188 protein-coding genes, 1 tRNA gene and 1 pseudogene (1 of these 190 cut by a window edge) are annotated in these 204,694 nt (G+C 69.9%); 85 read left to right on the top strand and 105 right to left on the bottom strand.

Annotation, left to right across the window (positions count from 1 at the left end; all coding sequences use genetic code 11):
* Positions 1–289: 289 nt before the first annotated feature.
* The 3 genes from E4T13_RS24595 to E4T13_RS24585 all read right to left on the bottom strand — a co-directional run bounded on the left by E4T13_RS24595 (position 290) and on the right by E4T13_RS24585 (position 3,263).
* Positions 290–805, bottom strand: a complete 516-nt coding sequence (locus tag E4T13_RS24595) for a hypothetical protein (RefSeq protein WP_137180965.1) — start codon at positions 803–805, stop codon at positions 290–292.
* A 1,421-nt stretch (positions 806–2,226) separates the two neighbouring features.
* Positions 2,227–2,712, bottom strand: a complete 486-nt coding sequence (locus tag E4T13_RS24590; RefSeq protein ID WP_137180964.1) for a hypothetical protein — start codon at positions 2,710–2,712, stop codon at positions 2,227–2,229.
* Positions 2,712–3,263, bottom strand: coding sequence for a hypothetical protein (locus E4T13_RS24585; protein ID WP_137180963.1), 552 nt, complete (start codon positions 3,261–3,263; stop codon positions 2,712–2,714). Before E4T13_RS24585 ends, E4T13_RS24590 begins: the two co-directional genes overlap by 1 nt.
* Before the next feature lie 91 nt (positions 3,264–3,354).
* Between E4T13_RS24585 and E4T13_RS30065 the strand changes: the two genes are divergently transcribed.
* A complete protein-coding gene (locus tag E4T13_RS30065) occupies positions 3,355–3,696 on the top strand; it encodes a hypothetical protein (protein ID WP_170985216.1) in 342 nt (113 codons plus the stop codon).
* Here E4T13_RS30065 and E4T13_RS24580 read toward each other — a convergent pair.
* From E4T13_RS24580 to E4T13_RS24520, 13 genes are all read right to left on the bottom strand, one after another.
* Complete coding sequence (locus tag E4T13_RS24580) at positions 3,642–4,079, bottom strand: hypothetical protein (RefSeq protein ID WP_170985215.1); 438 nt, start codon at positions 4,077–4,079, stop codon at positions 3,642–3,644. The genes E4T13_RS30065 and E4T13_RS24580 overlap by 55 nt on opposite strands.
* Before the next feature lie 63 nt (positions 4,080–4,142).
* Positions 4,143–6,380: a phage tail protein gene (locus tag E4T13_RS24575; RefSeq protein WP_137180961.1), complete on the bottom strand. Its 2,238-nt coding sequence runs from the start codon at positions 6,378–6,380 to the stop codon at positions 4,143–4,145.
* A gap of 208 nt (positions 6,381–6,588) precedes the next feature.
* Positions 6,589–7,191 (bottom strand): PilZ domain-containing protein, encoded by a 603-nt coding sequence (locus tag E4T13_RS24570; RefSeq protein ID WP_170985214.1) that lies wholly within the window; start codon positions 7,189–7,191, stop codon positions 6,589–6,591.
* Between the two features lie 10 nt (positions 7,192–7,201).
* Positions 7,202–8,446 carry a methyl-accepting chemotaxis protein gene (locus E4T13_RS30930; RefSeq protein WP_137180959.1) on the bottom strand — a complete coding sequence of 415 codons (1,245 nt, stop codon included), beginning with the start codon at positions 8,444–8,446 and terminating at the stop codon, positions 7,202–7,204.
* A gap of 7 nt (positions 8,447–8,453) precedes the next feature.
* Positions 8,454–8,822: a response regulator gene (locus E4T13_RS24560; protein WP_137180958.1), complete on the bottom strand. Its 369-nt coding sequence runs from the start codon at positions 8,820–8,822 to the stop codon at positions 8,454–8,456.
* Positions 8,819–9,067, bottom strand: a complete 249-nt coding sequence (locus tag E4T13_RS24555; protein WP_137180957.1) for a hypothetical protein — start codon at positions 9,065–9,067, stop codon at positions 8,819–8,821. The genes E4T13_RS24560 and E4T13_RS24555 overlap by 4 nt, the downstream gene beginning before the upstream one ends.
* Positions 9,067–11,289 carry a chemotaxis protein CheA gene (locus tag E4T13_RS24550; protein WP_240791266.1) on the bottom strand — a complete coding sequence of 741 codons (2,223 nt, stop codon included), beginning with the start codon at positions 11,287–11,289 and terminating at the stop codon, positions 9,067–9,069. The genes E4T13_RS24555 and E4T13_RS24550 overlap by 1 nt, the downstream gene beginning before the upstream one ends.
* Positions 11,286–11,669 carry a response regulator gene (locus E4T13_RS24545; protein ID WP_137180956.1) on the bottom strand — a complete coding sequence of 128 codons (384 nt, stop codon included), beginning with the start codon at positions 11,667–11,669 and terminating at the stop codon, positions 11,286–11,288. The genes E4T13_RS24550 and E4T13_RS24545 overlap by 4 nt, the downstream gene beginning before the upstream one ends.
* Entirely contained in the window at positions 11,666–12,523 is an 858-nt protein-coding gene (locus E4T13_RS24540) for a protein-glutamate O-methyltransferase CheR (protein ID WP_137180955.1), read from the bottom strand. Before E4T13_RS24540 ends, E4T13_RS24545 begins: the two co-directional genes overlap by 4 nt.
* On the bottom strand, positions 12,520–13,113 hold the full coding sequence (locus E4T13_RS24535; protein ID WP_137180954.1) for a HEAT repeat domain-containing protein: 594 nt from the start codon (positions 13,111–13,113) through the stop codon (positions 12,520–12,522). Before E4T13_RS24535 ends, E4T13_RS24540 begins: the two co-directional genes overlap by 4 nt.
* Positions 13,114–13,116: 3 nt before the next feature.
* The gene (gene cheB, locus E4T13_RS24530) at positions 13,117–14,196 is read right to left on the bottom strand and encodes a chemotaxis-specific protein-glutamate methyltransferase CheB (protein ID WP_137180953.1); all 1,080 of its coding nucleotides are present in this window, start codon (positions 14,194–14,196) and stop codon (positions 13,117–13,119) included.
* A gap of 19 nt (positions 14,197–14,215) precedes the next feature.
* A complete protein-coding gene (locus tag E4T13_RS24525) occupies positions 14,216–15,718 on the bottom strand; it encodes a chemotaxis protein CheW (RefSeq protein ID WP_137180952.1) in 1,503 nt (500 codons plus the stop codon).
* Between the two features lie 15 nt (positions 15,719–15,733).
* Entirely contained in the window at positions 15,734–17,719 is a 1,986-nt protein-coding gene (locus E4T13_RS24520) for a methyl-accepting chemotaxis protein (protein WP_137180951.1), read from the bottom strand.
* A 272-nt stretch (positions 17,720–17,991) separates the two neighbouring features.
* Between E4T13_RS24520 and E4T13_RS24515 the strand changes: the two genes are divergently transcribed.
* From E4T13_RS24515 to tnpC, 4 genes and pseudogenes are all read left to right on the top strand, one after another.
* Positions 17,992–18,833 (top strand): IS5 family transposase gene (locus E4T13_RS24515; RefSeq protein ID WP_137181013.1). Its coding sequence is split into 2 segments (ribosomal slippage): positions 17,992–18,373 and positions 18,373–18,833, totalling 843 coding nucleotides; the frame shifts between segments, so codons are not numbered across the junction.
* 489 nt (positions 18,834–19,322) lie between these two features.
* Positions 19,323–19,751: an IS66-like element accessory protein TnpA gene (gene tnpA / locus E4T13_RS24505; protein WP_170985213.1), complete on the top strand. Its 429-nt coding sequence runs from the start codon at positions 19,323–19,325 to the stop codon at positions 19,749–19,751.
* Complete coding sequence (gene tnpB / locus E4T13_RS24500; protein WP_137180949.1) at positions 19,748–20,095, top strand: IS66 family insertion sequence element accessory protein TnpB; 348 nt, start codon at positions 19,748–19,750, stop codon at positions 20,093–20,095. Before tnpA ends, tnpB begins: the two co-directional genes overlap by 4 nt.
* 115 nt (positions 20,096–20,210) lie before the next feature.
* Positions 20,211–21,723: pseudogene (gene tnpC / locus E4T13_RS24495) on the top strand (IS66 family transposase).
* Positions 21,724–21,869: 146 nt separating this feature from the next.
* Here tnpC and brxL read toward each other — a convergent pair.
* The 9 genes from brxL to E4T13_RS24450 form a co-directional block, all read right to left on the bottom strand.
* Positions 21,870–23,948 carry a BREX system Lon protease-like protein BrxL gene (gene brxL / locus E4T13_RS24490; RefSeq protein ID WP_137180948.1) on the bottom strand — a complete coding sequence of 693 codons (2,079 nt, stop codon included), beginning with the start codon at positions 23,946–23,948 and terminating at the stop codon, positions 21,870–21,872.
* A 7-nt stretch (positions 23,949–23,955) separates the two neighbouring features.
* Complete coding sequence (locus tag E4T13_RS24485; RefSeq protein WP_137180947.1) at positions 23,956–26,487, bottom strand: PglZ domain-containing protein; 2,532 nt, start codon at positions 26,485–26,487, stop codon at positions 23,956–23,958.
* Positions 26,484–28,370 (bottom strand): hypothetical protein, encoded by a 1,887-nt coding sequence (locus tag E4T13_RS24480; protein WP_206030283.1) that lies wholly within the window; start codon positions 28,368–28,370, stop codon positions 26,484–26,486. Before E4T13_RS24480 ends, E4T13_RS24485 begins: the two co-directional genes overlap by 4 nt.
* Positions 28,367–30,268 carry an Eco57I restriction-modification methylase domain-containing protein gene (locus E4T13_RS24475; protein ID WP_137180946.1) on the bottom strand — a complete coding sequence of 634 codons (1,902 nt, stop codon included), beginning with the start codon at positions 30,266–30,268 and terminating at the stop codon, positions 28,367–28,369. The genes E4T13_RS24480 and E4T13_RS24475 overlap by 4 nt, the downstream gene beginning before the upstream one ends.
* Positions 30,268–33,885 (bottom strand): BREX system P-loop protein BrxC, encoded by a 3,618-nt coding sequence (gene brxC, locus E4T13_RS24470; RefSeq protein WP_137180945.1) that lies wholly within the window; start codon positions 33,883–33,885, stop codon positions 30,268–30,270. The genes E4T13_RS24475 and brxC overlap by 1 nt, the downstream gene beginning before the upstream one ends.
* A 30-nt stretch (positions 33,886–33,915) precedes the next feature.
* Positions 33,916–34,491: a BREX protein BrxB domain-containing protein gene (locus E4T13_RS24465; protein WP_137180944.1), complete on the bottom strand. Its 576-nt coding sequence runs from the start codon at positions 34,489–34,491 to the stop codon at positions 33,916–33,918.
* Entirely contained in the window at positions 34,472–35,260 is a 789-nt protein-coding gene (locus E4T13_RS24460; RefSeq protein WP_137180943.1) for a BrxA family protein, read from the bottom strand. Before E4T13_RS24460 ends, E4T13_RS24465 begins: the two co-directional genes overlap by 20 nt.
* Positions 35,257–35,766, bottom strand: coding sequence for a BrxE family protein (locus tag E4T13_RS24455; RefSeq protein ID WP_137180942.1), 510 nt, complete (start codon positions 35,764–35,766; stop codon positions 35,257–35,259). The genes E4T13_RS24460 and E4T13_RS24455 overlap by 4 nt, the downstream gene beginning before the upstream one ends.
* Positions 35,767–36,246: 480 nt before the next feature.
* Positions 36,247–36,337, bottom strand: a tRNA-Ser gene (locus E4T13_RS24450).
* Between the two features lie 159 nt (positions 36,338–36,496).
* On the opposite strand from E4T13_RS24450, the gene E4T13_RS24445 reads away from it, so the two are divergent.
* Both E4T13_RS24445 and add read left to right on the top strand, forming a co-directional pair.
* Complete coding sequence (locus E4T13_RS24445) at positions 36,497–38,056, top strand: ABC transporter substrate-binding protein (RefSeq protein ID WP_137180941.1); 1,560 nt, start codon at positions 36,497–36,499, stop codon at positions 38,054–38,056.
* Positions 38,057–38,061: 5 nt separating this feature from the next.
* Entirely contained in the window at positions 38,062–39,138 is a 1,077-nt protein-coding gene (gene add / locus E4T13_RS24440; RefSeq protein WP_170985212.1) for an adenosine deaminase, read from the top strand.
* Positions 39,139–39,173: 35 nt separating this feature from the next.
* On the opposite strand, the gene E4T13_RS24435 is transcribed toward add, so the two are convergent.
* The 4 genes from E4T13_RS24435 to E4T13_RS24420 form a co-directional block, all read right to left on the bottom strand.
* Complete coding sequence (locus E4T13_RS24435) at positions 39,174–40,154, bottom strand: tripartite tricarboxylate transporter substrate-binding protein (protein ID WP_137180939.1); 981 nt, start codon at positions 40,152–40,154, stop codon at positions 39,174–39,176.
* A 95-nt stretch (positions 40,155–40,249) separates the two neighbouring features.
* Positions 40,250–41,344 carry a sensor histidine kinase gene (locus E4T13_RS24430; protein ID WP_137180938.1) on the bottom strand — a complete coding sequence of 365 codons (1,095 nt, stop codon included), beginning with the start codon at positions 41,342–41,344 and terminating at the stop codon, positions 40,250–40,252.
* 56 nt (positions 41,345–41,400) lie between these two features.
* On the bottom strand, positions 41,401–43,206 hold the full coding sequence (gene lepA / locus E4T13_RS24425; RefSeq protein WP_137180937.1) for a translation elongation factor 4: 1,806 nt from the start codon (positions 43,204–43,206) through the stop codon (positions 41,401–41,403).
* Between the two features lie 73 nt (positions 43,207–43,279).
* Positions 43,280–44,455 (bottom strand): MFS transporter, encoded by a 1,176-nt coding sequence (locus tag E4T13_RS24420; protein ID WP_137180936.1) that lies wholly within the window; start codon positions 44,453–44,455, stop codon positions 43,280–43,282.
* Positions 44,456–44,585: 130 nt separating this feature from the next.
* Here E4T13_RS24420 and E4T13_RS24415 point away from each other — a divergent pair, with 130 nt between their 5' ends.
* Entirely contained in the window at positions 44,586–44,993 is a 408-nt protein-coding gene (locus tag E4T13_RS24415; protein WP_137180935.1) for a VOC family protein, read from the top strand.
* 100 nt (positions 44,994–45,093) lie between these two features.
* On the opposite strand, the gene E4T13_RS24410 is transcribed toward E4T13_RS24415, so the two are convergent.
* From E4T13_RS24410 to rpmI, 6 genes are all read right to left on the bottom strand, one after another.
* Positions 45,094–45,456 carry a PIN domain-containing protein gene (locus tag E4T13_RS24410; RefSeq protein ID WP_170985211.1) on the bottom strand — a complete coding sequence of 121 codons (363 nt, stop codon included), beginning with the start codon at positions 45,454–45,456 and terminating at the stop codon, positions 45,094–45,096.
* Entirely contained in the window at positions 45,453–45,773 is a 321-nt protein-coding gene (locus tag E4T13_RS24405) for an AbrB/MazE/SpoVT family DNA-binding domain-containing protein (protein WP_137180933.1), read from the bottom strand. Before E4T13_RS24405 ends, E4T13_RS24410 begins: the two co-directional genes overlap by 4 nt.
* A gap of 55 nt (positions 45,774–45,828) precedes the next feature.
* Entirely contained in the window at positions 45,829–48,303 is a 2,475-nt protein-coding gene (gene pheT, locus E4T13_RS24400) for a phenylalanine--tRNA ligase subunit beta (RefSeq protein ID WP_137180932.1), read from the bottom strand.
* A gap of 161 nt (positions 48,304–48,464) precedes the next feature.
* Positions 48,465–49,550: a phenylalanine--tRNA ligase subunit alpha gene (gene pheS / locus E4T13_RS24395; RefSeq protein ID WP_137180931.1), complete on the bottom strand. Its 1,086-nt coding sequence runs from the start codon at positions 49,548–49,550 to the stop codon at positions 48,465–48,467.
* Positions 49,551–49,633: 83 nt separating this feature from the next.
* The gene (rplT, locus tag E4T13_RS24390) at positions 49,634–49,999 is read right to left on the bottom strand and encodes a 50S ribosomal protein L20 (RefSeq protein WP_137180930.1); all 366 of its coding nucleotides are present in this window, start codon (positions 49,997–49,999) and stop codon (positions 49,634–49,636) included.
* A 17-nt stretch (positions 50,000–50,016) separates the two neighbouring features.
* Entirely contained in the window at positions 50,017–50,223 is a 207-nt protein-coding gene (rpmI, locus tag E4T13_RS24385; RefSeq protein ID WP_137180929.1) for a 50S ribosomal protein L35, read from the bottom strand.
* Positions 50,224–50,471: 248 nt separating this feature from the next.
* On the opposite strand from rpmI, the gene E4T13_RS24380 reads away from it, so the two are divergent.
* Positions 50,472–50,654: a DUF3309 domain-containing protein gene (locus tag E4T13_RS24380; protein WP_137180928.1), complete on the top strand. Its 183-nt coding sequence runs from the start codon at positions 50,472–50,474 to the stop codon at positions 50,652–50,654.
* A 12-nt stretch (positions 50,655–50,666) separates the two neighbouring features.
* Here E4T13_RS24380 and E4T13_RS24375 read toward each other — a convergent pair whose 3' ends face one another.
* From E4T13_RS24375 to E4T13_RS24360, 4 genes are all read right to left on the bottom strand, one after another.
* Complete coding sequence (locus E4T13_RS24375) at positions 50,667–51,497, bottom strand: YihY/virulence factor BrkB family protein (protein ID WP_240791265.1); 831 nt, start codon at positions 51,495–51,497, stop codon at positions 50,667–50,669.
* Between the two features lie 55 nt (positions 51,498–51,552).
* Positions 51,553–52,893 (bottom strand): chromate efflux transporter, encoded by a 1,341-nt coding sequence (gene chrA, locus E4T13_RS24370; RefSeq protein WP_137180926.1) that lies wholly within the window; start codon positions 52,891–52,893, stop codon positions 51,553–51,555.
* A gap of 80 nt (positions 52,894–52,973) precedes the next feature.
* A complete protein-coding gene (locus tag E4T13_RS24365) occupies positions 52,974–53,534 on the bottom strand; it encodes a ferritin-like domain-containing protein (protein ID WP_137180925.1) in 561 nt (186 codons plus the stop codon).
* Positions 53,535–53,627: 93 nt separating this feature from the next.
* On the bottom strand, positions 53,628–55,364 hold the full coding sequence (locus E4T13_RS24360) for an L-aspartate oxidase (protein WP_137180924.1): 1,737 nt from the start codon (positions 55,362–55,364) through the stop codon (positions 53,628–53,630).
* A 250-nt stretch (positions 55,365–55,614) separates the two neighbouring features.
* Here E4T13_RS24360 and E4T13_RS24355 point away from each other — a divergent pair, with 250 nt between their 5' ends.
* Positions 55,615–56,214, top strand: coding sequence for a hypothetical protein (locus E4T13_RS24355; RefSeq protein ID WP_137180923.1), 600 nt, complete (start codon positions 55,615–55,617; stop codon positions 56,212–56,214).
* A 17-nt stretch (positions 56,215–56,231) separates the two neighbouring features.
* Here the strand turns inward: E4T13_RS24355 and E4T13_RS24350 are convergent, their stop codons facing one another.
* Genes E4T13_RS24350 through E4T13_RS24320 form a run of 7 tightly spaced genes read right to left on the bottom strand, consistent with a single transcriptional unit; the run spans position 56,232 to position 60,391 of the window.
* Positions 56,232–56,840, bottom strand: coding sequence for a fumarate hydratase C-terminal domain-containing protein (locus E4T13_RS24350; RefSeq protein WP_137180922.1), 609 nt, complete (start codon positions 56,838–56,840; stop codon positions 56,232–56,234).
* A complete protein-coding gene (locus E4T13_RS24345; RefSeq protein ID WP_137180921.1) occupies positions 56,837–57,334 on the bottom strand; it encodes a GNAT family N-acetyltransferase in 498 nt (165 codons plus the stop codon). The genes E4T13_RS24350 and E4T13_RS24345 overlap by 4 nt, the downstream gene beginning before the upstream one ends.
* Positions 57,334–58,242 (bottom strand): fumarate hydratase, encoded by a 909-nt coding sequence (locus E4T13_RS24340; protein ID WP_240791264.1) that lies wholly within the window; start codon positions 58,240–58,242, stop codon positions 57,334–57,336. The genes E4T13_RS24345 and E4T13_RS24340 overlap by 1 nt, the downstream gene beginning before the upstream one ends.
* Before the next feature lie 14 nt (positions 58,243–58,256).
* Entirely contained in the window at positions 58,257–58,988 is a 732-nt protein-coding gene (locus E4T13_RS24335; RefSeq protein WP_137180920.1) for a sulfite exporter TauE/SafE family protein, read from the bottom strand.
* Entirely contained in the window at positions 58,978–59,325 is a 348-nt protein-coding gene (gene sdhC / locus E4T13_RS24330; RefSeq protein WP_170985210.1) for a succinate dehydrogenase, cytochrome b556 subunit, read from the bottom strand. The genes E4T13_RS24335 and sdhC overlap by 11 nt, the downstream gene beginning before the upstream one ends.
* Complete coding sequence (locus tag E4T13_RS24325; RefSeq protein WP_137180919.1) at positions 59,322–59,663, bottom strand: succinate dehydrogenase; 342 nt, start codon at positions 59,661–59,663, stop codon at positions 59,322–59,324. Before E4T13_RS24325 ends, sdhC begins: the two co-directional genes overlap by 4 nt.
* Positions 59,660–60,391: a succinate dehydrogenase/fumarate reductase iron-sulfur subunit gene (locus E4T13_RS24320; RefSeq protein ID WP_137180918.1), complete on the bottom strand. Its 732-nt coding sequence runs from the start codon at positions 60,389–60,391 to the stop codon at positions 59,660–59,662. The genes E4T13_RS24325 and E4T13_RS24320 overlap by 4 nt, the downstream gene beginning before the upstream one ends.
* 59 nt (positions 60,392–60,450) lie before the next feature.
* Here E4T13_RS24320 and E4T13_RS24315 point away from each other — a divergent pair, with 59 nt between their 5' ends.
* The 3 genes from E4T13_RS24315 to E4T13_RS24305 all read left to right on the top strand — a co-directional run bounded on the left by E4T13_RS24315 (position 60,451) and on the right by E4T13_RS24305 (position 63,088).
* The gene (locus E4T13_RS24315) at positions 60,451–62,067 is read left to right on the top strand and encodes a thiamine pyrophosphate-binding protein (RefSeq protein WP_137180917.1); all 1,617 of its coding nucleotides are present in this window, start codon (positions 60,451–60,453) and stop codon (positions 62,065–62,067) included.
* On the top strand, positions 62,064–62,783 hold the full coding sequence (locus E4T13_RS24310; RefSeq protein ID WP_137180916.1) for a GntR family transcriptional regulator: 720 nt from the start codon (positions 62,064–62,066) through the stop codon (positions 62,781–62,783). The genes E4T13_RS24315 and E4T13_RS24310 overlap by 4 nt, the downstream gene beginning before the upstream one ends.
* Positions 62,784–62,851: 68 nt before the next feature.
* Positions 62,852–63,088, top strand: coding sequence for a DUF3072 domain-containing protein (locus E4T13_RS24305; protein ID WP_137180915.1), 237 nt, complete (start codon positions 62,852–62,854; stop codon positions 63,086–63,088).
* A gap of 58 nt (positions 63,089–63,146) precedes the next feature.
* Here the strand turns inward: E4T13_RS24305 and fahA are convergent, their stop codons facing one another.
* The gene (fahA, locus tag E4T13_RS24300; RefSeq protein ID WP_137180914.1) at positions 63,147–64,454 is read right to left on the bottom strand and encodes a fumarylacetoacetase; all 1,308 of its coding nucleotides are present in this window, start codon (positions 64,452–64,454) and stop codon (positions 63,147–63,149) included.
* Between the two features lie 5 nt (positions 64,455–64,459).
* The gene (gene hmgA, locus E4T13_RS24295; RefSeq protein ID WP_137180913.1) at positions 64,460–65,791 is read right to left on the bottom strand and encodes a homogentisate 1,2-dioxygenase; all 1,332 of its coding nucleotides are present in this window, start codon (positions 65,789–65,791) and stop codon (positions 64,460–64,462) included.
* 102 nt (positions 65,792–65,893) lie between these two features.
* Here hmgA and E4T13_RS24290 point away from each other — a divergent pair, with 102 nt between their 5' ends.
* Together E4T13_RS24290 and E4T13_RS24285 are read left to right on the top strand one after the other, a co-directional pair.
* A complete protein-coding gene (locus tag E4T13_RS24290) occupies positions 65,894–67,066 on the top strand; it encodes a thiolase domain-containing protein (protein WP_137180912.1) in 1,173 nt (390 codons plus the stop codon).
* The gene (locus tag E4T13_RS24285) at positions 67,066–67,455 is read left to right on the top strand and encodes a Zn-ribbon domain-containing OB-fold protein (RefSeq protein WP_137180911.1); all 390 of its coding nucleotides are present in this window, start codon (positions 67,066–67,068) and stop codon (positions 67,453–67,455) included. The genes E4T13_RS24290 and E4T13_RS24285 overlap by 1 nt, the downstream gene beginning before the upstream one ends.
* Positions 67,456–67,467: 12 nt before the next feature.
* On the opposite strand, the gene E4T13_RS24280 is transcribed toward E4T13_RS24285, so the two are convergent.
* The 9 genes from E4T13_RS24280 to E4T13_RS24240 form a co-directional block, all read right to left on the bottom strand.
* Positions 67,468–71,388: a hypothetical protein gene (locus E4T13_RS24280; protein WP_137180910.1), complete on the bottom strand. Its 3,921-nt coding sequence runs from the start codon at positions 71,386–71,388 to the stop codon at positions 67,468–67,470.
* A gap of 86 nt (positions 71,389–71,474) precedes the next feature.
* Complete coding sequence (locus E4T13_RS24275; protein WP_170985209.1) at positions 71,475–75,872, bottom strand: calcium-binding protein; 4,398 nt, start codon at positions 75,870–75,872, stop codon at positions 71,475–71,477.
* A 91-nt stretch (positions 75,873–75,963) separates the two neighbouring features.
* The gene (locus tag E4T13_RS24270; protein ID WP_170985208.1) at positions 75,964–77,487 is read right to left on the bottom strand and encodes a calcium-binding protein; all 1,524 of its coding nucleotides are present in this window, start codon (positions 77,485–77,487) and stop codon (positions 75,964–75,966) included.
* Between the two features lie 82 nt (positions 77,488–77,569).
* Positions 77,570–78,340, bottom strand: coding sequence for a DUF1194 domain-containing protein (locus tag E4T13_RS24265; RefSeq protein WP_137180907.1), 771 nt, complete (start codon positions 78,338–78,340; stop codon positions 77,570–77,572).
* Positions 78,341–78,623: 283 nt separating this feature from the next.
* Positions 78,624–79,736: an OmpA family protein gene (locus tag E4T13_RS24260; RefSeq protein ID WP_137180906.1), complete on the bottom strand. Its 1,113-nt coding sequence runs from the start codon at positions 79,734–79,736 to the stop codon at positions 78,624–78,626.
* Between the two features lie 199 nt (positions 79,737–79,935).
* Entirely contained in the window at positions 79,936–81,051 is a 1,116-nt protein-coding gene (locus E4T13_RS24255; RefSeq protein ID WP_137180905.1) for an OmpA family protein, read from the bottom strand.
* Between the two features lie 219 nt (positions 81,052–81,270).
* Positions 81,271–82,389: a 5-(carboxyamino)imidazole ribonucleotide synthase gene (locus E4T13_RS24250; RefSeq protein ID WP_137180904.1), complete on the bottom strand. Its 1,119-nt coding sequence runs from the start codon at positions 82,387–82,389 to the stop codon at positions 81,271–81,273.
* Positions 82,386–82,889, bottom strand: a complete 504-nt coding sequence (gene purE, locus E4T13_RS24245; RefSeq protein ID WP_137180903.1) for a 5-(carboxyamino)imidazole ribonucleotide mutase — start codon at positions 82,887–82,889, stop codon at positions 82,386–82,388. Before purE ends, E4T13_RS24250 begins: the two co-directional genes overlap by 4 nt.
* Positions 82,876–83,076 carry a YdcH family protein gene (locus E4T13_RS24240; RefSeq protein WP_109872780.1) on the bottom strand — a complete coding sequence of 67 codons (201 nt, stop codon included), beginning with the start codon at positions 83,074–83,076 and terminating at the stop codon, positions 82,876–82,878. Before E4T13_RS24240 ends, purE begins: the two co-directional genes overlap by 14 nt.
* 252 nt (positions 83,077–83,328) lie before the next feature.
* On the opposite strand from E4T13_RS24240, the gene E4T13_RS24235 reads away from it, so the two are divergent.
* On the top strand, positions 83,329–83,505 hold the full coding sequence (locus tag E4T13_RS24235) for a YdcH family protein (protein WP_137180902.1): 177 nt from the start codon (positions 83,329–83,331) through the stop codon (positions 83,503–83,505).
* Between the two features lie 333 nt (positions 83,506–83,838).
* Here the strand turns inward: E4T13_RS24235 and E4T13_RS24230 are convergent, their stop codons facing one another.
* Positions 83,839–84,408, bottom strand: a complete 570-nt coding sequence (locus E4T13_RS24230) for a DUF1013 domain-containing protein (protein ID WP_137180901.1) — start codon at positions 84,406–84,408, stop codon at positions 83,839–83,841.
* A gap of 158 nt (positions 84,409–84,566) precedes the next feature.
* Here E4T13_RS24230 and E4T13_RS24225 point away from each other — a divergent pair, with 158 nt between their 5' ends.
* The gene (locus E4T13_RS24225; protein ID WP_137180900.1) at positions 84,567–84,755 is read left to right on the top strand and encodes a DUF1192 domain-containing protein; all 189 of its coding nucleotides are present in this window, start codon (positions 84,567–84,569) and stop codon (positions 84,753–84,755) included.
* 101 nt (positions 84,756–84,856) lie between these two features.
* Complete coding sequence (locus E4T13_RS24220; protein WP_240791263.1) at positions 84,857–85,117, top strand: endonuclease domain-containing protein; 261 nt, start codon at positions 84,857–84,859, stop codon at positions 85,115–85,117.
* A gap of 186 nt (positions 85,118–85,303) precedes the next feature.
* On the opposite strand, the gene E4T13_RS24215 is transcribed toward E4T13_RS24220, so the two are convergent.
* Together E4T13_RS24215 and rpmE are read right to left on the bottom strand one after the other, a co-directional pair.
* Complete coding sequence (locus tag E4T13_RS24215; RefSeq protein WP_137180898.1) at positions 85,304–85,780, bottom strand: Hsp20 family protein; 477 nt, start codon at positions 85,778–85,780, stop codon at positions 85,304–85,306.
* Between the two features lie 176 nt (positions 85,781–85,956).
* Positions 85,957–86,181 (bottom strand): 50S ribosomal protein L31, encoded by a 225-nt coding sequence (gene rpmE / locus E4T13_RS24210; RefSeq protein WP_137180897.1) that lies wholly within the window; start codon positions 86,179–86,181, stop codon positions 85,957–85,959.
* A 151-nt stretch (positions 86,182–86,332) separates the two neighbouring features.
* Between rpmE and pdxY the strand changes: the two genes are divergently transcribed.
* The 4 genes from pdxY to E4T13_RS24190 all read left to right on the top strand — a co-directional run bounded on the left by pdxY (position 86,333) and on the right by E4T13_RS24190 (position 93,712).
* Entirely contained in the window at positions 86,333–87,220 is an 888-nt protein-coding gene (gene pdxY, locus E4T13_RS24205; RefSeq protein WP_137180896.1) for a pyridoxal kinase PdxY, read from the top strand.
* A gap of 108 nt (positions 87,221–87,328) precedes the next feature.
* The gene (locus E4T13_RS24200; protein ID WP_137180895.1) at positions 87,329–92,449 is read left to right on the top strand and encodes a calcium-binding protein; all 5,121 of its coding nucleotides are present in this window, start codon (positions 87,329–87,331) and stop codon (positions 92,447–92,449) included.
* A 107-nt stretch (positions 92,450–92,556) separates the two neighbouring features.
* Positions 92,557–93,183 (top strand): PEP-CTERM sorting domain-containing protein, encoded by a 627-nt coding sequence (locus E4T13_RS24195; protein ID WP_170985207.1) that lies wholly within the window; start codon positions 92,557–92,559, stop codon positions 93,181–93,183.
* 7 nt (positions 93,184–93,190) lie between these two features.
* A complete protein-coding gene (locus E4T13_RS24190; protein WP_137180893.1) occupies positions 93,191–93,712 on the top strand; it encodes a hypothetical protein in 522 nt (173 codons plus the stop codon).
* A gap of 74 nt (positions 93,713–93,786) precedes the next feature.
* Here the strand turns inward: E4T13_RS24190 and E4T13_RS24185 are convergent, their stop codons facing one another.
* The 4 genes from E4T13_RS24185 to E4T13_RS24170 form a co-directional block, all read right to left on the bottom strand.
* Positions 93,787–95,187: a PEP-CTERM sorting domain-containing protein gene (locus tag E4T13_RS24185; RefSeq protein WP_170985206.1), complete on the bottom strand. Its 1,401-nt coding sequence runs from the start codon at positions 95,185–95,187 to the stop codon at positions 93,787–93,789.
* Between the two features lie 612 nt (positions 95,188–95,799).
* Positions 95,800–96,174 (bottom strand): CBS domain-containing protein, encoded by a 375-nt coding sequence (locus E4T13_RS24180; RefSeq protein ID WP_137180891.1) that lies wholly within the window; start codon positions 96,172–96,174, stop codon positions 95,800–95,802.
* Between the two features lie 136 nt (positions 96,175–96,310).
* Positions 96,311–96,754 carry a CBS domain-containing protein gene (locus E4T13_RS24175; protein ID WP_137180890.1) on the bottom strand — a complete coding sequence of 148 codons (444 nt, stop codon included), beginning with the start codon at positions 96,752–96,754 and terminating at the stop codon, positions 96,311–96,313.
* A 156-nt stretch (positions 96,755–96,910) separates the two neighbouring features.
* Entirely contained in the window at positions 96,911–98,494 is a 1,584-nt protein-coding gene (locus E4T13_RS24170; RefSeq protein ID WP_137180889.1) for an ABC transporter substrate-binding protein, read from the bottom strand.
* Between the two features lie 215 nt (positions 98,495–98,709).
* Here E4T13_RS24170 and E4T13_RS24165 point away from each other — a divergent pair, with 215 nt between their 5' ends.
* The 5 genes from E4T13_RS24165 (at position 98,710) to E4T13_RS24145 (ending at position 103,447) form a co-directional block, all read left to right on the top strand.
* A complete protein-coding gene (locus tag E4T13_RS24165) occupies positions 98,710–99,090 on the top strand; it encodes a hypothetical protein (protein ID WP_137180888.1) in 381 nt (126 codons plus the stop codon).
* 1 nt (position 99,091) lies between these two features.
* Complete coding sequence (locus E4T13_RS24160; protein WP_137180887.1) at positions 99,092–99,394, top strand: hypothetical protein; 303 nt, start codon at positions 99,092–99,094, stop codon at positions 99,392–99,394.
* A gap of 93 nt (positions 99,395–99,487) precedes the next feature.
* Positions 99,488–100,483 carry a TAXI family TRAP transporter solute-binding subunit gene (locus E4T13_RS24155; RefSeq protein ID WP_170985205.1) on the top strand — a complete coding sequence of 332 codons (996 nt, stop codon included), beginning with the start codon at positions 99,488–99,490 and terminating at the stop codon, positions 100,481–100,483.
* A 25-nt stretch (positions 100,484–100,508) separates the two neighbouring features.
* Complete coding sequence (locus E4T13_RS24150; RefSeq protein ID WP_137180885.1) at positions 100,509–102,419, top strand: TRAP transporter fused permease subunit; 1,911 nt, start codon at positions 100,509–100,511, stop codon at positions 102,417–102,419.
* Positions 102,416–103,447: an amino acid ABC transporter substrate-binding protein gene (locus E4T13_RS24145; protein ID WP_137180884.1), complete on the top strand. Its 1,032-nt coding sequence runs from the start codon at positions 102,416–102,418 to the stop codon at positions 103,445–103,447. Before E4T13_RS24150 ends, E4T13_RS24145 begins: the two co-directional genes overlap by 4 nt.
* Positions 103,448–103,477: 30 nt before the next feature.
* Here E4T13_RS24145 and E4T13_RS24140 read toward each other — a convergent pair whose 3' ends face one another.
* Together E4T13_RS24140 and E4T13_RS24135 are read right to left on the bottom strand one after the other, a co-directional pair.
* The gene (locus E4T13_RS24140; protein WP_137180883.1) at positions 103,478–104,635 is read right to left on the bottom strand and encodes a Xaa-Pro peptidase family protein; all 1,158 of its coding nucleotides are present in this window, start codon (positions 104,633–104,635) and stop codon (positions 103,478–103,480) included.
* 27 nt (positions 104,636–104,662) lie between these two features.
* Complete coding sequence (locus E4T13_RS24135) at positions 104,663–105,598, bottom strand: LysR family transcriptional regulator (RefSeq protein ID WP_137180882.1); 936 nt, start codon at positions 105,596–105,598, stop codon at positions 104,663–104,665.
* Between the two features lie 113 nt (positions 105,599–105,711).
* On the opposite strand from E4T13_RS24135, the gene E4T13_RS24130 reads away from it, so the two are divergent.
* The 5 genes from E4T13_RS24130 to E4T13_RS24110 all read left to right on the top strand — a co-directional run bounded on the left by E4T13_RS24130 (position 105,712) and on the right by E4T13_RS24110 (position 110,110).
* Positions 105,712–106,776 (top strand): LLM class flavin-dependent oxidoreductase, encoded by a 1,065-nt coding sequence (locus tag E4T13_RS24130; protein WP_137180881.1) that lies wholly within the window; start codon positions 105,712–105,714, stop codon positions 106,774–106,776.
* Between the two features lie 74 nt (positions 106,777–106,850).
* The gene (locus E4T13_RS24125; protein ID WP_170985203.1) at positions 106,851–107,915 is read left to right on the top strand and encodes an ABC transporter substrate-binding protein; all 1,065 of its coding nucleotides are present in this window, start codon (positions 106,851–106,853) and stop codon (positions 107,913–107,915) included.
* A 52-nt stretch (positions 107,916–107,967) separates the two neighbouring features.
* On the top strand, positions 107,968–108,711 hold the full coding sequence (locus E4T13_RS24120) for an ABC transporter ATP-binding protein (protein WP_240791261.1): 744 nt from the start codon (positions 107,968–107,970) through the stop codon (positions 108,709–108,711).
* Positions 108,708–109,484: an ABC transporter permease gene (locus E4T13_RS24115; protein WP_137180878.1), complete on the top strand. Its 777-nt coding sequence runs from the start codon at positions 108,708–108,710 to the stop codon at positions 109,482–109,484. The genes E4T13_RS24120 and E4T13_RS24115 overlap by 4 nt, the downstream gene beginning before the upstream one ends.
* Entirely contained in the window at positions 109,481–110,110 is a 630-nt protein-coding gene (locus E4T13_RS24110) for a flavin reductase family protein (RefSeq protein ID WP_137180877.1), read from the top strand. Before E4T13_RS24115 ends, E4T13_RS24110 begins: the two co-directional genes overlap by 4 nt.
* Here E4T13_RS24110 and E4T13_RS24105 read toward each other — a convergent pair whose 3' ends face one another.
* The 8 genes from E4T13_RS24105 to E4T13_RS24070 all read right to left on the bottom strand — a co-directional run bounded on the left by E4T13_RS24105 (position 110,111) and on the right by E4T13_RS24070 (position 119,437).
* Positions 110,111–111,085: an ABC transporter ATP-binding protein gene (locus E4T13_RS24105; protein WP_137180876.1), complete on the bottom strand. Its 975-nt coding sequence runs from the start codon at positions 111,083–111,085 to the stop codon at positions 110,111–110,113.
* Entirely contained in the window at positions 111,082–112,068 is a 987-nt protein-coding gene (locus E4T13_RS24100; RefSeq protein ID WP_137180875.1) for an ABC transporter ATP-binding protein, read from the bottom strand. The genes E4T13_RS24105 and E4T13_RS24100 overlap by 4 nt, the downstream gene beginning before the upstream one ends.
* A 145-nt stretch (positions 112,069–112,213) precedes the next feature.
* On the bottom strand, positions 112,214–113,146 hold the full coding sequence (locus E4T13_RS24095; RefSeq protein WP_137180874.1) for an ABC transporter permease: 933 nt from the start codon (positions 113,144–113,146) through the stop codon (positions 112,214–112,216).
* Positions 113,112–114,071 carry an ABC transporter permease gene (locus tag E4T13_RS24090; protein ID WP_137180873.1) on the bottom strand — a complete coding sequence of 320 codons (960 nt, stop codon included), beginning with the start codon at positions 114,069–114,071 and terminating at the stop codon, positions 113,112–113,114. The genes E4T13_RS24095 and E4T13_RS24090 overlap by 35 nt, the downstream gene beginning before the upstream one ends.
* Positions 114,072–114,081: 10 nt before the next feature.
* On the bottom strand, positions 114,082–115,878 hold the full coding sequence (locus tag E4T13_RS24085) for a peptide ABC transporter substrate-binding protein (protein WP_137180872.1): 1,797 nt from the start codon (positions 115,876–115,878) through the stop codon (positions 114,082–114,084).
* A gap of 132 nt (positions 115,879–116,010) precedes the next feature.
* The gene (locus E4T13_RS24080) at positions 116,011–117,207 is read right to left on the bottom strand and encodes a M20 aminoacylase family protein (protein ID WP_137180871.1); all 1,197 of its coding nucleotides are present in this window, start codon (positions 117,205–117,207) and stop codon (positions 116,011–116,013) included.
* A gap of 73 nt (positions 117,208–117,280) precedes the next feature.
* Entirely contained in the window at positions 117,281–118,546 is a 1,266-nt protein-coding gene (locus tag E4T13_RS24075) for a family 1 glycosylhydrolase (RefSeq protein ID WP_137180870.1), read from the bottom strand.
* Between the two features lie 138 nt (positions 118,547–118,684).
* The gene (locus E4T13_RS24070; protein WP_137180869.1) at positions 118,685–119,437 is read right to left on the bottom strand and encodes a M35 family metallopeptidase; all 753 of its coding nucleotides are present in this window, start codon (positions 119,435–119,437) and stop codon (positions 118,685–118,687) included.
* A 161-nt stretch (positions 119,438–119,598) separates the two neighbouring features.
* On the opposite strand from E4T13_RS24070, the gene hpxZ reads away from it, so the two are divergent.
* The 4 genes from hpxZ to E4T13_RS24050 all read left to right on the top strand — a co-directional run bounded on the left by hpxZ (position 119,599) and on the right by E4T13_RS24050 (position 122,507).
* Entirely contained in the window at positions 119,599–120,000 is a 402-nt protein-coding gene (hpxZ, locus tag E4T13_RS24065) for an oxalurate catabolism protein HpxZ (protein ID WP_137180868.1), read from the top strand.
* Positions 119,997–121,259, top strand: a complete 1,263-nt coding sequence (locus tag E4T13_RS24060) for an FAD-binding oxidoreductase (RefSeq protein ID WP_137180867.1) — start codon at positions 119,997–119,999, stop codon at positions 121,257–121,259. Before hpxZ ends, E4T13_RS24060 begins: the two co-directional genes overlap by 4 nt.
* 103 nt (positions 121,260–121,362) lie before the next feature.
* Positions 121,363–122,100 carry a cold-shock protein gene (locus E4T13_RS24055; protein ID WP_137180866.1) on the top strand — a complete coding sequence of 246 codons (738 nt, stop codon included), beginning with the start codon at positions 121,363–121,365 and terminating at the stop codon, positions 122,098–122,100.
* A gap of 182 nt (positions 122,101–122,282) precedes the next feature.
* Positions 122,283–122,507, top strand: coding sequence for a hypothetical protein (locus E4T13_RS24050; protein WP_137180865.1), 225 nt, complete (start codon positions 122,283–122,285; stop codon positions 122,505–122,507).
* A gap of 5 nt (positions 122,508–122,512) precedes the next feature.
* Here the strand turns inward: E4T13_RS24050 and E4T13_RS24045 are convergent, their stop codons facing one another.
* Positions 122,513–123,250, bottom strand: a complete 738-nt coding sequence (locus tag E4T13_RS24045) for an aspartate/glutamate racemase family protein (RefSeq protein WP_137180864.1) — start codon at positions 123,248–123,250, stop codon at positions 122,513–122,515.
* Positions 123,251–123,346: 96 nt separating this feature from the next.
* Between E4T13_RS24045 and E4T13_RS24040 the strand changes: the two genes are divergently transcribed.
* Entirely contained in the window at positions 123,347–124,339 is a 993-nt protein-coding gene (locus E4T13_RS24040; protein WP_137180863.1) for a tripartite tricarboxylate transporter substrate binding protein, read from the top strand.
* Between the two features lie 37 nt (positions 124,340–124,376).
* Here the strand turns inward: E4T13_RS24040 and E4T13_RS24035 are convergent, their stop codons facing one another.
* The 4 genes from E4T13_RS24035 to E4T13_RS24020 all read right to left on the bottom strand — a co-directional run bounded on the left by E4T13_RS24035 (position 124,377) and on the right by E4T13_RS24020 (position 127,563).
* Positions 124,377–125,093 (bottom strand): HAD-IA family hydrolase, encoded by a 717-nt coding sequence (locus E4T13_RS24035; RefSeq protein ID WP_137180862.1) that lies wholly within the window; start codon positions 125,091–125,093, stop codon positions 124,377–124,379.
* A 121-nt stretch (positions 125,094–125,214) separates the two neighbouring features.
* Entirely contained in the window at positions 125,215–125,709 is a 495-nt protein-coding gene (locus E4T13_RS24030) for an Lrp/AsnC family transcriptional regulator (protein WP_137180861.1), read from the bottom strand.
* Between the two features lie 79 nt (positions 125,710–125,788).
* Complete coding sequence (locus E4T13_RS24025; protein ID WP_137180860.1) at positions 125,789–126,715, bottom strand: glyoxylate/hydroxypyruvate reductase A; 927 nt, start codon at positions 126,713–126,715, stop codon at positions 125,789–125,791.
* Positions 126,715–127,563 carry a GNAT family N-acetyltransferase gene (locus E4T13_RS24020; RefSeq protein ID WP_137180859.1) on the bottom strand — a complete coding sequence of 283 codons (849 nt, stop codon included), beginning with the start codon at positions 127,561–127,563 and terminating at the stop codon, positions 126,715–126,717. Before E4T13_RS24020 ends, E4T13_RS24025 begins: the two co-directional genes overlap by 1 nt.
* Positions 127,564–127,782: 219 nt before the next feature.
* Between E4T13_RS24020 and E4T13_RS24015 the strand changes: the two genes are divergently transcribed.
* Positions 127,783–128,451, top strand: a complete 669-nt coding sequence (locus E4T13_RS24015) for a haloacid dehalogenase type II (protein WP_137180858.1) — start codon at positions 127,783–127,785, stop codon at positions 128,449–128,451.
* Positions 128,452–128,458: 7 nt separating this feature from the next.
* Positions 128,459–129,736, top strand: coding sequence for an FAD-binding oxidoreductase (locus E4T13_RS24010; protein WP_137180857.1), 1,278 nt, complete (start codon positions 128,459–128,461; stop codon positions 129,734–129,736).
* Here the strand turns inward: E4T13_RS24010 and E4T13_RS24005 are convergent.
* Genes E4T13_RS24005 through gabT form a run of 5 tightly spaced genes read right to left on the bottom strand, consistent with a single transcriptional unit; the run spans position 129,717 to position 136,267 of the window.
* Positions 129,717–131,525, bottom strand: a complete 1,809-nt coding sequence (locus tag E4T13_RS24005; RefSeq protein WP_137180856.1) for an ABC transporter ATP-binding protein — start codon at positions 131,523–131,525, stop codon at positions 129,717–129,719. The two genes, E4T13_RS24010 and E4T13_RS24005, sit on opposite strands and share 20 nt — an antisense overlap.
* A complete protein-coding gene (locus E4T13_RS24000; RefSeq protein WP_240791260.1) occupies positions 131,522–132,337 on the bottom strand; it encodes an ABC transporter permease in 816 nt (271 codons plus the stop codon). Before E4T13_RS24000 ends, E4T13_RS24005 begins: the two co-directional genes overlap by 4 nt.
* Before the next feature lie 5 nt (positions 132,338–132,342).
* The gene (locus E4T13_RS23995; RefSeq protein ID WP_137180854.1) at positions 132,343–133,287 is read right to left on the bottom strand and encodes an ABC transporter permease; all 945 of its coding nucleotides are present in this window, start codon (positions 133,285–133,287) and stop codon (positions 132,343–132,345) included.
* Positions 133,288–133,305: 18 nt separating this feature from the next.
* On the bottom strand, positions 133,306–134,919 hold the full coding sequence (locus E4T13_RS23990) for an ABC transporter substrate-binding protein (RefSeq protein WP_137180853.1): 1,614 nt from the start codon (positions 134,917–134,919) through the stop codon (positions 133,306–133,308).
* A 55-nt stretch (positions 134,920–134,974) separates the two neighbouring features.
* Positions 134,975–136,267, bottom strand: a complete 1,293-nt coding sequence (gabT, locus tag E4T13_RS23985; protein WP_137180852.1) for a 4-aminobutyrate--2-oxoglutarate transaminase — start codon at positions 136,265–136,267, stop codon at positions 134,975–134,977.
* A 292-nt stretch (positions 136,268–136,559) separates the two neighbouring features.
* Here gabT and E4T13_RS23980 point away from each other — a divergent pair, with 292 nt between their 5' ends.
* The 6 genes from E4T13_RS23980 (at position 136,560) to E4T13_RS23955 (ending at position 141,764) form a co-directional block, all read left to right on the top strand.
* A complete protein-coding gene (locus E4T13_RS23980; RefSeq protein WP_137180851.1) occupies positions 136,560–137,897 on the top strand; it encodes an FAD-binding oxidoreductase in 1,338 nt (445 codons plus the stop codon).
* A gap of 99 nt (positions 137,898–137,996) precedes the next feature.
* Positions 137,997–138,905, top strand: a complete 909-nt coding sequence (gene phnD, locus E4T13_RS23975; RefSeq protein ID WP_170985202.1) for a phosphate/phosphite/phosphonate ABC transporter substrate-binding protein — start codon at positions 137,997–137,999, stop codon at positions 138,903–138,905.
* Positions 138,906–138,912: 7 nt separating this feature from the next.
* On the top strand, positions 138,913–139,779 hold the full coding sequence (gene phnE, locus E4T13_RS23970) for a phosphonate ABC transporter, permease protein PhnE (RefSeq protein WP_137180849.1): 867 nt from the start codon (positions 138,913–138,915) through the stop codon (positions 139,777–139,779).
* A complete protein-coding gene (phnE, locus tag E4T13_RS23965) occupies positions 139,776–140,540 on the top strand; it encodes a phosphonate ABC transporter, permease protein PhnE (protein WP_137180848.1) in 765 nt (254 codons plus the stop codon). The genes phnE (E4T13_RS23970) and phnE (E4T13_RS23965) overlap by 4 nt, the downstream gene beginning before the upstream one ends.
* Positions 140,537–141,187 carry a chloramphenicol acetyltransferase gene (locus tag E4T13_RS23960; protein WP_137180847.1) on the top strand — a complete coding sequence of 217 codons (651 nt, stop codon included), beginning with the start codon at positions 140,537–140,539 and terminating at the stop codon, positions 141,185–141,187. The genes phnE (E4T13_RS23965) and E4T13_RS23960 overlap by 4 nt, the downstream gene beginning before the upstream one ends.
* Before the next feature lie 223 nt (positions 141,188–141,410).
* Positions 141,411–141,764, top strand: coding sequence for an STAS domain-containing protein (locus E4T13_RS23955; RefSeq protein WP_170985201.1), 354 nt, complete (start codon positions 141,411–141,413; stop codon positions 141,762–141,764).
* Positions 141,765–141,792: 28 nt separating this feature from the next.
* On the opposite strand, the gene E4T13_RS23950 is transcribed toward E4T13_RS23955, so the two are convergent.
* From E4T13_RS23950 to E4T13_RS23920, 7 genes are all read right to left on the bottom strand, one after another.
* On the bottom strand, positions 141,793–143,229 hold the full coding sequence (locus tag E4T13_RS23950) for a dihydroorotase family protein (protein WP_137180845.1): 1,437 nt from the start codon (positions 143,227–143,229) through the stop codon (positions 141,793–141,795).
* A 97-nt stretch (positions 143,230–143,326) separates the two neighbouring features.
* A complete protein-coding gene (locus E4T13_RS23945; RefSeq protein ID WP_137180844.1) occupies positions 143,327–144,820 on the bottom strand; it encodes an amidohydrolase family protein in 1,494 nt (497 codons plus the stop codon).
* Positions 144,821–144,908: 88 nt separating this feature from the next.
* Positions 144,909–145,928, bottom strand: a complete 1,020-nt coding sequence (locus E4T13_RS23940; RefSeq protein WP_137180843.1) for an ABC transporter substrate-binding protein — start codon at positions 145,926–145,928, stop codon at positions 144,909–144,911.
* A gap of 134 nt (positions 145,929–146,062) precedes the next feature.
* On the bottom strand, positions 146,063–147,379 hold the full coding sequence (locus E4T13_RS23935) for an FAD-binding oxidoreductase (protein WP_137180842.1): 1,317 nt from the start codon (positions 147,377–147,379) through the stop codon (positions 146,063–146,065).
* Positions 147,376–148,254: a DMT family transporter gene (locus E4T13_RS23930; protein ID WP_240791259.1), complete on the bottom strand. Its 879-nt coding sequence runs from the start codon at positions 148,252–148,254 to the stop codon at positions 147,376–147,378. The genes E4T13_RS23935 and E4T13_RS23930 overlap by 4 nt, the downstream gene beginning before the upstream one ends.
* 52 nt (positions 148,255–148,306) lie before the next feature.
* Positions 148,307–148,507 carry a hypothetical protein gene (locus E4T13_RS23925; protein ID WP_240791258.1) on the bottom strand — a complete coding sequence of 67 codons (201 nt, stop codon included), beginning with the start codon at positions 148,505–148,507 and terminating at the stop codon, positions 148,307–148,309.
* A 100-nt stretch (positions 148,508–148,607) separates the two neighbouring features.
* A complete protein-coding gene (locus E4T13_RS23920) occupies positions 148,608–149,069 on the bottom strand; it encodes a MarR family winged helix-turn-helix transcriptional regulator (RefSeq protein WP_170985200.1) in 462 nt (153 codons plus the stop codon).
* A gap of 75 nt (positions 149,070–149,144) precedes the next feature.
* On the opposite strand from E4T13_RS23920, the gene E4T13_RS23915 reads away from it, so the two are divergent.
* The 14 genes from E4T13_RS23915 to E4T13_RS23850 all read left to right on the top strand — a co-directional run bounded on the left by E4T13_RS23915 (position 149,145) and on the right by E4T13_RS23850 (position 167,974).
* Complete coding sequence (locus tag E4T13_RS23915) at positions 149,145–151,310, top strand: indolepyruvate ferredoxin oxidoreductase subunit alpha (protein WP_137180840.1); 2,166 nt, start codon at positions 149,145–149,147, stop codon at positions 151,308–151,310.
* Positions 151,311–151,372: 62 nt separating this feature from the next.
* On the top strand, positions 151,373–152,845 hold the full coding sequence (locus tag E4T13_RS23910) for an indolepyruvate oxidoreductase subunit beta family protein (RefSeq protein WP_170985199.1): 1,473 nt from the start codon (positions 151,373–151,375) through the stop codon (positions 152,843–152,845).
* Positions 152,846–152,875: 30 nt separating this feature from the next.
* Complete coding sequence (locus E4T13_RS23905) at positions 152,876–153,859, top strand: tripartite tricarboxylate transporter substrate binding protein (protein ID WP_137180838.1); 984 nt, start codon at positions 152,876–152,878, stop codon at positions 153,857–153,859.
* 99 nt (positions 153,860–153,958) lie between these two features.
* Complete coding sequence (locus tag E4T13_RS23900; protein WP_137180837.1) at positions 153,959–155,173, top strand: ABC transporter substrate-binding protein; 1,215 nt, start codon at positions 153,959–153,961, stop codon at positions 155,171–155,173.
* Positions 155,174–155,215: 42 nt separating this feature from the next.
* Complete coding sequence (locus tag E4T13_RS23895) at positions 155,216–156,058, top strand: branched-chain amino acid ABC transporter permease (RefSeq protein ID WP_137180836.1); 843 nt, start codon at positions 155,216–155,218, stop codon at positions 156,056–156,058.
* A complete protein-coding gene (locus E4T13_RS23890) occupies positions 156,055–157,005 on the top strand; it encodes a branched-chain amino acid ABC transporter permease (RefSeq protein WP_137180835.1) in 951 nt (316 codons plus the stop codon). Before E4T13_RS23895 ends, E4T13_RS23890 begins: the two co-directional genes overlap by 4 nt.
* On the top strand, positions 157,002–157,817 hold the full coding sequence (locus tag E4T13_RS23885) for an ABC transporter ATP-binding protein (protein ID WP_137180834.1): 816 nt from the start codon (positions 157,002–157,004) through the stop codon (positions 157,815–157,817). The genes E4T13_RS23890 and E4T13_RS23885 overlap by 4 nt, the downstream gene beginning before the upstream one ends.
* Positions 157,810–158,511 (top strand): ABC transporter ATP-binding protein, encoded by a 702-nt coding sequence (locus tag E4T13_RS23880; protein WP_137180833.1) that lies wholly within the window; start codon positions 157,810–157,812, stop codon positions 158,509–158,511. Before E4T13_RS23885 ends, E4T13_RS23880 begins: the two co-directional genes overlap by 8 nt.
* Positions 158,512–158,524: 13 nt before the next feature.
* Positions 158,525–159,916 carry an MmgE/PrpD family protein gene (locus E4T13_RS23875; protein ID WP_137180832.1) on the top strand — a complete coding sequence of 464 codons (1,392 nt, stop codon included), beginning with the start codon at positions 158,525–158,527 and terminating at the stop codon, positions 159,914–159,916.
* Positions 159,913–161,589 carry a hydantoinase B/oxoprolinase family protein gene (locus E4T13_RS23870; RefSeq protein ID WP_137180831.1) on the top strand — a complete coding sequence of 559 codons (1,677 nt, stop codon included), beginning with the start codon at positions 159,913–159,915 and terminating at the stop codon, positions 161,587–161,589. The genes E4T13_RS23875 and E4T13_RS23870 overlap by 4 nt, the downstream gene beginning before the upstream one ends.
* Positions 161,586–163,640 carry a hydantoinase/oxoprolinase family protein gene (locus tag E4T13_RS23865; RefSeq protein WP_137180830.1) on the top strand — a complete coding sequence of 685 codons (2,055 nt, stop codon included), beginning with the start codon at positions 161,586–161,588 and terminating at the stop codon, positions 163,638–163,640. Before E4T13_RS23870 ends, E4T13_RS23865 begins: the two co-directional genes overlap by 4 nt.
* Before the next feature lie 2 nt (positions 163,641–163,642).
* Positions 163,643–164,245: a cysteine hydrolase family protein gene (locus E4T13_RS23860; protein ID WP_240791257.1), complete on the top strand. Its 603-nt coding sequence runs from the start codon at positions 163,643–163,645 to the stop codon at positions 164,243–164,245.
* A complete protein-coding gene (locus E4T13_RS23855) occupies positions 164,242–165,648 on the top strand; it encodes an FAD-dependent oxidoreductase (protein ID WP_137180828.1) in 1,407 nt (468 codons plus the stop codon). The genes E4T13_RS23860 and E4T13_RS23855 overlap by 4 nt, the downstream gene beginning before the upstream one ends.
* A gap of 4 nt (positions 165,649–165,652) precedes the next feature.
* The gene (locus E4T13_RS23850) at positions 165,653–167,974 is read left to right on the top strand and encodes a xanthine dehydrogenase family protein molybdopterin-binding subunit (protein WP_137180827.1); all 2,322 of its coding nucleotides are present in this window, start codon (positions 165,653–165,655) and stop codon (positions 167,972–167,974) included.
* Positions 167,975–167,995: 21 nt separating this feature from the next.
* On the opposite strand, the gene E4T13_RS30055 is transcribed toward E4T13_RS23850, so the two are convergent.
* Complete coding sequence (locus tag E4T13_RS30055; RefSeq protein WP_170985198.1) at positions 167,996–168,562, bottom strand: fasciclin domain-containing protein; 567 nt, start codon at positions 168,560–168,562, stop codon at positions 167,996–167,998.
* Between the two features lie 140 nt (positions 168,563–168,702).
* The gene (locus E4T13_RS30050; protein ID WP_170985197.1) at positions 168,703–169,104 is read right to left on the bottom strand and encodes an ATP-binding protein; all 402 of its coding nucleotides are present in this window, start codon (positions 169,102–169,104) and stop codon (positions 168,703–168,705) included.
* A 157-nt stretch (positions 169,105–169,261) separates the two neighbouring features.
* Between E4T13_RS30050 and E4T13_RS23835 the strand changes: the two genes are divergently transcribed.
* From E4T13_RS23835 to E4T13_RS30040, 3 genes are read left to right on the top strand one after another with little or no spacing between them, the layout of a single operon-like run.
* Positions 169,262–169,969, top strand: coding sequence for an RraA family protein (locus tag E4T13_RS23835; RefSeq protein WP_137180825.1), 708 nt, complete (start codon positions 169,262–169,264; stop codon positions 169,967–169,969).
* Positions 169,966–170,355: a hypothetical protein gene (locus tag E4T13_RS30045; protein WP_170985196.1), complete on the top strand. Its 390-nt coding sequence runs from the start codon at positions 169,966–169,968 to the stop codon at positions 170,353–170,355. The genes E4T13_RS23835 and E4T13_RS30045 overlap by 4 nt, the downstream gene beginning before the upstream one ends.
* A gap of 5 nt (positions 170,356–170,360) precedes the next feature.
* Complete coding sequence (locus E4T13_RS30040; protein WP_170985195.1) at positions 170,361–170,807, top strand: thioesterase family protein; 447 nt, start codon at positions 170,361–170,363, stop codon at positions 170,805–170,807.
* Between the two features lie 81 nt (positions 170,808–170,888).
* Here E4T13_RS30040 and E4T13_RS23825 read toward each other — a convergent pair whose 3' ends face one another.
* The 3 genes from E4T13_RS23825 to E4T13_RS23815 are packed head-to-tail and all read right to left on the bottom strand — an operon-like array spanning position 170,889 to position 174,719.
* Positions 170,889–171,770, bottom strand: a complete 882-nt coding sequence (locus tag E4T13_RS23825; RefSeq protein ID WP_137180823.1) for a DMT family transporter — start codon at positions 171,768–171,770, stop codon at positions 170,889–170,891.
* A gap of 16 nt (positions 171,771–171,786) precedes the next feature.
* On the bottom strand, positions 171,787–173,400 hold the full coding sequence (locus E4T13_RS23820) for an amidohydrolase (RefSeq protein ID WP_137180822.1): 1,614 nt from the start codon (positions 173,398–173,400) through the stop codon (positions 171,787–171,789).
* Complete coding sequence (locus E4T13_RS23815) at positions 173,397–174,719, bottom strand: FAD-binding oxidoreductase (protein ID WP_137180821.1); 1,323 nt, start codon at positions 174,717–174,719, stop codon at positions 173,397–173,399. The genes E4T13_RS23820 and E4T13_RS23815 overlap by 4 nt, the downstream gene beginning before the upstream one ends.
* 109 nt (positions 174,720–174,828) lie before the next feature.
* Here E4T13_RS23815 and E4T13_RS23810 point away from each other — a divergent pair, with 109 nt between their 5' ends.
* Genes E4T13_RS23810 through E4T13_RS23785 form a run of 6 tightly spaced genes read left to right on the top strand, consistent with a single transcriptional unit; the run spans position 174,829 to position 180,429 of the window.
* A complete protein-coding gene (locus tag E4T13_RS23810; protein ID WP_170985194.1) occupies positions 174,829–175,938 on the top strand; it encodes an extracellular solute-binding protein in 1,110 nt (369 codons plus the stop codon).
* 37 nt (positions 175,939–175,975) lie between these two features.
* Positions 175,976–176,923 carry a glyoxylate/hydroxypyruvate reductase A gene (locus E4T13_RS23805; RefSeq protein ID WP_240791256.1) on the top strand — a complete coding sequence of 316 codons (948 nt, stop codon included), beginning with the start codon at positions 175,976–175,978 and terminating at the stop codon, positions 176,921–176,923.
* Positions 176,923–177,693 (top strand): class II aldolase/adducin family protein, encoded by a 771-nt coding sequence (locus tag E4T13_RS23800; protein WP_137180819.1) that lies wholly within the window; start codon positions 176,923–176,925, stop codon positions 177,691–177,693. The genes E4T13_RS23805 and E4T13_RS23800 overlap by 1 nt, the downstream gene beginning before the upstream one ends.
* Entirely contained in the window at positions 177,693–178,793 is a 1,101-nt protein-coding gene (locus E4T13_RS23795) for an ABC transporter ATP-binding protein (protein WP_137180818.1), read from the top strand. The genes E4T13_RS23800 and E4T13_RS23795 overlap by 1 nt, the downstream gene beginning before the upstream one ends.
* The gene (locus tag E4T13_RS23790; protein ID WP_137180817.1) at positions 178,793–179,638 is read left to right on the top strand and encodes an ABC transporter permease; all 846 of its coding nucleotides are present in this window, start codon (positions 178,793–178,795) and stop codon (positions 179,636–179,638) included. The genes E4T13_RS23795 and E4T13_RS23790 overlap by 1 nt, the downstream gene beginning before the upstream one ends.
* Entirely contained in the window at positions 179,638–180,429 is a 792-nt protein-coding gene (locus E4T13_RS23785) for an ABC transporter permease (RefSeq protein ID WP_137180816.1), read from the top strand. Before E4T13_RS23790 ends, E4T13_RS23785 begins: the two co-directional genes overlap by 1 nt.
* Here E4T13_RS23785 and E4T13_RS23780 read toward each other — a convergent pair.
* Entirely contained in the window at positions 180,371–180,964 is a 594-nt protein-coding gene (locus E4T13_RS23780) for a GNAT family N-acetyltransferase (protein WP_137180815.1), read from the bottom strand. The two genes, E4T13_RS23785 and E4T13_RS23780, sit on opposite strands and share 59 nt — an antisense overlap.
* A gap of 112 nt (positions 180,965–181,076) precedes the next feature.
* Here E4T13_RS23780 and E4T13_RS23775 point away from each other — a divergent pair, with 112 nt between their 5' ends.
* Positions 181,077–182,087, top strand: a complete 1,011-nt coding sequence (locus E4T13_RS23775) for a dimethylarginine dimethylaminohydrolase family protein (protein ID WP_137180814.1) — start codon at positions 181,077–181,079, stop codon at positions 182,085–182,087.
* A gap of 205 nt (positions 182,088–182,292) precedes the next feature.
* Here the strand turns inward: E4T13_RS23775 and E4T13_RS23770 are convergent, their stop codons facing one another.
* The gene (locus E4T13_RS23770) at positions 182,293–183,876 is read right to left on the bottom strand and encodes an ABC transporter substrate-binding protein (protein ID WP_137180813.1); all 1,584 of its coding nucleotides are present in this window, start codon (positions 183,874–183,876) and stop codon (positions 182,293–182,295) included.
* A gap of 161 nt (positions 183,877–184,037) precedes the next feature.
* Between E4T13_RS23770 and E4T13_RS23765 the strand changes: the two genes are divergently transcribed.
* From E4T13_RS23765 to E4T13_RS23710, 12 genes are all read left to right on the top strand, one after another.
* Positions 184,038–185,651 carry an amidohydrolase gene (locus E4T13_RS23765; RefSeq protein ID WP_240791278.1) on the top strand — a complete coding sequence of 538 codons (1,614 nt, stop codon included), beginning with the start codon at positions 184,038–184,040 and terminating at the stop codon, positions 185,649–185,651.
* A complete protein-coding gene (locus tag E4T13_RS23760) occupies positions 185,651–186,592 on the top strand; it encodes an ABC transporter permease (RefSeq protein ID WP_137180811.1) in 942 nt (313 codons plus the stop codon). Before E4T13_RS23765 ends, E4T13_RS23760 begins: the two co-directional genes overlap by 1 nt.
* Positions 186,589–187,455, top strand: coding sequence for an ABC transporter permease (locus E4T13_RS23755; RefSeq protein WP_137180810.1), 867 nt, complete (start codon positions 186,589–186,591; stop codon positions 187,453–187,455). The genes E4T13_RS23760 and E4T13_RS23755 overlap by 4 nt, the downstream gene beginning before the upstream one ends.
* A gap of 24 nt (positions 187,456–187,479) precedes the next feature.
* On the top strand, positions 187,480–189,072 hold the full coding sequence (locus E4T13_RS23750) for an ABC transporter substrate-binding protein (protein WP_137180809.1): 1,593 nt from the start codon (positions 187,480–187,482) through the stop codon (positions 189,070–189,072).
* Between the two features lie 49 nt (positions 189,073–189,121).
* Entirely contained in the window at positions 189,122–189,739 is a 618-nt protein-coding gene (locus E4T13_RS23745; RefSeq protein WP_306768507.1) for a LysE family translocator, read from the top strand.
* On the top strand, positions 189,739–190,131 hold the full coding sequence (locus E4T13_RS23740) for a VOC family protein (protein ID WP_137180807.1): 393 nt from the start codon (positions 189,739–189,741) through the stop codon (positions 190,129–190,131). The genes E4T13_RS23745 and E4T13_RS23740 overlap by 1 nt, the downstream gene beginning before the upstream one ends.
* Positions 190,128–191,561: an amidohydrolase family protein gene (locus E4T13_RS30670; protein ID WP_137180806.1), complete on the top strand. Its 1,434-nt coding sequence runs from the start codon at positions 190,128–190,130 to the stop codon at positions 191,559–191,561. The genes E4T13_RS23740 and E4T13_RS30670 overlap by 4 nt, the downstream gene beginning before the upstream one ends.
* Positions 191,558–192,553 (top strand): ABC transporter ATP-binding protein, encoded by a 996-nt coding sequence (locus E4T13_RS23730; RefSeq protein ID WP_137180805.1) that lies wholly within the window; start codon positions 191,558–191,560, stop codon positions 192,551–192,553. Before E4T13_RS30670 ends, E4T13_RS23730 begins: the two co-directional genes overlap by 4 nt.
* Complete coding sequence (locus tag E4T13_RS23725; RefSeq protein ID WP_137180804.1) at positions 192,550–193,608, top strand: ABC transporter ATP-binding protein; 1,059 nt, start codon at positions 192,550–192,552, stop codon at positions 193,606–193,608. The genes E4T13_RS23730 and E4T13_RS23725 overlap by 4 nt, the downstream gene beginning before the upstream one ends.
* 95 nt (positions 193,609–193,703) lie before the next feature.
* Entirely contained in the window at positions 193,704–194,429 is a 726-nt protein-coding gene (locus E4T13_RS23720; RefSeq protein WP_170985192.1) for a YbaY family lipoprotein, read from the top strand.
* Positions 194,430–194,484: 55 nt separating this feature from the next.
* Entirely contained in the window at positions 194,485–195,150 is a 666-nt protein-coding gene (locus tag E4T13_RS23715) for a glutathione S-transferase family protein (protein ID WP_137180802.1), read from the top strand.
* Positions 195,151–195,161: 11 nt separating this feature from the next.
* On the top strand, positions 195,162–196,328 hold the full coding sequence (locus tag E4T13_RS23710) for an iron-containing alcohol dehydrogenase (RefSeq protein ID WP_137180801.1): 1,167 nt from the start codon (positions 195,162–195,164) through the stop codon (positions 196,326–196,328).
* A gap of 12 nt (positions 196,329–196,340) precedes the next feature.
* On the opposite strand, the gene E4T13_RS23705 is transcribed toward E4T13_RS23710, so the two are convergent.
* From E4T13_RS23705 to E4T13_RS23675, 7 genes are read right to left on the bottom strand one after another with little or no spacing between them, the layout of a single operon-like run.
* Entirely contained in the window at positions 196,341–197,063 is a 723-nt protein-coding gene (locus E4T13_RS23705) for an SDR family NAD(P)-dependent oxidoreductase (protein ID WP_137180800.1), read from the bottom strand.
* Between the two features lie 11 nt (positions 197,064–197,074).
* On the bottom strand, positions 197,075–197,854 hold the full coding sequence (locus E4T13_RS23700) for a 3-hydroxybutyrate dehydrogenase (RefSeq protein WP_137180799.1): 780 nt from the start codon (positions 197,852–197,854) through the stop codon (positions 197,075–197,077).
* Positions 197,855–197,856: 2 nt separating this feature from the next.
* Positions 197,857–198,834: a tripartite tricarboxylate transporter substrate binding protein gene (locus tag E4T13_RS23695; RefSeq protein ID WP_137180798.1), complete on the bottom strand. Its 978-nt coding sequence runs from the start codon at positions 198,832–198,834 to the stop codon at positions 197,857–197,859.
* A gap of 30 nt (positions 198,835–198,864) precedes the next feature.
* Positions 198,865–199,647 (bottom strand): aldolase/citrate lyase family protein, encoded by a 783-nt coding sequence (locus tag E4T13_RS23690; RefSeq protein ID WP_137180797.1) that lies wholly within the window; start codon positions 199,645–199,647, stop codon positions 198,865–198,867.
* Positions 199,647–200,444 (bottom strand): short-chain dehydrogenase/reductase, encoded by a 798-nt coding sequence (locus E4T13_RS23685; RefSeq protein ID WP_137180796.1) that lies wholly within the window; start codon positions 200,442–200,444, stop codon positions 199,647–199,649. Before E4T13_RS23685 ends, E4T13_RS23690 begins: the two co-directional genes overlap by 1 nt.
* 3 nt (positions 200,445–200,447) lie before the next feature.
* The gene (locus tag E4T13_RS23680) at positions 200,448–201,170 is read right to left on the bottom strand and encodes an SDR family oxidoreductase (RefSeq protein WP_137180795.1); all 723 of its coding nucleotides are present in this window, start codon (positions 201,168–201,170) and stop codon (positions 200,448–200,450) included.
* A 10-nt stretch (positions 201,171–201,180) separates the two neighbouring features.
* A complete protein-coding gene (locus E4T13_RS23675; protein ID WP_206030281.1) occupies positions 201,181–201,693 on the bottom strand; it encodes a cupin domain-containing protein in 513 nt (170 codons plus the stop codon).
* A gap of 148 nt (positions 201,694–201,841) precedes the next feature.
* Here E4T13_RS23675 and E4T13_RS23670 point away from each other — a divergent pair, with 148 nt between their 5' ends.
* The 4 genes in view from E4T13_RS23670 to E4T13_RS23655 are tightly spaced (at most 46 nt apart) and all read left to right on the top strand, a layout consistent with a single transcriptional unit that may run on beyond the window.
* Entirely contained in the window at positions 201,842–202,174 is a 333-nt protein-coding gene (locus E4T13_RS23670; protein ID WP_137180794.1) for a helix-turn-helix transcriptional regulator, read from the top strand.
* Positions 202,171–202,620, top strand: a complete 450-nt coding sequence (locus E4T13_RS23665; protein WP_137180793.1) for an SRPBCC domain-containing protein — start codon at positions 202,171–202,173, stop codon at positions 202,618–202,620. Before E4T13_RS23670 ends, E4T13_RS23665 begins: the two co-directional genes overlap by 4 nt.
* Positions 202,621–202,644: 24 nt before the next feature.
* Positions 202,645–203,592, top strand: coding sequence for a DUF1579 family protein (locus E4T13_RS23660; protein ID WP_137180792.1), 948 nt, complete (start codon positions 202,645–202,647; stop codon positions 203,590–203,592).
* 46 nt (positions 203,593–203,638) lie between these two features.
* Positions 203,639–204,694, top strand: the 5' portion of a protein-coding gene (locus E4T13_RS23655) for a serine hydrolase (RefSeq protein ID WP_206030280.1). The gene runs 93 nt beyond the window's last position; only the first 1,056 of its 1,149 coding nucleotides appear in the window; its start codon is at positions 203,639–203,641; its stop codon lies off the right edge, out of view.

Raw genomic sequence — 204,694 nt, 5'->3', positions numbered from 1 at the left:
CGCAGCCGCTCCTCCACATCGAAGAACCCAGGCTGCCGAACCATCGCCTTCCCCCGCGCCGATCCGCGTCAGTGAATCAGCCAAACAGCGTCAGGGCGAGGGGTTTATGGAGGTGTCCAGATTGTCGATGCCATGCCAGACTCCCGCACGAAAAATGCGACGCGGATCAGTTGAATGCGTAAAAAGTAAAATTTAAAGCAAATCGTGGCGCCTACAAATACCTATAAATTTGAGTAGGCGAGTTAAAGCGCCGGAATCTAGATTTATGCAGCAGAATTTTCTCATTAATTCAATCGAAAAATCTATGGTATGTGTAGGCTGTCGCAAATGCAGTCGCAATCTTTGCAGTATCAAGCAGCGGCCCTACTCCTGGAATTTGGCTTTGCACAAAAATTTCCAGCAAAGGGCTGATCATTCGTGTAACTTCAAGCCAACCGATTCCTTGTTCGCTAACACGATACGATCGCTGAATTTCGCGCTTCATCGCCATGAATATTGCCGTGGCTGCCTCACCTTCCTTCCCTCGCTGTACCGCCACACCAAGAACGTCGAAAGCTCCCGCACTGCCGCCTGCCAATCCAACCCTTAAAACAGCCTTCAAGGCGGCGTCCTCGACGAGCGATCGAAAAGTTCGGTTCTCTAAAGCTAGCGCCCAGGCCCTTTCGTGAGGTGTCGGCGCGGCAATGCTGCCCCCGCCCCCGCCCCCGCCTCCACCCGATACCGCACCGGTTCCGCTACTAGCCCCGCCAGCCAGTGCGCCAAACGGCAGCGTCCACACAAGAAGCGCGAACAGCAATTTGGACACAGGGATTTCCTCCGCTTCACCGGCAAATACGAACTGTATGCTCCACTCGCAGAGCGTTGTTCGCATGTAACGCGAATTTTACAGTGCCCTCACAAGGTCCGCCAGCCGAGATACCGTTAACTATAATGAATATATTTCCGGAAAACCCTGGTGTTGGTCTGTAAAAAAAACGATACGGCGGCAGTGGTGAGCCTGACCGTATAAATTGATGGGAGGTACGATATGTGGTCGATGGTCGCACATCAGAGTATGCAGCAAATACGACCGAATACTCACGTTCATTATTGCTAATTGTTCCCAATTGGCGTGCCGCCAAAAAAGCCATGGCATCACGCCGTCCTTCGTCTGGGATGTTCTCCAGAAATGCTGCTATTTGGCGGGGGGGCTCCCTAAGCAGCAAAATCTCAAAACCTGAAAGGCGGGGGTCGTCGGCGGCACGACCATGGATAGCCGGTTCGCCAGCACAGCCCGCGAGACACAACAGAATGAGCGCGAACATTTGCGACAATGCAACGTCACCACGCCGGCGCACGCGCCGCGCTGGGATGCCGAAATCTCGCTTCAGAACCCTTAAGCCCATCATCTCCTCTGGACCGCGTCGCGCGATAGTGTAATGAAATGTGCCGCACTTTCAACTGCGTCGATGGGAGGGACACGTGGCGCATCAAGGCGAGCCGGGGATCACTGGCCAAAGAAAGTTGATGTATTCTGCTCTGTTCGGCGCGTGGCTGGCCTTAGTGGGGTGCGCGCCATCCGCACCGCCGCAGGTCAGCGCCGACACTCGCAGCGAAGTTGGGCGACTGATTTCTGGAGACTGGATCGGTGCTCGACCACAAGGGCAATTTCCTAATGCGACGTTTGATCCAAGTGGCAATGGCGTCCTGCGACTCCGAGACGGTGAGAGCGATACACTTTTGCTTGCGAGCGCATCCGAGAACAACCAGCAGATAGTGTGGTTGGAGCGCGACCCTGGTGAATTACACGTAGACTACACATGTCGAGTCTCAAGTCCTGCGAACGGCCCAGCCACAAACTTGCGCTGTGTCGGCCGGTTCGTAGATGACAGGCGGCCTCCTTTCAACTTGGAATTTAGACGTCGCTAGTCTAAATCTACAAAGTTCGCTGCAGACGGCTTACTGCAGAGGGTAGCAGTCCGTTGACGAAATCGTCGTTTACCTTCGAGGGTCTGGCTCGAAGCTGACGGCGATTGCGGCGGTGGATCGCCCATGGCGATGACCAGCAGCAGCTGTCGGCGCCCGTTCGGCGTGACGATAGCGGCGAGGCGGACGGAGAGCCCGGCCTGGAACGCCCCGGGTGTCCTGGCGCCGGTCAGCAGGCGCTTGATGAGGCCGAGCCTGTATCTGGAGATTGCTTGCCACCGCGCGATTCCTTCGGCGCATCAGCCTTTTCCTGTTCGATTCCTATGGTCCCCACTCGAAGCGCAGGAACGTCCGGTTTGGATCATTACCGTAGGACACCAGCCCGAACGTGCCGCTCGGCCCGCACTGAACACGGAACTGGTGGCCAGGCGAGACGGCGATGGTGGCCTCCGGCACGTCGATGGTCTGATCAGGTGTGCCGCCCGGGTGAGACGCGGTGCCCTCCGAGATTGTCTCCCATGTCGATCCACCATTTGTGCTGCGCTGGATGCGCGCGAAGACGGTGCCGGCGACGGAGCCGCCCTGGCCGTCATGCCGCACACGCGCCCAGACCTTCGCCGATCCGACGCCGGCCGGCACAGTGATGGTGCTGCTGGTCGCGCTGAACGCGTTAAGCGTGTCGATGGCCTCGGCATTCCAGACCACGCGGGACGAGGACAGCGCCTGCGAAGATGTGTAGCTGCCGTAGAGCCAGAGCTCGCCGAGCTGGAACTGCTGCATGGCGGCGACGGCGGCGGGGCTGATCATCAGGCCAACTCCAGATTGCCGAACAGCACCCAGGTGTTCGCCGTGAGCTTCGTCGCCTGCACCACGGCGTGCTGGACGGCGGTGCTGGCGAGATGCGTCGGCGCGACGTTGACGGTTGCGCCAGAGCCGGCAGCGAAAGTCAGCGCGCCCGTCGATGCCTGCGAGAAGGTGAGCGACGTCCCGATCGGGAAGGCAGTGGCGTCGGACGGCAGCGTGATGGTGCAGGCGTTCGTGCAGCGGAACCAGTGTCCCGCCTGCGCCAGCATGGGCGCGAGGGTGCTGTCGGTGTGGGTCACGACGAGTGTGGCTGGCACGCCGAAGCCGAGGCCGGTGGCGTCCGCATTCACCACCACAGCGCGGCCGGCCTGACCGGCGTAGGTGCCGGGCGTGTCGGTGAGATCGAGAAAAGTCTCGGCACCGGCGCCGGTAAACTCGAAGAACTCGATCCCGTCCCCACCACCGTTGACGCGCAGCAGGCGCAGCGCGTGGCCTGCGTAGCTGTCCGGCGTGTCCGCGAGCGCCAGGAAGTTTTCTGCCCGGCGAGCCGTCACCAGCCTGCAGGATCACCTCGAGGCCGTCCGCGGCGCCGTCGGTCCGGACCAGCGCGGCGCTGCCGGCGGGCACGACGACCGTCGCCGTGCCGTGCTGGACGACGACGTCCTCCGTCGACGTGGCGGCGTCCACGCTGATCAGCGCATAGCGCTCGACGAGCGGCAGGGTGACGACGCGGCCGGGAACGGTGGCGTTGATGGCACGCACGCCGAGGGCTTCGCGATACTGCGTCGCCGTCAGTGTCACGTTGCCGGCCGCGACATCGGCGATGACGGTGCCGGTAATGGCGCGATCGAGCGCCGTGAAGGCGGCGTTGGCCGTGACCTCCTTCTGGTTCTGGCTGACGACGATCAGCGGGATGGCAAGGTTCGGTGTCGTCATAGGGTGGCCCTTGCTGCGATGCCGCGGCCGGCGATGGCGCTGAGCTGGTAGGCGTGGACGGTGATGCTGGCCTGCGGCGCGCCGAAGTCGGCCGTCTGCTCGGCGGCGGTGTGGGTGGCGGCTGGTGCGGACAGCCCGCTGATGGTTCGCAGCACAGTGCTGCCGTCGAGGATCTCGACCTCGTAGGCTTCGCCTGCCTCGCTGAGCGGCACGTCGCCGATGCCGTCGGCCCAGCCGCCGTTCACGCGGGTGCGGCGGACCCAGGTGATGGTCAGGTTGCCGCTGCCGTCGCGCGTGCCCGCAAGATGCGCCGGCGCATAGGGCCGCTCCGCCCCGCCGCGCGCGGATTTCTGGACGGTGACGGTCGCGGTCTCCACCGTCTCTTGGATCGACGGCGCCCGATGGTGGCGCGTCGCGCTGCTCTCCGTGGTCACCGCCTGGAAGCGCAGCGCGTCGTCCAGCAGCGCGAAGACATCGCCGACGCCACGCGCTGGGATTTAGTCCTCGGTGCCGCGCCGGCCGCGCAGCAGCATGGTGTGCCGATGCCGCCCGCCGCCGAGATCGGCGGCGTCGCGGAATTGGATCATCTCCGCCCCGCCGTCGGCGCCGATCAGCGCCGCAGCGTTCTCGCCGTTCAGCACGTCCAGCGCGGTGGCGCTGTCCAGCGCGCCGCTCTCCAGTTGCACCTCCAGCGCGCCAGCCTCGTCCCAGGTCCACGGCGTGGATGGCGCCGGCGGCATGGCGGTGACGACGCCCCAGGTGGCCGAACGCGTCGCGGCGCCAAGTTCTTCCCAGGCCAGCAGGTCCTGGCTGCGGAACAGCCTCGCGCCGCGAAAGGCCTGGCCGCGGTAGCCACCGATCAGGGCATACTCGCGCAGGCCGGTCCCGCCGAGATCGTCGGCGTCGAGAATCAGCGGGAGGTCCGGCAGCATCAGCCGGACCGCATAGGGCAGCGGCAGGGTCGGCGGCACCCAGCCGGAGCCGCCGTCCGCGGGCGCGGTCAGCGCATAGGCCGCCGCATCCTCCGTCACCGCCTCGATCCGCGTCGTCCAGTTGGCGCCGAGCTGCGTCGAGAGGACGCGGCAGCGGATCGTGGCGCTGTCGGCCAGCCCGAGCGTGATCGGGTCGGTCGGCACCAGCCGAGCATGGCGCGGGCCGACGGCGAAGGTGAGCCGGGTGCGCTCGCGCCAGGTAGCCGTGTTCAGCCGGCGGGCGATTGCCTTGGCCTCCGCGCCGGTGAGCGGGATCGGCAGGTCGAGGGTGCTGCTGGCGGTGGCCGCGACGGTCGCCGTCGGGCTGACCGGCCGCCGCCAGGACTGCGGGTTCGGCTCCCCCGCCCGATCCACATCGAGGTAGCGCACCGTCAGCTCGCGCGGCAGCTCGGCGTCCTGGGCCCGCTGCTCGCGCAGCGCCGACGCGTCCGGCAGCTCCTGCGCCAGGTCGGCATAGGGCACAGTGGCCACCACGCTGCCGGCGCGCCTACGGAAGACGAGCACATCATCCTGCTCGACAGCGTCGAACTGGAAGGCGCTGGCGAGTGGGGTGATGGCGTCACGGGCCGACATGGGCCGCGGCAGGACGTAGCCGCGCAGGCTGTCGGTCAGGCCCGTGACGTTGATGTCGCCCGGCGCAAGGCCGGCCCGGGCGCACAACTGCTGGACGACCTCGCCGAGCGCGAGGTCGGTGGCCGTGGCGCGGGTGAGAAAGCGCTTGGTGGGCAGGTCCGAGGTGCCGGAGAAGCCTATCACCGCGCCCTGCTCGTCGATCCAGAAGCGATTGGAGAAATCGGCGCCGTCCTGGTTCCAGGTGGCCAGGCCGGTGCCGGTCTGCAGCACCAGGTTGCCGCACAGGCCCCAGCTGCTGCCGAGCACCCGCTCCATCCGTCCAGGCCCGCCTGAGAAGCGACCCACCGGTGCGTGGTCCACCAGCTTCCAGACCACGCCCGAGCCGGGGGCATACTTGAAGGTGGAATAGCGGCTGTAGGGCCCGGCGCTGCTGCCGGCGTTGCTGATGGTGAGGACCTGCGTGCCATCGCTGCTGTCCCACCAGGCGTGGTGGATCAGCGGCCGCGCGCCGCCGGCGTCGATCTCGGTCGGGACGTCGATCGGCGGGAAGTCGGTGCGGGTGATGACGAGGGCGGGGCTATAGCGCAGCCGGATCACCTCGATCCGCGGCTCGGTGCTCCAGCCGGTGCCGCGGAGATACCAGAGGTCCGCACCGGCCGTGCCCGAGGCGCCCGGCACGAGCTGCACGTCGAGGATGTCGGTCTGGATGATGCCGTGCCGGCCGGGGATGGCCAACGGAGCTGTGGCATCCCGTCCGCCCCAGACATAGCTCATCGTGGCGGCGTCGAGGGTGACCGCGCCGGCCTGGCCGCCCTGCACGATCACCAGTGGCCGAGTGCTGCCGTCCGGCTGCGGCACGGCGATGCTGGCGATCTGCATCGGCACGAACAGCGCGATCGTGTCGTCGCCGTCGAAGACTGGGTTGGAGCCCTGCAGCGGCCCGAAATGGCCCACGCCGCGCATGGTGTCCGGATCGATCTTCCACAGCGGCACGCGCATGGACTGGCCGCCGGTCACGTACAGAAAACCGTCGACGCCGACGTGCAGGATGCCAGCGGTGGTGCTGCTGGCGTTGGGCGCGCTGCCCGCCGGAAAGAGGTGGCCGAGCACCTGGTCGATGCGGTGCTCGCCGATGGTCTGCATGGTGACGAGGTCGTAGACGCGGATCATCTCGTCGGCGCCGCCGCCAGCGGATGCGCTGCAACAGCCGCAACAGTTCAGGCTGACATTCCCAATCTCCGCTCAGTGCCGGACAGATACCGTGTCAAGGCGGGGCATGGCGCTTGAGAAGCGCAGGAGCCTCAGATCCTGCGTGGCCGCGAGGCGGATGAGGGATTCGCTGGTTCGCGCGTCTTCCGGGATCGGCCCCCTGGTGTCCTCAGCCGCGTAACCCGCTACGGGAGCTCGCGAGCTGCCGGTCGAGCTGCAACAGGAACGTGTCGAGACCCAGCCCTTCGAGCTGGAAGGAGACATGCAGACCGGTCGCGGCCGTGCAGGTCACGACCCGCACCGGGACGGGCAGCGGGATGCCCTTCACCGTCAGCAGGCCCTCCATGCCCGCCGCCACCGGGCGCATCGACGCGATACAGGCGCCGCCATGCGAGATGTCGTGCAGATGCCCCACCGTCTCGCTTCCGTCGTGCCAGTCCGCCCGGACGGGCCAGTCCACGGCGAAGCGCGGATGGGCGCGGCGCTCCTGGCGTGCCGATCGCGGCGACACGGTGCCGGGTGGCAGTGGCCTTCCGCCGGAAGCAGGGACCGCCGACGGCTGCATGGCGACTGGCGGCGTCGCGAGAGCACTCGGTTGCGACGCAAGCCGCGTCATCAGCAGCCAGGCGCCGCTGGCCCAGGCCGCGACGATCAGCCCCATCGAGGATGCCGAAGGCAGCGCGGGCCACCACGCCAGCGACGCGCCGGCAAGCGTCAGCCCGATCAGCGCGGTGAGCGACAGGCAGGCCAGGGCGAGGAGCCTGGGCAGCATCGCATCCTCCCTAGAACAGCTCGATCGCAGGGGCGCCGCGCGGCGCGGCGTCGCCATGGGCGACACGCTGGCGATCCATCACATAGGCGTCCTGCATCGGATCGAGGATCGCGCTCTGCACCGGCTCCACCGCGCGAAGCTCCCTTAGCGCCTCCGCGAGCCAGGCGGCGTGCAGGCCAAGGCGCTCCATGTCCCTGCTCACCTGCTGCAGCCGCTGGCGCACGATGTCCTGGAACTGCGCGCCGGCCAGCGCCTGTGCGACATGGCCTGCAACCGCCTCGCCGGACGCCTCCAGCGCCACAAGCGCGCCGGACGCGTTGTCGGCCAGCCGCCCGAAGGCGTGCTCCGCTGCCTCGGCCTGGTGCGCCGCATCGGTGAGCAGGCGGTCTTCCGCCTCGGTGTCGAGCGCATCGGACAGGCGCAGCCGCGTCACCTCGCGCAGCCGCCCGAGGCCCTGGGCTACGCCCTCCGCGACGCGCGCCGCCTCGCCGGCCAGGGTGCGTACCTCGCCAGCCACGACGGCGAAGCCCTTGCCGGCCTCGCCCGCGCGCGCGGCCTCGATGGTCGCGTTCAGCGCCAGCAGCTTGGTCTGACTGGCGATGCGGCCGATCTCGGAGACGGCGGCGGCGAAATCCTCCGCCTCGGAGGAGATGCGGCGATAGATCTCGTGGTCGTCGCGGATCTGCGCGGTGCGCGCGAGCAGCCGGGTGCGCAGCGTCGCCACCGCACCGCGCATCGCGCCGACCTCGCCGCTCCCGGCGGCGGTAAGCGCGCCCGCATCCTGCTGCGCGGTGACCAGCACCTGCCGCAGCGCGCGCATGCCGCCATCCACCGCGTCCATCCGCCCGACGAGTTCGAGCGCGGCCGCCTCGGTCTCGGCAACGGCGCCCTGCACCTGGCGGCGCAGGATTTCCGCCACCTCGCGGTAGCGATCCAGCTCCGCCGCGACATCCGCCGCGACATCCTGGGCGTCCTCGGTCCAGGGCTCGGTCGGCGCATCCGGCATGGCGAGGGCGGGTGCCGGCAACGGCGTTGGGACGGCGGGCCTGCCGGCATCCCTTCGCGCCAGCGGCGCCAGGGCCAGCGCGAAGCCCGCCGCACCGGCAAGGTCGGCGACGATGCCCTGCCCGAGCAGAGCGCGCACGGCCCAGGTCGCGCCGAGGCTCAGCGCGACGCCTGCCAGCGCGCAGCAGAGCAGCAGGCGCCGCTTGCGCGCGGCTGGCGCAGCGCCGCCGACGGGGGCGTCGAACGGCATCCGGCGGTCAGGCCGGGGCGACCTGGCGGAGGACCGCCAGCAGCTTCTCGCCCTCCACCGGCTTCACCAGCCAGCCCGTCGCACCCGCGGCGCGCGCCTCGTCGCGCTTGGCCTGGTCGGATTCGGTGGTCAGCAGCAGGATCGGCAGGAAGCGGTAGGGCGCCAGCTTGCGCACCTCCCGCACCAGCGCCGCGCCGGTCATGCCCGGCATGTGATAGTCGGTGATGATGGCACGCAGCGGCGGCGTGGCTTTCAGCTTCGCCAGCGCCTCCTCCGCGCTCGCGGCCTTCTCCACCGTCTGGCCGGCCTGCCCCAGCAGGCTTGCCATGCTCGCCAGCATCGTCGCGCTGTCGTCCACAAGGAAGACCGGCTTCATCGCGTCACCTGAATCGCAAGGGGGGAAGCCAGCGCGGCGGCCAGCACGGGATCGGGTGGCGGCGCGACGACGCGCGGACGCTCGGCGAGCAGAAGCTGCGCCAACGCGGCATGCAGCGCCGTGCAACCGCCGAGATCGACTTGCGCATCCGGCGTCTCGCGCAGCCATTGCAGCAGCGGCTCCGCCTCCTCCACCGTGCAGGCGCCGTCGAGCACGGCGAGGCCTTCCTTCAGCGCCACCGGCATCAGCGCATCAACTCCGGCAGGTCGAGCACCAGCAGCACGCGCCCGTCGCCGAGCAGCGTGGTGCCGCCGAACCCCGGCAGACCCGCCAGCACGCCGTCCAGCGGGCGGACGATCGCCTCCATCACCTCCCGGAAGGCGCCGACGACGAGGCCAAGGCGCTGCCCGTTCACCTGCACGACCAGGATCGCCTCCTCGTCCGGCATCGCCTCGGCATCCGGAAGGTCGAGCAGGCGCGCGAGGCGCAGCACCGGCACCAGCCGCTCGCGCAGCACGAAGGCCTCGCGGTCGCCGACGCGGCGCAGGCGCTCCCGCGGGACGCGCACCGTCTCCGCGACCAGCCCCATCGGCACGCCGAACAGGCGCTCGCCGCAGGCGATCGTCATCAGCCGCGTCACCGCCATGGACAGCGGCAGGATGATCTCGAAGCGCGTGCCTTCCCCCTTGCGGGAAGCGAGCGTCAGCCGGCCGCCGACGCGCTCGATCGTGCTGCGCACTACGTCCATGCCGACGCCGCGGCCGGAGAGGTCGGAGACCTCCGCCGCGGTCGAGAAGCCCGGCAGGAAGATGAGCTGGCAGGCCTCCTCGTCGGTGAGGGTGGCGGCGCGCGCGGGCTCCATCAGCCCCTTCTCGGCGACGCGCGCGCGCAGACGCGCCGGATCGAGGCCGCGCCCGTCATCCTCCACGCGGATCACCACATGCTCGTTCTCGGCCATCGCGGAGAGCCGGATGGTGCCCAACTCCGGCTTGCCCGCGGCGATCCGCTCGGCCGGCATCTCGATCCCGTGGTCGAGGCTGTTGCGCACCATATGCACCAGCGGATCGGCCAGCGCCTCCACGATGGTCTTGTCGGCCTCGGTCTCGCCGCCCTCCAGCACCAGCTCCACCTGCTTGTCCAGGCGGCGCGCGATGTCGCGCACCAGGCGGGGAAAGCGCTGGAACACCTGCTCCACCGGCAGCATCCGCACGGCCATCACCGCGCCCTGCATGGCTTCGGCGATGCGGCTGACCAGCGCCTGGCGGTCCTTGATCTCGCGCGCGAGCTCGCGCACCGAGAGGCTCTCCTGCTCCGCGCGGCGGGCCAGCCAGGCGAGCGCGTTCTTCGCGACGACCAGTTCGCCGATCAGGTTCATCAGCGTGTCGATCTTCGCCTGCTCGACGCGCAGCGTGGTCGGCGCGGCGCGCGGCGCCTCCGGCAGGGCGGCCTCCGGCGCGGGCGGCGGTGTCGCATCGAGCCGCGCCTCAAACCCGGCGATCGCACCGAGCAGCCCTGCGGCGTCTTCGGGCAGCGCGGCATCCGTCCAGCCGGCCTGCGCCGCGACACGAGAGAGCACCATGCGCGCAGCCGCCATGCGGCCGTCCGCGATCGGGTCCTCCGCGCCGCCGGCCTCGATCAGGCGGCGCTGCGCCGCGAGCACGGCCCGCAACGTCTCCGCCGCGCCGGTGTCGGCCACGGGCGCCACCGCGTCCCAGCCCACCGGCAGCGCGACGATCTCGGCCTGGTCACGCACATAGCGGAACAGCTCCTCCACCGTCGCGACGGGCGCGTCCGCCACGGCGAGGTAGGCGAGCGTGCTGCGGAAGGGGTCGAGCTGGTCGAGCGGCGGCCAGGGCGCGAGCGGCACCAGCCGCAGCAGGCAAAGCCCAGGCACCTGCCGCACCAGGCCGAGCGGGTCCTCGCCGCGGAAGAAGCAGTGCTCGTCCGGCGTGTAGCGCAGCGCGACCAGGGGGCGGCCGCGCGGCAGGGCGGCACGCGCCTCCTGCGGCAACGCCTCGAGCCAGCCGGGCAGTGCGGCGTCCGGCGCGGCCTCGGCCGGCGCGGCACCCTGCGGGCCGAGCGGCGCGCGCAGGCGGCCGGCGCGCGCCTCCACGGCCACGGCGGCGTCCGCGGGCAGCGCGCCGGTCGTGGCCAGCGCATCCACCCACAGGCCCAGCTGGTCCAGCGTGTCGAGCAGCAGGTCCGCCAGCGCCGGCGTCAGCGCCAGGCGCCCGGCCTGCGCCGCGCCCAGCAGATCCTCCGCCGCATGCACCAGCCGCGTGAAGGGCGCCATGTCGAACAGGCCGGAGGTGCCCTTCAGCGTGTGCATCGCCCGGAACAGCTCGTTCATCGGCGCCGCCGCGCCGGGCTGGCGCTCCAGCGCAAGCAGCGCGCGGCCGGCCTGCTCCAGCAGGTCGCGCGCTTCCGGAATGAACTGCTGCAGCAGCGGGTTGGCCAGTCCGCTCACGCCGGAAGCCCCGCCAGGGTGCGCGCCAGGCGGCCGAGGGTGTCGGGACGCACCGGCTTCACGAGGAAAAGGTTGGCGCCGGCCGCGAAGCCGCGCTCCGCGTCGCGCGGCTCGCGCTCGGTCGTGACCATGATCGCCGGCACCGCTGCAAGCGGGTGCGCAGCGCGCGCGGCGCGCAGGAAGGCGTAGCCGTCCATGCGCGGCATGTTGACGTCCACCACCATCAGGTCGGGCGGGCCGGCCATCGCGCGCTCCAGCGCCTCCACGCCGTTCATCGCCTCCTCCACGTCGAGACCGGCCTGCTCGAGGAGGCCGCGATGGTACTTCCGGACGGTGCCGGCATCGTCCACCACCAGGACGCGCGGTCGGGTCGGGTTCATGCGGCGGGCCTCTGGTGGACAATGGCATGGGCGAGCTTCCGAACCGTGAAGAGCGAGGACATCCGGCTCATGGATTCGGAATGGCCGAGGCAGACGAAGCCGCCCGGCCGCAGCGCCTCGTAGAGCATCTCCGCGGCCGTCCGACGCGAGACGTCGTCGAAGTAGATCAGCAGGTTGCGGCAGAAGATCACGTCGTAGAGGCCGCGGTGGCGGCGCATCGCCGCCGCGTCGTGCAGGTTGGCCGTGGTGAAGCGCACCGCGCCGCGCAGCGCGGCGGAGATGCGCCACGCCTCACCCGCGCGCACGAAGTGCCGCTGCAGCAGGTCGGGCGGCAGGTGCTGCACCGCGCGTGCGCCGTAGAGCCCCGCCCGCGCGCGCGCCAGCACCGCGGTATCGATGTCGGAGCCGACGATCTCCACATCCACCGTCTCGAGCCCCGTCCAGTTCGCGGTCAGGTGCAGCGCGATGGAATACGGCTCCTCCCCCGTCGAGCAGGGCAGCGACCAGATGCGCAGCGGCGCGCCGGCATGGCGCGCGGCGAGCTCCGGCATGATCTCCGCGGACAGCGCGCGGAGCTGGTATTCCTCGCGGTAGAAGTAGGTCTCGTTGACAGTCAGCGCGTTAATCAGCTGCTGCAGCTCCGCCCCCTCGGCGTCGTCGTAGCGCAGCTTCAGCAGGTAGCCGCGCAGCGAAGGCAGGCCTGTCGCCTCCATGCGGTCGGCCAGCCTGCGGTCCACGAAGTAGCGCTTGCCCGCGCCCAGCTGGATGCCGGTGCGACGATAGAAGAAGTCGCAGAAGCGCGCATAATCCTCGGCGGCCACCGGGACCGCCGCCGCTTCCCCGGAGACGCTCATGGCGCGCCGGCACCGATCTGGTCGAGCGCGACGCCGACGGCGAAGGCGACCATCGGCTCATCGGGGAAGCGCGCGGCGAAGGCGGCGAGCGCTGCGGCATCCTCGGGGCCGCCGCCTTCCGCCAGCGCCTCCACGGCGGCAAGGCCGATGTTCACGTCCGCCTCCTCCGCCAATACGGTGCGCAAGGGTGCGCGTGCCCAGGGCGCCTGCTTCTGGTCCAGCGCATTGACTGCGAAGAGGCGCACATCCGGGTCCGCATGGCGCAGCGCGGCGCCAAGCGCGCCCGCAGCAGCCTCTCCCATGCAGCGCAGGCCCTCGATCGCGTCATTCCGCAGCGCCGTATCCTCGTGGTTGAGCAGCGCGACCAGGCCCGTGGCGGCGTCCTCGCTGCGGATGCCGATCAGAGAGGTGACGATGGCTTCGCGCACCTCGGCCACCGGTTCGCCGGCCAGCGCATGCAGCAGCGCCGGCACGTCTGCCTGGCGGGTCATCTCCAGCGCGGCAGCGCGCCGCCCCGCGGGATCGGGCAAGTCGAGAGCCGCCCTCGTGGGCAGGTGCGGCGCCGGCGACTTGCGCTTGACCAGTGGCATGCCTCAGCCGTCCCGTCGCGCCCAGGCGAGCAGCTGGCGCGCCACCCCGTCGGCGGGCAGCACGACATCCGCGCCGCCGCGCCGGATCAGCTCGGCCGGCATGCCGAACACCACCGCGCTCGATTCCGCCTCCGCGATCGTGCGGCCGCCACGCCGGCGAAGCTCCGCCATCGCCGCCGCGCCGTCGTCGCCCATGCCGGTGAGCAGCACGCCGGTGAGCGAGCCCGCAGGCAGCGCGGCCATCGCGCTGGCCACCAGGCGGTCCGCGCTGGGGTGCCAGAGACTGCCATCGGGCGGAACGGCGTTGGCGACCAGGCGGCCGAGGCGCTTCTCCACCACCAGGTCCGTATCGCCGCGGCCGATGTAGATGCGGCCGCGCTCCAGCGGCACCGGCCCCGAGACCTCCGTCACCTCCAGCGCGCAGAGCCCGTCCATCCGGCGCGCGAAGACGCCGGTGAAGCTTGAAGGCATGTGCTGCGCGACCAGCACCGGCCAGGGGAAACCCTCGGGCAGCAGGGGCAGGATCTCCTCCAGGGTGCGCGGCCCACCAGTGGAGACGCCGACGAGCACCAGCCCGTTGACCGCCGAGCGCAGCGCGCCGCGTTGCGCGACGGCCGCAGCCCCGCGTTCCACCGTCGCCCGGCGGGCGGTGACGCGCTCGCGCAGGCCGATGGCGCGGCGCGGCCGCGCGCGCGCCGCGGTGCGCACCTTGTCCAGCAGCATCGGGCGGATGCGGTCGATGCTGAGTGAGACGGTGCCGTCCGGCTTCGGCACGAAGTCCACCGCGCCGAGCTGCAGCGCACGCAGCGTGACCGCCGCGCCTTCCTCGGTCAGCGAGGAGACCATGACCACCCGCGCCTGCGACCCCGTGCGGGAGAGCTGCTCAAGACAGGAGAGGCCGTCGAGCTCCGGCATGTTGACGTCGAGGGTGACGACGTCGGGACGGAAGGCGGCCGCCTGGTCCAGCGCCTCGCGCCCGTTGCGTGCGAAGGCGAGTTCGAAGCCGCCTTCGGCTTCGAAGACCTGGCGCATGTGCCGGCGCATCAGCGCGCTGTCGTCCACCACAAGCAGGCGGATCGGCATTGTCCGAGACGCTCCGGCGTCATGCGGCGGCGAGCGCGTCGAGCTCGCCGGCATCCAGCAGGTTGGCGGGATCGAGCAGCAGCACCATGCGCTGCTGCGCCTCGATGTTGGCGACGCGCCGGATCAGCCGTGCCTGCTGCTCGGACAGCTCGGGCGCAGGCTCGATCGCGGCGCGCGGCAGCTTCAGCACCTCCGACACCTGGTCCACGACAAGGCCGGTGCGGCGGCCCGCGATCTGCAACACCATGATCCGCTGGCGGTCGTTGCGTGGAAGCTCGGGCAGCCCGAAGCGGCGCCGCTGGTCCACCACCGGCAGAACGGTCCCGCGCAGGTTCACCACGCCCTCGATGAAGTCGGGCGTGCGCGGGATGCGCGTCAATTCCTCCGGGACACGGACGATCTCCTGAACCGCTTCGGTCGGCACGCCGTATTCCTCGCCGGCCAGGCGGAAGACGACGAACTGCTCGTCGGCCTCCGCCGCCGCCGAGCGGACCCCGCCTTCTTCCATCGCCGCTTCCTCCGTCGTCGCGTCGATCGCGGCGCGCAAGGCCGCGTCCCCGAACAGCCGCGCCGCAGAGAGGATGACGGTCAGCCGCCGCCCGTCCTCCAGCCGGCAGACACCCTCAAGCCGCCCCGTCGCGCCGTCGTCCAGCAGCGGCGGCACCGCGTCCACCAGGCCGCGCGGCACGCGGAGCACTTCCCTCACCCGGTCCACCACAAGCCCCACGGCGGCCTGTGCGCCGCCCGGCGCGACCACGACGATCCGGCAGCTCTCGCCGAGCTCGCCGGCCGGCAGGCCGAACAGCCGGCGCAGCGAGATCAGGGGCAGCAGCCGCTCGCGCAGCGTGACGACGCCGAGCACCGCGGGCGGCGCCTGCGGCACCTGCGTGATCGCCGCGGGAAGCTGCACGATCTCCTGCACCTGGCCGATCGGGAAGGCGTATTCCTCGCCGGCAGCCTCGAAGCTGACGAGCTGGATGTCGTCCTGTGGCGCCTCCGTGGCCGCGTCCTTGGGTGCGGAGGCCGCCATGCGGGCAGGACCGGCAGCGCCGCGCGAAGCGGGCATCTCGCCGACCAGGCGCGCGGGTTCCAGCAACTGGATCATCCCATCGGCGCGCTTGATCACGCCGCGCAGCAACTCGCTGCGCACCGTGCCGCCGATCGAGGCGGCGTCGTCGATCGCATCCGGGTCGGCGGTGACGACGCTGGCCATGCGGTCCACGACGAAGCCGGCGGGCCGGTCCTTCAGCCGCACGACCACCACGCGGGTCGAGTCGTCATGCGCCGCCTCCGCCGCACCGAAGACGCGCCGCAGGCTGGTCACCGGCAGCACCGCGCCGCGCAGGTTCGCAATGCCCTCCAGCCCGGCCGGCGCCAGCGGCACCTGCACGAGGTCGGGCATGCGGATGATCTCCTGCACCTCAGCCAGCTTCACGCCGAACAGCTCCGCCCCGATGCGGAAGGTCACGAACTGCCGCCCGTCGGCCTCGGCCTCCGCGCCGGGTTCCGTCGTCGTGCTCATCCCTCGCGCTCCTGGTCAGGCGGCGTCGCGGGTCTGCAGCTCGTCGGCGAGCGAGGCGATCTCCTCCACCGCCGCCGCCAGTTCCTCCGCGCCCTTCGACTGCTCGCGCGCAGCCTGCGCGGCCTGGTTCGCCGCGGTCGAGGCCTGGGTGGCGGCCGAGGCCACCTGGTCCACGCCGCGCTTCGCCTCCTCGAGCGCGGCGAGGATGTCCGTCGCGCTGCGCGCAATCGCCTGGTTTCCGGCGACGACGAGGCGCATGTCCTCCGCGACCGTCTGCAGGTCCGTGGTGATCGCCCGGTTCTTCTCCACCTCGGCCGCGGCAAGCGCGGCCGTGTTCTCGAGGTCGCGGCGGACCGCGACGATCTGGTCCTGCACGGACTTGACCAGGTCCTTGATGCGGTCCGCGTTCTCGCTGCTGTCGCGCGCCAAGTTGCGGATGTCGGTGGACACCACCATGAAGCCCTTGCCGAACTCCCCGGCGCGCGCCGCCTCGATCGCGCCGTTCACCGCCAGCATGTTGGTCTGGATCGAGACGGTGGTGATCGCGTCCACGATCTTGTCGATGCGGCGGCTGACCTGCTCCAGCGCATTGACCTGCTCGCGCGAGGCGGCGTTGTCGCGCACGGACTGCTCCACGCCGGCGATCATCTGCTCGACGGCCTCGGCATTCTGACGCAGTGCGGTGCCCATGGCCTCGCCCTTCTCCAACGCCTCGCCGGCGCGCTCGTTGGAGATCTGGGCACTCTTCTGGATCTGCGCGATGGCGGCGGCGGATTGCTGCGTCGCGGCGCCCTGCTGCTGCGCGCCGCGGCTGATCTGCTCGACGGCGGTCATGATCTCGGCTGCGGCACGGTTGATCTCCTCCACCGCGGCCGACAGCTCCTCCGAGGTGGAGGCGACCTCTTCCGCGCTCTTGCCGATGTCGGTGCTGTTCTTCAGCTCCTCCGAGATCTCCGAGAGTTCGCCCGACGCCTGCTCGGACTGGGTGAGCGCGGTGGTCTGCTGCTCGACCGTCTTCACCGCCTCCTCGCAGGCGGCGGACTGCTCCTGCGCGGCGGCGGAGATCGCCTCCGCGCCTTTCTGCGCCTCTCCGGCGGCGGTGTTGGATTCGTCGGCCGCCTTCAGGATGTCGCGCGCGCCGGCGACGATCGTCTCCATGTCGGCGCGGATCGCTTCGAGCTGTGCGGTCACGCTGCGGCCGTTCTCCGCCTCGTCCCGCGCGGAGGTCGCGGAGGCGTTGATGCCATCCGCGATGACCTTCACGTCGCGCTGGATCTGGCCGACGAGCTCCTGGATGTCGCGCGCGCTGCGCTCGCTCGTCTCGGCCAGGGTGCGCACCTCGTCGGCGACGACGGCGAAGCCCTTCCCGTGCTGGCCGGCGCGCGCCGCCTCGATTGCCGCGTTCAGCGCGAGCAGGTTGGTCTGGTCGGCGATGCGCGCCACGGCCTTGACGATGTCGCCGATGTTCGCCGCCTGGCGATCCAGCTCCTCCACCATGACGACGGAGGCCGCCTGGCGCTCCGCGGCCTGGCCGATGCTGGCGATGGAGCCGCCGATGCGGGCCGCGACCGAGCCGATCAGGCCCTGCAGCGTGTCGGTCTTGCGGAGCGATGTGTCGGCTGCCTCTGCGGCGCCGCGGATGTTGCCGGCGATCCGCGTGACGGCGCGCTGCGACTGCTCGGCAGCGGCAGCGGCCTGGGCCGCACCGCTGGCGATCTGCGTCATGGCGCTGCGCAGCTGCTCGCAGGCGGAGGCGGCCTCGGCGATGCCGCTGGCGACCTGTGTGGTGGCCGAGGCGACGCGCTCCGCGGCCTTCTGCTGGCGGGCAAAGGTGCGTTGCCGGCGCTGCGGATCGCTGCCGCTGCGCCGCTGTGGCGCGGGCGAGCGCCCGACCTTCGGGGGCGGCGCGACGAGAGCGGCGACCCGGCCAGGGCCATGGCCGTTGAGGTGCCCGTTCAACTTGGGCGTGGATTGCTCGGGACCAGGGTTGATCAGGGGCATGGCGTGCCTTGCTCGAGGGCGGAAGCCGGGTGGCAAGTGGGGAGATTGCTCCAAGAGACTGAATATTCTGTAAGCTCCCACGCGACTTTTGGTCCCGTGCGAAGGTCAGCGCAGGGCACCGCGACCTAAGTGACGATGTTGATGTGTCGCAGGCTTTCCAGCGGGGGCCATCGATTACGTGGTCCGATCTAAGAGCCCATCCGGAAAGAAGTGGAGTCGATTGAATCGGCTGTGATTTGCTGTGTCCGTGGACGATTCGCGGGGGCAGACGGATGGCATGGACATCAGAACATCGACGTGCGGCGGACCGGCGTGGGCTGCGCTATCCGTCGGACCTGACGGATGCCGAATGGGCGCTGGTGATGCCACTGATCCGCCCGGCGAAGCGTTGCGGCAGGCGGCGCACGGTGGATGTGCGCGAGGTGCTGAACGCGGTGTTCTACGTGCTCTCCACCGGCTGTCAGTGGCAGGCGCTGCCCAAGGATCTGCCGCCGAAGAGCACGGTGTGGGATTACTTTTCCCGATGGGAATGGGAGGGGACCATCGAGCGCATCCATCATGTCCTCTACGTCGCGGTGCGCGAGCAGGCTGGGCGCGAAGCCAGCCCGACCACTGCGATCATCGACAGCCAGACGGCGAAGGGCGTGCAAAAGGGGGCACTACGCTCGATCCGTCCGGCTACGATGCGGGCAAGAAGGTCGTCGGCCGCAAGCGCCACCTGCTGACCGACACGATGGGCATGCTGCTCGCTGTCGTCGTCCATCCGGCCCACGTGCAGGATCGCGACGGCGCCGAGCCACTGCTGCGTCAGGCCCGGCGACTGTTCCCCTTCGTCGAGCGCATCATCGGTGATGCCGGCTATCAAGGACCGAAGATGGCGGCCGCGGTTGCGCGCACCGGCAGGTGGAAGATCGAGATCATGCGCCGCTGCGACCGCCATCGCTTCGTCGTGCTGCCGAAGCGCTGGATCGTCGAGCGCACCTTCGGATGGATCAGCCGCAACCGCCGCCTCGCCCGCGACTTCGAGCGGCACTGCCGCATCGCCGCCGCCTTCGTCCGCATGGCCATGATCCGCATCATGCTTCGACGGCTTGCCGCAATGCCCTCAGCATGAATCAGAACTTCCCGGATGGGCTCTAAGCATCCAAGGGAACATCAAGGGCGTGAGGTCCTTGGTAGAGCCGCTCCAAGTCGCCATGGACAATGGGGCGAAGCGCGCCCTGATCCCGATCGAGAGCAAGAGAAGCTATCTCGAGGTCAGCGGCGATGTGATGGAGCACGTCGATCCAATTTTTTTCGGGGATCCAAAGACAGCTGCCTTCAAGGCTTTGGGCTTGAACTGACCGGCTATGCAATCAGCAGGTTAGAATCGACGCTGGCGCATATCCGATTCGTGCTCCGGCCACTCTTGGGAACCACTCGAATATTCGAAGCAGGGCGAGTGCCCACCGCGCTGAAACCGGCCATTTACCTGGGTCTTTGAGTTCCGTACTAAAGCGCCCAAGTCAGCAGGTCCGTAAGCGTTGCCCAGCGGCCCTTCTTGCGGCGGAGCGTTAAGTGCTGAGAGGAAGGCCATCGCGGAGGTGTGGCGATGGCGAGAGGAATGTTTGGCACTGGTGCCAGCACCGGTGCTGGCACCGTGGCGTCGGAGCGGGTCGAGATCATCACCCGTGGCGAAGGGCGCCGAAGCTTCAGTGCGGAGGAGAAGGTCAGGCTGGTGGCGGAGACGCTGCAGCCTGGCAAGACGGTGACGGCGGTGTCGCGGCGGCACGGCATCTGCACAAGCCTGCTGCATCGCTGGCGGCGCGCCGCACGGGGTGAGGTTCCGAGCCGGCGGGCGGCGAGGCCGCAGTTGCTGCCGGTGCGCATCGTGGCGCCCGATGCGGCGCCTCCGCAGCCCAAGCCAGCGCCCGTAGCCGGCATCGCGCCCGCCCCGATCGAGGTGGTGCTGCGCAATGGGCGAGTGCTGCGGGTCGCGACGACGACGGATGCCGCTGCGGTCGTGCGGCTGGCGGCGGCGCTGGAGGCGTGATCGGCCTACCGGCGGGCGTGCGTGTCTGGCTTGCGGCAGGTCCGACGGACATGCGCCAGGGCTTCGACGGGCTGGCGCGGCTTGTGCAGGAGGTGCTGGGGCGTGACCCGTTCAGCGGCCACGTGTTCGCCTTTCGCGGGCGTCGCGGTCACCTGGTGAAGCTGTTGTTCTGGGACGGCCAGGGCCTTTGCCTCTACGCCAAGCGGCTCGACCGCGGGAAGTTCGTATGGCCGGCTGCGCAGGGCGGAGTGGTGTCGCTGACGCCGGCGCAGTTGTCGATGCTGCTGGAAGGGATCGACTGGCGCATGCCGGCCTGGACGGCGCGCCCCGAGGTCGCGGGGTAGCGCTTTCCCCTTGGCGCGACGCGAGAGGATAGGCGACGATTCCGCTGTGCCCGACGCGTTCGACATCGCCGCACTCCCCGACGACCCGGCGATCCTGCGCGCCCTCCTGATCGAGATGGTGGCGGAGCGCGACGACGCTCGCGCCGCGCGTGATGCGCTGGAGGCGCAGAACGACCGTCTGCGCCACATTCTGCTGAAGCTGCAGCGGCACCAGTTCGGTCGCAAGTCTGAGCGGCTGCCGGAGGAGCAGCTGGAGCTCGGCCTGGCCGACCTCGAGACGGCGATCGCCACGGCGGACGCCGAGGCCGAGAAGCGCGATCCGGACCTGCGGAAGGAACGCACCGCCAAGCGCCGGGCCAGCCGCGGCGCGCTGCCCGCGCACCTGCCGCGCATCGAGGTGGTGCTGGCGCCGGAGAGCACTGCCTGCCCGTGCTGTGCGGCCGCGATGATGGAGATCGGCGCCGACACCTCGGAGCGGCTCGACGTGATCCCGGCTCAGTTCCGGGTGATCGTGACGAAGCGGCCGAAGCTCGCCTGCCGGTCCTGCGCCGGCGTGGTGGTGCAGCGGCCCGCGCCGGCGCGTCTGGTCGAGGGCGGGCTGCCGACCGAGGCGACGGTCGCACATGTGATGGTCTCGCGCTACGCCGATCATCTGCCGCTCTATCGCCAAGCCGGGATCCTGGCGCGGCAGGGCATCCTCGTCGACCGCGCGACGCTGGCGGCCTGGGTCGGACCGGCGCCGCCGAGGCCGTTCCCGTGGTGCGCCGCATGAAGGAAATCCTGCTGGCCTCGGCGCGGCTGTTCGCCGACGAGACCTCGGTGCCGGTGCTGGACCCGGGCCGCGGCAGGACCAAGACCGGCTGGTTCTGGACGATCGCGCGCGACGACCGGCCATGGGGCGGGACGGAGCCGCCGGCAGTCGTCTACACCTACGCCCCGGGCCGCGGGCGCGAGCACGCCAGGGCGCTGCTCGGCGGCTACCGCGGCATCCTGCAATGCGACGGCTATGCCGGCTACAAGACGCTCGCTGCCCCGGCCACGGGTCCGGGCCCGGCGGTCGTGGCGTTCTGCTGGAGCCATGCGCGGCGGCAGTTCTACGACCTGGCGCTGAAAGCCAAGGCGCCGATCGCGGAGGAGGCGCTGCGCCGCATCGCCGCGCCTCCTCCGCCATCGAGGCCGAGAGCCGGGGCACATCGCCCGATCAGCGCCTGGCCGAGCGCCGTTCACGCAGCCGTCCGCTCGTCGAGGATCTGTTCGCCTGGTTCGAGATGACGCTCGCGAAGCTGCCGGCGCGCAGCACGATGGCGGATGCCATCCGCTACGCGCTGAACCACCGCGAGGGCTGGGTGCGGTTTCTCGACGACGGCCGGATCGAACTCGACACCAACAGCGTCGAGCGTGCCGCGAGGCCCGTGGCGCTCGGCCGCAAGAACGCGCTGTTCGCCGGATCCGACGAGGGCGCCGAAGCCTGGGCCGCCATCGCCTCGCTGATCGAGACCTGCAAGCTCAACGGCGTCGATCCGCAGCGATATCTCACCGACCTGCTCACCCGCCTCGCCGAGGGCTGGCCGCAAAGCCGCATCGACGAACTCATGCCGTGGTGCTGGGCGAAGGCCGGGCAGGCCTGAGCCACCGCGCCAGCAAGGGCCGCGGAGCAACGCTTACCACGCCGCCCGCCGCCCAGAGGCGGAACAGGCGATCCGAAACGGCCGCTCCCCGCGCATCGGGGCATCGGCGGCACCCGAAGACCGAATTATTCGAGGTGTCCCCTCGCTCACGAGGATAAACGAAAAACGTCCACCTTCGTCTCGAGACAACGACGCAGGCTGAAGTCGTTAGCGCCGATGGCAGACCATCCGTCTGGCTTCTGGTAGAAGTCGAGCCCTCGACCGATCTTCACGACCCAGCCTGTGTCAGTCCGGATCTCGCGGTCGTGGAGCTTGTCGTTCAGCTCGATGTCCAGGACTACGTCGAAGTCCAACAGGCTCTGCTTCAGCTCTTCGAGCCGTTCACGCACCATGGCTAGGTCGGTTTTTTCGTCGTAGCTGGTGACGAGCTTGATCCGCTGCACGGTCGGCGCCTTCACGACCGTCTCGCAGAAGCGGACGAAGTTAGCGACCTGGTGCGGCGCACGTATGTAGGGGTCTTCGATCACCAGCTCGCGCGTGCCGACCAGGTACGCGCCGAGGATCGTCTCGTAGGTATGTCCCACGTCACCATACTGAATCGTGTAGTGGAGCTCCTGTAGCTCTGCTGGCTCGCCCTCAGCTTGCGCGCGGACCTCCTCAGCCGCGGGACGCGGTGCCTCCGACGTCGGCTCCGGCGTGTAAGCTCTTTTGGTATCGGCCTGGCCCGCCTCGGGGCGAGCTCGTCGGCGACGTGCGGGCTCGAGCGTCGCGGAGGCACCGACCGACTCCGGGCAATGGACGACTACCTCGCGCCCAGACCTGTCGAAATACGAGAGGTCGATCCGCGCGAACTCGTCGTCAGGCTTGCGCTTGTTCATCTGCTCCTTGACGCGCCGGCGGCACTCGACGGCGTAGGCAACGTACTCGTCGAACTCAGCGTCGCTGGGAGAGTCCGCTGGGTGGAGGATCTTGAGGATCGCGCAGAGCGTCTTCTTGATCCCCTTCTCGTCGCGACCCTCGACGGCGGTGCCGAACCGAACGCGCTTGCTGACCTCCTCGTAGCGGTTGCTGTGCTTCATTTGGTAGTGGAAAGCCTCGGCCAGGTAGTCGGTGATGAGTCCGAAGCGGCCGGTGAGGAAGGCACTGCTGTTCTTGGGCATCTCCCAGCCGGGGAGATAGCAGGCGAAGCGGTCCATGACTGCGAGGTCGAACTGCTCGGGCAGGGGTTGGAATAGGTCGTACTCAGTCGAGTTCACGATCTGCTCGACCGACAAGTCGATGTTCCCGACGAACGCCATGCTCGCGTCAGCGATGACCTCTACGCCGCGCGAGAAGCGGCCGTTGGCCATGAAGTCCTTCATGATCTGGATCGTGTCGGGGTCCTTCACCTTGATCCCGCCGACTTCGTCGAATGCGACAGTGTCCCAGAACCCCACTAGGCCAATCTTGCGGCGCGCGTTGTTGTAGAACAGGACGGACTTGGTGGCCTGGCCGCCGCTGATCAGGGTCGAGTAGGGCGAGAACTCGGAGAAGAAGTAGGACTTGCCCGTTCCGCGGGGGCCCAACTCGATGAAGTTGAAATTCGGCTCAACTAGCGGAGCGAGCCGCGCGATGAAGTGGAGCTTCACGCGGGGTGACAACTTGCTCGGCTCGAGTCCTACTGACCGCAGCACGACGTCGATCCACTCGTCGCGGCTGAAGGCCTTTTTGGCCTCGCCGTAGGCGGCGAAGTCGAATCGGCTGAGCTGAACGGGTCGGAGATCCTCGACGTAGAAAGCGTATGCGTCCGCGTCCACGTCGTTGTGGGCGATCACCACCTCGGCCCAGATCCCGCCCTCCAGCAGGCGGTCGTTGTCGCGGTAGAACTTCTCGCCGATTGCGATGCGCTGCGAGGCGAAATTCTCCAACGATGCCCAGTGGCGCTTCTCCTTCTCGACGTACCTGACGTGGACCTTGTCGATGAACTTGTGCTTCCCCTTCATGGCCACGCGAGACTGGGCGGCGTTAGCCTCATCGGGACGGACGTAGTTCTCCTGGAGGGTCGACAGGACGGCCTCCATGCCCTCCTGGATCTCCGCCGGGTCGTTGCTGGCGCAGTAGCGCGCAAGGAGGAACTCGAGCACGAAGGTGGGCACGTTCGTGCCCTTCTTGATGCGGTGGAGAAGGTCCTTGCGCACTACCTTCCCGTCGAACGCCTCGTTCAGCTTCGTGTCCAGCGCGTCCATCGCATACTCAGACTGCATAGGCCGTCTCCAGGTCCAGCGAAGCGTAGAGCGCCAGGGTCACGGGATTCAGGGCCTTCAGCACGAACTTGCCCTCGAACTCCATGGCCATCTTGATCGTCACCTGCACCCGTCCGCCCGGCTTCACCGTGACCGTCCCGGTGGCCACGTCGACGTGGCCGCCGCGCTTCGCTTCACCAACCACCTCGCCCTTCTTGCTGTGGGCCTCGAGCAGGATCTCGAATGTCTCGCCGAGAGAGAACATGTTCGCGCCCTCGACCGCCAGGTCTACGACCGGCAGTCGTGTTGTGACTCTCGAGGTCGCCCCGGCCTTGTAGGACAGAGTCACCTTGGCCGCGGCAAGCTCCGGCTGCACGGCGCGCTTCAGCCGTACGGTGATGACCGGGACGACAGCCTCTTGGAGCGATGCCCCGCCGTGAAAGTAGAGGAGGCCCTTGCGGTACGCAGACATGCTCCGGGGTCCGGCGAGCTTCTGGAAGTCGCCCCGAACGCCGGCCCTCTCCGCCAGCAGCGCGAAGTTGGCTGCGTCTGCCTCGCCCTCGCCCAAGAGGGCGCGGTCGTGGGCGACCACCCACGCCCCTGGTGGCTTGGTGCAGACGTCTCCCGCCTCAGCGTGGGCGTTCAGGACGAAGCCGTGGTCGGTCGCGATGACCACGTCGGCGAAGCCGGCCTGCTTGAGCCTGTGCACTGCAATGCGGATCGACTTCAGGGCCTGGTGGATGAGATTCAGGGTGCTGAGAGCACCCGAGGGGGTGTTCTCGAGGTGACCATCTATGTCGACGGTTCTTAGAACGAGTAGCTCGACAGAGGTGGGGACATTCTTGTTCGCCCTCAACCAGGTCTCGAGCTGAGCCTCCGCGAACCGGTCGCCAAGGCGAGCCCGCAGCACCTCCATGCGCTGGGCAACCGATGCAAGCTTGTCGCCGCGCAGCGCAACGCAGAAGCCGTCGGCCTCTTTGAGCAGCCGCAGCCCCGCGGCCGCGCCAGGCAGAAGTGACGCCATGCCCACGGGTGTGACGGTGGGAAGCTGCGCGCACGCCGCCCTGATCTCCGCCTGCTCCGTCTCGGCCAGCTGCCGGTGCAGGGTGACGCCGAGCTCGTACCTCAGCGCGTCGACCAGGATGTAGGCCACCCTGCGCCCGCTCTCCTTCAGCATCGGCTCGACGATCTGGTCGAAAACGTCCGCGTTGGACATTAGGCCGTGCGCGGGCCAGCCGGACCCTTCGAGGTGTTTGGTGAAGACAGACTGCACCTTCTCAGCCAGCTTCGCGTGCCGCCTGCGGCAATGTTCCACGGCGCCGGAGAGCGACGCGTCCTCAGGTACGTAGTCGCCGACCGCCTGCTCAAACTCGCGCTGCAGGCGGTCGACGTCGCGGAGCGAAGCTGCGTAGTGCGCCACGACGGAGTCGAGGCTCCGTGCGTGCTCAGCCAGCTGGCGGTCTGCATCTTCGCAGGCCTCCACGAGCCGGAGGCCGGCCTCGACGATCTCCCACTGTGCCTCGCTCTCGCCCCTTCCGATCCAGACGGAGCTGCCGTGTCGCGAGAGGATCTCCCTCGCCCGGTCCAGGTCGCCGGCGACAAGCGCGCCGACGGCCGTGGTCAGCACGCGTCGCTCCTCGAACGGGAAGGTGTCCCTGACGCCCAGATCGTCGATGCCGGCGCAGGCATCGCGCACCTTGAGTTCGTCCTCGACCGCCTCAGCCCGGGCGACGTACTCGGCGCGTGTGTTCATCCCGCTTCGGAGGGCGTCGCACAGGTACTCAACGTGAGGCCGGGCCTCCTCAGGGGCCTTCGGCACGTTGGACAGCGCCGCGGGGAGCGCGCCTGGCAGGTCGAAGGCGAACTCGCTGAACAGGACGAAGCGCCACAGTTCGTCAGCGATGGACGAGTGCGTCTTGCCCTTCGTCATCAGCTTGAGGCCGAGCGACTTCTCGAGGAGGGCCTTGGCCTCCGGCACCCAGCCGTCGCCAGCCTTAAGGGCTTCCTTCTGCTTCGGGGTAGGGGCGAGGAGCGCGAGGATGATCTCGCGCGCGGATTCCGCATTCAGGCACGTTCGTAGCGTCGGCCAGGAGAGGCCCCCGCCGACGTTGTCGATCAGCGCGAAGGACGGAGACGGGTTCTCGGCGAAGAGGCGGCGGATCTCGGTGGCGTGGTCGGGCTTCGACTTCAGGCAGAGGCTTTCATAGCCGTCGCCGTCGCCGTCCGGGAAGACGGCGCCGCAGGCGGCGTAAACGGCGAACGGGTCGACCTGGCGCTCCTCGTCGGTCACAGGGGACTTGGCCGGCACGTAGACCAGTAGTGATTTTGGCTGGCCCGGCCTGCCCAGGGCGGCGAGCGCGAGCATCGCCGCCTCACGCGCCTCGATGCCGCTCTCGCTGGTGTCCACGACCGCAGTTTCCTGGCTCGCAAGTGTGAGACAGAGGTCGCGGTAGCGCCGGTCCGGGTCGTAGACCGCCAGCACCGAGGCCTTGCGCAGTCGCTGCAGCAGGACCTCATCTCGGATGAAGGTGGCGATGCTCATGCGTCCCCCGACTTCTTGCGGCCTCGGGGCTTGGCCGTCCTAGGCTCAGGCGGCTCGTAGAGGCGCTCGAGGTCGTGGGCGATGGCCAGAGACTTGTCGGTCCTGCACTTCTCGCGCACGCGGTCGGGCCAGTAGGCCATCGCGAGGTGCGCCCAGTCGTACTCGCCCTTCTCCAGCTTCGCCCAGGTCTCCTTCAGCAGCTTCTGCCAGGGCTTGTGGCGGAACAGCGGCCAGAGCGGTGCTGCCGTGATCTGCACGCCGTCGTCTTGGTTCGGGCGATAAGTGGGTGCGATGCGCAGTAGGGTGTCGCGCATCTCGGTCAGCTCGACCTCTAAAGTCTGCAGCGCTTCGAGGGTCCGGTCCTCCTCGCGGCTGCGCGGGTTCCCCTTGCCGCGCAGCGAAGCGATCTGTTGCCGCAATTGTGCGAGCTTCGGGTCGAGGAAGTCATTGACCGCCGTGTAGAGCGTCTGGCTGCTGAGATTCGGGTAGTAGAGCCAGAGCGTATAAATGCCGGAGGCTGTCGATAATGGCCAATATATCGGCGCCCTACGTCCGCTTCTAGTGTATAAAGAGAGGTGAAGATCAAAAAATTCCCGCCGAATGAAATCGCGCACATCAAAAGAGACGGATTGCTGAACCTCAGAAAGAACATCACTCAGAAGATGCGGCAAGTCGTGAGGGTGACCCAAGTCATCGACTAAAATTCCGTCATTTGCATGGAATGGCTCAGATTCACTCGAAAGTAGACCTGGGCTTTGGCCAGGTGGCTGGAGTGGATCTACATCCACGGATAGCGCCCCCTCGCCGATTGCCAGGCGCCAGTCGAAACGCCCAAACGCTACGCCTACTGTCCAACTAATCAGATCACATATATTGTCAGACGTATCATTATGATCCCCACTATATTCGATATCTTCTTCGCCCGCCTCATCCTCGACGTTAGACGCGCTGGAAAGATCAACTTCAGAACGCTGCATCACCGCACGGTCTGGTTCGCTTAGGCCATATATTTCATACGCTAGCGCATCAATCTCGGCCTGAATCTGCCGCAATTCACCCCGCGATTCGCGGCAATCGCGCAGCCCTATCGAACCGCACAGTAGTGTTGGAAGAAAAAAAGCTCGGGACGTTTCCAGATTTTCATCTTTACTACGTAGAATTTTCCAAGCGAGCATAGCAAGATCATTCAACTTCGGCCGGTTAGCTCCTAATTCCGGAATAGGGAGCCTGGCGAGGGTTCCATTTCTGTACAGGGCGTACCCTGTGCGACCAAGCATAAGCTTATGCAAAAAATCCGCACATTGAGAGTTCAGCAGGGCGAGCATACAAAATAGATCATCTTTTGGCGCAACGACATAAGTTCCATTGTCCCCAAAAACACATCCGGGCGGAGTTAAATGTGGCGCAAGCGATAAAGCTCGTAACGTTTGGAATATTCCGGGTTGGAGATAAAGTTCTTTATTCCGAGCGTATGAGAGCTGCTTTCCCGTTCTTGGATCGGAAAAAGCCTGTATTTCTCGCCCATCGCCTGCCCATTTTACGACCATTGGGATATCGGCATAAAACGGAGAGTGAGATCCGCCTTTTGCAAACGGAACCCATTGAGCCGAGGTCGAATTGACCTCCCAATGCGCTCGAACAAACCGGAACTCGTTCGCTGTTGATAATCCCTGCTTAGCGGCTCGTTGACCGGAATCAAGAGATTTATGCCGCGTAAAAACAGAACGGATGGAGTCTGTTACCCAGTAAGCAAATGGAAGTCCTGGAATTTTATTGAAGGCATCTCGCTCAACATGAAATACATTTCCGCTGGCACACTGTATGGCAACCCGAAGATCTTCGGCCTTATCGTGAGAAGAAAATAGCCTTATAAAGGTGATCATGCAGCCCTCTCGACTACGTAAGCCGCAGCCTCGACCATCGCGTCATCCATTACGCCCAAACCCAGATCTACGATGATCTGGGGCTCTCCGACTTCTAGCAAGATTTTTCGCCGCCAGTCTTCGTAACTAGATGTAAAGAAACATGTTCGAGAAGTTATTGCTCCCAATCGGCCTCCCTCGCGCATCATCTGCAGTGCCCGCTCGACGAAAACGCAGAGTATGTCATTCTTGCTGTTGGGATAGGACTTCGTGATATATGGCTTCGTGCTTGATGCTGCTGCGCCAAATGGGGGATTCATCAAAGCTACGTCAAATACCGTCCGACAGAGGTCGACGACTCGAAGACCCTGTATTGCATCTTCTGCGAAGAGCCGCCCCTGATAGGTGGATCGCGCGGCCTGAGCGAAGCTCATCAGGGCTTCCTGCAACCGCATCTCTGCTCGCTGCCACTGCGCAATGTCCTCGGCCTGGAAAAGTCCGCCGCGCGTCCCGAACACCGCACGGATCAGCGATGGCAACTCTTTCTCGACCTCCAGCAGCACACCGAGTTCCGGCAGATCTCTCAGGAGGAAAAGCGTCCTCTCGAACAACGCTGCATCTCGAGGGTCAAGCGTTTCCATCACGCCCTCGCGCAGCGTTACCTCCGCCGGCGGTGCGACGGCCGCCACGACATGCCCACGACCAATGGCAGGCCGGTCCGGCGCCTTTACACCAGTTGCATGCCAGGCTCGCTGGGCCCGCAGCCACAGTGCCAACGAGGCGATCTGAGCCGCACGCGGGTCGATGTCCACCCCGTAGATGTTTTGCTCGATGATCAACCTCGGCACGTCCCGCTGGAAGGCGTCCTCGTCCGCGTAGGTCTGGCACAGCGGCTTCAGGTCGGCGCTGCCCCCGGTCTCTGCATCCAAGCAGCCCGGCCCGTGGCTCTGCTCCCAGACCCAGGCCTCGCGGTAGATCTCGAGGAACAAGTCGAAGGCATAGAGCCCGAAGTGCATCGACCCGCAGGCTGGGTCGAGCAGCTTGATCGTGCGCGGATCCCGAAGGCGCCGAGTGGGCTCCGGGGCCTCGTCTGGCTTCACGAGCAGGTACTGGCAGCGATCGCGAAGCCCCGTCTGCCCGCCCGTCCAGTTGAACCAGAGCCGCCCCAGCGTGTTGTCCACCAGAAACTCCACCACGTAGCGCGGCGTGAAGAACTGGTTGCGCACGGCGAGTTCGCGGCTATTGCGCGGCGCTTGGCTCGCCTCGCGCATCGCCCGGCGCTCTTCGCGGCTGTTGAAGTACTGGTAGATCCAGCCAATGGTCTCGTCCTCGGCCCAGAGCGGCTCGATGTCCGCCGCGTTGATCAGCCCCAGCAGTGGCAGCAGCGCGGGCTCGCGCGGGAAGAGGCGCCCGTTCGGGAAGTGCCGATCGAACAGCAGCGGCAGGTCACCGCTGTAGACGTCGCAGAGGCTGAGCAGGAAAATGCGATAGGCGTCGCCCGTCTCGCCCAGGGCCGTGCTCGCCACGCGCTGGTAGAGTTGGAAGGCTCGCGACTGGTAGCCATTGCCGACGCACTCCAGCACAAGGCCGCGCGCCTCCATCATTCGCAGCGCGGCCAGCCTGTTCAGCGCCGTGAAGGCCTGCTCACGGACCATGCGCTCGAGAACCGCCTTGGTTGCTTCGCTCCCCCGCCCAGCTTCGGCCGCGAGGTAGTGGTCCAGGATCTCCCGGAGGACGCGGGCGGTCTCGAGGCGGCGGTCATCGAGGTGCGCCAGGCTCGCGAGCTCAGCGACGGAGCCCGATTGAGGGTCCAGGCCATAGTCCTGCTGGAACTGCTCGGCGAACTCGCTGGTGAGCAGCGCCCGCGCCTCCGAGACGAAGCGCTGAAGCCGGCCGCGGGTCGTCTGGTCGAAGGCCATCAGTCCATCCGCACCACGAGGTCAAGTTCTGTCGTCGCGAGCTCCAGACGAAGCTCCGAGAGGCTGTGGATCAGCGCGTCGAGCTCAGCCAAGGTGCCGATACGCGCAGGCAGGGGGACCGTTCTCCGCGCCTTGGTTCCCTTGTGCTGAGACTTGTCGTCGTTTGGTGGGACGGGAGGCGGCTGGCGACGTGCACGCCCCGCCTCGACGACCCTAGCCCGAGTCTCTGAGATCGTCGCGTCGATGTCGAACTGACGGGCCACGAGCGCCTTCAGGCCTGCGATATCGGGCGTGGCCTCGACGGAAAGCGCCTGTATCTCGGCCAGCGCGCCGGCCTGCTCCTCCGCCGTCAACTCAGCCCACTCGGGCAGCAGCGCGAGTTCGCCCTCGGTGGCGCGGATCCTTGCTCCCTGCGCCGTCCGCATCGCCGCCACCGCGGCGGCCACGTGAACCTCGATGGCCGTGCGGCGGGTGCTGAGGTCCGCCTTGCGTTTGAAGACGTCTTCCTGCGCCAGCAGGTCGGCGACCGCCTCGAGATCCTCGCGGGCCGCCTCGCGCAGATCCTTGGGAACGCCCGTCATTGGGAGTTCGCCGATGCCGCGCTCGAGCTCGCGCAGCCCCTTAACCGTCTCGGCGACACCCTGCCCGAAGGCAACACTCGCCGAGATGGCCCACTTCAGCCCATCATAGAGCGGCGCCTGCTCCGCCCCGAAGCGCTGGGGCGCGTCGGACGCGTCTGACAGCAGCATGTTCGCGATCTGCCCGTTCACTGTGCGCACCGTGTCGACCCCGCGGAGGCCGAGATTGCGGAGTTGCTCGGCGAGGGGGCCGAGCCTGTTCTGCAGGGTGGGCAGGAGCTTCTGGGCAGCCTTCCCGATGTCCTCCTCGAGTGGCACCACAGGCTCGCCGGCGAGTTCCGTCAGACGCTCCGCTGCCCGGGCGAGGACCTCCATCGAGGGCCTATCGTCACGCAGGGCGACGCCGACCGACTTGAAGGTGTTGTTCGTCTTCAGGGCCTCGATGGCCTGCTGACCAGCAACCGTCACCTCGCGGCCCGAGACCTTCAGCTTCACTTCGCCGGCGGCGAGGAGCGCGGCTGTCATGTAGCGCACGGTGTCAGGCGACCAGCCGAAGGGCGGACCGGAGAAGTGGTCGAGCAGCCGCTTACCCTCCACGGTGCCGCTCCGCTCGATGAAGTCCTTGATGCTGACCAGGCCCTTTTGGTCGGTCCTGATGTTCGGGTTGCCGCCACTCAGTTGAACGAGACCGAGCGGGTCTAGCTGTGAGGTCACCGAGCGAAGGTTGGGCGCCCGCAGGAACCTCTCCGCCAGGTCCATCCCGACGCGCTCCGGCGCCTCCTGGTAGCGGTCGAATACGCGCTCGGCCGCTTCCGCCAAGTGCTTCCTGCAGGCGGCGAGCGGCGCCTGGTCCAGACTGTCCACGGCCGTCACCTTGCCACGGAACACGAACGATCCCTGCGCGAGGCTGCGTGCGATCTTCTGCCCGAGTTCGGCCGCGAGGCGCGACGCGCGCTCGACCTGGCTATGGCAATACTCCTTCACCTCCTGGTCGGGATCATGCCGGTGCAGCTCTGCGATCCGCTGGCATCGGTAGATCTCCGCGACCAGGTCGTCAGCCTCCGGCGATCGCCTGGCCAGCAGGAAGATGACGTGTTCGGACGACCGCTGCCTGGACTCGTCGGTGAACCGTACCTTCTGAGCCTCGTAATCGGCGGCGTCGGCAAATGAGACGACGGTCTGGACGGTCTCCCCGCCGCCCGCCACCGAGATCTGTTGACCGCCGGACAGGTGCCGGAGGCCCGAGGTCACAGAGAGGGTGCCGTGGACCCGGGCACTGGGGAGCGGCTCGAAGAGCTCCTTCAGAGCCTCGTTGAAGATCCGCCGCACGTCGGGCGATCGGAGGGCGAGCTGGGACCTCTCAAGTTCAACGTCGTTGAGCTTCTCGCTGAAGAAGCGCAGCGACCCGTCCTTCTCCCCGAGGGGGACGATCGGGTCCTTCAGCAGCGCGTCGACCGCCTGCTTGACCCTCTCCGCGATCGATGGCGCTGCCACGGACGGGTGCATCAGCGCGGCGACGTTCTCGACGCTAACAGGCAGGTTGCCGAGGATCTGCAGCACAGCGACCGTCTTGCTGACCGCCTTGCAGACCTCGTCGTCCGGGAAGCGGATGAGAGCCTTCTCCACGGCCTGGTGAACCGACGGGAACGCCCTTCTGATGTCGCGCTCGAGTGCGTCGTAGAGCGTGACGGTCGTGGCGAGCCAGCCCACTGGCTCGTCTGCGACTGGCTTCAGGGATCCCGCGCCCTCCACCAGCACGTCTTGGATGACCTTGATCGCGGATCGCAGCCCAATCCCACCGGTCGACTTCGCGAGGGCGCCGAGCAGGTGCAGCAGGATATCAAAGTGGGCGGGCAGGAACGGGTAGAGGTTCACGAAGGTCTCGCGGTTGAAGCCCGCGTCGTAGAACTTCGCGTCGGTCAGCTTGGTGTGCTGGCGCAGAGCCTGGCCGTGCTGGTCGAACAATGCCCCCAGCGTCGCTGCGCCGCCTGACGACTTCCCAAGCAGCCTGCGGAAGCAGATCTCCTTAATGTCACTCGACTCAAGGGCGACTGTGATCGGGAAGCGGTCCTTGAGCTTGTAGAGCTCCGGGGAGTTGATCGCTGCCCTTGGGTCGTCCTCGGTGAGGGTCTGCTGGGCGGTCCCGAGGATCCAGACCTTGCCACCGCCGAGATCCTTGAGGTTCTGGGCCAACCCCTGCAGGTCGAGGATCTTGTTCTGCTGGCTGCCTACGTACTGGCCGATCTCGTCGACCACGAAAATGATGTGCTCCCTGCCAGACGCCTCGCGGACGATGTCGATCATCTCCTGCACGCGGTCGTCCATCAGGTAGACAGTGTCACCGCTCGCCGTCGTGAAGGCGTGCTCGGTGCGGAAGAGGTTGGGATAGAGCCGGTGCGCCAGACCCGGCACGACGCTATCGACGACGAGTTCGTCGTTCCGGTAGTCGGCCCAGTCTGCGCCCGTCACTTCGCGGAACGCGGCCTCGAACTCGCTGTACCGCCCCTCCTTGCGCAGCCTGCGCTCGAGGGCCGCCACCTTAAGGTTCCTCGAGTAACCAGCGTACTGCAGGACCTTGTAGTAGAGGACGGTCGACACTTCCGCGAGGGTCGCGCCCGCGATCTGCTCGCTCGCCAGGTCGAGCATCACGACGGCCGCGGGGAAGCTCGCGGCGAGCTTCGAGAGGAGAGCGCGCGTGGTAGGGCGTTGGACCCGGTTCTGAAGGTGGCGGAGGAACGGGACCCCGTCGACAGTGACGCGCTCGTCGAAGGCGAGACCGAGATACTTGGTGAAGGAGCTCTTGCCGGAGCCGTAGAAGCCGGAGACCCAGACGCCGATCTCGTGGCTCGCCCCGGCCTCCATGGCAGCCTGCATCTTCTCGAGGAGCTGTTCGAGTTGGTGCTCGATGCTCTCTGTCACGATGTACTCTGAGATCTCCGCCTTCAGCCGCTGCTCTTGCGACGCCTGGTAGGTAATGACCTTCTCAATGGCGCGCTGGATATCCTTTCCTGCGTCGAAGAGCGTGCGGATGTGGGTCATCGGCGAGGAGTCTCCTTTCTGCTCTCGTTGTCAGCCGCCGACGTGGACGGAGCGGTAGTTGCCGTCTTCGGGGTAGAAGCCGAGGAATTTGAGACGCGTCTTCCCGGTCCGAGTGCCGGGGTAGAAGAAGACCGTTGGTACGTGGAACTTGCCCTGCAGCTGCGCCTCTATGGCTCCGATCCGCAGGTACGGGTGGAGCGCCTCCAGATCGGTCACCAGCATGATGGTGGACGTCTGGCCTTCCAGCGCGGCGAGGCGCTCCTCGAGCCGGGCTTGCAGGCGGCCCTGGGCAGTTAGTGCGTTGGCGAGCGCCGCGTTGGTCTTGCCCCAGGCGAGGGGATCCTTGCGGTCGGCCGCCAACCAGACGTTGCGGAGCGGCGCCCCCCTCAGGATGTCGGCTATGTGCTCCGCGATCGAGAAGGTCTCGACCCGCCAGCCGGCGTTCGTGAGCTTCGCCGTCCAGGCTGGCATCAGCCGCTTGACCTCGAGCAGGTCGCGCGGGCGGATGACGAGATAAAAGATTGGCTCGAAGCTCGCATGAGCGAACTCGCGGCCCGCCTCGACGCGCCGCATTAGCTCGTCGAAGTCAGCGCTGAGCGAGGTCATGAGCCAGCTCGTCCATCGACTTGTATCTCCATGCCACCTGCGTCACCGCGCCGGCCGACTGCACGATCAGTCCCCCGCGGAGCGCTAGGCGCTTCAGCTCGGCGAGCACGTCCTCCGCTTCGAGGCCGAAGAGCTCCCAGTCCGGGCTTCGCAGGACCGCATTGTCGCCCAGCCCCTTGAAGTGCAGTTCGTGGGCGAGGACCGCCGCCACGTTGAGCGGCAAGCGGAAGGTGAGGATGGGCCTTGCGTCGCCTGTCATCGGACCCAGGAGCCCGAAGTCCGCGCAGGCACCAAGCAAGTAGCGGGCGACGCGGATGACCGTCGTCTCCGACCACCGGGTGGTCGTCCGCCCTTCAGACACGGCGGAGGAGATGAAGCTCACCGAATCTTCTCGCGAGACCGACGTGCCGCCGCCGGAGTAGCGCGGCCAGTAGACCTGGCGGACGAAGTCCCCAAGGATGGGGTTGGCCCGGCAGGTGAACAGGAAGCAGAGCGCTCTCAGTTCGTCCCTCGGCAATCCCTCCGACAGTCGCTGCAGCAGGCGGGCCGGCGCCGCCCCGTCGATCAGGTATCTCGGGCAGAATGCCTCGATGATCACGTTGCGGAGGCGCCGGGCGGCCAGCGTCGGGAATTCGCCCGACGCCAGCGCGGCCCTGAGCAGGTCCTGCCCGGACATGCCCGGCTCCCACAGATCGAGCAGCTTGATCGTCTCCGGAACGAGCCCGAGACCTGCCTGTAACTGCGTGGTGTACTTCTCAGCCGCGGTCATCGCGCGCCCGAGAAGTATGGGAAGCATTGGACGCCGCCACGCATTGCCGCCGAGTAGAGCGCTGCCACCCTCCTGACCCACAGCAGGTCGCTCAGGGCGTCGGCCGTTCCGACGAGGGTGGGGCCCGGCCTCGCCTCGGGACCATCGTCAGCCAGCGCTCCGAGCGCGGCGCGGGCGGCATCGGGTGATGCCACAACCGCGGTCAGGTCATCACCCGCGGCGAGTGCCACCTGATGCAGCCGCTGCTCGAGGGCCTCGGGAAGCCGAAAGAGGTGGAAAGCCCGGCCGACGCCGATCCGCTCGTCATGCACACGTCTCGCCGCCTCGAGCAGGCCCTGGTACCGAGCCTGCAGAACCTTCGCGCCAAACACCGGTCCTAAGAAGGCCGAGCTCGCCGGCGACGTGAACGCTGAGGCCCACCAACCAGCTTGCCCCCCCTCGCCGAGCAGACCGACGGCTAGCCTTAAGGCAACAACGCCGTTGTGGCCCTTGGATTCGATCAACATTCCCCAAACCCCACCGGCAGCCGACGCGTCGACCGCGGGTTGATCATGACAAGAAACACATCGATGAGAAGTGAGGGAAGCGTGCTCACGCCAACTCCCACTCCGTCCAAGAGGGCGGGAGAAGATACCCTCATCGAAAGCGACGTGGATCTCGGCGATCGTCGGTCGCGCCTCCGCCTGCACCGGCTCGATCGACGACTCTGAAGCCAGATGGCCGAGGCCGCTCAGCGGCTATCAGATCGAGTACTGGAGAGTGCCGATTGATATGAGGCAGCGTGGTTCGAGGCTTTCACGCAGCATGGCGGCCGGTCTGGGAGATCATTCCAATTCACCGTAAGTTGACGATCCGAGAGACGACAATTGCACGGTCCTGGCTGGCTGCAATTCGCCTTTGTTCGCCAGCAATCGTGGCGTGATGTGGGGAGGGTGGTGGGGAGAAGGCGTGAAGAATGCAATCAGCGCTCACTAAAGCTCGCGCACTGGCGGATGGGGTGGGATTCGAACCCACGAGACGCTTTTGACGTCTACACACTTTCCAGGCGTGCGCCTTCGACCGCTCGGCCACCCATCCAGCGCAGGGCCGGGGTTCTAGCCAGCCAGGGGGCGAGGGGCAAGCCTTCGGGCGCCCGCCGACGTTGCGGCGGTTGACGCCCCGGCGCGCGACCCGCACCGTGCCGGCAACCCCGCCGGCACCGGACATCGCAACACCCCTTCCAGGGATCCTTCGCCCATGCTGCGCCCCGCCTCCCTCCTGCTTGCCGCCGCGCTGGCCGCCACGCCGGCCGCCGCGCAGACGCCGACGCGCGCCAGCACGCTGCGCGTCGCGCCGGAGACGCTGACCCGCGTGCTCGATCCGCACTTCACCACCAGCTTCACCACGCGCGACTTCGCCTATCTCGTCTTCGACACGCTGGTGGCGGTGAACGATCGCTGGGAACCCACGCCGCAGATGCTGGAGAAGTGGGAGCGCAGCGCGGACGGCCTGACCTGGACCTTCACCCTGCGCGAAGGCCTCGCCTGGCATGACGGCCAGCCCGTCACGGCGGAGGATTGCGTCGCCTCGATCCGTCGCTGGGGTGCGCGCGATGCGCTCGGCGGCGCGATGATGCGTGCGACGGCGGCGCTCGAGGTAGTGGACGCGAAGACCTTCCGCCTGACGCTGCGCGAGCCCTTCGGCTTGGTGCTGCAGGCGCTCGGCAAGCCCGGCGCGATGGTGCCGATGATGATGCCCGCGCGGCTCGCCGCAACGCCGCCGACGCAGCAGATCCCGCAGGTGATCGGCAGCGGCCCCTACATCTTCGCCGCCGACGAGTACCGCCCCGGCGACCGCATCGTGGTCCGACGCAACCCCGCCTATCGCCCGCGCAGCGAGCCGCCGGTCTGGGCCAGCGGCGGCAAGGTGGCGCGGATGGAGCGCGTCGAGCTCATCGCCATGCCCGACGTCTCCACCCAGGTCAGCGCACTCACCACCGGCGAGATCGACTATGTCGAGCGCCTGCCCGCCGACGTGCTGCCGATCCTGGAGCGCAACCGTGCGGTGCGCGTCGCGACGGTGTCGTCCTACGGCTACCAGGGCATCATGCGCTTCAACCACCTGCATCCGCCCTTCGACAACGTGCAGGTGCGGCGCGCGGTGATGCTGGCGGTGAACCAGGCGGACTACCTGGCCGCCGTCGCGGGCCGTCCGGAATACGCGCGCGAATGCCGATCGATGTTCGGCTGCGGCACGCCGCTCGAGACCACCGCCGGGATGCCGGAACGCGCCGACTTCGCCACGGCACAGCGCATGCTGCGCGAGAGCGGGGCGGACCTCACGACACCGATCGTCATCATCCATCCCGCCGATGCGCCGGGCATCGCGGCGCTCGGGCTGGTCTCTCAAGGCCTGCTGACGCAACTCGGCCTGCGCGTTGACCTGCAGAGCATGGACCTCAACACCTATTTCGGGCGGCGCGCGCGGATGGATGGCTGGAACCTCGCGCACACCACCAACACCGTGCCGGACATGCAGTCGCCGCTGCTCAATCCCTTCGTCAACGGCGCCGGCCGTCAGGGCGGCTTCGCCGGTTGGCCGCAGGATGCGGAGGTGGAGCGGCTTCGCGTGGAATTCGCCCGCGCGCAGGACGATGCCGCGCGCAAGCGCATCAGCGACGAGATCCATCGGCGCGCCGCGGAAGCCGGCTTCTACATGCCGCTCGGCCAGTTCACCGCAGCCTCCGCCTGGCGCAGCGAGCTGAACGGCGTGCTGACGGGGCCTGCGATGTTCCTCTGGAACATCAGCCGGAACTGAAGGCGGTGCTCTCCTTCTCCGACTATCTCGACGCCGTCCCGAAGGTCGAGCTGCACCTGCACATCGCCGGCGCCATCCGTCCGACGACGCTTGAGGAGCTCGCCGCGAAGAACGGCCTTCGGCTGCCGAAGCGCGCAGAAGAACTCTATCGCTTCGAGACCTTCTACGAATTCCTCGATGCGCTCCGCCTCGCCGCGCTGTCGCTCGCCTCGGCCGCCGATTTCCGCCGCGCCGCGTATGAGTGCCTGGAGGACATGCACCGGCATGGCGGCGTGCGGCACGCCGAGATCTTCTTCAACCCGCACTACTTCACGCCGAACGGCGTCGCCTATCCCGAGATCGTGGACGGGCTGATCGAGGGCTGCGCGCAGGCCGAGCGCGACTTCGGCATCTCGTCCCTGCTGATCGCCTGCATCGACCGCAGCGTCTGCCTGCCGTCGGAAGCGCTGCAGATGCTGGAATGGATGGCGACCTGGCCGCGGAAGGAGGTCGTCGGCATCGGCCTCGACGGCGCGGAGCGTGCCGGCCCGCCGCTGCTCTGGGTGGAGGCCTGGCGCCAGGCCGGGCGCGCCGGCTACCGCCGCACCGCCCATGTCTGCGAGGACAACCAGGCGCAGTTCGAGGCGCCGCCCGCGCATTTCACGCTCTGCCGCGATGCGCTCGGCTGCGACCGCCTCGACCACGGCTACAACATCCTGGCCGACCCGGATGTGGTGGCGCGCGCGGCGAGGGAGCAGGTGCATTTCACCATGGCCTGCTGGTCGGGCCTCACCTGGAACCGCGCACCGCGCCGCCAGCGCATCAAGGCGATGTTCGATGCCGGGCTGAACCTCAGCCTCGGCACCGACGACCCCACCATCTTCGGGACGACGATGGGCCATTGCTGGCGCACCGTCTTCGCCGATCTCGGCTGGGGCACGGCCGAAGCGCGCAAGCTCAGCCTCTCCGGCCTGCACGCAAGCTGGCTGCCACCGGCGCGCAAGGCTGCGCTGGAGGCCGAGTTCACGGCGGTGCTCGATGCGCTGGAACGCGACCTCGATCCGGCCGACCGCACCCTCGACCTGAGCGTCACGCGCCGCTGAAGCCCTCCCCCGCAACGCGGGGGAGGGCGGCGACATCAATCCGCGTACTGCCCCGCCGCCTGGATCAGCGGGCGCCACTTCGCGATGTCCGCCTGCCAGAACTGCCGGTGCACTTCCGGCGTTGCGCGCGCCGCAGCGACCGGCGCCGTGCCGAGATCGGCCATGCGGCGCGCCACGTTCGGATCCTGCAGCGCCGCCAGCAGCGCCTGGTTCAGCCGGTCGATGATCGGCCGCGGCGTGCCCTTCGGCGCATACAGCCCGTGCCACACGCTCACCTCGAAGCCGGGCAGGCCGCCCTGCGCGGCGGTCGGCACGTTCGGCAGCGCGGCGATCGGCTCCGGCGTCGTCACCGCGAACACCTTCACCGTGCCGGCGCGGATCTGCTCGGTCGTGTTGGTGGTCTGATCGCACATCAGGTCCACCGTGCCGGCCAGCAGGTCGTTCATTGCCGGCGCCGTGCCGCGGTAGGGCACGGTGGTCATCGGCGCATCCACCGCCTTCTGCAGCAGCAGGCCACAGAGATGGCTCGCGGCGCCGACGCCGGCATTGGCGTAGTTCAGCTTCTCCCGGTCGCGGCGCACCACCTGCACCAGCTCGGCCAGGTTGCTGGCGGGGAAGTCGCGGCGCGCGATCAGCGTCATCGGCACCTCGGTCACCAGGCCGATGGTCTCGAAGCCGTTGATCGGATCATAGGCGAGACGGCGATACAGCGTCGGGATCGTCGCCATGCCGATATGGTGCAGCAGGATCGTGTAGCCGTCCGGCCGCGCCTGCGCCACGCGCTGCGCGCCGAGCGTACCGCCGGCGCCGCCGACATTCTCGATCACCACGGTTTGGCCGAGATTGGCGCCCATGGCCTGCGCGATCAGGCGGCCCACCGTGTCCGTCGGCCCGCCGGCGGCGAAGGGGATCACCATCGTGATCGGCCGGGTGGGATAGTTGCCCTGCGCCCAGGCGGGCGCGGCAAGGGTGGCGAGGCCGGCGCCCAGCAGGGCGCGCTTGCCGAGTGTGATCATGCGATGTGCCTTCGTGCCGTTGCGTGCTGGCGCCCGCGCTCCGATGCGCGGGTTGGCCTGCATCTAGGGCGGAACGCAGCGCCGCGCCAGTTCACTCAGAAGCCGGATTGTTCTGACCGACGATCCAGCGGCAGTTCCAACGCGCAGCGCAGCCCCTCCGCCGCCCAGTCCAGCGCCAGACCACCGCCGAGCTGGCCCCGAACCGTGGCCTCCAGCATGCGGGAGCCGAAGCCGCGCCGGCTCGGCGGCGTCACCGGAGGCCCGCCGGCCTCGGCCCAGCGCAGCGCGAGCCGCGGCGGCCCGCCGGCGCCGCCGGAGAGATGCCACCCGATCGCGATGTGGCCAGCCCCGGCCGCTAGCGCGCCGTGCTTCACGGCGTTGGTCGCGAGTTCATGGATCGCCATGGCCAGCGGCTGGGCGATGTGGGCAGGCAGCATCACCGGAGGCCCATCCAGCGCGACGCGCTGCGCCGCGAGAAAGGGCGCCAGTTCCGCCGCGATCAGCGCGCGCAGGTCGGACCCGCTCCAGCGCGCTTCCGCCAGCATGCCATGCGCACGGGCGAGGGCGTTGATCCGGCCTTCGACTGCCCGGGCGTATTCCACCGGATCGTCCTTCGGCGTCAGCCGCAGCGCGGCCTGCACCACGGCGAGAAGGTTGCGCGCGCGGTGATCCAGCTCCCGCATCAGCAGCGCCTGGCGCGCCTCGGAGTCCTTGCGCTCCGTGATGTCGAACCCGATGCCGATCATGCGCAGCGGGCGGCCGTCCGCGGCGTCCCGCTCAACCCGGCCGCGACCGACCAGCCAGCGCTCGGCGCCGTCGTCGTAGCGGGTGTAGCGGAATTCGATGTCCCAGCCGTCGCTGCCGCCGGCGAGCGTGCCCTGCAGCGCGGCTTCGACCGCGGGACGGTCGTCGGGATGCACGCCGCCGATCCAGCGCTCGAAGCTCGGCGGTTCGAAGGGCGCCATGCCGTGCAAAGCCTGGCAGCTTTCCGACCAATGCAGCGCGTTGGTGCTCACGTCCCACTGCCAGGAGCAGATGCCGCCGGCTTCCTGGGCCAGCCGCAGCATCGCCGCCTGGTCATGCCCGGCCTTCCGCGCCGCGCCGGCCAGACGCGCATTCTCCGCTTCCAACTCGGCGATGCGGCGCAGCAGGTCGGCCGGCGCAGGCGATTCGTCAGGCGATTGCGGCATGCCGGAAGATTGCGCGCGCGGTTGCGCCGGGGTCCATGGCGTGCAACCGCCGCTCGTCAGGCATCCATCTTCAGCGCGGCGATGAAGGCGCTCTGCGGGATCTCGACCTTGCCGAATTGCCGCATGCGCTTCTTGCCCTCCTTCTGCTTCTCCAGAAGCTTCCGCTTGCGCGTGATGTCGCCGCCGTAGCACTTGGCGGTGACGTCCTTCGACAGGGCGGAGATGGTCTCGCGCGCGATCACGCGGCTGCCGATCGCGGCCTGGATCGGGATCTTGAAGAGCTGGCGGGGGATCAGCTCCTTCAGCTTCTCGCAGATGGACCGACCGCGCCGGTCGGCCGCGCTGCGATGCGCCATGAAGGACAGTGCATCCACCGGCTCGGCATTCACCAGGATGGAGATCTTCACGAGGTCGCCTTCCTCGTAGCCGTCCTGCTGGTAGTCGAAGCTGGCATAGCCGCGGCTGACCGACTTCAGCCGGTCGTAGAAGTCGAACACCACCTCGTTCAGCGGCAGGCGGTACACGGCCATGGCGCGGTTGCCGACATAGGTCAGCTCGATCTGCCGCCCGCGCCGCTCGTTGCAGAGCGTCAGCACCGGGCCGAGGTAGTCGTCCGGCACCAGGATCGTCGCCTTGATCCAGGGCTCCTCGATCACGTCGATCACGCTGCCATCCGGCATGTCGGCCGGGTTGTGCAGCTCGATCTCCTCGCCATTGGTCTTGCGGATCTTGTAGACCACGGAAGGCGCCGTCGCGATCAGGTCCAGGTCGAACTCGCGCGACAGCCGCTCCTGGATGATCTCCAGATGCAGCAGCCCGAGGAAGCCGCAGCGATAGCCGAAGCCGAGCGCGGCCGAGGTCTCCGGCTCGTAGTGGAAGCTGGCGTCGTTCAGCCGCAGCTTGGCCAGGCTCTCGCGCAGCTTCTCGAAGTCGTCCGCGTCCACCGGATACAGCCCGCACCACACCACCGGAATGCTGGGCTTGAAGCCCGGCAACGGCGCGCTGGCGGGGTTGCGGTCGTCGGTGATGGTGTCGCCGACATTGGTGTCCGCCACGGTTTTGATCGCGGCCGTGACGAAGCCCATCTCACCCGGGCTGAGCCTATCCACCGGCACCATCTTCGGCGTGAAGACGCCGACCTGCTCGATGGTGTGGACCGAGCCGTTCGACATCATGCGGATGCGCTGCCCCTTGCGCAGCTCGCCATCCTTCACCCGCACCAGCACCACCACGCCGAGATAGGCGTCGTACCAGCTGTCCACCAGCAGCGCCTTGGTGGTCGCGTTCACGTCGCCCTTCGGCGCCGGCAGGCGCGTCACGATCGCCTCCAGCACGCCCTCGATGTTCAGCCCCGTCTTGGCGCTGATCATGACCGCGTCCGAGGCGTCGAGCCCGATCACGTCCTCGATCTGCTGCTTCACCCGGTCGGGCTCGGCGGCCGGCAGGTCGATCTTGTTCAGGACCGGCACGATCTCGTGGTTCGCGTCGATCGCCTGGTAGACATTGGCCAGTGTCTGCGCCTCGACCCCCTGGGAGGCGTCCACCACCAGCAGCGACCCCTCGCAGGCGGCCAGCGACCGGCTCACCTCGTACGCGAAGTCCACATGGCCCGGCGTGTCCATCAGGTTCAGCGTGTAGGTCAGCCCGTCCTTCGCCTGGTAGGCTAGCCGGACGGTCTGCGCCTTGATGGTGATGCCGCGCTCGCGCTCCAGCTCCATGTTGTCGAGCAGCTGTTCCTTCATCTCGCGCGCGGTCACGGCGCCCGTCGCCTGGATCAGGCGGTCCGCCAGGGTGGACTTGCCGTGGTCGATATGCGCGATGATCGAGAAGTTGCGGATGCGGTCGAGGGGTACGTCGGTCATTGGGGGGATCTGGATGCCCGTTGGGGGGTTGCGCCCCACATAGGGGCTGCGGGCGGCCCTGGAAAGCTTCGGATCAGCGCGGCAGCAGCGGCCTCAGCCGCCACATCGCCCAGGCGCCGAGCAGCGGCCCCGGCGCCAGCACCGCGAAGGCCCAGTTCCAACCGAGCCCCTGGATCGCCAGCGGCACCAGCGCGATGGTCCCGGCCGTCAGCAGGAAGCCCAGGCTGGTCTGCACCGTCAGCATCGTCCCGACATAATCGGGCGGGGAGAGCGTCACGATGCAGGCCGAGAATTGCGCCGAATCCGCCACCACGGTGAAGCCCCAGACCAGCGCCACCGCCACCGCCAACCACGGCGCCACCGCCGCCGCCGGCCCTACCAGCAGGGCGCAGGTGCCGGAGGCCAGCATGCAAAGTGCCGCCACCGAGGCCCGGTTCCACCGATCCGCCAGCAGCCCCGCCACCACGCAGCTCACCGCGCCCGCCGCCATCACCGCGAAGGTCCATGGCCCGGCCTCCCCGGCCAGCACGCCGCTGAAGAACAGCCCGATCCAGGCCCACATGGCGTAGAGTTCCCACATGTGCCCCAGATAACCGAGGTTGGCGTAGCGCAACCCCTTGTTCCGCCACGCTTCCAGCGCCTGTGCGGGCCTGAAGGGCGGCCGAGCGCCGAGCAGCGGCCCCGGCCGGAACGCCAGGATGGACAGCCCCCCCGCCGCCGCCAGCACCCCCGCCCCGAGATAGGCCGCCTGCCACCCGATCCCGCCCAGCAGGGAGGGGATCAGATGCGGCATCGCCGATCCCAGCGACACCGCCCCCACCAGCAGCCCGATCAGCAGCCCGAGATCGCCTTTCGCCCAGGACGCCGCCAGCTTCATCCCCACGGGATAGACCCCCGCCATCGCCGCCCCCGCGACGAAGCGCAGCGCCAGCGCCGCCGCGCCGGAGGGCGCCACCAGCGTCTGCGCGAGCGTCGCCGACGAGGCCAGCAGCCCGCAGGCCAGGAACAGCATGCGCGGATCGCGCCGGTCGGCCAGCGACAGCACCGCCGAGACCAGCGTCCCCGCGACGAAACCGAGCTGCACCGAAGCCGTCAGCCAGGCCGCGTCGCCGCGTGTGATCAGCCCCGCCGCCAGCAGGTCCGGCACGGCAGCCGTGCCGGCGAACCAGACCGACAGGCACAGCACCACGCCCGCGCACAGCACCGCCAGATGCCGTGCCTTGCCGGATGGGGAAGCCGCCGTGCTCATCCGCCGAGACTGCCCCGGATCGTCCGGCCCGTCAGCGCGCAGCGCGCACATCGCCGCGATGCGGCCCACGCCGCGCTTGCGAACACTTCACCAATGAGTTTACCGATCACGTCCTTCAAGGAGAGCCCTGATGCAGATCGAGCCCTATCTGTTCTTCGATGGCCGGTGCGAGGAGGCATTGTCCTTCTACAAGGAGGCCTTGGGCGCCGAGGTCGGCGCGCTGATGCGCTTCCGCGACAGCCCCGATCCAACCAGCGCCCCGCCCGGCAACGAGGACAAGGTGATGCACGCGCTGGTGCGCGTCGGCGGGGCGAGCTTCATGGCCTCCGACGGGCATTGCGCCGGCGACACCAGCTTCAAGGGCTTCGGCCTGGCATTGACGGTGCCGGACGCGACGACGTTCGACCGCATCTTCACCGCGCTGGAGACGGGCGGGCAGGTCCGGATGCCACCGGCGCAGACCTTCTTCTCCCCGCGCTTCGGCATGGTGGAGGACCGCTTCGGCGTTCTGTGGATGGTGATAGTGGGGCAGGGCTGATCGTCAGAGCGTGATCGCCGAAGGCTGGAAGGGCCGGAGGCGTGAATCACGCGATCGGCGCCGCTGTCAGCGCCGATCATGGTCCAGCGCCGATCATGGTCTAGCGGATCAGCCGCACCTCGACCGGCAGCCCGAGCGTTGCCCACACCCGGTCGGCCGTCAGCACCGGCCGACCCAGCGCCGCGGCCGTCGCGATGCAGGCGCAGTCCCCGAGCGAGAGCACGCCGCGATGGCGGGCGAGAAGCCCGCTCGCGCCATGCGCCATCGCCGCTTCGAAGGGGAGGACGGCGACCGAGACGCGCGACAGCTCGAGCTTCCCTGCCTCAGGCCCGACGATGATCCGGGCGAGGACCTCCAGCCAGTTCACCGCGCTCACGGCGCTGGCGGGCAGCGCGGCCATCACCGTCTCGCCGCCCGGCTCCTTGAGCACGGCGGCCAGGATCGCCGAGGCGTCCAGGATCACCGCCGCTTGGCCCGCGCCCGTTCCGCGATGTCGGCCATTTCCTCGGCCAGGTCGCGCGCCGCTTCGGCGCGACGCTCCGCGATCAGCACCTCGGAGAGCAGGGGCTCGCCCTCCTTCCACGGCGGCACGACGTCCCGCAGCGCTGCCACCGCGTCGGCCAGGCTGTGGATCGGCGGTGGCTCGACCGACCCGCGCAACTCGTCGCCGCTCACCCGCAAATCCAGCGTCCCGCCGCCCACGATGCCGAGCGACTGGCGGATCTCCTCGGGCAGCACCAGCCGCCCCTCGGCATCCACCGTCACGCGCACCGAGCCCATCGCACCGCTCCTCCGTTCCGCGTCGTCAGTCTAACGCGCGGGAGGGCCCGGCGCATCAACCGCGCAGCACCGCCCCCGTCGCCTTCGCCACCGCCGCCACGATCTTCTGCCCCGCCGCCTCGATCTCCGCATCGGTCAGCGTCCGCTCGCGCGGCTGCAGCGTGGCCTGGATGGCCAGCGAGACCTTGCCTTCCGGCAGCTTCTCGCCGGCATAGCGGTCGAACAGAACCACATCCGCGATCAGCGCCTTGTCGGCGTTGCGCGCCGCGCGCAGCAGCGCCTCGGCCGAGACGTCGGCATTGGCCAGGAAGGCGAAGTCGCGGCGCACCGGCTGGAAGGCGGGCAGGTCGGGCACGCCCTTCTTCCGCCGCTTCGGCTCCGCGATCGCGTCCAAAAACACCTCGAAGCCCACCGCCGCGCCGGGGATGTCGAGCGCGGCGCGCACCTTGGGATGCAACTCCCCGAACGTCGCCAGCACCACCTTCGGACCCTGGCGCAGCACGCCGGATCGGCCGGGATGGTAGAAGCCCGGCGCATCCGCCGTGACCTGCACCGCCGCCATCGGCACGCCGAGCCGTTCGAGCACGGCGAGCGCATCGCCCTTCACATCCAGCCAGTCCACCGCGCGCGACGGCGCTGCCCAGCTCGCGCCGGTCATGCCCGCGCGCACGCCCGCCGCCACGGCAAGCTGGCTGCTGCCCGAGGCCGGATCGCGATACGCACCGCCGATCTCCGCCAGCGCCACGTCGCCGAAGCCGCGCGCCGCGTTGCGCGACGCCGCCATCGCCAGCGAGGCCACCGGCGTCGGCCGCATCTGGTCGAGATCGGACGCGATCGGATTCTCGACGCGCAGCCCCTCGGGCGTGTCGCCGAACAGCGCCGCCTGCTCGCGTGCGAGGAAGCCGTAGGTCACGCAATCCTGCAGCCCGCGCGCCGCCAGCACGCGCCGCGCCAGAGCCGCGCGCGCCTGCTTCGGCGTCAGCGAAGGCCGCGGCACCGGAGAAGTGATCGGCATGGACACAGGCGGCACCGCATCCAGCCCACCGAGCCGCAGCACTTCCTCCACCAGGTCGCATTCCGGCTCGATCGCCGCGCAGCCTTCCGCCGCGACGCGCGCGCGATCCGCGGGCAGCGAGGGGTCCTGCGCAAGCGCGCCATGCCCCGCGATGTCGTTCCGCCAGGACGGTACCGCGACGGTGATCGCTTCCGCATCGCGCGAGACGGTGCTGAAGCCGAGCGCCGAGAGCCGCCGCTCCGCTTCCTCGCGCGGCAGGTCGAGCCCGCCGAGGCCAGCGATGCGTTCGAAGCGCAGCGTTGCGTTGCGCCGCCAGGCCGGCTCGGCGCCGGCTTCCGAAACCTCCGACGCCTCGCCGCCGCACAGTTCCATGATCATCCGCGTCGCCGCTTCCAGCGCCTTCGGTAGCAGCGCGGGGTCGATGCCGCGCTCGAAGCGCGACCGCGCATCGGTGCGCACGTCATGCCGCCGTCCCGACAGCGCGATGCGCACGGGATCGAACAGCGCGCATTCGATGAAGCACTCGGTCGTCGTCTCGTCGCAGCCCGAATGCTCGCCGCCGATGACGCCGCCCAGCGCCTCGACGCCGTTCGCATCCGCGATGACGCCGTCTTCCTCGGTCAGCGCATAGGTCTTGCCGTTCAGCGCGAGCAGTTCCTCGCCCGGCCGCGCCATGCGCATCGAAAGCGTCGTGCCCGCCACCTTTCGCACGTCGAACACATGCAGCGGCCGGCCATAGGCAAAGGTGAAAAAATTCGTCACGTCCACCAGCGCGTTGATCGGCCGCAGCCCGATCGCCGTCAGCCGGTCCTGCAGCCATTGCGGCGAGGGCCCGTTCGTCACGCCCCGCACCGCACGCCCCAGCACCCAGGTGCAGGCGCGGCGGTCCTCGATCGTCCAATGCAGCGGCGAGGGATAGGTGGCGGCAACCGGCGCCACCTCCCACGACTTCAGCGTGCCGAGCCCCGCCGCCGCCAGGTCGCGCGCGATGCCGCGCACGGAAAGCGCATCGCCGCGGTTCGGCGTCACCTTGATCTCGATCACCGGGTCGTCGAGCCCGGCATAATCCACGTAGCGCGTGCCGACCGGCGCATCCGCGGGCAAATCCACGATTCCCGAATGATCCTCGCCGAGCCCCATCTCGCGCGCCGAGAGCATCATCGCCTCGGACTTCACGCCGCGGATCTCGCCGACCTTCAGCGTGATGCCGGTGCCCGGGATGAAGGCGCCGGGCAGCGCCGCCACGCCCACCATCCCCGTCCGCGCATTCGGCGCGCCGCACACCACGGAGTATTCGCGCCCGTCGCCGAGATCCACGCGCAGAGCGCGCAGCCGGTCCGCGTTCGGATGCTGCACCGCCTCGATCACCCGCGCGATGCGGAAGCTGGCGAGCGCCGCCGCGCGATCCTCCACGCCCTCCACCTCGATGCCGATGGCGGAGAGGGTGGTGGTGATCTGATCGAGCGACGCCTCGGTCTCGAGATGCTCGCGCAGCCAGGAGAGGGTGAATTTCATCGGGCTAGGCCTTCAGGCACTGAGCATGGGCAGGCCAGCCGTGCCCCCACCCCAACCCTCCCCCGCTTGGCGGGGGAGGGGGCAGGTCGCGCAACTGGCACTCCCTCCCCCGCGTGCGGGGGAGGGTCGGGGTGGGGGCGCGACCGACCATGCCGACCATCTCACACCCCCTCATGCAGCATCGCCGGCGCCAGCGGATCCGCCGCGTAATGCTTCAACCAGCGCAGGTCGCATTCGTAGAACGGCCGCAGATCCGGCATGCCGTGCTTCAGCATGGTGATGCGCTCGATCCCCATCCCGAACGCAAATCCCTGCCATTCCCGCGGATCGAGCCCGCAATTCGCCAGCACCTTCGGATGCACCATCCCGCTGCCGAGAATCTCCAGCCAATCGCCGCCGCCGCCCAGTTCGCCGGTCTTCCGGTTCCACCCGATATCCACCTCCATCGAGGGCTCGGTGAACGGGAAGTACGACGACCGGAACCGCACCGGCAGGTCGCTGATGCCGAAGAACGCCCGCAGGAAATCGATCAGGCAGCCCTTGAGATGCCCGAGCGTGATCGCGCGGTCGATCACCAGGCCCTCCACCTGGTGGAACATCGGGCTGTGCGTCGCGTCGTGGTCGGCGCGATAGGTGCGGCCGGGCGCGATGATGCGGATCGGCGGTTCCTCGGCCAGCATGGTGCGGATCTGGAGCGGCGAGGTCTGCGTCCGCAGCACGCGCCGATGCCCGTTCGGGTCGGTGCCGGGCATGTAGAAGGTGTCGTGGTCCTGCCGCGCCGGATGGTGGTCCGGGATGTTGAGCGCGCCGAAATTGTGCCAGTCGCTCTCGATGTCCGGGCCTTCCACCACCCGAAAACCCATGGCGCCGAAGATCGCCGTCAGCTCCTCGATGGTGCGGCTGATCGGATGGATGCCGCCATCGGAAGCCGTGCCGGGCGCGAAAGGCCTCGCGGGGAGGGACACGTCCACCCGCTCCGCCTTCAGCTTCGCCTCCAGTTCCGCCGCTTCCAGCGCGGTCCGTCGCGCGTCCAGCAGCGCCTCGATCTCGCCCTTCAGGCGGTTCAGCGCCGCGCCGCGGTCCTTGCGTTGCTCGGCCGGCACCTGCCCCAGCCCCTTGAGCAGGCCGGAAAGGCTGCCGGACTTGCCCATCACGGCCACCCGCACCGCGTCCAGCGCGCGCAAATCGGCGGCGTTGGCGAGCGCCTGCTCGGTCTCACTGCGCAGCGCCGCAAGATCGTCTGACATCGTCGGCTCCGGATACGCGAAGGGCCGCCCCCTCGCCGGGGACGGCCCTCCATCTGTTCGAAACAGCCGATCCCGGGAAGGGATCAGGCCTGCGCGGGGAGGGCGCCCTTCGCCTTCTCGACGATGGCGGTAAACGACGCCGCGTCGTCATAGGCGATGGTGGCGAGGACCTTGCGGTCCATCTCCACGCCGGCCGCCTTCAGCCCTGCGATGAAGCGGGAATAGGTCAGCCCGTGCTCGCGCACGGCCGCGTTGATCCGCTGGATCCACAGTCCCCGGAACTCGCGCTTCTTGTTGCGGCGGTCGCGATAGGCGTATTGCAGCGCCTTCTCGACCCGCTCCAGCGCGGGGCGGTAGGCGGTGGACGACCGGCCGACATAGCCCTTCGCGAGCTTCAGGACCTTCTTGTGACGGGCGTGCTTCGTGACGCCCCGCTTGACGCGTGCCATTGGTCAGACCCCTCCGCTCAGCGATCCAGCCCGTAGGGCAGCCACTGCTTCACCGTGTCGCCGTCCTGCTTGTCCATCACGAACATGCCGCGGTTCTGGCGCTTCATGGTGGTGGTCTTGGCCGTCAGCATGTGGCGCTTGTTGCCGGCGCCGGCCTTGACCTTCCCGGTCGCGGTGAGTCGGAAGCGCTTCTTCACGCTCGACTTCGTCTTCATCTTGGACATTTGGCCCTCCTGTCGGGGTCATGCCCCCCACCTTGCGCCCTGCCTGGGGCAGGGGCCGCACCATGCGGCGGGGGGGCTGGGCCGGCCGGGCATGTCCATGGGCCACGGCGCGGGGAGCGCGGCGTATAGGCTGCGGCCGGCACGAAGGCAAGCGCCAGCGGGCCGTGGCAATTCCGCGGCATCGAGGCGGCGCACACGAAACCTTCTGGCTGTCCCTGGCGCTTCCTGCGCAACGGGAGTCCATGGACATGATGCTGCTTCTGATCGTCGTGCTGCTGATCCTGCTGCTTGGCGGCGGCGGCTACTACGGCTACCGGTCCGGCTACTACGGCGGCGGCGGCTTCGGCGGCATCCTCGGGCTGCTGCTGATCCTGCTCCTGCTCTATGTCTTCTTCGGCGGCGGCTACATGGCCGGCCCCGTGGCGCCGTAAGCGGGCGGGGCCTCAGGTCTTTCCGCCCACCGGCCGCCCTCTGCCGCGCGGCCGACGGTCTGCCCAGGCGCGGGTGAACTCCGCCCCCAGCAGGAACACCTGCGCCGAATAGTACACCCACAGCAGCACCACCACGAGCGCCCCCGCAGCGCCATAGCTGCGCGCCAGGCCGCTGCCGCCGATGTACCAGCCGATCAGCGCCTTGCCGATGTTGAAGAGAAGGGCCGTGCAGAGCGCGCCCATCGCCACGTCGCGCCAGCGCAGCTGCCGGTCCGGCAGCACCTTGTAGATCGCGCCGAACAGCAGCGTGGTCAGCAGGAAGGAGATGCCGAAATTGGCCCAGGCGAGTGCCGGCGCCAGCACCGGCATCTTGAGCCCCGCCCAGGTCTGGAACGCCGCCAGGGCCGCGCTGGCCACGAGAGAGACCAGCAGCAGGAACCCCGTCGCCGCCACCAGCCCGATGCTCAGCAGCCGCGCGCGAACGAGGTAGGAAACGCTCATGCCCCGGGGCTCGGCCTTCCAGATGGCGTTCAGCGCCGCCTGGATCTCCGCGAAGACGCCGCTGGCGGTGAGCAGCAGGATGCCCGCGCCGACCAAGGCGGGGATGCCGTTGCCGCCGGGCCCCTCGCCCACGCCGCGGACGATGGCCTGGATCGCGGTGGCGCCCTGCTGCCCGACCAGGGCGCGAAGCTGCCCTGACACCGCCTCCCACACCGCCTCCTCGGTCACCGCCAGCCCCGCGATGGCGGCTGCGACCACCAGCAGGGGGGCGATCGAGAACATCGTGTAGCAGGCGATCGCCGCCCCGCGCGTCATCGCCTCGTCGGCGATGTAGCCGTTCACCGTCTCCTTGATCAGGCTCCAGGCGCGGCGCAGCGTCTCGTCTCCTTCCGCGGGCTCAGCCCCCCGTCAGGGCCCGGCCGATGAGTCCGGCGACCGCCGTTGCGGCCAGGGTCCGCACCAGCCCAAGTTGCAGCGCGAACAGGCACGCCACGGCCAGCGCGGTCAGCGCCATCGCATCCGGCACCAGCGAGGCCGGGTCCGGCAGCCCCAGGCGCATCGGCCCGAACGACACCGTCTCCACCCGCGTGAACAGCACGCGCAACGCGAACCAGAGCGCAAGGTTGGCGATAACCCCCACGACGGCCGCGGTCACTGCCGCCAGCGCGCCCTTCAGCCGCGGCGCGCCGTGCAGACGCTCGACGAAAGGCGCGCCCAGGAAGATCCAGGCGAAGCAGGGCGCGAAGGTCACCCAGACGGTCAACAGCGCCCCCGCCACGCCGCCCGCCAGCCCGCCCGAGGGCCAGCCCGCCTGGAAGCCCACGAATTGCAGCACGAGGATCAGCGGACCCGGCGTGGTTTCCGCGAGGCCAAGCCCCGCCAGCATGGCCTTGGCGCTCAACCAGCCATAGCCCTCCACCGCCTGCTGCGCGACATAGGCCAGCACGGCATAGGCGCCGCCGAAGGTCACCACCGCCATCTTCGAGAAGAACCAGGCGATGTCGCCATAGAGGCCGGTGCCCGCCAGCAGCGCCACCGGCCAGGCCCAGAGCGCCAGCGCCACCAGCCCCGCGCGCTTCGCCGCTCCCGCCATGCGGGCCGGCCGTTCGGGGTCGGCGGCGAGCACAGCATCCAGCAGCGCCGGCGGGCCTTGCTTCGCCGCGCCATGCCCGCCGCCCGCGAAGGAATGCGGCAGGGCGAAGCCGAGCAGCGCCGCCGCCAGCACCACCAGCGGGAAGGGCACGGCGAAGGCGAACAGCGCCACGAAGGCGGCCAGCGCCAGCAGCCAGGGCAAGGCGCCCTTCAGCGCGCGCCGGCCGATGCGCAGCAGCGCCTCCAGCACCACCACCAGCACGGCGCATTGCAGCCCGAAGAACAGCGCGGCCACCAGCGGCACGCTGCCGAAGGCGGCATAGATCGCCGACAGCACCAGCATCACGCCGACGCCCGGCAGAATGAACAGCAGCCCCGCCGCCAGCCCGCCCTTCACCCCGTGCAGCAGCCAGCCGAGATAGGTGGCAAGCTGCTGCGCCTCCGGCCCCGGCAGCAGCATGCAGAAGTTCAGCGCGTGCAGGAACCGCGCGTCGGAGACCCAGCGCCGCTCCTCCACCACCTCCCGGTGCATCAGCGCGATCTGCGCCGCCGGCCCGCCGAAGGACAGCAGGCCGATCCGCAGCCAGACGCGCACCGCCTCGCGGAAGGTGGGCAGGCTGGCGCGCTGCGACGTCGGCGTGTCCATCGGCGCGCCTGCTTCTGTTGCAGGACCTGCCTAGCCTCACGGCGTGTCGCAGGGAAGGGCGGCCCGGTGCGGCCGTGCCGTCAAGCGCTGCGCCGGCGGCCACCGCGGCGGTTCTCGTTCGCCGGCTCCTCGTCCTCTTCATCCTCGCCGCGGGCGTGGCTGATGAAGGCGGGGTTCACCTCGGATTCGGCCACCTGGCTCAGCTTGCCGTCGGTGTCCTTCTCCTCGGCGAGGGTCTTGCCCAGCAGGTCCGCCAGCTTGTTCTCGCCGGCGGCCTTCGCGAGCGTCACCATCGTGCCATAGGCGGCGATCTCGTAATGCTCGATGCGCTGCGCCGCGGCGATGATCAGCACGTCCATTATCGGGCCCTTGTCGTTCTCCGACATCTCGTTCTGGGCCTCCTCGATCAGGCCCTTCATCGCCTCGCAGACCTTCCGGCCGGGCTTGCCGCCGACCATTTCCAGGGCCTGCTCGACGCGCTCCACCTGCTTCTCGGTCTGCGCGATATGCGACTGGATGCAGTCCTTCAGCGCCTGGGAGGAGGCGTTCTTCAGCATCTTCGCCATGCCGCGCAGCGCCTGCTTCTCGGCGCTGTGGGCATCCTTGAGCTGATCGATCATCAGCTTCGCGATCTCGTCCATCGTCCTGGCCTTTCCGGGGTCTGCCCGCGCGCGAAGACGCGCGGGAGCGGCGGAGGAACGAAAGGCGGGCGCGCCGGGTTGCCTCGCCGCGCGCTATTCCGCGGCGGCGGCGAGCAGGCTTTCGCCAGGACGCACGCGGGTGAAGGCGACAGGCTGCCAGCCGATGGCGACGCGCCCTTCGCCGTCGAGGCTGGCGAGCGTGGCGGAAAGCCCCTCCGCCTCAGGCGCGGTCTGCGAAAAATCCTCGCGCCAATGCGCGCCGCGGCTTTCCGCGCGGGCCGACGCGGCGGCGACGATGGCGCGGCTGACCAGCAGCAGGGAGCGCAGGTTCAGCCAGTCATGCCAGGCCAGGTTGAAGCTGCGCGCGCCGCCCACCCCCGCCGCGTCCAACTCGCCCTCCAGCGCATCGAGGCCCGAGGCCGCCTCCGCCAGACCCGCCGCGTCGCGCAGGATGCCCGCCTTCTGCCACATCAGCCCGTGCAGCGCGTCCCGGATAGGCGAGAGCGAGGCCGCGGGCCTGCCGAAGGGCGCGTTCACCAGGGCCAGCGCCGCCTCCAGCGCCGCCGGATCGGGTTCCTCGAACGCGCCCTCGCGCGGCACCCAGCGCGCCATGGTGTCCCCGGCGATGCCGCCGAACACCGTGGAATTCGCCACGCCGTTGCCGCCCAGCCGGTTCGCGCCATGCACACCGCCGGTGTCCTCCCCGGCGGCGAAGAGGCCGGGCAGGACGGTCGCGCCATCCGGCCGGAACACCACGCCGCCCATCATGTAGTGCGCGGTGGGCACGACCGGCACGCGCCCGCCGGCCAGGTCGAAGCCCATGTCCGCGCAGCGCTCGACCATGCCCTTGAACTCGCGCCGGACGCGGTCGGGGCCGAGATGCCCCATCTCGATGTAGAGGCCGCCATGCTCGTTGGTGCGGCCCGCCAGCATCTCCCGGTACATCGCGCGCGAGACGATGTCGCGCGTCGCCCGTTCGCCGCGGGGATCGTAGTTGTGCATGAAGCGCTCGCCGGCGCCGTTCAGCAGGTAGCCGCCGGCGCCGCGCAGCCCTTCCTCGATGATGGTGCCGGTCATGCGCGTGCCCGGCCCGGCCAGCACGCCGGTCGGGTGGAACTGCACCATCTCCATGTCGCGCAGCGCCAGGCCGAGCCGCAGCGCCATCGCCATCCCGTCGCAGGACTTGTCGCCGGAGGGGGTGTGGTAGGTGTACATCGTCGGCCCGCCGCCGGTGGCCAGCAGCACCGCCTTGGCCTGCACCAGCCGCAGGTCGCCCGTGCGCACATCCACCATCAGCACGCCCGCCAGCCGCGCGCCGTCGGCCGAAGGCAGCAGCGCCACGGCGCGATGCTCCTCCAGCCGGTCGATGCCGCGCGCCCAGGTCTGCTCCGCCAGGCGGTTGATGATCTCGATGCCCGTCAGGTCGCCCTTGTGGACGGTGCGGTCGAAGGTCTGCCCGGCGAAGGCCTTCTGGTGGATCGTGCCGTCCGGGTTGCGGTCGAAGAAGCAGCCCCAGCGGTTCTCGAGTTCGCGGATGCGCCGCTGCGCGACCGTCACCAGCGTCCAGGCCAGGTCCTGGTCGTTGAGCCACTTGCCCCCGTCGAGCGTGTCCATGAAGTGCCGCTCGGCCGAATCCTCCGGCGCGAGCGCCACGTTGTAGCCGCCCTGCACCATGCGCGTGCAGCCCGACTTCCCGAGCAGCCCCTTCACCGCGACGGTGACGGAGAGGTCGGGCGCGGCAGCCTTGGCGTGCAGCGCGCCGAGCAGGCCCGCGCCGCCGGAGCCCAGGACAAGGATGTCGGTGGTGTGTCTGGCGATGGCGGCGGTCATGGCATTCACCTCGGTCCGCGCGGATTGGCCGGCACGCCGCAGCCGCAATCCTCCTGCGAGGGGGGCGGCTCTGCGGGGGGCGGTGCGGGGGCCTGCTGCGCTGCCGCGGCTCCGGCCGCCAGGACAAGCAAGACGGCCGGCGCCACGGCTCCGATGGCTTGCCCGAGTGCCGAAAACGGATGCCAATTCCGGTTGCGCGGTCGCGTCATTGTGCCATTCCGTTGCGATCGCAATCCCGTGGGAGGATGAGATGCGTAGGTTTCTCGCAATCGCGGCCCTGCCCCTGGCCGCGCTGGCCGGCTGCGCGCAGCCCACCGGTCCCGGCGCCACGCCGGGCACGGCGCCGCCCGGCTTCCAGTGCCCGCCGCCCGGCACGGTCGTGCAAACGCCCGCCCGCACCTTCCAGTATACCGGCGCGTCGCCGAGCGACCCCTTCACCTGCATCGCGGTGAACCCCGCGACGGGTGAGAGCACCGGTTACCTGGCCAATCTCGAACCCTCGCCCTGGGTGGACCAGCGGACGGTGCGGGCCGGCATGGCGCGGCTGTTCCCGCTGGAAGTCGGCAGCAACACCTACTTCCTCTATGAGATGAGCACCGCGGATGGCCGGCTGATCAATTTCAACTCGTCCTGGCGGGTGATGGGCCAGCAGACCATGGATATCGCGGGTCAGCCGCGGAACGTGCTGGTGATGGAGCACACCAACACCACGGCGCGGCCCGGCTACGGCGTGCGCTGGATCTACTACTACGACACGCAGGCGCGCGCGCTGGTCGGCGGCGATCCCACCATCCTGCAGGGCTACAGCGACGTGACCCCCTGGCGTGCCGTTGGGATCACCGTTCCCTGAGCGGGCCGGCGCGGCCATCACGCCGCGCCGAGCTTCGCAAGCGCCGCCGCGCGACGGCCCTCCACCGATTTCTGGACCGTCGCGTAGAGGCTGCCGCCGTGGCTATCCATCGCCACCAGCAGCGGCCCGAAATCCTTGATGCGGAAGCGCCAGAGGCTTTCGGGGTTGAGGTCGTCGAGGTCCACATCCTCGATCGCCTCGATCCAGGTGGTCTCCAGCGCCGCGGTGCCGCCGATGATCGCCAGATACACGCCGCCAAGCTCCTGGAAGGCGCGCAGGGACTCCTCGCGCAGGCCACCCTTGCCGATGATGATGCGCACGCCCTCGCGTTCCATCAGCGGGCGGGTGAATCGCTCCATGCGGTCGGAGGTGGTGGTGCCGACGCAGATCGCCTCGTAGCCGGAATCATTCGTGCTGCGCTTGTCCACCTTGCGGACATTGGGCGCGGTGTGGATCACCGCATGGCCCTTCAGGTCGAAGCGGGTGCGGCGGCCATGGTCGAACATGTGGATCTGCGTGGCGTCGCGGATGCCGAACAGCGTGTCCTGCAGGGTCACGTGGTCGCCGGCCCGCAGCTTGCGGATGTCGGCTTCCGTGCAGGGCATGTGCAGCACGTGATGGGTCATCGGGTGCGCTCCGGCCATGTGCCCCGCGCGGCGGCGGCGAGCGCCTTGCCGTCGAGGCGGTAGAACAGCTTGTCGGCGGGTTTCGCGCCCAGCTTGCCGTAGAAGGCGCGGGCGCGGTCATTGGCCGCATCGGTGGTCCAGTCCAGGCGCTGGTAGCCGTTGCGCACCGCGTACTCGGCGGCCGCTGTCATCAGCGCCGAAGCCGTCTCCGTCCCGCGCTGCGCCTCCGCCACGAACAAATCCTTCAGCAGCAGGCCCCAGCGGAAGTCGAAGGCGGGGAAGAAGCCGGACAGCGAGACGAAGCCCGCCGCCGCGCCATGCCGGCGCGCCACCAGGCAGAAGGGTCCGGCCCGGCCCGCCGGCGCGGTCAGCGCGACCGCGGCCTCGGCCAGCGTCAGCGGGTCGCGCCGTTCCGCGTAGAAGCGCGCCATTTCCGCCAGCAGCGCCACCAGCGCTGGGCGGTCAGCGGCGCCGGCCTCGACGATGTCGGCCATCAGAAGCCGATGGCCACGCCGTCCGGCGTGAAGGTCGCGGAGGCGCGGCGCGCGCTGTGGCACTGGATGTTGACGGCCACGGGATTCATCGTGATGTGGGTCGCGGCGATCTCGACATGCACGGCAAAGGCGGTGCTGTCGCCGCCGAGGCCCTGTGGCCCGATGCCCAGGCTGTTCACCGCCTCCGCCAGCGCCACCTCCAGCGCGGCGCCTTCGGGATCGGCGCAGCGTGACCCAAGCGGCCGCGTCGCCGCGACCTTCGCCAGGTGCATGCAGAGATCGGAGGTGCCGCCGACGCCCACGCCCATGATCGTCGGCGGGCACACCTTGCCGCCCGCCTTCATCGCCGCATCCACCACGAAGCGCTTCACGCCGGCCACGCCATCGGCTGGGATCAGCATCTGCAGGAAGCTGCCGTTCTCGCTGCCCGATCCCTTCGGGATCATTTCCAGCTTCACGACCCGGTCTTCCTCCACGAAGTCCAGGTTGATCACCGGCACATGCGCGCCGCAGCTCGTATGCTCGTTCTTGCGCGTGATCGGGTGGACGACGGAGCTGCGCAGCGGATGCTCCCGCGTGGCGCGCTCGGTCCCACGCCGGATCGCCTGCTTCAGCGCCCAGCCATCCAGCTCCACGTTGCGGCCGATGGTGACGTTGAAGATCGGGATGCCGGTGTCCTGGCAGAGCAGGTTTTCCGTGCGTTCGGCGACCCCGATATTCTCGATCATGGTCGCCAGGATGGCCTTGGCGGTGCCGTCGGTCTCGCCGGCGTCGAGCCGGGCGAAGCCCTGCTTGATGTCGTCGGGCAGGATCTTCAGCGCGCGGATGTAGAGCAGCTTCGCTGCTTCCTCCACGGCCTCGGGCGCGATCCGCAGGGGTTCGACTCCCGCCTTCGTCATCAGCGTCATGACGTCTCCTCTCCCTACAGCACCAGCGACAGGCCGGACAGGAACAGCAGGCCCAGCAATACCACCCGGAACCCCTCCGCGGGGATCACGCGATAGGCACGCAGGCCGAGCCAGGTGCCGGCGGCCAGCACCGGCAGCATGGTCGCCAGCAGCACCGCGCTGTCGCGGGTGAAGAAGCCGCCGGCAAACAGCGCGACGGCGGCGACCGCCTGCATCGCCACGATGAAGGGCTGGAACACCGCGCGCGCCTCGTCCTTGCGCAGCCCCTTGAGGTCGCCCCACATCACCGGCAGCGCGCCGGAGAAGCCGCCGAGCCCGCCGAGGATGCCGCCGGCGAACCCGACGCCCGCATCGGCCGCGACGCCGGCACGGATCACCGGCGGCGCCAGGCGCAGCACGATCCGCGCCAGCATGTAGCCGGCGTAGCAGACCAGCAGCAGGCCGATGAAGGCGACGATGGCGCCCGGCGCAGCCTGGCCCAGGATCGCGACGCCGACCGGCGTGCCGAGGATGCCGCCGAGCACGAAGGGCCGGATCGCCGACCAGCGCATGTGCTGCCGCACCACGCCGAGCGTCGTGCCCTGGATCAGCAGGGATGCCACCACCATGACCGGCGCGGTTTCCTGCGGCGGCAGGAAGTGGAACAGGATGCCGGCGCCGACCAGGTTGAAGGCGAAGCCCGCCAGCCCCGAGGCGAAGGACGCCACGAAGATCCCGGCGAGGATCGCGGGGAGCTCAGGAGACATTCAGCAGGAACAAGAGGCCGGCGGCAAAGGCGATGCCGGCGGAAGCCGCGGCCATCGTCTTCTGCGAGGCACGCCACCCCAGGAATTCTAGCGCCAGCACGCGCAGCCCGCCCGCCAGATGCGCGGCGAGCAGGATCACCAGCAGGGTCTCGCTGGCCTTGACCAGCCCGTTGTCCGTCCAGCGCAGGAAGTTTTCGAGCGCCGCCTCGCCCTGGATGGCGCGCGACAGCGCCCAGAAATGCAGCGGCAGGAACAGCGCGAGCAGCAGGCCGGAGATCCGGTGCACCAGGAAGGCGACATAGGTCGGATGCGAGCGGGGGCGCGTATCGATCCTCATGCCGCGTAGAGCCCCGCCGCGGCGCGGATGCCGAACAGCGCCGTCAGCAGGCCGATCGCCAGCCACGCCAGGTCGAAGCCGCGCCCGCGCCAGCCGAGCCACTCCGCCGCGATGGCGCGCAGCCCGATCGCGCCATGCAGCCCGGCGCAGAGCGCAAAGACGGCGTAGAACACGAGCCAGGCCTCGCTGCCGCCGACGCGCCCGATGATCTCCGCGGCACTCAGCCCGCCGCGCACCGCGACCAGGATGGTGACCAGATGCACCACGACCGCGAAAGCCAAAATCATCGCGGTGACGCGCTGCGCCACCCAAAGGTGTTGCTGGCCCCGAGCGCTCATCGGTCGATCCCGAACATGCCCCAGAACAGCGTGCGCTTCAGCCCGGCGATGGCGCCGGAGGGGTCGATGCCCTTCGGGCAGCGTTCGGTGCAGCTCTGCGTGGAGTGGCAGGCATGGCAGCCCGCATCGCCCGCCACCGCATCCAGCCGCGCCTTGCGGCCGTCGTCGCGTACGTCGTTCACCAGCGTCCAGGCGCGGTTCAGCGCGGCGGGGCCGAGATACTCGCCGTTCCACGCCACGATGTCGCAGCTGGCGTAGCAGACGCCGCAGCCGATGCACTCGATCCCCGCATCCGCCGCCTGCCGCTTTGGCGACGAAGGCGGCACGACGTGGAATTCCTCCGGCACCGCGCCATCGGCCGCATCCTTCGGCTGGAAGGTGCCCTTGGCGCGCGCCCATTTGTCGAAGAACGGCGCCATGTCGGTGGCGAGGTCGCGGATCACCGGCAGGTTGGCCAGCGGCTGCAACTCCAGCCTGCCGTCCTGCACGACCTTCTTCACATGCGTCCGGCAGGTCCAGCGCGCGCGGCCGTTGACCACCATCGCGCAGCTTCCGCACATGCCGACGCGGCAGGCGAAGCGATAGGCGAGCGTCGGGTCGAGCTCCCGCTGGATATGCGTGACCACGTCCAGCACCGTCTGGTTGGCCTGCGCCGGCACGCGGAAATCCTGGAAGGCGCCGCCTTCCCCGTCCCCCCGCCACACCGAGACCTGAAGCGTCTCTTGCATGATCAAGGGATTGCATGGTCTTGTATAAGACACAAGACCCCATGCGGAGTGTCCAGAAAATGAAACAGCGCGGCGCCGACCTGCTGGTGCGCGGCCTGAAGGCGGCGGGGGTTTCCCGCATCTTCAGCCTTTCCGGCAACCACATCATGGAGGTCTATGACGCGCTGGTCGGCAGCGGCATCGAGATCGTCCACACGCGGCACGAAGCCGCCGCCGTGCACATGGCCGACGCCTACGCCCGCATCACCGGCCAGGTCGGCGTCGCGATGGTCACGGGCGGGCAGGGCCACGCAAATGCCTGCGCCGCGCTGCCGACCGCGCTGGCGGGCGAGGTGCCGGTGCTGCTGCTGTCTGGCCATGCGCCGCTGGCCGAGCTCGGCAACGGCGCCTTCCAGGAACTGCCGCAGGCCGCGATGGCCGCGCCGGTGACGAAGGCCTCCTGGACCGCGCAGACCGCCGAGGGCCTCGCCGCCGATGTTGCGCGCGCTTGCCGCACCGCGCTCTCTGGCCGTCCCGGGCCGGTGCATCTCAGCCTGCCCACCGACCTGATTGAGGCCGAGCTTTCAGGCGATGTCGCGCTGCCCGACGCCGCCGATTTCGCCGCCAAGCCGATGGCGCTGCCTGAAGCCACCGCCGGCTTCGCCGCCAACCTCGTCGCCGCAGCCGCGCGCCCGCTGCTGATCGCGCCGCCCTCCCTGATCACGCCCGCCGGCATGAAGGCCCTGGCGGCGCTGGAAGCGGCCACCGGCCTGCCCGCCATCCCCATGAACTCGCCGCGCGGCCTCGCCGATCCCACGCTCGGCGCGCTGCTGGAATTGCTGGCGGAGACGGACCTCGTCGTTCTGCTCGGCAAGGCGCTGGACTTTACCACCCGCTTCGGCCGCCCCGCCAAGGGCGCGCGCTTCGTCGCGCTCGACCCCGAGGCGGATCTGCTCGGCCGCGCGCAGCGCCTGCTGGGCGAGCGCCTGGTGCTCGGCGCCATCGCCGATCCTGCGTCCGCCGTCGCCGCGCTGACGCAGGCCGCGCGCCATGCGCCAGTGCAGGGGGAATGGGCGATGCGCACGCGCGAGACCATCGGCTACCGGCCCGCCGCGTGGTCCGCGCGCCAGGGCGCTCCGGAAGGCCCGATCCATCCGGCGACGCTCGCCTATGCCGTCGATGCCGCGCTCGCCGCGCAGCCCGACGCCATCTTCGTCTGCGACGGCGGCGAGGTGGGCCAGTGGGGCCAGGCGATCGTCCGGGCCGGCACAAAAATCACAAACGGCGTGGCGGGCGCGATCGGCGCGGGGACGCCCTTCGCCATCGGCGCACGCGCCGCGACCGGGAAGCCGACGCTCGCGATGATGGGCGACGGCTCCTTCGGCTTCCACATGGCGGAGCTGGACACCGCCGCGCGCCATGGCCTGCCCTTCGTCTGCGTCGTCGGCAACGACAGCCGCTGGAACGCGGAATACCAGATCCAGGTGCGGGACTACGGCGCCAACCGCGCGCATGGCTGCGAGCTGGCGCCGGGCACGCGCTACGACCTGATCGCGACCGCGCTCGGCGGCCATGGCGAGTTCGTGGAGCGCGCCGCGGATCTCGCGCCGGCCCTGGCGCGAGCCTTCGCGAGCGGCAAGCCCGCGGTGGTGAACGTGATCATCGAGGGCCAGCCCGCGCCTGCGCTGAAGAGATGAACGTCGCGCGCCGCCCGCTCTACGCCCAGACGGAAGAGATCCTGACGCAGCGCATCGCGGAGGGCGTCTGGGCGCCGGGCGCCCTGATCCCGCCGGAGCCGGAGCTCGCGGCGGAACTCGGCGTCTCGCCCGGCACCGTGCGCAAGGCGCTGACGGCGCTGGAGCGGCGGCGGCTGATCGAGCGGCGGCAAGGCCGTGGCACCTTCGTCGCGGCGCAGACCAGCGAGCGCGCGCTGTTCCACTTCTTCCGCATCCACGACCTCGCCGACCGCAAGCACGAACCCACCAGCCTGGTGCTGGACTTCCGCACCGGCCCGTCCACCGCCGAACAGGCAGCGGCGCTCGACCTGCCGGAGGGCGCGCCGGTGCACCGCGTGGAGCGCATCCGCGCGCTCGCCGCGCAGCCGGTGATCCTGGAACGCATCCTGCTGCCCGCCGAGCGCTTCCCGCGCTTCACCCTGCCGCTGCTGCAGGAGATGGAGGACGAGCTTTACGTGCTCTACCAGCGCGACCATCGCGTGACGATCGGCCGCGCGGAGGAACGTCTCGGCGCCGTCGCGGCCGACGAGACGCAAGCGGCGAAGATGCGCCTTTGGCCCGGCGCGCCGGTGCTGGAGATCCAGCGCGTCGCCTTCGATCTGGCGGACCGCCCGGTGGAGCGGCGCGTCACCTGGGTGGACACGCGCATGCACCGCTATCTTGCACGGCTCGACTGACGTTTCGAACATAGCGGGAACATCTGCCGCTCGGCGGCGTTTCTCCGGGCGTAGCCCAGGAGGACCGCATGGCCGACCATCAACACGCTCCGAACCCGAAGACCGATCCTGAGCCCGGCTCGAACACCATCAAGGACCCCGAGGACTGGACGACGGGCGACGAGAAGATGACCGGCGCCCAGGCTTCCTACCTCAAGACCTTGTCGGAGGAAGCCGGCGAAGAGTTCGACGCCGAACTCACCAAGGCCGATGCGTCGCGTCGCATCGACGAGCTGCAGGCGAAAACCGGCCGGGGCGCCGCATAGCGCGCGCGTTGCGCTCTCCCTCTCCCGCGCAGCGAAGCCGAGTGGTGGCGCGACCGGCTCAAGACGACACCGCCGGCAGGATCACCCCCCGGCATTCCCCGAAGCCGATCCCGACGAACCCCTCGCGCCGCGCGCGCGCGGTCAGAAGAACCTCGTCGCCATCCTCGAGGAAGCGGCGCGTCTCGCCGCTGGCGAGCGTCAGCGGCTGCTTGCCGCCGCGCGTGATCTCCAGCAGCGAGCCGAAGCCCTCCGCCGTGGAGATCGTGCCGGTTCCCAGCAGGTCGCCGCTGCGCAGGTTGCAGCCGCCGCAGGTGTGGTGCGCGACAAGCTGCGCCGGCGTCCAGTAGAGGCCGCTCGCCTCGCCCTGCGACAGGCGATGCGGCGCCAGCTTCTTCTCGCGCAGGCCCGGCGTGAGCAGGAACACCTCCAGCTCCAGCCCCAGCGCGCCGCCGGCCTGGTCGGCCTCGTCCCACAGATAGGGCATCGGCTTCGGATCGCCCTCTGGCCGCTTCGGCTGCGGGATGCGGAAGGGGGCGAGGGCTTCGGGTGTGACGATCCAGGGGCTGACCGTCGTGCCGAAATTCTTCGCCAGGAACGGGCCGAGCGGCTGGTATTCCCAGCCCTGGATGTCGCGCGCGGACCAGTCGTTCAGCAGGCAATAGCCGGCGATGTGATCCGCGGCGTTTCCGATCCGGATCGGCGCCCCGAGCGCATTGCCGCCGCCGATCCAGATGCCGAGTTCCAGCTCGTAATCCAGGTTGCGGCTGGGGCCGAAGCTGGGCTCGCTTTCGCTCGCCGGCTTGCGCTGGCCGTTCGGGCGGCGCAGCGGGGTGCCGCTCGGCACCACGGAGCTGGCGCGGCCGTGATAGCCGATGGGCACATGCTTGTAGTTCGGCAGCAGCGGATTGTCGGGGCGGAACAGCGCGCCGACATTCGTGGCGTGCCGGATGCCCGCGTAGAAATCCGTGTAGTCGCCGATCTGCATCGGCACGTGCAGCGTGCAATCCTTCGCGGCGTGCAGCAGATCCTGCAGCGCCGCGCGGTGTGCGGAGCCTTCCGCCAGCAGGTCGGAGACCTCCCGCCGCAAAGCCATGCGGAGCGCGGGGCCGAGCGAGAGCACGTGGTTCCAGCCCTCGATGAAGCTGCCATCGTCGATGGCGTCCCCGACCTCCTCGGAGAACAGCCCGGCCTCCAGCACGCCTTCCAGGTCGAGGATGCTGTCGCCGATGGCGATGCCCAGTCGTTCGGGCTCGTCCTCCTCGGTCGAGAAGAGGCCGAAGGGCAGGTTCTGGATCGGGAAATCGGGATGGCCGTTGGCGCTGGCGACGAAGCTGCGCCGCTTCGGATCATGCGTGGCGTCAGTCATCGCGCTCACCGCCTCGTCGGATCAAATTTCTTGGCCAGGCCCGACCAGCAGTCGAGGTAGCCTTTCTGCAGTTGCGGCAGCGTCGCGGCATAGGCCGTCACGCGCTGCGGCAGCCGCGTCTCGAACATGAACGCCATCGTGTTGGTCAGCTTGTGCGGCGCGAGGTCCACCGTGGACGCCTTCTCGAAGGCCTCGGCGTCAGGGCCGTGCGGCAGCATGCAGTTGTGCAGCGAAAAGCCGCCGGGCACGAAGCCCTGCGGCTTCGCGTCGTACTGGCCATAGATCAGGCCCATGAATTCGCTCATCAGGTTCATGTGGTACCAGGGCGGGCGGAAGGTGTTCTCCGCCACCATCCAGCGCTCGGGGAACAGCACGAAGTCGATGTTGGCCGTGCCCGGCGTCTCGGATGGCGCGGTCAGGCAGGTGAAGATCGAGGGATCGGCGTGGTCGAACAGGATCGGCCCCACTGGTGAATAGCGGCGCAGGTCGTATTTGTACGGTGCGTAGTTGCCGTGCCAGGCGACGACATCCAGTGGCGAGTGGCCGATCTCGCAGGTCCAGAACACGCCGCCCCATTTCACGGTCACGCGATGCGCGCCTTCCACATCCTCATAGGACGCGACGGGCGAGAGGAAGTCGCGCTGGTTCGCCATGCAGTTGGCGCCGATCGGCCCGCGCTCCGGCAGGGTGAAGGCGCCGCCGTAGTTCTCGCAGACATAGGCGCGCGCGGGCGCGCCGACCTCCACGCGGAACTTCGTGCCGCGCGGGATCACCGCGATCTCGCCGGGTGCCGCCTCGATCACGCCGAATTCGGTGCGGAAGGTCATCGCGCCGGATTGGGGCGCGACCAGCATCTCCGCATCCGCGTTCCAGAAGGTCTCGTCAGTCATGCTGGCGGTGACCAGCGCAATATGCGCGGCCATCCCCGTCTGGGTCGTGGCATCGCCGGCCGTGGTGATCGTGCGCATGCCCGTCAGGAAAGTCAGCGCCTGGTCCGGCAGCGGGATCGGATCCCAGCGCAGCGGCTGGATTGGCAATTCGTTCTCCACCGTATCCGGCGCGCTGACCCAGAAGGGCAGGGCGTGCTTCCGGAAGCGGCCGATATGCGCGACCGTCGGGCGGATGCGGTAGAGCCAGGACCGCTGGTTGCTGGCGCGCGGCGCGGTGAAGGGCGAGCCGCTCAACTGCTCGGCATAGAGCCCATAGGCGCAGCGCTGCGGGGAGTTGCGCCCGATCGGCAGCGCGCCCGGCAGCGCCTCCGTCTCGAAGCTGTTGCCGAAGCCGGACATGTAGCCGGCGGTGCTGGCGATCAGGCCCTGCGGGGGGGTGACATCCATGGCTGGCCTCCTCTTTCGCCCGGATATAGCGCAGCCGGGGCCGGCTTGCCCAATGCCGGGCGGCGGGGCCAGTCTGCGCCCGACAAGAGGGGGAAGCCCGGCATGAGCCTACGCGGCAGCGCCTGCATCGTCGGCGCCTTCGAACACCCGACCCGCAAGGCGGAGGACAAATCCGTCGCGCAACTGCACGCCGAAGTCGCCTGGGGCGCGCTGCAGGATGCGGGGCTGACGAAGGACGACGTGGACGGGTATTTCTGCGCCGGCGACGCGCCGGGCATGGGGCCGCTTTCGATGGCGGAATATCTTGGCCTCGATCGCCTCAGCCATGTGGACAGCACCGATATCGGCGGCAGTTCCTACCTGGCGCATGTCGCGCATGCCGCGGCGGCGATCGCGCTCGGCCGCTGCAACGTCGCGCTGATCACGCTGGCGGGGCGGCCGCGCAGCGAGGGCCAGGCAACCGGCACCGCCGCGCGCCCGCAGAACCCGGCGATCCCCGACGACCAGTTCGAGGCGCCGATGGGCCGCACCGTCGCCGGCGCCTATGCGCTGTGCGCCATGCGGCACATGCACGAATTCGGCACCACCAGCGAACAGCTTGCCTGGATCAAGGTGGCCGCCAGCCACCACGCGCAGCACAATCCGCACGCCATGCTGAAGAAGGTGGTGACGGTGGAGGAGGTGGTGAATTCGCCGATGGTCGCGGACCCGCTGCATCGCCTCGACTGCTGCGTGATCAGCGATGGCGGCGGCGCGCTGGTGGTGACGCGGCCCGAGATCGCGCGCGGCCTGAAGCGCCCCGTCGTCTCGATCCGCGGCACCGGCGAGGCGGTGAAGCACCATGCCGGCGGCTACAACGACCTGACCTTCTCCGGCGCACGCTTCTCCGGTGCGCGCGCCTTCGAGGAAGCCGGTGTGGCGCCGGCCGACATCCGATACGCCTCGATCTATGACAGCTTCACCATCACCGTGCTGATCCAGATCGAGGACCTCGGCTTCTGCGCCAAGGGCGACGGCGGAAGATTCGTGGCGGACGGCAACCTGATCAGCGGCGTCGGCAGGCTGCCCTTCAACACCGATGGCGGCGGACTCTGCAACAACCATCCCGCCAATCGCGGCGGCATGACCAAGGTGATCGAGGCGGTGCGGCAGTTGCGCGGGGAGGCGCATCCGGCCGTGCAGGTGAAGGATTGTGCGCTGGCGCTGGCGCATGGCACGGGCGGGCTGCTCGGCCACCGGCACGGCAGCGCGACGCTCATCCTGGAGAGGCTGTGATGCGCTACGACGAACGCCCGATCCAGGCGCCGATCCCCGATCCCACCACGGAATCCTTCTGGCACGCGGCACGCGAGGGGCGGCTGATGCTGGGCCTCTGCAACGACACCGGAAGGCACTTCTTCCCGCCGCGCGGCGTCTCGCCCTTCACCCTGTCCACCAATGTTGAGCTGGTGGAATCCGGCGGGCGCGGCGTGCTGTACAGCTACACCGTGATGCGCACGAGGGAGCCGTACATCCCCGCCATGGTGGAGCTTGCGGAAGGCCCGCGCATCTTCACCAACCTGGTGCAGGTGGCGCCGGAGGATGTGCGCATCGGCATGGCGCTGCGCGTGGAGTTCGTGCCGACCGCGGACGGTCCGCCGGTGCCGATGTTCACGCCGGGCTGAGCGCGGGCGCGCTCAGCCGATCAGGATGTCCGTGGCGGCGACGGACGGCGCGCCGGTGAGGTTGGCGACCAGCACGCGCGCGAAGTCCGTGCCGGTGCCATCGGCGTCGAACCAGATGCGGCCGGCATCCGTCTCGTAGATCAGGCGGTGCGCCGCGGCGGTGGCGAGGCCCGAGGTGTTCGTCGTGAAGGCGGCCGCGTCCAGCGCGCCGGCTGCAAGACCGGTGCCGAGCAGCGTGATGCGGTCGCCGGCCAGGCTGACGAAGTCGGCGATGCGGTCGGATTGCAGCGGGTCGGCGGTGAATTCCAGCACGAAGCGGTCGGCGCCGCCGCCGCCGAGCAGCGCATCCGCGCCCGCGCCGCCGACCAGCAGGTCGGCGCCCGCGCCGCCATTCAGCAGGTCGCCATCGGCGCCGCCTTCCAGCGTGTCGGCGCCGCCATCGCCCTGCAGCGTGTCGTTCCCGGCGCCGCCGAGGAGCTGATCATTCTGGTTGCCGCCGCGCAGATTGTCCGCCGCGCCGCCGCCATCCAGCGTGTCCGCGCCGTTCAGCCCGTAGAGGATGTTCGCCGCCTCGTTGCCCAGCATGCGGTTGCCGATGGAACTGCCCCAGCCGACGCGCGCCAGCGGCCCGACCAGCGTCAGGTCGGCCAGGTCCTCCACCAGGCGCCAGTTGACGGAGGCGATGACATGGCCCGGCGCGTCCGCCTCGTCCACCACCACGTCGCGCAGGCTGTCCACGAAGAACACGTCGCGCCCCGCGCCGCCCACCATCACGTCGTTGCCCGTGCCGCCATCCAGCGTGTCGGCGCCATCGCCGCCATCCAGGATGTTCGCCGCACCGTTGCCGGTGATGTAGTTGTCCAGCGCATTGCCGGTGCCGTGCCGCAGCGTGCCGAGCAGCACCAGGTTCTCGATCGTCCCCTGCAGCTCGACCAGGCCGGTCGCGGTGCGCAGCGTGTCGATGGCACCGTCGCTGCCGCTGTCGAGGATCAGCGCGCCGGCGACGTAGAGATAGGTGTCCGCGCCCGCGCCGCCATCCAGCGTATCGCCGCTGCCGGCTTCCAGGCTGTCGTCGCCGCCCATTCCCTGGATGAGATTCGCGCCGGCATCGCCGCGCAGCGTGTCGGCATGGGTCGATCCCGACAGGTTCTCGATGCTGTCGTAGCTGTCGCCCGCGGCATCGCCGGTGTTCTGCTCGGGTGTGTCCAGCAAGGCGACGACGCCCGCCGCAGCATCGGCATAGGCGGCGCTGTCCACGCCGTCGTCGCCGGACAGCAGATCGGCGCCGGCGCCGCCCTGCAGCGTGTCGTCGCCGGCCCATCCGTCGAGCGTGTCGTCCGCGGCGCCGCCTTCCAGGCGGTTGTCGCCGTCATCCCCGATCAGGGCATCGGGCAGGCTGCTGCCGATGACGTTCTCGATCCTGCTGAGCCCGGTCTCGTCATCGACGTCGAGCTCGCCGAGCTGGTAGAACTCGTCCTGCATCTGGCCATAGACCGCTTCGGCCAGGCTGACATACCAACCCTCGATGTCCTGGAACGCGCCGCTGACGATGAACTGCAGCGGCGCCTCGGCGAGGGAGAGCGTGTCGATGCCGTCGCCGCCATAGAGCCGGTCGAGGCCCATCGGCATGTCCGTGTTGACGGTGCCGTCGACGAGGAGCAGGTCGTCGCCGTCGCCACCCTCCACCGCATCGCCATCGGAGTTGCTGCGCAGCGTGTCCGCGCCCTCGGCGCCGTCGAGAAAGTCGTCGCCGGCGCGCCCTTCCATGGAATCGTCGCCGGCGCCGCCGTCCAGCGTGTTGGCGGCGTCGTCGCCGATCAGCGTGTCGCCCTGCGCGCTGCCCGTCAGCATCTCCACGGAGATGTGGATGTCGCCCGCCGCATGGCCGGTGTTGATGCCGGGCTGGATCAGCGACACGACGACACCGGTGGGCGCGCCGCTGTAGTCCGCAAGGTCGTCGCCGGCGCCGCCATCCAGCGTGTCGGCACCGCCCAGGCCGATCAGCGTGTCGTTGTCCGATGAGCCGGAGAGCCGGTTCGTGTTGCCGTCGCCGCGCAGCCAGTCCGGCAGCGTGCTGCCATCCAGATTGGTGATGGAGCCGAACTGCGAACCAGGCGTGACCGAGATCAGCGCGATGGTGCGGGTCTGCGCGACGGGGTCGCCCGGCGCCACCCCGAGGACGAAAGCGCCAAGGTGTATGAGGTCGGCCTGCCGCTGCACGACGGTATAGGTCTTCCCGCCCTGCATGAACGCACCGGTGCTGAAGGCGAGGGTCAGCGTGTCGCGTCCGCCGCCGCCGATCACCAGCGGAAAGGCGGGGGCGCCGCCCGGGCCGAAGCCGGTGCCGAAGGGCGCGAGCAGGTCGTCGTCGTTGCCGCCGCTCAGCGTCTGCTCGCCAGGGCCGCCGAACAGGGTATCGGCGCCGTCGCCGCCCGAGAGGCTGTCCGCGCCGTCACCCGCGGAAATCCGGTCGTCGCCCGGGCCGCCACCGAGGCGGTCATCGCCGAATCCGCCGTCGATGGTGTCGTTGTCCGCGCCGCCATCGACGGTGTCGGCGCCGGACAGCGCCAGGATGCTGTCGGCCCCCGTGCCGCCGTCGATGCTGTCGGCGTTGTTCGCGCCGAGGATGGTGTCCGCGCCCGCCTCGCCCAACGCCACGCCAGCGGCGTTCTGGAGCACGAGGCGGTCGTCATCCGCGCCGCCCAGCAGCGTCGAGGCGCCGGAGGAGACGAGCGTGTCGGCGCCGTCCCCACCCATCATGCTGTCGTCGCCGACCTGGCCGGAGTCGTTGCCGACCAGCGAATCGGCGCCGTCGCCGCCTTCGAGCGTGTCGTTGTTCAGCCCGCCCTGCAGCGTGTCGTTGGCGGCGCCGCCGACCAGGCTGTCCGCGCCTTCGCTGCCATCCAGCCGGTCCGCATCGCCGCCGCCATCGAGCGTGTCGCCATCTCCGCCGCCGACCAGGCTGTCGGCGCCATCGCCGCCCAGTAGCCGGTCGGCGCCGGCCTCGCCGAGCAGCGTGTCCTGCCCACTGCCGCCATCCAGCGTGTCGGCGTTGTCGCCGCCCGCGATCGAATCGTTGCCGGCGCCGCCTTCGATCACATTCGCCTGCGTGTCGCCCGCCAGCGTGTCCCGGAAGCCGGTGCCCCGCAGGTTCTCGATGCCGACATAGACATCGCCCTTGCCGTCCCCGTCATTCACCGCGGGGTTCGCCAGCGAGAGGAACAGGCTGAAGCTTGCCGAGGCATAGCTCGCCCAGTCGTTGCCGCTGCCGCCGTTGAGCGTGTCCGCGCCTTCGCCGCCGTCCAGCGTGTCGTCGCCATCCCCGCTGAACAGGCTGTCCGTGCCCTTGCCGCCCAGAAGCAGGCTGGATTGATCGCCTTCCAGCAGCGTGTCGGCGCCGTCGCCACCCTCCAGCGTGTCGGCGCCGGCAATGCCGACCAGCCGGTCGTTGCCGTTCCCGCCCTGGATCAGGTTGTCGGCGGCGTCGCCCACCAGCGTGTCGGCGGAGGCGCTGCCCAGCAGGTTCTCGACACTGGCATAGAGGTCGCCCGCCGCATCGCCGGTGTTGGTGCCCGGCGCGCTGAACGAGGCCACGACACCGGCGGCGGCGCCGGCGTAGCTGACCACGTCGTTGCCGTCGCCGCCCGCCAGCAGGTCGCCGCCGCCGCCGCCTTCCAGCGTGTCGTCGCCACCCACGCCGAGAAGCTGGTCGGCCTCCGCGCCGCCGCGGATCAGGTCGTTCCCGCCGCCGCCATAGAGCGTGTCGGCGCCATCGCGGCCCTCGATCGTGTCGGCGCCGCCGAGCGCAACGACCGAATCATTCCCCCCGCCCACATCGATGCGATCGCCCGTCTCGGTGGGGAAGGGCTGGCCGGCCACGGTCTGCGCCGCGGTGACGGTGTCCGCGCCCGGGGTGCCGATGATGTTCGCCATGGGACCGACCTGTCGTTTCGCTCCGCGGCAGATTTCTTCGTTCCGCCGGCCGTTTCAAGAGGCGTCGGGATCTTCGCGCGACGCGTTCAGCCGATCAGGATGTCCGTGGCGGCGACACTCGGCGCGCCGGTGAGGTTGGCGACCAGTTCGCGCGCGAAGCCCGCGCCGTTGCCATCCGCGTCGAACCACAGCCGGCCGGCATCCGTCTCGTAGATCACCCGATGCGCAGCGCTGGTCGCCAGGCCTGACGTGTTCGTGGTGAAGGCCGCAGCGTCCAATGCGCCGGCAGCCAGACCCGTCCCGAGCAGCGTCAGCCGGTCGCCGGCGAGGCTGACGAAATCGGCGATGCGGTCGGATTGCAGCGGGTCGGCGGTGAATTCGAGCACGAAGCGGTCGGCGCCGCCGCCGCCGAGCAGCGCATCCGCGCCCGCGCCGCCGATCAGCAGGTCGGCGCCCGCGCCGCCATTCAGCAGGTCGCCATCGGCGCCGCCTTCCAGCGTGTCCGCGCCGCCATCGCCCTGCAGCGTGTCGTTGCCGGCGCCGCCGAGGAGCTGATCATTCTGGTTGCCGCCGCGCAGGTTGTCCGCCGCGCCGCCGCCATCCAGCGTATCCGCGCCGTTCAGCCCGTACAGGATGTTGGCCGCCTCGTTGCCGAGGATGCGGTTGCCGATCGAACTGCCCCAGCCGACGCGGGCCAGCGGCCCGGCCAGCGTCAGATCCGCCAGATCCTCCACCAGGCGCCAGTTGACCGAGGAGATCACCAGGCCCGGCGCGTCCGCCTCGTCCACCACCACGTCGCGCAGGCTGTCCACGAAGAACACGTCGCGCCCCGCGCCGCCCACCATCACGTCGTTGCCGCCGCCGCCATCCAGCGTGTCCGCGCCTGCGCCGCCATCCAGCACGTCGTGGCCGTCGAGGCCCAGCAGGCTGTCATTGCCGGCGCCGCCATCCAGCAGGTTCGCGGCGGCGTTGCCGGTGATGACGTTGTCCAGCCCGTTGCCGACGCCAAGCCGCAGCGCGCCGAGCAGCAACAGGTCCTCGATCGTGTCCGGCAATTCGGTGAGCGAAAGCGTCGTGCGCAGCAGGTCACGGGCGCCATCCGCACCGCTGTCGCTGAAGGTCAGGCCGGCGGCGTAGAGATAGACATCCGCGCCGGCGCCGCCATCCACGGTGTCGCCGGCATCGCCCTGCAGCGTGTCCGCATCGGTGCCGCCGAAGAGGCTGTCCGCGCCGGCACCGCCCACCAGGCTGTCCGCGCCGCTGCCGCCATCGAGCGTGTCGGCGCCGTCCTCGCCGAGCAGCGTGTCGTTGCCGATGCCGCCGGTGATCGAATCATTGCCGTCCGCCGCGCCCGGCAGCGTGGCGTCGCTGAAGCCGCGGAGGAAATCGTCGCCATCGATGCCGTTGATGGAATCATTGCCGCTGCCGCCCGCGATGGTGTCGTTGCCGGCGCCGCCATCGAGCTGGTCGATGTCGGGGCCGCCCTCGATGCTGTCGTCGCCGCCCTGGCCGAAGAGGATGTCGAAGTTGAACTGACCGGCATTCGGGCCGGCATCGAAATTGTCGCCGCGCAGCGTGTCGTTGCCCTCGCCGCCGAGCAGGCTGTCGAAGTCGCCGCCGCCGAGCAGGAGGTCGTTGCCGTCGCCGCCTTCCAGCGTGTCCACGCCGCCGGCGCCATCCACCGTATCCGCGCCACCCTCGCCGCGCAGATGGTTGTTGCCGCCGCCGCCGGTGATGCGGTTGTCGAGGCCGTTTCCGGTGCCGTCGACGGCGGCATCGGTGCGGAAGAGCAGGTCCTCCACCTCCGCGGCGAGCGCGGCAATCGTGACCGTTGCCTCGATCGTGTCGGCACCGCCGCCGGCTTCCTCCAGCACGGTGTCCCCGGCGGAGTCCACGGAGTAGCGATCATCGCCGGCGCCGCCGGCCATGCTGTCGGCCCCTGTGCCGCCGCCCAGCAGGTCGTTCCCGCCGCCCCCATCGAGCGTGTCGTTCTCGTCATCGCCCGCAAGCACATCGTCGACCGTGCTGCCGACCAGGAGATCCGTGCCCGCACCGCCATCCAGGCGCAGCGCACCGTCCGAGTCGGCGTAGATCGTGTCGTTGCCCCCCCCGACGATCACTGCGTGCGGCAGGTTGCTGGGCTGAATCTCCGTGCCGCGGAAATCGTAGAGATCGTTGCCAGTGGTTCCCTGCAGGGTGACTGCGCCCACGAAGCCAAGGCGCTCGACGCCGAGGAAGGGCAGCGTCGACGGCAGATTGATGACTGCGCCAAGGAACGCAGCCGTGTCGAATCCGGTGCCCCCATCGATCCGGATGAAGCGCAGGTCGAACAGGAAACCGAAATCGAAGTGATCATCATCCGCCCCGCCGGAGAGCGAGTCGTTTGCGCTCTCCGCGAACAGCACGTCATTGCCGGCGTCGCCGTGCAGCGTGTTCGCGCCGGTCCCGCCGCGCAGCGTGTCGGCGTCGGCCCCGCCGAAGAGCTGGTCGTCGCTGCCGCCGCCGGTGAGGCTGTCCGCGCCTGCACCGCCCTGCAGCGAATCGCCGCGGCTGCCGCCGATCAGCACGTCGTCGCCGCCCTGGCCGTCGATGGCATGGCGGTTGCCGCCGATGTCGAAATCCGTCGTCCAGACCGTATCGGCGCCCTCGCCGGCATTGAGCTGGATGGGCACGGGGATGCCGAAGCCCGGCGCATAGGTCTGCAGCCCGCGGAAATCGTAGCTGTCGTTGCCGCCGGTGCCCTGGAGCACCGTCAGCCAGAGGTCGAGCAGTTCCATCTCCACGAAGGGCAGGGTGGTGCCGAGCTGCACTGTGCCTTCCAGCAGGTCGGCACTGTCGAAGCCGGCGCCGCCGTGGATCGTGTCGCCGGCCAGGTCGGTGACCGCGTTCAGGTCGAAGCCGTCATCGCCTGAGTCGCCGAACAGCGCGTCCACGCCGCTGCCGGGGTTGAGGAGGTCGTTGTCGAAGCCGCCGCGCAGCGTATCGGCGCCGTCATCGCCGAACAGGGAATCGTTGCCCGTCCCGCCCGTCAGGAAGTCGTTGCCGTCCACCGCGCCGGGCAGCGTGGTGCCACCGAAGCCGCGCAGCATGTCGGCGTCGTCGCCGCCATCGAGCGTGTCGCCGCCGGCGTTGCCGGCCAGCGTGTCGTTGCCGATGCCGCCCGTCAGGCTGTCCGCGCCCTCGCCGCCATCGGCGCTGTCGTTGCCGCCATTGCCGATCAGGCTGTCGTTGTTGGCGCCGCCGAGCAGCAGGTCGCTGTCGAAGCCGCCATCGAGCCGGTCGTTGCCGTCGCCGCCATCGAGCGTGTCGTTGCCGGCCTCGCCGAGCAGCGTGTCGCCGGCGCCGGCGCCGGAGAGGCTGTCCGCGCCGTCATTGCCGCGCAGCAGGTTGGCGAGCCCGTTGCCGGTCAGCGTGTCGTTGCCGGTGCCGGAGAACACCGCTTCGAAGTTGACGAAGAGCTCGGCGCCGAAATTGGTCAGGCCGGTGACGAGGTCGACCGCGTAAGGGCCGCTGTAGGAGGTGGTGTCGATCGTGTCGTTGCCGGTGCCGCCATCGGCGTTGTCGCTGCCGTTGACCGCGAAGATGTAGTCGTCGCCGCCCTCGCCCATGGCGCTGTAGCCGCCGCCGCCCGGGTTGATCGTGTCGGCGCCCTCGCCGCCGCGGAGCGTATCGTTGGCGCTGTCGCCGCTCAGGCTGTCGTTGCCGCCGCCGCCGTCGAGGCTGTCGGCGCCTGCGCCACCGGACAGCGTGTCCGCCGCGCCGAAGCCCTGCAGCGTGTCGTTGTCGGCGCCGCCGTCGAGCACGTCGAAGCTCGCGCCGCCGACCAGCAGGTCGTTGCCGGCCTCGCCGAGGATGTTGTTGTAGTACTGGTCGGGCGGGTTCTGGTTCACCAGCTCGATCAGGTCCTCGTCGCCCGCATAGACCGTGTCGGCGCCCGCGCCCGCGCTCAGCAGCCGGATCTCGGACGATGCGTTGAAGGTCGGCGAGAAGCGGATGAACGGCCGGAAATCGTACAGGTCGTTGCCCGAGGTTCCGATGAACAGCGTCAGGTAGGTGTCGAGCGTCTCGATGTCCTGGAAAGGCAGGGTGGTGCCGAGCAGCAGCGTGGCCTGCGGCAGGTCCACGCCGTCATTGCCGAGACCGCCCTGCAGGACCATGCCGGCCAGGCTGGTGACGCCGTTCAGGTCGAAGCTGTCGTCGCCGCCTTCGCCGAACAGGCTGTCCTGGCCGCTGGCGATCAGCACGTCGTTGCCGTCGTAGCCGTAGAGCTGGTCGTTCCCGGCGCCGCCGCGCAGCGTGTCGTTGCCGAGCCGGCCGTCCAGGGTGTCGTTGCCGCCGCCGCCATCGAGCGAGTCGTTGCCCGACGATACGAAATCGGGATCGCCTGCCAGGCTGTCATTGCCCGCGGTGGCCAGGGCGCCGCCGGCACTGTTTAGGAGTGTGGTGATCGTATCGTTGCCGACGGTGCCGATGAGGGTCGCCATGGTGGCCATTCCTGGTCGTCTCGGCCCAGGGTCCGCCCGGCAGGGCTTGCGCGCAAGGGGCGGAAGGTTCCGGCCGCGCAGGGACCGCGGATCAACCCGGCAGGATGTCCGCTGCCGAGACCGAGGGGGCGCCGGTCAGGCTGGCGACAAGCACGCGGGCGATGGTGGCGTCGTTGCCGTCCGCGTCGAACCACAGACGGCCGGCATCGGTCTCGTAGATCACGCGATGCGCCGCGGTCGTGGCGAGCCCGGAGGTGTTGGCAGCGAAGGCCGCCGGGTCCAGCGCGCCGGCCGCGAGCCCGGTTCCGAGCAGCGTGATGCGGTCGCCGGCCATCCTGTCGAAGTCCCGGATGCGGTCGGCGTGCAGCGGGTCCGCGATGACATGCAGCACGAAGCGGTCGGCGCCGCTGCCGCCGAGCAGCGCGTCCGCGCCGCCGCCGCCGATCAGCAGGTCGTCGCCCGCGCCGCCGCTCAGCATGTCGAGCGAGCCACCGCCTTCCAACGTGTCCGCGCCCGCGTCGCCATGCAGGCTGTCCTTGCCGCCGCCGCCGACGAGGCGGTCATCGCCCTCGCCGCCGCGCAGCAGGTCGGCGCCCCGGCCGCCGTCCAGCGTGTCCGCGCCGCCCCGCCCCCACAGGACATTCGCGAAGTCGTTTCCCAGGATGCGGTTGCCCGCCCCGTTGCCGACGCCGTCGCGCGCTAGCGGGCCGACGAGTGTCAGGCTGGCGATGTGCCCGGCCATGCGCCAGCTGACGGAGGCGAGGACATGGCCCGGCGCGTCGGGTGCGTCCAGCACCACATCCCGTGCATCGTCCACGACGAAGACATCCGCGCCCGCTCCGCCGTCCAGCGTATCGGCGCCGCTACCGCCATCCAGCAGGTCGTTGCCGTCGCCGCCGGACAGGTTGTCATGCTCCGTGCCGCCGTACAGCGCGTCGTCGCCATCCGTGCCGAAGAGCGTATCGGCGCCGCTGCCGCCGAACTGGGTGTCGCGGTCCGGCCCGCCGAGGATCAGGTCGTCTTCGCCGCCGCCGTCCAGCCAGTTGTTGCCGGCATTGCCGCGCAGCGTGTCGTCGCCCGGTCCGCCATCGATCGTGTCGTCACCCAGGTCGCCACGGAGCGAGTCGGCACCCGACAGGCCGATCAGGAGGTTGGGACCGGCATCGCCGCTGACCTTGTCATCGGACCGGCTGCCGAACACCGCCTCGATCCCGGTGATCCGATCGCTGTCGCTGACCCAGAATACCGGGCTGAGGAACACGACGGGATTGCCGGTCGCGAAGCTCAGGTCGAGCGTGTCGTTGCCAGGGCCGCCATCGATTCGGTCGAGCGGCGATGTGAGGAAGATGTAGTCGTCACCCTCGCCACCGAGCTTGGTTGTCGGCCCTCCGAAGCCGCCGCCGAGCGTGTCGGCCCCCGGGCCGCCATCCAGCGTGTCGGGAAAGTCGCCGCGGACTGAATCGTTGCCGTCCCCGGCGGCGATGCTGTCCCTGCTGGAGCTGGCGGGGCGGGCGGAGACGCCCTCAGACACGAAGCCCGGGGTGATGGTGTCGTTGCCCGGCGTTCCGTAGATGGTCGGCACCGGCAGCCCTAAAGTTCCGTATTCGGTATGCATGCCGGGATCTTGCATTCAGTGCAAGTCCGCGGAAGCGCATTGCGAAGCGCCGCCGGCCGAAGATGCCGGCGGCACGCGGCGTTCAGGCGAAGGCGCGTTCCACCAGCGGGCCGGGCGGGGGCGCGGCGGCGATCTCGCGGATGATCTTGCGCTTCACCGCCGTCTCGAAGGCGTCGAAGCCCTCGGCCACCATCAGGAAAGCCCCCGGGCCGCCGATCACCTCGCCACGGTAGTATTCGTCGAGCGGCGGAAGCCCAGCCGACCAGGGCTGCGGCGAGCGGTCCAGCACCGCCAGGCCGTTCAGCACGATCCCCTTGGCCAGCGCGTCGGCGCGTGCCTCCGGAAGCGGACGGCCGGAATTGTTCACGCCGTCGCCGGAGATGTCGACGACCTTGCGCGTGCCTTCGTAGCGCTGGCCGAACAGGCCGGCGGCGTAGTCGATCGCGCCGGAAATCGAGGTGTAGAGCCAGGCGCGGCGGGGTGCGGCGTCGATGGTGGCGGCGATGCGCTCGGCACCCGCGGCGCCGTCGATCTTCATCCAGGGCACCAGCACTTCCTGGATGTGCCAGTCGGACCAGGTGAAGAGCGTCACCGCGATCTGCCCGAGCGGGCCGCCGGCGATGCCTTCGATCAGCTTCTGGTCACGGAAGGCGGCGGCGTAGCCCTTGAACTGCAGCTCCTGCTCCTCCTGGTCGACGGAGCGGCTGACATCCACGGCGAGTACGAGCTCGACATCCACCGGTTCCGGCTCCTCGGCGTGCGCACGGCGGGTGAGCAGCAGCGGGGCGGCGAGGGCACCGGCAAGCAGGCCGCGACGGCGAAGGGAGAGGGCGGGACGGATGGGATGATGCATGCGTGCGCCTTTCGAAGGAGTGCGAAACTCATGCTCGCCTGGCGCTTCGCTCCCTCGCTCACTGCATGTACCGCCTCCGAACAGTGCACTCAATCGTGATCTCGGTACGAAATTGTCATCGCATGAGGCGGTTGCCTGCAAATCAGGCGGAAACCGCACCGGTCGCACTGCGGTGCAGCAAAGGTGCATGCAATCCGTCACGCCCGCAGAGGCCGTGGCGCGGGCATGAAAAAAGGGGCGCCTTGCGGCGCCCCCTGGTCGGCCCGGCGAGATGGCCAGGCAGTTACTTCAGGACGATCTCGACGCGGCGGTTCTGCGGCTCGCGGACGCCGGGGCCGGTCGGCACCAGCAGGCGGGTGAAGCCGAAGCCCTGGATGACCATCGAGGAGCGCGGCACGCCCAGGCGCTCGAGCTCGGCGGCCACCGCATTGGCGCGGCGCTCCGAGAGGCCCTGGTTGTAGCGGGCCGAGCCGACGGTGTCGGTGTGGCCCGACACCTCGATCCGTGTCACGCCGGCGGAGCGGGAGTTGTTGGCCGCCTCGGCGATGATCTGCCGCGCGCGCTCCGTCAGGTTGGCGCGATCGAAGTCGAAGAACACGAGGAAGGTCCGTGCCGGCACCGGCGCCACGGCGGGCGCGACAGGCGGCGGCGGCGGGGTCACGCCGAAGGCGTAGCGCACGCCGAGCAGGAAGCTGTGGTTGGTGTTCTCGATTTCGGTCGTGCCGCGCGAGAAGCCGGTCGGCTTGTAGGAGGTGACGTCGAGATCGGCATCGAGCGTGGCGAAGTAGCGGTACTCCGCCGTCAGCGTCAGCCCGGGCACCGCGGCGATCGGCATGCCGAGGCCCACGATGCCCTGATAGGCGAAGCGCCCGTCATTGCCGGCGATGTTGGTCTGCGACGGGAACACCGCGGTGCTCTGCGCGCGCACCTGATCGAAGGAGCTGATGGCGTAGCCGATACCGGCGCCGACATAGGGCACCACGGGCAGGCCGACGTTGAAGTCGTAGAGCACGTTGCCCATGAAGGCATAGGTGCTGGTGTGGCCGCCCGTGCGCGAATACGCGCCCTGGCCGACGCCCGAGACCTTGTCGACATTCTCGTAGCGGTAGCTGAACTCGGCCTCGACCCGCAGGCCGTTGCCGAAGCCGTAGCCGGCGTTCAGGACGCCGACGAAACCTGGATTCCAGCCGATCGAGCCGTTGGCGTTCGCCGCGCCCACGCCGAAGGGGCCGGTGACGGCAGCACCAGACAGGGAGATGTCCGAATCCTGGCGGTAATTCACGCCGGCACCGCCGCCGATGTAGAAGCCGCTCAGGTTCATGCCGAAGGGCTGCGCCTGCGCGGCGGCCGGCAGCATCAGCGCGGTGGCGGCAATGAACGCCTTCTTCCAGCTCATCCGGGATCTCCCCTCCAGGCGGCGCCGTATTGCGGCACGACCGTTGCTGCGATGCGAAAGTCGTTACAGTCGACTTGAGTAGAATACAAGCGATGCGCTTCTACAAGCGCGCACAACACGGCGTCGTGTTGCATCAGGGGTACGTGAAAAGGGGGCGCCTTGCGGCGCCCCCCTTCCGGCTTCCGGCTTGCGCCGATCGTCAGCGAAGGACGATCTCGACGCGGCGGTTCTGCGGCTCGCGCACGCCGTCCGCGGTCGGGACCAGCGGGCGGGTCTCGCCGAAGGCCTGGATGACCATGGCGGAGCGCGGCACGCCGCGACGCTCGAGCTCGGCGGCAACCGCATTCGCGCGGCGCTGCGAGAGGCCCATGTTGTACTGCGGCGTGCCGGAGCGGTCGGCGTGGCCGGCCACTTCGATCCGCGTCGTGCCGGCGCGCTGCGCGTTGGTCGCGGCCTCGGCGATGATCTGGCGGGCGCGCTCGGTCAGGTCCGCGCGATCCCAATCGAAGAAGACGAGGAAGGTGCGGGCCGGGGCCGGAGCGGCGGCCGGGGCAACGACCGGCGGCGGCGGCGGGGCCGCACCGAAGGCGTAGCGCAGGCCGACCATCAGGCTGAAGTTGCCGCTGTCGACGTCGAAGGCGCCCTTCTGCGAGACGGACGGGTTGTTGACGGGGCGGAAGGTCGCATCGACGTCATCCGACAGGGTCGCGAAGTAGCGGCCCTCGGCAGTGAAGGCGAGGCCCGGGACGGACGCGATCGGGAAGGCGGCGCCGATGATCGCCTGATAGGCGAAGTTGCCGTAGTCGCCGTCCAGGTTCACCTGCGCGCCCGTGCGGGAGTTGCGCACGTTCACGCTGTTCCACTGGTTCACGACATAGCCGATGCCGGCGCCGATATAGGGAACGGCGAAGGCACCCGGGCCGAGGTCGAAGTCGTAGAAGACGTTGCCCATCACGCCGTAGCTCTGGACGTCGCCGCCCTGGCTGCGCGGCGCGGCGAGGCCGCTGAAGCCGGAGACGCCGTCGATCTCGTTGGAGCGGTAGTTGCCCTCGAGCTCGGCGCGGACGCCGTTGCCGAAGCCGTAGCCGAGGCTCAGCACGCCGACCCAGCCCGTGTTGAAGCTGGCCTGGCCGGAGAGGCCGACGCCGCCATTGCCGAGCGCGGTGCGCGTCGCGCCCTCGCTGGTGATGTCGCTGTCCTGCAGCCAGTTCACGCCAGCGCCGCCAGCGATGTAGACGCCGGTCACCGGCTGCGCCTGCGCGGCGACCGGCAGAGCCAGCACCGTCGCGGCGAGAAGTGCCTTCTTCAGGCCCATATCAGATTCTCCTCGAACCAAACTGTTGCACCGCCGCGACTCCGTCGTCCCGCCGCGCGGCCCCGGAGCCCTGCTCCTTCGTGCGCGACGCCAAGGCGACCGATCCCCCTGGCGATGCATGAGAGGGAACTTATCACCGGAACCAACGCACTGACAGCGTGAGTGCAACGGAAATGGCTGAGTGTTGCCGCGGCGCCACAGAGCCCCATTGCAGCCAAGTCACACCGGCGCGAAACGCCCCGGATCCTGTGCTTTCGATACGGTTCCCGGCGCCAACAGATGTGTGGCGTGGCCCAGCTTCCGGCCCTCCCGCACCTCCGCCTTGCCGTAGAGGTGCAGCGCCACGGCCGGCATGGCGGCCAGCGCCGGCCAGGCCGCGAAGGACTCCGGACCGACGAGATTCTTCATCACGGCGTCATGATGCCGGCCCGGCTCGGGCAGCGGCAGCCCGGCCACCGCGCGGACATGCATCTCGAACTGCCCGCAGAGGCAGGCATCCATCGTCCAGTGGCCGGAATTGTGCGGCCGCGGCGCCATCTCATTGGCCAGCAGGCGCCCATCCGGCAGCAGGAACATCTCGAGCGCCAGCAGCCCGACCAGGCCGAGCGACTCGGCCAGGGCCGCGACATGGGCGCGGGCGGCGTCGGCGACTGCCTGTGGCACCGGCGCCGGCGCGATGGAGATGTCGAGGATGTGCCGGGCGTGCCGATTCTCGGTGGCGTCGAAGGTGACCAGCGTCCCGTCGGCCCCGCGCGCCGCGATGGCGGAGATCTCGCGCTCGAAGGGCACGAAGGCCTCCAGCACCAGCGGGCGCGGCGCCAGGCGCGCCCAGGCAGCGTCCAGGTCCGCGGTCGACCGCAGCACCGCCTGGCCACGGCCGTCATAGCCGAGTCGGGTGGTCTTCAGCACCGCGGGCAGGCCCAGTGCGGCGATAGCCGAGGCGAGATCCTCGCGCGACTCGACGAGGCGCCAGGGTGCCACGGCCAGCCCGGCCGATTCGCAGAAGCGCTTCTCCAGCACGCGGTCCTGGCCGATGCGCAGCGACTCGACTCCGGGCCGGCAGGGCACCAGCGGGGCCAGGATGTCGAGCGTGGCGGCGGGCACGTTCTCGAACTCGAAGGTCACCACATCGACGGCGGCGGCGAAGCCGGCCAGAGCGGCCGCGTCCTCATAGGGTGCCACGGTGCGGGCGGCGGCCACCTGCATGCCGGGGCTGTCGGCCTCCGGCGCGTAGACATGGCAGCGGTAGCCGAGCCGGGCCGCGGCCAGCGCCGACATCCGGCCAAGCTGCCCGCCGCCGAGGATGCCGATGGTGGAGCCTGGGGGCAGGGGCGTCATGCCGGGCTGTCGGGGACGGCTTCGGTGCGCGCGGCGCGCCAGGACGCCAGGCGCCGGGCGAGCGCCGGGTCGGCGGTGGCCAGAATGGCGGCGGCCAGCAGCCCGGCATTGGTGGCGCCCGCCTTGCCGATGGCCAGCGTGCCGACGGGGATGCCGGCGGGCATCTGCACGATGGAGAGCAGGCTGTCCTGGCCGCGCAGCGCGTGGCTTTCCACCGGCACGCCCAGCACCGGCAAGGGGGTGAGGGAGGCGGTCATGCCAGGGAGATGCGCGGCGCCGCCGGCGCCGGCGATGATGACCTTCAGGCCGCGGCCCTCGGCCGCCCGGGCGTAGTCGTACATCCGGTCCGGCGTGCGATGGGCGGAGACCACCCGGCATTCGTGAGGAATCTCGAGCGCCTGCAGCACCTCGGCCGCATGGCGCATGGTCTCCCAGTCGGAGGTCGAGCCCATGATGAGGCCGACCAGCGGCGCGGCGCCGCCGGGCTCAGGCGATGACATCAGGGATCAGGCGGCTTTCGAGCCAGGCGATCTCGTCCTTGAGCTTCAGCTTCCGCTTCTTCAGCCGCTGCAATTGCAGCGCATCGGCCCCCGTCTCGCCGAGCCGCGTGATGACCGTGTCCAGGTCACGATGCTCGCTGCGCAACTCGTGCAGGCGACGGAGGAGGCTGTCGCGATCGGCCAGCATGCGCCCCCGGTTCTGATCTGTCGTTTCAGCACCCGGCCCCGCTCGGCCCAGGGGCGGAACAGGACCGGCAGCGGGCCAAAGAAACCCTGGACCGCGCCGAGGATGGGAATAACATGGGCCGTGTGGGGGCAGAAGTGACGGATCGCGGGGAGCACGCGATGCGTGCGTGCCGGAGGCGCCGCCGAATGGGCCTCCGGGAGTCTCCGGGTTCGGGCGCTGGCCCCTGCGGACAACGGACAGGGATGACTGCCCATGGCTGAGTTCGCCCGCCTTCGCGCTCTGGAAGAGCGCCATGCCGCGCTGGAAATGCGCATCGCCGAGGAGGACAACCGTCCCCGGCCCGATACGGACCAGCTGTCCCGGCTGAAGCGGGAGAAACTCCGACTGAAGGAGGAGATGGAACGGCTGAAGACCCATCGGGTCCATTAGCCATCCAGCCGGGCGGCCCTTCCTGCGGGAAGGGCCGTTTTCGTTTGTCGGGGGCGTTCTGGCGGGGCGCGGTTCCGTGACGCCGACGCCCCCCTCACCCAACCCTCTCCCCCCGCTGCGGGTGGAGAGGGCCTTGACCCCGATGGGTCTGGCGGCGCGCCTGCGCGCCGAGGCCGCGAATGCGGCCCGCGCACCACCTGTCAGTGTCGCTCGGCACGCCAGCGGCCTGCGCGCAAGCCAAGCGGCCGGAGGCCGCGCCCGGCGCCTGAGGGCAGCAATATCAAGCGGCCGGAGGCCGCGCCCGGCGCCTGAGGGCAACAAAAGGCGCCGCCGTCAGGCGGCGTCGTCCGCCGACATGATGGGGGTGGTGTTGGTCGCGCCGGTGCGCAGGTTGGCCGCCGCCACCGCCTCGTTCAGCGCAGTCTGGGTGCAGAGGCCGAGCGTCACCGGATCCCGCGGCTTGATGTTCGCGGTGTTCGGGTGGGTCTTGTCGCGCACCTTCTGGATCGTCTCCTTGGTGGTGGCGAGCAGCTTGACGATCTGCGGGTCCGAAAGCTGGGGGAAGTTGCGCAGCAGCCAGGCAATCGCGTCCGGCCGCTCGTTGCGCTTGGCCACGGGGATGTAGCGCGCGCCCTTGCCGCGGGCCTTCGGCAGCGGGATGGCGCTTTCCAGCAGCTGCAGGCGGTAGGAGGGGTCGGCCTCGGCCTTGCCGATCTCCTCGCGCGCGAGCTGGCCGTTGGCGACGGGATCGTAGCCGACGATGCCCTGCGCCACTTCGCCGTCGGCAATGGCCTGCACTTCCAGCGGGTGCATGCCGACGAAATCCGCGATCTGGTCGAAGGAGAGGGAGGTCTTGTCGATCAGCCACACGGCGGTGGCCTTCGGCATCAGCGGCGTCTTCATGGGTCGCGTCTTCGCTTTCTGGCCTCGGCGGGGTTGTCGGGGCATGGCCGGGCCGCGGGCGAGCCGGACGCCCGCCGAGGCGCCCCCGCCTCGTCTGCGTGGGATATAAGGACCGTCCGTTACCGGGTCAAAGCCCAAGGATGCGAGGGAGATAGCATATGGACGAACCCGAGGGCCCGCGCCCGCGCAACCGCTTCCAGCCGCCGGTGATCGAGCGCTGGGACGTGGACGAGCTGCGTGCCTATATCGGCGAACTGCGGGAGGAGATCGCGCGGGCGGAGCGCGAGATCGGCAAGCGGGAGGCAAGCAAGGCCGCGGCGGACCTGTTCTTTCGCAAGCCGGGGTGAGCGGGGCGGACGGATAGGGCTGGACACCGCGGGGCCTGATCACGTGGGCGCGTCGTCTGCGTGGAGGGAGCACCGACGCGGAGGCCAAGCTCTGGACGGCGTTGCGCCGGCAAGCGTTCGGCGCTCGGTTCCGGCGGCAGCATCCGGTGCCTCCCTACGTGCTGGACTTCGCCTGCGTCGAGGCGTTGCTGGCCGTGGAGGTGGACAGCGGTCAGCATGGCGGCGCCGCGGATGCGCGGCGCGACGCGGCGCTCTCGACGGCAGGCTGGCTGGTGCTGCGATACTGGAACAACGCGGTACTGCAGAATGTGGAGGGTGTGGTCGCAGACATCTGCCGCCACGTTCGGGAACGGCTTGGCTGAGCCGTGCGAGGAATTCCCCCTCCCAACCCTCCCCCGCACTGCGGGGGAGGGCTCGGTGGTGCGGGATCCCTGCTTCTCCCTCCGCCGTACTGCGGGGGAGGGCCGGGGAGGGAGCATCCGTCTTTGCGCACAAAAAAAGCCGGCGGATCGCTCCGCCGGCTCTCGTTCAGGACCGATCAGGCGCGCTTACGCGGCCTGCGCGGTCTCCACCTGCTCGTTCGCCTCGATCGCCCGGGGCGCGGCGCCCTGGATCGCGATGCGGCGGGGCTTCAGCGCCTCCGGCACCACGCGCTTCAGCGCCACGTTGAGCAGGCCGTTCTCCAGGCTCGCGCCATCCACCACGATGTGGTCGGCCAGCACGAAGCGACGCTCGAAGGCGCGGCCGGCGATGCCGCGATACAGCACGCGGCCATTGTCCGGCGCAGGCTGCGGCGCCTTGCCGGCAATCGTCAGCGTGTTCTCATGCACCGTCAGCTCGATGTCGTTCGGGCCGAAGCCGGCCACCGCCATGGTCAGGACATAGGCGTCCTCGGCGGTCTTCTCGATGTTGTAGGGGGGGTAGGCGGGGCCTTCGGAGGCGGCACGGGCCGTCTCGACCAGGCGGGCCATGCGGTCGAAGCCGATGGCGGCACGCATCAGCGGGGAAACGTCGAAAGCATTCATGACGAGAGCTCCTCGATCAGCAAGCTCGATGGCGTTGCGAACCGGGTTCTGCGGCCCCCCGAGAACGGGCGAGCCTTCCGGTCCACGCCGGACGCCCCGATCGGGCGCATCCGGCTGCCATCAGTTGTGACGCGGGAGCCCCCGGTTCAAGGGGGCGGAGAAGGGCCTGCCTGGCCCTACTTCTTCACGCCGATGCCGGCGAAGCGCTTGTTGAACTTGGCGATCTGGCCGCCGGTGTCCACCACGCGCTGCTGGCCGGTCCAGGCCGGATGCGACTTCGGGTCAATGTCGAGCCGCAGCGTGTCGCCTTCCTTGCCGTAGCAGGACCGGGTCTTGAACGAGCTGCCGTCGGTCATGGTGACGGTGATCTCGTGATACTCGGGGTGGATGTCGGGCTTCATGGCGGCGCTCACGCAAAATGGGCCCGCCGACGGCGACCGGCAGGCACGGGAGCGGGGCGTATAGGGGAGGGGGGCGCGGCGCGCAACCGGGTTGCCCGGCCGCACCCCCGGGCCTAGCGTCCGGCCGCCTTCCAGCCAGGGATTGCGGCGCGTGAACCAGGCGACTTCGCCCTCGGACGCGGGGCGTCCGCTCAATATTCTTTCGATCCAGTCCTGGGTCAGCTACGGCCATGTCGGCAATGCCAGCGCGGTCTTCCCGCTGCAGCGCCTGGGCGCCGAGGTCTGGGCGGTGAACACGGTGCAGTTCTCCAACCATACCGGCTACGGCGCCTGGCGCGGCAGCGTCTTCGGCGCCGAGCTGATCCACGAGCTGGTCGAGGGCATTGCCGAGCGCGGCGCGCTGCCGCGCTGCGACGCGGTGCTGTCGGGCTACATGGGTGCGGCCGAGATCGGCGAGGCGATCCTGGCCGCGGCGCAGCGCGTGAAGGCGGCGAACCCCGACGCGATGTATTGCTGCGACCCGGTGATCGGCGATGTCGGCCGCGGCGTCTTCGTGCGGCCGGGCATCCCGGAATTCATGCGCGACCGGGCCGTGCCTGCCGCCGAGATCATCACGCCCAACCAGTTCGAGCTGGAATGGCTGACGGGCAGGGAGGTGCGCAGCCTGGCCGATGCAAAGGCCGCCATCGCCGCGCTGCAGGCCACCGGGCCGCGCTGCGTGCTGGTGACCTCGCTCCGCACCGAGGAGACGCCGGAGGGCGCGATCGAGTTGCTGGCCGGGGAGGGCGGCGAATACTGGCGCCTGCGCACGCCGATGCTGCCGCTCTCGGTGAACGGGGCGGGCGATGCCATCGCGGCGCTGTTCCTGTTCCACCGCCTGCGCTGGGGCGAGGCGCGTGTCGCGGTCTCGGCCGCCGCCTCCTCGATCTACGGTCTGCTGCGGCGGACGGCGGAGGCGGGCTCGCGCGAGATCCTGACGGTGGCGGCGCAGGAGGAATTCGTCACGCCGAGCCGGGTGTTCCGCGCCGAACGCTGCTGACGTTGCAATCACGGATTGGGTGTCGAAACGTTCTGCAACCCGCAGCGCGTTGAGAAATCTTGCCAACCGTGGTCCAAGGAGAGTTCGTAACGAAGCAGGATCGGTGCCATGGCGATCATCTTCGGCTCTCCCGGCGCGGACACCATCACCGACCTCGTCAATACCGCGGGTGGACAACTCGCGAGTGGCGCGGATGACGAGATCTATGGCGGCCCGTCGGGCGCGGACAATCTGTTCGGCGCCGGCGGCAACGACCTGCTGCAAAGCTCCTTCAGCGCGAACAGCACGCTGGATGGCGGCACCGGCAATGATTCGCTGTTCGGCAGCGACAACGGCCAATACCTCTTCGGCGGCGAGGGCGATGACTACCTGGAAGGCGCCGCCGGAGCCGACACCATCTATGGCGCCGCGGGCGCCGACACCATCAACCTCTATGCCGATATCGGCGGGTCTTCGCTGGGCGGGATGGACAGCATCGGTGGCTTCGACGCCGGCGAAGGCGACCGCCTGCGCTTCGAGGCCGGCTTCGCCGGGAACACGCTCCCCTTCTACTGGTACGGCGGCGGCCTCTCGGCCCAGGTCAGCCTGACGGCGGGGCTGTTGCTGCCGGGCGGCGCGACGGCCGGCGCGATCCTCGGCTACTGGGTGCCGAAATCCGGCGGCGATGGCTGGTTCGTGCTCGATTTCGACCGCGACGGCGTGCTCGACACGACAGATTTCGCCGCCTTCGTGGACACCATCACCAACCAGGCGCTCACCATCGCCAGCTTCCTGCCCGGCGAGTTTGCAGGCGCAGCAGGTTCGATCCAGGGCAGCGACAGCGCCGACACGATGTCGGGCAGCCCCTTCAACGACAGCCTCTACGGCATGCTCGGGGACGATTCTCTCGTCGGCGGCGCGGGCAACGACTTCCTGGCAGACGCCAACGCCTTCCCGGGCGATGCCGGGAACGACACGCTGGATGGCGGCGAGGGCAACGACAACCTCCAGCCGGGCGACGGCGCCGACAGCGTGAACGGAGGACCGGGGCGCGACAACGTCACCTATTTCGGCCCGGGCGGCACCGTGATCGACCTCGTCGCCGGCCTGGCCATCGACAATGACGGCGACGCCGACACGCTGGTCGGCATCGAGAATGCCTCGGGCGCGGAAGGGGCGGACAGCATCCTCGGCAATGCCGAGGACAACTCCTTCTCGGGCAATGCCGGCAACGACACGCTGGATGGCGGCGCGGGCAACGACTTCCTCTCGCCGGGCACCGGATGGGACGTCGTGGAGGGCGGGCCGGGCAACGACACGCTGAACTACGCCTTCATCACCGGCATCGATTCGATCGTCGCCAATCTGGAGACCGGCCTCGTCGTCGCCCAGAACGGCGAGACGGACACCGTCAGCGGCATCGAGCGCCTGCTCGGCACCGAGGGGGCTGACAGCCTGCAGGGCGACGGCCTGAACAACACGCTCCAGGGCGGCAGCGGCAACGACACGATGGGCGGCGGCGCGGGGAACGATTCGCTCTGGGCGATGGCGGGCGACGACAGCCTGGCTGGCGAGGCGGGCAACGACACGCTGCAAGCGGATGCCGGCCAGGACACGCTGGACGGTGGCGATGGCAATGATTCGCTCTTCGGCCTCGACGATGCCGACAGCATCGTCGGCGGCGCCGGCAACGATTCGCTGATCGGCGGCGCAGGTGCCGATACGCTGGATGGCGGCGCGGGCGACGACTTCCTCCGCCCGGGCGACGGCAATGACCGCGTCTTCGGCGGCGCCGGCTTCGACACCGGCAGCTACAACGGCGATACCGGGCCGATCACGGCGACGATCGGCAGCGGCACGGACGGCCAGAACGCCACCGTCATCAGCGCGCTGGGGGCCGATACGCTCTCCGGCATCGACGCGTTGGACGCCACCTCCGGCAACGACCGGATCGAGGTGGCGTCGGTGGACACCAATGTCGGCATCCAGATCCGCGGGCTTGCGGGCGCCGATACCATCATCGGCCCCTCCACCCCCAGCACATCGATCCTCGCGGACTATCTCGTCGGCGGCGTCACCCAAGGCATCAACGTCGATCTGATCAGCGGCGTCGTCTCCAATGACGGTTTCGGCAGCCAGGACCGTCTGATCAACATCACCTGGGTCCGCGGCACGAATTTCAACGACGTCATCCTCGGCAGCGACTTCAACGACCGCATCCGCGGCCGCGGCGGCAACGACACGTTGGACGGCCGCGGCGGCACCTTCGACAACCTGGACTACAGCAACTCCCCCGGCCCGGTCGTCGTGGACCTGGCGACCGGCATCGTCAGCGCCGATGGCGATGGCGGCGCCGACAGCGTCGCGGGCTTCGAGCTGGTCCGCGCGACCTCGGGCGGCGACAGCATCCGCGGCAGCGACGTCGCCGAGACGTTCGAGCCCTACAGCGGCGCCGACACGATCCACGGTGGGGGCGGGCAGGATCGCGTCAGCTATTTCTCGCTCTCGACGGGGGGGACGATCGTCGCCCCGCCGGTGCCGATCGGCATCATCGCCGACCTGGTTGCCGGGACCGTCCGCGATCCCTGGGGCACCACCGACATCGTCGCCAGCATCGAGCGGATCACCGGCACGTCGCTCGGCGATTCCATCCTCGGCGGCGCGGAAAACAACCGGTTCAACGGCCGCGGCGGCAACGACACCTTCATTGGCGGCGCCGGCAGCGACTATGTCGAGTACAGCAACGCCACGCTGGGCGTGGAGGTGGACCTGACCGCCGGCACCGCGCAGGACGGCGAAGGGGGCGCCGACACGCTCGTCTCCATCGAGAACGTGATCGGCGGCTCGGGCGCCGACACGTTGACCGGCGTGGAGCAGCGCGGCCGCGCGGCAAGCCTGCTGCGCGGCAGCGCGGGCGACGACCTGCTGATCGGCATCCCCGGTGCCTTCGTCGTCGCCGACTACGCCGACCAGGTCGCGGGCATGTCGATCGACCTCGCCTCCGGCAGCGTCGTCGATCGCTTCGGCGACACCGACACGCTGGTGGACATCCACGGCGCGAACATGTTCGGCAACTTCGCCGACACGATCACCGGCACCGGCGAGGGTGATTGGATTTCGCCTTCCGAGGGCGCCGACAGCGTGGATGCCGGCGGCGGCTTCGACATCGTTGCCTATGGCGCGACGGATATGTCGGGCGTGCTGGTGAACCTGGCGACGCAGCGCGCCACGGATGCCGGCGGCGGTGCCGACACGATCCTCGGCTTCGAGGGCGTGTCGCTGGGCTTCGGCGACGACACCGTGTTCGGCGATGCCGGCGACAACATGATCGGACCCGGCGCGGGTGCCGACAGCGTGGACGGTGGCACGGGGCAGGACACGGTCAGCTACGTGCTCGGCTTCGCGCCGGACGCCCAGCAATACACGATCAATGCGGCGGGCGACCGCGCGCCGCTGCAGGGCGTGCTGCTCGACCTGCAGGCCGGCACTGCCATCGACTTCGCCGGCGACAACGACACGCTCGTCAGCATCGAGCACGCCATCGGCAGCGCCGTAGGCGATACGCTGCGCGGCTCCGGCATCGGCAACAGCCTCTCGGGCGCCGAGGGCAACGACGTGCTGGAAGGCCGCGAGGGCGACGACACGCTGGCCGGGCAATGGGGGAATGACAGTCTCGACGGCGGCGCGGGCAACGACACCGCTGTGTTCGACGGCGACGCGGCGGATTTCGCGATCACCGATCTCGGCGGCGGGCTGTTCACCGTGGTGGACCTGCGTGCGGGTCAGCCGGAAGGGGCCGACACCGTCTCCGGTGTCGAGTTCCTGGAATTCGCCGATACGGTCCTTGCGGCCACGAGCACCGTGCCGACCGAAGGCGATAACGTGCTGGAAGGCAGCGGTGTTGCCGACACCATCGACGCGCTCGGCGGCAATGATGACGTGCGTGGCCTCGCCGGCGCCGACCGGCTGCTCGGCGGCGACGGCAACGATACGCTCGATGGTGGCAGCGAGAACGACACGCTGGCCGGCGGGAGCGGTGACGATTCGCTGATCGGCGGGCCCGGCGCGGACAGCCTGGTCGGCGCGGCGGGCAACGACAGCTACGTGGTGGACGACGCAGCGGACAAGACGCTGGAGGCCCGCGATGCCGGCATCGACACCGTCTTCGCCACACTCACCTGGACGCTCGGCGCGCATCTGGACAATCTGGTGCTGCTCGGCGATGCGTCGATCAACGGCACCGGCAACAATCTCAACAACGTCATCACGGGCAACGGCGCCGCGAATACGCTGATCGGCGCCGGACGGGCCGACACGCTGATCGGCGGCGGCGGCAACGACCTCTATCTGCCCGACGCGACCGACACGCTGATCGAGGAGGAGAATGGCGGCTACGACGTGGTCATCCTCAATGCCACCTTCGCGCTGTCCGAGCATATCGAGGAACTGCGCTTCAACGGCACCGCGAATGCGCGTGGCGACGGCAATGCCGCGAACAACCTCATCGTCGGCAATGCCGGCGGCAACCGCCTGCTCGGCTATGACGGCAACGACACGCTGTCCGGCGGGCAAGGCAACGACACGCTGCAGGGCGGCGAGGGCGCGGACAGCCTGGTGGGCGGCGAGGGCGTGGACCGGCTCGATGGCGGCAACGGCGACGACACCTACCTGATCGGCGACCTCGACCAGATCATCGAGCTGGTCGGCGCCGGCATCGACACTGTGCTGAGCAGCATCAGCTACACGCTGACGCCCACCTTGGAGAACCTGACGCTGCTGGCCAGCACGGACCTGGCGGCAACAGGCAACGCGCTGGCGAATGTCCTGACCGGCAATGGCGGGGCGAACCTGTTGCGGGGCCTCGGCGAGGCTGACCGGATCTCGGGCGGGCAGGGCGCCGACACCATCGAGGGCGGCGTGGGCGCGGATACGCTGACGGGCGGCGGCGGCTTCGACCGGTTCCTGTGGCTGACGCCGAACGAAGGCGGCGATGCGGTGACGGATTTCCGCCCCGGCGACGACCTGCTGGCCTTCGCTTCCGCGGGCTTCGGGGGGCTGCCGGTGGGCGCCCTGGACGCCTCTCGCTTCGCGAACAACGCGCCGGGCGCGGCGCTCGGCCAGTTCGTCTACACCAAGGCGAGTGGCGTTCTGGCCTGGGATGCGGACGGCACCGGCGCGGGCGCCGCGGTGACGATTGCGACGCTCACCACCAAGCCGACGCTGGCGGCGACGGACTTCGTGATCGCATAAGGCCGGTAGGCCGGCGGCGCGCGATTGCCGCGCCGCGGCGGCTTGTGGCCCAATGCGGCGGCATGGCGCGCCGGGCGCGTCGCTGGACGGAGACGGAGCCGGAGCCGATGACGAAGCCGCGCAGCGTGGTGGCGGTGCTTGTGCTGCTGGGTATGGCGGGAGGCTTCGGCATCCCGGCGCCGGCGCGGGCGGCGATGACCTTCGCGCTCTCCCAATCCGGGGCCGACGTACTGGTGACCGCGAGCGGTCCGCTGAACGTGGCGACCTTGACATATGTCGGCGACAGCCAAGACCGGCAGGTTGCGGTGTTCCCGAACGATCCCTCCATCCTGCAGGCCGATGGCGCCTTCTCGGTCTATGCGGCGACCTTCGTCGGCCCGTCCGGCGGCTTCGGCCCAGGCGGCAACACGTCCCCGGCAAGCTGGAGCGTCACCGGATCGAATCTCGGCTTCTTCGGCGGCGAAGGCGGCGTGGCCGTGCCCGTCGGCTATGTCTCGGGCTCGCCGCTCGGCACCACCTTCATCATGCGCGACCAGACCCTTGGCGGCCTCGGCGTGAAGACGGGCTCCTACACCTGGACCTTGCAGGACGACAGCGGCAGGACGGTGGACAGCATCACCGTGACCATTCCCGTCTTCGAGGATGTGCCGGTGCCGGCGCCGGCCTCCGCGGCGCTGCTGGCGGTCGGCCTGGCCGGGCTGGTCGGCGCGTCGCGGCGGCGCCGCGCGGCGTGATGGGCCGATGCCCGGCGATCCCGCCCCGGTCCGGGTCAATCGCGCCCCGGTCCTGACGCTCTGGGCCACGGTGGTGGCGGAGCGGATGGGCCATCCGCCCGACCTTGCGCTCAGCCTCGGCAGCGTGGTGGCGTCGACGGCGGCACGCGCCAAGGCACGGCGGCTCGGCATCATCGCGGATGCGCCGCGAACGGCGCGAGAGCCGGCGCGGCGCGACACGGTGCGCCTGCTCGGCCGGGACGTCGCGCTGACGCATGACGCGGACGGGGTGGTGCTGGCCGATGCCGGCGAGGGCACGCCTGCCCCCGCCGCGCCCATCGCGGCCTATCTGGCCAAGGCCTTCGGCCCGCGGCTCGCGGAGGTGCGCGCCGCGATGCAGGAACTGGCGGAGCGGCACCTCCCCGAGGACCTCGATCGCGTCGGCTTCCGCCTGTACGAGCATTTCCGGCCGGAGGTGCCGGCGGATGTGCGCGGCTGGGGCGCCAAGGGCACGCTGGACCTCGCGAAGCTGCGCAACGCGAGGCCGTAGCGGCGCCCCGCACCGATCTGGATGACCTGCGAGGGGGAAGGAGGCAGGAGGGTTCGTCCCCTCCTGCCCCTCCATCACGCGGCGCGTCGCGGACGGCGCGCGGCGCCGAGCAGCAGCAGCCCGCCGGCGAGCAGTGCGACGCTGCCCGGCTCCGGCACGGCGATCTGGGTCAGGTAGACGCCCGCCCAGCTTTCTTCCTCATTCGCCATGCTCGCGGCGATCGCCAGCCTTCCGTTGCGGAAGCCGTCGCGCTCCAGGGCGAGGGCCGTGATCGGCAGGCCGCTCGCAGACGGGTCCAGCAGATCGCCGAGCATCGTCGAATCGAGGATCGTCACCGGCGCCAGCGCCGCGCCGCGGTCCAGATACAGGCCGAAAGGATTGCTCGCGCCTTCCGAGGCCTTGAAGACGGTGTTCTGCCCGTTCGCCGCGATGAAGGGCGAGGAGCGCCAGCGCGGCTCCTCGAACTCCTCGCCACCATCACCGCCGCCCACGCCGGAAGGGCGCCCTGAGAAGGTCCAGAACAGGAAGTCCTCGAATTCGCCGCCAGTCTCGGCGACGAGGGTCAGCGCGCCGGTCGCAACGTCCACCTGGAAGATGCCCTGGTGCACCGGGACCTCGCGCGTCACCTGGCCGGTGCCGCCACTCTGGTCGATGCAGGCCTGGATGACGGATGCCTGGCCCTCGCTTGGGCAGGTCAGCGTCACCATCCGCGTCTCGGTGCCCCAGGCGCCCCAGAAGGCAACCCGCCGTCCATCGAAGGAGAGCGCTTCGCCGATCTGGTTGAGCGTCGTGCCGCTCGGGTTCGATACGCCGGGTACCGTCTGACCGAAGGAGACGAGGGTGGTGAGGCCGGGCTGGCCGACGCGGGCGTGGTAGATGCCGCCTGCGCTCGGCGCGTCCTCGTTGTCGAGCCCGGTGAAGACGATCTGGCCGTTCGCCGCGCTCGGCGGCGCGGTCGAGCCGAACACGCCGCCGCCATTCGGCAGGGGCTGGCCGGAATGGGCAATGGTGACGGCGCCGCCCGTGCCGAGCGTGTCGCGGTAGAACACGCCCGTCTGCCCGTTGCCCTGCGGATCCGTGTAGTTGCCCTTGAAGGCGACGAGCTGCTGGTCGAAGGCGGATGGCGCGCCAGGGAACTGGTCGAACTTCACGCCGGCGGCGCCGACCGCGTCAGGCGGAACCTGGAATTGCGCGAAGCCGGGCACGGCGCCGACGCCGCTCATGCCCGTCACCAGCGCCCCGCCATTCGGGGTGGCGTAGATCCCGGCGGTGCCGACGCGCGTGATCGGGTCGCCCGTGTTGGGATCCGTCACCTCCCAGACGGGCTGTGACTGGCCGCGGGTCGCCACCATGCCGGATCGCGCATCGATGCGCGCGAAGGAGGGAAACTCGTTGAAGGTTGCGCCCGTGTTGTTCGGCTGCGGCACCAGGTCGTTGCGCCGCACGACGCTTCCGACCGGGCTCAGTGCGGCCATGTCCCTCGAGAATACGCCGGTGATCGGCTCGCCCTGGGCCTGTCCACCGCTCGTCCGGGCCCGGAACACCACCAGGGCGCTGTTGTTCAGGGACGGAGGGCTATAGCTGTTGAAGGCCCGGTCGCTTCCCGGGACCAGGTCCGCGTTGTTGGCGACGATCGTCCAGTCGAGCACCGCACCGGCGCGGGCAGGCGCCGCAGCGGGCAGTGCGGCGGCGCAAAGCGCGACCGCAGCGCAGGCGCCTCCGATCGCGGGATTCCAGCGCTGCCACGAGATCGGGATACGACCTTCGGCAGCCCGCCTTCTTGGTTTCCGCATTCTTGCAACTCCCCCAAAGAGCCGAACTTCGCCTGGTTGCCGGCACGGCAAATCAGGCGGCTCTTATTTAAGAGGGTGCGCGGAAAGGAGTCGATACGCAGGTGTATGGGTGCGTCAAAATAATGACAACGCGTTCTTTTAACATTCTAGCAAGGTGCAACTTCTGGACGCGGTGCCGGCGGCCGAGCGCTGACCGTCCCGCTCTCGCCGCGCCCGCAAGATCGCCGCCGCGTTGGGCGGTGTTCCGAACGCGCTGATCTTCTTCGAAACGCCGTGACGGTGGTGCCTGCGGAGTCAGCCGCGCATCAGGTCGCCCAGCCCGACGACGCCGATCAGCCGCCCGTCGGCGCCGCAGAGCGGCAGGTGGCGCAGGTCGCGCTGCTGCATGAGCGCGAGCGCATCGCCGGCGGTCGTCTCCGGCCGGATGGTTGCCGCGTCGCGCGACATCACCTCCTCCACCGCCAGGCCACGCAGCCCCTGCGCCCGGGTTGCGACGACGCGAACGATGTCGCGCTCACTGACCAGGCCCACCACGCGGCCCGTCCTGTCCTGCACGGGAACGGCGCCGAGGCGGCTGGCGGCAATCAGCCGCGCCGCTTCCGCCGCGGGCTCCTCGGGCGTGATGGTGAAGCAATGCGTGGGGGGTGACGCGGCGACCGATACGCCCATGGAGGCTGACTCCCTGCCGTGTTCTGGCTCAGCGCTCCCCAACGCCACTCCACATATCAGCGCGGCGATCCGTTCTGCAACGGTTCCGTGACACCGTCGGAAGCTTTTCGCCGCGCCCGCCGTTCAGTGCCGCCATTCAGTGCATGTAGCTGCGCGTCACGTAGTGGGTGAGGCTTTCCACGGCCTGGTCCTGCTGGGCGATGCGGTGCCGCACCAGGTCGCGCACGCTGACCAGGCCGAGCAGGACGCCCGCATCGTCCACCACGGGCAGGTGGCGGAAATAATGCTCGTCCATGATGCGCAGCGCGGCATCCACCGGCGTCTGCGGGCCGACCATGACGACCTCGCGTGTCATCAGGTCCTGCGCCGACAGGCCGGCGATGCCCTCGGCCCGCGTGGCGAGCGCACGCACGACATCCCGCTCCGAGACGATGCCGAGCACGGCGCCGCGCGAATCCAGCACCATGACCGCGCCGATGCGGCGCTGCTCGATGATGCGCGCAACCTCCGTCACCGGGCTGTCCGGCGTGACGGAGATGACGGCGTTGCCCTTCTGCCTGAGCACGGCGGCGATGGTCATGAGGAACTCTCCTGTCTGCGATCCCGTCGCGACAGGCCCGTTCCGCCCCCAGCCTGCTTCCTCGTGGCCGCGTTTACGGGCGAAACGCCATCCGGCGCAACGCGGCAACGTCGTTGCGCCGGTTAATTCGCGTTCACCCTTGGGCGACGACCCGGCTCAGCCGCGCTTCAGGTTCAGCGGCAGCGTCATGCCCTTCTGCTGGCCGGTGATGTCGCGGCGCCAGGCGGCGTCCACGTAGTATTGGCCGAGCGGGATGTAGGGCAGGTCCTGCCACAGCGCCGCCTGGATCTGCCGCGCGATGCCCTTCTGGGCATCGAGGTCGGGCGCGCCGAGCCATTCCTCGCGCAGCGTCTCAAGCCGCTCGCTGGTCGGCCAGCCGAACCAGGCCTGGCGGCCATTGGCGCGCAGCAGCGGATGCACGCCGGGATTGCCGAGGTCCACGCCGCCGAACAGCACGATCAGCGCGCTCCAGCCGCCCTGCGCGATGGGCTCCTGCCGCGCACGCCGTTGCAGCACGGTCGCCCAGTCGCTGTTCGCGCTCTCGGCGTTCAGGCCGCTGCGCTGCAGCAGGTCCGTCAGCACCGTGGTCATGGTGTTGTTGTTCACCACGTCGGTCGGGTGCAGCACGACGACGCGCTCGTTGTTGTAGCCGGCGGCGCGGATCGCCTCCTTCGCGCGATCGGTGCTGCGCGGCCCCATGAGCGCCGCGATCCCTTCGTCGTTGGACAGCGGGGAGGAGGTGGGGAAGGCGCCGATGCCGTCCGCCCAGCGGCTGCGATCGGTGCCCATGATGGAGCTCATGAAGTCGGCCTGGTTCACCGAATGCAGCAGCGCGCGACGGACCGCGGGATTGTCGAAGGGCGGGTTGAGCTGGTTGAAGCGCAGATGCGCCACCGTTCCGCCGGAGTCGATGCGCTGAACCACGATATCGCGGTGGCGCTGCAGCACGGCGCGCAGGTCCGGCGCGACCTGCTCGTACATGTCGATCTCGCCGGCCTGCAGCGCGGCGGCGACGGTGCCGGCATCGGGGATCCAGTTGAACACCACGCGCTCGAAATGCGCGAGCTTGGCGCCGCCGAGCAGGCTGGGCGGCCGCGGGTTGGGCACATAGCCCTCGAAGCGCTGATAGACCGCGCGCGCGCCGGAAAGCCGCTCCGCCGCCACCCAGCGATAGGGGCCGGAGCCCACCACCTCGGTGAAGGGGCGCGTGGGCTCCACGGTGGCGAAACGCTCGGGGTAGACGAAGCAGGGGTAGCTGCTGGGCTTGCCGAGCGCTTCCAGCATCGGGCCGAATTTCTGCTTCAGCCGGATCTCGAAGCGCCTATCGTCCAGCGCGCGCATCTCCTCCGTGCGGGCGCGCAGCGTCTGGCCGATGGTGTCGCGCCCCGACCAGCGCGTGATGGAGGCGATGGCGTCCTTGGCGCGGATCGGCTCGTTGTCGTGGAAGCGGATGCCCTCGCGGAGCGTGAACACCCAGCGCAGCCCGTCATCGGAGACGGTGTGGCCCTCGGCGAGCTGCGGGCGGATGACGAAGTTCTCGTCCGGGCCGTACAGCGTGTCCCAGCACATGTGGCCGTGGTTGCGCACGCCGTAGCTGGTGGTGCTCATCGGGTCCACCGCCGTCACATCGGCCTGCGGCATGTAGCGCAGCGTGGTGGCGGCGCTGCCCTGGGCCAGGGCGGGCATGGCGGGGGCGGCGGCGGCGGCGGCCGCGCCGGCAAGCAGGGTACGGCGGCGCATCGGATTCTCCTCGGGTCAGGTGCGCAGATTGGCGCCATCGCGACAGCCGATGCAACTCGCGCGCGGAAGCGAGGCTTGAAGCCGCCGCGTGTCAGGGCCACCTCGGCGCGGACGGTCCGGGCCCCTCTGGCGCGCCGTGCGGCAGGCCGCCGCACCGCGTGCGATGTCGGACCTCCATCCTGCGGCGGCGTGCCGCGACTTGGAGGAGAGGCGCCATGGCAAGCGCGGCCTTGTGGAACGTGAACTGCGTCGCGCGCGTGCTGCGCGTGGCGGGCGTCGTGCTGGTCGCGATCGGCGCGGCGGGATATCTCCTGCCGTCCGGCACCGTGCACTGGACGGCGCTGATCCCGGCCATTCTGGGCATGCTTGCGCTCGCCGCATCCTTCGCGCGCAACGCCGTGCTCGCGGCCGCGCTGGGCGCGGTGCTGTGTCTCGTCGCGCTGACCGGCGGCGGATCGGCCCTGCCGCAGCTTCCTGCCCTGCTGGCGGGCGATGCCGGCGCCGCCGTCGCCTCGCGCGCGGCCACGGCGCTGGTCGCGATCCTGGCGCTGGCCGGCATGGCCTGGGCGCTGGCCTTCGGGCGCCGGAGCGTCTGAGATGTTTGAGAGCCTGATCGCCTGGCTGGTCGCCACCTTCCTGCTCGGGCCGCTGCAGTCGAGCGTGGCCGAGCAGTTGCAGGCCGCGCGCGCGCCGGTCGCGGTGGTGCAGCAGGTCACGCAATGCGCCGCCGAGGCCGCGCCGCGTCTCGTGGCGCGGGCCGGCGCCGATCCCTGGTGGGCCATCACCACCGCGCTCGGCGCATGGACGGGCGCGACCAACCCCGAATCGGTGCTGGCCGATGCCGCGCCTGGCTGCGCGCCCGCCTTCCAGGCGGCGAGGCCCTACCTGGCGGGCAACTGACCCCCGCCGCCTGCCTTCACGCCCCCCGGGTGGTTGCGGCCGGGGCGCGGTCTGCGCATGATCCGTCCCAAGAGGCAGGTTGGGAGAAGGATCATGACTCTGTTCACCTCGCGCCGCGTGGCGCTGCTGGGCGCGGCCGGCGCCATCGCGATGCCCTTTGTCCGCACCGCGCAGGCGCAGCAGACCTTCGAATGGGTCGCCGGCTCCGTCGGCGGCGGCTGGTATACCATGGCTGCGGGCCTCTCGGCGCTGATCGCCGAGGAGAACCCGAACATCCGCATCCGCGTGGTGCCCGGCGGCGGCCTGGCGAACTCCACCCGCGTCAACAACAACCAGTCGCCGATCGGCTGGGGCATCGACGCCTTCACCGCCGCCGCCGCGCGCGGCGAGGACCCGTACAACCGCAAGCATGAGGATCTGCGCAGCCTCGGCACGGGCTACAGCCCGACCGAGCACAACCTGCTGCGCAAGGCCGACGGGCCTTCCGACATGCGCGCGATCCTGACGCAGCCGGGGGTGAAGATCGCCGCGCCGCAGCGATCCTCGACCGACGAGATGACCCTGCAGCGCATCATGAAGTTCCTCGGCACGTCGCCGGATGCGATCCGCAACGGCGGCGGCCGCTACCTGAACGGCAGCTACAGCGACATCGGCGCCGCCTTCGCCGACGGCCAGGTGGACTACATGTACGCCGCGCTGGCGAAGCCCGCCGCGCTGCTGACCGAGCTCGGCCAGGGCCGCCGTGCGGCGCAACTCGTCGGCTTCCCCGACGATGTGCGCAAGCATCTGATCGACACCTACGCCTATGCCGAGGGCACGCTGCCGGCCGGCACCTATCCCACGCTACAATCAGGCCCGCTGATGGTCACCACGATGGACAGCGTCATCCTGGTGAACAAGAGCGTGCCGGACGACGTGGCCTTCGGCATCACGCGCACGCTGATCCGCAACAAGGGCGCGCGGCTGGCGCAGATCCATGCCAGCATGGCGGCCTTCGATCCGGCCAAGGCGTGGCGCTACAACGGCGTGCCGCTGCATCCGGGCGCCGCGCGGGCCTTCCGCGAAGCCGGCGTGATGCCGCCGGCCTGAGGCCGGCGGTCGGGCGCGCCGGGACTTGCGCGACCTTCAGGGGCCATTGAGGGCCCTCTGCTGGAGTTGGGCCGCGGCGGCTGCCGCGGTCCATCTCTATTTCGGCGGCTTCGGATTCCCGGAGCCGATCCAGATGCGCGGCTTCCACCTGCTGGTCTTCACGCCGCTGCTGTTCCTGCTCTACCCCGCGCGCAGATCCGCGCCCACGCCACGCCCCACGCTGCTGGACTGGGCCTGGGCGGCGGCCTCCGCCGTTCCGCATGCCTGGGTGATGTGGAACTGGATGGCGGTGGCGGATCGCATGGAATACGTCGATCCCTTCACGCCCACGATGATGGCGCTCGGCATCCTCTGCATCGTCACGCTGCTGGAGGCGATCCGGCGCGCGGTGGAGCCCGGCCTTGCCGTGATGGTCGCGCTGTCGCTCGCCTACATGCAATGGGGCCATCTGCTGCCGGGCGTGCTGAACGCGCGGCCCTTCACGCCGGAGGAGATCGTCGAGGCCGCCTGGCTGGTGCCCACCGCGGGCGGTGTCTATGGCCCGCTGACCGGCATCGTGGCGACGATCATCGCGGTCTTCGTGCTGTTCGGGTCGTTCATGCAGGCCTCCGGCACGGGAAGGCTGTTCTCCAATTTCGGCTCCGCCGTGGCGGGGCGCTATGCCGGCGGGCCGGCGAAGGTGGCGGTGGTGACCTCCGGCCTGTTCGGCACGATGAGCGGGTCTTCCGTCTCCAACGTCATCACCACGGGGTCGATGACGATCCCGCTGATGATCCGCACCGGCTACCGCCCCTCCTCGGCCGGCGGGATCGAGAGCGCGGCGAGCGTGGGCGGGCTGCTGATGCCGCCGGTGATGGGCGCGGCCGCCTTCGTGATGGCCGAGATCACCAACATCCCCTACGGCCAGATCATCGTCGCCGCGGCGCTGGGCGCGATGCTGTACTACTTCGCCATCCTCGCCGCCGTGCATTTCGAGGCGAAGCGCATGGGCCTGGCGCCGATGCCGCTGAAGGACATCCCCGCCTGGCGCGAGGTGCTGGCGGATGCGCATCTGGTGCTGCCGATCATCCTGCTGGTCTGGCTGATGATGGAGCGCTGGTCGGGCAACTTCGCCGCCTTCTGCGCCACCATCGCGATGGTCGCCGTCTCGCTGCTGCGCGCCCGCACGCGCATGGGGCCGCGCGAGGTCTTCAACGCGCTGGCGCAGGCCGGTTTCACCATGGCGCCGCTGGCCGTCACCATCGCGGGGGCGGGCATCGTGGTCTCCGCGCTGACCGCCACGGGCATGGTCGTGGCGTTCGGCGGCATCATCAAGCAGCTCTCCGGCGGATCGCTGCCGCTGCTGCTGACGCTGCTGGCATTGACCGTGCTGGTGCTGGGCATGGGCGTGCCGACGACGCCCGCCTACATCATCGCTGCCGCGATCGGCGTCCCGCAGGTGCTGGAACTCGGCCGCGCCATCGGCGTGGAGCCGTTGCAGGCGCATCTCTTCGTCTTCTACTTCGCGGTGCTGGCGGATGCGACGCCGCCCGTCGCCGCCGCCGCCTTCGCCGCGGCGGCCATCGCCAAGACCAGCCCGTTGATCACGGCGGCGCAGGCGTCCCGCTACGGTATCGCGGGCTTCACCGTGGGCTTCGCCTTCATCTACGACCCGGCGATCATGCTGCGCGGGGACATCGGCGCCATCCTGCTGGCCGTGGCGATCCAGCTTGCGGCGCTGACGCTGATCACTTCCGGCTTTGCGGGCTACCTGTTGGCGCCGCTCGGCGTTCCGCTGCGCGCCGCGATGCTGGCGACCGGGATGGTCGCGGCCTTCGTCCATTCCGTGACCGACCTGACGCGCCTCCTGATCGGCGTCTCGGTGCTGGCAGCGGTGGTGGCGATCCAATTGGCGGGCGCACGGACGGCGCCCGCGGGACAGGGAGAGAAACGATGATCCGACGCAGCCTGATCGCCGTGGGGGCAGCGCTGGCCTTCGCGCTGCCCGCCGCGGCCCAGACCATGGCGCCGGCCGGGCCGACGCTGACCGCCACGCGCGCCAAGGGCGTGGTGGATTGCGGCGCGCATCCGGGCGCGCCCGGCTTCGGCGTGACGGACAGCCGCGGCGTCTACCAGGGCCTGGAAGCCGACACCTGCCGCGCCGTCGCGGCGGCGATCTTCGGCGATCCGGGCAAGGTGCGCTTCACGGTGGTGACCTCCGCCGCGCGGCTGCCGGCGCTGCAATCCGGCCAGATCGACCTGCTGCCGCGCACCACCACCTGGACCCAGTCGCGCGACACGGCCAACGGGCTGAACTTCACCGCGGTCACCTTCTACGACGGCCAGGGCTTCCTGGTGCGGCGCAGCGCGGGCGTGACGCGCGCTGCGCAGCTCGACGGCGCCTCGATCTGCGTCACCTCCGGCACCACCAACGAGCTGAACCTGGCGGACTGGGCGCGGAGCAACCGCATCAACATCCGCCCCGTGGTGTTCGAGCAGAATGACGAGACGCGGCTGGCCTATGTCAGCGGCCGCTGCGACGCCTTCAGTACAGATGCCAGCCAGCTTGCCGGAATCCGCAGCGCACTGCCGCAGCCCAACGACCATGTCGTGCTGCCCGACATCATCTCGAAGGAGCCGTTGGCCCCGGTGGTGCGGCATGGCGACGACCAGTGGTTCGACATCGTCCGCTGGACGGTCTTCGCGCTGATCGAGGCGGAGGAGCTCGGCATCACCCAGGCCAATGTGGACGAAATGCTGAAGAGCGAGCGGCCGGAGGTGCGGCGTCTGCTCGGCGTCAGTGGCGACCACGGGCCGTTCATGGGGCTGGACCGGCGCTGGGCCTACAACGCGATCAAGGCGGTGGGGAACTACGGCGAGATCTTCGACCGGCACCTGGGCGCCGGATCGCCCATCGGCCTGCCGCGCGGGCTGAACGACCTGTGGACCCGCGGCGGGCTGATGTATTCAATGCCGATCCGGTAGCGGGCGCAACGGGGCGGGGCATCGTGCGCCTCACCCCACTTCGATGATCGCGCGGGGCAGCTTCGACAGCAGCTCGGCGCCCGTCGCGGTGACGATGACGTTGTCGATCAGCCGCGCGCCGAGCCGCTCCGCATGCAGGAAGACCGGCGGCTCGATGGTCAGCACCATGCCTTCCTCGATCACCGCGGTGCTGCCGCCGAACATGTTGAGCGGCTCACCCCAGGAAGGCGGGAAGCCCGGCGCCAGCCCATAGCCGGAGGTGTGCAGCCGCCCGGCATCCAGGCCTGCCGCGGCGATGATGCGCTTCGCCGCCTCATGCGGCACGATCGCGGGCACGCCGGGGTGGATCGCCGCCATCATCGCCTCGCCCGCGTCGCGCACCACGTCATGCACGGCGCGCAGCCGCGCCGGCGGCTTGCCGAGCTGGAAGTTGCGGCCGAGCGTCGCAGTGTAGCGGCGGAAGGCGGCGCCGAGCTCGATGTTGCCGGCATCGCCCGCGCGCAGCACGCGCTGCGTCGGCGCACCATGCGGGTAGCAGAGCCGCTCGCCGGTCACCAGGTTCATCGTGCTGGCGGGCAGGCCGCAATTGCTGGCGAGTAGCGCGCGGTAGCCTTCCGCCGCCAGTTCCAGCTCCGACCGGCCCGGCGCGGCGATCGCCATGCAGGCGCGGAAGGCTGCGTCCGCGCGCGCCGCCGCTTCCCGCGTCAGCGCCAGTTCCGCCGACGACTTGCGGGCCTTCAGGTCGTGGATGAGGTTGGTCGGCTCCGCCACCAGTGCAGGGCCGAGGAGGTCCCTGAGGCGCAGATAGTGATGCGGGTGCAGGTAGTAGCCCGGCACGTCCAGCCCGACGCGCGCGCTGAGCAGCCCGCGGTCGCGGGCGAGTTGCGCGAAGGCCTCGATGGGGTCCGCGGGCTCCCCGCCGCCCCAGCCGATCGCTTCCTCGATCAGCGCGTCGTCCTGCCATTCGCCGATGTCGGAACCGCGCGAGAGCAGCGTCAGCGGTTTCGCATCGGCAGCCAGGAGCAGGCACTGGAAGCCCTGGTAGGACTTCGCCTCGCCGCCGGTCAGCCAGTGGATCGAGACGGGATGCACCACCACCAGCCAGTCGAGGCCTGCGGCGGCAACCGCGCGCCTTGCGCGTGCCACGCGGCCGGCGAATTCCTCGGCGGTGAAATCATGCTTCGACATGCGATCCTCCTCGGCCGGCGATCCTGTTCACGACCGCGCCGCGCCGTCCAGCGCGCGGGCGGGCCAGCCGGCGCGCACCGCTTCCTTGACCACGCGGCGCAGCAGCGCGGCGACCGGCTCCACCACCTCGGGCTCGCCGGGCTCGGCGGCGCCGACCAGCGCGAGCGTCCACTGCACGCGCGGGCGGAACGGCACGCCGGCCAGCTCGCCGCGCTGCGCCTCCCGGGCGAAGCCACCGCGAGTCAGCAGCGCGAAGCCGGCGCCCGCGCGCAGCAGGGCTCGGATCACGGAGTGGTCGTCCACCTCCAGCCGTGCCGGCGGCGCGCCGCCTTCCTCGGCCAGCCACGCATCGAGCAGCCGGCGCGAGGCGTTCGGCCGCCCCGGCAGGATCAGCGGCAGCTTCGCCACCGCCGCGGGCGTTGCGAAGCCGCGTGCCAGGGCGGGCGCATCGGGCAGCCCCACCAGGCATACCTCCTCGCGCGCCAGCGGCACGATCCGAAAACCCTTGCGCGGCAGAGGATCATGCGCGAGCGCCAGGTCCACGCGGCCGCGCACCAGCCAATCCTCGATGGTGCCGGAGAAGCCGCCGAGCACGCGCAGCTGCACGCCCGGCAATTCGCGCGCCATGCGTTCGGCCAGGGGCGGCATCAGCCAGCGGCCCGCGGCGGGCGGTACGGCGAGCGTCACCGCGCCGCTCGGCCCCGCAGTCGCGCCGCGGATCTCGCTGCGCGCCTGTTCCAGCGTGCGGAAGGCGGATTGCGTGCGGTCGAGCAGAATGCGCCCGGCCTCGGTCAGCGTGACGCCATGGCCGTGGCGTCGGAACAGCTTGCGGCCGAGTTCGTCCTCCAGCGCGCGGATCTGGCGGCTGACGGCGGGCTGCGAGATGCGCAGCCATTCCGCGCCGCGGCTGTAGGAGCCGTATTCAGCGACAACCTGGAAGTACCGCAGCGCGCGCGTGTCCATCGCAGGGCGATCCAACGATCCGGTTATGGAGGCTATGCCGCTTATGCCTTGGACGGAAGGTCTCGCCGGTCATAGCGTTCCGCCCCGAGGAAGGTCACGGAACAGGCGCCCGCATGAAGTTCGGCTTGATGACGCAGATCCAGATGCCGCGTCCCTGGACCGAGACCACCGAGCGCGAGGGCTTCTGGAACTGCCTGACCCAGGCCGAGGCCGCCGACGCCGCAGGCTTCCACCATTTCTGGATCACCGAGCAGCACTTCTTCATCGAGATCGGCCACTGCTCCCAGCCGGAGATGGTGCTGGCGGCGATCAGCCAGCGCACGAAGCACATGCGGCTCGGCTTCGGCGTGATCCTGATGCCTGTGCACAACCCCTTCTTCATCGCGGAGAAGGTCGCGACGCTCGACGTGCTGAGCAACGGCCGCTGCGACTTCGGCGCGGGGCGCGGCACCTCGCCCTATGTCGTCACGGGCCTCGGCCACGATCCCGCGCTGGGCCGCGATGTCGGGCGGGAATCGATGGAAGCCGTGCTGCGCATGCTGGAGAACGACCTGTTCCCCGGTTTCAAGGGCGCGCATTTCGACCTGCCGCCGCGCCATGTGGTGCCGCGGCCGATCCAGCGTCCGCATCCGCCGATCTGGGTCGCCGCCTCCACGCTGGAATCCTGGCACCATGCCGGCCGGCAGGGCTTCGGCGTGATCGGCGTGACGCGCAACACGCCGGAGGAGACCGCACCCTCCATCGCCGCCTATCGCGAAGCGATACGCCATGCCGATGCGTCGTCCCTGGTGGCGCGCGTTCCGAACCCGCAGACCGGCGTGTTCGCGATCTCCTGCGTGCATGACGATGACCGCACCGGGCGCGACCTGGCCTGCGCCGCGGCGCGCTGGTACTACGGCGACAACGACGCCGAGCTGAACCGCGTGCGCTTCGCCACCGATGGCGGCGTCGGCCGGATCAGCGACAAGATCAGCAAGCGCAGCAACGACGAGCTGATCGCCGATGCGATGGCGATCGGCGGCAACGCCGACACGGTCTGCCGCCAGGTCGAGGCATGGGCCAAGGTCGGCGTCGACCAGATGATCTTCTTCCTGCAGGCCGGCCACACGAGCCATGCGCAGGTGATGCGCGCGATCGAGCTGATCGGCACGAAGGTCATCCCGCGATTCGCCGACTGAGACTCGACAGCACCACCGGGAACAGCGGAACATCAGGCACGGCGGCAAGGCCGGGCGAGGAGAGGAGGATGGCAATGTCCGGGATCGGCAGGCGTGGCCTCGGCAAGGCCGGCGCGGCGGGCATCGTTGCAGCCGCGATGGGCGGTCGCGCGGCGCGCGCGCAGGCACCGAAGGTGCGCATCTGGGGCGCCTCGGCGACCATCGAGGCCTATCACGGCTTCCTGTTCCTGGGCATCCCGCTCGGCTTCTACCGGGACAACGGGATCGACGCGGAATTCGGCACCGCCGCCGGCTCCGCCGCCACGCTGCAGCTCGTCGCCACCAACCAGGCGCAGCTCGGCTATGTCGGCATGGAGACGATGATCCTGGCGAAGCAGCGCAACCCGACGCTGCCGATCACCGCGGTGTATCTGCAGGATCGCGGCAACATCTACGAGATCGTGGTGCCGGAGGACAGCGGCATCCGCCAGATCGCCGACCTCAAGGACAAGAACATCGGCGTGGCCAACCTTGCCTCCGGCGCGATCCCCTCGCTGCGGGCGATGCTGGTGGATGCGGGGCTGAACGCCGATTCGAGCGTCGGGCTGATCCCTGTGGGCAATGGCGCGGCGGCGGCGACGGCGCTGCGCACCAACCGCGTGCAGGCGCTCTCGCTGTTCCGCGCGCAGCATGCGGTGATCGAGACGCTGGGCATCAAGCTGCGCTACTTCCAGCGCGACCAGCCCTCCGCCGTGCTGATCGCCAACACGAACTGGATGCGTCAGAACCCGGATGCCGTGGTGGGCGCGCTACGCGGCGTGGTGGCGGGATCGATTTTCGCCCAGGTCGCGCCGGAAGCGACGGTGCGCGAGCACTGGAAGATGTTCACCCGCCCCACCGGCCTGTCGGAGGAGGAGGCGATGGCGCGGGCCAAGCATGTGCTGACGCGATCCTCGGAGCTGTGGAAGCGCTGGGACGACGCCTCCACGCAATGGGGCAGCATGACGAAGGACCAGTGGGACCGCATGCAGGCCTTCATGGTGCAGCAGAAGCTGATGCCGCAGCCGATCGACAGCGCGACGCTGTTCACCACCGACTTCATCGGCCGCGTGAACGCGATGGACACCGGCGCGATCGTGCAGCGGGCGCGCGCGGCCTGACCGGATGCAGCCTGCCGGGAGGGGGGCCGCGCTCAGCATCCGCGGCCTCGGCATGGTGTACCGCAGGGGCGATTCGGCGGTGGAGGCGCTGGCGGGCTTCGACCTGGAGGTGGCGGACCGGGAGTTCGTTGCCATCGTCGGCCCCTCCGGCTGTGGCAAGAGCACGCTGCTGAAGCTGGTCACGGGGCTGCGGCCGCCGACCAGCGGCAGCATCACGCTGTACGGCAGACCGGTGACGGGACCGCGCAGCGATGTCGGCATCGTCTTCCAGACGCCGGTGCTGTTTCCCTGGCGCACGGTGCTGGACAACGTGCTGCTGCCGGCCGACGTGCTGCATCTGCCGCGCGCGGAATACACGGCGAAGGCGAAGGAACTGCTGGAATTGGTCGGGCTCGGCGGGTTCGAGCGGAACTACCCGCAGGAGCTTTCGGGCGGCATGCAGCAGCGCGCGGCCATCGCGCGCGCCCTGGTGCATGATGCGCCGCTGCTGCTGATGGACGAGCCCTTCGGCGCGCTGGACGCGATGACGCGGGAGGGGATGAACCTGGAACTGCAACGCATCTGGGCGGCCAGCCGCAAGACCGTGCTGTTCATCACCCATTCCATCGCGGAGGCGGTGTTCCTGGCCGACCGCATCGTGGTGATGTCGCCGCGCCCCGGCCGCATCATCGAGATCATCGAGAACCCCGCGCCGCGGCTGCGCAGCATGGAGGATACGCTGGCGCCCGAATTCGGCCGCATGGTGCACCATGTGCGCGGGCTGCTCGGCGGCGTGCCGACCGGGGCGGCGCTGTGACGGCCTGGCTGCGCAGGGCGGCGCTGCCGCTGGCGACCTTCGTGGTGTTCATCGCCGTCTGGGAAGCCATCGTCCGCGTCTTTGAGGTGCCGCCCTACCTGGTGCCGGCGCCGAGCGCGGTGGCGGAGGCCTTCGTCATCGGCTTCGCGCGCGCCAACTACCTCGGCCATGCCGCGATCACGGCCTTCCAGGCGGTGTCCGGCTTCGTCGCGGGCAGCCTGCTGGGGCTGGCCATCGGCATCCTGGTGGTGGTGTTCCCGACCGCGGAGCGCATCGTCTATCCCTATGTCGTGGCGTTGCAGACCGTGCCGAAGGTGGCGGTGGCGCCGCTGATCATCGTCTGGTTCGGGTTCGGCATGGAATCCAAGATCGTCATCGTCGCGCTGGTCTCGCTGTTCCCGGTGCTGGTGAACGTGATCGCGGGGCTGAAGGCGGTGGACCAGGACCGGCTGGACCTGATGAGCGCGCTGGGCGCCAGCCGCTGGCAGATCCTGCGCTACCTGCGCCTGCCGAATGCGCTGCCCTTCATCTTCGCGGGGCTGAACACGGCAATCGTGTTCAGCGTGATCGGCGCGATCGTCGGCGAGTTCGTCGGCGCCAACAAGGGCATCGGCTTCCTGATCCTGCAGGCGAATTTCGCGCTGGACATCGCCGCGGCCTTCGCGCTGTTCGTGGTGCTGTCGATCATGGGCGTCACGCTGCACGCCACGCTGCAATGGGCGCAGAGGAAGATCGTCTTCTGGGCGCGGGCGGAGGAGCATTTCCGGGCGTGATCTTCGACATGGAAGCGCTGCCGCCGAAGGAGCGCTACAAGCTGCTGACCGCCACCGTCGTGCCGCGCCCGATCGCCTGGGTGGTGACGCTGGATGCCGCCGGCGTGGTGAACGCCGCGCCCTTCTCCTTCTTCAACGTGCTGTCGCAGGATCCGCCCGTGGTCGGCGTCAGCATCGAGCCGCCGCATGGCGGGGGCGTGAAGGACACCGCGGCCAACATCGCGGCGACGGGGGCGTTCACGGTCTGCCTGGTGTCGTCCGCCAACGCCGCGGCGATGAACGTCACCGCCATCCCCTTCGCGCCCGGGGTGGACGAGCTGGCGGCGGCCGGGCTGACCGCCGCGCCTTCCAGCCGCATCGCGCCGCCGCGCATCGCCGAAAGCCCGGTCGCGCTGGAATGCACGCTTTTCCAGACCATTCCGATCGGCGGCCACCGCCTGGTGCTGGGGCGTTGCCTGGCGATGCATGTGCGCGACGACTGCGTGCTGGATGCCGAGCGCCACTACATCGATACCGCAAGGCTCGACCTGATCGGGCGCACCCACACGCCGGGCGGCTATGTGCGCATGACCGGCAGCTTCGACCTGCCGCGCATCACGGAGGAGGAATGGCGGCAGCGCGGGTGATCACCCGCGTTTGTGGCAGGCGACCCAGTGGCCTGGGCGTGCCTCCCGCAGCGGCGGCGTCTCCGTTCGGCAGATGCCGGCGTCGGCGATCGGGCAGCGCGTGTGGAAGTGGCAGCCGCTCGGCGGGTTGAGCGGGTTCGGCACGTCGCCCTGCAGCCGGATGCGCGCGCGCTTCAGCTTCGGGTCCGGGATCGGCACGGCCGAGAGCAGCGCCTCGGTATAGGGATGCAGCGGCGTGGTGTAGAGCTCCCGCGCCGAGGCGATCTCCACCATCCGCCCGAGATACATCACGGCGACGCGGTCGCTGATGTGCTCCACCACCGACAGGTCGTGGGCGATGAAGATGAAGGTGAGCCCGAATTTTTCCTGCAGATCTTCCAGCAGGTTTACCACCTGCGCCTGGATCGAGACATCGAGCGCGGAGACCGGCTCGTCGCAGACGATCAGCTTGGGCGAGACCGCCAGCGCGCGCGCGATGCCGATGCGCTGGCGCTGGCCGCCGCTGAACTCGTGCGGGAAGCGGCGCATCTGGTCGGCGTTGAGCCCGACCGTCTCCAGCAGTTCCACCACGCGGTCCTCGCGCTCCCGCGCGGTCTTCGCGAGGCCATGGATCACCAGCGCCTCCGCGATGATCGCGCCCACCGTCATGCGCGGGTTCAGCGAGGCGTAGGGGTCCTGGAAGATGATCTGCATGTCGCGCCGGAGCGCGATCATCTGCTGCTGGTCGAAGCGCGTGATGTCCTGCCCCTCGAACCAGATCGTGCCTTCCGTCGGCTCGATCAGGCGCAGGATCAGCCGCCCCGTCGTGGACTTGCCGCAGCCGGATTCACCCACGAGCCCGAGCGTCTCGCCCGGCGCCAGGTCGAAGCTGACGCCGGAGACGGCATGCACCTCGGCGACCGTGCGGCGCAGGACGCCGCCCTTCACCGGGAAGCGCTTCACCAGGTTGTCCACGCGCAGGAGAGGCCGGTTCATGCGATCTCCTCCGCGCGGATGCAGGCCACCTTGCGGCCCGGCGCGATGTCGCGCAGCGGCGGAGGGGCGGCGCGGCAGGCTTCGATGGCGTAGCCGCAGCGCGCGGCGAAGCGGCAACCCTGCGGCGGGGAGAGCAGGCTCGGCACCGTGCCGGGGATCGCCTCAAGCCGGCGATGCTCGGTCGCGGCCAGGTCGAGACGCGGGATCGAGCGGATCAGCCCCTGGGTGTAGGGGTGCAGCGGGCGGTCGAACAGCGCCTCCACCGGCGCCTCCTCGACCACCTGGCCGGCATACATCACGATCACCCGCTGCGCCGTCTCCGCCACCACGCCCATCGCGTGCGTGATGAGCAGCACGGCCATGCCGAGCCGCTCCTTCATCTCGTTCAGCAGGTCGAGGATCTGCGCCTGGATCGTCACGTCGAGTGCGGTGGTGGGCTCGTCCGCGATGATCAGCTTCGGGTCGCAGGACAGCGCCATGGCGATCATCACGCGCTGGCGCATGCCGCCCGAGAACTGGTGCGGATAGTCGTGCACGCGGCGGGAGGCGTTCGGGATGTGCACGAGGGAAAGCATCTCCGCGGCGCGATCCATCGCCGCCTTGCGGGAGATGCGCTGGTGCTGGCGCACCGTCTCCGCGATCTGCTCGCCCACCGTGTAGACCGGGTTCAGCGAGGTCATCGGCTCCTGGAAGATGAAGCCGATCTCCTTCGATCGGATGTCGCGCATCCGGTCGGGACGCGCCGGCACCAGATCCTCGCCCTGCCAGAGGATGCTGCCGTCCATGATCCTGCCTGGCGGCATGTCGATCAGCTTCAGGATCGTCTTGGCCGTGACGGTCTTGCCCGAGCCCGACTCGCCGACGACGGAGAGTGTCTCGCCCGCATCCAGGCTGAGGTCCACGCCATCCACGGCATGCACCCAGCCATCGTCGGTCTTGAAGTGGACCTTCAGGCCCCGGATGTTCAGCAGGCGGCCGGTCATCCGCGTTCCCCCAAGGCGGCCAGCGAAGCTGGCCGAGCCGCCGAATGGCGGCCGCCGCCGGTGCGTCGTGCTGGCAGCGCGCCTGCGGCGTGACGAGCCAAGCGCGCGGAGCGCGCGCCCGGCGCCTGAGGGCACACGAACAAAATCACTGCACGCGCCTGGGGTCGAGGGCGTCGCGCAGGCCGTCGCCGACGAAGTTGATGCTGACCACCGTCAGGAAGATCGCGAGGCCGGGGAACAGCGCCCAGTGCGGCGCGAAGTCCAGGTTGTCCTTGGCGTCGAACAGCAGGCGCCCCCAGGTGGGGATGTCCGGCGGGAAGCCGAGGCCGAGGAAGGAGAGGGTGCTCTCCGCGATGATCGCCGCGGCCACGTCGATGGTCGCCGCGACGATCACGGGCCCCAGCGCGTTGGGCAGGATGTGCCGCCACACCAGCCGCGCGCGGGAAGCGCCGAGGGCCCGCGCCGCTTCCACAAATTCCTTCTCGCGCAGCGAGAAGAACTGCGCGCGCACCAGGCGGGCCACCTGCATCCAGTTGAAGGCGCCGATCACCGTCACGATCAGGATGAACACGCCGAGTTCCTGCCCGACCACGCCGGTGAGCGCGTCGCGGAACAGGTAGATGATCAGCAGCAGCAGCGGCAGCTGCGGCAGGGAGAGGAACAGGTCGGTCAGCCACATCAGCGCGGCGTCCAGCCGCCCGCCCGCCATGCCGGCGATGGCGCCGACCAGCACGCCGACGCTGACCGCGACGGACATCGCCGCGAAGCCGACGGCCAGCGAGATGCGCCCGCCATAGAGGATGCGCGCCAGCAGGTCCTGCCCGAGGTCGTCGGTGCCGAGCGGATGCGCGAGCGAGGGGCCCTCGAGCCGCGCGGTGAAGTCGATCTCATCGATCGGCAGCGTCCAGAACAGCGGGCCGATCAGCACCGCCAGGATGATCGTGCCCAGCACGACGGCGGAGGCGACCGCAAGCCGGTGCTTGCGGAATCGCCGCCAGGCCTCCCGCCAGGGGCCGATGCGCGGGCGCGCGGCGGCGCCCGGGCTAGCGATAGCTGATGCGGGGATCGAGCCAGCCATAGATCACGTCAGCGAGCAGGTTGAAGAAGACCACCAGGGCGGCGATGACGAAGGTGACCGCCATGATCACCGGCGTGTCGTTGGCCAGGATCGCGCTGATCAGCAGGCTGCCGATGCCCGGCACGCGGAAGATCTGCTCCGTCACGATGGCGCCGCCGAACACCGCCGGCATCTGCAGCGCGACCAGCGTGACCACCGGGATCATCGCGTTGCGCACCACGTGGCGCATCGTCACCGCGCGTTCGGGGATGCCCTTGGCGCGCGCGGTGGTGACATGGTCCAGCCGGATCACGTCCAGCACCGCGGAGCGGACGAAGCGCGTCCAGGCCGCGCCCTGGAACAGCCCCAGCACCATGATCGGCATGATGGACTGGCGCAGCTGCTGCCACCACCAGTTCCAGCCCGTGGCCTCGATGTCGGTGCGGAACACGAAGGGCAGCCAGTCCAGGTAGATCGAGAAGAACAGGATGAACAGCAGCCCCGTGAAGAAGGTGGGCAGCGAGAAGCCCACGAAGGCCAGCGTGTTGGCGATCTGGTCGAAGATCGAATAGGGCCGCGTCGCGGCATAGACGCCGACCGGCAGCGCGATCGCCAGCGCCACGATCTGCGAGGCCCCGATCACCGCGATGGTCACCGGCAGGCGCTGCAGGATCAGGTCGTCCACCGGGATGCGGCTGACGAAGGAGAAGCCCCACTCGCCCCGCAGCATGGAGGTGAGCCAGGCAAAGTAGCGCATGTGGATCGGGTCATCCAGCCCGAGGCTGGCGCGCAGGTTCGCGCGCACCTCGGGCGGGATGGCCGGGTTGGTCGCCAGTTCCTCGAACGGGTCGCCCGGCGCGAGCGCCAGGACCGTGAAGAGGATCACGCTGATCCCGAGCAGGCTCGGGATCGCGATCAGCAGGCGGCGGACGAGATACTGCGCCACGCGGGGTGGATCAGGTCTCGCGGAACCAGTCGCTGAGCAGCCAATGGGTGTTGTCCCAGGCGCTCAGCACGGTGTTGAGGTTGTTCAGGCTGGCGCTGACCAGCGGGCGCTTGACCAGTGGGATGATGTGGTTGCTGCCCACGATCAGGTCGTTCATGCGGATGAACAGCGCCGCGCGCTTCACGGGGTCGAGCTCGCCCTCCGCGTCGCGGAAGATGCGGTCGTATTCCTCGTTCCGCCAGCGGACGATGTTGCGGCCCTGCCAGTTGTTCGCCTTGGAGGAGATCTCCCACGACACGAACTGGTTCATGAACAGCTGCGGGTCCGCCTGCGTCATGGTCGTGGTGTACATCTGCACGTCGGCGAAGAACTTCGTGTAGGTGTCCGGGTTGGCCACGTCGGCCGAGAAGAACACCGAGGCCGTCACCGACTTCAGCTCCAGGTCGATGCCCGCGCGCTGCGCCGCCTGCTTGTAGATCGCCTGGGTGCGCTGGCGCGGCGCGTTGACCGAGGTCTGGTAGATGAAGCGCAGCCGCACGCCGTCCTTGGTGCGGATGCCGTCCCGCCCGCGCGCCCAGCCCGCCTGGTCGAGGATCTGGTTCGCCTTCTCGATGTTGAACTCCCAGCGGGTGTTCGGCGAGGCGAAACGCGGCGGGTTGTTGAGGAAGTTGGAAGTCGCGGGACCGCCGCGGCCGTAGATGAAGCGCTCGATCGAGCCGCGATCGAGCAGCAGCGACATCGCTTCCCGCACCGCCGGGTCCTTGAAGGCCGGGTGCTCGCTCTTGATCGAGGCGCGCTCGCCGTCCACCTCCCGGCTCGGGTCGGTGGCGTTGAGCATGATGAATTCGATGTTGCCGCCCTCGACGATGTTCACCTTGCCGCGGTTCGCGGCCTCGAGGCGCTTGAGGATCTCGTCCTCGACCTGCAGGTTCCAGGCGTAGTCGAAGTCGCCGGTCTGCAGCACGGCGCGCGCGGCGGAGACCGCGTCGCCGCCGCCCTTCACCTCGAGCGTGTCGAAGTAGGGGCGGTTGTTCATGTGATAGTTCGGGTTCAGCTCGCCGCGCAGGTTGTCGCCCGGCGCGAAGCTGACGAACTTGTAGGCGCCGGTGCCCACCGGGCGCAGATTGGCGGGCGCGTCGCGGGCGTTGGTGCCGTTGTAGTCCTTGAACAGGTGCTTCGGGATCAGCATCCCGCGGGAGGCGACGAAGGCGTCGGCCCAGAAGGGCGTCGGCTTGTTGAACTCCACGCGCACCGTGTGGTCGTCCACCTTGACCACGTTGACGTCGGTGTAGCTGCCGGAGGAGACGCCGGCGACCTGCGGGTTCTTCGCGTATTCCCAGTTGAACACCACGTCGTCGGCCGAGAAGTCCGTGCCGTCATGCCACTTCACGCCGCGCTTCAGCTTCCACGTCACGCTGCGCCCGTCCTCGGACAGGCCCTTGTTCTCGACCGAGGGGATCTCGGCGGCCAGCACGGGATAGAGCGTGCCGTCCGCGGCCCAGCCGGCGAGCGGCTCGTAGAAGACGCGGCTCGCTTCCTGGTTGGTGGTGCCGACCGCGAAATGCGGGTTCAGCAGGGTGGAGGCCTGCCAGTAGAGGATCTTGAGCGGCCCGCCGCCGCCGCGCCGCGTCGGCTTGTAGGCCGGCACGCTCTGCGCCGAGGCGGGGCTGATGCCGTGCAGGGCGAGAAGCTGGGTCGCCATCGGCGCCGTCAGGCCGAAGGCCGCGAGGCGCTTCACGAAGCCGCGGCGCGAGAGCGAGCCGCGCTTCACGCGCCCGATCATCTGGCGCAGGTCGTCTTCCGTCATTCTTGCTCTCCCAGTCCCTGTCGTTTCGGGGGGCCGCGGTGTCCCGGCGTTCCCCGCCTCGTCTTCCACGCTAGCGCAAGGCGGCCGCGCGGCGCATCGGAATTCCTATCGGCTTTTCGCCGGGGCGGCGAGTCACCCGGCCGTCTTGCCCAGTTCCTGGTCGACCACGCCGACCCAATAGGCAACGCCGAGGGGTATGATGTCGTCGTTGAAGTCGAAATGCGGGGTATGCAGGTTCGGCGAGGTCCCGTCCGGCCCCTTGCCGCCGCCGATGAACATGAAGGCGCCGGGCTTTTGTTCCAACATGAGAGAGAAATCCTCGCCGCCCGTCACGGGGGCGTGCTCGATCACCTCGGCGTCGCCCACCAGGGTCCGGGCGGCGTCGCGCGCCGTCTCGGTCTGCTCGGGGTGGTTCACGGTGGCGGGCACGCCGCGGTGGTACTCCACCTCCGCCGTCGCGCCGTGCAGCGCGGCAAGGCCATGCGCCAGCTCGCCAATCCGCCGTTCCAGCAGGTCGCGCACTGCGGCGGTGTAGCTGCGGGAGGTGCCGGTGATGGTCAGCTCGGCCGGCATGACGTTCGGAGAGATCGGCGAGCCGCCCTGGATCGAGCCGACGCTCAGCACCGCGGCATCCGTCGCCGCCACGTTGCGCCCCACGATGGTCTGCAGTCCCAGCACGAAATGCGCCTGCACCACGGTGATGTCGGTGGCCAGGTGCGGCGTGGAGCCGCCATGCCCGCCGGTGCCGCGGAACACCACCTTGAAGCGGTCGGCCGCGGCCAGCGCCGGGCCGGGGCGGATGGCGAAGCGCCCGGCCGGGATGGTCGGCTTGTTGTGCAGGCCGTAGACCGCATCGCAGGGGAAGCGCTCGAACAGCCCGTCGTCGAGCATCGCCTTGGCGCCGCCGCGGCCTTCCTCGGCGGGCTGGAAGATCAGGTGGACGGTGCCGCCGAAGTCGCGGTGCTGCGCCAGCCAGCGGGCGGCGCCGAGCAGCATGGTGGTGTGCCCGTCATGGCCGCAGGCATGCATGATGCCCGGGTGCTTCGAGGCATAGGGTGCGCCGGTGGCTTCCGGGATCTGCAGCGCGTCCATGTCGGCGCGCAGCCCGACCGAGCGGTTGCCCGGCCGGTTGCCGCGGATCGTGCCGACCACGCCGAAGCGTCCGACGCCCTCCGTCACCTCGATGCCCAGCGCCCGGAGTTCGCGCGCGACCAGGGCCGAGGTCCGCGTCTCCTCCATGCCGAGCTCGGGATGGGCATGGATGTCCTGCCGGATGGCGGCGAGGTCCGCCTGGAAGGCCTTCGCGCCCTCGATGACCGGGTGGCTCATGCGATGTCCGTGCTTCCCTGAATGGGGCAGCATGGACCGGACGGCGCGATCCCGTGAAGGGGGCCGCGCCGCCTCAGGCCGCCAGCGGCACCTGCAGGCACCAGGACTGGGTGGGCAGTACCTCGCGCCAGGCCTCGATGAGCCGCTTGTAGGCCAGCCCGACCTTGCGCGGCCGGCGATCCAGGTCGAACAGGCCGCGCGGATTGACGTCGCCGCGCTGGATGCGCAACGCGTGGTTCCAGTCCACCTGGTCCGTCAGGGAATACCAGGTGAAGCCCAGCACCGGCACGCCGTCGCGGCGGAGGCGCAGGATGCCGGACCACTGCTTCCACAGCCAGTGCTCCGCCTCGTCGCCGCGCGGGCCTTCATCCAGGTTCGTCTCCGTGTGCATCACTGGCAGGCCGTAGCGCGCATGGTAGTCGCGGGTGACGGTGTCGTAGCCGAACACCTCGCCGGCCCAGCGGCCATGGCCCTCCGCGTTCAGCAGGTGCTCATTCGTCTGGTACCAGTCATTGCCCATGATGCAGTGGCGCTTCAGGGCAGGGGCCTCGCGCAGGCAGAAATGGTAGTCGGCGCGGCTCATGCCGTTGTCCAGCAGGAACTCGTACATCAGGCTGTCCACGCGCCGCCCGTAGTTGAGGTCCAGCGTCAGGAAGCGCTCGGCGTTGCGGAACTCTGCATGCGGCAGGGCGGCGGGGCATTCGGCGTGGAAGGCCTCCGTGCTCTCCGACTGGATGAAGATCGCATCCGGCCGCACGGCGAGGATCGCGCGCATTGCCTTGAGGTTCGCCAGCACGATGTTTCGGATCGCCTGCACATAGCTGCGGTCGTCGTGCCGCTGCTCGTTCCACCAGCCGTATTTCGCGCTGAAGACGGCGGTGATGAACATCTCGTTCACCGGCGTGTAGAGCTGCACCCAGGGGAAGCGCCGCGCGAAGGCCTGGGCGTAGTCGGCGAAGAGGTCGGGGAAGTCGGGGTTCTGGAAGTCGCCGATCCAGTCCGGCACGCCGAAATGGCACAGGTCCACGATCGGCCGGATGCCGAGGCGACGCAGCTCGGCGAAGGTCTCGTCGGCGAAGGCCCAGTCGTGCCGGCCGGGGCCGCGCAGCGTCGCGTGCAGCTGCGGCCCGTAGCGCAGCGCGTCGCAGCCGATCTCCTTCACGAGCGCGAAATCCTCGCGCCAGCGGGCGTAGTGGCCGCACTCGGCCATCTGGTCGCGCCGGATGCGCCCGGCTTCGATGGTGGGTGCGCTGTTCTCGATTCCTGTCGCGAAGAGGAAGCCGTGATGCGGTGCGGTTCGGGCCAGCGTCTCGCCGGCGGGCAGGGCGGCATCGAGCATGCAGGCGGCTCCCGGATGGCGCGCGGTACCGGCGCCTCGCCGGTTCCCCCGAACCGGCGCTCACGGCTTATTGTATAAGATGATCCTCACGCCGCCGTGAACAGGAAATTCGGCCAAGCCTTTGAAAATCCGTGGCGGTTACGAACCCGGCGCGTAGCGTGCCAGGGTTTCCACGTAATATTCGTAGTTGTCGGCATTCATCGCCGCGCGCTGCGGATCCTGCTTCGCCAGCACCAGCGCCGCACGCGGGCCATAGACGAAGTCCTGCGTGCCCGCCGCCACATGCGAAGCCTCGTGGATCAGGATGCCCCAGCGGTTGTCGAAGCCCTCTAAGGAGGCGCGGAAGAAGCTGGGGCACAGGCCGACGATGCGGCGCGACGGCGCGGCATAGGCCATCCGGACGCCCTGGCAGGCGGGCGGGTCGTTGCACAGGATCTTCGCGTTGTCGGGCTGGCCGAGCCAGGCATGGATGCGGCGCAGCCGATCCGCGATCGGCGCGCGTTCGGCAAAGCCGAACCAGCGCAGCACCGCCTCGCTGTCGGGCTGGGTCTCGATCACCCGTATGCCGGCGGTCAGGCGCTCCCGCGCCATCGCCACCGCCTCCTCGATCACCTGGCGATGCTCGGCCACGCAGGCCGGGCCCGCGATGTCGGCGGCATGGCGCAACCCGCCGGTGGGCTTGCCGAAGGGGGAAGGTGCGGCAGCCATGGGCGCCTGCGCCGCGGGCGGGGCGGGCGGCACCACCATCTCCGGCCGGTAGGCCTCCGGGCCAAAACCCGGCGGCGCCGCGCAGGCGGCAACGCCGAACAGCAGGACCAGGGCCAGGGCGCGCCGCAGCAGCCCGGGCGCCGCCGGGCGTGTCATTCGTGCCTGTGGCGCGGCGGGCAGCATGACAGCGTCTCCGGAAGGCGGCCGGCGGGCCGCGGCGCAGGATAGGATGGCGCCGGATTATGCGCGAATCATGAAGCCGTTGCGGCGGGCGCATGTCCGCCTGGCTTTGCAGCGTCCGGCGGGCGCGGCACTCTCGCCGCCGGGCAGGGCAGGGGGGCCGCTTGCAACTCGACGATCCCGCGGTGCTGGCGGAAGTCCGCGCCGTCTTCGACCGCTACGAGGCGGCGCTGATGGCCAACCGGACGGAGGAGCTGGACGCGATCTTCTGGGCCGATCCGCGCACGGTGCGCTTCGGCATCACGGAGATCCTCTATGGCCATGACGCGATCCGCGCCTTCCGGGCGTCGGTCCGCGCCTATGCGCAGCGCGTGCAGCGCAAGGTGCACATCGTCGCCTTCGGGCAGGATTTCGCGGCCACCCATCTGGAATACGAACGCGTCGGCACCGGCCTGGTGGGGCGCGAGACCAAGATCATGGCGCGCATGCCGGAAGGCTGGCGCGTGGTGTCGGCGCATGTGTCGCTGCTGGCGCAGGGCGACCCGGGGCGGGAGATGACGCGTTGAACCAGCATGTGGCGATCGTCGGCGCCGGCATCGTAGGCGCGGCGACGGCGCTCGAGACGCTGTCCGCCGGCTTCCGCGTGACGCTGATCGAGCCGGGCGACCCGGGCGGCGAGCAGGCGGCAAGCTACGGCAATGGCTGCTGGCTCAGCCCGATGTCGGTGATCCCGCCCTCCACGCCGGGGCTGTGGAAGAAGGTGCCGAAATTCCTCATGGACCCGCTGGGGCCGCTGGCGATCCGCTGGTCCTACTTCCCGAAGGTCGCGCCCTGGCTGGCGCGCTACCTGCTGGCCGGCTGGACCGAGGACAAGGTGCTCGCCGCGGCGCGCGCGCTCCGCCCGCTGCTGCAGGGCGCGCCCGCGCTGCATGCGGAGCTTGCCGCCCGCGCCGGCGTGGAGCGCCTGATCGAGCGCCGCGGCCTGATGTATACCTACGAGAACCGCGCGCAGTTCGAGAGCGAGGCGCTGGCCTGGCGGGTGCGCCGCAAGGTCGGAATCGAATGGCTCGAGCTGGACGACGACGAGCTGCGCCAGCGCGAGCCGGAACTGGATCGCCGCTACCGCTTCGCCGCGCTGGTCGAGGAGGGCGGGCATTGCCGCGACCCCGGCGCCTATGTCGCGGCGCTGGTGGCGCAGGCGCGCGCCGAGGGCGCGGAACTGCGCCGCGATACCGCCACCGGCTTCCGCATCGAGGATGGCCGGCTGCGGGCGGTGCTGACCGAGCGCGGCGAGGTGCCGGCCGACAAGGCGGTGATCGCGGCCGGCGCCTATTCCCGCAGGCTGGCGGCCGCCGCGGGCTCGAAGGTGCCGCTGGAGACCGAGCGCGGCTACCACGCGATGGTGCTGGACAGCCCGACCGGTCCTCGCACACCGATGATGCCCTATGACGGCAAGATGAGCATCACCTGGACCGATCGCGGCCTGCGCTGCGCCGGCCAGGTGGAGATCGCCGGGCTGGAGGCGGCGCCGAACTGGAAGCGGGCGGAGATCCTGCGCGACCACCTGCTGCGCAGCTTCCCCAACCTGCCGCGCGACCTGCCGGCGGAGCGGGTGAAGTTCTGGATGGGCCATCGCCCCTCCATGCCCGATGGCCTGCCCTGTCTCGGTCCGGCCGCCGCCAGCCCCGATGTGCTGCTGGCCTTCGGCCATGGCCATGTCGGGCTGGTGGCGGGGCCGCGCACGGCGCGGGTGGTGACGGCCATGCTCGGCGGGCGTCAACCGGAGATCCCGACGGAACCCTTCCGGCCCTCTCGATTCGGTTGACACTGTATTTCTGCTGGTGTTCGGGGCTTGCAAATGTCATGTTGCCCACTGGCGGCCCTGCATCGTGTCGGGTCGTGTCCTTGGTAACGGATTGATAACAGTCGTGCTTCCCGATAGCGAACAGGGTGATACCGGCCCGATCGAGGCCGAAGTGAAGTGGTACAATGCCCGAAAGGGGTTCGGCTTCGTCCTCGGTCCGGACGGACAGGACGTCTTCTTCCACGCTTCCGCCCTGACGGAAGCCGGGATCGAGCCGCCGGAGACCGGCGACAAGCTGAATTGCGAGATCGGCACGGACCGCCAGGGCCGGCGTCTGGTCACGCGCATCCACAGCCTGATCAAGGGGCCGGGCGGCGGTGATCGCCCGCGCGGCGGCTTCGGCGATCGTCCGCCGCGGCGCGACTTCGGCGGCGGCGGTGGCTTCGGCGACCGTCCCCCCCGGCGTGATTTCGGCGGCGGCGGCGGCTTCGGCGATCGTCCGCCGCGGCGCGACTTCGGCGGCGGTGGCGGCGGCTTCGGCGCCCCGCGTGGCGGCGGCTTCGGCGGCGGTGGCGGCGGCGGCTTCGGTGCCCCGCGTGGCGGCGGCTTCGGCGATCGGCCCCCGCGGCGCGACTTCGCCCGCGACGAGGGCGGCCCGACCTACGCGGTCTCCGGCACCGTGAAGTGGTTCGACCAGGTTCGCGGCTTCGGCTTCGTCACGCCCGACGATGGCGGCCAGGACGTGTTCCTGCATTCCTCGGTCCTGCAGCGCGCAGGCAAGCAGGATGTGCAGCAGGGCGAGAAGGTCGCGCTCGACGTGCGCGACGGACAGCGCGGGCGGCAGGCGGTCAGCATCAAGTAGGCCGCCGCTCCGCAACGAGACTACCGGCCCCGGTCGCTCTGCGGCCGGGGCTTTTTTGTCGGCCGCGCCGTTAACCGTTTTCGCCCACGCGGATTGCTGCGCCGCGATTTTCTTAACCCTTCGTTCATCCCTGAGATGAGACGAAGGGGGGACGCCCCACCCCGCGTCCCGGAGAGTCGCGCATGACCACACCGCTGCCTTTCCCGACCCCATGGTCCACGCCGCTGCCTCCGGTCGGGTCGGTCGAGGGCCGGCGCGGTCCCCGCAAGGGGGCACCCGCCTTGATCTCCGCCGTCGCGGCCGTGGTGGCCATCGCCGCCGCGCGCAGCCGCGCCACCGGCGACCTCGCCGCGCTGCGCCACGCCATCGCCGTCGCGCTGGACGAGGCCGAGCGCGGCGGCGCGTGAGCGCTTCAGAACACGCGCGGCCGCAGTCCGCCGTGGAACCAGCTCACCATCGTGTAGATGTCGTAGACCGGCAGCCCTACCGCCTCACGCAACGCCGCCGCATAGGGCGGCATGTTGGTGCATTCCAGCACGATCGCGCCGACATCCGGATGGCGTGACACCAGGCGCCGTCCCGCCTCCAGGATGTCCTGCTCGGCCAGCGCCACATCCAGGTCCTGCTTCGCCGAGCTGATCAGCACGCGGAAGAATTCCCTGCCGTCTTCCGTGCCCTCGACCGGCACATCCAGAGGCACGCCCGCGCCCGCCAGATGCGCCGGCGTCAGGCTGGCGCGACTGACCGTGATGACGCCGACCCGCTTGCCAGGCGGCAGCGTCGCCTGCACCCAAGGCACCTGCATCAGCGACGAGGTCGCCACCGGCACGCGCAACGCCGCCGCCAGCTCCGCCTGGAACAGCGCGAGGAAGCCGCAATTGGTGGTGATGGCTTCCGCGCCGAGATCCACGAGGTCCTGCGCCGCGGCGATGAAATCCGGCAGCAGCCCGCGCGCGCCCTGCAGCACCACCTTCTCCGGGCTTGCCCCGCGCACCACACGGAACAGCACCGGGAAGGGCCAGGTCGCCGCATTGCCCATGTCGCCGGGGATGCGCGGGAAACGCGCTTCCAGCATCAGGATGCCGAGCGGCGCGCCGTAGATGGATTTCCCGCCGCGCGCGATCCGCGCGCCTGCTGCATGCTGCGTCATGCGCGGAGCGTAGCGGCGAAAGGGCCCTGTCGCGAAGGGGGTTGCCAGCCGAGCCGACACGCCTTCAATTCCCCCGACATCGTCGGAGAAGAACAGATGAGACTGTCACGCCGCCTGCTCGCCCTGCCTTTCGCCGCACTGCTCGCCGCCGCGCCGGCGGCGGCGCAGACGCAGCCCTGGCCGAGCCGCCCGATCGAGATGGTGATCGGCTTCCCGAACAGCTCCGGCGTCGGCATCTACGCGCGCAAGCTGGCCGATCCGTTGGGTCGTGCGCTCGGCCAGCCCGTGGTGGTGAACCCGCGCACCGGCGCCGGCGGCAACGTCGCCTCCGACTTCGTCGCGAAGGCGCGGCCGGATGGCTACACGATCCTGTTCGGCACCGCCGGCACGCATGCGATCAACCAGGCGCTCTATCGCCGGCTGAACTTCAACGTGCTGAACGACTTCACGCCGATCGCGCATCTCGGCGACGTGCCGAACATCCTGGTCACTTCCATCCAGTACCGCGGGCAATACGCAAGCTGCTTGGACGTGATCAACGATGCCCGCGCGCGGCCCGGCGCGCTGAACTTTGGCAGCACCGGCAACGGCGCCTCCACCCATCTTGCCGGCGTGCGCTTCGCCAAGGCGGCGAACCTCGACATGGTGCATGTGCCCTTCGTCGGTCAGGCCGGCGTGGTGACGGCGCTGCTCGGCGGGCAGATCGACCTCTTCTTCAACCAGACCGGACCGGCGATCCCGATGATCAACCAGGGCCAGGTCCGCGGCCTGGCGGTGACCACGCGCAGCCGCGTGCCGGCGCTGCCGAACGTGCCGACCGTGGCCGAGGCCTGCAACCTGCCGGGCTTCGAGAGCACCACCTGGTACGGCATCTTCGGCCCGGCGGGCATGCCGGAACCGATCGTGCGCCGGCTGAACGAGGAGATCGTGAAGATCATCTCGGCGCCGGACTTCCGCCAATGGCTGGTCCAGGACCAGGGCATCGAGCCCCCCACCGTCACCACGCCCGCGCAGTTCCGCGCCGTGCAGGAACAGGACGTGGCGCGCTGGGCGCAGGTGGTGCGCGACGCCGGCGCGACGGTGGACTGAACGCCGGCAACGGGCGGGACCGTTCCCGCCCGGCGTTTCAGACCTTCTGGCGCAGACCGCCGCTCTCCGCGAGATCCGCCAGTTCGCGCAGCGTGGCGAAGTGATAGTGCGGCTCGGTGCGTTCGGCGGCGGCGATGGTGCCGCCGGCGCCTTTCTGGCCCATGCGCCGCTCGATCCAGCAGACCGTGTAGCCCAGCCGCTTCGCCACGCCGATGTCGTGGTACTGGCTCTGTGCGACGTGCAGGATGTCGTCGCGGGTGTAGCCATCGCGGCTCAGCCGGCCACGCGCGAAGGCGAAGTATTGCGGGTCCGGCTTCTCGCAAAGCGCCTCGTCCACGCTGACGGTGTCGTGGAACGGATTGCCGAGCCGCACGGCCATCAGGTCCAACGCCCAGCGCGCGGCATTCGTCATCGCCACGAGCCGGTAGCGCCGGCCGAGGCGCTGAAGCGCCTCCACCGCATCGGCGAAGGGCGGCCAGTCGCGCGCGGATTGCGCGAAGCCCTTTGCGATCGCGGCATCCTGCGGCAGGCCGAGGCCGGGCGCGATCGCCGCATAGACGCGCTCGAGATCGTCGGGGAAGCGCCACGCTTCCTTCGCACCGCGCGCGAGCCGGTAGGCGTCGAGGATCGCACCATCGCCGAGCGCGGCGGCTTCGGCGCATGCGCCGCGCAGATAGGCGAGGAGCCCGGCCTCGAAATCGATGAGGGTTCCGACGACGTCGAAGGTCAGCACCTTCGGTTCGCGATCCGTCATGCGCGCTGCTCCCTGCTGGCCCTTCATCATGTCGACGGCGAAGCCGCAGGCGCAGCGGAGAGGCGGCGATCGCGCGGCGTTTCGTGCGGGATCGCTGCCGCGGGGCGGCCGATCCTGCCGATCAGCCGTCGAAGAACTTCTCCAGCGGGTAGTGCCGCTTCACGAAGACCGACTTGATCACGACGTAGCTGAAGTACTTCTCGATCCCGATGTCGCGCGCCAGCAGCTCCTCGATGATCTCCTGGTAGTGCTGGATGCTGCGCGTGAGGAACTTCAGCATGTAGTCGTAGCCGCCGGAGACGAGGTGGCATTCCAGTACCTCGTCCACCTTGCGGATGGCCGTCTCGAAGCGGGAGAAGTCCTGTGCGCGATGATCGGCCAGCGTCACCTCGGTGAAGACCGAGGTCGTGTCGCCGAGCTTGCGCAGCGCGATCTCCGCGCCGTAGCCGGTGATGTAGCCCGCCTTCTCCAGCCGCTTCACGCGCACCAGGCAGGGACTGGCGGAGAGGCCCACCGCATCGGCCAGCTCGACATTCGTCACCCGCGCATTCTTCTGCAGATGCGCAAGGATCCTGAGGTCGATGCGGTCGAGCTTGGGCAGGCTTGGCTGCACCATGGCTGCAACTCTCCCCGTTGTCGCAACGGTAGGATCTGCTGCCCCGCCGTGACAAGCCGGCGGCGCGTCTCTGGCGCGGTCAGTAGCCCCGCGTGCGGTCCACCAGCCCGATCATCGCTTCCCCCCGCGCGTGGCGGTCGAGATTGGCGAGCACAGCCTCCACCGCGGTTTCCGGCTGGGTCTGGCTGGCGATGTGGGGCGTGAGCCAGATGCGCGGATGCGACCAGAAGGGATGGTCCGGCGGCAGCGGCTCCGGCTCCGCCACGTCCAGCATGGCGGCGGAGATCTGCCCTGAGGCCAGGGCCGCCAGCAGATCCTGCTGCACCAGGTGCCCGCCCCGCCCGGCATTTATCAGCGCAGCACCGCGCGGCAGCCGCACGAAGAGCCGCGAATCCAGGATGCCGCGCGTCTCCGCCGTCAGCGGCAGCAGGCAGAGCAGGATGTCGCAGCCGGCGAGGAAGCCTGGCAACTCTTGCGGACCCGCATGGCAGGCGACGCCCGGCACTGCATGGCGGGAGCGGCTCCAGGCCGAGAGCGGGAAGCCGAAAGGCCGGAGCGCGGCCAGCACTGCGCGCCCCAACTCGCCCAGGCCCAGCACGCCGACACGCCGCCGGGCTGCCGGCACGACCCGGATCGCCTTCCAGTCCTGCCGGCGCTGCGCATCGAGATAGGCCGGCATGTCGCGATGCAGCGCCAGCACGGCCATGCTGGCATACTCGACCATGCTGCCAATGATCCCCGTCTCCACCATGCGCACCAGCGGCAGATGCGCGGGCAGCGCCGCCAGGTCGAACTGGTCCACGCCGGCGCCGATGGAGAACAGGAGCTCAAGGTTCGGGAAGCGCGCGGCGAGGTCCTCCGGCGGCTGCCAGGCGGCGAGGAAGCGTACCGCGGCCGGATCGCCGGTTTCCGGCCACAGATGGAACGGCAGGTCGGGCCGGCGCGCGGCGAACAGCTTCGCCCATTCGGCGCCGCGCACCGGATCGGCCTTGTAGACGAACGCCATCAGCCGAAGCTCTGGCTGGCCAGGCCGAAGGCGCGCACCGCCGCCGGCGCCGCCAACTGCCCGCGCACCATGCGCGTCACGCTGTCCACCTGCGGCAGCCCGGCCGCCTCAAGCCAGGGCGACAACCCGCTGTCTTCCGTCACGTCGATGCGCAGGAACTCGCCCTGGCGCTGGCCGAGCCAATGCGCCACGAGCAGGCGCGCCGCCTCCGCGTCCGGCGCGACCACGGGGCCGATGACCTTGCCGCGCCCGAAGCGGCGCAGCAGCGCGAAGCCGCTGGCGACACCGCCGCGGTCCAGCACGATGCCCTCCGATTCCGCCATCAGCGTCGCGATCATCGCGGCGCGGTCCATGCCGGTGGCGGCGGCGTCCAGGGTGGCGAGCACGGCAAGGTCGGCGCGGCCCGCCGGCCGCAACCTTTCGCCGGCACCGGGCGGGTGGAAGCCCATGCTGAAGGCGGCGCCCTGGTGCTGACGGATGGTCGCGACCGGGGTGAAGCCGGCGCTACGATAGAGGCTCTCGCCAGCCGGCGTCGCGTGCAGCATGGCGTTGCGTGGGCCGAGCGCCTCCAGCGCGGCGCCGAACAGCCGGCGGCCGAGGCCGCGGCCCTGCATGGCCGGCGCCACGATGATCATCCCGAGCGTGCCCCACCGGGCACCGAAGGCCCAGCGCATCGCTGTGCCGACAAGGCGGCCGCCGTCGAAGGCGGCGATGCCCTCGCCGAGCGAGAGCGCCACCTGCCAATCCTCGCGCCGATACGGCCAAGCGACGGACAGCGAAAGTTCGTGCGCGGCCGGCAGATCCTTCTGCGTCAGGCTGCGCATCCGCGGCTGCGTCTCGACGTCCATGCCACTCCTCCGTCCGGCGCCCGGCAGACTGCCCCGGCGCGGAAAGCATGCGATCCCGAAGATCGTCGTGGCCTCGGGATATTCCACTCCGGCCCGCGCATCCGCTGCCGCCGCGGCGCGCGCAAACGGCACGATCTGCCTCCGGCCGCCGCGATCCGCTTCTTCCGTGCGCCGCGCGGCCGCCTAGCATGGCGCAGGGACAAGCCAGGAGTTGCCGCCATGCCCGACATCCGGCCGAAATACGTGACCTTCGACTGCTACGGCACGCTCACCTGGTTCCGCATCGGGGAGGTCACGCGCGGCCTGATGGCCGACCGCGTGCCGGAATCGCGCATGGAAGCGTTCCTGCGCGACTACAACTGGTACCGCTTCGACCAGGTGCTGGGGCCCTGGGCGCCCTATGTGGACGTGCTGAAGGCTTCGCTGGAGCGCACCTGCCGCCGCCACGGGGTGCCTTTCCGCGAGGCCGACGGGCAGGCGATCTACGAGGCGGTGCCGAGCTGGGGGCCGCATCCGGATGTGCCCGCGCCGCTGAAGCGCGTGGCGGCGCGTTATCCGCTGGTGATCCTGTCCAACGCCTCGGACGACCAGATCGTGAAGAACGCGGCGCTGCTGGAAGCGCCCTTCCACCGCATCTACACCGCGCAGCAGGCGCAGGCCTACAAGCCGCGGATGCAGGCCTTCGAATACATGTTCGACATGCTCGGCTGCGGGCCGGAGGACGTGCTGCACGTCTCCGCCAGCTACCGCTACGACATCATCCCCGCCTACGGCCTGCGCGTGGCAAATACCCTCTACGTCAATCGTGGCTACGAGCCGGAGATCCCCTTCTACGGCGCGCATCAGACGACGACGATCGAAGGGCTTGCGAAGCTGCTCGGCGTGTGAGGGCGCCGTGAAGCTCGCCTCCTACTGGCTGGAGACCGCGACGCGCTTCGCCGGCGGCGCGGCAGGACCCGTGGAGGGCAAGGTGGATGTCGCCGTGATCGGCGGCGGCTTCACCGGCCTGTCCGCCGCGCTGGCGCTGGCGCGGCGCGGCGCCTCGGTCGCGGTGCTGGAAGCCGGCCGCGTCGGCGCCGGCGCCTCGGGCCGCAATGGCGGGCATGTCAACAACGGCACCTCGCACGACTATGCGGGGTTGGCGGCGAGCCTCGGCGCCGACCTTGCGCGCGCGCTGTATCGCGCCTTCGACGACGCGGTGGACACGGTGGAGCGCATCGTGCGGGAGGAGCAGATCCAGTGCGACTTCCGCCGCGCCGGCAAGATCAAGCTGGCGGCGAAGCCCGCGCACTACGAGAAGATCGCCCGCAGCTTCGAGATCCTGCACCGCGACTGCGACCCGGAGACAGACCTGATCCCGCGCGAGCGCATCCGTGCGGAGATCGGCTCCGACGCCTTCCACGGCGGGCTGCTCTATCGCAAGAGCGCGATGATGCACATGGGCCGCTTCGGCGCCGGGCTGGCGGATGCCGCCACGCGCGCCGGCGCGCGGATCTTCGAGGAAGCGCCGGTCACCGCGCTGACACGCCTGAACGGCCATGCGCATCGCGTGACGACGGCGCGCGGCACGCTGGATGCGGCGCAGGTACTGATCGCCACGGGGCCGAGCCGCGAAGGCCCCTTCGCCTGGTTCCGCCGCCGCATCGTGCCGGTGGGCAGCTTCATCGTGGTGACGCAGCCACTGACGCCGGAGCAGCTCGACAGCATCATGCCGACGCGGCGCACGGCGACGACGACGAAATACATCGGCAACTACTTCCGCATATCGCCGGACGACCGGCTGATCTGGGGCGGCCGCGCCCGCTTCGCGATGTCCAATCCCACCGAGGACGCGAAGAGCGGCGACGTGCTGCGCGCGCAGCTTCGCGCCACCTTCCCCCAGCTCGGCGCGGTGCGCCTCGACTATTGCTGGGGCGGGCTGGTGGACATGACGGAGGATCGCCTGCCGCGCGCGGGGGAGCAGGACGGGTTGTTCTACGCGATGGGCCTGTCCGGCCATGGCGCGCAGATGTCGGTGCATCTCGGGCAGCAGATGGCGCGCGTGATGGCGGGCGAGGCGGCGGCCAACCCCTTCGCGAAGCTCGACTGGAAGCCGATCGCCTTCAACTACGGCAAGCCCTGGTTCCTGCCGCTGGTCGGCGCCTACTACAGCCTCAAGGACCGGCTGGAATAGCGGCGCGGAGGAGGTCCGCCTCCTCCCGGTGGCACAGGATGTCCGCGCCTTTCGACAGCGTCCGGCGCGGCGGCGCGACGCGGTCGCAGGTGCCGGGCAGCGCCACGCTGCAGCGCGGGAAGAAGGCGCAGGCAGGGCGGTCGGTGCCGATGACCTCCGGCCCGCGAACGCTGCCGCGTTCCTCGAGCCAGCCCTGGCGGAGCTCGGGTACCGAGGAGACCAGAAGCTGCGTGTAGGGGTGCCACGGCGCCTCATGGATGGCCCGCCGGCTGCCCACCTCCACGCAGGCGCCGGCGTAGAGCACCATCACCTCGTCGCAGACCGCGCGCACGGTGTGCAGATCGTGGCTGATGAACATGGTGGCGAGGCCGAGCTCCCGCCGCAATTCGTCCATCAGATCCAGGATCGCGGCGCCGACGACGGTATCCAGCGCGGAGGTCACCTCGTCGCAGAGGATCAGGTCGGGCTCGGCGGCCAGCGCGCGGGCCAGGTTCACGCGCTGCTTCTGCCCGCCGGAGAGCTCGCCGGGCTGGCGCTCCGCCACCGCGGCGGGAAGCTGCACCAGGTCCAGCAGGCGCTTCACGCGGCGGTCGCGCTCCGCGCCCTTCGCGCCGTGGAAGAAGGTGATCGGGCGCCCCAGTATGGCGCCGACGCTGCGGCGCGGATTGAGCGCCGTGTCGGCGCTCTGGAACACCAGCTGGATGCGGCGGAGCTGCCCGGGCGTGCGCTGCGCCAGCGCCGGCGGCAATGCCTCCCCGTCCAGCAGCACCCGGCCCTGCGCCGCCGGCAGCAGCCCGGCGACGACGCGCGCGAGCGTGCTCTTGCCGCTGCCGGATTCGCCGATGACGCCGAGCGAGGAGCCGCGGCGGATCTCGAAGCCGATGTCGCGCAGCACCGGGATCTGCGGCATGCCGTCCGCGCCGATGCGGCCATAGCCGGCGGTCAGCCCCTGCACGGCGATGACCGGCGCGGCCGCGGGCGGCTGGTCCGCGCCGCGCGGCACCGGCGCGGCAGCGGCGAGCAGGCTTTGCGTATAGGGGCTCTGCGGCGCGGACAGGATGCGCGCGGTGGGGCCGATCTCCTGCATCGCGCCGTTGCGCAGCACCAGGATGCGGTCGGCCATCTGCGCGACGACCGCGAGATCGTGCGAGACATAGACGGCCGTGGTGCCGCTGCCCTTCACCACGTCCTTGAAGGCGCGCAGCACCTCGATCTGGGTGGTGACATCCAGCGCGGTGGTCGGCTCGTCCAGCACCACCAGCTCCGGTTCGGCGATCAGCGCCATCGCCGCCATCAGCCGCTGCAACTGTCCGCCGGAGACCTGGTGCGGATAGCGGTGCCCGATGCGCTCGGGGTCGGGCAGGGCAAGGGCGCGGAAGAGCTCGATCGCGCGACGTTCCGCCCCGGCACGGTCGGCGGTGCCGTGCAGCAGCGCCATCTCCGTCACCTGCGCCATGACCGTGCGGGAGGGGTTGAAGGCGGCCGAGGCGGATTGCGCGACGTAGGACACGCGTCGGCCGCGGAAGTCGCGCAGTGCGCGGCGCGAAAGGCCCAGCACATCGGTCTCGCCCAGGCGGATCGTGCCGCCGCTGATGCGGCAGCCCGGCCGCGCATACCCCAGCAGCGACAGCGCGATGGTGGTCTTGCCCGATCCGGATTCGCCGATCAGCGCCAGCACCTCGCCCTTCTGCAGCGCGAAGGAGACGCGCTCGACGATGGGCACCTCCTCGCCCGCGGCGTTGCGGGCGCGCACTTCCAGGTCGCGGACCTCGAGCTGCGGTCGCGTCATCGTTCGTCCGCCGCGCGGCGTCCGCCGCTCAGCACGTCGATGGCGAGGTTCACGCCGATGGTCAGCGAGGCGATGGCGAAGGCCGGCATCAGCACCGCCGGCGCGGCCTCATAGAGGCCGGCCATGTTCTCCCGCACCAGCGACCCCCAATCGGCGTTGGGCGGCTGCACGCCGAGCCCGAGGAAGCTCATCCCCGCCAGCAGCAGCACGATGTAGACGAAGCGCAGGCCGAAATCGGCCAGCACGGGACCGATGATGTTCGGCAGGATCTCCGCACCGGCGAGATGCAGCGTGCCCTCGCCGCGGGCTCGCGCCACGGTGACGAAATCCTGCGCATTGACGGTGACGGCGAGCGAGCGCGCGATGCGGTAGGCGCCGGGCGTGTAGATGATGCCCGCCATCAGGATCAGCACCGGCACCGAGGATCCGAAGGCGGCGACGACCACCAGCGCGAACATCTTGCTGGGGATCGAGATCAGCGTGTCCAGCGTGCGGCTGATCGCGCCATCCACCCAGCCGCCCCAGATCGCCGCGCACATGCCCAGCATCAGCCCACTGCCGCTGGCGATCAGCGCGGCGACCAGCGCGACGCCCACGGTGTAGCGCGTTCCATGCAGCACGCGGCTCAGCATGTCCCGCCCCAGATAGTCGGTGCCGAGCGGGAATTGCGCGCTGACCGGCAGGAACACCTCCATGTCCACGATCGCACCGGCGTCATGCGGCGCGACCGCGGGCCCGATGGCGGCCATCGCCAGCCAGAAGGCCAGGATGGCGAGGCCGATGAGACCGGCGGGGCGGAGTTGGCGGAGCATCCGGCTCATCCGTGCCTGAGCCGCGGATTGGCCAGGATGGCGACCACATCGGCCGTGGTGACCAGAACCAAGTAGGCGGCGCAGAACAGCATGGCGCAGGCCTGCACCACCGGCAGGTCGCGCTGCGCCACGCCATCCACCATCAGCTTCGCGACTCCCGGGTAGTTGAAGATCGTCTCCACGATGATCACGCCGCCCAGCAGGTAGGACAGGCTGAGCGCGACGGCATTCGCTATCGGCCCGATGGCATTCGGCAGCGCATGGGTCAGCACCACGCGCCACGGCCCCACGCCCTTGAGCACGGCCATCTCGACATAGGGCGCGCGGAGCTGGTCGATCAGCGCGGCGCGCGTCATGCGCACCATCTGCGCGATGATGACGCAGCAGAGCGAGAAGACCGGCAGGGCGAAGACCCGGAAGAACTGCCCGACCGAGGTGATGTCGGCCGCGGCCGACAGCGCCGAGACCCAGCGGAGCTGCACGGCGAAGACGATCACCGCCGCCGTCGCCACCAGGAATTCCGGCACGGAGACGACGGACAGCGTGAGCATGGACACCGCGCGGTCATAGGCGGTGCCGCGCCACATCGCCGCCGTGGTGCCGATGGCGAGGGCAAGCGGCACCGAGACCGCCGCGGTGGCCGCGGCCAGCATCAGCGAGTTCGGCAGGCGGGAGCCGATCAGCTGCGCCACCGGCATATCGTTCACCAGCGACCGCCCGAAATCGCCTTGCAGCAGCCCGCCGATCCAGCGCAGGTAGCGGACGTGGCCAGGCTGGTCGAGGCCGAGGTTGCGCCGCAGCGCCTCCACCGTCTCCCGCGTCGCGGCCTGACCGAGCTGTTCCTGCGCGGCATCGCCCGGCAGCAGGCTGGTGATGGCGAAGATCGCCAGCGAGACCAGCAGCAGCGACACCAGGCCGAGCGCGATGCGCGCGGCGACCAGCCTCAGCATGGCCGCCGCGCTGTCAACTCAACCTTCCCACCAGACATGCTGGGCAAAGTCGTAGCCCATCAGGCTGCCGACCGGGATCGCGCCGAGGCCCTTGAGCTTCGCGCTATGGCCATCCAGCAGGCTCTGGAACACCGGGATGCCAATGCCGGACCCGTTGTGGATCATCACCTGCATGTCGGCGTACATCTGCCGCCGCTTCGCATCGTCCGTCTCGGCGCGTGCCGCGGCGAGAAGCTGGTCGAATTGCGGGTTGCGCCAGGCGCTCTCGTTCCAGGCCGCGTCGGACTTGAAGAACAGCGTCAGCAGGATGTCGGCGGAAGGGCGCGGGTTGATCGCCCCGAAGCCGATCGGATGCTTGAACCAGTGGTTCGACCAGTAGCCGTCGGCCGGCACGCGCCGCACCTCCAGGTTCATGCCGATGCGCTGCGCGCTCTGCTGCATCACCTGCGCCATGTCGATGGAGTTCGGCGCGGCCGGGGAGCAGACCACGGGCAGCGCGGTGCTGCCCACGCCGGAGCGCTGGAAGTGGAACTTCGCCTTGTCCAGGTCGAAGGGACGCTGCGGCAGGCCGGCGAAGTAGAAGCGGTTGGTCGGGTCGATCGGTTGGTCGTTTCCGATGACGCCGTAGTTGCGCAGGATCGCCGTGCGCATCTGCGCGCGGTCGAACAGGTGCTTCATGGCCAGCACGAAATCGGGGTTGCTCCCGGGCGACTGGTCCAGCCGCATGATCAGGTTGGTGTAGTAGCCCGACTTGGTCTCGAACACCGAGAAGCCCTGCGTCTGCTGGATGCGGCGCACGGAGCGCGGATCGACGCCGCCGATGAGCTGCACGTCGCCCGACAGCAGCGCGTTGACGCGCGCCTGCTCGTCGGGGATGCCGATGAACTCGACCTCGTCGAGATAGGGCTTGTTGTTCTGCCAGTAGTTCGGGTTGCGCGTGGCGATGGAGCGCACGCCGGGCTGGAATTCCTTGCACAGGAACGGCCCGGTGCCGATGGCGGTGGAGAAATCCGATGTGCCGGCCTTGATGATGTGGAAGTGGAAGGTACCCAGCACCACCGGCAGATCGGCATTCGGCGCTTCCAGCGTGATCCGGACCTCGCGCGGGCCCGTCGCCACGATCTCCTTCATCTGCGTCGCGAGCGAGCGCGCGCGGGATGCGGTGGCCGGGTCCTTGTGGCGGGAGAGCGAGAAGACCACGTCCTCGGCGGTCAGCGGCTTGCCGTCGTGGAAGGTGACGCCGTCGCGCAGCTTGAAGGTCCAGACCGTGGCGGCCTGGTTGTCCCAGGATTCCGCCAGCGCCGGCCGCGGCGTCAGGCTGCCGTCCAGCGTGGTCAGCGGGTTGTAGAACATGTTGCAGCGCGCATAGTCGGTGGACAGCGACTGCTTCGCCGGGTCCAGCGTATCCGCCGTGGAGGTCGAGGTGCCGGAGACGCGGATGCGCCCGCCGCGCTTCGGTTCCTGCGCCACGGCCTGCGTCGCGGCGCCGATGATGGAGCCTGCGGTGGCGGCCGCCATGCCGCCCGCGCCCAGCATCGCCATCAGGTCGCGCCGCGTGGCGCCGCGCCGCACCGCATCGAGCACGCGCGATTCCTCGGCGCTGCCGAGTTCTTCGAACTTCCTGTCAGTCATCCCTGCCTCCTTGTTCTCGCCGCTGTTTGCCGGCGTCGTTATGCGGGCCTTGCCGTCATGGTGCGGCCCTTGCGAGGGCGCGTTCAAGCTGGCCGAGGCCCTCGTCCAGCTGCGCATCGGTGGTCACCAGCGGCGCCAGGAACCGTATCACGTTGCGGTGCACGCCACACTTGATGACCAGCAGCCCCTCCTCACGCGCGGCATCGATGATGCGCTGCGCCCGATCGGCATCCGGCCGGCGGGAGGAGCGGTCGGCGACGATCTCGATCGCCAGCATGAAGCCGAGACCGCGGACGTCGCCGATGGAAGGGTGGCGCTGCTGCAGCCGCTCCAGCCCGGCGCGCAGGCGCGCGCCCAGTGCCTCGGCGCGTTGCAGCAGCCCGTCCTGCTCGAAGGCGTCGAGCACGCCGAGCGCGGCGGCGCAGGCCAGTGCATTGCCGCCATAGGTGCCGCCCAGGCCGCCGGGCAGCGGCGCATCCATGATCTCCGCACGGCCGACCACGCCCGACAGCGGCAGCCCGCCGGCCAGGCTCTTCGCGACGGTGACGAGATCGGGCGCGATGTCCGCATGCTCGAAGGCGAAGAGCCTGCCGGTGCGGCCGAAGCCGGACTGGATCTCGTCCAGGATCAGCACGATGCCGTGGCTCTGCGCGGTCTGCTGCAGGGCGCGCAGGAAGTCGGGGGAGGCCGGCAGGAAGCCGCCATCGCCCTGCACCGGCTCGATCAGGATCGCCGCGACGCGGTCCGGCGCGACCTCGGTCGCGAACAGCTCGTCCAGTGCCGCCAGCGCATCGGCGTCGGCCACGCCGCGATAGGGGTTGGGGAAGGGGGTGTGGAACACCTCCGGCGCGAAGGGGCCGAAATTCTGCCGGTAGGGCGCGCTCATGCCGGTCAGCGTGGTGCCAAGCAGCGTGCGGCCATGGAACCCGCCGCGGAAGGCGATGACGGCGGGGCGGTTGGTGTGGGCGCGTGCGATCTTCACCGCGTTCTCCACCGCCTCCGCGCCGGAGGTGAAGAAGGCGGCCTTGTAGTCGGCGCCGCCGCCGACGAGCCGCGAAAGCCGCTCGGCAAGCGCGACATAGGGCGGATAGGCCGCGACCTGGAAGGCCGCATGGGTGATGCGGCCGAGCTGCGCCTGCACCGCCTGCACGACGCGCGGATGGTTGTGGCCGAGATTGAGCACGCCGATGCCGCCGACGAAATCGAGGTAGCGCCGCCCGTCGACATCCCAGGCTTCCGCGCCCTGCGCGCGGTCCAGCACCACCGGATGCGCCGTCAGCACGCCGCGTGGGACATGGCGCTGGCGCGCCTCGATCAGCTTCGCGGTGGTCTCCGGCGTGTCGAGCATCGGGTCGGGAGTCCTGCCTGTGGCCGTCAGGCTATGGGCTCCGCCACGGCGCGATCGGCTTCAATGGTCCCCCCGTTTGGGAGAGTTGCGTGTTGTTCGCCGGGTGCGCGGCAGATGATTCTGCCGAGGCGTGCCGGTGGCCCGGCGGCGGCCGTTCCGGCGCGGCGGAACCGCCGCCTTCGGCAGGGCATGCGCCGGAACACCACCCCGCGCCGCATAGCCTGCTGCGCGGGGGCGTGTAGCATGCGCGCATGATCCGCATTCCCGCCCGCGGCGCACCGGGTGCCGCCTGATGGTCGCCACCCGCCCGCTTGACCTGATCGAAGGCGACGACGCCCTGCCCGATGCCGCCGATGTGGTCGTGATCGGCGCCGGCATGGTCGGCGTCGCCGCGGCCTATGCGCTGGCGAAGGCCGGGCATTCCGTCGCGCTGCTGGAGAAGGGCGTGGTCGCCGGCGAGCAGTCCAGCCGCAACTGGGGCTGGTGCCGCACGCTGAACCGCGACGAGCGGGAGATCCCGCTGATGCAGCACAGCCAGGAACTCTGGGACCGGCTGCCGGAGGAGATCGGCGCCGACATGGGAATGCGGCGCAACGGCCTGGTCTATGTCACCAAGGATCCGAAGCAGCTTGCGGAGTGGCAGGCCTGGCTCGACAAGGCGCAGCCCTACCAGGTGCAGGCGCGGATCATCGGCGCCGAGGAAGCGAAGCGCCTGACGCCGGGCAATGCGCAGGACTGGATCGGCGGCGTCGTCTCGCCGCGCGACGGGCGGGCGGAGCCCGCGATGGCGGCGCCGGCGCTGGCGAAGGGGGCGCGCGCGCGTGGCGCCACGCTGCACCAGAACTGCGCCGTGCGCGGGCTCGACACCACCGGCGGGCGGATCAGCGGCGTCTTCACCGAGAAGGGACGCATCCGCACCCAGGCGGTGATCGTGGCCGCCGGCGCCTGGGCCTCGATGTTCCTGCGTCGGCACGGCTTCGACATGCCGCAATCCTCGGTGCATTCCACCGTCTTCGCGACCACGCCGGCGAAGCAGGTCAGCACCGGCCCGCTGCTGACGCCGGACTTCATCCTGACGCCGCGCCTGGATGGCGGCTATCTCGTCGCGGCGAAGGCGCGCGGACGGCTGGAGCTGACGCCGGCGGGCATCCGCTATGCAAGGCAGTTCCTGCCGGCACTCAGGAAGAACTGGAAGGTGGTTGAGCTGCGGCTCGGCCGGTCGTTCCTCGAAGGGCCGGACGCGCTGCATGGCAGATGGTCCTTCGACCGTCCCACGGTGTTCGAGCGGATGCGCGTGCTGGAAGCGCGGCCGAAATCCTCCATCGTGCAGCCGGCGCTGGATGCGATCGTCGCCGCCTATCCCGAACTCGCCGGCATCCAGGCGGCGCGGCTCTGGGCGGGGTGGATCGATTCCACGCCGGATGCGGTGCCGGTGATCTCGGCGGTCGAGGGCATGCCGGGGCTGGTCGTGGCGGCCGGCTTCAGCGGCCACGGCTTCGGCATCGGGCCCGGCGCGGGCCGGCTGGCGGCGGACCTGGTCACCGGGGCACCGCCGGTGGTGGACCCGGCGCCCTTCGCGCTGGCCCGCTTCTTCGACGGGAGCAGAGTACGGGCGCCGACGGGTATCTGACACCCGCCACGACATCGTCGCCGGCGCGTCACGCGAATGAAACGCGCTTCCGCTACTGGCCCACCGCCCGGCGCCGCCGCGCCGGAGAGGAGCCAGTCCATGATCGCACGCCGCGCCGCGCTGCTCGCTGTCCCCGGCCTGCTCGCCGCCCCTGCCATCCGTGCCCAGGCGGGCTGGCGCGCGCAGTATCGCGAACTGCGCCTGGGCATCTCCTCGGCCGAGAACGAGCGCGACGCGGTCCAGCGCCAGCAGCCCTTCCAGGACTATGTGCAGCGCACCCTCGGCGTGCCGCTGCGCGTGTTCCGCGCCACCGACTATGCCGGCGTGGTGGAGGCGATGCGCAGCAGCCAGATCGAGTTCGCCCGCATCGGTCCGGCCAACTATGCGTTGGCGCATCGCGTCATGGGCAGCCGCGTCATCCCCTTCGCGCGCGACCGCGATAACGAGGGCGAGACGGGGTACTACTCGATCGCCTTCGTGAAGGCCGGCAGCGCCTTCCAGCGCATCGAGGATCTGCGCGGCCGCTCCTTCGCCTTCGCCGACCCGAATTCGACCTCCGGCTTCGCCTTCCCCGCCTATTTCCTGCGGCGCGCCGGCTTCGATCCTGCGGGCTTCTTCGGCCGTACCGGCTTCTCCGGCAGCCACGAGCAGAGCGTCGTCGCCGTGCTCAACGGCACCTACGATGCGGCGGCGACCTTCTGGTCCAACCCGCGTCGCGGCAACATCCAGCGCATGGAAGAGAAGGGCATGATCGCCCCGGGCGTCACGCGCATCGTCTGGACCAGCCCGATCATCCCCAACAGCCCCTGGGTGATGCGCGCCGACCTCCCGGAGGATCTGCGCCGCGACTGGGCGGCCGCCGTCTTCGCCATGCCGGAGCGCGACCCGGCAGCCTTCGCAGTCGCGGCCTCGGGCGCCACGGGCGTCGCGCCGACGCGGCACGAGGACTACCTCGACGTCATCGCGGTGGTGGAGGAGAACCTGGCGCGGCGCCGCCAGCGCTCCTGACCGCGCCGTGATCTCGGCCGCCGCGCGCGGCGCGGAGCATGCCTGGCGAGCGCGACGGCGCAGGCAACGGATCGGCCTGTCCGTCTGGATCACCGTCTTCCTGCTCGCGCTCTCCGTCGCGGCGCAGGTGGGCGAGGTCAGCCTGTCGCGGTTGCTCGCCGGCCTGCCCATGGCGGCCGACTACGTCTGGCGCACCATCCCGGCGCTGCGGTGGGACAGCCTCGGCGCGGACCTGGCCGAGTGGATGTGGGGCCTCGATCTCTGGATCGGGCTGCTGCTGGACACGCTGCTGATCGCCTATACCGGCACCGTGCTCGGCGCGGCGGCGGCGCTGCTGCTGTCCTTCCCCGCGGCCGCGACGCTGGCGCCGCGCTGGGCGGTGGCGGCGGCGCGGCGCGTGCTGGAACTGGCGCGCACCGTGCCGACGCTCGTCTTCGCGCTGATCTTCGTCTACGCCTTCGGCCTCGGCCCGCTGGCGGGCGTGCTGGCGATCGCCCTGCACACGATGGGCGCGCTCGGTAAGCTCTTCGCCGAGGTGCACGAGAACGCAGACCTACGCCCGGTCGAGGCCGTGCGCGCCGCGGGCGGCACCTGGGCGCAGGCGATGCGCCTCGGCGTGCTGCCGCAGTCGCTGCCGGGTGTGCTCTCCTTCGGGCTGCTGCGCTTCGAGATCAATGTGCGCGAGGCGAGCGTGCTCGGCATCGTCGGCGCCGGCGGGATCGGGGAGGAGCTGTATCTCTCCGTGCGGCAGTTCAGTTATCCCGACATCTCCGCGATCCTGCTGCTGATCCTGCTGACTGTCTCCGCCATCGACCTGCTCTGCGGCAGGCTGCGCGCGGGGGTGATCGGGGCGGAGGATCTGCGGGCGGCATGACCAGGCTCTCTCCGCCCTGGATCTTCGCCGGCGGCACGCTGCTGCTGCTGGTCGGTCTGTGGCGCGTGGATGCCTCGCCGGCGCGGCTGCTCGAGGGCATCGGCAAACTCGGCTGGCTGCTGGCGCTGATGTGGCCGCCGAGCGCGGGCGGGCATCTCACGGACCTCTTGCAGGCGCTGGCGGAGACCGTGGCCATGGCGTTCCTCGGCACGCTGCTCGCGGCCGCCATCGCGCTGCCGCTGTCCTTCCTCGGCGCGCGCAACGTCATCGCCTCGGCGCTGACGCGCTTCACGGTGCGCCGCGCCTATGACGGGCTGCGCGCGGTGGACAGCCTGGTCTGGGCGCTGATCTTCGTCTCGGCCGTCGGCATGGGGCCCTTCGCCGGCATCCTGGCGCTCGCGCTGCCGGATATCGGCACGCTGTCCAAGACCTTCTCGGAAGCGCTGGAATCGGCCGACCGCAGGCCGGTGGAGGGCGTGCGCGCCAGCGGCGGGTCGCGCCTGCACGCCATCCGATTCGGGCTGATCCCGCAGGCCGCGCCGGTGATGCTGGCGCAGGTGCTCTACACCTTCGAGAGCAACACGCGATCGGCCACCATCATCGGCGTGGTCGGCGCGGGCGGCATCGGGCTTGCGCTGGCCGACCGGATGCGCATCAACAACTGGGACGAGGCCGCCTTCATCGTCCTGCTGATCCTGTTCGCGGTCGGCGTGATCGATGCGGCGAGCCGTCGCATCCGCATGAGGCTGATCCGCGCATGACCACCTTCCAGGACCCCGGCACCGCCGGCAAGCGGCTCGGCGGCGAGCCCTTCATCCACCCGACCGCCAGCGTGCGCGACAGCACGCTCGGCGCCTACACCGAGGTCGGCGCGCGCACCACGCTGGCCGAGGTGGAGATGGGCGACTACGCCTATGTCGTGCATGACGCGCAGATCATCTACGCGACGATCGGGAAGTTCTGCTCCATCGCCAGCCACACGCGCATCAATCCCGGCAACCATCCGCTGGACCGCGTGGCGCTGAACCACTTCACCTACCGCGCCAGCGCCTATGGCCTCGGCCCGGACGAGGCGGGGTTCTTCGACTGGCGGCGCGGCCATCGGGTGACGCTCGGTCCCGACGTCTGGCTCGGGCACGGCGTGATCGTGCTGCCCGGCGTCACCATCGGCGCCGGCGCGGCGATCGGTGCGGGCAGCGTGGTCACGAAGGACGTGCCGCCCTTCGCGGTGGTGGTGGGCAATCCCGGCCGGGTGCTGCGCTACCGCTTCCCCGAGCCGGTCCGCGCCGCGCTGCTGCGCATCGCCTGGTGGGACTGGCCACGCGAGAGGCTGGCCGCGGCGCTGGAGGAGATCCGCACCCTTTCGGCAGAGGAGTTCTGCCGCCGCCACGATCCGGCGCCCGCCTGACCGGGCTGCGCCGGCTCACCCTGTTGCCCGACTTCGGCGGGACAGGGAAATGGGGACCTCCGCTGCCGTTCGATCATGCCCGGGGCGCTTCGCGACCGCGCGCAGGAGGAGGGGCAGGATGCGGTCTGTGCGTTGCGTCACATCGCGCCTGCCCGGCGGTTACCGACACTGCCCTGCAGCGGCGGTTCGCGCCGGTGCAGCGCATGACGGGCGGGGTAGGACCATGGCGGCAGCTTCAATTCGGAAGACGGAAATCAGCGGCGGCGTCCGGCAGATCGCACTTGCCGGCTTCCTGGATACGGCGGGCGCCACGCGGCTGGAGGCGGCGTTCCTCGCCGAAGTGAATCATGCGCCGGCCGGCGCCGTCATCGACCTGTCGGATGTGGAATTCTGCGGCTCCTCGGGCATCCGCCTGCTGCTGACGGCGGCGCGCGTGCTGAAGCGATCAGGCGGCCGCCTGGCTCTCGCCGCGCCACGGCCGGATGTGCGGAGCGCGCTGGAGGCGGTCAGCCTGGACGCGGCCATCCCGATCGTCGACACCGCCGCGGGCGCACGTGGCCTGGTCGGCGCCGCATAGTCCGCCGCTCAGGCCGTGGTGCGTCGCGCTACCACGGGCGCGCGTCCGGCTGCAGGATCGCCTTCGTCGTCGTCGCCAGGTTGCGCGGCTCGGGCTTCGGCATGGCGGGACGTTCCATGCGCCCCCAGCCCGGCGCGTCCCGCACCACGCCGTCCCGCATCACGATGCGGCCACGGACGATGGTGGCCACCGCGCGACCGACCGTCTCCATGCCCTCGAACGGGGTGAAGCGGCTGCGGAGGCTGTGCAACTCCGCGCCGCGGATCACGCCCCGCGCGGCAGGGTCCACCACGGCAATGTCGCCATCGGCGCCCGGCTGCACCACGCCCTTGCGCGGCCACAGCCCGAAGGCGCGCGCCGGCGCGGCGGAGGCCATGCGGACATACTGCTCCACCGTCATCCGCCCCTCATGCACCAGCGTCAGCATCAGCCGCATGGAGGTCTCGACGCCGGGGAAGCCGCAGGCATTGTCCCAGAAGGAGGGGCGCTGCTTCTCCTCCTCGGCATGCGGGGCGTGGTCGGTGCCGAGCATGTCTATGGTGCCGTCGAGCAGCGCCTGCAGGATCGGCTCGCGCTGGCGGCCTTCGCGGATCGGCGGGTTGAGCCGCGCGACGCGGCCCTTGTCGCCGGTGAGGTCCTCCGCAGCGAGCAGGACATATTGCGGACAGGTCTCCACCGTCATCGGCACGCCGCGCGCCTTGGCGTCGCGGATGACAGGGATCGAGCGCATGCAGCTTTCGTGCACGATGTGGATGCGCGCGCCGGTCCACTCGGACAGCACGATGGAGCGGTTGAGGGATTCCAGTGCGACGATGTCGGCCCGCGCGGCCAGATGCGCGAAGGCGTCGTCGCGCCCTGCGGCCTTCATCCGGTTCTCGCGCCAGAACAGGATGGGCGAGTTCTCCGCATGGATGGAACAGCGCAACCCGAGACTGGCAAGAACCTCGAAGCCTTCCAGCACGGCGCCGTCGTTGGGCGCGGGGTTGTTGCCGGTTGTGTTGCCGAGGAACAGCTTGAAGCCGATCACGCCTTCCGTCGCCAGCGCCGGCAGGTGATCGAGCGAACGCTCGTCGAGGATGCCGTAGAGGCCGAAATTCACATGCGCCTGACGCTCGGCGGCCTCACGCTTCGCGGCCAGTGCCTCGGGCGTGGCGATGGCGGGCTCGGTGTTGGGCATGTCGAAGACGGTGGTGACGCCGCCGGCCGCGGCAGCGCGGGTGCCGGTGGTCCAGTCCTCCTTGTGGGCCATGCCGGGCTCGCGGATGTGCGTGTGCACGTCGATCGCGCCGGGGATGACGAGCTTGCCGCGCGCGTCGAGCGTGTCCTTCGCCTTGGGCGCGAAGGCCGGGTGGCCGACGAATGCGATCACGCCGTCCTTGATGGCGACATCGGCCGCGAATCGCGCGCTCTCGTTGACGACGGTGCCGCCGGTGATGAGCAGGTCGGCGAGGGGCTGGTCGGTCATGCGTGAATGGGTCCGGCAACGAGGTGGGGTGCGCTGCCCCCACCCCGGCCCCCCCCGCAAGCAGGGGAGGGAGAAAGGGCAGGGCGGGGGGGGGTTTTTATTCGGCCTTCAGCAGCCGCTTGCTGCGCGTCCAGCCCTTCGCCAGCGCGCGGCAATGGCATGCCACATGCGGCGCGACCGCGTCGCACCAGGCGCGCGCCTCCGCATTCACGCCGCGCAGCCGCTCCGCCGCCTCGTTGGCTTCGCGCGCCAGCTTCGCCTCGTCCACGCCGAGCACCACGCCGTTGCGCAGCTTCCAGGCGCCGGCGACCATCACGTCTTTCACCGCGCTGCCATCCTCGGTCCAGACGAGCTGGTTGGCGGCGTCGTTCAGCGGCGCCCAGTTCACGTGGCGCAGGTCCAGCAGCACCAGGTCGGCGGCCTTGCCGGCCGCGATCACGCCGCCCTCGTCATGGCCGACGATATGCGAAGAGCCGGTTGTGGCCAGCTTCACCGTTTCCGCCGTGCCGAGCCATTCGTCCTCCTCCGCATCCTCCCACAAGCGGGAGGCGAAGGCGGCCAGGCGCATTGCCTCGAACATGTTCTGGTTGTCGGAGGAGGAGGAGCCGTCGGTGCCGATGCCCACCGTCACGCCGGCGCGGATCGCCGCGCGCACCGGCGCGATGCCGGAGGCCAGGCGCATGTTCGCGCCGGGATTGTGCGACATCGCGCCACCGCGCTTCGCCAGCAGGTCGAGGTCGCCTTGCGTCAGCCACACGCCATGCGCGACGCTGAACCAGCGCCCGACCAGGCCGAGCTTGTCCATGTGCTCCAGCAACGTCGCGCCGCCGTACCGGATCTCACCCCCGGCATTCTGGTAGCGCGATTCCGAGACATGGGTCTGCATCGGCAGCCCGTATTCTGCCGACAGCGCGCGGCAGCCCTTCAGGAACTCGTCCGTGCCATGCAGCGGGATGGTCGGGGCGCAGCCGAGGCGGATGTTGCGCCGCCCATGCGACCAGCCCTGCGCCGCGGTGCCGATGGCGGCGAGGATGTCGGCGGCGGGCGCCATGCGCATGCCGGCCGCGCGCGCGCGGTGTTCCTCGGGCAACGCCTCCACCAGGCCGGGCGTCGCCTGGAAGAAGGTGAGGTCGGCAACCATCGGCGCAAGCACGGCGCGCAGGCCGACGGCGGCATAGGCCTCCGCCATCGCGTCGAGCCCCTCGACCGTTGGGGCGGGGAATTCGAAGGGCAGGTCGAAGGCTGCGGTGCAGCCCTTTTTCAGCATCTCCACCGCCGTCAGCGCGGTGGAGAGCCATTTGTCCTGCAGGTTGCGCCCGCCCGAGATCCAGGGCGCATGCGCCAGCAGCAGCGCCAGGTCCCATTTGTCGCCCGATCCCTTCGCCAGCCCGCCATGGCCGTGGGTATGGCCGTTGACGAGCCCCGGGATGACAAGGCGGTCGGCGGCATCATGCGTCTGCGCGTCGGGCACCGCCGTGCCCGGCGGCAGCAGCGCGGCGATGCGGCCATCCTCGATCAGCAGATCGGCGAAGGGGGCGGAGAGGGCATCGGGCGCCAGCACGCGGGCGCCGGTGAGAAGGAGCTTGGGCATGGCGCGGGTCTCTCCGGGAGTGCTCAGAGAGCGGGTTTCCCCCAGCCTGACCCTCCCCCGCAAGAGCGGGGGAGGGAAATGGCGTGCTTCAGACCATCCGCTCGGACTTCGGCGGCAGGTAGCGGTCGGTGAAGAAATCCTCGGCCTTGGGCGGGTTGGCCACGCCCAGCGCCTCGGCATTCACCGCGATCAGCTGCTGCACGCGCGCCGGATCCACATGGCCCAGGCCGTTGGCGCGGCTGTTCGGGGTGAGGATGGAGCGGTCGCGCGTCATCGCGAAGCGCCGCGCTTCCAGCGCCTCATCGAACAGCGGCTCGCGCCGCTTCAGCGAGGCCATGCCGGCGGGCACGTCGGCCAGCAGCAGCTTCAGGCCCTCGACCGAGGCCTTCACGAACTTCGTCGCCGTCTCCTGGTTGCGGTCCAGCCACTCGGCCCGGACGAAGACGCCGGAGCCGTAGATGTCGAGGCCGTTCTCGGCATAGGGCCAGCCGAGGATCTGGTCCTCCGGCACGCCGAGGCCGACCAGGTTGAAATGCACCGTGAACAGGAAGCCGGTGACGGCATCCACCTGGCCGGTGCGCAGCATCGTGTCGCGGAGATTGGCGGCCATGGAGGTCCAGCGGATGCCGCTGGTGTTGATGCCGGCGGCGCGGGCGAAGGCGGGGAACAGCATGCGGCTGCCCTCGCCTTCCGGCGCGCCGAGGCTGCGGCCGGCCACGTCCTGCGGCTTCTCGATCCGGCGGCCCTTCAGCGTCATCAGCGCCGCGGCGGTGCGGTCGAAGACCGGATAGATCATCACCAGGCGGTTCTGCGGGTTCTCCGCGTTGAACTTCACCGCGCCGGAGAAATCCGCGAAGCCGATGTCGTAGGCGCCCGACGCGACCTTCACCAGCGCATCGCCCGAGCCGAAGCCGCGGTCCATCCGCACCGAGAGCCCGAGGTTGCGGTAGATGCCGCGGTCATCGGCCAGCGACCACATCGCGTGGTTGCCCTGCAGCGCCCAGTCCAGGCTGAAGCGCAGCGCGGTCTGCGCCTGCGCGGTGCGGATGGCGGGCAGCGCCAGCGCGGTCGCGCCGGCGGCCAGCAGGGTGCGGCGTCCAAGAGACATGTTGCTCTCCCATTGTTCGAAGCGGCGCGCGGCGCGCCGGCGGGCACGCGATGCGCAACGAGCCCCTCTCAGCCATGATCTTGCCGGCCTGGTCAAGCCGGCCGGGCCGGCTCGTGGCGTGGGCCCACATTCCGTTACACCCGCCAGCCCTCGCGCCGGTCCTTCATCCGGTACCAGCCGGTGACCAGCGGCATGAACCAGGGTGTGCCGGTGTAGCCGGGCATGGTCGGCATCGGCATGCGCGCGAAGGCGCTGATGCGGTTGTCGCCGCCCAGCATCATGCGCGCCGCGACGGTGCCGAGATGCGTCATCGTCGTCACGCCGCTGCCGTTGCAGCCCAGCGCGAAATGCACGCCCTGCTGCACGCCGACATGCGGCAGCATGTCGAAGGCGAAGGCGACATTCCCCTTCCAGCCATGCGTGATCCGCGTGCCGGCAAGCTGCGGGAACAGGTCGAGCAACTGGCGGTGCAGCCAGCGCGCGCCGATGCGCGGATCGGTGTCCGACAGGGTGGCGCGCCCGCCGAACAGGATGCGGGTGCCATCCGGCGACGGCCTGAAATAGTACAGGATCTTCTTGGTGTCGCCGTAGACGCGCCCATGCGGCAGCAGTGCACGCACCCGTTCCGCGCCGAGTGCCTCCGTCGCGATCATGTAGCTTGCCACCGGGATCACGCGTCGGCGGTGCCAGGGCGTCGCACGCCCGGTGTAGCCGTTGGTCGCCACCATCACATGTCGCGCCCGCACGGAGCCGGCCGTGGTCGCGACCGCGAAGCCGGCGCCGTCGCGCGCGATGCCCTGCACCGCGACGCCACCGGCGAGCGTCGCACCCGCACGCTGCGCGGCAGCGGCGAGGCCCTGGGTGTAGCGTGCAGGATGCAGCGCGCCGGCCCGGCTGATGCGCAGGCCGCCATGATAGCGGGTGGTGCCGAGCTCCTCCGCGAGCCGCTCGCGCGGCAGCAGCTCCGCGGAGCCCTGTTCGGCGGCGTTCAGCAGCGCCGCGCGCTTGCCCAGCGTCGTCATCGCGACCGCGCTGTGTGCGCCGACGAAGCGGCCGCAGCGCCGCCAGGCGCAGTCGATGTCCTCGCGCGCGATCAGCGCATCCAGCGCGTCGAAGCTGGCCTCGGCCTCCTCCACCATCTCCGCCAGCAAGCGGGGATCCATCCCCTTCGAGACATCCGATTTCGCGCGGCCCAGGCTGCCGGCGCCGGAGAGCGCGCCGCCATTGCGCGAGGATGCGCCCCAGCCGATCGCCTCCTTGTCCATGACCAGCGCGGCGACGCCGGCACGGCCGAGTTCAAGTGCGCAGGACAGTCCGGCGATGCCGCCGCCGATGATGGCGACCTCCGCGCTGTCCGGCACCGCGGGCGTCCCCGGCGCGGGCGGCGGCGCCTCCTCCCACCAGTACGGCGTGGTCGCGAAGCCCGGGGCGAAGATGGCGTCGTCGTTCATCGTCCTGCGCTGCGTGCGAGGTAGAGCGTGGCGCCGACCATGATCAGCGTGCCCCAGAGCAGCGTCCAGCCCGGCTCCTCCGCGAAGATCAGGAAGCCGAGAGCGGCGCTGGCGGGGATCTGCGCATACTCCACCGGCGCCAGCAGCCCCACCGGCGCCCGCCGCGCCGCCCAGGAGGCGCAGAAATCACCGATGATGGCGAGCACCGACCCTCCCAGCAGCCAGGCCATGGCGGTCCAGGACGGCGTGACCCAGACGAAGGCGCTGATCGGCCCCCAGACCAGGATGCTGGCGATGGCGTAATAGGCCACCACGCGCGAAGGCGGCTCGGTCGCCGAAAGCTGCTTGATCGCGATCAGCACCAGCGCGCCGGTGATGCCCCCGCCCACGGCAGCCAGCGTGCCGGCGGAAAGCTCGCCTTGCGGCCCCGCGATGATCAGCACGCCGGTGAAGCCGATGGCCGCGGCGATGGCACGGTCCCAGCCGATGCGCTCGCCCAGGATCAGGAAGGCCAGCGGCAGCGCCCAGAGTGGGCGCGCATGCATCAGCGCCACGGCGTCGGCCAGCGGGAGCCAGAGAATGGCGAGCATGTGCAGGAAGAAGCCGGTCAGCCCCGCGCCGATGCGGAACAGATGCGCGCCGGGGCGCCGCGTGGCCAGGTCGGCGACGCCGTTGCGCAGCATGAAGGGCAGCATCACCAGGCAGGTGAACAGCCCGCGCACGAAGGGCAGCACCGGAACCGGCAAGCCATCCAGCATCGCCGCGCGGAAGCAGGCGCCCATCCCGGCGAAGGCCAGGCAACAGGCCAGCATCAGCCCCATGCCGGCCAGCGCGCGCCTGGCGTCCCGGCTGGTCGGCGAGGTTGGCGGGATCATTCCGCAGTGTGGCCGCTTCGCGGCCGCGCCGTAATCCTCCCCTGGCCGGTATTCAGCGCCGCGGCGGCGGCGCGCTGGCGAGGTCGGCTTCCAGTTCCTTGATGCGCGCCATCAGCGTGGTCCGCATGGAGGGCGCGGCGCTCGGCTTGAGGTTCGCCAGCGTCTCCTTCAACTCCGCCAGCAGCTTGCGCTTCTCCTGCGGCGTGCGGCGGATCGGGCGATTGTCGGAGAACTGGCCCTCATGCGAGCGCATCGTCTTTGTCTCCCGGTTCTGGCGTCCACTGCGGGGTTAGGCGGGCCGCGCTGCATCGTCAACGCGGGGAGCGCTCCGCTGCGGCTGTGGTGCGACGCCGTCAGCCGGCGACGCGGCGCAGCAGGCGCATCAATTCCGCGCGTTCCGCGGCGGTGAAGCGCGCGCCGATGCGCGCCTCATGCGCCTCCACGCGGGCACGCATCGCCGCATAGGCCTGTTCCGCGCCGGGCGCGAGGCGGAGCGCCTGCAGCCGTCCGTCGCTGGCCAGCCGCTCGCGCCGCAGCAGCCCGCGCTCCGTCAGCCGCGCGAGCACCGGGCTGAGGGTGGATTTGTCGAGCCCCAGCGCCGCGGCAAGCCGCACCTGGGTGATGCCGGGGTTCTCGACGACGAGGGTGAGCAGCCCGAACTCGCCCGGGCTGATCGCACCGTCCAGCGCCTCCGCGAAATCGGCGAAGACGCGGGCCTGGGCGCGGCGCAGCAGGTAGCCGAGATAGTCGGGCAGGGGCCCAAGCGCGACTTCCTCCCGCCGCGGCTCCTCTCCCTCCGCAAGACCGTTTGACACCCCACCGATCCTTGTCCGATATGCGCAGTAAGGCATTCGGCGCCGGCTTGTCCAATGCCGGCCGGGAGGTAACCGATGGAGGTCTCGTTCCGGGAAGAGATCGCCTCGCTGCGCCTCGGCGAAGGCGAGACGTTCCGCGGCGAGGGCATCCTCGCCGTCACCAAGGCGCTGCTGCAATCCGGCGTTTCGTACGTTGGTGGCTATCAGGGCGCGCCCGTGTCGCACCTGATGGACGTGCTGCTGCAATCCGAGGACCTGCTGCAGGAGCTCGGCGTGCACCTGCAGACCTGCACGGGGGAGGCCGCAGCGGCGGCGATGCTCGGCGCTTCCGTCGTCTATCCGATGCGCGGCGCGGTCACCTGGAAGGCCATCGTCGGCACCAATGTCGCGGCGGACGCGCTGAGCAACCTGTCCTCGCCCGGCGTCATCGGCGGGGCGCTGATCGTGGTCGGCGAGGATTACGGCGAGGGCGCCTCCGTCGCGCAGGAACGCAGCCACGCCTTCGCGCTGAAATCCTCGCTGATCCTGCTCGATCCGCGGCCGGACCTGCCGACCATCGTGCGCATGGTGGAGCAGGGCTTCGCGCTGTCCGAGGCCTCCAACACGCCGGCGATGCTGGAACTGCGCATCCGCGCCTGCCATGTCTTCGGCAGCTTCGTGGCGAAGGACAACCGCCGCGCGCCGGTCAGCTTCCGCAACCCGGCGGTGCCGGCGCGCTTCGACTATGGGCGGCTCGCACATCCGCCCGTCACCTTCCCGCAGGAGGCCGACAAGGTTTCGCGCCGTCTGCCGGCGGCGCGGCGCTACATCCTGGAGCACGGGCTGAACGAGACGCTGGGGCCGACGGAAGGCGAGCTCGGGATCATCGTGCAGGGCGGGCTGTTCAACGCGCTGAACGCGGAGCTGGCGGCGATGGGCCTCTCCGACGCCTTCGGCCGCCTGTGCATCCCGACGCTGGTCCTCAACGTCACGCACCCGCTGGTGCCGGAGCAGATCGCCGGCTTCTGCGCGGGCAAGCGCGGCGTGCTGGTGCTGGAGGAAGGCGCGCCGGACTACATCGAGCAGGCCATCGCCCAGATCCTGCGCAAGGCCGACCTCAACACGCCCCTGCACGGCAAGGATTTCCTGCCGTTGGCGGGGGAGTATGCGCCGCCGGTGATCGCGGCGGGGCTGGCGCAGTTCCTCGACCGCTACGGCCAGCGCTTCGTCGCCATCTCGTCCCTCGCCCCCGCCGCAGCGGGCGCGGCGAAGGCGGCCATCGGAGCGTCGCTGCCGCCGCGCGCGCCCACCTTCTGCACCGGGTGTCCGGAACGCCCGGTGTTCAGCGCGATGAAGCTGCTGCGGCAGGAGACGGGGCCGGTGCATGTCGCGGCCGATATCGGCTGCCATGCCTTCGCGACCTTCGCGCCCTTCCACCAGGGCAACACCATCCTGGGCTACGGCATGTCACTGGCGTCCGCCGCCGCCGTCGCCGGCACCAACCAGCGCCGGCCCATCGCCGTGATGGGCGATGGCGGATTCTGGCACAACGGGCTGAATACCGGCGTGGCCGGCGCGGTGTTCAACCGCGACGACGCGGTGCTGGTGGTGATGGACAACGGCTATTCCAGCGCCACCGGGCTGCAGGATATCCCCTCGTCTCGCGAGGCGTCGGGGGAGGGCCGCGGCAAGGCCGTGCCGGTGGAGCGCGCCATCAAAGGCGTGGGCGCGACCTGGGTGCGCACCGTCCACACCTATGACGTGCGCGGCGTGCTGCGCACGCTGAAGGATGCGCTGTCCGATCCGGTGAAGGGGCTGAAGGTCATCGTCGCGCGCGGCGAATGCATGCTGGCGCGCCAGAAGCGGCTGCGACCCGCCCAGGCGAAGGCCATCGCCGCCGGCACGCGCGTGGTGCAATCCCGCTTCGGCGTGGACCCCGAGGTCTGCACCGGCGACCACGCCTGCATCCGGCTGAACGGCTGCCCTTCGCTCACGCTGAAGCCTTCGGGCGACCTGCTGAAGGACGACCCGGTTGCGCATGTGAACAACGACTGCGTCGGCTGCGGCCTGTGCGGGGAGGTTGCGCATGCGGCGCAGCTTTGTCCTTCGTTCTACCGGCTGGACGTGATCCGCAACCCCGGCTGGCTCGACATCTGGCGGCTGCGTGTCGGCAACTGGCTCCTGCGGCTGCTGGGCGGCACGCCGATCACCGAGGCACCGCCGCTGCGTCCTCCCGCTGCCGTGCCGGTGCCGGCGGAATGAGCGCCGCGTCTGATGACCGCAGCGCCGAGAGGCCCGAAGGTCTGAATCAGCCGCGCACGACGATGCGGCAGCCCACGCGCATCCTGATCGCGGCCCTCGGCGGCGAGGGCGGCGGCGTGCTGGTGGACTGGATCACCCGTGCGGCGATCGAGGCCGGGCTGCACGCCACCCGCACCTCCATCCCCGGCGTTGCGCAGCGCACCGGGGCGACCACCTACTATGTCGAGGTGATGCCAGCCGCGCCCGGCGATCCCGTGCCCGTGCTCGGCCTGAACGCCGCGCCGGGCCGCGTGGACGTGTTCCTCGGCACAGAATTGCTGGAAGCCGCGCGGCGCGCCGAGGCCGGCTTCCTCACGCGCGACCGCACGCTCGCGATCGTCGCGCATCGCCGCGCCTACACCGTGACGGAGAAATCCGAGGGCGGCGACGGGCGCCTCGACGAATCGCGCCTGGCGCAGGCCGTGCGGGAGACCGCGCGCGAGGCGCTCATCGCCGACTACGAGGCGCTCGCCCGCCAGACCGGCGCGGCGCTGAACGCGCTGATGCTCGGCGCGCTCGCCGCCAGCAACGCCGTGCCGATCCCGCCCGACGCCTTTCGCGCCGCGATCCGCGCCGGCAAGGCGGCCGACAGCAACCTGCGCGGCTTCGAGGCCGGGCTGGCCGGCGCGCCGGAGCCCGCGCAGCCGCCCGCCCCGCGCGCCGGAACCGGCCCCGACGACCTGCCTGAGGAGGCTCGAGCGCTCGCGGCGGAGGGCGTGAAGCGGCTCACCGATTTCCAGGACGCGGCGCTCGCCGGCCACTATCTCGCCACGCTCCGGCGCTTCGCCGCGTTGCCCGGCGCCGACGGGGCGCTGGTCGCCGCGCTGGCGCGGCACCTCGCGCTGCGCCTGTCGTCGGAGGATGTGATCCGCGTGGCACAGCTCAAGCTCCGCGATGCGCGCCGCCCGCGGCTCGCCGCGGAGGCGAAGGCGCGGCCCGGCGACATCGTCCACGTCGTCGAGTTCATGAAGCCCGGCCCTGCCGAAGTGCTTTCGCTGCTGCCGCCTTCGCTTGCCCGCCGCGCGCTGCGCTTCGTGGAACGACGCGGCTGGATGGAGAAGAGCATCGCGCTGAACGTCTCGCCCACGCGACCGCTCGGCTTCCTGCGGCTGCGCCTGCTGGCGGCGCTGCGCGGGTGGCGGCCGCGCACGCTGAAGCACGCCGAGGAACAGGCCTGGATCGCGGAGTGGCTCGCGCTGGTGGAGCGCGCGCTGAGGCTCGGCGCGCCGCTGGCGCGCGAGGTCGCGGAGAGCGCGCGGCTTGTGAAGGGCTATGCCGCCACCGATGCGCGCACCCGCCAAGCCTGGCGCCGCATCATGGATGCCGTGCTGCTGCCGGCGCTGGATGGCAGGCTGCCGCCCGATCTCGCGGCCGATGCGTTGCTGCAGGCGCGGCTCGCGGCGCAGAAGGATCCGGAGGGGGACGCGCTGGACCGAACGCTGGCCGCAATCGCCGCCCGCATCGCATCATCGCCGCAACGGCTCGCGGCCGAGTAGCAGAGAAGACCAACCGGGAGGACCAGCCAAATGACCCGCATCACCCGCCGCGCCACGTTGGCGCTGCCCGCGCTGCCGGCGCTGCTCGCCGCGCCGGCCGCGCGCGCGCAGTCGGATTGGCCGACGCGCCCCGTGCGCATCGTCGCGCCCTTCCCACCGGGCGGACTGGCGGATGTCATGGCCCGCCCCCTCGCCGCGCGCATGCAGGCCGCCTGGGGCCAGCCCGTGGTGGTGGAGAACCGGCCGGGCTCGGGCGGCAATATCGGCGCCGACGTCGTCGCGAAATCCGCGCCCGACGGCTACAGCTTCCTCGTCGGCTCGATCGGCCCGATGGCGGCCAACGAGTTCCTCTTCGCCTCGCTGCCCTTCAACCCGCGGACCGCCTTCGCGCCTGTCGCCGTGCTGGCGACCACGCCGAAGGTCATCTGCGTCGGCGCAAACAAGCCCTGGAAGACGCTCGCCGAGCTCACTGCCGCGGCGAAGGCCGACCCCGGCAGGATCACGGCCGGCTCCGCCGGCAACGGCTCCTCGCTGCACCTGGCGCTGGAACTGTTCAACGAGGCCGCGGGCACGCGCATCACCCATGTGCCCTATCGCGGCGCCGGGCCGGCGGTGAACGACCTGGTGGGCGGGCAGATCGACTGCATCTTCGACAACGTGCCGAACATCCTCGGCCAGATCCGCGGCGAGCGCGTGCGCCCGCTGGCAACGCTGACCGCGGAGCGCCTGCCGCAATTGCCGAGCGTGCCGACCATCGCCGAAGCCGGCGGGCCGAACCTGGTGTTCGGGGCCTGGTTCTGCCTCGTCGCGCCGGCCGGCACCCCCGCGCCGATCATCGCCCGCGTGTCCGAGCAGGTGGATCTGATGATGCGCGACCCCGAGGTCGGCGGACGACTGGCGGCGCAGGGCGCCGTGCCCGGTGGCGGCGGGCCGCAGCGCCTGGCCGAGCTGATCGCGACGACTCGCACGCAACTGGAGCCGGTGATCCGGCGGAACAACATCCGGGCGGAGTAGCGGCCGGACCGACTCGTCCGGACAACATCTTGCCCTCCGGCGCGGCCCGGCGCAGATAACGGCGGCGGGCCGGGCCCGCGCACAGGGAGAAAGACACCGATGATCGCCCTCTCGCCCTCCCGCCGGGCCGTGCTGCTCGGCGCGGCGGCCGCGCTTGCCGCGCCCCGCATCGCCGGCGCCCAGGCGCCCGCCGTCAAGCTCGGCATCCTTCAGCCCGTCACCGGCGCGCTGGCGCAGGATGGCGAATACGGCCGTCTCGGCGCCGAATTCGCGATCAACGAGATCAACAATGGCGGCGGCGTCCGGGCGCTGGGTGGCGCGCGGATCGAGATGATCTTCGGCGACGCCCGATCCAACCCCGAAGGCGGCGTGGCCGAGGTGGAGCGGATGAATTCGGAAGGCGTCGTCGCCATCGTCGGCGGCTTCGCCAGCCCGATCTGCCTGGCGGCCTCGCAGGCGGCGTCGCGCTACGACCTGCCCTATGTCGTGGATGTCGGTGTGTCCGACCAGATCGTGTCGCGGGGCCTCAAGAACACCTTCCGCTTCGGCCCGGGCTTCGGGAAGGTGACGGCCGGCGCGCTGGACAACCTGGTGAAGATCAACGACGCCGCCGGCAAGCCCGCGAAGACCGTGGTCGTCGTGCACGAGGACGGGCTGTTCGGCTCCGGCATGGCACGGCTGATGCAGGCCGAGCTGCCGAAGCGCGGCTTCGAGGTGCTGGAGACGATCAGCCACCCGACGCCGGCGCGCGACATGTCGAACGTGGCATTGCGCATCCGCGCGCTGAACCCGGATCTGATCATCCCGTCCAGCTACTATGCCGAATTCGTGCTGCTGTCGCAGACGCTGCAGCAGCGCCGCGTGCGGCCGAAGGCGATCTACTGCGTGCTGAACGGCGCCGCTTCCAACTACCGCTTCGTGCGCGAATTCCCGCAGGCGGCCAATCTGGTGATGGACGTCAACCACTGGCCCGACCCGCGCAAGCCGAAGACCGCCGAGCTGCGGCGCGCGGTCGAGGCACAGAACCGCTTCTGGCTCTACAACACACCGCTGAACTACTCGGCGGTGATGCTGGTGGCGGACGCGCTGGAGCGTGCCGGCAAGGCCGACCGCGCCGCGGTCATCGACGCCCTGGCGAAGACCGATGGCAGCTTCACGAAGCACATCATGCCCTACGGCCCGACGAAGTTCGAGAACGGCCAGAACCAGGCGGCGCAGGCGGTGAACACCCAGGTGCAGGACAACGACATCAAGGTGATCTTCCCGCAGGAATTCGCCGACGCGCGGCCGATCTTCCCCTGGCCTGCAAACTGATCCGCGTTGCGATCCTACCCGCCTGAAATCATCGGGGAGGCCGTGCTCAACGGCCTCCTCACCGGCGCCATCTACGGCCTGGTCGCGCTGGGGCTGACGCTGGTCTACGGCGTGCTGCACATCATCAACTTCGCCCATGGCGCGCTGCTGACGCTGGCGATGTATGCCGCCTTCGTGGCGTGGAGCGTCTTCGGCCTCGATCCCTATGTCGCCATCCTGCCGCTGGTGCCGATCTTCTTCGTCCTCGGCTACGGCGTGCAGCGGCTTGTCATCATGCCGGCGAGCCGGGGCGAGGATTCCAACATCCTGCTCGTCACGCTCGGCCTCTCCATCATCATCGAGAACGTGATGCTGGCGGTGTTCCGCTCCGATACGCTGTCGGTGCAGGTGCCCTACGCGATGGAGGTCGTGGAGCTCGGGCCCATGCTGCTGGGCTTCCCGCGCGTGGTCGGCTTCGGCGTGGCCTTCGTGGTCGCCGCCGTGCTGTTCGTGATCCTGACGATGACAGACACCGGCCGCGCGATCCGCGCGGTGGCGAAGGAACGCACCGGCGCGGCGCTGGTCGGCATCGACGTGAAGCACATCTACGCCGTGACCTTCGGCATCGGCACGGCCTGCCTGGCGGTCGCCGCCTGCCTGCTGCTGCCCTTCTTCTACGTCAACCCGCGGGTCGGCAACGCCTTCGTGCTGGTGGCCTTCACCATCGTGGTGCTGGGCGGCATGGGCAGCGTGCCGGGCGCGCTGCTGGGCGGCCTGTTCATCGGCGTGGTGGAGAGCCTTTCGGGCCTCTATTTTGGCGAAAGCCTCGGCCAGATCGGCATTTTTCTCATTTTCATCCTCGTCCTTCTGTTCCGCCCGACGGGCCTGTTCGGAGCGAAGGCGTGACCGCGAGGGATGTCCTTCCGATCGCGCTCTTCGCCGCCGTGGCCGCGGTGCTTCCGCTGTTCGTCACACAGAATACCTGGCTGAACTTCGCGGTCTTCACGCTGATCATCTGCCTCGCCGCGCAGGGCTGGAACATCCTGGGCGGCTATGGCGGGCAGTACAGCTTCGGCCACGCGGCGTTCTTCGGCACCGCCGCCTATGTCACCGCGATCCTCCAGACACGCTATGGCGTGAACCCGTATCCCGCCTTCGTGGGCGGCATCGCCGCGGCGAGCATGATCGGCGCCGTGATCGGCTTCCTCTCCTTCCGCTCCGGGCTGCGCGGCAGCTATTTTGCGCTGGTCACGCTGGCCTTCGCCGAGGTGTTTCGCGTGCTTGCCAATGCCAGCGAGATGACGGGCGGTGCGGCGGGCATCCTGATCAAGCTCGATGTCCGGCCGGCGAACTTCCAGTTCGACTCCCGGGCGAGCTTCTACTGGATCGCGCTCGGGCTGGTGACCGTGGCGCTGTTGGTGACTCGGGCGCTGGAACGCTCGCGCCTCGGCGCACAGCTCGTCGCTGTGCGCGAGAACGAGAGCGCGGCACTCGCGCTGGGCGTGGATGCGCTGCGCGTGAAGCTCTCGGCCATCGCGCTGTCGGCCGCGATCACCGGCGCTGCGGGCGCGCTCTATGCGCAGTATTTCCTCTATCTCGACGCCAACATCGCCTATGGCACCTGGATCAGCGTGGAGGCGCTGCTGGCGCCGATCATCGGCGGAGCGGGCACGGTGTTCGGGCCGGTGCTGGGGGGCGTGGTGCTGCACGGCCTTTCCGAGTTCACCAAGACGCTGGTCGGCCGCATCCCCGGCCTCGACCTCGTCATCTTCGGCGTGCTGCTGATCCTGGTGGTGCGTTTCCCGCCGCGCGAGATCCCGGGCCTCATCCGCATGTGGCGGGGGCGGCGATGATCGAGCCGGATCCCGCCTTCCTCTCAGTGCATTCGGTCTCCAAGCGATTCGGCGGCCTGCTGGCCGTGGGCGATGCCAGCTTCACCGTGAAGGAAGGCAGCATCACCGGCCTGATCGGGCCGAACGGCGCGGGCAAGACGACGCTGTTCGCCATCGTCTCCGGCTTCGAGAAGCCGACCACCGGCCGCGTGCTGTGGCGCGGCGAGGAGATCACCGGCCGCCCGCCGCACCGCCTGGCGCAGGACGGCATCGCCCGCACCTTCCAGATCGTGCAGCCCTTCGCGGGGCTGTCCGTGCGGGAGAACATCGCCGTCGGCGCCTTCCTGCGGCACCGGCGGCGCGCCGATGCGCTGGCGATGGCCGAGCAGGTCGCGGATCGGGTGGGTCTGGCGGCGGAACTCGACAAGCCCGCGGCGGCGCTGACGGTCGCGGGCCGCAAGCGCGTAGAACTCGCGAAGGCGCTCGCCACCCAGCCGAAGCTGCTGCTGCTGGACGAGGTGTTGGCCGGGCTGAACCCGTCCGAGGTGCGCGACATCGTTCCCGTCGTGCGCGCCATCCGCGACAGCGGCATCACCGTGTTCATGATCGAGCATGTCATGCAGGCCGTGATGAACCTGTGCGAGGCCGTGCATGTGCTGGCGCAGGGCCGCATCATCGCCGGCGGCACGCCGGCGGAGGTCGTGCGCGACCCGGCGGTGATCGAGGCCTATCTCGGCCATGGCGCGGCAACCCGGCTGCAGGCGTCCGATGACCGCAGGGCCGGCAGGCCCGAAGGTCTGAATCGGCCGCCCGAAGGTTCTTCCCATGCTTGAGGTGAAGGATCTCGTCGCCGGCTACGGCCTGACCCGTGTGCTGGAGGGCGTCTCGCTAGAGGTGCGCGCGGGCGAGATCGTGGCCGTGCTCGGTTCGAATGGCGCAGGCAAGACAACGCTCAACATGGCGATCAGCGGGCTGGTGAAGCCGCGTGGCGGCACCGTGGCGTTCCAGGGCGACGACATCACCGCGCGCTCCCCGGCCGAGATCATGGCGCGCGGCCTGATCCAGGTGCCGGAAGGGCGCAAGATCTTCCCCAATCTCAGCGTGCGGGAGAACCTGGAACTGGGATCGTATCGTCGCGCGAAGGCGAACCGCACGGCAAATCTCGATCGTGTGTTCACCACCTTCCCGCGGCTCAAGGAACGCGTCGGCCAGGCTGCCGGCACGCTCTCGGGCGGGGAGCAGCAGATGCTGGCGATCGGCCGCGGCATGATGGCCGAGCCGAAGCTGCTGATCCTGGACGAGCCTTCGCTCGGCCTCTCGCCGCTGCTCGTCGAGGAGATGTTCGCGCTGATCCGCCGCCTGAACGCGGACGGGTTGGCCATCATGCTGGTGGAGCAGAACGTGGCGCAGTCGCTGGACATTGCCGATCGCGCCTATGTGCTGGAACATGGCCGCTTCGCGTTGTCCGGTCCCGCCGCGCAGGTGCGCGAGGATCCGGAGCTGAAGCGGGCCTATCTCGGGCTTTGAGGGAGAATTCCCCGTGGCGATCGTGACGAAGGGCGTGGAGCCGGCCTCGGTGCTGATGGCGGCTGCCTCGCCGGCCTGGCTCGAGCAGTGGTGCGGCTTCGCGGCGCGCTTGCGCTTCGCGGACCTGCCGGCGGAGGTCGCGCAGCGCACGCGCCTTGTGCTGCTGGATTCCATCGGCGCCATCGCGGCCGGTTCGCAGGAAGCCGAGGTGCAGGCGCTGGCCGCGCGCATGACCGCGCGGGAGGGCACGGGCGATGCCCCCGTGATCGGCCTGCCGGTTGCGGCGCGGCCGGGCACGGCGGCGTTCCTCAACGGCACCGCCGGCACGATGCTGGAACTGGACGAGGGTAACCAGTATTGCCGCGGCCATCCCGCCATCCATGTCGTGCCCGCGCTGCTGGCCGCGCCGCGCGGGGATGGCGCTGCGCTGCTGACGGCGCTGGCCATCGGCTACGAGTTCGGCAGCCGCGTCGGCATCGCGAGCAAGCTCAACGTCGCGATGCATCCGCATGGCACCTGGGGGACGCTGGGTGCTGCGATGGGCGTTGCGAAGCTGCATGGCGCGACGGCGGGCGAGTTCCGCGGCGTGATCAACATGGCGGCGTCACTGGGCCTGGCGACGTCACGCAAGACAATGCTGGAAGGCGGGACCGTCCGGAACACCTATGCGGGCGTCGCCAACATGCTCGGCCTGACGGTGTGGGACCTCTTGCGCAGCGGCTTCGAGGGCGAGCGCGACGGCGTCGCCACGGTCTTCGGCCATGTCAGCGCCACCGATTTCCGGCCGGAGGAGATGGTCGCGGATCTCGGCACGCGTTGGGAGATCGCGCGCAACTACTTCAAGCGTCACGCCGCCTGCCGCTACACGCATGGCGCGCTGGATGCGTTGGCGCAGATCACGGCGAAGGCGGGGGCGCTGCAGCCGGACCAGGTGAAGGCCATCGAAGTCGACACCTATGTCTGGGCCGCGCAGCTGGATTCCCCGCTGGCGCCCAACATGCTGGCCGCGAAGTTCTCCATCCCCTTCGCGCTGGCGACGACCATCCTGCATGGTGCCGCGACGGTGCCCGCCTTCCGTGGCCCCGCGCGGGAGAACCCCGCAGTGCAGGCTCTGGCGCGGCGCGTGACTGTGAATGAGGACCCCGCGATGACCGCGCAGCTTCCTGGCCTGCGGCCTGCGCGCGTCCGCATCGCGATGGCCGATGGCAGCGTGCATGAGGCTTCTGTGACCACCAATCGCGGCGACACCGAGGATCCCTACACGCAAGCGGAGGTGCGCCAGAAATTCCGCGACCTCGCCGATCCCGTCTATGGCGCCGCCCGCGCGCAGGCGATCGAGGAGGCGGTGATGGCGCTGGCGCCGCATGCCGAAGCCGCCGCGCTGACGGAGCTGCTCGCACGATGACGCTTGATCCGGTTACGCTCGCCGTCCTGAAGGGACGGCTTGAGCAGATCGCGGACGAGATGGACGCGACGCTCTACCGCAGTGCCTTCAACCCGATCATCGCGGAGGCGCGCGACGCCTGCCACGGCCTGTATCATGCCGAGACGGGCGCGACGCTGGTGCAGGGCACGAAGGGACTGCCGATTTTCGTGGGTGCCATGTCCTTCGCCGTGCAGGCGGTGATCCGGCGCGTGCAGGGTGGCACGCCGCTGGAGCCGGGCGACACCTTCATCTTCAACGACCCGTATGAAGGCGGTACGCATCTCAACGACTTCCGGCTGGTGCGGCCGATCTTCCGCAACGGGCAGGTCTTCTGCTGGATCGCGAGCGTCGGACACTGGCTCGACATCGGAGGCAACGTGCCCGGTGGCTACAATCCGCGCGCCACGGAAAGCCACCAGGAAGGCGTGCGCATCCCGCCGGTGAAGCTGATCCGCGCGGGCGTCATGCAGCAGGACATCCTGGAGATCCTCAACGCCAATTCCCGCGTGCCGCAATCCAATTGGGGCGACCTGAACGGGCAGCTCAACGCGCTCGATCTCGGCGAGCGGCGGATGGTCCAGCTCATCGAGGAGCATGGCGAGGCGAAGCTGCAAACCGCCTTCGCCGCGCTGGCCGACCGCGCCGCGGCACTGATGGAAGCGGAGATCCGCACCCTTCCCGAGGGCCGCTACAGCTTCGAGGACTATCTCGACAATGACGGCGTGGTGGATGAACGCCTGACCATCGCGCTCGACATGACGGTGCGCGACGGGCGGATGGTGCTGGACTTCTCGCGCAGCAGCGCGGCCTGCCTCGGCCCGATCAACATCAGCCGCGCGACCAGCGTCGCGGCCTGCTACGTGGCGCTGAAGCACGCCTTCCCGGATGTGCCCGCCAATGCCGGCGTGCTGCGGCCGATCGAGTTCGTGATTCCGGACAATACCGTGCTCGGCGCCGGTCCGCCGCGGCCGATGGCCGGCTACACCGAGACGATCCTTCGCCTGATCGGCGTGATCTTCGGCGCGCTGGGGAAGGCGCAGCCGGAGCGCGCGACGGCCGCGCCCTTCGGCACGATCAACGCGCTGTCGCTCTCCGGCCAGCGCAAGGACGGCACGCGGTGGGTGATGTTCTCGTTCTTCGGCGGCGGCTTCGGCGGCAACCCGGAGACGGACGGGTTGCACCACGCCAACAACCCGATCTCGACCGCGACCATTCCGCCGGCGGAGATCCTGGAAGCGGCGTATCCCGTGATGTTCACGCAATGGGCGCTGCGGCCGGACAGCGGCGGTGTCGGCCAGCATCGCGGCGGCGTCGGCGCGGTCTATGAGATAGAGGCGCTGTCGCCCGGCACCACCGAGGTCGCGCTGCTCGGCGAGCGGGGCCGCTACGCGCCCTTCGGCGTCACCGGCGGCGGGGAAGGCGCGCTGACGCGCTTCGCCTGGCAGACGGAGGGCGGCTGGGGCACGCCGCCGATGGCCAGCAAGGTCGTCGGCGTGAAGATCCAGGCCGGGCAGCGCGTGCGGCTCGAATCGCCAGGCGGGGGCGGCTGGGGTGATGCGGCGAAGCGGCCTAAGGCGGCTGTTGCGCGCGACATTCGGCTCGGCTTCGTCTCGCCGGAAGCCGCGGCGCGTGACTACGGATACCGCGAATGACCAGCAAACCCATCGTCGGCGTGGATGTCGGCGGCACCTTCACCGACCTGTTCCTGTTCGATCCCGCGCAGAACGCGTTCCGCACCGCCAAGGTGCCGTCCAACCGCGGCGACGAGGCGGTGGGCTTCATGAACGGCCTGCGCGCGCTGGGCGGCCCGGCCGGGTTCGAGGCGATCGTGCATGGCACGACCGTCGGCACCAATGCGCTGCTGGAGCGCAAGGGCGCCAGGCTCGGCGTGATCACTACGGCCGGCTTCCGCGACGTGCTGGAGATGCGGCGCCGAGACCGGCCGAACACCTGGGGGCTCTGGGGCGAGTTCCATCCCATCGCCGAGCGCGACATGCGCATCGAGGTGGCGGAGCGCACGCTGGCGAACGGCACGGTCCACACGACAGTCGACGTCGCGGCCGTGCAGGATGCGGCGCATGAGCTGATCGCGGCCGGCGCCGAGGCCTGCGCCATCGTCTTCATCAGCAGCTACGCCAATCCCGCGAATGAACGCGCGGCCGCGGCGGCGGTGCGCGCCATCTGGCCGAACCCGCATGTCAGCGTCAGCAGCGAGATTCTGCCGGAGATCCGCGAGTTCGAGCGCGCCTCCACCACCGCGCTCAACGCCTATCTTCAGCCGGGCGTGGCGAACTATTTGGGCAAGCTGGAAGGCGCGCTGAACCAGGCGGGCTTCGAAGGCCGCTTCCACATCGTGCAGTCGAATGGCGGCATCATGTCCACCGCCACCGCGCGCGGCATCCCCGCGCGCACGGCGCTGTCCGGGCCTGCCGCCGGCGTCATCGCGGCGGCGGCCATCGCGCGCGCGGCGGGGTTCGAGAACGCGATCACCTGCGACCTCGGCGGCACCAGCTTCGATGTCTCGCTGGTCACCGGCGGGCGGATGGAACTCGCGGCGCAGGCGACGATCGATTTCGGCCTGGTGATCCGCTCGCCGATGATCGAGATCACCACCATCGGCGCGGGCGGTGGTTCCATCGCGCATGTGGATCGCGGCGGGCTGCTGCAGGTCGGGCCGGAAAGCGCGGGCAGCCGTCCCGGCCCGGTCTGCTATGGCCAGGGCAACACGCGGCCGACGTTGACGGATGCGAACGTCGTACTCGGCCGCATCAATGCGGACCGCCCGATCGGCGGCGCGCTGTCGCGGCTGGACGTGGAGGGCGCGAAGGCCGCCATCGCGCAGCATGTCGGCACGCCGCTCGGCCTCGATCCGATGTCGGCGGCGGAGGCGATCGTGCGCGTCGCGAATGCGAAGATGGCGGGCGCGATCCGGCTGGTCTCGATCGAGCGCGGGCATGACCCTCAGAAATTCGTCGCATTGCCCTTCGGCGGCGGCGGCGCGCTGCATGTCGGCGCGCTGATCAAGGAGGTCGGGCTGAAGGCCGCGCTGGTGCCGCGCTTCCCCGGCGTGACCAGCGCGATCGGCTGCGTGATTGCGGATGTGCGGCACGACCAGGTGCGCACGGTGAATCTCTCGCTCGATGGGCTGGACGCGGCTGCGCTGGATGCGCGCATGGTGGAGGAAGCCGCCGTGGCGCGCGCCGTGGTGGAGGCCGCCGGCCTGCCCGTCGCGCGCACCGAAATCCGCTTCGAGCTCGACATGCACTATGCCGGCCAGACGCACACCGTCGGCGTGCCTCTGCCGGTGCATGTGATCGGCGGCACCACCGGCGTGTCGGAGGCGATCATCCGCAGCGCCTTCGAAGCGGCGTATCAGCAGGCCTTCTCCCGCCTGCTGCCGGGCCTGCCGATCCGCATCGTCACGCTGCGCACCGCGGCCATCGGCCTCCGCCCGGATTTCGACCTGGAGGCGCTGGCGCCGGCTGCCGACGCCACGCTGGATGCTGCGGCGCGCGGCGCGCGGCAGGTGTGGTTCGACGGCGCCTGGCATGCGGCAACGGTGTGGTCGCGCCTCGACCTGCCGGTCGGCGCGCTGGTGCATGGCCCGGCGATCCTCGAACAGCCCGACGCGACGGTGGTGGTGGACCCGGACCTCGTCGCGCGCGTGGACCGCTTCGGCAACCTCATCATCGAGCGGGAGTGAGCATGGACGACATCCCCCTCTCGCAGACAGCGCTGCTGCTCTGCGACCTGCAGAACGATTTCATCCATCCCGACGGCGCCTATGGCCGTGCGGGGCAGTCGGCCGCGTCCATCGCGGCGCTGCCTGCGCGGTTGAAGCCCCTGGCCGATGCGATGCGCGCGAAGGGCGGCTGGATCGCCTCCACCCACTTCACGCTGTTCACCGGCAAGGGTGGCGAGCCTTTCATCGACCCGCATCTGCGCACACTGCGGCCCTTCCTGAAGAAGGGTGACTTCGTGATGGGAAGCTGGGGCCACCAGGTGGTGGAGGAACTCGCGCCCTCCGACCTGCCGGTGGAGAAGGTGGGCTACGACGCGTTCTATTCGACGCGGCTGGAATGGATCCTGCGGAAGGTCGGCATCCGCAGGCTGCTGGTCGCCGGCATCGTGACCAATGGCGGCGTCTCCTCCACCGTGCGCGGCGCGCATGTCCGCGAATTCCAGGTGACCGTGCTGGAGGATGGCTGCGCCGCCTTCACCCAGGAATTGCACGACACCGCCATCGCGGCGCTGCGCCCAGTCGCCGAGATCAGCGCGGTCGCCCAGGAACTGGCGAAGCTGCGATGAAGGCCGAGGTCGTCACCGAGGCCGATCCGCGCTTCGAGGCGGAGGTGCCCGTCGCGATCATCGGCGCGGGTGCGGCGGGGCTGGTGGCGGCGCTGTCCTGCAAGGCGGCCGGCATCGAGCCTCTGGTGATCGAGCGCGATCCGGTGCCGCGCGGCTCCACCAGCCTATCCGCCGGGCTGATTCCGGCCGCCGGCACGCGCTTCCAGCGCGAGCGCGGCATCGCCGACGACGCCGAGACATTCGCCGCCGACATCCAGAAGAAGGCGCATGGCCACGCCGATCCCGCGCTGGTCGCGCTGGTGGCGCGCAACGTGGCGCCGGCGATCGAGTGGCTCGCGCATGCGCACGGCCTGCCGTTCAGCGTGGTGCACGATTTCGACTATCCGGGCCACACGCATCGCCGCATGCACGGCCTGCCCAGCCGCAGCGGTGCGGAGCTGGTAAACCGGCTGCGCCAGGCCGCGGAGCAAGCGGAGATTCCGCTGCTGACCGAGGCGCGCGTGACCACGCTGATCCGCGATGCGTCCGGCGCGATCCGCGGCATCGTCGCCGAGCGCCCCGATGGCAGCACGGAGCGCATCGGCGCGCGCGCCGTGGTGCTGGCCTGTTGCGGCTATGCGGGGAACAAGGCGCTCGTCCAAAAGTATATTCCGGACCTCGCGGAGGCGATCTATTTCGGCCATCCCGGCAATGAGGGCGACGCCGTGCTGTGGGGCGAGCAGCTCGGCGCCGATCTGCGCGACATGACCGGACACCAGGGCCACGGCTCCGTCGCGCATCCGCAGGGCATTCTGGTCTCCTGGGCCGTCATCATGGAAGGCGGCTTCCAGGTGAACATCACCGGCCGGCGCTTCTGGGACGAGAGCAGCGGCTATTCCGAAGCGGCTGTCGCGGTGCTGAAGCAGCCGGAGGGCATCGCCTGGGACATCTTCGATGCGCGCATCGCCGGGATCGCGCGGCAGTTCGAGGATTTCCGGAACGCCGAGGAGCAGGGCGCGGTGCTGACCGCCGACAGCATCAGGGCGCTGGCGGCGAAGGCGAAGCTGCCCGGCGATGCGCTCCGTGCGAGCTTCGACGAGGTGGAAGCGCATAAGCGTGCCGGCACGCGCGACGCCTTCGGGCGCGACTGGTCGCGCGGCGCGGCGCTTGCCGCCCCCTTCTGCGCGGTGCGCGTGACGGGCACGCTGTTCCACAGCCAGGGCGGGTTGGCGATTGACGACCAGGCGCGGGTGCGCCTTGCCAGCGGCGCAACCATCCCGAATCTCTTCGCCGCGGGCGGCGCTGCCTGCGGCGTCAGTGGGCCCGAGGCGTCGGGCTACCTCTCGGGCAACGGGCTGCTGACGGCGGTGGCGCTCGGGCGCATCGCGGGGCTGAATGCGGCGGCGGTCGCGAAGGCGGAGTAGGATCATGGACGACCAGTTCGGCATCGGGCAGCCCGTTCGGCGGAAGGAGGATGTGCGCTTCCTCACCGGGAAGGGCCGCTACACCGACGACATCGACATGCCGGGCCAGGCGCATCTGGCGATCCTGCGGTCGCCGCACGCGCATGCGCGCATCGTCTCGATGGACACCAGCGCGGCGAAGGCAGCGCCAGGCGTCATCGCGGTACTCACCGGGCATGATGCGGACGCCGATGGCATCGGTCTCTTCCCGGTGCAGATCGAGGTGCCCGCGCGCGCCGGAACGCCGCCGCTGTATTGCCCGCCGCGCCGCATCCTGCAGACCGATGCGGTGCGCTTCGTCGGCGATCCCGTCGTCGCCGTCGTCGCCGAAACGCGTAGCCAGGCCGAGGATGCGCTGGAACTCGTGGATATCGAGTACGAGATGCTGCCCTCCGCCACCGATACCGGCAGCGCGCTCGATCCCGCGACGCCGGTGATCTGGCCGGAGCGTGGCAGCAATCTCTGCGTCGAATGGTCGAACGGGCGCGAGGAGCAGGCGGACGCGGCCATCGCCGCCGCGGCGCATGTCGCGAAGATCCGCCTGGTGCAGAACCGCGTGGTCGGCAACCCGATGGAGCCGCGCGTCGCCATCGGCGTCTGGGACGCCGAGAAGGAGCGCTACGAGCTCACTAGCCCCACCCAGGGCATGTTCCGCGTGCGTGATCCGATGGCGCGCGACATCCTGAAGGTGCCGGCGGACAAGCTGCGTGTCATCTCGCCCGACACCGGCGGCGGCTTCGGTCTGCGCAGCAAGTGTTTTCCTGAATCCGCCATGGTGCTGTGGGCGGCGAAGAAGCTGGGGCGTCCCGTGAAGTGGCGTTCCGGGCGGGCGGAGACCTTCGTCTGCGATCCGCATGGCCGCGACCATGTCACCGAAGCCGAGATGCCGTTCGACGCACAGGGCAAGGCGCTCGGGCTGCGTGTGCGCACGACGGCGGCGATGGGCGCCTATCTCTGCGATTTCGGCCCGCGCATACCGACCGTGGCGGGCGCGCGTATCGCCGGCACGGTGTACGACCTGCAGGCGGTGAACATGCGGGTGAAATGCGTCTTCACCAACACCGTGCCGACCGATGCCTATCGCGGCGCGGGCCGCCCGGAAGTCGCCTACACGATCGAGCGGCTGCTCGATCTCGGCGCGGCGCATTTCGGCCTGTCGAAGGACGAGATACGGCGGCGCAACTACATCACGGCCGCGCAGATGCCCTACACCAACTGCGTCGGCAACGTGCTCGACAGCGGCGATTTCTCCGGCACGCAGGGCAAGGCGCTCGATCTCGCGGATTGGCAGGGCTTCGCCCGGCGCCGTGATGAATCGCGCGCGCGGGGGAAGCTGCGTGGCATCGGCCTCGGCTACTTCGTCGAGGCCTCCGGCGGCGCGCCCACGGAATGGGCGCGCGTGGCGATGACGGAGGACGGCAAGGCGCGGCTGCATGTCGGCACCTTCAACCACGGCCAGGGCCATGAGACCGCCTTTGCGCAGATCGCGCATGCGCGCCTCGGCATCCCGTTCGCGGATGTGGTGCTGGTGCAGGGCGACACCGACGTGATCGAGACGGGCGGCGGCACGGGCGGCAGTCGCTCCTCCCAGATGGGCGGCGTCGCCACGCTGCGCGCCTCCAACGCCGTGCTCGACAAGGCGAAGCGCATCGCCGCCCACATGCTGGAAGCGGCGGTCGCCGATGTGGAAGTGGAGAACGGCCGCTTCCGTGTCGCCGGAACCGATCTTTCCGTGACCTGGACGCAGGTGATCGCCAGCGCGAACGACCCCGCGAAGTTGCCGGAGAACGAGACGCCAGGCCTCGACGAGAAGGTGCTCTACAAGCGCGACACCGAGTGCAACTTCCCCAATGGCTGCCACGTGGCGGAGGTCGAGATCGACCCCGAGACGGGCGTGCTGGAAGTCGTGCGCTACGCCGCCGTGGACGATGTGGGAAATGTGATCAATCCCATGCTCGTGCACGGCCAATCGCATGGCGGCATCGCGCAGGGCCTGGGCCAGGCGGTGCTGGAGGAAGCGCGCTACGACGCCGAGAGCGGGCAGTTCGTGACCGCAACCTTCATGGACTACGCCATGCCGCGTGCTTCGGACCTGCCGGAACTCGAGATCGACTTCAACGTGGTGCCGACGCCGGTGAACGAGCTCGGCGTCAAGGGCGCGGGGGAGGGCGGGGCCTGCGGTGCGCCGCCAGCCATCGTCAGCGCGGCCTGCGACGCCCTCGGCGTCGCGCATCTCGACATGCCGCTGACGCCCGAGAAGATCTGGCGCGTGCTGCGGGCGGCCTGACGCCGCCCGCGCCGCCGGGCGTCAGGCGCCCGGCGCAGCCGGCAGGATCGGGGCCGAGGTCACGTGGAACACGCCGTCGCTGGCCAGCACGTCGCCACGGGTGATGGCGATGACCGGGCGGCCAGGCACCGGCGGCACGCCCTCGCGCACGATGGTCGCGGTGCGCGGACCGGTCTGGTTCACCTGCAGGCGGCCACGGTCCCAGGTGACGACCCGGCCCTGGCGGGCCTGGATGTCGGCCAGGCGCAGCAGGCCCCAGGCGGCATTGGCGTTCACCAGCGTCGCAAGCTGCGCCCGCTGCGCCTCGCTCGGCGAGGAAGGCGGGCTGTCCATCAGCGCCAGCAGGCTCGCCGGCAGGCTGTTCATCGCCTCGTTGGTCGGGGCGAACAGCGTCACCGCCCCGTTCTGCCGGCCCAGGCGGGAGGCGAGGCCGCTGGCGGTCAGCGCGTTGACGAATCGGCGATGCTCCGGCTTGTCCTTCAGCAGGTTCAGCAGGTCGATCGTGCCGTTCTCGGGCAGCGGGCCGCGCGCGGCCTGGCACCCCGCCAGCAGCAGCAGGCCGCCCGCCAGGGCGAACCGACGCGTCATCGGAAAAGGCGAATCCACGGGCTGGTCCTTCCGGTCAGGCGCCGGCGCGCGGTGCGGCGCCGGGCGGATAGGGCGGTGGTGGTAGCGGGGGCGCGCGGCGGCGTCCAGGGCAGGGCGTTGCGGCCCGCCGCCGGGTATCGCTACGCCGCGCCCAGCTCCGCCATCACGCGGTTCCGGCCCTCCTGCCGCCCATAGGACAAGGACCGGGTCAGCCGCCGCGCCAGATGCAATCCGAGACCCCCGACGGGGCGCGACTCCAGCGGCGCATCGAGGTCCGGGGCGGGCACGGAGAGCGGGTCGAAGGGCCGGCCATCGTCTTCCACCAGCAGCCGCACCGTCCCTGCCGCCAGCACGAGCGTGACCGTCAGCCGGGACGCGCCGCCGTCGCCGGCGGCACCGTGGCTGACGACATTCGCAGCCAGTTCCTCCACCACCAGGCCGAGCCGGCCGGCAACGGAGGGCGCCAGCCCCGCCTTCTCCGCCCAGGCCTCGACCGAATCGAGCAGCGCCGGCAGCGCCTCGCCGCGCGGTTCCAGGGTCATGCTGAAAGGGGCCGGCGGCACGGCGGCTCCAGGCTGTCGGGCCGGCAACTGTATCGGCTGCCTGCCCGGCCTCCTATCCCCGGCCGGGCGCGTTGGCGTGTTTGACGGCCGCGGAAGGCCGGTCGATGCTCCGTGCGGAAGAAGGGGGAAATGCCGCATGGCCGAGCATCCGTTCACGCGCGAGGACCTGGAAGTGCTGCAGCAGTGGGACACGCCCACCATCTGCAACGCGCTGGAACTCGTTGCGCCGCAGCGCCGTGGCTACGGCTTCACGGTGCGGCCGATGGTCGCCGCCGATCCGAAGCTGCCGCCGATCTGCGGCCTGGCGCGCACGGGCACGATCCGCGCCGCAGCGCCCTCCGGCCGGCCGAAGGAACAGGACAAGGCGATCCGCATCGGGTGGTACGAATATGTCGCCCGCGCCTCCCTGCCGACCGTCGTGGTGTTGCAGGACCTCGACGACACGCCGGGTGTCGGCGCCTTCTGGGGCGAGGTCCATTCCGCCGTCCATAAGGCTCTGGGCGCCCAGGGCGGTGTCACCAATGGCTCGATCCGCGACCTCGACATGCTGGCGCCGGGCTTCCAACTCATCGCCGGCGTGGTGAACCCCAGCCACGCCTTCGTCCACATGGTCGCCTTCGGCCAGGAGGTCACGGTGCACGGGATGCATGTGGCGCATGAGGACGTGATCCATGCCGACCGCCACGGCGCCGTGGTGATCCCGCATGACTGCGTGCGGAAGATCCCGGCGGCGATCGAGCTCGGCGCGCGGCGGGAGAAGGTGGTGCTGGATGTCTGCCGCGACCCGGACTTCTCCGTGGCGAAGCTGCGCGAGGCGGTCCTGCGGATGGACGAGATCCATTGAGGCGCCTGGCGGCCCTGTTCCTGCTGGCGGCTTCGTCCGCGGCGGCGCAGGGACCGCCCTGGACGCAGCACCTGGTGGAGCTGGCACCCGCCATGCGCGCCTGCCTGGATGGCCAGCCGCAGCAGGCGATGGTCGTCCTGTCCTGGCCGATGAACCACGGCCTGGCGCTGTCGCGCCTCTTGCTGCCGGGCGGCGCGCGGCAGGATTGCGTGGCCGATCTCGGCACGGGCCGTGTCGAAAGGCGCGATCCCGTCGGTGCGAACGAACGCATGCCCGGGGAAGGCGTGCAGGCCTTCATGCTCGACCGCCGCTGCGTGGATGCGCGGCGCGTCGAGGACCCCGGCGGCAAGGTGCTGGGCTGGCTGGCCTATCCCGCCTGCGGATGAGCGACATGCGGCGCGATAGCTTCGTGCGGGTGAAGCCCGAATGGGTGGACCACTACGGCCACATGAACCTGGCCTACTACCTCGTGGCCTTCGACCTGGCGACCGACGTGCTGTGGCCGGCGCTGAATCTGGGCGAGGGCTTTCGGGCGCGCGGCCTCGGCACCTTCGCGGTGGAATCCTGGCAGGCCTATCGGCGCGAATTGCTGCTGGATATGCCGCTGGCGGCAGAGAGCGAGGTATTGGGCTACGATTCCCGCCGCCTGCTGATCGCGCACCGGCTGTATCACGCGGAGGAAGGCTGGCTCTCCGCCGAGAACGAGGTGCTGTTCCTCTGCGTGGACCTGAACACGCGCCGTGCAGGCATGTGGCCCGAGGATGTGCTGGCGCATTTCGCGGCAGCGAAGGTGGACCGTGCGCCGCAGCGGCTCGCTGTCAAGCCACCGAGACCCTGAGCAGAGCGACGTTACTGCTCCCTCCTTCGCAATGCGGGGGAGGGTTGGGGTGGGGGCACGACCGACTGCGCCCGGAGAAGACTATCCGCGATTCACCACCCAGATCCCGCTGCCCACCAGCGCCAGCGATCCCAGCAGGGGCCAGGTCACCGGCTCGCCCAGCACGATCGCGCCAGCAATCGCCGTGAAGACCGGCGTCAAGAACAGGAAGGGTGCCAGCACCGAGGCCTTGTGCCGCGCCACCAGCCAGAACCAGGCGACATAGGAGATGAAGGCCACGCCCGCCGCCTGGAACAGCAGGGCGGCGATGACCAGCGGCGTCGGCGCGAAGAGGCCGGGCTCGCCCAGCGCCAGCCCCAGCGGCAGCAGCAGCGCGCCGACGGCAAGCTGATACAGCAGCGTGCGTTCCGGCGCGATGCGCGTCAGCCGCGTCGCCTTGATCGCCACGATGGTCGCGCCCCAGCAGACGCCCGATACCAGCGCGAGCAGGTCGCCCACCATGCTGGCATCCAGCGCCGCGCCGAGCCGGTCGGAGAACGCCACGATCAGGCCGGCGAAGGCCAGGCCGAGCCCCAGGAGCTTGCGCGCCGTCAGCCTGTCGCCCGGCACCAGCAGATGCGCGCCGAGCGTCGCCCAGAACGGCGCCATGTACAGCAAGACCGTACTGCGCGCCGCGGTGGTGCGCGCCAGCGCTTCGTACAGCGTCCAGAATTCCAGCGCGAAGAGCAGGCCGGCGATCAGTCCGGGCGTCAGGCTGCCGTCGCGCAGCCACACCGCCACGCCGCGCCAGCGGCACCACAGCAGCAGCAGCGGGATCGCGATGACGGATCGCAGGCCGACCTGCGCCATCGGCGAGATTCCTTCCAGCCCGAGCTTCACCGCGATCTGCGCGAGACCCCAGGTGACGCAGAGCGTGACCAGCAGCGCGGCCGCGGAGGCCGGCAGCGCATCGGTGCGGTGCATGCGGTGCGACGGCGGCTCAGGCCTGGTGCCGGATGACGCCGTCCACCACCGTTGCGGCCACCTGCGTTCCCGCGATGGCGGCGGGGTCGCCATCCAGCACGTCGCGGTCCAGCACGATGAGATCGGCGAGCTTGCCGACCTCGAGAGAGCCCTTGTCGCGTTCCTCGCGCTGCGCCCAGGCGCCGAGCCAGGTATAGGCGTGCACCGCCTCGCGCGCCGTCACCGCTTCCCTCGCATCGAGATCGGCGCCGGTGGTGGTGCGGCGGTTGACCATGGCGGCGATGGCGGTCCAGGGCGAGACGCGGCAGACCGCGAAATCCGAATGGCCCGGCGCGGGCACGCCGGCATCGATCAGGCTGCGATGCGGCCACATCCAGCGCATCGCCGCCTGCCCGCGATTGGCGGCGTACGCCTCGCCCAATTCGTCCATGAAGCCGGTGGCGGAGCTGTCCACGAAGCCGCCGCGCTTCAGGCGTTGCAGGATTGGCGGCGTGACGTAGCAGCAGTGCTCCACGCGCATCCGGTGGTCGGCCACGGGATGGGCGGCGAGCGCGGCCTCCATCACGTCCAGCGCGAAGTCGATGCCGCGGTCGCCCACGCCCTCGATCATCACCTGCAGCCCGGCCTTGTGCGCGGCAGTGGCGCGCTGGATCAGGTCGTCCTTCTCATACAGCAGCATGCCGGTGTTCGGCACGGGCTCGCCGGGGATGGGGGTGCCGACATAGGGCTCCCAATAGGCCGCGGTGCGGCCGGAGGTGGAGCAATCCGGGCACCATTCGACGCCGATCAGCCGCAGGACATCATCGCCGAAGCCGGAGCGGATGCCGGCGCCGATGAGATGTGGGATGAGCGGCTCGTCGCGCCCGCTGGCGATGATGCCCATGCGCATCCGCCAGCGGCCGTCGCGGTGCATGTCCTGGTAGGCGCGGATGGCTTTCGCCGGGCACAACGAGTTGGCGACGGAGGTGATGCCGGCGGCGAGGCACTGGTCCTGCACCATTTCCATGCCATCCGCGATGTCGGCTTCCGCATCCTGGCCGTGGATGGCGTTGAGGAAGACATGCGCCGCCGTCTCCCGCACCAGGCCCGTCAGCCTGCCATCGATCTTGTCGAAGCGGCCGAAGGCCGGATCGGGCGTGGTCTCGTCCACGCCGCAGGCGGCGAAGGCCGCGCGGTTCGCCAGGCCGAGATGCCCGTCCGTGCGCAGGATGAACAACGGCCTTCCGTTGCTGGCGGCATCCAGCTCGTCCAGCGTGGGGTAGCCGCCGGATTGCCGCTCGTTCAGCCGGTAGAAGGCGGCCCAGCGGCCGGGCGCCAGTTCCGCGCAGCGGCGCCGGATCGTCTCCAGCAGGTCTGTGCGCGTGCGCACGCGGTCGGGCGAGACGAGGGTCCAGCTGCGCAGGCGGATGGCGTAGGCATCGGGGTGTGCATGGCTGTCGACGATGCCCGGCAGCACGCGACGGCCCTCGGCATGCAGCACGGTGGTGCCGGGGCCGACATGCTGGCGCATCGCCGCGTCGTCGCCGAGCGCGACGATGCGCCCGTTCAGCGCGGCGAGCGCGGTGCTTGCCGTGCCGGCCGCATCCATCGTCGCGATGCGGCCGCCGAGGAGGACGAAGTCGGCGTTCATGCGGCCATCCGATCGAGCTTGTCGCGAAGCTGGTACCAGCCGCCCACCAGCGGCAGGAACCATGGGTTGCCCGTATAGGTCGGGCGGGTGGGGAAGGGCAGCCCATCCAGCGCGAAGCGCTCATTCGCCGCGCCGGCGATCTTCAGCGCGGCGTTGTGGCCGAGCCAGGTCGCCATCGCGACCCCGCTGCCCTGGCAGCCCGCGGCGTAGTGCACGCCATCCTGCACGCCGATATGCGGCAGCCCGTCGAAGGTGAAGGCCACGAAGCCGGTCCAGGCATGGGTGATGCGGGTGTCGCGCAGCTCCGGGAAGCATTCCACCATCGTCGCATGCAGCACCGGCGCGGATTGCTCCGGCGTCGCCTTGCGGAAGCTGGCGCGCCCGCCCCACAGCACGCGCTTGCCATCGGGCGACGGACGGAAATAGTTCAGCACGCGCTTGCTGTCGCTGATCATGCGCCGCCCCGGGAACAGCCGGTCCATCGTCTCCGGCGGCAGTTCCTCGGTGGCGATGATGTAGGAGTTGAGCGGGATCAGCCGGCGCGCCAGCCAGGGGCTCGCGGTGCCCTGGCTGTTCAGCGAATAGCCGTTGGTCGCCACCAGCACGGCATCGGCGCGCAGCGTGCCCCTGTCCGTGGTGATGCGGAAGCCGGAGCCCTCCGGCACGATGCGCTGCACGCGCACGCCATCGACCAGCGCCGCGCCCGCGCGTTCCGCCGCGGCGGCCAGGCCGCGCGCATACTTGCCGGGATGCAGGCTGCCTGTCGCCGCCGCGGCCATGCCGCCGAAATAGTGGTCGCTGCCGAGATACGCGCGCTGACGGCTCTTCGGGATCATCTCCGCGGGCAGGCCGGTGACCTCCGCGATCCAGTCCACCTTCTGCGCCATCGCCTCGTAATGCGCGCGCGTCCAGGCGCCGGCATAGCGGCCGCAGCGGACATAGTCGCAGTCGATGCCCTCGCGCGCGATGGTCTCCTCGATGAAGGGGAAGCTGGCGGCGCTGGCCAGCGCGATGCGCCGCGCTTCCTCCTTGCCGTAGGTCTTCTCCAGCGTGCCGGACGCGACCTTCAGCCCGCCCGAGACCATGCCGCCATTGCGCGAGGAGGCACCCCAGCCGATGCGTTCCGCATCCAGCACCACGGGCTTGTGGCCAAGCCGGCACAGTGTCAGCGCGGCCGAGAGCCCGGCATAGCCGCCGCCGATGATGGCGACCTGCGCGACCTCCGGCAGCGGTGTCTCGCGATCCGGCGGCTCGGCCGCTTCCCACCACCAGGGGAAGACGCGGAAGCCATCGGCGAAGGGTGGATGAGAGGGGGTCATTGCCGGCGCGCGTCTCTCGGGGTTCACTGTCGCCGCAGGTTCCCGCCGGCAGCCGTCGCGATCAAGGGGACCATCGGGGATGGGCGCGCGAGCCGAAGGAGAGAATGGCATGCAGAGCTTCCAGCAGGATTGCGTCGAGCTGGCCTTCCAGAAGTACCGCCGCGGCGAGGTGAACCGCCGCACGCTGCTGGCGGGCCTTGCCGCGCTCGGCGTCGGCACCGGGCTTTCGCCGCGCGAAGCCGGTGCGCAAGGCCGCCAGCTTGTCATGGTGAACTGGGGCGGCATCGCCAACCAAGGCTTCGGACAGTTCTACGGCGATCCCTTCAGCGCCGAGAATGCCGGCGTGCGCGTCGTGCAGGACAGCACTGGGCCTTCCGCGGGGCGCATCCGCAGCATGGTGGAAAGCGGGCGTGTCACCTGGGATCTCTGCGACAGCTCCGCCACCAGCTCCTACCTGCTCGGTGGGCAGAACCTGCTGACGCCGGTGAACTACAATATCGTCAAGCGCGACGACGTGATCGGCCCCACCTTCGCGCTGGAGCACGGCGCGGCGCCGTATTCCTTCAGCAACGTGCTGGTCTATGACAGCCAGAAATTCCCCAATGGCGGCCCGCAGAACTGGGCGGATTTCTGGGACCTGCGCCGCTTCCCCGGCACGCGGCTGCTGCGCCGCGATGCGGCCGGTGCGCTGGATGCGGCGCAGATGGCGCTCGGGAAGGATCCGAAGAACCTCTACCCGCTCGACATCCGCGCCTGCCTGGCGAAGGTGCGGGAGATCCGGCGCAACTGCGTATTCTGGACCAGCGGTTCGGAATCGGAGCAGTTCATCCGCACCGGCGAAGCGGTGATGGGCCAGATCTGGCACACCCGCGCCAAGGTGCTGGAGACCGAGAGCAACGGCCGCTTCAAGCGCGTCTGGAACCAGGGCATCCTGCAGCCCGGCATTTTCGTGATGCCGAAGGGCAATCCGGGTGGCGAACTCGCGCAGCGGCTGCTGGCTTCCATGCTGTCGAAGCCGGAGCCGCAGGTCGGCCTGCTGCAGTTCCTCGGCAACGGCCCGACCAATCCGCGCGCCGCCGCGCTCGTGCCGGCGGATTTCCGTCAGTACAACCCGACCGATCCCGAGAATGCGCGCGTGCAGGTGGCGCAGGATGGCCGCTGGTGGGGCCAGAACTACGCGCAGGCCAATGCCGACTACATCGACATGGTGACCGGCTGAGGCTAGGACCCCAGCAGGGCAGCAAGCCGGGGCAGTCGTGACGAAGCCGATCCTGCTGGTGAAATCCGGCGGCGAATCCGCGATGCCGGACTGGCAGCGCGGCTTCGCCGAGGCCGGCGCGCAGGTGGAAGTGCGCTGGTGGGACGATGCCGGCGTGGATCCCGCCGCGGTGCGCTACGCGCTGGTCTGGGATCCGGAGCCGGGACGCCTGGCCAAGCTGCCGAACCTGCAAGTGATCTTCGGCAGCGGAGCAGGCGTGGACTTCATCACGCGCGATCCCGACCTGCCGAAGCATGTGCCGCTGGTGCGCATGGCGACACCCGGTGCGGCGCAGCGGATGGGCGAATACGTCACCTGGGCTGCGCTGTCGCTGCTGCAGGATGCGCGACGCATGACGCTGGCGCAGGCCGTGCCGCGCTGGGATTACTTCGAGCGTGAGCCCACGGCGCCGGAAACGACAGTCGGCATCATGGGCCTCGGCCACATGGGCGCCACCGCGGCGCGGATGCTGAACGGCATCGGGTTCCGCGTGATCGGCTGGTCGCGCACGCGCAAGGAACTGCCCGGCGTGCAAAGCTTCGCCGGCGCGGTGGAGCAGGATGCCTTCCTCGCGCGCGCCGACATCCTGGTCTGCCTGCTGCCCGCCACGCCGGAGACACGCGGGATTCTCTCGGCGCCGCTGCTCGGCCGCATGAAGCAGGGCGCGGCGCTGGTGAATGTCGGCCGCGGCCAGCACCAGCGCATCGAGGACATCATCGCGGCGCTGGCGTCGGGGTGGCTCTCCGCCGCCGTGCTCGACGTGTTCGAGCAGGAGCCGCTTCCGGCCGACCATCCAGCCTGGCAGCACCCACGCCTCACCATCACGCCGCATGTCGCGAGCCTGCCGCCGCGCAGCGAGCGCGCCGCGCATGTCGCGCAGATGATCGCCCTGCACGAGCGGGGCGAGACGCTGCCCAACACCTATGACCACGAACGGGGCTACTGATGCCGCTTCCCCCGCCACCCATCCGACCCGATCCCAACCATGTGCCGACCGAGCGCGAACTGCGCGAGGACCTGGCCGCCGCCTATCGCCTGATTGCGCTGTTCGGCATGACGGACCTGGTGTTCACGCATCTGTCGGTGCGCATCCCCGGTGACGGCCACCGCTTCCTGGTGAACCCCTACGGCATGCTGTTCGAGGAGATCACCGCATCCTCCCTCGTCGAGGTGGATGCGGATGGCGAGCCGCAGCAGCCGACGACCTGGCCCGTCAACCCCGCCGGCTTCGTGATCCACTCCGCGGTGCATCGCGGCCATCCGGACGCGGCCTGCGTGATGCACACCCATACCCTGGCCGGCATGGCGATCGCGGCCCAGGAAGGCGGGCTGCTGCCGCTGAACCAGATGATGATGGAGATCAGCGGCCGCGTCGTGCTGCACGACTACGAAGGCATTGCGGCGGACGACAACCTTTCGGAGCGCGAGCGCATCGTGCGCGACCTCGGCGACGCGCCCTGCATGATCCTGCGCCATCACGGGCTGCTGACCGTCGGCCCGACCGTCGCGGCTGCCTTCTACTACATGTACTATCTGGAACAGGCCTGCCGCATCCAGCTCGCCGCGCAATCCTCCGGCGCCCGCCTGGTGCTGCCGCCGGCCGAGGTGGTGGAGCGCACGCGCGCGCAGTTCGGCCGCGGCCCGACCAAGGGCTGGCTGCCTTGGCAGGCGTTGCGCCGCAAGCTCGACCGCGAGCAGCCGGGCTATCGCGACTGATGTCGGCCGCCGGACATGCCCTGGCGCTGCAGGGCCTCAGCAAGCGCTACGGCAGCTTCACCGCGGTGGACGACGTCTCGCTGCGGATCGAGCGCGGGCAGTTCCTGACGCTGCTCGGCCCCTCCGGCAGCGGCAAGACCACCATCCTGATGTGCATCGCCGGCTTCGTGGCGCCCACGGCCGGAGCCGTGCTGCTGGACAACCGCGACATCACCGCCCTGCCGCCGGAGAAGCGCGACTTCGGCATGGTGTTCCAGGGCTACGCGCTGTTCCCGCACATGAGCGTGGCGGAGAACGTCGCCTTTCCGCTGCGCGTCCGCCGCATGGGCGCCGCCGAACGCGAGGCGAAGGTGCGTGCCGCGCTCGACCTGGTGCAACTCGAACGCTTCGCGGACCGGCGGCCCTCGCAGCTTTCCGGCGGGCAGCAGCAGCGCGTCGCGCTGGCGCGGGCACTGGTCTTCGACCCCGCCCTGCTGCTGCTGGACGAGCCGCTCTCGGCACTTGACAAGAAGCTGCGCGCCGAATTGCAGGACGAGTTGAAGGCGCTGCACCGCCGCGTCGGCCGCACCTTCGTCAATGTGACGCATGACCAGGAGGAGGCGCTGTCCCTCTCCGACCGCGTCGCCATCCTCAACCATGGGAAGCTGGTGCAGGAAGGTGCGCCGGCGGCGCTGTACGAGGCACCGCGCACACGCTTCGTCGCCGACTTCCTCGGCAAGTCGAACTTCCTGCACGGCACGGTGCGGGAGGCCCATCCCGGCGCCTTCGCCATCGCCGCTGGCGGCACGCGGCTGGTGCAGGCCGTCGACCGCGATGCGCCGCGTCCGGCGCTCAGCATGCCCGTGCTGCTCTCGCTGCGGCCGGAGAAGATCGCGCTGCTTGCTGAGGAGGACACGGCCGACAACACGGTCGAGGGCCGCATCGTCACCTGGTCCTATCTCGGCGCCGGCTTCGCGATCAGCGTCGCGACGGAGGATCTCGGCCTGCTGCGCGTGACCTTGCCAAGCTGGGGCGCGCCGATCGCGCCGGCGGAGGGAATGCCCGTGCGCCTGGGCTGGAGCGCCGCGGCGAGCGTGCCGGTCGCCGAGGACGCGGATTGATGGCGGCCGCGGCGCAGCGCCAGACCGGCTGGTGGCTGCTGATCCTGCCGGCCTTCCTGCTGATGACCGCCTTCTACGTCGCGCCCATCCTGCAGGTGCTGACGATCTCCTTCACCGAGCCGCAGCCGGGCCTGCAGAACTACGAACGCCTGTTCACCAGCGAGAGCGTGCAGCGCGTGATCTGGACCACGCTGCGCATCTGCACGATCACGACGGCGCTCGCATTGCTGCTGGGCTACGCGCTGGCCTACCGCATCGCGCTGGCCGAGGACCGCGTGCGCCGCTGGTGGATCCTTGCGGTGCTCGTGCCGCTCTGGATCAGCGTGCTGGTGCGCGCCTTCGCCTGGGTCACGCTGCTGCGCCGCCAGGGCCTGGTGAACCAGACGCTGATGGAAACCGGCATCATCGCGGAACCGCTGCAGCTCGTCTGGAACGAGTTCGGCATCGTGGTCGGCATGGTGCACTACATGGTGCCTTATGCCGTGCTGCCGATGCTGGCCAGCATGCGGGAGATCGACCCGCGCCTGCTGGCGGCCGCGCGCGGGCTCGGCGCGTCCCGCTTCACCGTGTTCAGCCGCATCTTCCTGCCGCTGTCCGCGCCCGGGCTGATCGCCGCGGGCGTGCTGGTGTTCATCTTCTCGCTCGGCTTCTACATCACGCCGGCGATCCTCGGCGGCGGCAAGACGCTGATGGTCGCGGAATGGATCAGCCTGCAGATCCTCGACCTGATCCGATGGGGCCTCGGCACGATGATGGCGACGGTGCTGGTGGTGGCCATCCTGACCACGCTGGCGATCTTCTCCCGAGTCGTGGACCTGCGCCGCGTCTTCGGAAGCGGCGCCTGATGGAAGGCGCGCATCGCCCCGGTGCCACCGCGAAGGGCCTCGCCTGGCTCGTCGCGATCTACCTGGTGCTGCCCATCGGCATCATCCTGCCGGTCTCGCTCACCGACCAGCGCTTCCTGTCGCTGCCGCATGAATCGCTTTCCTTGCGGCACTATGCGACGGTGCTCACCTCCCCGGAGTGGCTCGGCTCCATCGCGCAGAGCTTCTGGATCGCGGTGGCCTCCACCATCCTCGCGGTGGTCGCGGGCACGCTGTGCTCGATCGGCTGCTGGCGCATCTCCCGCCGGGCGACGGACCTTGCCCGCGCGATGATGCTGCTGCCGATCATCATCCCCTCCATCGTCTATGCGGTGGGGCTCTATCGCTACTTCGCCCGGCTCGGCCTGCTGGACAGCGTCCTGGGCGTGGTGCTCGCGCATGGCGTCACCGGCATCCCCTACGTCATCATCACCGTCTCCACCGCACTGGCCGCCTTCGACCCACGGCTGGAGCAGGCGGCGCGGGGGATGGGCGCCAGCCTTGGCCAGACCCTGCGATGGGTGATCCTGCCGCGCATCGCGCCGGGCATCGCCTCCGGCGCGATCTTCGCCTTCATCCATTCCTGGGACGAGCTGGTGATCGTGCTGTTCATCGCCAGCCGCGACGTCTTCACCCTGCCGCGCCGCATCTGGGACGGCATCAACGAGAACCTCGATCCAGCCATGGCGGCCGTCGCGGTGCTGCTGATCCTTTTCACCCTGCTGCTGCTGCTGCTGGATATGGCGCTGCGGCGGCGGCGGGATGCGGCATGACGGGCCTGCATGCCGCCAGCGGGCGGATCATGCGGCATACCGGGAAGGCCATGCGCCCGCCGAGCGCCAGCGCGTGATCGGACACCAGGCAGTAGCCCAGCGCGCGATACAGCGGCGCGCCGGACAGCGTCGCCATCAGCTCCGCCATGTCGACGCCGGCGGCGGCCAGGCGCTGTTCCACCGCCGCCATCAGCCGCCGCGCGATGCCGCGGCGCGCCAGCTCCGGCGCCACGAAGACGCTGCGCACCATGCCGCAGCGGCCGGGCAGGGGCAGCAGGGGTTCCTTGAGCAGCCGCGCGAAATTCGGCTTGCGCAGCGACCAGCCGGCGCTGCCCGCCAGCCGCCCGTCCAGCTCCGCCACCAGGTAGGTTCCGTCGCCGATCATCCGCGGGTCCATGGTGCCCATTTCCGCGAGCGCCGCCTCCAGCACCTCTGTGCCGTAGAAGGGCGCGGCCAGCACGCGCAGGCTGCGCTGCTGCATTTCCAGCAGCGGTTCCAGCTCGTTCGGGCGGGCGGGGCGGATCAGGGGGGTCATCGGGCGGGCTCCATGCCGCGCATTCCTACCGCCCGCGGATTGCGGGCCTATGTCGCCGCGCCCGCCTTATGGTGTCGTGCGTGTCGTCTGTGACCGAGACAGGAGGTCCGCCATGTCCCGCGCAATGAGCGAGTTCGATCACCGCTACAACATGCTGATCGAGCGCTTCGCGTCCGTTCCCGAACCCGCCTTCGAGGATACGGGCGAGACCACCCGCGTCTGGGGCCGGGCCTGGGGCTGCAACTCCGACATCGGCCGCCTGCGCGCCGTGCTGATGCACCGCCCCGGCGAGGAAATGCAGGTCGTCGAGAAGCTGCCCCTGATCCCAGAACTCGGCGCCTATGGCGACCCCGACACCGGCGCCTATTGGCGCGGCGAGGTCCGGCCGACGCTGGCGGAGCAGCAGGCCCAGCACGACGCCCTCGCCGCCGCCCTGCGGGAGGAAGGCGTCGAGGTCGTCTACCTCAAGCGCTGCGCCCCCGGCCGGCACAAATCCATCTACACGCGCGACAGCTCCTTCGCCGTGAAGGGCGGCGCCATCGTCACCCGCATGGGCCCTAAGATCCGCCGCGGCGAGGAAGCGCCCGTCACCGAGACCCTCGCCTCCATCGGCATGCCGATCCTGCGCACCATCCACGGCACCGGGCTCATGGAAGGCGGCAGCTTCTGCTGGATCCGCCCCGACCTCGCCGTGGTCGGCGTCTCCTCCCGCGTCAACGAGGAAGGCGCCCGCCAGGTGGAGGAAGTCCTGAAGGTCCAGGGCGCGCGCCTGATCCGCGTGCAGATCCCCGGCTACCGCCTGCACATCGACGGCGCCTTCGTGATGATCCACCACGACACCGCCATCGTGAACCCGTCCACGCTGCCCTTCGTCTTCATGGAGGAACTGAAGCGCGAAGGCATCAAGCTCATCCCCGTGAACCACGAGGACCCGTCCTGGGCCATCAACTGCCTGGCCGTCGCACCCGGCCGCGTGCTGATGAGCGACAAGGTCTCGCCCCGCACGCAGGAAGCCCTCGACCGCGCCGGCATCTCCGTCCGCCTCGTCGCCTACGACAAGGTCGGCCTCGGCGGCGGCGGCATCCACTGCTCCACCTGTCCGCTGGTGCGGGACATGCTGTAGGCGTTTGCCGTGTGGGGGGGGCTTTGCCCCCCTGCACCCCCCACCAGGAGCCTGAGGCTCCTGGACCTGCATCCGTTTAACGCCGAAGGGGAGGGGGCACTTCGGCCCCCTCCCCTTCGGCGTTGAAAATGAATGTGGGGGTCCGGGGAGCTTCAAGCTCCCCGGCGGGGGCGCGGGGGCAGCGCCCCCGCACACGGCAAACGCACTACCGCTTGGTCACGCCCCAGAAGACGGGGATGGTGGTCGGGCGCAGGCCTTCGATGTTGGTGCGGTGGGCGGCCAGGGTACGGAACTGGCCGGCGTTGATGTAGGGCAGCACCTCGTAGGCGCGGGCGTGCACGCGCTGGAGGATGTCCTGGCGCTTCGCGGGGTCGTTTTCTTCCCACCAGCTGCGGCGCAGGTCTTCGAGCTGCTGGTCACAGGGCCAGCCGGCCAGGCCGCCTTCGCAGGGGCTGGCGAGGTAGAGGTTGGTCAGCGGGTTCTGGCCGTCGAGCACGTTGGCTACGGTGACGAACAGGTTCCAGCCGCCCTGGTCCACCGGTTCGCGCCGGTTGCGGCGCTGGGTGATGGTGGCCCAGTCCATGCTGGGCACGTCCATGTTCAGCCCGCCGCGCCGGAAGCTTTCGGCCATGACGAGGGTGGCGGCGTTGTTGATGGGCTGGTCGGCCGCGTTCATGAACAGCACGCGCTGGTTGGCGTAGCCGGCCTGTTGCAGCAGGGCGCGCGCGCGGTCGAGGTTGACGGCGCGCAGCCCCTGGGCGCCTGCGTCGCTTTCCAGTGGCGTGCCGCAGAAGAAGTAGGCGGGGCAGTAGGGCACCTGTTCGCTGGCGCGCACGCCGATGCCCTGCAGGACTTCCTGCTGGTTGATCAGGTGCAGCAGCGCCTGGCGCGCGGCGGGATTGTTGAAGGGCGGCTGGGTGTGATTGGGCCGCAGCCACACCATGAACCCCACGGGGTTCAGCGCGAAGGTGCGGATGTTGCGGTTGCGCTCCAGCGTCGGGATCAGGTCGGGCGAGGGCTGTTCGATGAAGTCGATCTCGCCGGACTGCAGCGCGGCCGCGGCGGTGGCGGGGTCGGGCATGGAGAGCCATTCGATGCGCTCGACCATCGCCACCTTGCCGCCCGCCAGGCCGTCGGCCGGTTCCTGCCGCGGGCGGTAGTTCGGGTTGCGCGTGTAGACCGCGCGTTCGCCGGCGCGCCATTGGCTGGCCTGGAAGATGAAGGGCCCGCTGCCGGTCGCGTCGGTGATCGCGGTGGTGGGTGGCGTTGCCGCGATGCGCTCGGGCATCACGAACAGCGCGCTCGCGGTCGGGCGGGCGAGCGCTTCCGTCACCAGCGCGAAGGGACGCGAGAGACGGATGGTGAAGGTCTTGTCGTCCACAACCTCCATGCTGGCGGTTGCGGCGGCAAGTGCGCGGCCCACCACGTCGCGTTGCGCCCAGCGCCGGATGGAGGCGACGGCGTCGGCGGCGCGCACGGGCTGGCCGTCGTGGAAGGCCAGGCCGTCGCGCAGCGTGAAGCGGTGCATCATGCCGTCGGCGCTGACCTCGTGCCGGTCGACCATCTGCGGCTGCGCCACGCCCTTGCTGTCCAGCGCGAAGAGCTGGTCGTAGACCATGAAGCCGTGGTTGCGGACGAAGGCGGCCGTGGACTGCACCGGGTCCAGGCTGGCCAGGTCGTTGATCAGCACGATGCGCAGCGGCGCCTGCGCCTGCGCCTGCGCGGTGCCGGCGCCGAGCGCCATCGCGGCCGCTGCCGCGATGCCCAGCCAGCGTCTGCCCAAAGCCATGGCACCTCTCCTGTTCCCTTGCCTGTCGCAGGATGCAGGCGGGTCCGCCGCGGGTGCAACGGGGGCTGTCGGCGGGTTGACGCTCGCCGCGCCGGGCGGGACAGTCCGGCGTGACGATCTCAATGCGATAAGGCAGAAGTCCGGGGCGCATGGCGCAGGATGTGATCTTGACCGGGGGCCGCGTGTTCCGCGGCCTGGCTGGCGGCTTTGCGGAAGCCGTTGCGGTGCGCGGCGACCGGGTTCTGGCCGTGGGCAGCGCCGAGGATGTGGCGGCGGCGGCGCCCGATGCCCGGGTTGTTGCGTTGGAGGGCAGGGCGGTGATCCCCGCCTTCAACGAGGCGCATATGCATCTTCTGCCCTATGGCCTCGGCCTGGCGCAGGTGAACCTGCGCGCGGAGGAAGTGCGCAGCCTGGACGAGGCGCTGCGCCGCATCCGGGCGGCAGCGGAATCGGCACCGAAGGGCGCCTGGATCCTCGGCCGCGGTTACGACCATGGCGAGTTGGATGTCGGCCGCCACCCGACGGCGGCGGAGCTGGACGCCGCGGCGCCTGACAATCCCGTGTTCATCGTGCGCACCTGCGGCCATATGGGCGTCGCGAACACGGCCGCGATGCGCCTGGCCGGCGTCGGGCACAACACGCCCGATCCGGAGGGCGGCGTCATCGAGCGCAAGGGCGGCGCGCTGACCGGCCTGTTCCAGGAACGCGCGATGCGCCTGGTGCGCGACAGCATCCCGGTGCCGGACGGCGCGCTGCTGGTGGATGCGATCCAGCGCGCCGGCGACCACCTCGCGACACTCGGCTTCGCGAGTGCGACCGACATGAATGTCGGCATGACCGCCGGCATGGCGGAAATCGAGGCGTATCGGGAAGCGCTGCGTAGCGGCCGGCTTCGCCAGCGCATGTGGCAGGTGCTGGCCGGCAACCCCGAGGGCATCGCGCAATCCGCCTGGGACGCCGGTATGCGCCCGAACGAAGGCGACGACATGCTGCGCTGGGGCGCGGTGAAGGTGTTCGCCGACGGCAGCGCCGGCGGGCTGACGGCGGCCTTCTTCGAGCCTTATCTCGCCAGCGCCGGCGGCGGGACGGGCGTGTTCACCTTTCCCGACGCGAAGATGGATGCGCTGCTGAAGCTCTATCACGAGCAGGGCTGGCAGCTCGACATCCACGCCATCGGCGATGCCGCGATCGAGCAGGTGCTGCGCGCGATGGAAGCCGCCGACAGCAGCGCGCATCCCTTCGAGGGCCGCCGCCACCGCATCGAGCATTGCGGCTTCGTGACGCGCGATCAGCGGCGGCGCATGAAGGCGCGGGGCATCCTGCCGGTGCCGCAGCCGGTCTTCCTGTATGAGTTCGGCGACCTCTACATCCGCAATCTCGGCCGCGAGCGCAGCGAGCATTCCTATCCGATGCGGACCTGGTTCGAGGAAGGGCATCACCCCGCGGCGAGCTCCGACTGCCCGGTCTCCACGGTGGATCCCTTCGTCAACCTCTTCACCATGATCACCCGCAAGACCAGCCGCGGCACGGTGATGGGTGCGGAGGAGGCGCTGACGCTGGAGCAGGCGATCCATTGCCAGACCTGGTGCGGCGCCTACACGCAATTCGCCGAGGATCGCCGGGGCACGCTGGAGCCGGGCATGCAGGCCGACATCGCCGTGCTCTCGCGCGACATCTTCGCGGCGACGCCCGAGGAGATCCTGCGCGATACGCGCTGCGACCTGACGCTCCGCGGCGGGGAGGCGATCTTCGACCGGCACGGGGCGCTCGCCTGATGCTGCGTCATGCCGTGCAGCGCCTGCTGATGGCGGTGCCGGTGATGCTCGGCGTGCTGCTGGTCGGCTTCCTGCTGATGCAGGTGGTGCCGACCGACCCCGCCACGGTGCGCGCCGGCCCGACCGCGACGCCCGATGTGATCGCCGCGATCCGCGCCGATCTCGGCCTGGATCGGCCGTTGTGGGAGCAGTTCGGCCTGTATCTCTGGCGGCTGCTGCACGGCGATCTCGGCGTCTCCATCATCAACAACGTGCCTGTCACGCAGGAGCTTGGCGCCACCATCGGCCCGACGCTGGAGCTGATGTTCGCCAGCCTCATCTGGTCCATCCCGCTCGGCATCGCGATGGGCACGGTCGCGGCCTATTGGCGCGGATCGCTGCTCGATCGTGCGATCACCGCCTTCACCGTCGCGGGCGGTTCGATCCCGGTGTTCTTCCTCGGCCTCGTGCTGATCTGGTACGTCGGCTTCAAGTGGCAGATGCTGCCCTTCACCGGGCGGCTCGGGCCGCTCTGGACCTGGGAGGGGTTCCAGGCCGTCATCCTGCCGGCGCTGACGCTGGGCGGCGTCTTCGTGGGCCCGGTCGCGCGCATGACCCGCACCGCCGTGCTGGACGTGATGGGCGCGGACCATGTGCGCACGGCGCGCGCCAAGGGCCTGACCGAGCGCCGCGTCGTCACGCGGCACGGGCTGCGCAACGCGCTGATCCCCGTGGTCACGCTGATCGGCCTGCAGATCGGCTTCCTGCTGGGCGGCGCCGTGGTGACGGAGACGGTGTTCTCCTGGCCCGGCGTCGGGCGGCTGGCGGTGGGCGCGATCCTGTCCTCGGACTTCCCGATGGCGCAGGGCACGATCATCGTGCTGTCGATGGGCTTCATCGTGATCAATCTGTGCGTGGACCTGCTCTATGCCGCGCTGGACCCGAGGATCCGGCACGGATGAGCGCGACGACCACGGACATCGCCGTTCCGAAGCGACCCAGCGTGTTCGCGCTCGTGCTGCGCGATCCCGCGGCGGCGGTGGCCGCGGCCTTCGTCGTCGCCGTCATCCTCGCCGCCGTCTTCGCGCCCTGGCTCGCGCCGACCGATCCCTACGACAACGACCTCGCCAAGGCGATGCAGCCGCCGGGCAGCGAGGGCCTGCCGCTCGGCGCCGACACCCAGGGCCGCAACATGATCACGCGCCTGCTGTTCGGCCTGCGCGTCACGCTGCTGATGGGCGTCGCGGCGGTGGCGGCGGGCGGCACGCTCGGCGCGGTGCTGGGATTCATCGCCGCCTTCTACAGGCGCCTGGACGGCGTCATCATGCGCCTGATGGACGTGCTGCTCTCCTTCCCGGCGATCCTGTTCGGCCTTGCCATCGCGGCGATCTTCGGGCCCGGCCTGTTCTCCGTGGTGCTGGCGCTGTCCATCGCGACGGTGCCGCTGATGGCGCGCATCGTGCGCGGCGCCGCGCTGGTCGTGATGCAGCAGGACTACATCGAGGCGGCACGCGCCCAGGGCATGTCCGATGCGCGGCTGATCCGCCGCCACCTGGCGCCGAACTGCCTCTCGCCGATATTCGTCTTCGCCACGCTGCGCTTCGGCCAGGTGATCCTGCTGGGGTCCGCGCTGTCCTTCCTCGGCCTCGGCGCGCAGCCGCCCATCGCGGAGCTTGGCGCGATGGCGAGCGAGGGACGCAACTTCCTGTTCTTCGCGCCGCACATCGCGGTGATCCCCTCGCTGGTGATCTTCGCGGTGGTGCTGGCCTTCAACGTGCTGGGCGACGCGCTGCGCGACGCGCTCGACCCGCGGCTTCGCGTGTAGAAACAAGAGGGAGACTGGAGAGCGATGAGGAAGATCCTGGGCGGGCTGCTGCTCGCCGCGGCGGCCGCGATGCCCGTCGCCGATGCGCTGGCGCAGGCCGCCCCGCGCAACACGCTGGTGGTGATGCGGGAGATCGACGCGGACAACTACGACCCGCCGCGCTCCACCGCGCGCGGCGCCGGCGAGGTGATCTACATGATGAGCGACACGCTGGTGTCGCTCGACTGGGACATGCGCACGGTGCGTCCGGGCCTCGCCGAGCGCTGGGAAGTCAGCCCCGACGGCAAGACCTACACCTTCCACCTGCGCCGCGACGTCACCTTCTGCGACGGCAAGCCGATGACCGCGGATGACGTGGTCTACTCGATCCAGCGCTGGGTCGACCCCGCCACGCGCAGCCCGGTGCGCTGGCGCGCCGGCCCGCTGAAGGAGATCCGCGCGCGCGACGCCTACACCGTCGAGTACGAGCTGAACGAGCCCTATGGCGAGTTGCTGTACCAGCTGACGCTGTTCTTCGCCTCCGTGGTGGACCGCGCCACGGTGGAGCGCCTGGGCGCCAATCACGGCGTGCAGGGCTTCAACGGCACGGGCCCCTATTGCTGGACCAGCTGGACCCCGCGGCAGGAACTGGTGCTGACGCGCCACCCGAACTACCGCTGGGGCCCGCCGATCTACCAGAACCCGTCGCCGCAGGTGGAGCGCGTGATCTGGCGCGTGATCCCGGAAGCGAACACGCGCCTCGCCGCGATCCAGACCGGGCAGGCGGATGTGACGCAGTACATTCCCTATGTCGCGCTGAACCAGCTGCGCGCCGTGCCGACCGTGCGCATGTCCCAGCAGCCGAATTACTTCTGGGACCACTTCATGGGCTTCAAGGTGGACAAGCCCGTGGTGAACGATCCCGCCGTGCGCCGCGCCATCAACCTCGGCGTGAACCGCACCGCGATCGTGCAGGCCACCTGGTTCGGCCAGGCGCAGCCGGCGGACGCCTACCTGAACCCGAACGTGACGGGCTTCGACGCCGAGGCCGCGCGCATGGTGCCGCAGTTCAACCCGGATGAGGCCCGCCGCGTGCTGGACGAGGCCGGCTGGCGCGCCGGGCCGGACGGCGTGCGCGTGAAGAACGGCGAACGCGCCAGCTTCCTGGTCTACGGCCTGCAGACCGCCGAGGCGCGCCGCTACCTGGAGGCCATCCAGGCCGACCTTCGGCGCATCGGCATCGACATGCGCGTGCAGCTCTGGGACGCGACGGTGGGCTGGGGCCGTCTGGCCACGCAGGAATTCGACGCCTTCGTGATGTCCTACCCCTACATCAGCGCGACGGACGGCTTCTCGCTCTACTTCGACAGCCGCAACCGGCCGACGCCGAACCGCATGAACTGGAACGACGCGGAGACAGATGCGCTACTGCAGCGCGCCAAGACCGCGCTGAACGAGGCCGACCGCCTGGCGGCGATCCAGGAAGCGCAGCGCCGCATCGCCTCGAACTACGTCTGGCTGCCGATCGCCAGGGAGAGCCTGTGGGTTGCCGCGGCGCAGCGCGTGGAAGGCGCGCGGGCGCACGGCATCTACGGCATCGGGCTCTACAAGGGGCTCGACATCCGGCTGACGCGCTGAACCGCACCGCGCGGGGCCTTCCACGGCCCCGCGCGGCACACCGGGACGCATGGCGTTGAGCATCGAATTCCTGCTGACCTCGCTGGTCATTGTCGCCTCGCCGGGGACGGGCGTGCTGATCACGCTCGGCGCGGCGCTGGCGCGCGGGCGGCGCGCGGCAGTGGTTGCGGCCTTCGGCTGCACGCTCGGCATCGTGCCGCATATGCTTGCCGCCATCACCGGGCTCGCCGCGTTGCTGCATGCAAGCGCGCTGGCCTTCGAGACGGTGCGCTGGGCCGGCATCGCCTATCTGCTCTGGATGGCCTGGGCGACGCTGCGCGACCGCGGCGTGCTGTCTGTTGCGCCCGACGCCGCGCCGCGCTCCGACCTGCAGGTGATCCTTGCCGCCATCCTGGCGAACCTGTTGAACCCGAAGCTCTCGATCTTCTTCTTCGCCTTCCTGCCGCAATTCGTCGGCGCGACGGATGATCACCCCGTCACGACGATGCTCGGTCTCTCCGCCGTCTTCATGGCAATGACCTTCGCGGTCTTCGTGGCGTACGGAACATTCGCCGCGGCGGCGCGGCGGCATGTGCTGGAACGGCCGGCGGTGCTCGCCTGGATGCGCCGCGGCTTCGCGGCCGCCTTCGCCGTGCTCGGCGCGCGGCTCGCGATGGAGGGACGCTGATGCTCGACCATCTCGGCTTCGCCGTCGCCGACTTCCCGGCCAGCCGAGCTTTCTACGCAGCGGCCTTCGCCCCGCTCGGCATGTCCGTGCATTCGGAAGGCGAGGGCTGGGTGATGTTCGGGCCCGCGGGCCGCCCGCTGCTGTGGATCGGTGGGCGGGACATCGCCGGCCCGCCGCCCGGACATATCCACTATGCCTTCGTCGCCGCCGATCATGCCGCGGTGGATGCCTTCCACGCCGCGGCTCTCGCGGCCGGCGGGCGCGACAACGGTGCGCCAGGCATCCGCGCGCAATACCATCCGAACTACTACGCCGCCTTCGTCATCGATCCCGACGGCCACAACATCGAAGCGGTCTGCCACGCCCCCGGCGCCGCGGAGGACCAGACATGACCACCACCGTCATCCGCAACGCGGATCTCGTCGTCGCCTGGGATGCCGGCGCGCAACAGCACACCTACCTGCCCGACGCCGATGTGGCGTTCGAGGACGGAAAGCTCACCTTCGTCGGCCGCGGCTACAAGGGGCCGGCGGAGGAGGAGATCCCGGGCAAGGGCCTGATGGTCATGCCGGGCCTGGTGAACATCCACTCGCACCCGTCGAGCGAGCCGATGAACAAGGGCCTGATCGACGAGATCGGCAGCCCCGGCCTCTACAACTCCTCGCTCTACGAATTCATGCCGATCTTCCGCGCCGACGCGGAGGCCGTGCCGCATTGCGTCCGCGTCGCGCTGTCCGAACTGCTGCTGTCGGGCGTGACCACGGTCGCCGACCTCTCCATGGCGCATCCGGGCTGGCTCGACCTGCTGGCGGAAAGCGGCCTGCGCGTCTGCATCGCGCCGATGTTCAAGTCGGCGAAGTGGTACACGAAGAACGGCCATGTCGTGCAGTACGAATGGGACGAGGCCGCCGGCGAGAAGGCGATGGGCGAGGCGTTGAACCTCATCGAGCGCGCCGAGCAGCATGAATGCGGCCGCCTCTTCGGCATGGTCGTGCCCGCGCAGATCGACACCTGCACGGACAGCCTGCTGAAGGAGAGCTTCCAGGAAGCCGGGAAGCGCGGCGTGTCCTGGCAAATCCACGCGGCGCAGTCGGTCGTGGAGTTCCACGAGATCACCCGGCGGCACGGCCTGACGCCGATCGGCTGGCTCGACAGCATGGGCCTGCTGTCGGACCGCTCCATCATCGGCCACGGCATCTTCCTGGACGATCACCCGAGCACGAAGTGGTGGACCGACACCGACCTGAAGCGCCTGGCCGAGACCGGTACAACGGTCGCGCATTGCCCCACCGTCTTCGCGCGCCGCGGCATCACGCTGAAGCATCTCGGCCGCTACAAGCGTAGCGGCGTGAACATGGGCCTCGGCACCGATACCTACCCGCACAACATGCTGGATGAGCTGCGCCTCGCCGCCTATCTCGCGCGCACCCAGGCCAACGACCCGCGCAGCCTGACCACGACGGAGCTGTTCGACGCCGCGACGATCGGCGGCGCCAAGGCGCTGGGCCGCGACGACATCGGCCGTCTCGCCGCCGGATGCCGCGCCGATTTCGTGCTGGTGGACGTGACGCACCCGATGATGCGGCCCGCGCGCGATCCCGTGCGCAGCCTGGTCTACGCGGCGGGCGACCGCGCGGTGAAGGACGTGTTCGTCGACGGCCGCAAGGTGGTGGCGGATGGCGAGGTGGTGACGATGGACTACCGCCAGGCCGCCGCGCATCTGGACGAGGCGCAGAAGCGCGTGATCCGGAACGCGCCGGCGCAGGACTGGGCGCATCGCCCGGTCGAGGTCTCCTCCCCGCCGACCTTCCGCTGGTCGTGAGCGAGGCTCTTCTCCGCATCGAAGGGCTGCGGACGGTCTTCCGCAGCTCGGTCGGCGAGATCGCGGCGGTGGACGGTGTCGATCTGGACGTTCCCCGCGGCCGCACCCTCGGCATCGTGGGCGAGAGCGGCTGCGGCAAGTCGATGCTCAGCCTGTCGGTCATGCGCCTGGTGCCGAACCCCGGCCGTACGTCGCAGGGCCGCGTGCTGCTGGACGGGCAGGACCTGCTGCAGCTTCCCATGGCGCAGATGCGCCAGGTGCGCGGCAGCAAGGTCGCGATGATCTTCCAGGAGCCGATGACCTCGCTGAACCCGGTACACAGCATCGGCGACCAGATCACCGAGGCGATGCGCGCGCATGACCGCACCGCCTCCGCCGCGGAGCTGCGCGACCGGGCGATCGACGCGTTGAAGCGCGTGCGCATCCCGTCGCCGGACTCGCGCTTCGACGACTATCCGCACCAGCTCTCCGGCGGCATGCGCCAGCGCGTGATGATCGCGATGGCGCTCGCCTGCCGCCCGCAGCTTCTCATCGCGGACGAACCCACCACCGCACTGGATGTCACGGTGCAGGCGCAGATCCTGGACCTGCTGCGCGACCTGCAGGCCGAGACCGGCATGTCCATCATCCTCATCACCCACGACCTCGGTGTGATCGCGGAAATGGCCGACGAGGTCGCGGTGATGTACGCGGGCAAGGTGGTGGAGCGCGCGACGGCGGCGGAGCTCTTCGCCAGCCCGCAGCACCCCTACACGCTCGGCCTGCTCGGCTCGATCCCGCGCCTGGACGAGGACCGCGAGCGCCTGCTGGCGATCGAGGGCGCGGTGCCGCCGCCCTTCGCGCTGCCCAAGGGCTGCCGCTTCCACCCGCGCTGCCCCTTCGCGATCGAGGCCTGCACCCGCACCCAGCCCGCGCTGGACCACGTCGCGCCCGGCCATCTCGTCGCCTGCATCCGCGCGCCGGTCGAGCAGTCGGCGGAGCTCGTGGCATGAGCACACTGCTGGAGGTCGAAGGGCTGGCGAAGCACTACCCCGTGAAGCATGGCGTGCTGGACCGTGCGCAGGGCGTGGTGCGCGCGGTGGACGGAGTCTCCTTCGCCATTGCGCGCGGCGAGACGCTGGCGCTGGTCGGCGAATCCGGCTGCGGCAAATCCACCACCGCGCGCCTGGTTTTGCGCCTGATCGAGCCGAGCGCCGGCACCATCCGCTTCGATGGCACCGAGGTGGCAGGCGGCTCCGAGCTCCGCGCGCTCCGCCGGCGCGTGCAGGTGGTGTTCCAGGATCCCTATGCCTCGCTGAACCCGCGGTTGCGCGTCGGCGATACCATCGCCGAGCCGATGGAAGTGCATGGCATCGGCGATGCGAAGTCGCGCGCCGAGCGCGTGAAGGAGCTGCTCGGCCTGGTCGGCCTCGCGCCCTTCCATGCGCAGCGCTACCCGCATGAATTCTCCGGCGGCCAGCGCCAGCGCATCGGCATCGCGCGCGCGCTGGCGGTGCAGCCGGAACTGGTGGTCTGCGACGAACCCGTCAGCGCGCTGGATGTCTCGATCCAGGCGCAAGTGGTGAACCTGCTGAAGGACCTGCAGGGCCGCTTCGGCCTGTCCTACCTGTTCATCGCGCATGACCTGGCGGTGGTGCGCCACATGGCCGACCGCGTGGCCGTGATGTATCTCGGGCAGATCGTGGAGACGGCGCCGAAGCGCACGCTGTTCGCCAATCCGCGCCACCCCTATTCGCGCGCGCTGCTGGCGGCGATCCCGCATCCCGATCCGCGGCGCCGCGGCCGCGTGCAGCATCTCGGCGGCGATGTGCCTTCGCCGATGAACCCGCCGCCGGGCTGCCGCTTCCACACGCGCTGTCCGCATGTCCAGCCCATCTGCCGCGAGCATGCGCCACCGTTGCGGGATATCGCGCCCGACCATGCCAGCGCATGCCACTTCGCGGAAGAGCTGCCGGCTTTCGACGCCGCCGCGGGGCAGGGGATCGAGCCGCTCGCGGCGCGGCGCCTGGCGCTCTACGCAGCGGCGAAAGCGCGCCGCGCCGGCTGATCGCGCCTTCATGACGGTGACGTCATGATCCTGCCCTATGCTCGCCGCGATTGCGGGCGACACGGGCCCGCATGGTTCCTTGCCCTCGCCGCTTGATGCTGGCCACGCCGCTGGCCCTGGTGCCCGGCGCCCCGCATGCGCAATCCAACGCCATCCAGGGCACCGCCACCTATCGCGAGCGCATGGCGCTGCCCCCCGGCGCCATGCTGCTCGTCCGGCTGGAGGACATCTCGCGGCAGGGCGCGCCCGCGGTCGTGCTGGCGGAGGCGCGCATTCCCATCGCAGGCCAGGTCCCCGTCACCTTCTCTGTGCCTTACGACCCCGCGCGGGTGGAGACGCGCTTCACCTATGCCGTGCGGGCGGAGATCCTGCTGGATGGCCGGGTCCTGTTCCGCACCGACCGCATTCATCCCGTGCTGACCCGTGGCGCCGGCGATCGCGCGGACCTGCTGCTTGTCCGCGCGCGGGAAGGGTCGGCCGCGACGCCCGACCTGGTCGGGCCGCTCTGGATCGCCGAGGACATCGGCGGCCGCGGCGTGGTGGACCGCTCCCGCACCAGCATGGGCTTCGATTCGGATGGCCGTGTCAGCGGCCTCGGCGGCTGCAACCGCTTCACCGGGGGCTACACGCTGGAAGGCGCGCGGCTGCGCTTCGGCCCGATGGCCGGCACGATGATGGCCTGCCCCCCGGCACTCGCCGAGCAGGAACAGCGCCTGCACGCCGCGCTGGCGCAGGTGCGGGGGTGGCGGATCGCGAACGGCTTGCTCCATCTGACCGACGAGGCAGGCGGCACCGTGATTCGCCTCGCCCCCGAGGGCTGAGGCTTCCCTCGACGGCAGCGTGGCATAGAGTGCCGGGAGCAACCCGGAGTTACGCATGGCCGCGCCGCTGCAACTGATCTCCTTCGACCTCTGTCCCTATGTCCAGCGCGCGGCGATCGTGCTGCTTGAGAAGGGGGCTTCCTTCGAGCGGGTGGACATCGACCTCTACAACAAGCCCGACTGGTTCCTCGCCATCTCGCCACTCGGCCGCGTGCCGGTGCTGCGCGTGGGCGAGGAGGTGCTGTTCGAAAGCGCGGTGATTGCGGAATATCTGGAGGAGACGCAGGCGCCGCGGCTGCACCCCGCAGACCCGCTGACGAAGGCGCGCCATCGCGGCTGGATCGAATTCGCCGCAACCATGCTGGACGACACCTGGGTGATCGAAACCAGCAAGGACCAGCCTGCCTTCGATGCGCGCTGCGCCGCGCTGCGCCAGAAGTTCCAGCGCGTGGAAGCCCTGCCGCCCGCACTGCCTTTCTTCGCCGGCGAGAATTTCTCCATTGTCGATGCTGCCTTCGCGCCGGTGTTCCGCTATTTCGACACCTTCGATCGCATGGCGCCGCTCGGCGTGCTGGATGCGCTGCCGCGTGTGGCGGCGTGGCGCCAGGCGATTGCCGCGCGACCGTCGGTGCGCCAGGCCGTGGTGCCGGACTACCCGGACCGGCTGCGCGCCTTCATCATGAAGCAGGGCGGCGTGCTCGCGCAGCGCGCCGCGGCATAGGGAGGACCGCCATGGTGGTGCAGCTTGTCGCGCCGCGGCTGATGCTGATGGGCGGCGGCGCCGTCGCGAAGCTGGCCGAGGTGCTTGCGCAGCTCGGCCTGTCGCGGCCACTGGTCGTGACCGATCCCTTCATGGTGTCCTCCGGCCTGCTGGACCGCGCGCTGGCGCCCCTGCGCGCCGCCGGGATCGAGGCGGCGGTGTTCTCCGACACCGTCCCCGACCCCACCGATACGGTGATCGAGGCAGGCGTCGCCGTGCTGAAGGCTGGAGATTTCGATTGCCTGATTGGCTTCGGCGGCGGCAGCCCGATGGACACGGCGAAGGCCATGACGATCCTGGCCGCCGCGCTGCCGGGAACGCATATCCGCGCCTTCAAGGTGCCTGCGGCGGCGAACACCGCGGCGCTGCCGGTGATCTGCGTGCCCACCACAGCCGGCACGGGCAGCGAGGCGACGCGCTTCACCGTCATCACCGACACCGCGCGCGACGAGAAGATGCTGATCGCGGGCCTCGGCGCGCTGCCGCTGGCCGCGGTGGTGGATCACGAATTCACCTTCGGCCTGCCCGCGCGCATCACCGCCGATACCGGCATCGACAGCCTGACCCATGCGCTGGAAGCCTTCGTCAGCAAGCGCGCCAACCCCGTGGCAGATGACTACGCCCGCAGCGCCATGCGCCTGATCGCGCCGAACCTGCGCCGCGTCTGGGCCGACCCTAAGGATGCCGCGGCGCGCGAGGCGATGATGCGCGGCGCGACACTGGCGGGCCTCGCCTTTTCCAATTCGTCGGTCGCGCTGGTCCACGGCATGTCGCGCCCGGTCGGCGCGCATTTCCACGTGCCGCACGGCATGTCCAACGCGATGCTGCTGCCCGCCGTCACGGCCTTCGGGCTGGAGGCCGGCCGCGCGCGCTATGCCGAAGCGGCGCGCGTGATGGGCGTCGCGCGGGAGGATGAGGGCGACCAGTCCGCCTGCGCGAAGCTGGTGGAGGAATTGCGCGCGCTGAATCGCGAGCTGCAGGTGCCCACCCCCGCGGGCTATGGCATTCCCGCGGAGCGGTGGGACGGCCTGTTGCAGACGATGGCGCAGCAGGCGCTCGCCTCCGGCAGTCCGGCGAACAACCCGCGCGTGCCGGATGCGGCGGAGATCGTCGCGCTGTATCGCGAATCCTACGGCTGAACCCGGCGCGCGTCAGGCGCCGTAGCGCAGCCTGGTCGAGACGATCTGGCCGGTCATGAAGCGGCCCGCCGTGCCGGCCAGGAACAGAACGATCTCCGCCACGTCCTCCGGCGTGCTGCAACTGCCCAGCACGTCCACCGCCAGCTTCTCCTCCCAGTTCGGATTGCCGCCGCGGGCCAGCGGCGTGTCAGTCATGCCCGGGTTGATCCCATTCACAGTCACGCCGTGCCTGCCGAGTGCCAGCGCCAGGCTCTTCACCATCGCCAGCATCCCGCCCTTGGCCGCGGCGTAATGCGCGAAATCGGCTGCGCCATGGATGCCGCGGTCGGAGGTCATCAGGATCATCGTGCCCGCGCCGCGATCGCGCATGTGGCGCCCGACCTCGCGCGTGACGAAGAAGCTGCCGTCGAGGTTCACGCGCAGCACGTGGCGCCACTGCTCGTCCGTCATCTCGAAATACGGATTGCGCGGGAAGATGCCGGCGGCGTGCAGCAGGATGTCGATGCGGCCATGGCCCGCGATGGTCTGGTCCACCACGCGGGTGACATCCGCGGATTCGCCGATGTCGCCGACCATCGCGGTGCAGCCGGCTTCCGCCGCCACGGCACCGGCGCCCTCCGCGTTGCGGTCGAACACCACCACCTCCGCACCGTGCCGCGCCAGCGCGATGGCGGCGGCGCGCCCGATGCCCGATGCGCCGCCGGTGACCAGCGCGACCTTGCCCTGCACTGACATGGATGGCTCCTTCAGCTTGCCAGCCAGCCGCCATCGATGGCGAGCGGCGTCCCCGTGATGTCCGCGGCGGCGTCGGAACACAGGAACACCGCCAGCGCCGCGACGCGTTCCGACGTGACCAGGCGCCCGGAAGGCTGCTTGCCCACCATGAAGGCGCGCATCACCTCCTCCTCGCTCTTGCCCGATCCGGCCCAGCGCGTCGCCAGCGTGCGGCGCGTGTTGGGCGTGTCCACCGCGCCGGGGCAGAGCGCGTTGCAGGTGACGTTGAACTCCAAGCCTTCCAGGGCCGCGACCTGCGTCAGCCCGATCAGCCCGTGCTTGGTGGCGCAGTAGTCGGCGCGCCGCGCCACGCCACGCAGGCCGTAGGTCGATGCCAGGTTGATGATGCGGCCCCAGCGGCGCTGCTTCATCCCCGCCATGGTGAGGCGCATCAGATGGAAGGGCGCGGTCAGGTTCACCGCCAGCGCCAGTTCCCATTTATCGGTCGGGTAGTCCTCGATGCTGTCCCAGTGCCGCGTGACGGCACTGTTCACGAGTATGTCCACCGGGCCGAGCGCGCGCACTGTGGTCGCGACCAGATCTTCGACCTGCGGCAGATGCGCCAGGTCGGCGCCATGGTACTTGGCGCCGACGCCATGCGCGCGCAGCGTCGCTACCCGTTCGGCGACCAGCGATGCCTCGCCGAAGCCGTTCAGCATCACGGCTGCGCCCTGCTTCGCCAGCGCGTCGGCGATGGCGAAGCCGATCCCGTCGAGCGAGCCGGTGACGAGTGCAACGCGGCCCGCCAGCATGCTCACTGCGCCCGGATGTTCGCGGCGCGCGCGACGTCGGCCCAGATGCGCATGTCTTCCTGGATCAGCGCGGTGAAGCTCTGCGGCGTGCTGTTGCCGTCCAGCTCGTTCCCGGTGGGCACGAAGCGCTCGCGGATATCGGGACGTGCCAGCACCTTGTTCACCGCGCTGGCGATCCGGTCGGCGATGGGCTGCGGCAGGCCGGCGGGCCCGAGCAGCCCGTTCCAGTAGCTGGCGGCGGCGAAGTCGGCCAGGCCCTGCTCCTGCAGCGTCGGCACGTCCGGCAGTTGCGGCAGGCGTCGCGATCCGGTGGCGCCGAGCGCCACCACCTGACCCTCGCGGATCGGCGGCAGCCCGGTGGAGGAGTTCGCGACGCTGAAATGAACACGCCCGGCGATCTGCTCGCGCATCGCTTCCGGCGAGCCGCGGAAGGGCACGTTGGTCGCGTCGATCCCCGTGCGCACGCGGAACAGCTCCGTCACGAAATGCGACGGCGCGCCGATGCCGGCGGTGGCGTAGAACAGCTGCCCGGGCCGCGCGCGGGCATAGGCGATCAGCTCCTGCGCGTTCTTCACGCCAAGCGAGGGATGCGCGATCAGCAGCGACGGCGTCCAGCAGACATTGACGATCGGCACGAAGCTCTTCGCGGGATCATAGGTGGTGCGCGTGCCCATCGCCGCGACCATGTTGAGCGCGGAGGAGGTGAACAGCAGCGTGTAGCCGTCCGGTGCGGCATTCGCGACGAATTGCGCGCCGATCACGCCGGCGGCGCCGCCCTTGTTGTCCACCACGATGCTCTGGCCGAGCTCCTCGCGCAGCGCGTCCTGCATGATGCGCGTCATCACGTCGATGCCGCTGCCCGGCGGCCAGGCGACGACGATGGTGATGGGGCGGGTCGGCCAGGATTGCGCGCGCGCCGGCGCAATGGCCGGCGCCATCAGGGCAAGGGCGCCGAGCGCCCGGCGGGTGAGTGCGGTCATGTTGTTCCTCCCTTCCTTTGTCGCTGTCGTTCAGTGCGCGGCGCCGAAATCCTTCCGCATCGTCTCGGCGGCCTTGCGCGCGGCGCCCATGAGATACGCCACGTCGTTGCCGCCCATCAGGATGCGCGCGCCGAGCCCCGCCATCTCCGCGATGTCGGGTCCGCCCGCGCCGCCGGCGACCATGTGCTTGCCCGCCGCGCGCGCGGCGGACGCCGCGGCGTGGAAGGCATCGCGGATGCGCGCGTGGCGCGTCTCGCCGGGAATGCCGAGCTCGTTGCTGAGGTCGGACGGCCCGATCATCAGCGCGTCCACGCCGGGCACGGCGGCAATCGCGGCGGCATTGGCGACGCCCTCCTCCGTCTCCAGCATGGCGAAGACCATCGTGACTTCGTTCACCGAGGCGATCGCCTGCGGCGACGGGATGCTTCGGTAGAAGGTCATCGGCCCGAGCGCTGCCTGGCTGCGCGCGCCCATCGGCGGGTACTTCGCCGCGCGCACCGCGGCCTCGGCCTCGGCCACCGTCGAGACATGCGGCACGATGACGCAGAGCGCGCCGGCATCCATGGCGATGGCGATGTCCGCGCCGGTGTTCGCGCGCACGCGCACCGCGGTCAGCAGCCCCGCCAACAGGCCGGCAGTACACAGCGCGGCGGTCTCGGCGTCGCTGAAGGTGCCGTGCTCGCGGTCCACATAGAAGCCGTCGAAGCCGGCCTCCTTCACGATCATCGCGGCGTCGGGCGTGCGGAGCTGGCGCAGCGACATCAGCAGCACCGGCCCACCGGCCGCCAGCTTCGCGCGCGCGGGGTTCTGCATCACGCGGTCCTCTTCGGCAGGGGATAGCCGCGCGCCGAGAATCCGGCATCCACGGTGACGATCACGCCGGACAGCGCGGAGGCGCGCGCCGAGGCGCAGAAGGCGACGACATCGGCGATTTCCTGCGGCTGGATCAGCGCGCCGCGCGGCCAGTCCTTCACCAGCTCGCGCCAGCGCCCGACATCGCCCAGCTCCTGCTGCGCGCGACGGCCGAGCGAGGCGCGGGAACGGTCGGTCTCAACCCAGCCGGGATTGACGCCGAGGATTCGCACGCCGTGTTCGATGCTGCCGCTGCCCACCGCGCGCGTCATCGCCATCAGCGCGGCGTTGCCGGTGCTGCCGGCGGCGTAGGCGTATTCCAGCTTCTCGCCGCCGATACCGATCACGTTCACGATCACGCCGGCTCCGCGTTCGGCCATGCGCGCATACATCGCGCGCGTCATGGCGATGTAGCCGAAGACCTTCAGCTCCCAGCCACTGCGCCAGGTCTCCTCGTCCACCTCCAGGATGTCGCCGCGCGGCACGGCGCCGGCATTGTTCACCAGGATGTCGGCATCCGCGCAGACGGCGACCAGCGCCTCATGCGCGCCGCGCTGCGCCAAATCCGCCTGGTGCACCTGCACGCGCACGCCGTGACGGTCCGCGATCTCGCGTGCCGCCGCGTGCAGCCGGTCCGCGTCACGCGCGGCCAGATGCAGGTGGCAGCCCTCCCGCGCCAGCGTCTCCGCGATGGCGCGGCCGATCCCACGGGAGGCGCCGGTGACGAGTGCGGTGCGGCCGGCGATGCCGAGATCCACGGATCAGGTCTCGCGCGGCTGCAGTTCGAGCAGGTCCACGCGCGCCCGCTCGGGTGCGGTGAGCGCGAAGAGGATGGCCTCCGCCACTTCCTCCGAGGTCAGCGGGCCATAGGTGCGCGCGGCCAGCGCCTTCAGCACGGCGGGGTGGCGGCTGGCGTCGCGGATGCCGGTATCCACCATGCCGGGGGCGACCTCGCTGACCTTCACGCCGGTGCCTTTCAGCTCGAGCCGGAAGCCCTTGGCGAAGCCGGCCAGCGCATGCTTGGTCGCGGCATAGGCGACGCCGAATTGATTGACGTTGCGCGCGGCGCCGGAGGTGACGAACACGATGTGGCCGCGCCGCCGCGCCACCATGCGCCGCGCCATCTCCTGCGCGATGGCGAAGGCGGCGAGCACATTGGTGCGGAACATCGCCTCCACATCCGCGAAGGCGGTCTCGAGCAGCGGCGCATAGGTCAGGATGCCCGCGTTGTTCACGAGGATATCGGCCTCGCCTGCTGCCTCGGCCAGCGCGGCGACGAAACCCGTGTCGTTGAGGTCGCCCGCCATCGCGCGCGCGCCGACGCCCTGCGCGCGGCAGGACGCGGCAGCAGTGTCCAGCGCCGCCGCATTGCGACCGGTGAGAAAGACATCGGCGCCGGCGGCGGCGAGGGCGAGTGCCGTCGCCCGCCCGATCCCCGCACTGGCGCCGGTCACCAGCGCCAGGCGGCCCTTCAGCGCGGCCATGCGCGCGGCCTCAGCCCTTCGCCTCCGGCATCTTCTCGATGTTGAAGGTGTCGTACTGCGCGGGGAGGATCACTTCCAGGATCTCGTAGTCGTCGGAGTAGTCCAGGATCACGTGCTTGATGCCCGGCGGCTGGATCCAGCAGCTTCCCTCGCGCACCTCGCAGACGCCGTAGCCCTCGAACTCGCACTTCGCCGTGCCCTTCAGCACATAGACCATGTGGAACAGCACGTCGTGGAAATGCGGGATCGAGACGTCCTTGGCGTTGAACGGCTTGGCGCGCTTGTTCACATGCACCTGCGCCAAGCCGCCCGTCGCCGCGGCGAAGCCCATGTCGCGCGACTTCGAGTAGGAGCGCAGCCCCGCGCCGGCGATGAAGTCGTCCTCGCCCTTCAGATGGCTCATGTGGAATTGCTGCGGCGGCCAGCCGAGCCGCTCGGCCAGCGCCTGCATCGGGTTGAACGCCGCCTCATCCATGATGCGGTTCTTGCGGTTGGCGAGATCGAGCGCCTGCATGCCTTCCATGGCGTCCTCCGGTGTCGTTCTTCAAAGAAGTCCCGGATGCTAGGATTTCGTTTACCCATGCGTCAATCACGCCCCCGCGCTTCACCGCCGCGCGAGCCGTCGAAAGACACTTGACGCTGGGGCTATGCCGCGCCAGATACTTCACCGTATGGTTAACCGTCAGGCCCCCGACCTCGACCGCGTCTTCGGCGCCCTCGCCGACCCGACGCGTCGCGCCATCATCGCCCAGCTCGACGCGGCGGAGGCGCTGAGCGTCAGCGAGATCGCGCAGCCGCTGCCGATCTCGCTGCCGGCGGTGATGAAGCACCTGGATGTGCTGGAGCAGGCCGGGCTGATCACCCGCCGAAAGGCGGGGCGCACGGTGACGTGTCGGCTGGACGGGCAGGGGATACGCGACGCCATGGGCTGGCTGGCGCATTACCAGCGCTTCTGGGGCGAGAGCCTCGACCGCCTCGCCGCCCTGCTGGAGCAGCGCCGATGAATGCCATCCCGCCCTATCTCACGCTTGTGAAGCGCATCAAGGCGCCGCCAGCACGCGTCTGGTCCGCCTGGACGCAGCCGGAATTGATGATGCTGTGGTTCGGCCCACACCACACGCGCGCCGAGGAGGCGGAGGCCGATCTGACCGTGGGCGGCCGCTTCCGCGTGGCCCTGCGCGAGGACAATGGCGAGCGCCACGAGGCCAATGGTCGTTACACCGTGATCGAGCCGGAACGCCGTCTCGTCTTCGACTGGCACTGGACCAGCATGCCGGAGCGCGTTTCGCGCGTGACGGTTGAACTCCGCCCGGTGCCGGAAGGCACGGAGGTGACGCTGACGCATGACCGCTTCGCCGACCAGGCGACGGCCACGCGCCACACCCGCGGCTGGACGGAATCGCTGGAGCGCCTCGCGGCGCTGCACGCCCCGGACGCCGCGCGCGGCTGAACCGTCAACGAGGAAGGAAGCACCATGGACACGCATGTCGCGACCAACGACCTGACGCTCTCCCGCCATATCCCCGCGCCGCCCGAGAAGGTTTTTGCGGCATGGGTGGAGCCCGCGCAGCTCAAGGCGTGGTGGGGGCCCTACGGCATGACGGTGCCCGAGGCCGAGGTGGATCTCCGCCCTGGCGGCTTCCATCGCACCCTGATGCGCGACGCGCAGGGCAAAGAGTATCCGAACGACATGGCGATCGACGCGGTCGAGGCGCCACGCCGCCTGGTCGTCCGCGTGACGGACGACGCCTGCGGCCCGCTGGTCGGTGCCGTCGGCACGCTCGACTTCGTGCCGGAAGGCGAGGGCACGCGTCTCGACGTCCGCTGGTCGCATCCGACAGCGGAGATGCGAAACGCGCATGCGGAGATGGGCTTCGCCAAGGGCTGGGGCGAGACGCTCGACAAGCTCACCGCGCATCTGCTGCCGGTGCCGGCGATGTGCCCCAACGCCGTCATGCACGCGCCGGAACATGGCTGGCTGCACCGGATGCTCGGCGACTGGATCTTCGAGAGTGAGTGCACCGGGCCGGATGGGCAGGTGATGCGCTCCTCCGGCACCGAGCGCGTCACCTCGCTCGGCGGCTTCTGGGTGGTCGGCGAGAACGAGGGCACGATGCCCGGCGGCGGACCGGCGCGCTGGACAATCGCCCTGGGCTACGACGCCGGCGCGAAGCTGTTCCGCGGCAGCTTCATCGGCTCGATGATGCCGACGATGTTCGTCTACGAAGGCAAGCTGAGCGAGGATGGCCGCTCCCTGCTGCTCGACACCACCGGCCCTGCCTTTTCCGGCGAAGGCACGGTGCGCTACCGCGACATCGTCACGCTGGAGGACGACGGCACGCGCACCATCGCCTCGGAGGTCGAGGGTCCCGACGGTGCGATGACGCGCTTCATGACCGCGCGCTATCGCCGGGCGGCCTGAGCGGTTGGCGTCCTTCTCCTCCGCGCGCCTCGCGCGAGTCGATTCCTTGCTCCACCAGGCGGTGGAGCAGGGCCGCATCGCCGGCGCCGTCGCGCTGCTCTGGCGACAGGGCACAACACGCGCCAGCTATGTCGGCGAACAGGAACCGGGCGGCGCGCCGATGCGCCGCGACAGCATCTTCCGCATCGCCTCCGTCACCAAGCCGATCCTCGCCGTCGCCGCCATGACGCTCGTCGAGGAAGGCCGGCTGACTCTCGATGGCTCGGTCGAGCCCTGGCTGCCGGAACTCGCGGGGCGTCGCGTGCTGCGCTCACCGCTCGCGCCGCTGCAGGACACGGTGGCGGCGGAGCGCGCCATCACGCTGCGCGACCTGCTGACCATGCGCTGCGGCCTGGGCGCGATGAATTTCCTTCCCGGTCCGCGCGCGCCGCTCGCGGCGGCGATGGAGGACGCCGGCGTCGCCCCCGGCCCCTTCGCCTTCCAGGGCGACAGCGACGAATACATGCGCCGCATCGGCCGCCTGCCGCTGGCGCATCAGCCCGGCGAGCGCTGGCTGTATCACACCGCCTCCGACCTGCTCGGCGTGCTGCTCGCGCGCGCCGAGGGCAGGTCGCTCGGCGCGGTGCTGCAGGAACGCACGCTGGCGCCGCTCGGCATGACCGACACGGGCTTCTTCACCACGGAAAGCCAGCTCCCGCGCCTGACCGCGGCCTGCAAGGCGGGTCCGGATGGCCTCCTGACCGTGGTCGATGCGGCGCGCGAGGGTGTCTTCTCCCGCCCGCCCGCTTTCGAATCCGGCAGTGCCGGGCTGGTCTCCACCGCGGACGACCTGGTCGCGCTCGGCCGCATGATGCTGGCGCGCGGCCGGCACGGCGACCTGCGCGTGCTCGGCCGCACGACGGTCGCGGCGATGGTGACGGACCAGATCACGCCCGCGCAGAAGGCCGCATCGCCCTTCTTCCCGGGCTTCTGGGAATCGCGCGGCTGGGGCCTCGGCCTCGGCGTGGTGACGAACCGCGATGGCCCCTCCGGCACGCCTGGCCGCTTCGGCTGGGATGGCGGCTTCGGCACCAGCTTCTGGTGCGACCCGGCGGAAGACCTG

The sequence above is a fragment of the Roseomonas sp. AR75 genome, from assembly GCF_005222815.1.
Lineage (GTDB): Bacteria > Pseudomonadota > Alphaproteobacteria > Acetobacterales > Acetobacteraceae > Falsiroseomonas.
The sequence above is the reverse complement of the archived record's forward strand: the minus strand, read 5'-3'. Positions and strand labels throughout refer to the sequence as shown.

Coding starts and splice junctions, on each gene's coding strand:
- E4T13_RS24365 (WP_137180925.1), bottom strand. CDS start 53,534: ATGGACGAGATCGCGAAGCTGATGATCGATCAGCTCAAGGATGCCCAC.
- E4T13_RS24160 (WP_137180887.1), top strand. CDS start 99,092: ATGTTTGAGAGCCTGATCGCCTGGCTGGTCGCCACCTTCCTGCTCGGG.
- E4T13_RS24165 (WP_137180888.1), top strand. CDS start 98,710: ATGGCAAGCGCGGCCTTGTGGAACGTGAACTGCGTCGCGCGCGTGCTG.
- E4T13_RS23880 (WP_137180833.1), top strand. CDS start 157,810: ATGCTTGAGGTGAAGGATCTCGTCGCCGGCTACGGCCTGACCCGTGTG.
- E4T13_RS23995 (WP_137180854.1), bottom strand. CDS start 133,287: ATGCTGAGGCTGGTCGCCGCGCGCATCGCGCTCGGCCTGGTGTCGCTG.
- gabT (WP_137180852.1), bottom strand. CDS start 136,267: ATGCTCGACACGCCGGAGACCACCGCGAAGCTGATCGAGGCGCGCCAG.
- rplT (WP_137180930.1), bottom strand. CDS start 49,999: ATGGCACGCGTCAAGCGGGGCGTCACGAAGCACGCCCGTCACAAGAAG.
- E4T13_RS24335 (WP_137180920.1), bottom strand. CDS start 58,988: ATGTCTCCTGAGCTCCCCGCGATCCTCGCCGGGATCTTCGTGGCGTCC.
- E4T13_RS24130 (WP_137180881.1), top strand. CDS start 105,712: ATGAAGTTCGGCTTGATGACGCAGATCCAGATGCCGCGTCCCTGGACC.
- brxC (WP_137180945.1), bottom strand. CDS start 33,885: ATGACCCACATCCGCACGCTCTTCGACGCAGGAAAGGATATCCAGCGC.
- E4T13_RS24285 (WP_137180911.1), top strand. CDS start 67,066: ATGCGCTACGACGAACGCCCGATCCAGGCGCCGATCCCCGATCCCACC.
- E4T13_RS24280 (WP_137180910.1), bottom strand. CDS start 71,388: ATGGCGAACATCATCGGCACCCCGGGCGCGGACACCGTCACCGCGGCG.
- E4T13_RS24405 (WP_137180933.1), bottom strand. CDS start 45,773: ATGGGCTCGGTGCGCGTGACGGTGGATGCCGAGGGGCGGCTGGTGCTG.
- E4T13_RS24340 (WP_240791264.1), bottom strand. CDS start 58,242: ATGACGCTGATGACGAAGGCGGGAGTCGAACCCCTGCGGATCGCGCCC.
- lepA (WP_137180937.1), bottom strand. CDS start 43,206: ATGACCGACGTACCCCTCGACCGCATCCGCAACTTCTCGATCATCGCG.
- E4T13_RS24560 (WP_137180958.1), bottom strand. CDS start 8,822: ATGAAGCCGGTCTTCCTTGTGGACGACAGCGCGACGATGCTGGCGAGC.
- E4T13_RS24275 (WP_170985209.1), bottom strand. CDS start 75,872: ATGGCGACCCTCATCGGCACCGTCGGCAACGATACGATCACCACACTC.
- E4T13_RS24310 (WP_137180916.1), top strand. CDS start 62,064: ATGAACGTCGCGCGCCGCCCGCTCTACGCCCAGACGGAAGAGATCCTG.
- E4T13_RS24435 (WP_137180939.1), bottom strand. CDS start 40,154: ATGATCACACTCGGCAAGCGCGCCCTGCTGGGCGCCGGCCTCGCCACC.
- E4T13_RS23690 (WP_137180797.1), bottom strand. CDS start 199,647: ATGCAGAACCCCGCGCGCGCGAAGCTGGCGGCCGGTGGGCCGGTGCTG.
- E4T13_RS24040 (WP_137180863.1), top strand. CDS start 123,347: ATGAGACTGTCACGCCGCCTGCTCGCCCTGCCTTTCGCCGCACTGCTC.
- E4T13_RS24035 (WP_137180862.1), bottom strand. CDS start 125,093: ATGACGGATCGCGAACCGAAGGTGCTGACCTTCGACGTCGTCGGAACC.
- E4T13_RS24095 (WP_137180874.1), bottom strand. CDS start 113,146: ATGGCTGGCTCGATCCCCGCATCAGCTATCGCTAGCCCGGGCGCCGCC.
- E4T13_RS24005 (WP_137180856.1), bottom strand. CDS start 131,525: ATGACGCGACCGCAGCTCGAGGTCCGCGACCTGGAAGTGCGCGCCCGC.
- E4T13_RS23925 (WP_240791258.1), bottom strand. CDS start 148,507: ATGCGCTCGCATGAGGGCCAGTTCTCCGACAATCGCCCGATCCGCCGC.
- E4T13_RS23980 (WP_137180851.1), top strand. CDS start 136,560: ATGGTCGCCACCCGCCCGCTTGACCTGATCGAAGGCGACGACGCCCTG.
- E4T13_RS24075 (WP_137180870.1), bottom strand. CDS start 118,546: ATGCTCGATGCCGCCCTGCCCGCCGGCGAGACGCTGGCCCGAACCGCA.
- E4T13_RS24485 (WP_137180947.1), bottom strand. CDS start 26,487: ATGAGCATCGCCACCTTCATCCGAGATGAGGTCCTGCTGCAGCGACTG.
- E4T13_RS24570 (WP_170985214.1), bottom strand. CDS start 7,191: ATGCTGCCCAGGCTCCTCGCCCTGGCCTGCCTGTCGCTCACCGCGCTG.
- E4T13_RS24430 (WP_137180938.1), bottom strand. CDS start 41,344: ATGCCGCAATCGCCTGACGAATCGCCTGCGCCGGCCGACCTGCTGCGC.
- E4T13_RS23930 (WP_240791259.1), bottom strand. CDS start 148,254: ATGATCCCGCCAACCTCGCCGACCAGCCGGGACGCCAGGCGCGCGCTG.
- E4T13_RS24480 (WP_206030283.1), bottom strand. CDS start 28,370: ATGATCACCTTTATAAGGCTATTTTCTTCTCACGATAAGGCCGAAGAT.
- E4T13_RS24535 (WP_137180954.1), bottom strand. CDS start 13,113: ATGCCACTGGTCAAGCGCAAGTCGCCGGCGCCGCACCTGCCCACGAGG.
- E4T13_RS24420 (WP_137180936.1), bottom strand. CDS start 44,455: ATGAGCACGGCGGCTTCCCCATCCGGCAAGGCACGGCATCTGGCGGTG.
- E4T13_RS23770 (WP_137180813.1), bottom strand. CDS start 183,876: ATGGCTTTGGGCAGACGCTGGCTGGGCATCGCGGCAGCGGCCGCGATG.
- E4T13_RS23795 (WP_137180818.1), top strand. CDS start 177,693: ATGTCGGCCGCCGGACATGCCCTGGCGCTGCAGGGCCTCAGCAAGCGC.
- E4T13_RS24520 (WP_137180951.1), bottom strand. CDS start 17,719: ATGCCCCTGATCAACCCTGGTCCCGAGCAATCCACGCCCAAGTTGAAC.
- E4T13_RS23935 (WP_137180842.1), bottom strand. CDS start 147,379: ATGAACGACGACGCCATCTTCGCCCCGGGCTTCGCGACCACGCCGTAC.
- E4T13_RS23745 (WP_306768507.1), top strand. CDS start 189,122: ATGGCGTTGAGCATCGAATTCCTGCTGACCTCGCTGGTCATTGTCGCC.
- brxL (WP_137180948.1), bottom strand. CDS start 23,948: ATGGACGCGCTGGACACGAAGCTGAACGAGGCGTTCGACGGGAAGGTA.
- E4T13_RS24235 (WP_137180902.1), top strand. CDS start 83,329: ATGGCTGAGTTCGCCCGCCTTCGCGCTCTGGAAGAGCGCCATGCCGCG.
- E4T13_RS23720 (WP_170985192.1), top strand. CDS start 193,704: ATGCTGGCCACGCCGCTGGCCCTGGTGCCCGGCGCCCCGCATGCGCAA.
- E4T13_RS30050 (WP_170985197.1), bottom strand. CDS start 169,104: ATGACCCTGGAACCGCGCGGCGAGGCGCTGCCGGCGCTGCTCGATTCG.
- E4T13_RS24475 (WP_137180946.1), bottom strand. CDS start 30,268: ATGGCCTTCGACCAGACGACCCGCGGCCGGCTTCAGCGCTTCGTCTCG.
- E4T13_RS24260 (WP_137180906.1), bottom strand. CDS start 79,736: ATGAGCTGGAAGAAGGCGTTCATTGCCGCCACCGCGCTGATGCTGCCG.
- E4T13_RS24170 (WP_137180889.1), bottom strand. CDS start 98,494: ATGCGCCGCCGTACCCTGCTTGCCGGCGCGGCCGCCGCCGCCGCCGCC.
- E4T13_RS30930 (WP_137180959.1), bottom strand. CDS start 8,446: ATGCCGTTCGACGCCCCCGTCGGCGGCGCTGCGCCAGCCGCGCGCAAG.
- E4T13_RS24290 (WP_137180912.1), top strand. CDS start 65,894: ATGAGCCTACGCGGCAGCGCCTGCATCGTCGGCGCCTTCGAACACCCG.
- E4T13_RS24045 (WP_137180864.1), bottom strand. CDS start 123,250: ATGACGCAGCATGCAGCAGGCGCGCGGATCGCGCGCGGCGGGAAATCC.
- E4T13_RS24350 (WP_137180922.1), bottom strand. CDS start 56,840: ATGACCCATCACGTGCTGCACATGCCCTGCACGGAAGCCGACATCCGC.
- E4T13_RS23760 (WP_137180811.1), top strand. CDS start 185,651: ATGCTGCGTCATGCCGTGCAGCGCCTGCTGATGGCGGTGCCGGTGATG.
- rpmE (WP_137180897.1), bottom strand. CDS start 86,181: ATGAAGCCCGACATCCACCCCGAGTATCACGAGATCACCGTCACCATG.
- E4T13_RS24225 (WP_137180900.1), top strand. CDS start 84,567: ATGGACGAACCCGAGGGCCCGCGCCCGCGCAACCGCTTCCAGCCGCCG.
- E4T13_RS23710 (WP_137180801.1), top strand. CDS start 195,162: ATGGTGGTGCAGCTTGTCGCGCCGCGGCTGATGCTGATGGGCGGCGGC.
- E4T13_RS23960 (WP_137180847.1), top strand. CDS start 140,537: ATGACCACCTTCCAGGACCCCGGCACCGCCGGCAAGCGGCTCGGCGGC.
- purE (WP_137180903.1), bottom strand. CDS start 82,889: ATGTCATCGCCTGAGCCCGGCGGCGCCGCGCCGCTGGTCGGCCTCATC.
- E4T13_RS23775 (WP_137180814.1), top strand. CDS start 181,077: ATGTCCCGCGCAATGAGCGAGTTCGATCACCGCTACAACATGCTGATC.
- E4T13_RS30670 (WP_137180806.1), top strand. CDS start 190,128: ATGACCACCACCGTCATCCGCAACGCGGATCTCGTCGTCGCCTGGGAT.
- pheT (WP_137180932.1), bottom strand. CDS start 48,303: ATGAAATTCACCCTCTCCTGGCTGCGCGAGCATCTCGAGACCGAGGCG.
- E4T13_RS24230 (WP_137180901.1), bottom strand. CDS start 84,408: ATGAAGACGCCGCTGATGCCGAAGGCCACCGCCGTGTGGCTGATCGAC.
- E4T13_RS23900 (WP_137180837.1), top strand. CDS start 153,959: ATGATCGCCCTCTCGCCCTCCCGCCGGGCCGTGCTGCTCGGCGCGGCG.
- phnD (WP_170985202.1), top strand. CDS start 137,997: ATGATCGCACGCCGCGCCGCGCTGCTCGCTGTCCCCGGCCTGCTCGCC.
- E4T13_RS24345 (WP_137180921.1), bottom strand. CDS start 57,334: ATGGCCGACATCGTCGAGGCCGGCGCCGCTGACCGCCCAGCGCTGGTG.
- E4T13_RS23740 (WP_137180807.1), top strand. CDS start 189,739: ATGCTCGACCATCTCGGCTTCGCCGTCGCCGACTTCCCGGCCAGCCGA.
- E4T13_RS24380 (WP_137180928.1), top strand. CDS start 50,472: ATGATGCTGCTTCTGATCGTCGTGCTGCTGATCCTGCTGCTTGGCGGC.
- E4T13_RS24155 (WP_170985205.1), top strand. CDS start 99,488: ATGACTCTGTTCACCTCGCGCCGCGTGGCGCTGCTGGGCGCGGCCGGC.
- pheS (WP_137180931.1), bottom strand. CDS start 49,550: ATGTCAGACGATCTTGCGGCGCTGCGCAGTGAGACCGAGCAGGCGCTC.
- E4T13_RS24465 (WP_137180944.1), bottom strand. CDS start 34,491: ATGACCTCGCTCAGCGCTGACTTCGACGAGCTAATGCGGCGCGTCGAG.
- E4T13_RS23815 (WP_137180821.1), bottom strand. CDS start 174,719: ATGACCCCCTCTCATCCACCCTTCGCCGATGGCTTCCGCGTCTTCCCC.
- E4T13_RS23665 (WP_137180793.1), top strand. CDS start 202,171: ATGAATGCCATCCCGCCCTATCTCACGCTTGTGAAGCGCATCAAGGCG.
- E4T13_RS24175 (WP_137180890.1), bottom strand. CDS start 96,754: ATGACCATCGCCGCCGTGCTCAGGCAGAAGGGCAACGCCGTCATCTCC.
- E4T13_RS24100 (WP_137180875.1), bottom strand. CDS start 112,068: ATGACCGGCCGCCTGCTGAACATCCGGGGCCTGAAGGTCCACTTCAAG.
- E4T13_RS24195 (WP_170985207.1), top strand. CDS start 92,557: ATGACGAAGCCGCGCAGCGTGGTGGCGGTGCTTGTGCTGCTGGGTATG.
- E4T13_RS24080 (WP_137180871.1), bottom strand. CDS start 117,207: ATGAGCCACCCGGTCATCGAGGGCGCGAAGGCCTTCCAGGCGGACCTC.
- E4T13_RS23990 (WP_137180853.1), bottom strand. CDS start 134,919: ATGACTGACAGGAAGTTCGAAGAACTCGGCAGCGCCGAGGAATCGCGC.
- E4T13_RS23675 (WP_206030281.1), bottom strand. CDS start 201,693: ATGGAAGGCATGCAGGCGCTCGATCTCGCCAACCGCAAGAACCGCATC.
- E4T13_RS23810 (WP_170985194.1), top strand. CDS start 174,829: ATGCAGAGCTTCCAGCAGGATTGCGTCGAGCTGGCCTTCCAGAAGTAC.
- E4T13_RS24315 (WP_137180917.1), top strand. CDS start 60,451: ATGAAACAGCGCGGCGCCGACCTGCTGGTGCGCGGCCTGAAGGCGGCG.
- E4T13_RS24265 (WP_137180907.1), bottom strand. CDS start 78,340: ATGCATCATCCCATCCGTCCCGCCCTCTCCCTTCGCCGTCGCGGCCTG.
- E4T13_RS24030 (WP_137180861.1), bottom strand. CDS start 125,709: ATGGTGCAGCCAAGCCTGCCCAAGCTCGACCGCATCGACCTCAGGATC.
- E4T13_RS24120 (WP_240791261.1), top strand. CDS start 107,968: ATGGTGTACCGCAGGGGCGATTCGGCGGTGGAGGCGCTGGCGGGCTTC.
- E4T13_RS23825 (WP_137180823.1), bottom strand. CDS start 171,770: ATGCACCGCACCGATGCGCTGCCGGCCTCCGCGGCCGCGCTGCTGGTC.
- cheB (WP_137180953.1), bottom strand. CDS start 14,196: ATGCCGATCCGCCTGCTTGTGGTGGACGACAGCGCGCTGATGCGCCGG.
- hmgA (WP_137180913.1), bottom strand. CDS start 65,791: ATGGATGTCACCCCCCCGCAGGGCCTGATCGCCAGCACCGCCGGCTAC.
- E4T13_RS24325 (WP_137180919.1), bottom strand. CDS start 59,663: ATGAGCGCTCGGGGCCAGCAACACCTTTGGGTGGCGCAGCGCGTCACC.
- E4T13_RS23715 (WP_137180802.1), top strand. CDS start 194,485: ATGGCCGCGCCGCTGCAACTGATCTCCTTCGACCTCTGTCCCTATGTC.
- E4T13_RS23670 (WP_137180794.1), top strand. CDS start 201,842: ATGGTTAACCGTCAGGCCCCCGACCTCGACCGCGTCTTCGGCGCCCTC.
- E4T13_RS24200 (WP_137180895.1), top strand. CDS start 87,329: ATGGCGATCATCTTCGGCTCTCCCGGCGCGGACACCATCACCGACCTC.
- E4T13_RS30040 (WP_170985195.1), top strand. CDS start 170,361: ATGCGGCGCGATAGCTTCGTGCGGGTGAAGCCCGAATGGGTGGACCAC.
- E4T13_RS24250 (WP_137180904.1), bottom strand. CDS start 82,389: ATGACGCCCCTGCCCCCAGGCTCCACCATCGGCATCCTCGGCGGCGGG.
- E4T13_RS24240 (WP_109872780.1), bottom strand. CDS start 83,076: ATGCTGGCCGATCGCGACAGCCTCCTCCGTCGCCTGCACGAGTTGCGC.
- E4T13_RS23680 (WP_137180795.1), bottom strand. CDS start 201,170: ATGGCCGCGCTGAAGGGCCGCCTGGCGCTGGTGACCGGCGCCAGTGCG.
- E4T13_RS24085 (WP_137180872.1), bottom strand. CDS start 115,878: ATGACGGAAGACGACCTGCGCCAGATGATCGGGCGCGTGAAGCGCGGC.
- E4T13_RS24575 (WP_137180961.1), bottom strand. CDS start 6,380: ATGATCCGCGTCTACGACCTCGTCACCATGCAGACCATCGGCGAGCAC.
- E4T13_RS23820 (WP_137180822.1), bottom strand. CDS start 173,400: ATGAACGCCGACTTCGTCCTCCTCGGCGGCCGCATCGCGACGATGGAT.
- E4T13_RS23695 (WP_137180798.1), bottom strand. CDS start 198,834: ATGACCGCACTCACCCGCCGGGCGCTCGGCGCCCTTGCCCTGATGGCG.
- phnE (WP_137180848.1), top strand. CDS start 139,776: ATGACCAGGCTCTCTCCGCCCTGGATCTTCGCCGGCGGCACGCTGCTG.
- E4T13_RS24305 (WP_137180915.1), top strand. CDS start 62,852: ATGGCCGACCATCAACACGCTCCGAACCCGAAGACCGATCCTGAGCCC.
- E4T13_RS23860 (WP_240791257.1), top strand. CDS start 163,643: ATGGACGACATCCCCCTCTCGCAGACAGCGCTGCTGCTCTGCGACCTG.
- E4T13_RS24000 (WP_240791260.1), bottom strand. CDS start 132,337: ATGCTCCGCCAACTCCGCCCCGCCGGTCTCATCGGCCTCGCCATCCTG.
- E4T13_RS23865 (WP_137180830.1), top strand. CDS start 161,586: ATGACCAGCAAACCCATCGTCGGCGTGGATGTCGGCGGCACCTTCACC.
- E4T13_RS23910 (WP_170985199.1), top strand. CDS start 151,373: ATGCGGCAGCCCACGCGCATCCTGATCGCGGCCCTCGGCGGCGAGGGC.
- E4T13_RS24355 (WP_137180923.1), top strand. CDS start 55,615: ATGCGTAGGTTTCTCGCAATCGCGGCCCTGCCCCTGGCCGCGCTGGCC.
- E4T13_RS24070 (WP_137180869.1), bottom strand. CDS start 119,437: ATGCTGCCCGCCGCGCCACAGGCACGAATGACACGCCCGGCGGCGCCC.
- E4T13_RS24180 (WP_137180891.1), bottom strand. CDS start 96,174: ATGGGCGTATCGGTCGCCGCGTCACCCCCCACGCATTGCTTCACCATC.
- E4T13_RS24025 (WP_137180860.1), bottom strand. CDS start 126,715: ATGGCGTTCGTCTACAAGGCCGATCCGGTGCGCGGCGCCGAATGGGCG.
- E4T13_RS24320 (WP_137180918.1), bottom strand. CDS start 60,391: ATGCAAGAGACGCTTCAGGTCTCGGTGTGGCGGGGGGACGGGGAAGGC.
- E4T13_RS23725 (WP_137180804.1), top strand. CDS start 192,550: ATGAGCACACTGCTGGAGGTCGAAGGGCTGGCGAAGCACTACCCCGTG.
- E4T13_RS24015 (WP_137180858.1), top strand. CDS start 127,783: ATGCCCGACATCCGGCCGAAATACGTGACCTTCGACTGCTACGGCACG.
- E4T13_RS23835 (WP_137180825.1), top strand. CDS start 169,262: ATGGCCGAGCATCCGTTCACGCGCGAGGACCTGGAAGTGCTGCAGCAG.
- E4T13_RS23870 (WP_137180831.1), top strand. CDS start 159,913: ATGACGCTTGATCCGGTTACGCTCGCCGTCCTGAAGGGACGGCTTGAG.
- E4T13_RS24125 (WP_170985203.1), top strand. CDS start 106,851: ATGTCCGGGATCGGCAGGCGTGGCCTCGGCAAGGCCGGCGCGGCGGGC.
- E4T13_RS24555 (WP_137180957.1), bottom strand. CDS start 9,067: ATGCCGGTGGCGCTGAAGGAAGGCCTCGCCGTGCTCGACGGCGCCTGC.
- E4T13_RS24135 (WP_137180882.1), bottom strand. CDS start 105,598: ATGGACACGCGCGCGCTGCGGTACTTCCAGGTTGTCGCTGAATACGGC.
- E4T13_RS23705 (WP_137180800.1), bottom strand. CDS start 197,063: ATGTCAGTGCAGGGCAAGGTCGCGCTGGTCACCGGCGGCGCATCGGGC.
- E4T13_RS23660 (WP_137180792.1), top strand. CDS start 202,645: ATGGACACGCATGTCGCGACCAACGACCTGACGCTCTCCCGCCATATC.
- E4T13_RS24445 (WP_137180941.1), top strand. CDS start 36,497: ATGCTGCGCCCCGCCTCCCTCCTGCTTGCCGCCGCGCTGGCCGCCACG.
- E4T13_RS23750 (WP_137180809.1), top strand. CDS start 187,480: ATGAGGAAGATCCTGGGCGGGCTGCTGCTCGCCGCGGCGGCCGCGATG.
- E4T13_RS23755 (WP_137180810.1), top strand. CDS start 186,589: ATGAGCGCGACGACCACGGACATCGCCGTTCCGAAGCGACCCAGCGTG.
- E4T13_RS30055 (WP_170985198.1), bottom strand. CDS start 168,562: ATGACGCGTCGGTTCGCCCTGGCGGGCGGCCTGCTGCTGCTGGCGGGG.
- E4T13_RS23855 (WP_137180828.1), top strand. CDS start 164,242: ATGAAGGCCGAGGTCGTCACCGAGGCCGATCCGCGCTTCGAGGCGGAG.
- E4T13_RS24415 (WP_137180935.1), top strand. CDS start 44,586: ATGCAGATCGAGCCCTATCTGTTCTTCGATGGCCGGTGCGAGGAGGCA.
- E4T13_RS24105 (WP_137180876.1), bottom strand. CDS start 111,085: ATGAACCGGCCTCTCCTGCGCGTGGACAACCTGGTGAAGCGCTTCCCG.
- E4T13_RS24545 (WP_137180956.1), bottom strand. CDS start 11,669: ATGAACCCGACCCGACCGCGCGTCCTGGTGGTGGACGATGCCGGCACC.
- E4T13_RS23940 (WP_137180843.1), bottom strand. CDS start 145,928: ATGTCTCTTGGACGCCGCACCCTGCTGGCCGCCGGCGCGACCGCGCTG.
- E4T13_RS23790 (WP_137180817.1), top strand. CDS start 178,793: ATGGCGGCCGCGGCGCAGCGCCAGACCGGCTGGTGGCTGCTGATCCTG.
- E4T13_RS23785 (WP_137180816.1), top strand. CDS start 179,638: ATGGAAGGCGCGCATCGCCCCGGTGCCACCGCGAAGGGCCTCGCCTGG.
- E4T13_RS23780 (WP_137180815.1), bottom strand. CDS start 180,964: ATGACCCCCCTGATCCGCCCCGCCCGCCCGAACGAGCTGGAACCGCTG.
- E4T13_RS24020 (WP_137180859.1), bottom strand. CDS start 127,563: ATGGACGTCGAGACGCAGCCGCGGATGCGCAGCCTGACGCAGAAGGAT.
- E4T13_RS23800 (WP_137180819.1), top strand. CDS start 176,923: ATGCCGCTTCCCCCGCCACCCATCCGACCCGATCCCAACCATGTGCCG.
- E4T13_RS24360 (WP_137180924.1), bottom strand. CDS start 55,364: ATGACCGCCGCCATCGCCAGACACACCACCGACATCCTTGTCCTGGGC.
- E4T13_RS24255 (WP_137180905.1), bottom strand. CDS start 81,051: ATGGGCCTGAAGAAGGCACTTCTCGCCGCGACGGTGCTGGCTCTGCCG.
- E4T13_RS24455 (WP_137180942.1), bottom strand. CDS start 35,766: ATGTTGATCGAATCCAAGGGCCACAACGGCGTTGTTGCCTTAAGGCTA.
- E4T13_RS23905 (WP_137180838.1), top strand. CDS start 152,876: ATGACCCGCATCACCCGCCGCGCCACGTTGGCGCTGCCCGCGCTGCCG.
- E4T13_RS24050 (WP_137180865.1), top strand. CDS start 122,283: ATGACCACACCGCTGCCTTTCCCGACCCCATGGTCCACGCCGCTGCCT.
- E4T13_RS24540 (WP_137180955.1), bottom strand. CDS start 12,523: ATGAGCGTCTCCGGGGAAGCGGCGGCGGTCCCGGTGGCCGCCGAGGAT.
- E4T13_RS24590 (WP_137180964.1), bottom strand. CDS start 2,712: ATGATCAGCCCCGCCGCCGTCGCCGCCATGCAGCAGTTCCAGCTCGGC.
- E4T13_RS24270 (WP_170985208.1), bottom strand. CDS start 77,487: ATGCATACCGAATACGGAACTTTAGGGCTGCCGGTGCCGACCATCTAC.
- chrA (WP_137180926.1), bottom strand. CDS start 52,893: ATGGACACGCCGACGTCGCAGCGCGCCAGCCTGCCCACCTTCCGCGAG.
- E4T13_RS24145 (WP_137180884.1), top strand. CDS start 102,416: ATGATCCGACGCAGCCTGATCGCCGTGGGGGCAGCGCTGGCCTTCGCG.
- E4T13_RS23915 (WP_137180840.1), top strand. CDS start 149,145: ATGGAGGTCTCGTTCCGGGAAGAGATCGCCTCGCTGCGCCTCGGCGAA.
- E4T13_RS24185 (WP_170985206.1), bottom strand. CDS start 95,187: ATGGCCGCACTGAGCCCGGTCGGAAGCGTCGTGCGGCGCAACGACCTG.
- rpmI (WP_137180929.1), bottom strand. CDS start 50,223: ATGTCCAAGATGAAGACGAAGTCGAGCGTGAAGAAGCGCTTCCGACTC.
- fahA (WP_137180914.1), bottom strand. CDS start 64,454: ATGACTGACGCCACGCATGATCCGAAGCGGCGCAGCTTCGTCGCCAGC.
- E4T13_RS24215 (WP_137180898.1), bottom strand. CDS start 85,780: ATGAATGCTTTCGACGTTTCCCCGCTGATGCGTGCCGCCATCGGCTTC.
- E4T13_RS24190 (WP_137180893.1), top strand. CDS start 93,191: ATGCCCGGCGATCCCGCCCCGGTCCGGGTCAATCGCGCCCCGGTCCTG.
- E4T13_RS23950 (WP_137180845.1), bottom strand. CDS start 143,229: ATGACCGACCAGCCCCTCGCCGACCTGCTCATCACCGGCGGCACCGTC.
- E4T13_RS23885 (WP_137180834.1), top strand. CDS start 157,002: ATGATCGAGCCGGATCCCGCCTTCCTCTCAGTGCATTCGGTCTCCAAG.
- E4T13_RS23945 (WP_137180844.1), bottom strand. CDS start 144,820: ATGCCCAAGCTCCTTCTCACCGGCGCCCGCGTGCTGGCGCCCGATGCC.
- sdhC (WP_170985210.1), bottom strand. CDS start 59,325: ATGAGGATCGATACGCGCCCCCGCTCGCATCCGACCTATGTCGCCTTC.
- tnpA (WP_170985213.1), top strand. CDS start 19,323: ATGTTTGGCACTGGTGCCAGCACCGGTGCTGGCACCGTGGCGTCGGAG.
- E4T13_RS24525 (WP_137180952.1), bottom strand. CDS start 15,718: ATGAGCACGACGACGGAACCCGGCGCGGAGGCCGAGGCCGACGGGCGG.
- E4T13_RS23700 (WP_137180799.1), bottom strand. CDS start 197,854: ATGCTGGCGGGCCGCGTTGCACTCGTCACCGGCTCGCTCGACGGGATC.
- E4T13_RS24460 (WP_137180943.1), bottom strand. CDS start 35,260: ATGACCGCGGCTGAGAAGTACACCACGCAGTTACAGGCAGGTCTCGGG.
- E4T13_RS23850 (WP_137180827.1), top strand. CDS start 165,653: ATGGACGACCAGTTCGGCATCGGGCAGCCCGTTCGGCGGAAGGAGGAT.
- E4T13_RS23955 (WP_170985201.1), top strand. CDS start 141,411: ATGGCGGCAGCTTCAATTCGGAAGACGGAAATCAGCGGCGGCGTCCGG.
- E4T13_RS24140 (WP_137180883.1), bottom strand. CDS start 104,635: ATGTCGAAGCATGATTTCACCGCCGAGGAATTCGCCGGCCGCGTGGCA.